The organism is Stenotrophomonas sp. YJH_SMC_25 (genome assembly GCF_059369595.1).
Genome location: NZ_JCAFSV010000003.1, coordinates 165,739 through 378,366 on the forward strand (window position 1 = coordinate 165,739; position 212,628 = coordinate 378,366).

At 64.9% G+C, this 212,628-nt stretch carries 197 protein-coding genes, 2 tRNA genes and 3 pseudogenes (1 of these 202 only partly in view); 129 read left to right on the forward strand and 73 right to left on the reverse strand.

The window, feature by feature from the left end:
• The 6 genes from AC5P7E_RS05535 to AC5P7E_RS05560 all read right to left on the reverse strand — a co-directional run.
• Positions 1–2,342 carry the 5' portion of a DNA topoisomerase I gene (locus tag AC5P7E_RS05535; RefSeq protein WP_005411198.1) on the reverse strand. Its footprint begins 151 nt before the window's first position, so only the first 2,342 of its 2,493 coding nucleotides appear in the window; its start codon is at positions 2,340–2,342; the stop codon falls past the left edge of the window.
• A gap of 193 nt (positions 2,343–2,535) precedes the next feature.
• Positions 2,536–3,468 carry an RDD family protein gene (locus AC5P7E_RS05540; protein WP_024957896.1) on the reverse strand — a complete coding sequence of 311 codons (933 nt, stop codon included), beginning with the start codon at positions 3,466–3,468 and terminating at the stop codon, positions 2,536–2,538.
• Positions 3,469–3,517: 49 nt separating this feature from the next.
• Positions 3,518–4,276 carry a pilin gene (locus AC5P7E_RS05545; protein WP_005414606.1) on the reverse strand — a complete coding sequence of 253 codons (759 nt, stop codon included), beginning with the start codon at positions 4,274–4,276 and terminating at the stop codon, positions 3,518–3,520.
• Between the two features lie 39 nt (positions 4,277–4,315).
• Complete coding sequence (locus AC5P7E_RS05550; protein WP_005411195.1) at positions 4,316–4,789, reverse strand: DUF494 family protein; 474 nt, start codon at positions 4,787–4,789, stop codon at positions 4,316–4,318.
• Positions 4,790–4,832: 43 nt separating this feature from the next.
• Positions 4,833–5,960 carry a DNA-processing protein DprA gene (dprA, locus tag AC5P7E_RS05555; RefSeq protein ID WP_005414605.1) on the reverse strand — a complete coding sequence of 376 codons (1,128 nt, stop codon included), beginning with the start codon at positions 5,958–5,960 and terminating at the stop codon, positions 4,833–4,835.
• 166 nt (positions 5,961–6,126) lie between these two features.
• The gene (locus AC5P7E_RS05560; protein ID WP_114618271.1) at positions 6,127–7,260 is read right to left on the reverse strand and encodes a LysM peptidoglycan-binding domain-containing protein; all 1,134 of its coding nucleotides are present in this window, start codon (positions 7,258–7,260) and stop codon (positions 6,127–6,129) included.
• 126 nt (positions 7,261–7,386) lie between these two features.
• Here AC5P7E_RS05560 and def point away from each other — a divergent pair, with 126 nt between their 5' ends.
• The 5 genes from def (at position 7,387) to AC5P7E_RS05585 (ending at position 13,431) form a co-directional block, all read left to right on the forward strand.
• Complete coding sequence (gene def / locus AC5P7E_RS05565) at positions 7,387–7,899, forward strand: peptide deformylase (protein ID WP_005411192.1); 513 nt, start codon at positions 7,387–7,389, stop codon at positions 7,897–7,899.
• Positions 7,900–8,019: 120 nt separating this feature from the next.
• Positions 8,020–8,943: a methionyl-tRNA formyltransferase gene (gene fmt, locus AC5P7E_RS05570; protein WP_024957899.1), complete on the forward strand. Its 924-nt coding sequence runs from the start codon at positions 8,020–8,022 to the stop codon at positions 8,941–8,943.
• 3 nt (positions 8,944–8,946) lie between these two features.
• Positions 8,947–10,278, forward strand: a complete 1,332-nt coding sequence (rsmB, locus tag AC5P7E_RS05575) for a 16S rRNA (cytosine(967)-C(5))-methyltransferase RsmB (RefSeq protein ID WP_059035547.1) — start codon at positions 8,947–8,949, stop codon at positions 10,276–10,278.
• 24 nt (positions 10,279–10,302) lie between these two features.
• Positions 10,303–12,024 carry an ArnT family glycosyltransferase gene (locus tag AC5P7E_RS05580; RefSeq protein WP_114618270.1) on the forward strand — a complete coding sequence of 574 codons (1,722 nt, stop codon included), beginning with the start codon at positions 10,303–10,305 and terminating at the stop codon, positions 12,022–12,024.
• 132 nt (positions 12,025–12,156) lie between these two features.
• Entirely contained in the window at positions 12,157–13,431 is a 1,275-nt protein-coding gene (locus AC5P7E_RS05585; protein ID WP_199801545.1) for an O-antigen ligase family protein, read from the forward strand.
• On the opposite strand, the gene AC5P7E_RS05590 is transcribed toward AC5P7E_RS05585, so the two are convergent.
• The gene (locus tag AC5P7E_RS05590; RefSeq protein WP_111118258.1) at positions 13,404–14,525 is read right to left on the reverse strand and encodes a glycosyltransferase family 4 protein; all 1,122 of its coding nucleotides are present in this window, start codon (positions 14,523–14,525) and stop codon (positions 13,404–13,406) included. The two genes, AC5P7E_RS05585 and AC5P7E_RS05590, sit on opposite strands and share 28 nt — an antisense overlap.
• Before the next feature lie 43 nt (positions 14,526–14,568).
• The gene (locus AC5P7E_RS05595) at positions 14,569–15,387 is read right to left on the reverse strand and encodes a glycosyltransferase family 2 protein (protein WP_111118257.1); all 819 of its coding nucleotides are present in this window, start codon (positions 15,385–15,387) and stop codon (positions 14,569–14,571) included.
• Between AC5P7E_RS05595 and AC5P7E_RS05600 the strand changes: the two genes are divergently transcribed.
• The gene (locus AC5P7E_RS05600) at positions 15,386–16,444 is read left to right on the forward strand and encodes a CDP-glycerol glycerophosphotransferase family protein (RefSeq protein ID WP_114618269.1); all 1,059 of its coding nucleotides are present in this window, start codon (positions 15,386–15,388) and stop codon (positions 16,442–16,444) included. The two genes, AC5P7E_RS05595 and AC5P7E_RS05600, sit on opposite strands and share 2 nt — an antisense overlap.
• A gap of 114 nt (positions 16,445–16,558) precedes the next feature.
• Here the strand turns inward: AC5P7E_RS05600 and AC5P7E_RS05605 are convergent, their stop codons facing one another.
• The 4 genes from AC5P7E_RS05605 to AC5P7E_RS05620 form a co-directional block, all read right to left on the reverse strand.
• The gene (locus tag AC5P7E_RS05605) at positions 16,559–18,097 is read right to left on the reverse strand and encodes a PH domain-containing protein (RefSeq protein WP_114618268.1); all 1,539 of its coding nucleotides are present in this window, start codon (positions 18,095–18,097) and stop codon (positions 16,559–16,561) included.
• Positions 18,094–18,594 carry a PH domain-containing protein gene (locus tag AC5P7E_RS05610; protein ID WP_005411183.1) on the reverse strand — a complete coding sequence of 167 codons (501 nt, stop codon included), beginning with the start codon at positions 18,592–18,594 and terminating at the stop codon, positions 18,094–18,096. The genes AC5P7E_RS05605 and AC5P7E_RS05610 overlap by 4 nt, the downstream gene beginning before the upstream one ends.
• Positions 18,595–18,669: 75 nt before the next feature.
• On the reverse strand, positions 18,670–19,806 hold the full coding sequence (gene ribA, locus AC5P7E_RS05615; protein WP_012481360.1) for a GTP cyclohydrolase II RibA: 1,137 nt from the start codon (positions 19,804–19,806) through the stop codon (positions 18,670–18,672).
• 65 nt (positions 19,807–19,871) lie between these two features.
• Positions 19,872–20,792 carry a lauroyl acyltransferase gene (locus tag AC5P7E_RS05620; RefSeq protein WP_012481359.1) on the reverse strand — a complete coding sequence of 307 codons (921 nt, stop codon included), beginning with the start codon at positions 20,790–20,792 and terminating at the stop codon, positions 19,872–19,874.
• Positions 20,793–20,853: 61 nt separating this feature from the next.
• Here AC5P7E_RS05620 and dtd point away from each other — a divergent pair, with 61 nt between their 5' ends.
• The 17 genes from dtd (at position 20,854) to AC5P7E_RS05705 (ending at position 35,243) form a co-directional block, all read left to right on the forward strand.
• Positions 20,854–21,294 carry a D-aminoacyl-tRNA deacylase gene (dtd, locus tag AC5P7E_RS05625; RefSeq protein ID WP_005411180.1) on the forward strand — a complete coding sequence of 147 codons (441 nt, stop codon included), beginning with the start codon at positions 20,854–20,856 and terminating at the stop codon, positions 21,292–21,294.
• Positions 21,295–21,383: 89 nt separating this feature from the next.
• Positions 21,384–23,237 carry an RNA polymerase sigma factor RpoD gene (gene rpoD, locus AC5P7E_RS05630; protein ID WP_005411179.1) on the forward strand — a complete coding sequence of 618 codons (1,854 nt, stop codon included), beginning with the start codon at positions 21,384–21,386 and terminating at the stop codon, positions 23,235–23,237.
• 448 nt (positions 23,238–23,685) lie between these two features.
• Positions 23,686–23,761, forward strand: a tRNA-Ile gene (locus AC5P7E_RS05635).
• Positions 23,762–23,937: 176 nt separating this feature from the next.
• Positions 23,938–25,152 (forward strand): tyrosine-type recombinase/integrase, encoded by a 1,215-nt coding sequence (locus AC5P7E_RS05640; protein WP_180863510.1) that lies wholly within the window; start codon positions 23,938–23,940, stop codon positions 25,150–25,152.
• Between the two features lie 352 nt (positions 25,153–25,504).
• Entirely contained in the window at positions 25,505–25,762 is a 258-nt protein-coding gene (locus AC5P7E_RS05645) for a hypothetical protein (RefSeq protein WP_164212587.1), read from the forward strand.
• 14 nt (positions 25,763–25,776) lie between these two features.
• The gene (locus AC5P7E_RS05650; RefSeq protein WP_206619974.1) at positions 25,777–25,977 is read left to right on the forward strand and encodes a hypothetical protein; all 201 of its coding nucleotides are present in this window, start codon (positions 25,777–25,779) and stop codon (positions 25,975–25,977) included.
• A complete protein-coding gene (locus AC5P7E_RS05655) occupies positions 25,974–26,375 on the forward strand; it encodes a hypothetical protein (protein ID WP_180863511.1) in 402 nt (133 codons plus the stop codon). The genes AC5P7E_RS05650 and AC5P7E_RS05655 overlap by 4 nt, the downstream gene beginning before the upstream one ends.
• 143 nt (positions 26,376–26,518) lie before the next feature.
• A complete protein-coding gene (locus AC5P7E_RS05660; RefSeq protein WP_180863512.1) occupies positions 26,519–26,899 on the forward strand; it encodes a hypothetical protein in 381 nt (126 codons plus the stop codon).
• Positions 26,900–26,950: 51 nt separating this feature from the next.
• On the forward strand, positions 26,951–27,706 hold the full coding sequence (locus AC5P7E_RS05665) for a hypothetical protein (protein ID WP_206619976.1): 756 nt from the start codon (positions 26,951–26,953) through the stop codon (positions 27,704–27,706).
• Between the two features lie 131 nt (positions 27,707–27,837).
• On the forward strand, positions 27,838–28,014 hold the full coding sequence (locus AC5P7E_RS05670; RefSeq protein WP_231298801.1) for a helix-turn-helix transcriptional regulator: 177 nt from the start codon (positions 27,838–27,840) through the stop codon (positions 28,012–28,014).
• Positions 28,011–28,265: a hypothetical protein gene (locus AC5P7E_RS05675; protein ID WP_180863514.1), complete on the forward strand. Its 255-nt coding sequence runs from the start codon at positions 28,011–28,013 to the stop codon at positions 28,263–28,265. Before AC5P7E_RS05670 ends, AC5P7E_RS05675 begins: the two co-directional genes overlap by 4 nt.
• A gap of 50 nt (positions 28,266–28,315) precedes the next feature.
• Positions 28,316–28,492 carry a helix-turn-helix transcriptional regulator gene (locus AC5P7E_RS05680; protein WP_167692585.1) on the forward strand — a complete coding sequence of 59 codons (177 nt, stop codon included), beginning with the start codon at positions 28,316–28,318 and terminating at the stop codon, positions 28,490–28,492.
• Between the two features lie 20 nt (positions 28,493–28,512).
• Positions 28,513–29,187 (forward strand): phage antirepressor N-terminal domain-containing protein, encoded by a 675-nt coding sequence (locus tag AC5P7E_RS05685; protein ID WP_180863516.1) that lies wholly within the window; start codon positions 28,513–28,515, stop codon positions 29,185–29,187.
• On the forward strand, positions 29,177–29,710 hold the full coding sequence (locus AC5P7E_RS05690; protein WP_427915993.1) for an HNH endonuclease signature motif containing protein: 534 nt from the start codon (positions 29,177–29,179) through the stop codon (positions 29,708–29,710). Before AC5P7E_RS05685 ends, AC5P7E_RS05690 begins: the two co-directional genes overlap by 11 nt.
• Positions 29,711–29,739: 29 nt before the next feature.
• Entirely contained in the window at positions 29,740–30,216 is a 477-nt protein-coding gene (locus AC5P7E_RS05695) for a hypothetical protein (RefSeq protein ID WP_180863517.1), read from the forward strand.
• A 1,244-nt stretch (positions 30,217–31,460) separates the two neighbouring features.
• Entirely contained in the window at positions 31,461–32,885 is a 1,425-nt protein-coding gene (locus AC5P7E_RS05700; protein ID WP_257244050.1) for a hypothetical protein, read from the forward strand.
• Between the two features lie 3 nt (positions 32,886–32,888).
• The gene (locus tag AC5P7E_RS05705) at positions 32,889–35,243 is read left to right on the forward strand and encodes a hypothetical protein (protein WP_180863518.1); all 2,355 of its coding nucleotides are present in this window, start codon (positions 32,889–32,891) and stop codon (positions 35,241–35,243) included.
• On the opposite strand, the gene AC5P7E_RS05710 is transcribed toward AC5P7E_RS05705, so the two are convergent.
• Complete coding sequence (locus AC5P7E_RS05710; RefSeq protein ID WP_154264535.1) at positions 35,240–35,431, reverse strand: hypothetical protein; 192 nt, start codon at positions 35,429–35,431, stop codon at positions 35,240–35,242. The genes AC5P7E_RS05705 and AC5P7E_RS05710 overlap by 4 nt on opposite strands.
• A gap of 82 nt (positions 35,432–35,513) precedes the next feature.
• Here AC5P7E_RS05710 and AC5P7E_RS05715 point away from each other — a divergent pair, with 82 nt between their 5' ends.
• The 5 genes from AC5P7E_RS05715 (at position 35,514) to AC5P7E_RS05735 (ending at position 39,328) form a co-directional block, all read left to right on the forward strand.
• Positions 35,514–36,215: a hypothetical protein gene (locus AC5P7E_RS05715; protein ID WP_180863519.1), complete on the forward strand. Its 702-nt coding sequence runs from the start codon at positions 35,514–35,516 to the stop codon at positions 36,213–36,215.
• A gap of 296 nt (positions 36,216–36,511) precedes the next feature.
• Positions 36,512–36,763: a hypothetical protein gene (locus AC5P7E_RS05720; RefSeq protein WP_180863520.1), complete on the forward strand. Its 252-nt coding sequence runs from the start codon at positions 36,512–36,514 to the stop codon at positions 36,761–36,763.
• A gap of 90 nt (positions 36,764–36,853) precedes the next feature.
• Positions 36,854–37,318, forward strand: coding sequence for a hypothetical protein (locus AC5P7E_RS05725; RefSeq protein WP_180863521.1), 465 nt, complete (start codon positions 36,854–36,856; stop codon positions 37,316–37,318).
• A 421-nt stretch (positions 37,319–37,739) separates the two neighbouring features.
• Complete coding sequence (locus AC5P7E_RS05730; RefSeq protein ID WP_495222826.1) at positions 37,740–38,471, forward strand: hypothetical protein; 732 nt, start codon at positions 37,740–37,742, stop codon at positions 38,469–38,471.
• Positions 38,471–39,328, forward strand: coding sequence for a hypothetical protein (locus tag AC5P7E_RS05735; protein ID WP_495222827.1), 858 nt, complete (start codon positions 38,471–38,473; stop codon positions 39,326–39,328). Before AC5P7E_RS05730 ends, AC5P7E_RS05735 begins: the two co-directional genes overlap by 1 nt.
• 15 nt (positions 39,329–39,343) lie before the next feature.
• Here AC5P7E_RS05735 and AC5P7E_RS05740 read toward each other — a convergent pair whose 3' ends face one another.
• The gene (locus AC5P7E_RS05740; RefSeq protein WP_206627284.1) at positions 39,344–39,715 is read right to left on the reverse strand and encodes a hypothetical protein; all 372 of its coding nucleotides are present in this window, start codon (positions 39,713–39,715) and stop codon (positions 39,344–39,346) included.
• Between the two features lie 478 nt (positions 39,716–40,193).
• On the opposite strand from AC5P7E_RS05740, the gene AC5P7E_RS05745 reads away from it, so the two are divergent.
• Positions 40,194–40,643, forward strand: a complete 450-nt coding sequence (locus tag AC5P7E_RS05745) for a BLUF domain-containing protein (protein ID WP_180863525.1) — start codon at positions 40,194–40,196, stop codon at positions 40,641–40,643.
• On the opposite strand, the gene AC5P7E_RS05750 is transcribed toward AC5P7E_RS05745, so the two are convergent.
• Entirely contained in the window at positions 40,625–40,915 is a 291-nt protein-coding gene (locus AC5P7E_RS05750) for a hypothetical protein (RefSeq protein ID WP_206619978.1), read from the reverse strand. The genes AC5P7E_RS05745 and AC5P7E_RS05750 overlap by 19 nt on opposite strands.
• Positions 40,916–40,977: 62 nt before the next feature.
• Between AC5P7E_RS05750 and AC5P7E_RS05755 the strand changes: the two genes are divergently transcribed.
• The 3 genes from AC5P7E_RS05755 to AC5P7E_RS05765 all read left to right on the forward strand — a co-directional run bounded on the left by AC5P7E_RS05755 (position 40,978) and on the right by AC5P7E_RS05765 (position 43,526).
• Positions 40,978–41,592, forward strand: coding sequence for a hypothetical protein (locus AC5P7E_RS05755; protein WP_180863527.1), 615 nt, complete (start codon positions 40,978–40,980; stop codon positions 41,590–41,592).
• A gap of 443 nt (positions 41,593–42,035) precedes the next feature.
• Complete coding sequence (gene tmk, locus AC5P7E_RS05760; protein WP_206619979.1) at positions 42,036–42,710, forward strand: dTMP kinase; 675 nt, start codon at positions 42,036–42,038, stop codon at positions 42,708–42,710.
• 627 nt (positions 42,711–43,337) lie between these two features.
• Positions 43,338–43,526 (forward strand): helix-turn-helix domain-containing protein, encoded by a 189-nt coding sequence (locus tag AC5P7E_RS05765; RefSeq protein WP_235642187.1) that lies wholly within the window; start codon positions 43,338–43,340, stop codon positions 43,524–43,526.
• Between the two features lie 1,077 nt (positions 43,527–44,603).
• Here AC5P7E_RS05765 and AC5P7E_RS05770 read toward each other — a convergent pair.
• Positions 44,604–44,930: a helix-turn-helix domain-containing protein gene (locus tag AC5P7E_RS05770; protein WP_180863531.1), complete on the reverse strand. Its 327-nt coding sequence runs from the start codon at positions 44,928–44,930 to the stop codon at positions 44,604–44,606.
• On the reverse strand, positions 44,930–45,295 hold the full coding sequence (locus tag AC5P7E_RS05775; RefSeq protein ID WP_180863532.1) for a hypothetical protein: 366 nt from the start codon (positions 45,293–45,295) through the stop codon (positions 44,930–44,932). Before AC5P7E_RS05775 ends, AC5P7E_RS05770 begins: the two co-directional genes overlap by 1 nt.
• Before the next feature lie 280 nt (positions 45,296–45,575).
• Between AC5P7E_RS05775 and AC5P7E_RS05780 the strand changes: the two genes are divergently transcribed.
• The 3 genes from AC5P7E_RS05780 (at position 45,576) to AC5P7E_RS05790 (ending at position 47,600) form a co-directional block, all read left to right on the forward strand.
• Positions 45,576–45,800, forward strand: coding sequence for a DUF4224 domain-containing protein (locus AC5P7E_RS05780; RefSeq protein ID WP_180863534.1), 225 nt, complete (start codon positions 45,576–45,578; stop codon positions 45,798–45,800).
• 422 nt (positions 45,801–46,222) lie between these two features.
• The gene (locus AC5P7E_RS05785) at positions 46,223–46,450 is read left to right on the forward strand and encodes a helix-turn-helix transcriptional regulator (RefSeq protein ID WP_180863535.1); all 228 of its coding nucleotides are present in this window, start codon (positions 46,223–46,225) and stop codon (positions 46,448–46,450) included.
• A gap of 58 nt (positions 46,451–46,508) precedes the next feature.
• The gene (locus tag AC5P7E_RS05790; RefSeq protein WP_206619980.1) at positions 46,509–47,600 is read left to right on the forward strand and encodes a YagK/YfjJ domain-containing protein; all 1,092 of its coding nucleotides are present in this window, start codon (positions 46,509–46,511) and stop codon (positions 47,598–47,600) included.
• Positions 47,601–47,635: 35 nt separating this feature from the next.
• Here the strand turns inward: AC5P7E_RS05790 and AC5P7E_RS05795 are convergent, their stop codons facing one another.
• Positions 47,636–48,214: a hypothetical protein gene (locus AC5P7E_RS05795; protein ID WP_180863537.1), complete on the reverse strand. Its 579-nt coding sequence runs from the start codon at positions 48,212–48,214 to the stop codon at positions 47,636–47,638.
• 477 nt (positions 48,215–48,691) lie between these two features.
• Between AC5P7E_RS05795 and AC5P7E_RS05800 the strand changes: the two genes are divergently transcribed.
• The 5 genes from AC5P7E_RS05800 to AC5P7E_RS05820 all read left to right on the forward strand — a co-directional run bounded on the left by AC5P7E_RS05800 (position 48,692) and on the right by AC5P7E_RS05820 (position 53,849).
• A complete protein-coding gene (locus tag AC5P7E_RS05800) occupies positions 48,692–49,159 on the forward strand; it encodes a hypothetical protein (RefSeq protein ID WP_162792513.1) in 468 nt (155 codons plus the stop codon).
• A gap of 1,742 nt (positions 49,160–50,901) precedes the next feature.
• Positions 50,902–51,573: a hypothetical protein gene (locus AC5P7E_RS05805; RefSeq protein WP_114618267.1), complete on the forward strand. Its 672-nt coding sequence runs from the start codon at positions 50,902–50,904 to the stop codon at positions 51,571–51,573.
• 413 nt (positions 51,574–51,986) lie between these two features.
• The gene (locus AC5P7E_RS05810) at positions 51,987–52,610 is read left to right on the forward strand and encodes a hypothetical protein (protein ID WP_114618266.1); all 624 of its coding nucleotides are present in this window, start codon (positions 51,987–51,989) and stop codon (positions 52,608–52,610) included.
• Between the two features lie 413 nt (positions 52,611–53,023).
• Positions 53,024–53,272, forward strand: coding sequence for a hypothetical protein (locus tag AC5P7E_RS05815; protein WP_114618264.1), 249 nt, complete (start codon positions 53,024–53,026; stop codon positions 53,270–53,272).
• A 67-nt stretch (positions 53,273–53,339) separates the two neighbouring features.
• A complete protein-coding gene (locus tag AC5P7E_RS05820; protein WP_114618263.1) occupies positions 53,340–53,849 on the forward strand; it encodes a hypothetical protein in 510 nt (169 codons plus the stop codon).
• Between the two features lie 304 nt (positions 53,850–54,153).
• Here the strand turns inward: AC5P7E_RS05820 and AC5P7E_RS05825 are convergent, their stop codons facing one another.
• The 3 genes from AC5P7E_RS05825 to AC5P7E_RS05835 all read right to left on the reverse strand — a co-directional run bounded on the left by AC5P7E_RS05825 (position 54,154) and on the right by AC5P7E_RS05835 (position 57,731).
• Positions 54,154–55,743, reverse strand: a complete 1,590-nt coding sequence (locus AC5P7E_RS05825) for an LA2681 family HEPN domain-containing protein (protein ID WP_235648906.1) — start codon at positions 55,741–55,743, stop codon at positions 54,154–54,156.
• 165 nt (positions 55,744–55,908) lie between these two features.
• Positions 55,909–56,712 (reverse strand): hypothetical protein, encoded by an 804-nt coding sequence (locus AC5P7E_RS05830; protein ID WP_162792512.1) that lies wholly within the window; start codon positions 56,710–56,712, stop codon positions 55,909–55,911.
• 734 nt (positions 56,713–57,446) lie between these two features.
• Complete coding sequence (locus AC5P7E_RS05835; protein ID WP_114618259.1) at positions 57,447–57,731, reverse strand: hypothetical protein; 285 nt, start codon at positions 57,729–57,731, stop codon at positions 57,447–57,449.
• Positions 57,732–57,794: 63 nt separating this feature from the next.
• On the opposite strand from AC5P7E_RS05835, the gene AC5P7E_RS05840 reads away from it, so the two are divergent.
• From AC5P7E_RS05840 to AC5P7E_RS05850, 3 genes are all read left to right on the forward strand, one after another.
• Complete coding sequence (locus AC5P7E_RS05840; protein ID WP_114618258.1) at positions 57,795–58,409, forward strand: hypothetical protein; 615 nt, start codon at positions 57,795–57,797, stop codon at positions 58,407–58,409.
• 348 nt (positions 58,410–58,757) lie between these two features.
• A complete protein-coding gene (locus AC5P7E_RS05845) occupies positions 58,758–59,711 on the forward strand; it encodes a hypothetical protein (RefSeq protein WP_162792511.1) in 954 nt (317 codons plus the stop codon).
• Between the two features lie 3 nt (positions 59,712–59,714).
• Entirely contained in the window at positions 59,715–60,074 is a 360-nt protein-coding gene (locus AC5P7E_RS05850; RefSeq protein WP_114618256.1) for an STAS-like domain-containing protein, read from the forward strand.
• Positions 60,075–60,924: 850 nt separating this feature from the next.
• Here AC5P7E_RS05850 and AC5P7E_RS05855 read toward each other — a convergent pair.
• From AC5P7E_RS05855 to AC5P7E_RS05875, 5 genes and pseudogenes are all read right to left on the reverse strand, one after another.
• Positions 60,925–61,814, reverse strand: a pseudogene (locus tag AC5P7E_RS05855) (IS3 family transposase); the annotation flags it as partial.
• Positions 61,815–61,890: 76 nt separating this feature from the next.
• Positions 61,891–62,598 carry a superoxide dismutase gene (locus AC5P7E_RS05860; RefSeq protein ID WP_114618255.1) on the reverse strand — a complete coding sequence of 236 codons (708 nt, stop codon included), beginning with the start codon at positions 62,596–62,598 and terminating at the stop codon, positions 61,891–61,893.
• A gap of 58 nt (positions 62,599–62,656) precedes the next feature.
• Positions 62,657–64,090 carry a PepSY-associated TM helix domain-containing protein gene (locus AC5P7E_RS05865; protein ID WP_114618254.1) on the reverse strand — a complete coding sequence of 478 codons (1,434 nt, stop codon included), beginning with the start codon at positions 64,088–64,090 and terminating at the stop codon, positions 62,657–62,659.
• A gap of 1 nt (position 64,091) precedes the next feature.
• Positions 64,092–66,131, reverse strand: a complete 2,040-nt coding sequence (locus tag AC5P7E_RS05870; protein WP_114618304.1) for a TonB-dependent receptor — start codon at positions 66,129–66,131, stop codon at positions 64,092–64,094.
• A gap of 130 nt (positions 66,132–66,261) precedes the next feature.
• Entirely contained in the window at positions 66,262–66,729 is a 468-nt protein-coding gene (locus AC5P7E_RS05875; protein ID WP_235648905.1) for a DUF2946 family protein, read from the reverse strand.
• A gap of 162 nt (positions 66,730–66,891) precedes the next feature.
• Here AC5P7E_RS05875 and AC5P7E_RS05880 point away from each other — a divergent pair, with 162 nt between their 5' ends.
• Positions 66,892–67,323: a DUF2946 family protein gene (locus tag AC5P7E_RS05880; RefSeq protein WP_114618253.1), complete on the forward strand. Its 432-nt coding sequence runs from the start codon at positions 66,892–66,894 to the stop codon at positions 67,321–67,323.
• Positions 67,324–67,457: 134 nt separating this feature from the next.
• Positions 67,458–67,751 carry a copper uptake system-associated protein gene (locus AC5P7E_RS05885; RefSeq protein WP_162792510.1) on the forward strand — a complete coding sequence of 98 codons (294 nt, stop codon included), beginning with the start codon at positions 67,458–67,460 and terminating at the stop codon, positions 67,749–67,751.
• Between the two features lie 149 nt (positions 67,752–67,900).
• Here the strand turns inward: AC5P7E_RS05885 and AC5P7E_RS05890 are convergent, their stop codons facing one another.
• The 6 genes and pseudogenes from AC5P7E_RS05890 to AC5P7E_RS05915 form a co-directional block, all read right to left on the reverse strand.
• Positions 67,901–68,125, reverse strand: coding sequence for a hypothetical protein (locus AC5P7E_RS05890; RefSeq protein WP_235648904.1), 225 nt, complete (start codon positions 68,123–68,125; stop codon positions 67,901–67,903).
• A gap of 645 nt (positions 68,126–68,770) precedes the next feature.
• Positions 68,771–69,223 (reverse strand): annotated as a pseudogene (locus tag AC5P7E_RS05895) (TniQ family protein); the annotation flags it as partial.
• A 6-nt stretch (positions 69,224–69,229) separates the two neighbouring features.
• On the reverse strand, positions 69,230–70,240 hold the full coding sequence (locus tag AC5P7E_RS05900) for an AAA family ATPase (RefSeq protein ID WP_114618250.1): 1,011 nt from the start codon (positions 70,238–70,240) through the stop codon (positions 69,230–69,232).
• Positions 70,237–72,630 (reverse strand): DDE-type integrase/transposase/recombinase, encoded by a 2,394-nt coding sequence (locus tag AC5P7E_RS05905; RefSeq protein ID WP_162792509.1) that lies wholly within the window; start codon positions 72,628–72,630, stop codon positions 70,237–70,239. The genes AC5P7E_RS05900 and AC5P7E_RS05905 overlap by 4 nt, the downstream gene beginning before the upstream one ends.
• Positions 72,631–72,806: 176 nt before the next feature.
• Positions 72,807–73,100, reverse strand: a complete 294-nt coding sequence (locus AC5P7E_RS05910; protein ID WP_114618248.1) for a hypothetical protein — start codon at positions 73,098–73,100, stop codon at positions 72,807–72,809.
• 351 nt (positions 73,101–73,451) lie between these two features.
• Positions 73,452–73,544 (reverse strand) — tRNA-Ile (locus tag AC5P7E_RS05915).
• Between the two features lie 323 nt (positions 73,545–73,867).
• On the opposite strand from AC5P7E_RS05915, the pseudogene AC5P7E_RS05920 reads away from it, so the two are divergent.
• The 5 genes and pseudogenes from AC5P7E_RS05920 to AC5P7E_RS05940 form a co-directional block, all read left to right on the forward strand.
• A pseudogene (locus tag AC5P7E_RS05920) lies at positions 73,868–74,002 on the forward strand (AAA family ATPase); the annotation flags it as partial.
• Positions 74,003–74,026: 24 nt separating this feature from the next.
• Positions 74,027–75,625: an ATP-dependent nuclease gene (locus AC5P7E_RS05925; protein ID WP_235648903.1), complete on the forward strand. Its 1,599-nt coding sequence runs from the start codon at positions 74,027–74,029 to the stop codon at positions 75,623–75,625.
• Positions 75,618–77,030 (forward strand): UvrD-helicase domain-containing protein, encoded by a 1,413-nt coding sequence (locus tag AC5P7E_RS05930; protein ID WP_114618246.1) that lies wholly within the window; start codon positions 75,618–75,620, stop codon positions 77,028–77,030. Before AC5P7E_RS05925 ends, AC5P7E_RS05930 begins: the two co-directional genes overlap by 8 nt.
• Positions 77,031–77,206: 176 nt before the next feature.
• A complete protein-coding gene (locus tag AC5P7E_RS05935; protein ID WP_111188971.1) occupies positions 77,207–77,848 on the forward strand; it encodes a hypothetical protein in 642 nt (213 codons plus the stop codon).
• Positions 77,849–77,909: 61 nt separating this feature from the next.
• Complete coding sequence (locus AC5P7E_RS05940; protein ID WP_231347380.1) at positions 77,910–79,685, forward strand: serine hydrolase domain-containing protein; 1,776 nt, start codon at positions 77,910–77,912, stop codon at positions 79,683–79,685.
• Between the two features lie 16 nt (positions 79,686–79,701).
• Here AC5P7E_RS05940 and AC5P7E_RS05945 read toward each other — a convergent pair whose 3' ends face one another.
• Positions 79,702–80,094, reverse strand: a complete 393-nt coding sequence (locus AC5P7E_RS05945; RefSeq protein WP_005411176.1) for a DoxX family protein — start codon at positions 80,092–80,094, stop codon at positions 79,702–79,704.
• Positions 80,095–80,212: 118 nt separating this feature from the next.
• Between AC5P7E_RS05945 and AC5P7E_RS05950 the strand changes: the two genes are divergently transcribed.
• Both AC5P7E_RS05950 and AC5P7E_RS05955 read left to right on the forward strand, forming a co-directional pair.
• On the forward strand, positions 80,213–80,632 hold the full coding sequence (locus AC5P7E_RS05950) for an H-NS histone family protein (protein WP_005411175.1): 420 nt from the start codon (positions 80,213–80,215) through the stop codon (positions 80,630–80,632).
• 49 nt (positions 80,633–80,681) lie between these two features.
• The gene (locus AC5P7E_RS05955; RefSeq protein ID WP_114618245.1) at positions 80,682–81,089 is read left to right on the forward strand and encodes a hypothetical protein; all 408 of its coding nucleotides are present in this window, start codon (positions 80,682–80,684) and stop codon (positions 81,087–81,089) included.
• A gap of 23 nt (positions 81,090–81,112) precedes the next feature.
• On the opposite strand, the gene AC5P7E_RS05960 is transcribed toward AC5P7E_RS05955, so the two are convergent.
• A complete protein-coding gene (locus tag AC5P7E_RS05960; protein ID WP_005411173.1) occupies positions 81,113–81,754 on the reverse strand; it encodes a glutathione S-transferase family protein in 642 nt (213 codons plus the stop codon).
• A gap of 85 nt (positions 81,755–81,839) precedes the next feature.
• Positions 81,840–82,643 carry an AraC family transcriptional regulator gene (locus AC5P7E_RS05965; protein ID WP_005411172.1) on the reverse strand — a complete coding sequence of 268 codons (804 nt, stop codon included), beginning with the start codon at positions 82,641–82,643 and terminating at the stop codon, positions 81,840–81,842.
• 64 nt (positions 82,644–82,707) lie between these two features.
• Here AC5P7E_RS05965 and AC5P7E_RS05970 point away from each other — a divergent pair, with 64 nt between their 5' ends.
• Entirely contained in the window at positions 82,708–83,601 is an 894-nt protein-coding gene (locus AC5P7E_RS05970; RefSeq protein ID WP_114618244.1) for a DMT family transporter, read from the forward strand.
• Between the two features lie 27 nt (positions 83,602–83,628).
• Here AC5P7E_RS05970 and AC5P7E_RS05975 read toward each other — a convergent pair whose 3' ends face one another.
• Positions 83,629–84,657 carry a hypothetical protein gene (locus AC5P7E_RS05975; protein WP_100443411.1) on the reverse strand — a complete coding sequence of 343 codons (1,029 nt, stop codon included), beginning with the start codon at positions 84,655–84,657 and terminating at the stop codon, positions 83,629–83,631.
• Between the two features lie 260 nt (positions 84,658–84,917).
• Entirely contained in the window at positions 84,918–87,752 is a 2,835-nt protein-coding gene (locus AC5P7E_RS05980) for a TonB-dependent receptor (RefSeq protein ID WP_329761631.1), read from the reverse strand.
• 554 nt (positions 87,753–88,306) lie between these two features.
• On the opposite strand from AC5P7E_RS05980, the gene AC5P7E_RS05985 reads away from it, so the two are divergent.
• From AC5P7E_RS05985 to AC5P7E_RS06000, 4 genes are all read left to right on the forward strand, one after another.
• Entirely contained in the window at positions 88,307–88,759 is a 453-nt protein-coding gene (locus AC5P7E_RS05985; RefSeq protein WP_005411167.1) for a PA2169 family four-helix-bundle protein, read from the forward strand.
• A 317-nt stretch (positions 88,760–89,076) separates the two neighbouring features.
• Positions 89,077–91,605 carry an RHS repeat domain-containing protein gene (locus AC5P7E_RS05990; RefSeq protein ID WP_114618242.1) on the forward strand — a complete coding sequence of 843 codons (2,529 nt, stop codon included), beginning with the start codon at positions 89,077–89,079 and terminating at the stop codon, positions 91,603–91,605.
• A gap of 66 nt (positions 91,606–91,671) precedes the next feature.
• Positions 91,672–92,052: a hypothetical protein gene (locus tag AC5P7E_RS05995; RefSeq protein WP_114618241.1), complete on the forward strand. Its 381-nt coding sequence runs from the start codon at positions 91,672–91,674 to the stop codon at positions 92,050–92,052.
• 24 nt (positions 92,053–92,076) lie between these two features.
• The gene (locus AC5P7E_RS06000; RefSeq protein WP_062605580.1) at positions 92,077–92,439 is read left to right on the forward strand and encodes a hypothetical protein; all 363 of its coding nucleotides are present in this window, start codon (positions 92,077–92,079) and stop codon (positions 92,437–92,439) included.
• A gap of 115 nt (positions 92,440–92,554) precedes the next feature.
• On the opposite strand, the gene AC5P7E_RS06005 is transcribed toward AC5P7E_RS06000, so the two are convergent.
• Positions 92,555–95,917 carry an autotransporter domain-containing protein gene (locus AC5P7E_RS06005; RefSeq protein WP_114618240.1) on the reverse strand — a complete coding sequence of 1,121 codons (3,363 nt, stop codon included), beginning with the start codon at positions 95,915–95,917 and terminating at the stop codon, positions 92,555–92,557.
• 188 nt (positions 95,918–96,105) lie between these two features.
• Here AC5P7E_RS06005 and AC5P7E_RS06010 point away from each other — a divergent pair, with 188 nt between their 5' ends.
• On the forward strand, positions 96,106–96,306 hold the full coding sequence (locus AC5P7E_RS06010) for a hypothetical protein (RefSeq protein WP_005411162.1): 201 nt from the start codon (positions 96,106–96,108) through the stop codon (positions 96,304–96,306).
• 156 nt (positions 96,307–96,462) lie between these two features.
• Positions 96,463–96,813, forward strand: coding sequence for a VOC family protein (locus tag AC5P7E_RS06015; protein WP_005411161.1), 351 nt, complete (start codon positions 96,463–96,465; stop codon positions 96,811–96,813).
• A 15-nt stretch (positions 96,814–96,828) separates the two neighbouring features.
• Here the strand turns inward: AC5P7E_RS06015 and AC5P7E_RS06020 are convergent, their stop codons facing one another.
• Positions 96,829–97,458 (reverse strand): TetR/AcrR family transcriptional regulator, encoded by a 630-nt coding sequence (locus tag AC5P7E_RS06020; protein ID WP_005414565.1) that lies wholly within the window; start codon positions 97,456–97,458, stop codon positions 96,829–96,831.
• A gap of 126 nt (positions 97,459–97,584) precedes the next feature.
• Here AC5P7E_RS06020 and AC5P7E_RS06025 point away from each other — a divergent pair, with 126 nt between their 5' ends.
• The gene (locus tag AC5P7E_RS06025; RefSeq protein ID WP_114618239.1) at positions 97,585–99,057 is read left to right on the forward strand and encodes an MFS transporter; all 1,473 of its coding nucleotides are present in this window, start codon (positions 97,585–97,587) and stop codon (positions 99,055–99,057) included.
• Positions 99,058–99,067: 10 nt separating this feature from the next.
• On the opposite strand, the gene AC5P7E_RS06030 is transcribed toward AC5P7E_RS06025, so the two are convergent.
• Positions 99,068–99,373, reverse strand: a complete 306-nt coding sequence (locus tag AC5P7E_RS06030) for a KGG domain-containing protein (RefSeq protein ID WP_024957919.1) — start codon at positions 99,371–99,373, stop codon at positions 99,068–99,070.
• 177 nt (positions 99,374–99,550) lie between these two features.
• On the opposite strand from AC5P7E_RS06030, the gene AC5P7E_RS06035 reads away from it, so the two are divergent.
• From AC5P7E_RS06035 to AC5P7E_RS06045, 3 genes are all read left to right on the forward strand, one after another.
• Positions 99,551–99,775 carry a S41 family peptidase gene (locus AC5P7E_RS06035; protein WP_225792033.1) on the forward strand — a complete coding sequence of 75 codons (225 nt, stop codon included), beginning with the start codon at positions 99,551–99,553 and terminating at the stop codon, positions 99,773–99,775.
• Between the two features lie 98 nt (positions 99,776–99,873).
• On the forward strand, positions 99,874–100,767 hold the full coding sequence (locus tag AC5P7E_RS06040; protein ID WP_005414561.1) for an NAD-dependent epimerase/dehydratase family protein: 894 nt from the start codon (positions 99,874–99,876) through the stop codon (positions 100,765–100,767).
• 209 nt (positions 100,768–100,976) lie between these two features.
• Positions 100,977–103,508 (forward strand): methyl-accepting chemotaxis protein, encoded by a 2,532-nt coding sequence (locus AC5P7E_RS06045; protein WP_114618237.1) that lies wholly within the window; start codon positions 100,977–100,979, stop codon positions 103,506–103,508.
• A gap of 77 nt (positions 103,509–103,585) precedes the next feature.
• On the opposite strand, the gene AC5P7E_RS06050 is transcribed toward AC5P7E_RS06045, so the two are convergent.
• Entirely contained in the window at positions 103,586–103,972 is a 387-nt protein-coding gene (locus AC5P7E_RS06050; RefSeq protein WP_005414559.1) for a DUF2628 domain-containing protein, read from the reverse strand.
• Between the two features lie 216 nt (positions 103,973–104,188).
• Here AC5P7E_RS06050 and AC5P7E_RS06055 point away from each other — a divergent pair, with 216 nt between their 5' ends.
• Positions 104,189–104,362, forward strand: a complete 174-nt coding sequence (locus AC5P7E_RS06055) for a hypothetical protein (protein WP_005411154.1) — start codon at positions 104,189–104,191, stop codon at positions 104,360–104,362.
• A 60-nt stretch (positions 104,363–104,422) separates the two neighbouring features.
• Here AC5P7E_RS06055 and AC5P7E_RS06060 read toward each other — a convergent pair whose 3' ends face one another.
• Positions 104,423–106,468 carry a TonB-dependent receptor domain-containing protein gene (locus tag AC5P7E_RS06060; RefSeq protein ID WP_114618236.1) on the reverse strand — a complete coding sequence of 682 codons (2,046 nt, stop codon included), beginning with the start codon at positions 106,466–106,468 and terminating at the stop codon, positions 104,423–104,425.
• A gap of 495 nt (positions 106,469–106,963) precedes the next feature.
• On the opposite strand from AC5P7E_RS06060, the gene mdoH reads away from it, so the two are divergent.
• The 5 genes from mdoH (at position 106,964) to hemC (ending at position 112,870) form a co-directional block, all read left to right on the forward strand.
• Positions 106,964–108,889: a glucans biosynthesis glucosyltransferase MdoH gene (mdoH, locus tag AC5P7E_RS06065; protein WP_005414555.1), complete on the forward strand. Its 1,926-nt coding sequence runs from the start codon at positions 106,964–106,966 to the stop codon at positions 108,887–108,889.
• A 50-nt stretch (positions 108,890–108,939) separates the two neighbouring features.
• Positions 108,940–109,599: an alpha/beta hydrolase gene (locus AC5P7E_RS06070; protein ID WP_083714088.1), complete on the forward strand. Its 660-nt coding sequence runs from the start codon at positions 108,940–108,942 to the stop codon at positions 109,597–109,599.
• A 3-nt stretch (positions 109,600–109,602) separates the two neighbouring features.
• Entirely contained in the window at positions 109,603–110,646 is a 1,044-nt protein-coding gene (locus AC5P7E_RS06075; RefSeq protein WP_197589517.1) for a sensor histidine kinase, read from the forward strand.
• A 10-nt stretch (positions 110,647–110,656) separates the two neighbouring features.
• Complete coding sequence (locus tag AC5P7E_RS06080; protein ID WP_012481330.1) at positions 110,657–111,388, forward strand: LytR/AlgR family response regulator transcription factor; 732 nt, start codon at positions 110,657–110,659, stop codon at positions 111,386–111,388.
• A gap of 570 nt (positions 111,389–111,958) precedes the next feature.
• Positions 111,959–112,870, forward strand: a complete 912-nt coding sequence (gene hemC, locus AC5P7E_RS06085; protein WP_012481329.1) for a hydroxymethylbilane synthase — start codon at positions 111,959–111,961, stop codon at positions 112,868–112,870.
• A 114-nt stretch (positions 112,871–112,984) separates the two neighbouring features.
• Here the strand turns inward: hemC and AC5P7E_RS06090 are convergent, their stop codons facing one another.
• A complete protein-coding gene (locus tag AC5P7E_RS06090; protein WP_495222828.1) occupies positions 112,985–113,761 on the reverse strand; it encodes a DUF481 domain-containing protein in 777 nt (258 codons plus the stop codon).
• Positions 113,762–113,867: 106 nt separating this feature from the next.
• Positions 113,868–114,470 (reverse strand): LolA-like protein, encoded by a 603-nt coding sequence (locus AC5P7E_RS06095; RefSeq protein WP_038646374.1) that lies wholly within the window; start codon positions 114,468–114,470, stop codon positions 113,868–113,870.
• 81 nt (positions 114,471–114,551) lie between these two features.
• On the opposite strand from AC5P7E_RS06095, the gene AC5P7E_RS06100 reads away from it, so the two are divergent.
• Both AC5P7E_RS06100 and AC5P7E_RS06105 read left to right on the forward strand, forming a co-directional pair.
• Positions 114,552–115,523, forward strand: coding sequence for a helix-turn-helix transcriptional regulator (locus AC5P7E_RS06100; protein ID WP_005411144.1), 972 nt, complete (start codon positions 114,552–114,554; stop codon positions 115,521–115,523).
• 26 nt (positions 115,524–115,549) lie between these two features.
• A complete protein-coding gene (locus AC5P7E_RS06105; RefSeq protein ID WP_012481327.1) occupies positions 115,550–116,344 on the forward strand; it encodes a MetQ/NlpA family ABC transporter substrate-binding protein in 795 nt (264 codons plus the stop codon).
• A 106-nt stretch (positions 116,345–116,450) separates the two neighbouring features.
• On the opposite strand, the gene glpK is transcribed toward AC5P7E_RS06105, so the two are convergent.
• The 3 genes from glpK to AC5P7E_RS06120 all read right to left on the reverse strand — a co-directional run bounded on the left by glpK (position 116,451) and on the right by AC5P7E_RS06120 (position 120,385).
• Positions 116,451–117,950, reverse strand: a complete 1,500-nt coding sequence (glpK, locus tag AC5P7E_RS06110) for a glycerol kinase GlpK (protein ID WP_005414549.1) — start codon at positions 117,948–117,950, stop codon at positions 116,451–116,453.
• Positions 117,951–118,055: 105 nt separating this feature from the next.
• A complete protein-coding gene (gene glpD / locus AC5P7E_RS06115) occupies positions 118,056–119,561 on the reverse strand; it encodes a glycerol-3-phosphate dehydrogenase (protein ID WP_114618235.1) in 1,506 nt (501 codons plus the stop codon).
• A gap of 188 nt (positions 119,562–119,749) precedes the next feature.
• On the reverse strand, positions 119,750–120,385 hold the full coding sequence (locus tag AC5P7E_RS06120) for an OmpW/AlkL family protein (protein WP_005411140.1): 636 nt from the start codon (positions 120,383–120,385) through the stop codon (positions 119,750–119,752).
• A gap of 186 nt (positions 120,386–120,571) precedes the next feature.
• Here AC5P7E_RS06120 and AC5P7E_RS06125 point away from each other — a divergent pair, with 186 nt between their 5' ends.
• The 3 genes from AC5P7E_RS06125 to lpdA all read left to right on the forward strand — a co-directional run bounded on the left by AC5P7E_RS06125 (position 120,572) and on the right by lpdA (position 124,883).
• On the forward strand, positions 120,572–121,087 hold the full coding sequence (locus tag AC5P7E_RS06125) for a DNA-deoxyinosine glycosylase (protein ID WP_076739623.1): 516 nt from the start codon (positions 120,572–120,574) through the stop codon (positions 121,085–121,087).
• 167 nt (positions 121,088–121,254) lie between these two features.
• Complete coding sequence (aceF, locus tag AC5P7E_RS06130; RefSeq protein WP_111197940.1) at positions 121,255–122,967, forward strand: dihydrolipoyllysine-residue acetyltransferase; 1,713 nt, start codon at positions 121,255–121,257, stop codon at positions 122,965–122,967.
• A 107-nt stretch (positions 122,968–123,074) separates the two neighbouring features.
• Entirely contained in the window at positions 123,075–124,883 is a 1,809-nt protein-coding gene (gene lpdA / locus AC5P7E_RS06135) for a dihydrolipoyl dehydrogenase (protein WP_111197938.1), read from the forward strand.
• Between the two features lie 455 nt (positions 124,884–125,338).
• Here the strand turns inward: lpdA and AC5P7E_RS06140 are convergent, their stop codons facing one another.
• Positions 125,339–126,157: a hypothetical protein gene (locus tag AC5P7E_RS06140; RefSeq protein ID WP_032967007.1), complete on the reverse strand. Its 819-nt coding sequence runs from the start codon at positions 126,155–126,157 to the stop codon at positions 125,339–125,341.
• Positions 126,158–126,614: 457 nt separating this feature from the next.
• On the opposite strand from AC5P7E_RS06140, the gene AC5P7E_RS06145 reads away from it, so the two are divergent.
• From AC5P7E_RS06145 to AC5P7E_RS06185, 9 genes are all read left to right on the forward strand, one after another.
• A complete protein-coding gene (locus tag AC5P7E_RS06145) occupies positions 126,615–126,980 on the forward strand; it encodes a hypothetical protein (RefSeq protein WP_006394654.1) in 366 nt (121 codons plus the stop codon).
• Positions 126,981–127,011: 31 nt separating this feature from the next.
• The gene (atpB, locus tag AC5P7E_RS06150) at positions 127,012–127,812 is read left to right on the forward strand and encodes a F0F1 ATP synthase subunit A (protein ID WP_005411134.1); all 801 of its coding nucleotides are present in this window, start codon (positions 127,012–127,014) and stop codon (positions 127,810–127,812) included.
• A gap of 73 nt (positions 127,813–127,885) precedes the next feature.
• Positions 127,886–128,191, forward strand: a complete 306-nt coding sequence (gene atpE / locus AC5P7E_RS06155) for a F0F1 ATP synthase subunit C (protein ID WP_005411133.1) — start codon at positions 127,886–127,888, stop codon at positions 128,189–128,191.
• 106 nt (positions 128,192–128,297) lie between these two features.
• Positions 128,298–128,768 (forward strand): F0F1 ATP synthase subunit B, encoded by a 471-nt coding sequence (locus AC5P7E_RS06160; RefSeq protein WP_005419512.1) that lies wholly within the window; start codon positions 128,298–128,300, stop codon positions 128,766–128,768.
• A 2-nt stretch (positions 128,769–128,770) separates the two neighbouring features.
• Positions 128,771–129,298 (forward strand): F0F1 ATP synthase subunit delta, encoded by a 528-nt coding sequence (locus tag AC5P7E_RS06165; RefSeq protein WP_005411131.1) that lies wholly within the window; start codon positions 128,771–128,773, stop codon positions 129,296–129,298.
• A 44-nt stretch (positions 129,299–129,342) separates the two neighbouring features.
• A complete protein-coding gene (gene atpA, locus AC5P7E_RS06170; protein ID WP_005411130.1) occupies positions 129,343–130,890 on the forward strand; it encodes a F0F1 ATP synthase subunit alpha in 1,548 nt (515 codons plus the stop codon).
• Positions 130,891–130,987: 97 nt separating this feature from the next.
• Positions 130,988–131,851 carry a F0F1 ATP synthase subunit gamma gene (atpG, locus tag AC5P7E_RS06175; RefSeq protein ID WP_005411129.1) on the forward strand — a complete coding sequence of 288 codons (864 nt, stop codon included), beginning with the start codon at positions 130,988–130,990 and terminating at the stop codon, positions 131,849–131,851.
• 37 nt (positions 131,852–131,888) lie between these two features.
• Complete coding sequence (gene atpD / locus AC5P7E_RS06180) at positions 131,889–133,295, forward strand: F0F1 ATP synthase subunit beta (protein WP_005411128.1); 1,407 nt, start codon at positions 131,889–131,891, stop codon at positions 133,293–133,295.
• A gap of 113 nt (positions 133,296–133,408) precedes the next feature.
• Positions 133,409–133,831 (forward strand): F0F1 ATP synthase subunit epsilon, encoded by a 423-nt coding sequence (locus AC5P7E_RS06185; RefSeq protein ID WP_005411127.1) that lies wholly within the window; start codon positions 133,409–133,411, stop codon positions 133,829–133,831.
• Positions 133,832–134,062: 231 nt separating this feature from the next.
• Here AC5P7E_RS06185 and AC5P7E_RS06190 read toward each other — a convergent pair whose 3' ends face one another.
• A complete protein-coding gene (locus AC5P7E_RS06190) occupies positions 134,063–134,446 on the reverse strand; it encodes a GtrA family protein (RefSeq protein ID WP_114618233.1) in 384 nt (127 codons plus the stop codon).
• Positions 134,447–134,530: 84 nt separating this feature from the next.
• Here AC5P7E_RS06190 and glmU point away from each other — a divergent pair, with 84 nt between their 5' ends.
• On the forward strand, positions 134,531–135,898 hold the full coding sequence (glmU, locus tag AC5P7E_RS06195) for a bifunctional UDP-N-acetylglucosamine diphosphorylase/glucosamine-1-phosphate N-acetyltransferase GlmU (protein ID WP_111150955.1): 1,368 nt from the start codon (positions 134,531–134,533) through the stop codon (positions 135,896–135,898).
• Positions 135,867–136,400, forward strand: coding sequence for a GNAT family N-acetyltransferase (locus AC5P7E_RS06200; protein WP_111196809.1), 534 nt, complete (start codon positions 135,867–135,869; stop codon positions 136,398–136,400). Before glmU ends, AC5P7E_RS06200 begins: the two co-directional genes overlap by 32 nt.
• 56 nt (positions 136,401–136,456) lie before the next feature.
• On the opposite strand, the gene AC5P7E_RS06205 is transcribed toward AC5P7E_RS06200, so the two are convergent.
• The 7 genes from AC5P7E_RS06205 to AC5P7E_RS06235 all read right to left on the reverse strand — a co-directional run bounded on the left by AC5P7E_RS06205 (position 136,457) and on the right by AC5P7E_RS06235 (position 144,255).
• The gene (locus tag AC5P7E_RS06205) at positions 136,457–137,809 is read right to left on the reverse strand and encodes a sensor histidine kinase (RefSeq protein WP_005414539.1); all 1,353 of its coding nucleotides are present in this window, start codon (positions 137,807–137,809) and stop codon (positions 136,457–136,459) included.
• Positions 137,806–139,152 (reverse strand): sigma-54-dependent transcriptional regulator, encoded by a 1,347-nt coding sequence (locus AC5P7E_RS06210; RefSeq protein WP_060380616.1) that lies wholly within the window; start codon positions 139,150–139,152, stop codon positions 137,806–137,808. Before AC5P7E_RS06210 ends, AC5P7E_RS06205 begins: the two co-directional genes overlap by 4 nt.
• 123 nt (positions 139,153–139,275) lie before the next feature.
• Positions 139,276–139,653, reverse strand: coding sequence for a PDZ domain-containing protein (locus AC5P7E_RS06215; protein WP_197590392.1), 378 nt, complete (start codon positions 139,651–139,653; stop codon positions 139,276–139,278).
• A 16-nt stretch (positions 139,654–139,669) separates the two neighbouring features.
• A complete protein-coding gene (locus AC5P7E_RS06220) occupies positions 139,670–140,887 on the reverse strand; it encodes an ABC transporter permease (protein ID WP_049404095.1) in 1,218 nt (405 codons plus the stop codon).
• A 20-nt stretch (positions 140,888–140,907) separates the two neighbouring features.
• Entirely contained in the window at positions 140,908–142,206 is a 1,299-nt protein-coding gene (locus tag AC5P7E_RS06225) for an ABC transporter permease (protein WP_005411119.1), read from the reverse strand.
• A 10-nt stretch (positions 142,207–142,216) separates the two neighbouring features.
• Complete coding sequence (locus tag AC5P7E_RS06230; RefSeq protein ID WP_005411118.1) at positions 142,217–142,942, reverse strand: ABC transporter ATP-binding protein; 726 nt, start codon at positions 142,940–142,942, stop codon at positions 142,217–142,219.
• A 35-nt stretch (positions 142,943–142,977) separates the two neighbouring features.
• Complete coding sequence (locus tag AC5P7E_RS06235) at positions 142,978–144,255, reverse strand: efflux RND transporter periplasmic adaptor subunit (protein ID WP_005414536.1); 1,278 nt, start codon at positions 144,253–144,255, stop codon at positions 142,978–142,980.
• Positions 144,256–144,458: 203 nt separating this feature from the next.
• On the opposite strand from AC5P7E_RS06235, the gene glmS reads away from it, so the two are divergent.
• Together glmS and AC5P7E_RS06245 are read left to right on the forward strand one after the other, a co-directional pair.
• Positions 144,459–146,297, forward strand: a complete 1,839-nt coding sequence (gene glmS / locus AC5P7E_RS06240; RefSeq protein WP_005411116.1) for a glutamine--fructose-6-phosphate transaminase (isomerizing) — start codon at positions 144,459–144,461, stop codon at positions 146,295–146,297.
• Positions 146,298–146,743: 446 nt separating this feature from the next.
• Positions 146,744–147,175, forward strand: coding sequence for a CBS domain-containing protein (locus tag AC5P7E_RS06245; protein ID WP_005411115.1), 432 nt, complete (start codon positions 146,744–146,746; stop codon positions 147,173–147,175).
• A 67-nt stretch (positions 147,176–147,242) separates the two neighbouring features.
• On the opposite strand, the gene AC5P7E_RS06250 is transcribed toward AC5P7E_RS06245, so the two are convergent.
• Entirely contained in the window at positions 147,243–147,671 is a 429-nt protein-coding gene (locus AC5P7E_RS06250; protein ID WP_005414534.1) for a VOC family protein, read from the reverse strand.
• Positions 147,672–147,765: 94 nt separating this feature from the next.
• Positions 147,766–148,284 (reverse strand): lactoylglutathione lyase, encoded by a 519-nt coding sequence (gene gloA, locus AC5P7E_RS06255; RefSeq protein ID WP_005414533.1) that lies wholly within the window; start codon positions 148,282–148,284, stop codon positions 147,766–147,768.
• 126 nt (positions 148,285–148,410) lie between these two features.
• Here gloA and AC5P7E_RS06260 point away from each other — a divergent pair, with 126 nt between their 5' ends.
• The gene (locus AC5P7E_RS06260) at positions 148,411–149,523 is read left to right on the forward strand and encodes a PLP-dependent cysteine synthase family protein (RefSeq protein ID WP_005411112.1); all 1,113 of its coding nucleotides are present in this window, start codon (positions 148,411–148,413) and stop codon (positions 149,521–149,523) included.
• 138 nt (positions 149,524–149,661) lie between these two features.
• On the opposite strand, the gene AC5P7E_RS06265 is transcribed toward AC5P7E_RS06260, so the two are convergent.
• On the reverse strand, positions 149,662–150,066 hold the full coding sequence (locus AC5P7E_RS06265; RefSeq protein WP_005411111.1) for a hypothetical protein: 405 nt from the start codon (positions 150,064–150,066) through the stop codon (positions 149,662–149,664).
• A gap of 170 nt (positions 150,067–150,236) precedes the next feature.
• Here AC5P7E_RS06265 and AC5P7E_RS06270 point away from each other — a divergent pair, with 170 nt between their 5' ends.
• Positions 150,237–152,267 carry a M3 family metallopeptidase gene (locus AC5P7E_RS06270; RefSeq protein ID WP_495222829.1) on the forward strand — a complete coding sequence of 677 codons (2,031 nt, stop codon included), beginning with the start codon at positions 150,237–150,239 and terminating at the stop codon, positions 152,265–152,267.
• Positions 152,268–152,370: 103 nt separating this feature from the next.
• On the opposite strand, the gene AC5P7E_RS06275 is transcribed toward AC5P7E_RS06270, so the two are convergent.
• From AC5P7E_RS06275 to AC5P7E_RS06285, 3 genes are all read right to left on the reverse strand, one after another.
• Complete coding sequence (locus AC5P7E_RS06275) at positions 152,371–153,174, reverse strand: SDR family oxidoreductase (RefSeq protein WP_012481308.1); 804 nt, start codon at positions 153,172–153,174, stop codon at positions 152,371–152,373.
• Positions 153,171–153,737, reverse strand: coding sequence for a DUF1415 domain-containing protein (locus AC5P7E_RS06280; RefSeq protein ID WP_060380790.1), 567 nt, complete (start codon positions 153,735–153,737; stop codon positions 153,171–153,173). Before AC5P7E_RS06280 ends, AC5P7E_RS06275 begins: the two co-directional genes overlap by 4 nt.
• Before the next feature lie 101 nt (positions 153,738–153,838).
• On the reverse strand, positions 153,839–154,321 hold the full coding sequence (locus AC5P7E_RS06285) for a YajQ family cyclic di-GMP-binding protein (protein WP_005411107.1): 483 nt from the start codon (positions 154,319–154,321) through the stop codon (positions 153,839–153,841).
• A 126-nt stretch (positions 154,322–154,447) separates the two neighbouring features.
• Between AC5P7E_RS06285 and AC5P7E_RS06290 the strand changes: the two genes are divergently transcribed.
• The 3 genes from AC5P7E_RS06290 (at position 154,448) to AC5P7E_RS06300 (ending at position 157,191) form a co-directional block, all read left to right on the forward strand.
• The gene (locus AC5P7E_RS06290) at positions 154,448–155,344 is read left to right on the forward strand and encodes a DMT family transporter (RefSeq protein ID WP_005411106.1); all 897 of its coding nucleotides are present in this window, start codon (positions 154,448–154,450) and stop codon (positions 155,342–155,344) included.
• Positions 155,345–155,497: 153 nt separating this feature from the next.
• Positions 155,498–156,505 (forward strand): methionine ABC transporter ATP-binding protein, encoded by a 1,008-nt coding sequence (locus tag AC5P7E_RS06295; protein ID WP_005411105.1) that lies wholly within the window; start codon positions 155,498–155,500, stop codon positions 156,503–156,505.
• Entirely contained in the window at positions 156,502–157,191 is a 690-nt protein-coding gene (locus AC5P7E_RS06300) for a methionine ABC transporter permease (RefSeq protein WP_005411104.1), read from the forward strand. Before AC5P7E_RS06295 ends, AC5P7E_RS06300 begins: the two co-directional genes overlap by 4 nt.
• A gap of 70 nt (positions 157,192–157,261) precedes the next feature.
• Here AC5P7E_RS06300 and AC5P7E_RS06305 read toward each other — a convergent pair whose 3' ends face one another.
• Complete coding sequence (locus AC5P7E_RS06305; RefSeq protein ID WP_005411103.1) at positions 157,262–157,864, reverse strand: lipocalin family protein; 603 nt, start codon at positions 157,862–157,864, stop codon at positions 157,262–157,264.
• Between the two features lie 128 nt (positions 157,865–157,992).
• On the opposite strand from AC5P7E_RS06305, the gene AC5P7E_RS06310 reads away from it, so the two are divergent.
• Entirely contained in the window at positions 157,993–158,313 is a 321-nt protein-coding gene (locus AC5P7E_RS06310; protein ID WP_114618230.1) for a hypothetical protein, read from the forward strand.
• A gap of 69 nt (positions 158,314–158,382) precedes the next feature.
• Positions 158,383–160,479: a prolyl oligopeptidase family serine peptidase gene (locus tag AC5P7E_RS06315; protein WP_088611115.1), complete on the forward strand. Its 2,097-nt coding sequence runs from the start codon at positions 158,383–158,385 to the stop codon at positions 160,477–160,479.
• A gap of 128 nt (positions 160,480–160,607) precedes the next feature.
• Here the strand turns inward: AC5P7E_RS06315 and AC5P7E_RS06320 are convergent, their stop codons facing one another.
• Complete coding sequence (locus AC5P7E_RS06320; protein WP_052504366.1) at positions 160,608–161,801, reverse strand: pyridoxal phosphate-dependent aminotransferase; 1,194 nt, start codon at positions 161,799–161,801, stop codon at positions 160,608–160,610.
• A gap of 220 nt (positions 161,802–162,021) precedes the next feature.
• Here AC5P7E_RS06320 and AC5P7E_RS06325 point away from each other — a divergent pair, with 220 nt between their 5' ends.
• The 8 genes from AC5P7E_RS06325 to hslU all read left to right on the forward strand — a co-directional run bounded on the left by AC5P7E_RS06325 (position 162,022) and on the right by hslU (position 169,507).
• Positions 162,022–164,133 (forward strand): S9 family peptidase, encoded by a 2,112-nt coding sequence (locus AC5P7E_RS06325; protein WP_005414524.1) that lies wholly within the window; start codon positions 162,022–162,024, stop codon positions 164,131–164,133.
• 54 nt (positions 164,134–164,187) lie between these two features.
• Positions 164,188–164,613 carry a YbaN family protein gene (locus AC5P7E_RS06330; RefSeq protein WP_114618229.1) on the forward strand — a complete coding sequence of 142 codons (426 nt, stop codon included), beginning with the start codon at positions 164,188–164,190 and terminating at the stop codon, positions 164,611–164,613.
• Between the two features lie 82 nt (positions 164,614–164,695).
• The gene (gene lptM, locus AC5P7E_RS06335) at positions 164,696–164,968 is read left to right on the forward strand and encodes an LPS translocon maturation chaperone LptM (RefSeq protein ID WP_005411097.1); all 273 of its coding nucleotides are present in this window, start codon (positions 164,696–164,698) and stop codon (positions 164,966–164,968) included.
• Positions 164,961–165,812 carry a diaminopimelate epimerase gene (gene dapF, locus AC5P7E_RS06340; RefSeq protein ID WP_005414522.1) on the forward strand — a complete coding sequence of 284 codons (852 nt, stop codon included), beginning with the start codon at positions 164,961–164,963 and terminating at the stop codon, positions 165,810–165,812. The genes lptM and dapF overlap by 8 nt, the downstream gene beginning before the upstream one ends.
• Positions 165,809–166,483: a DUF484 family protein gene (locus AC5P7E_RS06345; RefSeq protein WP_005411095.1), complete on the forward strand. Its 675-nt coding sequence runs from the start codon at positions 165,809–165,811 to the stop codon at positions 166,481–166,483. Before dapF ends, AC5P7E_RS06345 begins: the two co-directional genes overlap by 4 nt.
• A 13-nt stretch (positions 166,484–166,496) precedes the next feature.
• Positions 166,497–167,393, forward strand: coding sequence for a tyrosine recombinase XerC (gene xerC, locus AC5P7E_RS06350; protein ID WP_005411094.1), 897 nt, complete (start codon positions 166,497–166,499; stop codon positions 167,391–167,393).
• An 85-nt stretch (positions 167,394–167,478) separates the two neighbouring features.
• Entirely contained in the window at positions 167,479–168,030 is a 552-nt protein-coding gene (hslV, locus tag AC5P7E_RS06355) for an ATP-dependent protease subunit HslV (protein WP_005411093.1), read from the forward strand.
• A gap of 103 nt (positions 168,031–168,133) precedes the next feature.
• Entirely contained in the window at positions 168,134–169,507 is a 1,374-nt protein-coding gene (gene hslU, locus AC5P7E_RS06360) for an ATP-dependent protease ATPase subunit HslU (RefSeq protein ID WP_005414521.1), read from the forward strand.
• A gap of 96 nt (positions 169,508–169,603) precedes the next feature.
• Here the strand turns inward: hslU and AC5P7E_RS06365 are convergent, their stop codons facing one another.
• Complete coding sequence (locus tag AC5P7E_RS06365) at positions 169,604–170,596, reverse strand: Gfo/Idh/MocA family protein (protein WP_114618300.1); 993 nt, start codon at positions 170,594–170,596, stop codon at positions 169,604–169,606.
• 45 nt (positions 170,597–170,641) lie between these two features.
• Positions 170,642–171,301 carry an efflux transporter SmeDEF transcriptional repressor SmeT gene (gene smeT / locus AC5P7E_RS06370; protein WP_005414519.1) on the reverse strand — a complete coding sequence of 220 codons (660 nt, stop codon included), beginning with the start codon at positions 171,299–171,301 and terminating at the stop codon, positions 170,642–170,644.
• Positions 171,302–171,525: 224 nt separating this feature from the next.
• On the opposite strand from smeT, the gene smeD reads away from it, so the two are divergent.
• From smeD to smeF, 3 genes are all read left to right on the forward strand, one after another.
• Positions 171,526–172,710: a multidrug efflux RND transporter periplasmic adaptor subunit SmeD gene (gene smeD, locus AC5P7E_RS06375; protein ID WP_005411089.1), complete on the forward strand. Its 1,185-nt coding sequence runs from the start codon at positions 171,526–171,528 to the stop codon at positions 172,708–172,710.
• 12 nt (positions 172,711–172,722) lie between these two features.
• Positions 172,723–175,845: a multidrug efflux RND transporter permease subunit SmeE gene (smeE, locus tag AC5P7E_RS06380; RefSeq protein WP_005411088.1), complete on the forward strand. Its 3,123-nt coding sequence runs from the start codon at positions 172,723–172,725 to the stop codon at positions 175,843–175,845.
• Between the two features lie 92 nt (positions 175,846–175,937).
• The gene (smeF, locus tag AC5P7E_RS06385) at positions 175,938–177,338 is read left to right on the forward strand and encodes a multidrug efflux RND transporter outer membrane subunit SmeF (protein ID WP_143565907.1); all 1,401 of its coding nucleotides are present in this window, start codon (positions 175,938–175,940) and stop codon (positions 177,336–177,338) included.
• 83 nt (positions 177,339–177,421) lie between these two features.
• On the opposite strand, the gene AC5P7E_RS06390 is transcribed toward smeF, so the two are convergent.
• The 4 genes from AC5P7E_RS06390 to AC5P7E_RS06405 form a co-directional block, all read right to left on the reverse strand.
• Positions 177,422–177,844: a low affinity iron permease family protein gene (locus tag AC5P7E_RS06390; protein WP_005411086.1), complete on the reverse strand. Its 423-nt coding sequence runs from the start codon at positions 177,842–177,844 to the stop codon at positions 177,422–177,424.
• Between the two features lie 67 nt (positions 177,845–177,911).
• On the reverse strand, positions 177,912–178,247 hold the full coding sequence (locus AC5P7E_RS06395; RefSeq protein ID WP_005411085.1) for a hypothetical protein: 336 nt from the start codon (positions 178,245–178,247) through the stop codon (positions 177,912–177,914).
• A 75-nt stretch (positions 178,248–178,322) separates the two neighbouring features.
• Complete coding sequence (locus tag AC5P7E_RS06400; RefSeq protein ID WP_005414515.1) at positions 178,323–178,583, reverse strand: hypothetical protein; 261 nt, start codon at positions 178,581–178,583, stop codon at positions 178,323–178,325.
• A 198-nt stretch (positions 178,584–178,781) separates the two neighbouring features.
• Positions 178,782–179,234, reverse strand: a complete 453-nt coding sequence (locus AC5P7E_RS06405; protein ID WP_005411083.1) for a nucleoside deaminase — start codon at positions 179,232–179,234, stop codon at positions 178,782–178,784.
• Between the two features lie 80 nt (positions 179,235–179,314).
• Here AC5P7E_RS06405 and ubiE point away from each other — a divergent pair, with 80 nt between their 5' ends.
• From ubiE to AC5P7E_RS06425, 4 genes are all read left to right on the forward strand, one after another.
• Positions 179,315–180,076: a bifunctional demethylmenaquinone methyltransferase/2-methoxy-6-polyprenyl-1,4-benzoquinol methylase UbiE gene (gene ubiE, locus AC5P7E_RS06410; protein ID WP_005411082.1), complete on the forward strand. Its 762-nt coding sequence runs from the start codon at positions 179,315–179,317 to the stop codon at positions 180,074–180,076.
• Between the two features lie 270 nt (positions 180,077–180,346).
• A complete protein-coding gene (locus AC5P7E_RS06415) occupies positions 180,347–182,275 on the forward strand; it encodes a M1 family metallopeptidase (protein WP_005414514.1) in 1,929 nt (642 codons plus the stop codon).
• Positions 182,276–182,402: 127 nt separating this feature from the next.
• Positions 182,403–183,134 carry a hypothetical protein gene (locus AC5P7E_RS06420; RefSeq protein WP_005411080.1) on the forward strand — a complete coding sequence of 244 codons (732 nt, stop codon included), beginning with the start codon at positions 182,403–182,405 and terminating at the stop codon, positions 183,132–183,134.
• Positions 183,122–183,757: an HAD family hydrolase gene (locus AC5P7E_RS06425; protein ID WP_114618227.1), complete on the forward strand. Its 636-nt coding sequence runs from the start codon at positions 183,122–183,124 to the stop codon at positions 183,755–183,757. The genes AC5P7E_RS06420 and AC5P7E_RS06425 overlap by 13 nt, the downstream gene beginning before the upstream one ends.
• Positions 183,758–184,076: 319 nt before the next feature.
• Here AC5P7E_RS06425 and AC5P7E_RS06430 read toward each other — a convergent pair whose 3' ends face one another.
• Positions 184,077–185,015 carry a carbohydrate kinase family protein gene (locus AC5P7E_RS06430; RefSeq protein ID WP_005411078.1) on the reverse strand — a complete coding sequence of 313 codons (939 nt, stop codon included), beginning with the start codon at positions 185,013–185,015 and terminating at the stop codon, positions 184,077–184,079.
• 283 nt (positions 185,016–185,298) lie between these two features.
• Here AC5P7E_RS06430 and AC5P7E_RS06435 point away from each other — a divergent pair, with 283 nt between their 5' ends.
• From AC5P7E_RS06435 to AC5P7E_RS06475, 9 genes are all read left to right on the forward strand, one after another.
• Complete coding sequence (locus AC5P7E_RS06435; RefSeq protein ID WP_005411077.1) at positions 185,299–186,345, forward strand: rod shape-determining protein; 1,047 nt, start codon at positions 185,299–185,301, stop codon at positions 186,343–186,345.
• Between the two features lie 121 nt (positions 186,346–186,466).
• Positions 186,467–187,648: a rod shape-determining protein MreC gene (gene mreC, locus AC5P7E_RS06440; protein ID WP_114618226.1), complete on the forward strand. Its 1,182-nt coding sequence runs from the start codon at positions 186,467–186,469 to the stop codon at positions 187,646–187,648.
• On the forward strand, positions 187,645–188,130 hold the full coding sequence (mreD, locus tag AC5P7E_RS06445; protein ID WP_005411075.1) for a rod shape-determining protein MreD: 486 nt from the start codon (positions 187,645–187,647) through the stop codon (positions 188,128–188,130). The genes mreC and mreD overlap by 4 nt, the downstream gene beginning before the upstream one ends.
• Positions 188,131–188,133: 3 nt before the next feature.
• A complete protein-coding gene (gene mrdA / locus AC5P7E_RS06450; protein WP_114618225.1) occupies positions 188,134–190,209 on the forward strand; it encodes a penicillin-binding protein 2 in 2,076 nt (691 codons plus the stop codon).
• Entirely contained in the window at positions 190,206–191,318 is a 1,113-nt protein-coding gene (gene rodA, locus AC5P7E_RS06455; RefSeq protein ID WP_005411073.1) for a rod shape-determining protein RodA, read from the forward strand. The genes mrdA and rodA (AC5P7E_RS06455) overlap by 4 nt, the downstream gene beginning before the upstream one ends.
• A 136-nt stretch (positions 191,319–191,454) precedes the next feature.
• Positions 191,455–192,549, forward strand: a complete 1,095-nt coding sequence (rodA, locus tag AC5P7E_RS06460; RefSeq protein ID WP_033834551.1) for a rod shape-determining protein RodA — start codon at positions 191,455–191,457, stop codon at positions 192,547–192,549.
• Between the two features lie 980 nt (positions 192,550–193,529).
• Positions 193,530–194,675 (forward strand): lytic murein transglycosylase B, encoded by a 1,146-nt coding sequence (mltB, locus tag AC5P7E_RS06465; protein WP_114618223.1) that lies wholly within the window; start codon positions 193,530–193,532, stop codon positions 194,673–194,675.
• Positions 194,672–195,940: a septal ring lytic transglycosylase RlpA family protein gene (locus AC5P7E_RS06470; protein WP_114618222.1), complete on the forward strand. Its 1,269-nt coding sequence runs from the start codon at positions 194,672–194,674 to the stop codon at positions 195,938–195,940. The genes mltB and AC5P7E_RS06470 overlap by 4 nt, the downstream gene beginning before the upstream one ends.
• Before the next feature lie 100 nt (positions 195,941–196,040).
• On the forward strand, positions 196,041–197,255 hold the full coding sequence (locus tag AC5P7E_RS06475; RefSeq protein WP_099562490.1) for a D-alanyl-D-alanine carboxypeptidase family protein: 1,215 nt from the start codon (positions 196,041–196,043) through the stop codon (positions 197,253–197,255).
• Positions 197,256–197,509: 254 nt separating this feature from the next.
• Here AC5P7E_RS06475 and AC5P7E_RS06480 read toward each other — a convergent pair whose 3' ends face one another.
• Positions 197,510–198,568, reverse strand: a complete 1,059-nt coding sequence (locus AC5P7E_RS06480; protein WP_080101830.1) for a lipid A deacylase LpxR family protein — start codon at positions 198,566–198,568, stop codon at positions 197,510–197,512.
• A 351-nt stretch (positions 198,569–198,919) separates the two neighbouring features.
• Between AC5P7E_RS06480 and AC5P7E_RS06485 the strand changes: the two genes are divergently transcribed.
• The 7 genes from AC5P7E_RS06485 to gnd all read left to right on the forward strand — a co-directional run bounded on the left by AC5P7E_RS06485 (position 198,920) and on the right by gnd (position 206,363).
• Entirely contained in the window at positions 198,920–199,198 is a 279-nt protein-coding gene (locus tag AC5P7E_RS06485) for a YbeD family protein (protein WP_005411067.1), read from the forward strand.
• Positions 199,186–199,896 (forward strand): lipoyl(octanoyl) transferase LipB, encoded by a 711-nt coding sequence (gene lipB, locus AC5P7E_RS06490; RefSeq protein ID WP_005411066.1) that lies wholly within the window; start codon positions 199,186–199,188, stop codon positions 199,894–199,896. The genes AC5P7E_RS06485 and lipB overlap by 13 nt, the downstream gene beginning before the upstream one ends.
• Before the next feature lie 17 nt (positions 199,897–199,913).
• Entirely contained in the window at positions 199,914–200,924 is a 1,011-nt protein-coding gene (gene lipA, locus AC5P7E_RS06495) for a lipoyl synthase (protein WP_005411065.1), read from the forward strand.
• A 256-nt stretch (positions 200,925–201,180) separates the two neighbouring features.
• Positions 201,181–203,358: a carboxy terminal-processing peptidase gene (locus AC5P7E_RS06500; protein WP_005411064.1), complete on the forward strand. Its 2,178-nt coding sequence runs from the start codon at positions 201,181–201,183 to the stop codon at positions 203,356–203,358.
• A 245-nt stretch (positions 203,359–203,603) separates the two neighbouring features.
• Complete coding sequence (locus AC5P7E_RS06505; protein WP_005411063.1) at positions 203,604–204,194, forward strand: DUF2242 domain-containing protein; 591 nt, start codon at positions 203,604–203,606, stop codon at positions 204,192–204,194.
• A 17-nt stretch (positions 204,195–204,211) separates the two neighbouring features.
• Positions 204,212–205,447, forward strand: a complete 1,236-nt coding sequence (locus AC5P7E_RS06510; protein ID WP_043033998.1) for a hypothetical protein — start codon at positions 204,212–204,214, stop codon at positions 205,445–205,447.
• Between the two features lie 10 nt (positions 205,448–205,457).
• Positions 205,458–206,363, forward strand: a complete 906-nt coding sequence (gene gnd, locus AC5P7E_RS06515) for a phosphogluconate dehydrogenase (NAD(+)-dependent, decarboxylating) (RefSeq protein ID WP_005411061.1) — start codon at positions 205,458–205,460, stop codon at positions 206,361–206,363.
• A 289-nt stretch (positions 206,364–206,652) separates the two neighbouring features.
• Here gnd and AC5P7E_RS06520 read toward each other — a convergent pair whose 3' ends face one another.
• Positions 206,653–207,696: an oxidoreductase gene (locus tag AC5P7E_RS06520; RefSeq protein ID WP_060381119.1), complete on the reverse strand. Its 1,044-nt coding sequence runs from the start codon at positions 207,694–207,696 to the stop codon at positions 206,653–206,655.
• Between the two features lie 170 nt (positions 207,697–207,866).
• Between AC5P7E_RS06520 and AC5P7E_RS06525 the strand changes: the two genes are divergently transcribed.
• The 4 genes from AC5P7E_RS06525 (at position 207,867) to AC5P7E_RS06540 (ending at position 212,255) form a co-directional block, all read left to right on the forward strand.
• A complete protein-coding gene (locus tag AC5P7E_RS06525; protein WP_005411059.1) occupies positions 207,867–208,250 on the forward strand; it encodes a BON domain-containing protein in 384 nt (127 codons plus the stop codon).
• A gap of 234 nt (positions 208,251–208,484) precedes the next feature.
• Positions 208,485–210,302, forward strand: a complete 1,818-nt coding sequence (locus AC5P7E_RS06530) for a sensor histidine kinase (RefSeq protein ID WP_114618219.1) — start codon at positions 208,485–208,487, stop codon at positions 210,300–210,302.
• On the forward strand, positions 210,299–210,739 hold the full coding sequence (locus AC5P7E_RS06535) for a response regulator (RefSeq protein WP_005411057.1): 441 nt from the start codon (positions 210,299–210,301) through the stop codon (positions 210,737–210,739). The genes AC5P7E_RS06530 and AC5P7E_RS06535 overlap by 4 nt, the downstream gene beginning before the upstream one ends.
• 4 nt (positions 210,740–210,743) lie before the next feature.
• Entirely contained in the window at positions 210,744–212,255 is a 1,512-nt protein-coding gene (locus tag AC5P7E_RS06540; protein ID WP_059035445.1) for an ATP-binding protein, read from the forward strand.
• The last annotated feature ends 373 nt before the right edge of the window (positions 212,256–212,628 follow it).

Consider the following 212,628-nt stretch of genomic DNA (forward strand, 5'->3'; position numbering starts at 1 on the left):
GCCGGGGCTTTCTTCGCAGCGGCCTTCTTGGCACCGAAGCCCTTGCGCACCGGCTTGCCGGTTTCTTCCATCAACTGCTGCACTTCAGCCAGGGTCAGCGACGCAGGTTCGCGATCCTTGGGGATCTTGCCGTTCATCCTGCCGTCGCTGATGTACGGGCCGAAGCGGCCGTTCAACACCTGGATGTCGCTGCCCTCGAACTCCTTGATGATCCGGTTGCGCGCGATCTCTTCCTTCTCTTCGATCAGGAACACGGCGCGCGCCAGGTCGATGGTGTACGGGTCGTCCTCCTTCTTCAGCGAGGCATAGGTGCTGCCGCGCTTGGCGAACGGGCCGAAGCGGCCGATGCCGACGCTGACCGGCTCGCCGTTGTCCTCGCCCAGTGCGCGCGGCATCAGGAACAGCTCCAGCGCGTCTTCCAGGGAAATGGTGTGCATCGACTGGCCAGGGCGCAGCGAAGCGAACTTCGGCTTCTCCTCGGCATCTTCGGCGGTGCTGCCGATGGCGGCATAGGGCCCGAAACGGCCCAACCGCACGCTGACCGGCTTGCCGGTCTTGGGGTCGGTGCCGAGCTCGCGCGCGCCACTGGCCTCCGCGCGGTCGACCGATTCCTTCTTGTCTTCGACCAGTTCCTTGAACGGTTCCCAGAAGCGCGACATCAGCGGGATCCAGTCTTCTTCGCCACGCGAGACGGCATCGAGCTCGTCTTCAAGCTTGGCGGTGAAGTCGTAATCCACGTACTGGGTGAAGTGGCTGGACAGGAACTTGGACACCGCGCGGCCCACATCGGACGGGCGGAAGCTGCGCCCTTCCATTTCCACGTACTTGCGGAACAACAGGGTCTGGATGATCGAGGCGTAGGTCGAGGGACGGCCGATGCCGTACTCTTCCAGCGCCTTCACCAGCGCCGCTTCGGTGTAGCGCGGCGGCGGCTGGGTGAAATGCTGTTCGGCCTGGATGCGTTCCAGCGGCACGCGGTCGCCGGGCTTCATCGCCGGCAGCTTGCGGCCTTCGTCCTCGTCCTCGGCACTCTTGTTGTCCTTGCCTTCCTCGTACACGGCCAGGAAGCCGGGCACGACCACGGTGGTGCCGCTGGCACGGAACACGTGTTCGCTGCCGGCCGACAGGTCGACGCTGACCGTGTTGAGCGTGGCCGGAATCATCTGGCAGGCCACTGCACGCTTCCAGATCAGTTCGTACAGGCGGCGCTCGTCGTCGGTGAGGAAGCGGGCGACCTGGGCCGGGGTGCGCAGGGCCGAGGTCGGGCGCACCGCTTCGTGCGCCTCCTGGGCGTTCTTCGACTTGGTCTGGTAGGTGTTGGGCTGGTCGGGCAGCGAGGCGATGCCGTAATCACGGGCGATCACGTCGCGGATCTCGGCCAGCGCATCCTGCGACAGGTTCACCGAGTCGGTACGCATGTACGAGATCAAGCCGACGGTGCCTTCGTCGCCAATCGCCACGCCTTCATACAGCTTCTGCGCCACCTGCATGGTCTTGCGGGTGGTGAAGCCGAGCTTGCGCGAGGCTTCCTGCTGCAGGGTGGAGGTGGTGAACGGCGGCGCCGGGCGGCGCTTGCGCTCCTTGCTGGCCACGTCGGTGACGTGCAGCGAGCCCTGCGCGGCCTGCTGGATGCGCATCCGCGCCGCTTCAGCGGTGTCGCCATCGGTGATGGTGAACTGCTCGAACTTCTGCCCGTCCAGCTTGATCAGCTTGGCGTTGAAGTGCTGCGACGGGTGCGCGCACTCGGCGGCGATCGACCAGTACTCGCGGGCGATGAAGGCTTCGATCTCTTCCTCGCGCTCGACGATCATGCGCAGCGCCGGGCTCTGCACGCGGCCGGCGGACAGGCCGCGCTGGACCTTGCGCCACAGCACCGGCGACAGGTTGAAACCGACCAGGTAATCCAGCGCGCGGCGCGCCTGCTGGGCATCGACCAGGTCGCTGGCGATCGCGCGCGGCTGGCTGATGGCTTCCTTGATGGCGCGCGGGGTGATCTCGGTGAACACCACGCGCTGCATGGGCTTGTCCTTGACCAGCCCGCGTTCCTTCAGGATCTCGGCGATATGCCAGCTGATCGCTTCACCCTCGCGATCCGGGTCGGTCGCCAGCAGGATGTCGTCGGCGCCCTTGGCGGCCTTGGCGATCGCGTCGACGTGCTTCTCGTTCTTGTCGATCACGTCATAGTGCATGGCGAACCCGTTGTCCGGGTCGACCGCGCCTTCCTTCGGAATCAGGTCACGCACATGCCCATACGAGGCCAGGACGGTGTAGTCCTTGCCGAGGTATTTGTTGATCGTCTTGGCCTTGGCCGGCGATTCGACGATGAGCAGGTGCTTGGGCATGGCAGCAGGGTCTGTGGGGCGAACCGTGGGGAAGGGGCCGCTAGGGTGGAGCAAATGGCCGCATTAGTGAAGCGGCCACGCGCAAATCCATAAACTGAACGCCCGGTAATGTGCCGGGCGTTCAGGTTTCACCTTATTAGAGGAATCACGCCCGGCCAGCCCGTGTCAAGCAGCCAGCCGTGAGGATGGCCGTTCAGGAGGCCATCTTGGCGATGAAGCCGACCGCGAACACCAGCAGCGCCAGGCCCACCAGCGACAGTACTGCGGTCAACACCAGTACCAGCACGGTGACGGTGCCCAGCTCGCGGCGCTGCAGGTGGGGCTGGTCGGTGTAGGCCCAGCGGTCGACCACCAGAGTGTCGCAGATCATGTCGTGCAGGCCCTGCTTGCGCTCGGTGAAGGCCGCCATCAGGAAGCCGATGCCGAGGGTGAAGCTGCTCAGCAGCATGGCCCAGTAACGACCGAACGCGCGGGCCTTGGTCAGGCGCTCGCCGTTGCCGCGGACGACCTTGATGCCGACCGCCATCTTGCCCAGCGTGGCGCCGCCCTTCGAGGCATGGAACCAGGTGTAGTACGCCATGCCGATGCAGAGGTTGATCAGGGCACTGGCCAGCTGGGCCACGATCTCGATGGCTGATTCGCCACTGCCCACCGCGCCCATGCTGGCGCCCAGGATCGCACCGAGGATGGCTCCTATCATGCTGCCGGGGATGACCAGCACGAAGTAGTCGATCATGTAGGCCGCCACGCGCTTCCAGAAGCCTGCGTAGACCACTTCACCGCCAACCACAGGCTGTGCGTGGCCACCGCTGCCGACGGCGGCTGGAGCGCTGTATGGCGAGCTGCTGAGCGCGCCGGTGCCGGGCAGCGGTGCGGTGCCGCTGTCGATGGCGGCATAGTCGCTGCGCAGGTCGAACCCGCCGCTGCTGGTGGCAGTGGTGGCATCGGCCAGCGTCTGCAGGCCGAGCTCGTCGACCACCTGGCGCAGTGCAGCCCACTGGGCCATGCCCTCGCGCCAGACCAGGGTGTCCAGGTTCAACTGGCCGCGCTGGAAGCGCTGGCGGATCTCCTGGACCGGCAGCGGGCCCTGGCGTTGCTGTCCTTCGGCGTAGTACCACTCAGTCATTGCATGTTCCCTGTTGAATCATCCTTGGAGGTGCTGGCGTGCGCGTGGCTCAGCCGCGGCACGTCGGCGGCAGGTACTTGTCGTTGCTTTCGCCACTGCATTCCCACCGGCCGCTGTCGCGATCGTATTCCAGCCACAGCAGGTCGCCGTCGATGCCCTTGCCTGGTACCGCCAGCGTTGCTTCGATGCCGCAGTGACCGTTGTTGAAGCGGCCGATGTTCACCGCCGACAGGCCCGCGTTAGCGAAGTCGCCCGGGGCCGGGAAGCCGGCGTCATTGGCACCCGGGCAGCGCCCTTCGTCATCGGCGAAATGCTGCACCTGGTCCTTCAGCGGCTGCAGCGCGGCCACGGCGCCGGCGACTTTGCTGCGCACGGTGTAGTCGTTGTAGGCCGGCAGCGCGATGGCGGCCAGGATGGCCACGATCGGGACCAGTACCAGCAACAGGGCACCACCGATGATGGCGGTCAGCGCACAGCCGGACAGCTTCTTTTTCGGTGCCGGCAGGACGGTGGCCGATGCACTGGCGGCGTAGGGCGTGGACGCCGGCAGTACCGGCGGCTGCGGCGGAGGCGGTGCGACGGGTTCCGGTTCCGGTTCGGGTTCGACCGGCGGTACGGCGGCGTCCAGCGCCGGCACGATCAGGCCGAGTTCGTCCACGACGGTGCGCAACGGCTGCCATTGCGGCAGTCCGTCGCGCCAGACCAGGGTGTCCAGGGTGATCTGGTTGTTGCGGAACAGCTCGACCAATTGTTCCGCCGGCAGCGGACCTTGCTGCCGGTTGCCTTCTGCATGGAACCACTCGCTCACGGGGACGCTCCTGAATGCGCTATGCCCCCAAGTGTACGGTCAGTGCAGGGGTTCTGGCTCGTCCATGAACATCTGCGTCTCCATCCAGGCATAGGCCGCTTCGGAGCCAGGCTGGTTGAACAGCACCATCAGTACGACCCATTTCAGGTCGTCCAGGTCCAGTTCGTCCTGGTCCAAGGCCATCGCCCGGTCCAGCACCAGTTCGCGCTGGTCGGCGTCGAGGATGCCGTGCTGTTCCAGGTACAGCAGGAAGCCGCGGCATTCCACGTCCAGCTTGTCCAGCTCGGGGCCGTGGTAGACGCGCACGGGGCCGTCGACCCGTGCCTGGGCCACGCTCGGCCGCTGCGCGGCCAGGGCGTCGAGCCAGTCGAACGCCTTGTTGATCTCGGTTGGGCTGAAACCGGCCTGGATCAGGCCGTTCTGGAGCGAATCGCGGTCACGGATCAGGTCCGCGTCTTCGCTGAAATAGTGTTCAAACAGGTACAGCAGTACGTCCAGGATGCTCTCTTTCATTGCCCCTCGGCCTGCGTCGCGCGACGCTGTGGAGGTGAAGAAACTAGGGAGTTCGACAGTAGCGGCCGTGTACGCACACCACGATTCCCGCCAGTTCCATGGCCAGCAGCATGGAGGACACCTGGGGCGCCGTCAATCCACAGCGTGTGATCAGTGAATCCATACTGCTTGGGTCGTGGTCCAGGGCCCGCCACAAGCACTGGTAGTCAGGGTCGTCGGCCCAGCGCGCCGGCAGGAGCGCCGGCGGTGCCTGTTCAGTGGGGGTGCCCAGCCGTGATTGCAAGCCCGGCAGCTGCTGGCGAAGGGCAGGGGCCAGCAGTTCCAGCACTTCCTCGGGGCGCTCGACCAGTGCGGCCCCTTCACGGATCAGCCGGTGGCAGCCCGCAGCGCGTGGGTTGAGTACCGAGCCGGGCAGGGCACAGACTTCACGGCCCGCCTCGGCAGCCAGCCGTGCGGTGATCAGGGCGCCGGAGCGTTGCGCGGCCTCGACCACCACCGTCGCCAGCGCCAGCCCGGCCACCAGGCGGTTGCGCGCGGGGAAGTGGCCCGGGCGTGCCGGTGTGCCGGGCAGGTACTCGCTGAGCACCGCGCCCCCGGCGGCGATCCGCCCCTGCAACCGTTGGTGGCTGTCCGGATAGGCCCGATCAGGGCCGGTTCCGATCACCGCCACGGTGCAGCCGCCTGCCTCCAGTGTGGCCAGGTGGGCGGCCGCGTCGATGCCGGCCGCCAGGCCACTGGTTACGGCCAGTCCGGCCTCGACGAAGCAGCCGGCAAAGCGCGCGGCCAGCGCGCGTCCTCCCGGGGTTGGCGAGCGGCTGCCGACCAGCGCCACCGAGGGGCGCCAGGCCAGGCTCGGATCGCCCGCCACGAACAGCGCCAGTGGCGGGTTCGGGACGTCCAGCAGGGGCGGCGGAAAGGCCGCATCGGCGAAGGACAGCAGATGGTGGTCGTCGTCTTCCAGCCAGTGCCGCGCCACGGTCCAGGCGCGGGCGTCGGGGTGTTCCAGTGCAGCGCACTGCTCTGGCGTGCAACCGTGCGCGCGCCAGTTCGCGGCGCCCTGCGCGATCGCGGTCTGCGCGCTGCCCGCGGCCTGCAGCAGGGACCGCCGTGGCGCCAGCGCGCCGCCTGCCATCACCAGGCGCAGCAGCGCCTCATCAGCTTGCTTGGTCATTCCCCCACTATCGAGCGCATGCAACAAAGGCGCCCTAGGGCGCCTTCGCATGTGGCTGTCAGGTTTTGCCGGAGACCGCCCCTGTAGAGTCGACTGTCAGTCGACTACCGCGCGCAGCGCGGGCGCTTTCGGGGGGCGGTGAAGAGCAGTCGACCAACAGTCGACTCTACCGCGCGTCCGGGTGCAGCGCGTTGTACCCCACGCGCACCGGCCTCACGCCCTGCATCACCAGCGCGTAGCTGACATTGTCGAAGGTGCGGAACACCATGGCATGCGCCGCGTACTCGTCCGGCAGCGAGACCCGGCCGGCGCCGGTGCTGAGCGAATCGTCCGTGCGCGACGAGTTCGGGTACTTCATGCGGTGCGCCACATGGCGGCCCGGGCGCCACAGCGAGAACACGGTTCCATTGTCCACGCCCTGCGTGCGACCAGCCGAGATCGCGATCACGTCGCGGGGGCCGCCGGCAGTGAACATGTCGGTGACGGCCAGCACGCGTACGTCGACGCCCTCGACGCCTGCGGCGGGGACATGGGGCACGAACTGCAGGTCGTACGGCCTGGCCTCGATGGGCACCAGGCGGTCGCCGGCACGCACCTCACGGCCGCCTTCGTTCTTGTCCAGCACCAGGGTGGACGCCTCGACCTTGCCTCCGGCGACATGGGTGATGGTGCCGGTGGCGACCTGGGCCAGCTCATAGCCGAGCACGCCGCGGCGGTGGTTGGGTGCGCTGTAGGCGCGCCACAGGTTGCCGCTGCCCGGGGTGACGTCGCCGTTGGCGGTCAGGTCCTCGGTCGGCTTGGGCTGGGCGTAGCGCACGGTCGGGCGGACAACCGCCCAGCGCTGGCCTACCTGGGCGTCAGCCAGGCGCACATAGACGGCGTGGCCGCTGGTGGCACGCAGGCGTTCCTCTTCCAGGCCGGCCACGTAGGGCAGCTGCTCGATGCTGTCGACCACGCTCAGCTGCTTCAGGAACGGCTCGACCTGGGCCAGCGGAATGGCGTCGATCGGGGCCTCCTGGCGTGGGCCGGGCCGGGCCGCCACGGTCACCCGGTCCAGGTAGGCCAGGCTCAGGACGTCACCGGGATAGATCAGGTGCGGATTGGCGATCTGCGGATTGGCCTGCCAGATCTCCGGCCACAGCCACGGCTTCTGCAGGAAACGTGCGGCGATATCCCACAACGTATCCCCTTTTCGGACCACATAGGTGTCCGGGTGCCCGCCATTCACTTCCACGGCGGTAGCATAGGCAGCCACGGTCAGCATCGCCGCGGCGACGACCGTACGAAAACGAAGCAACATAGGTGTGAAGCCCTGATTCCCCAACAGGTCCGCGCACTATAGTCCAGAAACCGGGGCGCAAGGCAAGCGTTGGAGCTAGAATCTGCGACGTATGCCGGCGTGCCGGCCCCCTATCCGGAAACAGCCATGGCCCTTCTCCCCATTCTCGAGTTCCCCGATCCGCGCCTGCGTACCAAGGCCGCGTTGATCGAAGCTGCCGAAGTCACCACGCCGGCCTTCCAGGAACTGATCGACAACATGTTCCTGACCATGTACGACGCCCCGGGCATCGGCCTTGCCGCCACCCAGGTGGACGTGCACAAGCGCTTCATGGTCATCGACGTCAGCGAAGAAAAGAATGAACCGCATGTGTTCATCAATCCGGAAATCGTCGCCAAGGACGGGGGCCGGGTGTACCAGGAGGGCTGCCTGTCGGTTCCGGGCATCTTCGCCGACGTGACCCGTGCCGACACCATCACCGTCAAGTACCTGGATCGCAACGGCCAGGAACAGCAGATGGAGGCTGGTGACGTGCTGGCCACCTGCATCCAGCACGAGATGGATCACCTGGACGGCAAGCTGTTCATCGACTATCTGTCGCCGCTCAAGCGCGAGATGGTGCGCAAGAAGCTGGCCAAGCAGCGCAAGCACGTGGCGTGATCGCCAATCCGGGCCACCCTTCGGGTGGCCCGGGCCTGCGCGGCTCGCGCGGGCTCTACGGCGCCGGCCGACGGCGCCGTTTTCTTTCCTGCACGAATCCATCCTGCAAGTGGGGTAGCCATGAGGATTGTCTTTGCCGGTACGCCGGAATTCGCGGTGTCGTCGCTGCGCGCGGCTGCGCGCCACCATGAGGTCGTGGCCGTCTATACCCAGCCTGATCGCCCGGCCGGCCGAGGCCGTGGCCTGGCGCCTTCGCCGGTCAAGCTCGAAGCCGTGGCCCGTGGCATTCCGGTCTACCAGCCGGAGTCGCTGAAGGACGCGGCCGCCCAGCAGCAGTTGCGCGACCTGCAGCCGGACCTGATGGTGGTGGTGGCCTATGGCCTGATCCTGCCCAAGGCGGTACTGGCCATCCCGACCCATGGCTGCTGGAACGTGCATGCCTCGCTGCTGCCGCGCTGGCGCGGCGCTGCGCCGATCCAGCGTGCGATCCAGGCTGGTGACGCGAAGACCGGGGTGTGCCTGATGCAGATGGAGGCTGGCCTGGATACCGGCCCGGTGCTGCTGCACCAGGAGCTGCCGATCGCCGCCACCGATACCGGCGGCCAGCTGCACGACAAGCTGGCCGAGCTTGGTGCCCAGGTGTTGTCTGATGGCCTGGGCCTGCTGCGCGCGGGCATCAAGCCGATCGCGCGACCGCAGCCGGAACAGGGCGTGACGTACGCGCACAAGCTGGACAAGGCCGAAGCCAGGCTGGACTGGGCGCAGGACGCCGACGCGCTGGCGCGTACCGTGCGCGCGTTCAATCCGTGGCCGATCGCCGAGGCAACGCTGGCTGGCGAACGCGTGCGCATCCATGGTGCGGTGGCACTGGAGGCAGACCACGGCCAGGCGCCGGGCACCGTGCTGGCCGCCGGCCGCGACGGCATCGACATTGCCTGTGGCCAGGGCGCGCTGCGCCTGCGCGTGCTGCAGCGTGAAGGCGGCAAGGCGATCACCGCTGCCGATTACCTCAACGCTCGCCGCGACCTGCGCGTGGGGGCATAAGCGGTGTCCAAGCAGAACGATTTCTCCGTCGCCAAGGCGGCACCGGGCGCGGCCACGCGCATGCTGGCCGCACGCGTGCTGGCACAGGTGTTCACCCGTGGCCGTTCGCTGAAGGCCGAACTGGCCTGGGCGCTGCCGAAGCTGGCCGACAGCCGCGACCGCGCGCTGCTGGAAGCCCTGTGTTTCGCTGTGCTGCGCCGTCGCAGCACCTATGACGCGGCCTTGCAGGCCTGGATGCAGAAGCCGCTGTCGGCGCGCGATGCCGACCTGCGCACGCTGCTGATGGTCGGTTTCGCCCAGCTGGACGTGCTCGAACTGCCTGCGCACGCAGCGCTTTCGGCTACGGTCGATGCGGCGCGCGCGCTGGGCCGTGAGCGCCAGGCAGGCCTGGTCAACGCGATCCTGCGCCGCGCCCAGCGCGAGGGGTTCCCCGAGCAGCCTGCGCGCGACGCCTTCCCGGAATGGTTGGCTGATGCGATCGAACGCGACTGGCCGGCGCAGGCCGAAGCGATCTTCAGCGCCAGCCTGCAACCCGCGCCCTTGTGGCTGCGTGCCAACCGCCAGCACGGCGGTCGCGACAAGGCCCTGGCGACGCTGGCCGAGGCCGGCATTGCCGCTGAAGCCACTGCACTGTGCGCCGATGCGTTGCGCCTGGCGACCCCCGTTGCCGTGAACCAGCTGCCGGGCTTCGGCGATGGTGCACTGTCGGTGCAGGACCTGTCGGCGCAATGCGCGGCCGATGCGCTGGCACCCGCGACCGGTGCCCGCGTGCTGGATGCCTGCGCGGCACCCGGCGGCAAATCGGCGCATCTGCTGGAGCGTGACCCGAGCCTGCGCCTGCTGGCGCTGGATATCGACGCGCGCCGTCTGGCCCGGGCACGTGACACTTACACCCGCACCGGTGTGGGCGAGCATGCGCAGACCCTGGTCGCCGATGCCAGCGATCCCGGTTCGTGGTGGGACGGCGTGCCGTTCGACGCGATCCTGCTGGATGCGCCATGTTCGGCCACGGGCGTGATCCGCCGCCAGCCGGATGTGATGTTCCACCGTCGCGCCGAGGACGTCGATGCACTGGTGGGCGTGCAGGCGCGCCTGCTGGAAGCCTGCTGGTCGATGCTGCGCCCCGGCGGCGTGTTGCTGTACGCCACCTGCTCGATCCTGCGCGCCGAGAACATCGATCAGGTGCGTGCGTTCCTGAAGTGGCATCCGGACGCGGTGGCGCAGCCGCTGGGCGATGCGTTCGGCGTGGATTGCGAAGGCGTGGCACGCCAGCGACTGCCTGGTGACAACGATGCTGACGGTTTCTTCTACGCGCGTCTGATAAAAGCAGCCTGACCCCCCGCTGCCGTTTCGAGTCCCATGCTGAAGACCCACGCGTCGCGCCAGACGTGGTTGTTCGTGGTGGTGGCCCTGCTGGTGCTGGGGGCCGGTCTCGGTCTCCGCGATCCGTGGCCCTCTGACGAACCACGCTTCGCGCTGGTGGCCAGGCAGATGGTCGACAGCGGTTACTGGTTGTTCCCGCATCGCGGTACCGAGCTGTATTCGGACAAGCCGCCGATGCTGATGTGGTGGCAGGCCTCGCTGTATGGCCTGGTTGGCCACTGGCGCGTGGCCTTCCTGCTGCCCTCGCTGCTGGCCGCATTGGGCGCGCTGTGGTGCGTGGTCGATCTGGGGCGCCGGCTGTGGACGCGGCAGGTCGGGCTCTGCGCGGGGTGGGCACTGCTGTTCGCGCTGCAGTTCACCTTCCAGGCGAAGAAGGCGCAGATCGATCCGCTGCTGGTGCTGTTCATCACCCTGGCCAACTATGGCCTGCTGCGCCACCTGCTGCTGGGCCCGGCCTGGCGCTGGTGGTGGCTGGGCTGGTTCTTTGCCGGTATCGGGGTGATCACCAAGGGCGTGGGCATGCTGGCGCTGCTGATGATCGTGCCGGCGGCCATCGCTGCAGCCCTGCAGTGGCCCCGTGTTTCCCTGCACGCGCGCGATGGCCGCTTCTGGCTGGCACCGCTGGCCTTCCTGCTGGCGATATCGCTGTGGCTGGCGCCGATGCTGCTGGCCGCGCTGGGCACCGGATCGGACGAGTACCGCGGCTACATCAACGACATCCTGGTGCGGCAGACGGCCCGCCGCTACACGCAGTCCTGGGACCATCACCAGCCGTGGTGGTACTTCTTCGGTGTCATGCCAACGATGTGGATACCCGCGTTCCTGCTGCTGCCGTGGGCGATCCCGGCGTGGCGGCGGCGCCTGTGCCGCCGCGATCCACGCTACCTGCTGCCGCTGGCGTGGTGGTTGCTGGTCGTGCTGTTCTTCTCGATTCCCCAGGGCAAGCGTGATGTCTACATCCTGCCGGCGCTGCCGATGTTCTGCCTGGCGCTGGCGCCGCTGCTGCCCGGGCTGCTGAAGCGACGCGATGTGCAGAGCGTGCTGGGAGGGTTTGCCGCGTTGCTGGCACTGGGCTTGAGCCTGGTCGGGGCGCTCGCCTTGCTGGGTGATCCGCGCTTCGAGGTGAACCTTGCCCATGGACGCGGATTGCCGCCCGGCGCGACCGATGCACTGGCGTGGACGATCCTGGCGATGGGGCTCTGGGGTGGCTTGAGCCTGGTGGTGACCGGCTGGCGTCGAAGCCACCTGGCGCTGCTATCGACCCTGGTCGTGGCCTGGGTGCTTTACGGCCTGTTCGGCTACCCGTTGCTGAATGATTCAAGCTCTGCGCGTGGTCTGATGCGTGACGTCGGCGCGCGTCTCGGGCCAGGCGCGGAACTGGGGCTGGTGGCCTGGAAGGAACAGAATCTGCTGATGGCGGACCGCCGCGCGGCGACCTTTGGATTCGAGAACCGCTGGCATGAACAGCTGCAGGCGGCCGTGCGCTGGCAGCGCTTGTCCCCCCGGCATCGCTGGTTGCTGGTGAATGACGATGCCATGCAGGGGTGCATTGATCGTTCGCAGGCGCAGATGGCCGGCATATCCAACCGCCGTCGCTGGTGGCTGGTTCCCGCCGGGGCGGTGTCCGGGGCCTGCGTGCCTGACCTGAAGGAGCTCGAGCGCGAGTACCGGCTGCAGGGGCCACCGGATGCGGACTGAACGAATGAGCGACGGACATGGCCAGTCTGCGTCAACCAGCGGCCTGCTCTGTCCTAGAATGAGGGCCGCTCCCGGCACCGTGCCGGTCTATCGCCATCGACCTGCCGACCGCACCACGTGACTCCGCTTTCCTTGCCTACTTCCCGCACGACGGGCTTCCTGGCCGGCGCCTACGCCGTGGTGCTGGGGGCGTTGCCGACGCTGCTGATGATCACCATGGAGGGCGGCAGCGCGGGGTTCTACCTGGCGATCCTGCTGTCGATCGTCCTGCTGCTGGTGCCCTCGGCCGCTCCGCGCCTGCTGCCCGGTTCCGCCCGGCGCTATGCGTGGATGGGCATCGGCATGGGCGTGATGCTGGTCGGCGTGCTGATCAGCCTGGGCGTGCATGGCATCTGGAAGGGATCGGAGGTCGAAAAGGCCGCGCGCCTGTTGTCGATGCTGCTGATCCTGTTCGCCGCGCTGCGGGTGCCGCGCAGGATCCTTGCGCGGGCGATGCTGGGCACCCTGCCTGCGGTGTGGTCGGCAGCAGCCATCATTGGCTGGTTGGCGCTGGAGACCGGCGTGCGGCCTGCCACCCAGCAGTTCAATGCGGTGACCTACGGCGACCTGACCCTGTTGTTCGGTGTGCTGAGCCTGATGTCGCTGGGCCTGCCGGTGACCCGTTTCACCCGCATCGAAGCCACGCTGAAGCTGCTGACCGGCATCCTTGGCCTGGTCGCATTCCTGTGGACGCAGACCCGCGGTGGCCTGCTGGCGATTCCCTGCTTCCTGCTGATCGGCCTGCTGGTGATGGGGCGCCGGCTTGGCCGGATGAAGATCCTGCTGGGCCTGGTACTCGCGGCCGGCGTCGGCATTGTCGCCACCCATGATGGTGCGTTGCGCGATCGCATCGATGCGGGCGTGAGCGAGTATGGCGATTGCAGTGCCGACCACCTGGCAGATACCTCGGTCTGCATCCGCCTTCAGTTGTGGACCGCGGCTGGCTACATGATCCGCGAGCAGCCGGTGTTCGGTGTCGGTGGTGGCGACCGCTTCCGCCAGGAGCTGGAACGACTTGCCGGACAGGGAAAGGTGTCGGCGATGGTCGCGCGTGATTTCGGCGAGACCCACAACGACCTGCTGTATTTCCTGGCCACCTACGGCGTGCTGGGGGGACTTGGCCTGGTGCTGGTGTACGTGGCCCCGGCGCTGGTGTTCGTGCCACGCCTGTGGCGTGGCGACGAACGGTCGCGGTTGCATGCCGCGGCAGGGTTGAGCATCTGCGTGGCATTCGCCGTCTTCGGGGTCACCGAAATGATGCTGCGTGACATGCGGACCGCCTCGTTCTATGCCGCCTGGGTTGCCCTGCTGCTGGCCCTGTCCGAGCCGCGCCGGTCAGATCAGGCTGAGGCCAGCACCGCTTCGTAGCTGGCCAGGGTCGCCCCGGCGAAGGTCTGCAGGCCGAACTCACGCTCTGCATGGCGGCGGGCGGCCATGCCCATCGCCGGCAGCGCCTGGCGTTGTTCATACATCGCCTGCACCTGTGCGGCGATGGCGGCCACGTTGCGGGTGGGCACGACCCAGCCGTCGACTCCCTGCTCGATGTTTTCCGGCAGCCCCGCGTAGTCGCTGACCAGCATCGGCCTGGCGCTGGCCATCATTTCGCGGCAGGCGAAGGAAATTGTCTCGATGTCGTTGGACAGCACGAAGCCGACGTCGCCGGCGGCGATCAGTGGGCGCGTATCGGCCAGCAGTCCGGTGAAGTGGACCTGCGTGGCGACATCGCCGAGGGCCTGCACCTGCGCGCGTTGCTGCGCGTTGGGCAGGTGACCTGCGACCGCCATGTGTACGTGCGGCCGGATCGCGTCGGGGAGCAGGGCAATGGCCTGCGCGAGGTCGATCCAGCCCTTGTAGTCATCGGTGCCGGCGTTGCTGACCAGCAGCAGCGCATCCGGGTCCTGCGTCCATTGCTGCCGCATTGCCTGGCCGGCGTCGGCCGGCAGCGGCGCGAAGCGGTCCAGGTCGACGCCGTTGCGGACCACATCGATCGGGCAGCGCCGGTACGGGCCCTGCTCCAGCAGGCGCCCGGTGTGTGCCGAAACCGCAATCACGCGGTCGGTGGCCCAGCGGGCCCTGAAGGCATTGCCAAGCGTACGGGTGGGCTTGCTGTTGTGCTTGGTCAGGATGATCGGCGGGCGGCGCATGCCGAGCAGTCCCTGCATCACGAAGCGGTGATCACGAGCACCGTTGACGTGGACCAGGTCGATGCCCTCGTCCCGCACCAGCCGGCGCAGCGCATGCTGTTCGGCCAGTTGTCGTGGCAAGGTCGGCAGGCCGCTGCCAAAGGCCATCGGCAGCGGGGTGGCGATTCCTTCCTCGGCCACCGTGCGCAGCAGGCGGCTGTCGGCGGGGGCTGCGACATGGAGCGTGTGCTGGCCATGCAGGGCGCGCGCCAGGGACACGATGTACGTGGTGTGGCCGCCACCGTCGCCATAGTGGAAGTTGGTGTACAGGATTTTCATGGGGGATCTTCAGGCAACGCGCGGCAAGTGTGACACAGCCGGCTCAGGGCCGTTCCGCAGGGGCTGGAGGATCGGCCACCGCCTGGCCGTTGCCCAGCATCCACAGCATGATGGTCTTCTGCCGTACGTAGTTGGCACGCACATAGGCATAGACCAGGCCGTGCCAGCCGTCGCGGAAGCCGCCGCGGAACAGGAAGCCACGCCAGAACCGCCAGGCCGGCGCCAGCACCAGCTTGCCCAGCGTGGCGCGCTTGCCACGCGCGAACTCGTGCTCGGCCATCATCCGCGCATACTTCTCGGTCTTGGCCAGCTGCTGCTGCAACGATCGATAGGGATAGTGGATGAGATCGCCGCGCAGGGTGCCGACGCTGCCATCGACGCTGGCCGCCTCGTGGATCTCGCGCTTGCCGCGCCAGCCGCCCTGGCGGCGGTCGAACAGGCGCATCACCCGGTCCGGGTAGGCATTGCCGTGGCGCAGGAACCTGCCAAAGTATTCGGACAGGCGGGCGAAGCGGTAGCCGGCGTGGCCGGCGAAGCCGCCGTCACGGGCCTTTTCGATGGCCGCACGCAGCTCGGGGCTGATGCGCTCGTCTGCATCCAAACACAGTACCCAGTCGTGGCTGGCCTGCTCGACGCAGAACGCCTTCTGGCTGCGGAAGCCCTCGAACCGACGCTGCAGCACGCGGGCACCGGCAGCCTCGGCGATGGCCACGGTCGCATCGGTGGACTGCGAGTCCACCACCACGATCTCATCGCAGAAGGCCAGCGAGGCCAGGCAGTCGCCGATGCGCCCGGCCTCGTTGAACGCGATAATGCACGCCGAGATGCGAGGCCGTTCGATGGGAGCGGTCGTGGAGGACATGATGGCCGGGTACCTGTTGTTTGCGACGGAGCGCTATGCGCTGCCTATTCTCGCCCCGTTGGCGCAGGCGTTGCACGCGTCCGGGCAGGAGGTTGCGGCCTGGTTCGAAGGCGGCGCGGCCGGCAGCAGCCTGCCGGGGGTGGCCAACGTCGGCCTGAAGCAGGCCCTGGCAATGCGCCCGCGGGCGGTGTTCAGCGCGGCCAACTGGGTGCCGACCTTCCTTTCGGGGGCCAAGGTGCAGCTGTTCCATGGCTTCAACGTGGAAAAGCGCGACAGCGCGCGCGGCCACTTCCGGGTGCGCGGCATGTTCGACCTGTACTGCACGCAGGGGCCGGCCACCACGACGCCGTTCCGCGAGATCGCGGCCCAGCAGGGCCACTTCGCGGTGGCCGAGACCGGCTGGCCGAAGCTGGACCCGCTGTTCCGCGATGACGGTGGCGAGAGCGCCGCACTGCGCGCGCCGGCCGGCGATCGCCCGGTGATGCTGTTTGGTTCCACCTTCACCGAGCGGCTGAGTGCGGCACCGCACCTGCATGCGCAGATCGCCGCCGATATCGCTGCCGGTGGGCGCTACTGGCTGCTGACCCTGCATCCCAAATGTCCGCCGGAACTGTTCGAGCGCTACCGCGCGCTGGCCGGTGCCAATGCCCGCTTCATCGAGCCGGAGCAGGTGATGGCCGCGCAGCGCGCCGCCGATGTGCTGGTGTCGGACACCTCGTCGATCGTTTCGGAGTTCATCGTCCAGCACAAGCCGGTGGTGACCTTCCGCAACCGCGTGCCGAAGCCGCACATGATTGATTTCGACGACCCGGCGCAGCTGCCGGCGATGCTGCAGCGCGCGCTGCAGCCAGACGCCGCGCTCCAGGCGGAAATCGTGCGTTACGCCGATGCCATCCATCCGTACCGCGACGGCCTGTCCAGCGAGCGGGTGATCGCGGCCACCGAGGATTTCCTGTCCGGTGAAATGGGTGCGCTGCGCCGCAAGCCTCTCGGCAGCTGGGTGCGCGATCTGCAGATCCGAAGGGACCTGGGCTATTGGGGCCCCTCGCAGCGATGATGCCTCGCTGACCCTGCTCGCGGTAATGCCGGCCGCTGGCCGGCAACCTGGGGGATGTGCAGTTGCCGGCCAGCGGCCGGCACTACCTGATTCAGGCCGGGACCCGACCCCGCATCACCAGCGCAGTTTGCGCCGCGCCAGCGCGGCCGCCAGTTGATCCATCGCCTGCTGTGCCTGTGCCTGCGGCAGATGGTGCAGGGTGAGTGCCACGTCGCCATGCGCACCGGCGGTATCCAGTTGCAGGCTGCTGGTGCCCAGCACCTTGTCCAGCGGTGAACGCTGCAGGCGCAGGCCCTGCACCTTGTCCAGCTCGGCCCAGCGCCACCAGCGTTTCCACCAGCCGCCGCGCACGGCCACATAGTGCTCGTCCAGATACCAGCCCATGCGTGCCATCTGCCGGTGTGCGACCAACAACGCGACCGGCAGCCAGGCCAGCACGACCAGACCCCATGGGCCCCAGCGCCAGTACGCGGCGGCGGCCAGCAGCGGCACCAGCAGCAGCGCGCCCAGGCACAGCCGCCACCAGCCACGCTGCGGGATGGACTGCCATTGCGCCGGTGGCCAGTGCAGCTGGGGGAGCAGGTGCTGCACCAGTTGCGTGCAATGCTCGCGGGTTGCCAGCGGCGCCAGTTCGCGCAGGGCGCGGTCCTCATCACGCGAAGGGCCACCGGCGGCACTGTCGATGCGCAGCTGGCGCAGCCCGAACCAGCGCGGCAGGGTGCCTTCGCGCAGCGTCCAGGCCTGGATGCGGCGACGTGCCACGCTGCTGCGGGTGCGGCTGAGCATCCCGGCCGACACCGTCAGGCGGCGGTCCTGCTCGACGAGGGTGAAGCCGTGGTAACGCAACAGGGTCAGCACCACCGACAGCACGCGCAGCGCCAGCCAGCCCAGCAGCAGGGCCGCCGCCGCCAGCAGCAACGCGCCGGTCACGCCGGGATGCAGGTGGCTGGCATAGCCGAAGGCCTCGCGGCCGCCGCGCTGGATGGCATCGTCCATCACCGGCCGCGGCACTGTCTGGAACAGGACGCCGAACGCGGCCACCGCCAGTGCCCAGCCGCGGTTGGAGAGCAGTCCCATGCGCACCACGTCCCAGCTGGATAGTCGCAGCAGTACGCGTTCGCTGTCGACGTCGGCAATGGGCGGTGCATCGACGGCGTCGTTGGCCTGCCGCGCCTGCCCGCGCTGGCGGACCAGCCGTTCCAGCGCCAGTGCCTGGTCCAGCTTCAGTACCCGCATCTCCGCTTCAGGGCGCACACCGCCGGCCGATTCCAGGCGCAGTTCGGCCACGCCGAACAGGCGGTGCAGCGGGTTCTGCCGCACTTCCACGTTGTGGATGCGGGCGAACGGGATCTCGCGGCGGTTGCGCGCCAACAGGCCACTGCGCACGGTGATCGCATCGCTGCCGATGCGGTAGCGGTAGCTGAGGTACTGCATCACCGACACCAGGACCAGGGCGGCAATTGCCGTCAGCGGAATCAGCTGCGCCCACATCGGATCGCGGTCGCCGCGCTGGCCGAACACCAGCAGCGCGACCAGTGGCAGGAAGTAGTGGCGCAGCTGCATCAGCAGCACGAACAGCCACGACCACGGGTGCAGGCGGTGGTCCTCGGTACCGGTGGGCGGCGGTGCAGGCAGGGGCGGCGGCAGGCTCACAGGGCGTCGGCGTCCTGGTCGAGCTGGTGGGACAGGGTGTCGCGCAGGCGCTCGGCATCCGCCTCGTCCAGGCCGCTCACGGTCACCGCGCTCATGCGGGTGCCGGCGGTGTGCACGATCAGCGTGGCCAGGCCGGCACGGCGCTCCAGCGGGCCCCGGCGCAGATCGAGATGCTGCACTCGCGAAAGCGGGATGCGCGTCTCCAGCTGCCACATGAGGTCGCGGCGCAGGCCCAGGCCCTGTGCGTCCAGCCGCCAACGGGTGCGGACCAGGCGTCGACGGCCCAGCCACGCACCAAAAGCCACACCCATCAGCAGCCCGGCTGCAGCGGTCCACAGGCCACCGGGCAGATCGAAGAACCACGCCGCCGCCGCCAGTGGCAGGCCCGGGACGAACAGGCCGCCAAAGGCACCTTCCAGTGCGGCCAGGCGGGCTGCGCGTTGCGGCAGTGACTGCCAGTCGGTGGCGGGTGGTGCAGGAATCGTGGCGTCGGTCACGCGGGCTCCGTCAGGCAGCAGGGCGGGCGGTAGCGGCCGTGGCCGCACCGCGCAGACGGTAGCAGGTCGGCTGCGTTACTGGGCAGCCTGGATCAGCGCATCGACATCCAGCAGGTGGCCGGCACGGTCGGCCTTGGTGCGCAGGTAGTTCTCGTTCTCGGCAGTGATCTCGCCGGTGACCGGAATGCAGTCCAGCACTTCGATGCCGGCATTGCGCAGGCGCTGTGCCTTGGTCGGGTTGTTGCTGAGCAGCGCCACGCGCGAAATGCCCAGGCCACGCAGCATCGCCACCGCGCTGCCGTAGCGCCGCTCGTCGGCACCGAAGCCCAGCTGCGCATCGGCGTCGATGGTATCCAGGCCGTCGTGCTGGTAGCCATAGGCGCGCATCTTGGCGGCGATGCCGGTGCCGCGGCCTTCCTGGTCCAGGTACAGCAGCACGCCACCGCCCAGGTCCTTCAGCTTGCGCAGGCCACGCCGCAGCTGGTCGCCGCAGTCGCACTTGAGTGAACCGAACAGATCGCCGGTCAGGCACGAAGAATGCACGCGTACCGGCACCACTGCCGACAGGTCCGGCTCGCCGACGATGATCGCGACCTGGTCGCGCTGCGCCACGCCGCCGCGGAAGACTGCAAAGGTGGTCATGCCGACGTCGCGCAGCGGAACCGGCGAACGCGCCACCAGTTCGTAGTCGTGGGCCGCATGTGCTGCGCCTTCGGCCAGGTCGCACAGGGCCACCTCGGCCGCACCGTCGAAAGTGTGGTCATCGAGGTCCAGGCGCACCGCGACCATCGCTGGCAGCAGCAGACCCAGGCGGGCAAGCTCCACCGCGCCGGCATCGAAGGCGTCGCCGGCGCTCCAGCTTTCGGGCATCGGCCCGGGTTCGCGCAGGTAGCCCAGCGAGGGCAGGGCCTCGAAGGCCACGCCGCTCAGCGGCAGGCGCGCGCCCTGTGGTGCCTCCACGCCGAGCACGCGGGCGCGGGTGGCGGTCAGGAACAGGTAATGGCGCTCGCGGGCGGCAGCGGCGAAGGCGGCGAAGCTGCTGGTCGTGGCGCTGTCCAGCGCGATCACCGCCAGGCGCTGGCCCTGGCCATCGTGGAGCAGCACCGGGCGACCGGCGCGCAGTTCGGCCACCGCGCGTTCGCAGCGGATCGCGGCCGGATCGCCGAACAGGGAAGAAGCAGCAGGCATGGCAGGACCGGGGGAGGCGGACATCGCAGTCTCTATGGGGGCGCCGGCGTCGTATTCAACGTGGTGCGGCCAGTGGTCGCAGGCGGCCGTCAGTGGGGGTGTTCCTCAGTTGCGTACGGGTCTTCCTCGCTACTGCCCGGTGGCCGCAGCGTATAGCGCTTGTAGGTCCACTGGTACTGCGCCGGGTCGCGGCGGGCGATGCGTTCGATGCCGGCGTTGAGGGCGGTGGCCGCCACCAGCGGGTCCGGATCGGCCACGGCCGGGTCGGTCGGCTCGATGTGCAGCGCGAACTCCATGTCCGGCCCGATGCGTTCGCACCAGCCATAGAGCACGGTGGCACCCGTGCGTTCGGCCAGCCGGTTGACCAGGGTCATGGTCAGCGCCTGCACGCCGAAGAACGGCACGAACACGCCATCGCCGGCCTTGGGCTGCTGGTCGGGCAGGATGCCGGTGGCGCCGCCGTCCTTGAGCACCTTGAACAGCTGGCGCACGGCCGGGCCTTCGGCGCGCACCTGCTGTACGTTCTGGCCGCCGCGCACCAGCTGCAGGAAGGCATCGCTGGCCTCGTCCTCCGGCGGCTTGTAGACGATGGCGATCTGCCCGCGCGAGGCCAGCCACTGGTTCAGCAGCTCCCAGTTGCCGAAGTGCGGCGCGGCCACGATCACGCCCTTGCCGCTGGCCAGGGCGGCGTCGTACAGGGCCTCGCCATGGCGCTGCTTCAGGTGCAGGCGCAGGTTGTCGGCCGGCGCCTGGCTCCACAGCCGCAGGGTTTCGATGGCCTGCAGCGCGGTGGAGCGCAGCAGATCACGGTGCAGGCGGTCGCGCGCGGCGCCATCCAGCTCCGGGTAGGCCAGTTCCAGGTTGCGCCGGGTGACGCGGCTCTCACGGGCATCGAGGGCGATCCACGCCCACGCCAGGGCGCGCGCGAACGCCCGCAGCAGCGGCCAGGGCAGGCGGGCGAACAGGGTGGTGGCGCGGTAGACCAGCCGGGCTTTGCGTTGCGGATTCATCGGCGCCAGTTTAGCCAAGGGCGCTGCTATCGTGGCCGGCCCTGTTCATTGGAAGCCCACGATGCTCGTCCTGATCCAGCGTGTCAGCCAGGCCGCCGTCCATGTCGACGATGAGGCCGTGGGGCAGATCGGCCCTGGCCTGTTGGCCCTGGTCGGCATGGAGCCGGGCGATACCGAGGCCCAGTTGCGGCGGATGGCCGAGCGCCTGCTGGGCTACCGGGTATTCGCCGACGAGGCCGGGAAGATGAACCGCTCGCTGCGCGATACGGGCGGCGGCCTGCTGCTGGTCAGCCAGTTCACCCTGGCCGCCGACACCCGTTCGGGCATGCGGCCGAGCTTCACCACGGCCGCGCCGCCGGAAGAGGCTGAACGCGGGTTCAATCGATTTGTCGAGATCTGTCGTGAAAATCACGCGCCAGGGGTGGAAACGGGCCGATTTGGTGCCCATATGGTCGTCAGCCTGGTCAATGACGGTCCCGTGACCTTCCTTCTCCGGCCCTGAGCCTGCGGGACCACCGCCCGGCAGGCAGGGCCCCGGGCTGGTATAATGCTACGTTCCCTATTTCTCCCTGCCGGTGGCGCGAGCACTACATGGCCAACGAACGTCCTGCCCAATCCGAAATCAAGCAACTGATCAGCAAGGGCCTGGAACAGGGCTACCTGACCTACGCCGAAGTCAATGACCATCTGCCGGACGACATGGTCGACCCGGAACAGATCGAAGACATCATCGGCATGATCAACGGCATGGGCATCGATGTCCATGAAGTTGCGCCGGATGTGGAAACCCTGCTTCTCAACGATGGCAACACCGGCAACCGCGAAGTCGATGACACCGCGGCTGAAGAAGCTGCCGCCGCGCTGAGCGCGCTCGACACCGAAGGTGGCCGTACCACCGACCCGGTGCGCATGTACATGCGCGAAATGGGCACCGTAGAGCTGCTGACCCGCGAAGGCGAAATCGCTATCGCCAAGCGCATCGAGGAAGGCCTTTCGCAGGTCCAGGCGGCCCTGGGCCAGTTCCCGGTTTCGGTCGAGTCGCTGCTGAACGACTACGAAGCCCACAAGGAAGGCAAGAAGCGCCTGGCCGAAGTGATCGTCGGCTTCAACGACCTGGTCGACGAAGAGCCGGCGCCGCCGGCGGTCGCTGCCGATGACAGCGCCGATGCGGACGCCGAAGGCGACGAGGACGAGGACGACGATGTCGACGGTGGCGATGAAGAAGCCGCACCGACCGGTCCGGATCCGGAGGAAGTCGCCGCGCGCATGCAGGCGCTGAGCGATGCCTTCAACGCCTTCAAGAAGGCCGCGACCAAGGGCGACAAGAAGAACCTGCCGCGCCTGCGCGAAGAAATGTCGGCGGTGTTCGTCACCCTGAAGCTGCCGCTGCCGCTGACCGACGTGCTGACCAAGCAGCTGCGCGACACCATGGCATCGATCAAGGCCCATGAGCGCCGCGTGCTGAACCTGGCGACCGTTACCGCCCGCATGCCGCGCAAGGACTTCATCCGTTCCTGGGAAGGCAACCAGACCAACCTGGAGTGGGTGGAAGACGCACTGAAGCGCAAGCAGAAGTGGTCCTCGGCGCTGCGCGAAGTGAAGGACCAGATCATTGCCGAACAGCAGGCGACGATCGACATCGAGACGCTGACCCAGCTGGACCTGGAAGAGCTGAAGGAAATCAGCCGTGCCATGGCCTACGGTGAAGCCAAGGCGCGCAAGGCCAAGAAGGAAATGGTCGAGGCCAACCTGCGCCTGGTCATCTCCATCGCCAAGAAGTACACCAACCGTGGCCTGCAGTTCCTCGACCTGATCCAGGAAGGCAACATCGGCCTGATGAAGGCCGTGGACAAGTTCGAATACCGCCGCGGTTACAAGTTCTCGACCTATGCCACCTGGTGGATCCGCCAGGCGATCACCCGCTCGATCGCCGACCAGGCACGCACCATCCGTATTCCGGTGCACATGATCGAGACGATCAACAAGTTGAACCGCATTTCCCGCCAGATGCTCCAGCAGTACGGCCGCGAGGCTACGCCGGAGGAGCTGGCCAAGGAAATGGACATGCCGGAAGACAAGATCCGCAAGGTGATGAAGATCGCCAAGGAGCCGATCTCGATGGAAACCCCGATCGGCGACGACGAGGATTCCCATCTGGGCGACTTCATCGAGGACACCAACGTGGAGTCCCCGATCGAGAACACCACCAACATCAATCTGTCTGAAACCGTGCGCGACGTGCTGGCCGGCCTCACCCCGAGGGAAGCCAAGGTGCTGCGCATGCGCTTCGGCATCGACATGAACACCGACCACACGCTGGAAGAGGTCGGCAAGCAGTTCGACGTTACCCGCGAGCGCATCCGCCAGATCGAAGCGAAGGCCCTGCGCAAGCTGCGTCACCCGAGCCGCTCGGAGCAGCTGCGCAGCTTCCTGGATATCGATTGATTTCCAGCGGCTGTTGAAGCGTTGAGAGGAACCCCGCCTGGTGCGGGGTTTTTCTTTTTGGGGGGTGTGTGCTTTCTGTAGAGTCGAGCCAGCTGCTGTTTGCGATGACGTATCCAGCAGGTCTTCTCAACGGCTGCGCGTTTGCGCCGCTACTGCATTGGGAAGATGTGATGCGCGACGAGCGCGAGGATTCACTGGGATTTGCCCGAAGAGCGACGCTGGCATTGCTGACGCAGTCTGGTGCTGGATTATTTGCTGGCTTCGGCGGCGGACAACCAGAAGGGGCTGGAAGAGACCAGGAGGACTGTGGCGCTGTTCCACGCGCACCTGCGGCGGCAGGTCTGGTTTGCGGACGTGGCGGAGAAGCGGTTGGGGCATGTGGCTGAGGCTCTTGCTGCTGCCGGGTAGCCGATCGAGCGCGGCCTCCACTACACTGTGACGCTGCGCCGGGCCTATAGCTCAACGGTTAGAGCAGGGGACTCATAATCCCTTGGTTCCAGGTTCGAATCCTGGTGGGCCCACCACATTGACGTCCATCAGGGTCCAAGGACGTCTCGCGAAGCCTAGTGGTGCTGGATTTGTAGTGGTTTTGGCGTCCAGCGGTGTCCAGTGGCATCCACTTGCATCCACGAAAAAAGTGAGTCAGGCTGTGTGTCAGCGGGCTAGATGCCCCTAGACGACTCACAGGCGCTCGACTCACATGCTGACCGACACCAAGTTGCGCTCGCTCAAGCCGAAGGCCAGTCCCTTCCGTGTGGCTGATGCCAACGGCTTGTGCATCGAAGTGCGCCCATCGGGAGCCAAGGTCTGGCGTTACCGCTATCGCTACCTGGGCAAGGCCAGCATCGTCACGCTTGATGAGTACCCCTCAATGTCGCTGCAGGCTGCTCGCGTCGAGCGCGACCGTCTGCGCTCATTGCTGCGCGGCGGGGCAAATCCTGCTCAGGTGGCTCGGGTGGAGAAGGCCGCACATGGCGAGCGGTCCGCCAACACCTTCAGTGCCATCGGCCTTGAGCTGCTGGCAAAGCGCACTAAGGAGGGGCTGTCTCCCGGGTCGGTCGTGCGGGAGCGCAGGCTGATCGAGAAGGATCTGGCCGGGCTGGCGGACCTGCCTATCGGGGACATTACTGCTCCGGTTCTGCTGGCTGCACTCAGGAAGCTGGAACAGAGAGGCGTAGTCGAGACTGCCCATCGCGCCCGGGCCCATGCCGGCCGAATCTTCCGCTATGCCATCGCCACCGGTCGTGCTGATAGGAATCCGGCCCAGGATCTAACCGGGGCGCTCGAGCAGCCGCAGACGAAACACTTTGCGAGCGTGACCGACCCCGCCGTCATCGGCGATCTATTGCGCGCGCTGTGGGGCTATCAGGGAGCGTTAGTCACCCAGGCGGCGCTGAAGCTGGCGCCTATGCTGTTCGTGCGTCCGGGCGAGCTGCGACAAGCGAAATGGGCCGATATCAATCTGGATGCAGCAGAGTGGCGCTACGTCACCAGCAAGACCAAAACGCCGCACATCGTCCCTCTGTCCGATCAGGCCGTTGCGGTTCTGCGGGAGCTTTACCCGTATACGAAGCGGAGCGAATTTGTCTTCCCTGGCGTCCGCAGCGCGTTGAAGCCAATGAGCGAGAACACGCTGAACGCGGCGCTGCGAAACCTTGGCTTCGACTCAGACACGATGGTTGGCCATGGCTTCCGAGCGATGGCAAGAACCGTGCTGGACGAAGTGCTTGGCTATCGCCCGGACTACATCGAGCATCAGCTGGCGCATGCCGTAAAGGATCCGCTTGGGCGGGCCTACAACCGGGCAACCCACCTGCCGGAACGCCGGAAGATGATGCAGGCCTGGTCTGACTATCTCGACCAGCTGCGCGTTACAGAACCGAACGTGCTGGCCTTCAAAGCCAAGCGCGCCTAATCACCGGAGATAGGCCTTTAAGGAGGGCCGGACAAAGAAGCACAGCGGCATAAACAAAGCGGCCGAGAAAGGGGCGGGAACCCCTAGCTCGGCCTACCACAACCGACTATTGGAGAGTCGATCATGGATTGCAGCATTGTACTTGTTGCGCCTGAACGGGCGCGTTCGGCCAAAAAATGGCCATCAAACACCATCTTGGCAACTCGCCCAATCACGCTCGTCCGAGTCCACCGGTGGCTCGCCCTCAACGACGACGCGAACACATACAAGCTTTGCACCGCGCTATTTGTCGCCGCCTTGGCATTGGCCACTGCTTCCCCTACGTCAGTCGCTACATGCCTGGAGGTGATCTATGGCTGCTTCTGAGGTGACCATTGAGGCCACGTATGGCGTGATTCCAGTGCAGGACAACGCGCCCACGTACAAGATCTGCGCCGGCATCGACACATTGCACGCACTTGGTGACGCCAGCCTTTACGTCAGTTTTGTGCGTTCCTTCTTCAGAACTTGCATGGAGAACGAATCGGTTCCCTCGTTCGATGATCTTGCCGTTCTAGATCATCTCCTGGAGCAATCCCAAGCACTCCGCCGTGCATCGAGGGCCGACTAATGGACGCGACAGCGATGGAAGGGCGTCTCACTGAGCTGCGCCATGCGCTCAACGATGCAGTACAGGCTATGTGGGATATCCAAGGAGTAACCGATCTGCTCCTCAACTCCGGCGAGATGGGAGAGTCAGCGATCCCTGCTGCGGTTCGGGCTGTGGTCAATTTGGTCAACGAGAGAGCTACATCTGCTGCCGAGAAGATCGAGGGGGTTCTGTGAGCCGGGCAATCAGCCAAGCTATAGCGAGGTGCAACGGAGGGGAGGTTACGAGTCCGTCGACGGCGATGGAGGCTGTCCCTGTGGGTGACTGCTCGGCTGGCGAGCACACGGGAGCAGGTATCGCCTACGTGCTCGTCAAGGACGATCTGAGCGCACCAGCCTTGGAGGCTGGCGACGTTCTGTTGGTCGATCTCGGTGTCACCCGGTGGGGATATGACGGCGTCTACGTCGTGGACATCAACGGAGAGCCTGTTGTTCGCTTCGTACAGGACCGAGGGGGTGGAAGGCTATACGTGTACTGCCTATCGCTCATGGATCAAGGGCAATCGCTGCCGCGCGAGTCGGTGTCCATTTTGGCTGCGGTCAAAACCGTTACGAAGATCAGGAGGGTTGCGTGAACAGATCGAGCACGCCTCGACATAGGCGCCCAGTTCGCTTCAACCGGACCCGTGCGAATCCCCTCCAGCGCCTCCCCTTCTATCGCCAGAGCCATGCAAAGGTGGGTGACTACTGGCGAATGCCAGAGGTCGAGAGCTATCTCATGGGTCGAGAAATTGGCAGAGTTTGTGCAATAGCGTTCGTACAGGCGCTTGAGGATGCGGGGAACCGGCCTTGGGCGGAAGAGAGTTTCCAGCTGGCAAAGACTGTAGCCTCTGCAATCGAGATCCACGGTGGGATGATGACCAAGAGCCAGCGAGGCATTGTCGATGGCTTCTTTGGTTGCGGCTCCAAAATTATGGACGTGATGAGAACTGGCATAAAGGCTTCAAGCGGCATGCCGAGGTTTGAGATGGAGCAGATTGAAGACGCGCTAAGTGAGTTGGCCAGCATGACTCCCGAGGAGTACGCAATGCGGAGAGTCGGCCCAATCACCGGAGCAATTCCTGACTCCAAGCGCCATCCTCAGTTCCACCTAGAGTAAGTTCTCTCCGGCGGTGTACTGCCGACGGCATAGCGGGTATTGGAGACCCTGATGAGCAGATTTACGTGTGACGAGAAGTGGTGGCTCGAGACCCTAGAGGTCGTTGAATGGAACGCCTTCGAGGAAATGATTGATTTTCATTTCCCGCCTCCAAGGGACTACGAGGCCCCTAGGTGGTACTACCCAAGGATTGATTGGCGCGCTGTGCTTGTTGTGCTGAATCGTATTTCTGCCTTGGGACAGGAACGACAGGTTGCGCGAGCGCTGTCCACCAATTTTTCCAAGCCTTTGACCATTGACGCCGTGTCCCGATTGTTTGAGGTTCTCGATAGATCAATTCGTCTCTTTCATAAGGTGGCTACTACCCAAGTTGAGCGAAAGAGAAGGGCTCGAGTGATTGCTCAGGCGGCAAGGACCCTGGCCGAGGAGCTAAGTAGTGTCTCCTGTCAAAGCGATCTGCGCCTGGCCAGGTTCTTGCTTTCGGAGGCGGAGGGTCGAAATCGCCGGCTGCCCATCGTGGCTGCGGAAAGGTACGAGGATCTCGCGGCCGTCGCCGATAAGATGACGGAAATCCCTAAGGTCGTGGGCAGTCCTGGAAGTCCCAATGCGCACAAGTTGTACTGTCTGAGGGAGCTGACTGACTACCTTGCAGCGAACTACGGTCGCCCGATGAGGTCGCTCGTCCTAGTGCTCGCAGGGCTCTATTTCGACGTGTCCGACATGACCACAAATGACCTGGCCAAATACGCGCCAGTGAAGAAAGACACCAAGCGAGGTCGTCTTTTTTCACCCCTAAATTTTAGGTGACATCCAGCATTTCTCTTCAATTACGTGAATTCAAGTAGCGCTCCATGCTGTCCGAAACCGACCATTTCGGTCCGGTGCAGGGCAAAAACATGCGAGCAGATGTAACGGGTGATCTTCCGGTCACTGGGTTCATGCGACTTCCGGACGTGCTTCGGGTCTATCCAGTATCACGGTCGACGTGGTGGTCTGGAGTACGTTCTGGGCGCTACCCGCAGCCTTTCAAAATTGGTAGTCGGGCTACGGCTTGGCGTGCTGAAGACATTCGCGCGTTGATCCTCGGCGCGCCCTCTTCGGAGGGGCGTCAATGACTGGATTCGACTTCTCCGATCTCAGCGCCGACCAGCGACGCCTGCTGGATCTCGGTGGCTGGACCGCAGATCACCCCCATGCCGAGACCAAGCCGGGCCGTAAGGATGCCTGGGGCTTGATCGAGCGCGGGCTCCTTCTCGCTGTCAGCGTTCGGAGGCGTGACAGCTACGGCTCTTACTCCCTCACTGAGTACCGGGTGCCGGACACGGCCCGCCGGGCTTGGGCTCAGCATAAGGAGACCTCGGTATGACCTCCGATGCTATCCGGCTTGGGCGCATGGCCGCTCAGGGCCGAACCCTAATGCGCCTGCCCGAGGTGATCGCGGCTTGCGGCATGTCCCGCTCTCTCATCTACAAGATGGCGAAGGATGGCCGTTTCCCCCGACCTATCCGAGTAGCTGCCCGCTTGTCTGCGTGGGACTCGGAGGCGGTGCGGTGCTGGATCGACTCCCGTTGTGAAGAGGGGAGGGCTGCCTGATGGCAACTGGAATGGTCCACGTGGAATTCCACGGCGCCGAGCTCATCGGCCGTCTCCACCAAGGACAACCCTTTGTGGCCATGCGGCCCATCGTGGAAGGCATGGGTCTGGATTGGTCCAAGCAGCTCGAGAAGCTGAAATCTCACCCCGTCCTGGCCCGGCAATTGTCTACCTTAAGGGGGATGGTTGCTGCCGATGGCAAGGGTCGCCAGATGCAGGCGTTGCCCCTGTCTAGGCTCCCGTTCTGGTTGGCCACAGTGAATCCTAACAAGGTGAAGGCTGCCATTCGGCAGCGCGTGGTTCTGTTCCAAGAGCAGGCGGCTGACGTTCTCGCAGCGGCATTCCTCTCGAATGGCACGCGGCAGGATGTGGCAATGGCAAAGCGCGTCGCAGGCACCGTGATGTGCCGCATCCTGCACGACACGCTGGTTGGGCTGGGTCGGGACCCCAAGGGTTACGACTACGCCACTGAGCATCGACTCGTGAATCACTGCATCACTGGGGTCTTTGGCGGCGTCTGTGAGGACTCGCTTTCCACAGACCAGCTCAAGCTGCAGCAAGAGCTCAGGATGCAGAACGCGGTGTGGATCGGGCAGGGCAGGCCATATCGTGAGCGCAAGCCTCTCCTTGAGCAGCATGCAGCCACTTGGTGCAGCTCTCAGCAGATCGGTCGGGAGGCCCCCAATGCTTCCTAGCGCGACTGACAGGCTATTGCATTGCGCCAGCGGACTCTTCGTCTCGCCGAGTACTGGGGAGCTATGGAGCGCCTGCGGGCGGACGGTAGGCCGGAGATACCGTGACGGGTACATCAGGGTCATTCACCGCCGGGCAGGTGGTTCTTGCACAACCTGGTATGCCCACAGGCTCGTGTGGGAGGCCGTCCACGGTCCTGTACCCAAGAGGATGGAGGTGGACCACCTCGATGGTGATTCGTCGAACAACAGGCTGGACAACCTGCAATTGGTGACTGGTTCGGAGAATCGCCGACTTCAACGCGCACGGAACATAGCCAAGTTCGGCAGCCCCTCCTCCCAGTGCAAGCTCAGCGTTGCAGAGGTGGAAGCTGTCCTGCGCACGGTGGGAATCGTTCCAACCAAGGTTTGGGCGCGCCGCTACGGCGTGAATAGTTCAACTATCAGGTGCATCCGCAAGAAGAAGACTTGGCGTCACGTGGACGCAGGGACGACCTGTAGAGCCAAACGTCCTAAGCGCGGCTGAGGCCGTGTTCCTTGCCCTTGGGGGGGCACATGCACAGTACAAGCCAGGACCGCGCCCAGCGGTCTCCGGAGGGCGGCGCCAGCTATGGCCAGACGCAACCCAAGAAGAACACTGACAGGCGGCGCCAGAAGCTCGTAGGGCGGTCGAAGGGCGCGCCGTTCCTGATGCTTGAGCACAGGATTTCCGACTCACCGGAGTTCGGCCAGCTATCTGGTAACGCCGTAAAGCTGCTGCTGGAACTGGCCCGGCAGTACAGGCCTGGCAAAAACGGCGATTTGAGCATCCCCTGGTCGATGCTCTCGACCCGTGGTTGGAGGAGCAAGGCGACCGTGCACGGCGCCAAGCTTGAGCTCCTCGCCGCAGGCTGGATCATCGAGACGCGCAAAGGTGGCAAGAACATGTGCAGCCTGTATGCGCTGACCTATTACGCCGTCGATGAGTCCGAAAAGCACCTTGAGCCACCGACCGTAACTCCACTGAACCTGTGGAGGAATCGAAATGGGTAGTCGCTATGTAGGCCAACTAGGTCGCTATGCAGGCCAATCCCGCTATGAGTTGGCCCGCATAGAGACCTACGAGGTCGCAATGCAGGCCAGTCAGGCGGTTATCCACACCCCTTCGAGGTCGCTATGTGTACACCCTTCTAGATATATACCAAGCGGAGCGTGCTCTTCCTGCTTCAAAGCATTGGCTTTAGGGCTTCATGCCACGGCGGTCGTTTCTGGACGCCTCCAAGGAGAAGCGCGAACCGGTTCGCGAGGCGGAGTAGTCCGTCTGGCGGACGGGTCGTGCTGGGAGGCCGACCATGGCATCTCGAGAACATGAGCGGTACTTGGAGATGGTGCTGCTGGAGAACGAGGCAGTCGATTTGGTTGTGAGGAGCATCGCTCGTGCGTTTGGCTTCGGGGCGCCAACACGGCCCGCAATCCGGCATGCGACGAGGCGGAGCCCCAGCGAGGAGTGCTGCCCGGATGACGGTGCGTACCTACCTATCCATCGGGTGCACTCGATTGAGCAGGCCGCATCCAAGTACCTGCCGACGCAGGCGGCGGCCCGTAAGCACGCTCTGGATAGGTTCAGCCCGAAGGATCGCCAATCGGTGCTGGACTTTGATCAGAAGGCAGTGATGCGCGCGCCGGCCGCGGCTGATCGTACTCGCCAGCTACGGAGTTGGAAGACGCAGGGCTCGCTTACGGCCGCGCCTGTCAGGGGGTTGAGCAGGTCTGTGCTGCATGCGTTGGCCGATGCTCGGTTGGATGGACCATTGGCGGCATGGCTGATGCTGTACGCCTTAGGCGAAGAGAGTGGCTGGCCGTTGGTGTGTCGATACATGACCGCATGTGGCCACCCAGAGTGGGCAGCGTGGGAAGCGGCACGGAGGATCCTGGACGGGGATCGGCACAGGTCCTATCGGGAAGCGGCTAAGGACCAGGCCTGCCAGGAGAGTCGATTCCGGAGGCAGGTGCAGGCAGCCGAGAAGCGGCTGCTCGACTGGCTTGATCGGGCTAGTCGCCGCGTTGCCGCTGCGATGGGCGCTGTGCACGACTAGTGGACCGCCATAGACGCCGGTGGACGCGGGAGTCAGAAACAACCAAATCCCGACCTATCTAGTAGGACCCCATGTCCCCCCAAGGGCGGGTCCAGGCGACAGCCCCCGAGAGCTGCCGCCTTCTTTCTTTGCCGATGAAGGCGCGCCAGGCGCTCCTTCCCACTCGCAGCCTGGCGACTACAGACGGAGTACCCGAATCCAATGGCCAACTTCTATGAATCTTTTGCTCAAGGCATGCAGAACGGCCTTGAGCGCCAAAAGGCAGTCACGCAGCGCAACATGCTGGCAGAGTTGCAGCAGCTGGCACCCAAGGTCATCGCGGGAGATTTGCCCGCTACCGACCGGGCGTTTGCCCTTGATCCGAAGGCCGCGCAGTCCTATCAGGCCGAAGGAAATCGACAGCAAGACAAGCTCGTTGGATTGGCGAAGTCGCTCACCAAGTTCGCTGGCAATCCGCAGATGCAAGCTGGTATCTACCGCAGCGCCGTTCCGTACTTGAAGCGCAATTTTGGCGCTGAGATCCCTGACGACTTCGACGCGGCCACGGTCATGCCGATTGTCGATCAGGTACTGGCCATCGCCGCTGGTCAACCAACAGCCCAGGGCGAGCAGTTCACCCTTTCGCCGGGCTCCAAGCGCTTCGATGCAACGGGTAAGGTGTTGGCTGAAGTGCCGTTTGCGCCGGCCAACGCCAACATGGTCGATATGCCCGATGGAATGGGCGGCAGCATGAAGATGATCTGGGACCCTCGCGAGCGAAAGCTGAGCGATCTCCCTGGCTCGGGGCAGCAGCCTGTTATGCCGCCTACTGGAGTAGGCCCGACAGGCAATCGCTACAGTCTCGGGTCGGATTTGAATCCGGACGAGCTCGCCGCTGCACAGGCCGATATTGCCGCTGGCGGAACGTTGGACAATGTCATTTTGCCTGACAGGCAAGTGACCGCCGCCGGGAGGATGGGGTACACCCCTCCCAGGCAGCGTGAGGCGCCACAAGGGTACGTCTATCAGGGAGATGCGTTAGTACCCATCCCCGGAGGTCCGGCCGACAACTCATCCCCGCAGGCCATCGCTGCGGGAGAGCAGAATCTCCGGAAAGAGGTGACCCAGAACCTCAAGGAGGATCAGGGCGTCCTGTCCATGTATCGAAACGTCCAGGCGGCGGCCGGCAAGCCGAGTGCAGCCGGCGACCTGAGCCTGATCTTCGCGTTCATGAAGATGCTGGACCCGGGCTCAGTAGTACGCGAGCAGGAATTTGCCAATGCGCAGAACGCTGCGGGTGTTCCGGATCAGGTGCGTAATGCCTACAACAAGGCCATCAGTGGCCAGCGGCTGAATCCCACACAGCGCCAGGACTTCCTCAACCAAGCCGCTCAGCTCGCGACCAATGCGCAAGGGCGTATCACCGGGACAGCCCGAAAGTACCAGGACATCGCACGCCAGTACGGATACGACCCGGTGCGTGGCACAGGCATGGCCGACTTTTCTGGTGTCACAAGCAGCGTCGGTGGCGGCCCCGAGTCATCCCCAGGCCCAGCTCGTCCACAGACGGATGCTGACTTCAAGGCTCTTCCCAGCGGCTCTCTCTACATCGACCCGGACGATGGTCGAACCTACCGCAAGAGGTAAGCAATGGCCCGTTTCGATGGAATCCCGGTTGATGAGCCGGCTAAGAGCAAGCCACGATTCTCTGGGGAGCTTGTGGAGCCTGCGAGCTCCACTCCGGCCCCGACGTCGACCGCCCAGCGCAGCCAGGTTGCACCGGATGGATGGAAGCATGGGGCTTTGCGCGACACCATGTTTGGTGCTCGGTCTGTCCTGCAAAGCGCTGGCGGTCTCCTGGGGGCGGTCGGCGGTGACGCCTTCAACAACTACGTGGTCAATCCGATTGCGCGTGCTGTGGGCGCTCAGGAAGCCCGGCCGTACCGGGAGGAGGCTGCGGCTCTCGCCGACTCCCTGGGCCTACCCAAGGCGCAGACGGCGGGAGACCGCGTGCTGGGTGACGTCGGTGAGGCCGTTGCGGGCACTGGCTTGACGCTTGGCATCGGCAGCGGCATCAATGCGCTCGCCGCAATGGTCCCCCGCGCCGCGCAAGCAGGAGTCGCCCCTGCACTCCGTAGCACGGCGCCAGTGGCACAGAACCGCCTAGCCAACTTCTTGACCGCGCAGCCGGGCCTGCAGACTGCGTCTGCGATTACGGGTAGCGCTGCGGCATCAGGAACCAAAGAGGCTGGTGGCTCTCAGCGCAACCAGCTGCTGGCCGGTCTGGCTGGCGGATTTGCACCTGGCGCCCTGAGCGGACTTGCTAGTCTCGCCACGGCTGGTCGAATCAGCGCCACTGGCACAGTGCCAACGGCTGCAGCTGGCGCCGCGCGCCGGGCGGCGAGGGGGAATGATGCCTCGGGCGTACAGAGCATGATTGACGATTTCGCAGCTTCTGGCACCTCGCCCAGTGTCGGGCAAGCCACTGGCAATCGTAGTGCTAGTGCCCTTGAAACCTACCTCGGCAATACTCCAGGTGGCTCGGGCCAGATTGCCCGGCGCGCGGCTGATCAGGCGGCTGCGGCGCGTAACGCCACCGATGACCTGTCCAACAGGATCGCGGCCGGCGGAGCGGACCTGACCCCGACTCAGGTCGGTACGAACATCCAACAGGGCATCTATGGGCCTGGTGGCTTTGTGGATCGAACCGGGTCGGTTTCGGATCGACTGTATAGCGAGTTGGATCGTCATCTTCCGGCAGGTGAAATGGTGCCCGTGTCCAATGCCCGGGGCGCGCTTCAGGAAATCAACGCTGCGATCAACGGGGCGCCGGAGCTCTCCCACTTGTTCGACCAAGCGGCACTTAAGCAGATTGAGCGCGCGCTGGTCAGCGACACCACAGGGGGCGCATCGGTCCTCAGCCGGCCAGGGATGCGTGAGAATGCGGCCGCCTACAGACAGTACTTAGAGCGACAAGCTCAGGAGGCTGCGGAGAGGAATGCGCGCAGGCAGTCGTTGGGAATGACGGTCATGGAACCCGTGCCGAGCCGGGCCGACATCGAGCAGAACCTGAGCAGCACTCTGGGCAACATGGCGGACGGAACGCTGCCGTATCAGGCCCTTAAGGAACTGCGCTCGAAGGTTGGCAAGCAAGTCGGGGCGACGTACCTGATCCGTGACGCGGCCCATGCTGAGTGGAAGAAGCTGTACGCGGCTCTTTCCCGAGACATGGAGGCTGCCGCCACGACGCCGGAGGCAAAAAAGGCGTTCGCCCGGGCGAACAACTACTACCGTCTCAGGGAGCAGCGTTTGGACGCTATCGGCAAGATCGTGCAGAAGGAAGGGGGCCCGGAGGCTGCCTACCAAGCCATGTTTACTGGTGCGCGGAATGGCGCCACTCCCCTGAAGCGTGTGATGGACTCGCTCCCTGCTCAGGTGCGGGCTGACGTCAGTGCATCCTTCTTGCAACGGATGGGGCGCGCCAGCAAGGCCAACCAGAACGCTGCCGGTGATGCCTTCTCGATGGAGACGTTCTTGAGCAACTGGGCGGATATCAGCCCCGAAGCCAAGAAGCAGCTGTTCAGCAATGCGCGCTTCGGGACGGACTACGTCCAGAACGTAAACAAGCTTGCAAGGATGGCCGACTCCATCCGTAGCGGGAGCAAGGTGTTCGCCAATCCACCCGGCACAGCTAAGCAGACTGCGCTCGGCGTGACCCTAGGGGGCACTGGTCTTATCGCCGGGCAGAATGTGTTGCAGGGAAATTTGGGCCAGGCGGCAATCACCGTCGCGTCGACTCTAGCCCTGGCAGGCGCCAACAACCTGCTCGCCAGAATGATGACCAACCCCAAGACGGTCCGCTGGCTCGCTCGAAACACCGAGCGGGATAGCGGCGACATTGCCGGTCAGATCAACACACTGCTGCAGATTGGCAGGGAAGAGGACGACGACGAGGTGGTTGAGCTGGCTCAGCGACTGAAGGCCGAGGCGGCCGGAGGCCGTTAGCCGCCGAAGAAGGTTAGAACCGAGTACACCAGCCCAGCGACTGCGGCTAGGCCCAGAGGGACGGCGATGATGGCCAAGGCGATGGATCTGCCGCCAGCCTTCCCCTCTGGGTAGCGCTGGTTGAAGGCCTCGCTCTTCATGGCGTCCCAGCTCTTCTGGGGATCGTAGTTGTTGGTCTTCCAGTCCATGGCACTGCCTCAATCGGTATCGGCCGGTTGAATCGTAGCACCGACCTGGGGCGGAAGCCCTGCGTAGAGGAAGTGACACCCCATGAGGAAAGAGAACCAACCAGCCGGCGGTGCCAGCCAGCGTGCGGCCAAGCTGGATGTGCCTCTGGAGAAGGGGCAGACCCTGGAGGAGAAGTCGGCCGGGCTGATCGCTGAGGGCATCGCCAGCAACGCTTTCATCAGCCTGTTGTTTGCGCAGCATTCCGGGGTGGCCGGCGGCAACGAGCTGAACGAGCTCGTGAAGTCGACCCGGGCGGCAGTAGGGCGTGCCGCAAAGGGCGAGACCGACCAGGCCGATGGGCTGCTGACCAGCCAAGCCATTGCCCTGAATGCGGTCTTCCTGGAGATGAGCCGTCGAGCGGCCCTCAACATGGGGGAGCACATGGGCGCCATGGAGACCTACATGCGGTTGGCCCTGAAGGCGCAGTCCCAGTGCCGAACCACCCTAGAAACCCTGGCCGAGATCAAGAATCCGAGAGCCGTGGCGTTCGTGAAGCAGGCCAACATTGCTGGCGGCCACCAGCAGGTGAACAACCATCCCCCAGGCAGCTCCGGGCCGGTCCCGGATGAGGCCGGGCGCGCGGAAAGCAAAAGACGGCCAAACGAACTATTGGAGGAGATCTCAGATGCGCAATGGCTGGACCCCAGAGCGGCGCCGGCGACAGGCGCAGGCAATCCAGAGCTGGCGACCGTGGGAGCAGGCCACCGGCCCGCGCAGCGTCGAAGGAAAGGCCAAGGCGGCTAGGAACGCCTGGAAGGGCGGGGAGCGGAAGGCGCTCCGTCAGCTGGCCGCTGTCCTTCGGGAAGTCAAGGGGCTAAGGCAGCGGCTCATTGGCTAGGGCGCGGGAGTTTCTGGACGCCTCCACGCGCACGAGCCCGCCGACCGCCACCCCCGGAGTTTCGCGACAAGTACGCGCACGCGCGCGAGGCCGGTCGGGTCTCCGGAGTTTTCCGACGCCTTTACGCGCGCGTGCTATGCGAGCGAAGCGGCATATGTCGGCCCAACGTCCAGTATTTGGAGCCCCTAAAAGGAGCGGATCCATGTTGCTTTGTGATGCCCCCCAAGTCCTTTCGGCAGAGGGGGAGGTGGACTACGTAGACCTGATCACCCGCGCCGGCCTGGCGAAGGACCTGATCGGGAAGATCAACTGGCACTACCTCCTGCATGAGGACGGGTGTCCTGGGGAGGTTGGTGAGGCGTGTACCTGCGGACTTGTCGTGGCCTTCGTAGGGCGGTCCGCCATGGTCATGGTGGATAGCCAGTACCGGCACAGGGCCGATCCGATCAATTAGTCGACTGTGTGGGGGCCTGAAGCCTTGGTTGGGGGGCCTGATAGGATGCGGGCAGGCCCTGGACTGGCCAGGACAGCAATGGAGATGTGGATGGCTATGAAGGCAAGCTTCTTCCGGATCGGTAGAGATAGAGACCTCCCTCCTGGATCGTTGATTCTGCAATCGAACAACTGGCTACTTAGGACAACGATCCACAGCCAGGGAGAAGATAGGCCTTCTGCGCTCTGGCTGACCGGCGAACACGTTGGAACATTCCAGCTTCTCGACGATGTAAGCCAATGCGTCACCTTGGACCCGGCGCTGAAGCTGGAGTTGCGAGTTGACGGACCCATCGAAGGCCCTGCTGGTGCACGGATTGGCTCGCTGATTTGGTCCGAAAATGAAGCATCACCGGCGATCTGCGCTGTAGATCGTTTGTTCATGACGATGGAGGGGATTGCGATGGCCCGCGCGTCGGGTATTAGGTCCTTCTTCGCTCCGGATTGGAGCATCTGGATCGTGGACGAAGACGGCAAGGACATGGCGAAAGGCGCACTCGTTACGGTGAAATCTTAACGGCCCGTACTGGCTGCACGGGCGGTCCTGGCATAAGTCCATCGAGGGCAGAAGGGTGGGCAATTCCGGTTGGCTGGTCGATAGGGCCGCGCCGGAAAAGCAGTCGGCTGCGTGAAGGGAAGCCGTCGAATAGGCCTGGAACTCGATGCGGCAGACGGTTCATCAGAGTTTTGTCAGTCCCTAAAGGCGGGCTAGGCCGTGAAGCGCCTGCCCGCCTGAAGCGTTTTCCCGCGAACCACTGCATGCTGGGCTACTGCTGCTCATCTTCGTGTGCCAGATCCTCGCTGACCGCTCCCTAATCTCACTGCAGCCCGCGAACAACGCATTCTGAGGCTCTCGTCCGCCATTGGCCGATGAGCCCTAGCCCGGTTAGCATCTCCCCAGTCGGGCACGGCGCCCACCAGAGCTTCAAGGGGGATAAATGGAATTGGCTTGGGCCACCGTAATTGAAGGATCGGAAACGCCGGCCGGAGACGGCGACTTTGGGGCTCTCCGGTGTGTAATTGAGACGGTGGACGGCGAGCTTCTTGCCGCAGTTCTTAAGCGCGACCCTCCGGAATTCGTCTTTGCAGAAGCGCTCTGCTCAATTCTTCTAAGCAGATGGGGTCTAGTTGTTCCTCGGCCATTCCTCATCAAGGACACTCACGGGGTGTCGTTTGCTAGTGCAGACGTTGGATACCCCAATCTCAAGCAGCGGGTTGGACTAGGACCAGGCTACGCGGAGGCTGACCAGGAAACGGCGTTTAAGGTGGCTATCACTCTGGTCGGTTCCTTCCCATCCACCCCGCTCGCCCTCGCGATAGATGAAGCGATAGACAACCGCGACCGCAACCTCGGAAATATCCTTTGGGACGGCGCCCAAGAGGCATGGATAGATCACGCCCTAGCTCTTGGAAACGGTCTTCACATGGATGACCTGAATAAGCTGTGCATACTGATGGTCGAAGCCGGCAAAGCGGACGAGGCGCTACATGGTGCAATCGCCCAGTGGTTGGCTCTAAATCGATCAGAAGTTGCCAGCGCAGCCCTTGCTGTGGAAAGGCTGCACAATGCAGGACCTTGGCAAGCGCTGATCGTGGAGCGCCTTGAGGACTTGGGTGCTCGTCTCACTGCTCGCTTCCCTAGACCTGATGATCTATTGGCAGATCTGTGATGAATACGCCTACGGAATCCATCGTGACCAAACCCCAACGCCACCCGTGGCGGCCCATGTTCTGGGAGCCGGTGACGGGAACTGGTGAACGAATCCTCGTTGGAGTCCTCTACTGTTTCGAGGGCACAGCGGGTGTATCCCGTTTCATTCGAGATGAGTCGCTTGATGGGATGTTCGGTGCTCAGGCGGCTGGTGCGCGCCGTTTAATTGACCAGGCGTTGTCTACATATGTCGCTATTGCTGAGCAGCGCAATGGGAACATTGGATCGACGGAAGCAAAGTACATGGGGCTGGTTCCTGGGCCGCTGAGGGAAACGTCAGCCCACAGTTTGAACGACCTCTTGCGTACAGCTGCGTTGCTCTACTCCAGTATGGCAAGCCTCGCCAAGCTAGAGGACCTAGATCAAGCGGAGACACCGCTTCCAGAGGACCTCAATCGACGGTTCAGTACCGAGGTTAAGGATCTGGTACTAGCGCAGCGCCCGGAATTCTCGGAGTACTTCGGCCGTTCCACACCTCTGGTCAACGGAGGCAACCCTGTGAAGTTCGGTTTCGCCTCACAACGGGCGCTTCTCCACTTCTGTGTCGTCCATCCATTGCGTGTTGGGGCAAGCATTCGTGATGCTAGGGCCCGTCTTTTTGAGCTTCAGCGTGCTCGCGAACTGGTTGAAATCTCAGAGGCGGCGTTGATCGGTGCGACTACCCGCAACGACGACGTTACGCTGGGCGACAAGCAGAGAGCCGCTGTAGCCAGTGCGCGCGAAGAGATTGAGGCTGAGGCATTGGCGGCAAGATTGCGCTTCTATCCAGTCACATCTGCCGTCGAAGGGGCAGAGAGGGTCTTGGAAGCAGCGTAGAGCGCTGCTGCTCGGCTATGGGCGGGATTGAATTCCTAACTGGCCCCGCCAGAAGTCTAGGGCCTGAGTCAGAAGCCCTCGCATGCTCACATGTCGGCCGTCAGGGCTTTCAAAGTAGATCTCCACTGCCTCGGCGAATACGCCTTGGCCGAATGGAGCATTGAACAGGCTCGGCGTTACCTTCAGCTGATCCGCTCGGTCGATCTGGCGGACGCGTGACTGAATTGAGGCCAACCTCCCGTGCTTGGCGGCATCGGCTGCATCGGTGAGTAGCTGCAGGTCTGGATAGAGAGCTGACAGAGCTTCGCGGCCTTGGCTCACTGCTTCGGTCATGTCCTTCCTGGATGACCCGCCCGTGTAGCTGCCCATCACCCAGTAATCGACCATGTGAGAGGTTACGATCAGTGACAAGATCCCTCGGCGGAACTCCCACGGTCGCTCTAAGTACTCGGAGCAAGTTGGCTCGACTATCAAGGCGAAGTAGTTCTGGGCTTCAACCCGCATTGGAAGATCTCGCTATGGGAATTGGCATGGTTGAAAGGGCAGGATGGCAGTTTCGCAGAGATCGCAGAGGCGCAAGATTCACTTGGGGCGTTTTTTGGGTGCCAGCTGGACGCGGGGCGTCGTAGGTTTATAGATAGCCAAGGCAGGACTAGTCAGCGTCCGGTCGCCAAGAGTGCGCAGCGCGGAGGACGAATGGGGCGTACTGGCTGACACAGACGTCTAGCAACCAAGCGGATAAGTGACGCCGCGCTCCTGAACTGTTCGGGGTGCAGGTCACTGTTTCACGGCGCGATGACGCCGTCTGTTGAGCCCGGTGCTAGCCTCACCAGCTTGGGGGGGGGGCTGACAGGGAGACTATCCAATGCCGATCAGGGCTGTGGTGTACGTGAGCGAGGCAGGGCCGACAGTGGCTGGTTGCGCTCTTGACCTGCCGAGCGCGAAGCTTGAAGAACTGGTAGACGACGCCGCGCGTTTTAACAGGGATGCCGGAGTGACGGGCGTCCTGCTTTTTGACGGAGCAAGATTCCTTCAGTACCTGGAAGGTCCAGAGGATGGCTTGACTGTCGCCTACTCTCGGGTACTGGGATCGCAGAGCCATGGCGGGGTTGTCGAGCTTCAGCGCGGCCGCGTCGGACAGCGCCGCCTGCCTTTCTGGCCGATGCGCTGGCTTCCGGTAGAACCGGTAGAGCTGAAGCGGTTGGCTCAAGCCGACTGGACTCGATTCAATCAGCGCGGCGACGCCGAGGATGCAAACCCAGCGGCTATGGATCTCCTAGCTTCGCTGGTTGAGCCTTACGCTGTGGCCGCCTGATCCCCTTGGCGATGCTCCCCGATCTGCTCGGTGAGCACGGTGAGTGACTGCTGGAAAGCGGCGGCGAACAGATCGCCGTCGCTTTGCCTGTGCTTAGAGGCGATGCTGGGCAAAAGACTCAGCCAAGTACCGGAGAGCCGTTCGGGTGCTGGGTGAGTCAGCGTGAGTACTCGAAGCGCGTATTCCGCTGCCTTGAGATAGCCGCGGTGCATCTGAAGTTCTGACTCGCATGCGTGGAGGCGACCGAGGATTTCCGTGATTTCGGTCGTCATGACGGTCTCGACAGTTGGGGGTGGGGAAGGCGATAGTCTGGCGACCTCTGAGCGAGTCCGCTATGAGCATCCTCAACGTTCTGTTACGCCCTGACCAGCTCCTGGTCGCGGTCGATACCCTCGCGGAGGACGCCCGCACCGGAGCGCATTCGTCCGGCGCAAAGATGCTGCTGATCCCGCAGTACAACTTGGTGTTGGCGGCACGTGGGTCCACTCAGTTCTTTCTTCGCATCTACGAGCTCGCGCTCCAGGCAAGCTTCCGGGCCGATTTCACAATGGAGCAGCTGACAAAGGAGCTGGGGCTTGTGATCGACAAGTTGTGGCCAAGCTATGAGAGAGCGGCTGCCGAGGCGCGTCTGCAAATGGACGCGTTGGGCACGGAGTTAGTGCTGGGCGGTTGGTCGCCAAAGAGCGGCCGGATGGTGGCTACTGCGTATGCCAAGAGCGACAGCTCTAGGCCAGCAATTGTGCAACCGCTGGAGGGTGGCTTAGCTTCGCCCGGAGAGCCTCTTGCCGGAAGGCCAGATAGCTTCGCTCCGGCTGATGTGCTCGCAGCTGGCAAGATCCAAGCGGCATGGCTTAATAAGCGGGTGGGGCGGCAGGTGGCCGGGGGGCGGCTTCTTGCTACGGTGCTTCGGGAAGGGCAGGTGGTGACCCAAGACTTAGGTCAGATCTAAGTCCTTGGGCGTGAGTCCTGCAGGTTCCTGGGTGGCAGGAAGCTCAACTCGGGGCACGTCAGCAGCGTCGTGTCGGCGTGAGGTTGTGGCTGGGCTGAATCTCGGCCAGGCCGGGGGCGAGGTCAGCCAGCCCCGGCTGGCCAAAGTCGATCACGGGGAGCTGGACGAATCGGCCGCACATGGCCGGAGGGTAGCCCGGCCAGCCGTGCCCGGGGCGTGTAGGGAGACCCCGACCCGACATGGCGAGGTTGCCCGATGGTGCCAGTCGGCCAAGGCGGGCATCCTGACCTTGCCGGATCCGGGGCCGCAGGCAGCTCAACCCGGGGGCGCGTGAGCAGCGCCGCGCCGGCACCAACGTGTCAAGACTGGCCCTTAGGCGCCCGTCCGCGATAGCATCCCGTCCCCCTCTGGCGGTGCCGGGGCAATTGGATACACTACCCCGCATGACGAGCATCACCATCCCCGGTGGCCTGCTGGTTGCCATCGAGGGAATCGATGGGGCCGGCAAGTCGACCTTGGCCAAAGGCCTGACCGAGCGGCTTCGCGCCCATGGCGTGGCCGTTTCGACCAGTAAAGAGCCGACCAATGGGCCCTGGGGCACCAAGCTTCGCCAGTCCGCTGAATCGGGCCGACTGAGCCCAGAGCAGGAAGTCGAATACCTGTTGGCTGACCGCCGCGACCACGTCGAGCAGTTCATCGAACCGGCACTGCAGCGCGGAGAGGTGGTGATCCTCGACCGCTACTTCCCTTCGATGGTGGCCTACCAAGGTGCCGCCGGGCTGCCGGTTGATGACCTATCGAAGGCCAACGACTTCGCGCCCCGACCGCATCTGATGTTGCTGCTTGATGTCGAGCCGGCCACGGGCCTGGAGCGGATCCGCGCACGTGGCGATAGGCCCAACCACTTCGAGAACGAAGAGAATCTGGCTCTGTGCCGGCAAATCTTCCTGGGCATGGCCGAGCGCACGAAGTGTGTGATCGACGCCTCGAAGTCGGAGGCGGATGTACTGGAAGACTCCTACGCCCAGCTCATCCGCCAGTTCGCGCAGAACATCGGCGGCCTGTCGCTGGAGAACATCGAGAAGGTCGGCTCCCTCATGGAAGGGCGGCTGGCTTAATCCGGTCAGGATTCAATCGCAGCATCTGCGACGGCCGGTCGTATCCTTCCGGCCATGCATTCCTCCCATGGCTTCCGCACCGCCCCGATCCCCTCTGGCTGGGTCCAGACAGGCGAGCGCTGGGCACTGTGGTGGAACGGCCGGGAGGTAGCTAGCCTCACCCCTGATCGCGCGGGCGGCCTGCGCATGACGCTTAATGCGCTGAAGATGTGGCAGACCAAGAGCGTGAGAGTGGTCAGCTTGCGCCAGGGCAAGCGATTCGCCGAGCGATGGTGCGCCGCCAGGCTATATCCGGACCTGCCTCTGCGAGACGCGGTCGTCCGCCTGACCGACAACACACCCATCCAGCCGGCGCCACCGCTGCCTGGCCTGCCACCTACCCGCGAGCAACAACAGCAGGCCGAACGCCTAGACGCGGCAGCGGCGGCAGCATCGGCCCGAGTGATGGCCGCACTGGAGCCGATCCGGACGCCGGCGGAGATCAAGCCCAGGGCAAAGGGGCCATGGAAGGGGAGAATCCGACCCAGCAATGCCGATTTCTCAAGGGTATGACCATTCCCTTGGTCGTCGCGGGGGCTACTCTATTCGTCGCAAAGGCTGGGTTGCTGCAGGGCCACGATGAGATTGATGACGCTCCAGCGCTGGCTGGACCGCTACTTCGAAGAAGGCAGCCGCCCGTCCATGCAGGTGCTGCAGCGGCTGCTGCGCGAGGGCAAGCTGCCCGGTCGCAAGGTCGGCGGCGCCTGGTACATCGACGAACACGAATGGCTGGCGAATGGCGACGATCTTGTCCTGAGGGTCTTGAGGAGTTCTTAAGGCTGGATGCAGTCCCGCCACCTGGCTTCGGGATCGCCTTGGGTTCGGAGCTATAGCTACGAATTGGCTCCGCATCCAATGAGGGGTAGCATCCGCTCAGGCAGCCATGCCGGCTGCAGGACGCCCTCTTGGGGATGACCCCAGAGGCAGGGGAGTGGGCGCTGTGAAAGGATTTCTGATGCTCTGTCTGGGGCTGGCTTTGGCGTGGACAAGCGGGGCTGATGCGCGTGGTGTTCGGGTCAGCGGTTACGTCAAGAAGGACGGGACCTATGTCGCCCCGCACTACAGAAGCGCTCCGAATCGGTCGACGCTGGACAACTACTCAACCCGGGGGAACTACAACCCCTATACGGGCCAAGCTGGCAAGAAGGATCCGTACGCGCTACCTCCGCCGAGGGGAGGATCCGGATCCGGATACGCGCCCAGTGCCCAGGCGTCGACCTATGCCCAACCGGTCTATAGGAGCCCTTCGGCTCCAACGGAGCCGACTCCATATCGCTTTGCAGACTCCAGCGGCGGCTGGCCCAAGTTCAACGCGCCGGCCACCGCGAGCCCGGAGAGTGTGGACGATGTGGAACGCTACGGTAGTGCCCGCGCTAACTATCTGGCGTCGGCGGCTGGAAGTCTCTGCAACGAGTTTTTGCTAGCCGCTGACGAGATGGCCAGGTCGGCAGAGACTTTGGCCAAGTGCGCTTCGCGGATGGACCCCAGACAGACCTGCGTAGTCGAGGCTGATGACGCTATGCAGTCTTCCATTCGTTACCAAGTCAGCGCAAGCAGGGCACAGAGTTACTGTCGCGGGCCTTAGCAGATCGAATGGAGGAAGCGCCATGTCTAGTGAAGATTGCACCGTACCGTGGGAACTGAGGGCAATCGGTGCACATGACGTCGGGATCCTTTTAGGCTTGGCGCCACGCACGGTCCTAGAGACCGTCGCCTGCAGGCCGGATTTCCCTTTACGCGTATCAATGCGGCCAGCGACTTGGGTTGCAGGAGAGGTTCTCAAATGGAGGGACGAGAACAGGGGCATTCCGAAGGGCCGGAAAGGCAAGCGGAGCAGTGCATCGGCCGCCGCCGCTAAGCCTGCCGCGCGTCGGTTCGCCGGCGACCCTTAGTTCTCCGGTTCGTCGGTGCCAAGAGGGCCGCGAGCCTTTCATCGGCCGAGCCAGGGCGGGGGACTGATTGGGATGCTCTTGGTGCTGCTTGCCCTACTGTCGATGCCCGCCGCGAGCGCTCCCACCAATCCTCAAGATCGGCCGGGTGAATGCGATCCGACCTGGCACTAGCTCCTAGCCGAACAGCCACGAGTTGCCCTGCGTCAATGGCTCTGCGAACCGTCTTGGGCGCGCAGGCGCTTCGTTCTGCTGCCTCGGCCAGCGTCATCAGCTTTCCAGGCAGGGTCATTAGCGTTTCCTGTTGCGTTGGTCGTAGCGGCGCAGCCGCGCCAATGCTTCCTCCATCTGGGGAGACGCAGGGACCAGGGACGGCGACGCGCCGGCCGCCACCTTGGATTTCCAGCCGCTGGAGCTGTGGATTGCTCTGTACAGCTCGTTCTTCTCGTAGAGCCTCTTCCCCATGAATTGTCTGGGCGAGAGGTCGTACTCTCCGGCCTTTGCATTGAACTGACTGACTGACACTCCGCAGTAGTGCGCAGCCTCGTCCACAGTCAGCCAGTCTTTGCCAGAAAGGTCGATCCGCAGGGTGGTCAGCTGCTGCCTCAGCAGGGCGATCTCCTGCTCAAGCGGCAATTCGGCTGGCAACTCGTCCATGGCGTCTCCTCGGTCTGTAGCCGAGAGTAGCGCCCTGGGGCATGATCGGCACTGGCTACTCTGAGACGTCCGATGAATGGCGAAGTGCTGTCGCGCGCTGAGGTCGAAGAGATCACTAGAACCCCGATCAGGGTACGGCAGTTGGCCTTCTTTACGCAGAACCGGATCCCTCATTACGTCAACGAGTACAACCAAGTGATCGTGCTGCGTAAGGCGGTGGGAGCGCCAGAAAGGCTCGACGCGCCCAGGCCAGTGTGGCGATCCAACAAGGAGGTTTGAAATGTCTGAAAAGCTCTGCCTGACCAAGGATGAGATCAAAGCGCTGACGCGCACGCGTTTGAAGGCACGACAGCTCCAGTTCCTTCGCCAGAACGGCATCCGGCACTACATCGATGGGTACGGGTGGCCGGTGGTGCTGCGGGCCGCAGTGGGCATTGTCGATCCGACGCCGACCGTCAAAGCCGTTCCGTGGCGGTCCAACAAGCTCGGGACACTTCCTGGCTGACCGGCCAAGCAAAAGAATTTCAAACCCATAACACGATAGGGAGGGGCATCAGCCTCTCCTCTATGCCGGCGCAATGCCGGCTCCCTACTGACTAGGAGCCTATCGTGTTCATCGAACGATCCAATTCCCCTCTCGAATACCTGGCCGCCTTCGCGGTCGTCTTCATGGCTGGCTTCTTGACCAGCGAGCTCAGGTAACGCGCCAGGGGTGCTTCATGAAGCACCCCTTCCCTGTTCAAACTTGGTTCCGGGTCAAAGAAATCTAGTTCCTTCTGGCTCCATATCGATGCTTGGCACTACCTGCTCCATTGAAATCAATGACTTGCGAAGTGGTGGAGTAAAAGTTTACCGCCGCTAGCGCGCTCCCCAGCTCGATCTGGGCTGCCTAAGCTCCCCTCGTCGCAACCAGATGAGGATCAGGAAATGCCGCTCGCTAGCAACAAGTCGCTCTGTGTGATCAGCCGTGAAGAGGCGCAGAGGCGCCTCGGGATCGGCCGCTCCACCTTCTACGCTTTCTGCAACGAGAACTCGCCGTCGTTCAAGCCGTCCTTCCCCAAGCGTGTTCGTCAGGGCGGCTTGGTGGGCTTCATCGAGCACGAGGTGGACGACTACGTGCGCAGCCTCATGCAGGCTAGGGAGGTGGGCCGCTAGGAAGCTCTAACTTTCCCAATCAGCAAACCGGCTTGGTTCCTAATGAGGCCGGATTCACGTGACGTTCCCTGTAAACGGCGATGAAAAGCCGGCAGGAATGAACGTTGTTATCAACAAAAGAATTGGAAGAAGTTACATGGGTATCGCAGGAAACAGCGTGTCAATCACGCGGCGAACGTACCTCTGGGATGAATACGGTCGGCCCGTCATCACCAGTGAGCAGAGCGCGATCTATGCCGTGAAAAAGATCGTGGACATGATGGGAAGGCTGATGCGCAGCAAAGGAGACCTGTTTAAGGTGAGCTCCGCGGGTCTCGTCTTGCAGGATGATCTGGCTCAGCAGTTCCGAACCTGCCTCAAGGCTGACCTGGCCAAGATCGCGCGCCACTTCCCTGCCCATCGCCACAGCCCGCTCTTCACCATCTTCAAGCGCTTCAGCGCGCCCGTACGCTTCAAGTGCAGTGGGAGGCTCATCGCAGAGGACGTTGCTCCTCTCAATGCTGCTGTGGCGAAGATGCGGGCATTCACTAAGGGCGCCGCACTGGGCACCGCGTTAGCGAACATGCGTCGCGCTGAGCGCAAGAACCGCAGCAGCACACGCGAGCTGCTGCATCAGTTGCGCCAGGGCTACTCCAAGTTGCTGATCATTCGATTGGACTTGGGCTACTTCTCGAAGATCCTGACGGATCTCGGCTTCTGTGCTCAGGATCTGCCTATCAGTGAGGTGCAGCGTCACCGTGACGCATTTGTCACGTACCTCCGCAACGGGCCGTACTCGAAGGATCTCGCTGGCTACATCTGGCGCCTTGAGTACGGTTTGGAGAAGGGCAGCCATTTCCACATGGCCATCTTCTTCGATGGCCAGGAACTGGCCAAGGACATCACTATTGCTGACGCATTGGGACACTACTGGAAGAACTTTGTCACCGGCGGTAACGGCATGTACTTCAGCTGCAACAAGAACAAGGAGGCGTACGAACGCTGTGGCATAGGGATGGTCGCGCGTAATGACGATATGGCTTGGGCCAACGTCGAGGAGGCGATGTTCTACCTCACCAAGCAGGACTATTACCTCCGCTTCCGCCCCGCCAAGGGCACCCGGACGTTTGGTTCCGGTGGTCCGTACGGCGGCGTTCAATCCGTCGAATAAGCGAGATGCTACCGGCCCCCTCGCGGGGCCGGTGGTCAACGCGCCGAACGCAGCTTAGCTACCAATTCCAGCATAGCGGGCCTCTTCTTGAGCCTCGAAAGCCAATCAGCCTGGTTTGAGCTCATACCGTGCTCGTCGCCAAATTCCTGAGCCTTAAGCTCAAGACCTTCGATTGTCCTGAAAGCGGCCTTTAAATGGTGCGCTTTCAACTTGGCTGCTATCGCATCAAGATTCTCGGTGAGGTTGGCCGCTTTTGCCTTACCCCCTCTTTTCCCGGCGCGGGCTGGTCGGTCGACCTTGCTTGCTTGAAACCGTCCTTCGCGGATGCCTCGGTGATAGGACAGCGTATTGCTCGCCTGAAGCAGATGAAACCACGCGTCCTCTAAGCTGCCTTCCGCATGATGAGCCTTGGCCTGCCTCAAGTGGCCCTCCACGAAGTCCAAGTTCTCCTGGGACAGCTCAATTAGCTCCGAACTACCCCGGCCCCCGATCCGTGTGAAGCTCCCCTCCAGCCGGTCTAAGGCGCTGAAATGGGACTTGTCGACCACGAGCTCCGACGTCCACCCTCGGCTCTCCAAGTACTCAAATTCATCCAGAACGGGCTTTCTTGCCACCGTCAGTCTCCATGGGCTGTGACTGAATAGTCTCTTCACGTTTGGAGCGATGGCAAGAGCAGGCACCGACTAGCCACGGGACAAGTGAGTCGCTTTGTGAGTCCAAAGTAGATTTAAGTACGCATTAGGCTTGCTAGATCAATGGCTTATTAGATCTATGTGGTTGCTGGTGGGCCACCAACCGACCTCGCCTGACCGGTCGCAGGTGTGGGGGGAGGCACAAGTTGACCGTTATGGCCAACTAGTACTGACATCCGAAGCATGAGTTGGCTCTAAGTTGCTGGCATTTCCAAGTAAAGCCTGGCGCGGCGACGAACGATCATCCAGTGAGGCACAAGTTGACCGAAATGGCCAACTTATGCTGACGTGCTTTCCCCGCCTTCTTAAAGAGCTTCCTCTTAAACTCGGGCTTGTTTCTTACTGCCACCGGTTGTTAACGGCGCTATGATCCGAGGGACGAACACTGGTGATCTCCACATGGGACATGAAAGTTCAGAACGGAATGGGAAAGATGAGCCGTCGTGTTCGGTGGAGGCGGCCTCCGCAGAGCGGAGAGGCCAGCTTGCCCGCAATTGGCTGACCTCGGTCGAGGTGGCCAAGCGCTTCGCAATCGATGACCAAGACGTGGCTCGGCAGATGAATCAACTGCGAGGAGCGGGGGCTGTCTTGGCTGTTTACTGGGAAATGGACGGTGGAAGCTGGCGTTACCCAGAATGGCAATTCGGAAAAGATGGTCAACCGCTCCCATTTCTTGCAGAGATCATAGGAGTACTTCGCCAAAGTGGCCTTTTCTTGGGCGCACAGGGCATGTCCACAGGGTGGGGCGAATTGGAGTGGTTCATGACCCGCCATGTGCTTCTTGGTGAATTCACCCCAATCGAAGTTCTTCAGACGGACCCTGGCAGCGTTCTGATGGCAGCTGAGCAGGAGTTTTACGGTGTCTAGTAGGATTGAGCCTAACCGTAGAGCCGCTGGGTAGTGCAGACTCCTCGTGTGAGAGGCATCTTTCTTGGGGCGGCGTGTCTGCCGCGAGTCGACAAGCAGACGTCGCAACTCCCGCGATCCGCATGTTGGTCCTGCGCATAGTGTGGGTGCCGTGGGAGCCAGACTCGAGGCCAGCTTCCTCCACCCAGCGACGGACAATCCCGGCGTACTGCCTCGTCGACAGGTGGGGCGAGTTCGACACTTGGCTGGTGGATAGGAGATCCGAGGCCTTCAGATCGGCATGGGTGATCCGAGCCTGCACTGCCTCGCGCGTTGCTTGGGTGATCTCGAACTGGACAGGTCGGCCGGTCTTCTGCTGTATCACCCTCGCACGCGAAGCCATTTGCTCCGTGAGATACATCGGACAACCGGAGCTTCGCCAAGTCGCAGGCGCGGAGCTTGGAGTCGATTGCCAGATTGAATAGGGCTAGATCTCGGACCTTCTGGCCAAGCTGGAGCCTGATTCGGATGGCCCGGATGTCTTTCAGGTTGAGTGGAGGCTTTTGGCCGTTCGACTTTCCCTTGTTCCAAGGCTCGTTGGACTGAGATGTGTGATGAATTGCCATGACCAGCTCCTGTTGAAGGGGTTGGTCCGGGTTCTACGGATCTTGGATGTCCGGGGTGATGCGACGCAAGACGGTCACCCACCACCTGCCGTGGTCTCGAGTGTTGTATGCCTTGCACCTAGTTGCAGGTCGGCTATGGAATCGGCATCGTTGTCAGCCAGCTCCGTGGTGGAGCGCCAGGCCGTCCGCCAACATTGGACAGGTCTACCTTGTCACTGCTCATCGGGTCACTCCATCGGGTAGGTGGTTTTGGTTCATCGATGCTTCTCTGCGCATGACGATTCTTCAGTCTGAAGGCAGCAGACATAAGACCAATCCTCTGCGCTGTCCTTCTTTCTTGCCTGTGCGGCATTCCAAGCGACGGTCCCGCACTGCTGAAGCCCAATGGCTGTGCCAAGGAAGATCTCATTCGGCTCAGATGGGGTATTCGTGACTTCGTAGTAGTAGACGTTGAAGGTCTGCGTTTCAAGTTGCTTGCAGGTGAATCGGGAGTATTCCTTACAGGAGTCCGTTTGGCACCCTGGCAGAGTCACTAAGGAAGCAGCGGCTAGGAAGGAAGCCATAAATAGGCGCGCATCTTGCGGCTTCATCTTCCACCCTGCCCAGTCCTAGAAGCTACATACGCCATGCAGCCCTCCACGAATGACTTGGAGCGACCTCGGCAGTTCTGTACGGAGGACGTGCCTTGCTTTGCGGCCCATGCATAGCCTGCCCTGTGCCCGCTGCAGTCTGAGGAGCACCTGTAACCCATGAAGGTGCCAGGCGGGTCGGATCGTGCGGAGTGATCATCTACCCAGCTGTATTTGATGGCCCGGCAGGCACTGTCAGTTGGCAACGGTCTGGAGGTGTACATCCGACGCCCATCCCGGACGCAGGCGTACACAACACCTTCGTTACCCTGATAGCTTTCCGCCGATGCGCTTTGGGCTGTCGCTAGGATGCCTATCAGGGTGAAAGCAAGCGGGAACAGTCTGTCCATGAGTCCTCCCCTGTTTGGGCGGATCGTACACCAGTGGCTGCCGCGGGCCTTAGGCCGACTACCACCGATTTTGAGACCAGTATGCGCGCGTTGGACCGTCCAGTGGCGTCCACATAGCTCCAGCAGTCTGAGCAAGACAACTGAGGCGGAAGTACCCAATGGACCCAAGCATCGCCGAGCTGAAGATCACCCGCCGCCCTGGCCAATCGGACGAGGAGCTCCATGCCGAGCAACTGGCGGAAGGGGTCAACAGCAACGCGTTCTTGGCCCTCTTGTTCGATCAGCACTCCGGATTCGCCAAGGGCTCGGAGATAGGCGAACTGGTTGGGGCTACCCAACAGGCCGTGGAGCGAGCTAAGCGGGGAGGGACCGAGCAGGCCGACTCACTTCTCACCAGTCAGGCCATAGCCCTCAACGCGGTATTTCTGGAGATGGGGCGGCGAGCGGCTCTCAACATGGGTAGCCACCTGAGGGCGACCGAGACATACATGCGGCTGGCCCTGAAGGCACAATCCCAGTGCCGGACGATTCTGGAGACCCTGGCCGAGATCAAGAACCCCAGAGCCGTGGCGTTCGTGAAGCAGGCCAACATTGCCGGTGGCCATCAGCAGGTGAACAACATTGCCCCGGAAAGTCCCGGTCCGGTCCCGGAAGAGGCCGGGCGCGCGGAAAGCAAAAGACGGCCGAACGAACTATTGGAGGAGATCTCAGATGCGCAATGGCTGGACCCCGGAGCGGCGCCGGCGGCAGGCGCAGGCAATCCAGAACTGGCGACCGTGGGAGCAGGCGACCGGCCCGCGAAGCGTCGAAGGAAAGGCCAAGGCGGCTAGGAACGCCTGGAAGGGTGGGGAGCGGATTGCGCTCCGTCAGCTCGCCCAATTGTTAGCAGATCTAAGCCTGTGAGCTGCGATCAGGACGGCCCCCGTAGCGAACGCCCGGACGTTACCTTATGCACCCGAGGCTGTGATGTTTAGATCGGATGGGTTGGGCTATGGCATCTCGCTATATTCAGCCCCCTAGACCTACGACGGCTTCTTCAACGCCGAGGTGGCCTGCGGAGCAGCCAAAGGTGGCATTGCAATGGGACTTGATGGCTCCCTTCTCAAGCTGCGGGCCCTGCGAGGGGTGAATCCACGGCACCAATGCTCGATACACTCAGTTTGGCGAAATTGATTGGAGCGCTGGAAGCTTAAAGATCTTACGAAAATGGCCGTCATTACCAATACAGGTAAGAGGGCCAGTGATGCATACCACGGAAGAGCTGCAGTGGGCGCTGAAGACTATAAGTTACGAGGACTGTAGAGCGCTGCTTCCTGAGCAACTGCAGGCGCAGAAGTCTTGGCGCGGTTGGCGGGAAGAGGCGCTATACCATCTCCTCTTTAAGGATCATGACGCTGCCAGCAAGTTGGTGCGGGCGTCCAAGCGAAAGGATGCAGCAAAAAACGAAATTCTGTTCTGTATTGCTGTCTATGTGTCACTAGTGGCGTTCGTTTTTCTCGTAGTAGTTTCTTTCGAATTCAAGAGCTGGTTCGTGTTTGCGGCGGCATGCTTCGTGGTGGCGGTTCAATGCGTCATCGATGTTGCTCCGTGGCCTTCAACGGTACGCAAGGGATGGTTTTCAGCGCTCTACCGCTTGACTGCCCTGGTTGGGGCATTGCTAGCGTTCCTAAATAGCTTGGACCGCCCGGCCGCAATTCCGGCGCCATCGCCTGCCTCAACTCCAAAAGAGGAAGTTCTCGAGTGCCGGCGTGAGTACTGGGGCGAAGGCAGCGGTCTTGGCTTCAGGGTTGATGAGGGCGGTCTGAGACTTCTGTGCCCTAGCCCGGAATGGCAACAACTGCGCATGCCCGCCAACCACCAACCCTGATTTTCGAGATCAGTGCGCGCGCAAGGCCACTCAGGGTTTTTCGAGTTCCCCAGAGGAGCGGTTCCATGTTGCTTTGTGATGCCCCCAAGTCCTTCCAGCAGAGGGCGAGCTGGACTACGTGGACCTGATTACGCGCGCTGGCCTCGCCAAAGACCTGGTGGGCAAGATCAACGGCCACTACCTCCTGCATGAGGACGGGTGCCCTAGGGAGGTCGGTGAGGCGTGTACCTGCGGCCTTGTCGCGGCCTTCGTAGGGCCGTCCGCGGTGGTCATGGTGGATAGCCACTACCGGCACAGGACCGATCCGATCAACTAGTCCGCTAGGTTGGGGTTCTGGGGCCTTTGCAGCGTGGTCCACCCTGATAGGATGCAGGCAGGCCCTGGATTGGCCGGGGCTATCAAGGAGATGGTAATTGAGCACTGAAGAGAATCCCACTCACGTTGACGTGAATTTGGTCAAAGAGATATTTGTCGCCGCTGCTTCGCAGGCGATCGCGCTCAGGCAGGCGGCCTCCGTAAAAGATCAAATTGCAGCGCACAACGTAGACATCAAGTTTGGCGAGATGCTGGAGCAGGCTAAGGCCGCCGCCGGAATCTATTCATCGCTTGAGGAAAGCGTTACGAAGGAAGGCACTGACTCGTACTTTAGCAGTACTCAGTAGCCGCTACGGCCCGGGAGACCGGGCCTTTTCCATAGCGGTGCTTCCATCGGACCATCAAGGAGGATGAATGGGCAGTTCCGATTGGCTAGCCGCCCAAGCAGAGCTCGAGAAGAACAACCGGCTCAATGGCGGAAAGCCGCCCGGTGGGTCGGTTTGGCGTGCGCTGCTAACTGCACTGGCGTGGTCCATTGGCTCTGTTGTCGCCTTATCTGCAGCTCTCGGCCTCGCCGGCTTCCTTCTGGCTCGGTATGGCTCAGATGAGTACGTGCTGGTGTGCGAAGGGACAGTCTCCGCAGAGGGTAGGGATGGAGTGCCCGCGACCATGTACGCCGAGATGCGCGAGTTTGGGCAGATCATCCGGCTATGGAGCAAGGATGCGGGAACAGTGCGGATGGAGATCCCCAATGACTTCTACGACGCGGGCCAGCTTCGCTCCGCCGGCAGTCTTACGTCCATTTCCACTTACACGGGCCTCTCTGGCCACTTTTCGGGCCTGAGCGGCACCTTGGCCATGCGTATGGGAAAAGGCCGAGAGTTCGAAGGGCAGTGCGTGCGCCGAGGTCCGCCGGCCGGTTAGCTCGATAGGCCAGCTCTCTTGCTAAGCTGAGGCCGAGAGTATGGCCCGGGGGGGGGGGGCTTGATTCGGCGGCCCCTGCAATCGAGTTTTGTCAGGCCCTAAGGGAGTTCTTGGCCGCCCCTAAGATCGTGCGGGAGCCTGAATTGGGCATGGTGAGTCGATAAGGCCAAAAGATGTTGTGGGCTGATCTCATCACCGTCGATGATTTCTAGCGAGGTCAGTGGCAAGGACACGAAGCGTGCCTCGCGTGTGAGCATGCTCCATGCAGAGTTTCGAGTTTCAGCACGCATGTCGTTTAGATGCACTAATTCGGGTCGCGTCGCTTTCGTTGTTGATCCAGGACATAAAGTGGCATTGTGCCGATAGGTTGACCGGAGAGATTTCGTTGCTTCTCGCGTTCTTCTACGCCGATAGCAAGCGAGACATAGAAGAGCGCTGATCTAGCTATCTTCATCACGCGGAGTGCCTTTGATTCGAGTTGGTCGCTACCGATTGTGATCCCCAGCCCACGATCGTCATTTCCTTTGATTAGAAATGGCTTGGCCCAACCATGAATGACCCGTAGATAGGTGTGCTCCAGTGCATTGCGAATGCTGTGCAGGTCCCTTGCATCGATGGCTGTCGTCTGTTTCAGATCGGGATCGAACAGTTCTTTGGATAGCCAAAATAGGCCCAGCAATGGTAGGTTGTCTCGATGCTGGAGTTGCGGATGAATGATCTTCGTGCCTTCCCCCATCCAGACATTCTTGAAGCTAATGCGGCTCGGATCCTTGTTTAGCTTCCAGTAGTGATCTACAAGGAATGCGACCTTATCAAGTAGAGAGTAGGCGATCCTGAAGGCCGAGCGGATCCTTTCGCCGGAAAGTGAGTAGAGCGGATAGTCCAGCGTGTTAGTAAGCACAACGCTGCGATCAGAAAAATGGGTCTGAGTGCTGCTGGTTCCTTCGAAGAGCATGAAGCGAGCTGAGACATACTCTTGCTTCATTTGACTGAAGTAGCCAAGGATCGGCGGAGGCAGGTGGCCGTCGGGACGGTCATCAATACTCTCGATCATTGACGGCAGCACCAGGTCGTCGACTGCTGCAGCCAGATGTGGCCCAAGATCGTTCAACGGGGATAGAAAAAGTCGGTGCTCTAGGCACCAGCGCCGATAGCTTCGTTCTACTTTTGAGCTACCTTCGAAGCCTTGTTCGAGGTTCTGACGGGCGCGTACCGACTCGATATCGACTCCGCCGTTAATTATCCTCGCCTGTCTGGAGAAATATTCTACCGATGCTAGTGGGTCCTCGGATTCATGGATCGCATCTGCGCTACAAGCGGCTTTGAGGCCGTCAAAGGCATGCAGTGCAAGAATGGCGCGGTCGCGTGGATGCTCCATCAACCAGAAATATCGGAACAGACCGCAGCCACGGTTACCTTGAGCCATCGCAAATCGGGGTGAAATTCTGAGTGCGGATTCCCAAAAGGGAAGAGCGTCTATAGTCCTGCCCACTGCGTTCAGAAGGTTGGCATAGTTCGTCAGAATCTGACACTGGCGAATCTTCTCGAGGGACGAGAATCCGTCGTGGCTCACAGCACGTGAGAGCGATAGCATTTCATCCTGCCGCTCCTGTGACTCCCAGGAAACCGGTTTATGAAGCCCGGCGATCTTTGATAGGGCGGCTCTTGCATTGGCACGGAAGTACTCGACCAGCGCGCCTTGCGCCTCGGTCAACTCGCGTTTGGAGAAGGTGTCGAGCAAGTTCAGTGCACGCTTGGCACCGCGACCATAGAGTGCGTCTAACGACTTGTCGATCAACTGTCCGATATGTAAAAGGGCGTCGGCGTCGCTCATCTTTGTAATAGAGCGCTCGCAGAGCTTCTTGAGGTCGTCGTGAGTGGAAGTAGTCGGCATTTGGTTGAACCGTGGTGCAATGGCGTTCGGAGATTTAGAGCGAATTTCAGATGTAAGTGGCCGACTCCATTGGCTTGTCTCCAACTGGCGCTGCGCTCGTACGACATGGAAGGCAGGGTGGGATGTCGTTGCCGTCTGGCCTGGATCGGACCAACCTATGGTAGTTCACGCTTGAGTTTTGCGTGGCCTAGGCGGAGTGGCGACATGCCGGGAAAATGCCTCTAATACGTCGAAGATGGTCTCAAAGTCGGAGAGCATCTGGGGGTGGAGCAATACCGGCCCGGTGCTGGGCGCGAATGAGGAGACCATTAGGTAGCCATGACCCTGGATGGCACCCATTTCTTCCTGAAGCATAAGCGCAGTATCCCAATCAGCCGCTTCTGAAGCGGTTTGAATGCGGCGCTCTAGATCTTGTAACTTGCGTGCTTCTTCGGGAGTGTGGGTTTCCGGGATGTACGGCGGAATTCGATGCGCTAAAGAGTCTCTGTATGGCTTTAGATAGGTGTCTCGCCATGAAGTCAGATTTGGGCTGTTTAGATGGTCGGTCAGCCTGATCGGGAGCCTCTCCTGCATCTTGGTCTTGAAGAGGTCAACATCGTTCCGATAGATCTGCTGTTCTATCCCGTGCCAGTAGACGTAGGCCCAGGCGATGTTGTCCATGATGCCTACGGTATGGATGAGGAAGGCCTGGAGATTTATGGTGGCATTCTTCAAAGCATCTCGCGTCACTCTGGTGTTGCTTGGCGGGATGAGAGAGAAGACCGCGTTGGTCGCCTCAAGCATGGTTGTTAGCCGTCTTCCGACACCCTGGCCCATTTGCTCTTGCGCTTTTGGCGGCGCAGTTCCAGCCATGGTCAGAAGACGGAGGAGCATGTTAGTGACTCTCGGAGTCAGCTTGCGCTGGCTTTCGATCAGATGCTGCGCCGCCTTGAGTTCGTAGCGGGACGAGTTTGGCTGTCGATTGGACATGGGGTGAAATATACCCTCGATGCAGCCAAGCGCTGGGAGGAGACCGAGGACGTTCTTGTCCGGTCCCGCGCTTTTGCGGAGGTAGCCCTCGTGTGGTAGAAATCGCCGGCAAGCGGTGCAAAGCCGTCTGTTTCCACAGGGGGAATCATATGAAGCTGGCAGGCTTGATAGTGGTTGCTGTGGCTCTATGCGCGGGTTGCGCGACCACGGAAGGAGTTCAGTACCGTTCTTTGGGTGTTCCGAAAGGCAAACCGATCACGCAGGAAGATCGTGCGAGGCTCTTAGATGAAGCTACCGCAGATGTGCTCAAGCATTGCAAAGCGCAATTGGAGACGATGGAAGCTCGGGCGGTCAGACAGCGTAGAACGTCGTTCTGGGTTTACGGTGCTGGTCTAATCGCTGGTTCTGTCATAGCGCCCGCACTCACTGCCGCAAACGCGGCTAAGCACGCAGGTGCAATTGCGGGCCTAAGTGGGATGGCTGGTGCGGCTGGATTGGCGGGAAAGGCCCTGGAAGACACGGGATTCAGCGGTAGCTCTACAGTCTCGGAGAGGGCCAAGATCGCCGAGACCATCCGCATACAGCTTCCTACAGCGTCCAACATCACTGAGCCTGACGAGAAGAGGTACGCAGCATTGGGAATCATGCAAGCCGCGTGCATTGCTTACGACCTTACGGTGCCTAAGGGGCCTGGTACTAAAACGGAGTAGGATCACTAGCGATTAGGAGCTAGATCAACTGCGTTCAAGATTCCTCGATGCTTCATCGATTTGCTCGGTCAACAACATCAATACCTGTGTGATGGCGGCTGCGAATACCGGGCCGCCATCATCGGTGTGCTTCTCCGCAATTTCTGGAAGCAACGCGCTCCAGGTGCGAGAGAACTCGCTTGGATCGGGATGGGAAATCACAGTTGCTCGAAGGCCATATTCCAGCGCTTTCAAATAGCCACGCTGTGCCTCAAGTTGTGCCTCGCACGCCAGCAGGCGCTCAAGGATGCTCTCTGTTGTTGTCGTCATAGTGGATGATGGACAGGTGCGAAGGAGCAATCCATAGTCTGCGCAGTCCAACGGACTTGTCCAATGAGTATCCTTAACGTCCTCCTTACTCGCGACCATCTCGTCGTTGCGGTGGATACCCTGGCCGAGGATGTCCTAACCGGGGCCCATTCCGCCGGGGCGAAGCTCTTGCTTATCCCTCAGCACAACCTGGTGCTGGCTACGCGAGGTTCTACCCAGTTTTTCCTGCGCATCTACGAGCTGACCCTGCAGGCCAGCTTCCGGGCGGACTTTACGATGGAGCAGCTATCTGCCGAGTTGGGGTTGGTAGTGGACCAACTTTGGCCGAACTACGAGAAGGCGGCGGCCGAGGCCGGCTTGCCGCTCGATCAGCTCGGGACCGAGCTGGTGCTGGGCGGCTGGTCGCCGAAGAATGGCCGGATGATGGCCACCGCGTATGCCAAGAGCGACAGTCAACGCCCTTGCGTGGTCCAGCCGATCGGTGGCCAGCTGGCGGCGCCAGGCGAGCCCCTCCGGGCTGTGACGCCGAGCATGGCCCAGGTCGAACTGGTGGCCCATGCTCGGCTGCAGGCCAACTATCTCAATGAACAGATGGGCCGGAAGGTGGCCGGCGGGAGCGTACTGGCCGGGTTCCTGCAGAAGGGGCAGGCGGTCATGAAGGACCTGGGGCCGATCTGACGATTAGGGGCCGGGAAGAGAGACGAACCGGCCGCACATGGCCGGAGGGTAGCCCGGCCTGCCGCTGACCCGCGAGCAGCAGCGACAGGCTCTGCGCCTGACCGAGGCCGCTGCGACCGCGTCCAGGAGGGCTGCGGCGGAGCTGGAGGGACGGCTCAACTTGTTGAATGGGCGGTCTTAGGTGGGGGGCTAATCTGCTTCCAAGGAGGCTGCTGACTCTGGGCCGGTACTTGCAGCGATTCCCAAGAAGGGATAAGAATTCCTAAATCACAGGGACTCGGGGGACCGGTGACGGGCAGGATGCCTGCCAGTTACTAGCTAAGGATGCGATCAATAGCCGGTGTTTTGTTGAATCAGCGTTGCGCCAGCGCTCACGCGGCGCTCCAGCATGCGTTTTCCAGCTCTAGCTACTGCAGCCCTGGGTTGTGGGCGGCTCTTGCTGTATCCAGTCGAGCTAACCAAGTCCCTACGTCGGATGTCCTCACGCTGCTCGGTGAGCACTCTGGCTATGGGAAGGCAATCGGAATCGAAGAGGCCATCGGCGCGCAAGATACCTATGCGATGAACAGGTCTAATCAGGGCGTCAACTACAGCCCTTTAGTCGTATTAGATGATGTTGATAAGACTAACCAAGCCACTCGAGACATCGCCGGATGCATTCGTAACTGGTTCACAGATCCTTGTCTGTCGCTCTTTGCGGCCGAACTTTGCGACGTAGTGGGCGACCTTCACGACAACGTTTGGTCACATGCGCTAAGTACCGGTGTGTCGATGGCGCAGAAGTGGGAAGGGACAAAACAAGAAGGCGGTGGCGCTCAGTTTGAATTTGCACTTGCCGACGGCGGCCTTGGCCTCCTCGCCGAGTTGCGGCGATCTGGAGTGGCGAATCGCAACGGCATACGAGACGCAAAGGAGGCTATCCAGTGGTGCGTCGTCCGAGGCAACTCAAGCAAGATCAAGGAGGAAGACCCTTGGGCCCAGAGGCTGCCGGAGGACGCGATGGGCAATCCGATGGGGCCTATTGCTAGATTTAAAGGTAATGGAAACAATCACTTAGGCCTTGGCTTGGCTAAGCTTGTCGAATTGGTCACGAAGTTTAAAGGGTTGCTCTGGTTAGCTAGTGGCAACGCGATGTTGACTATCGACAAGAATGGTGCCAGAAAGCTCCAGACTCTGCCTTTTGAATGGTCTGGTGTGGTCCTCTCCTGCCGCTTCTCTGTATCTAGCGTTTTGTCTATGGGACAGGTGGCTGAGAAAACGGACGAACTCGACGAGCTGATAGACACCCTATTGAAAGGATGAGCCATGAATACCTTCTACTCCGTGCCAGGTGAGTCGGACTTAGCTTCCCGCACATCAGCAGCCAGACTACGGTCCTCGTTCGAGGAAAAGCTGAGCGCGTCGACTGTTTGTCTAGATCTCACAGATGTGTTGAGCATCTCGGAATCTTACGCGGATGAGCTGTTCGGTGTTCTCGTGTATCAATATGGACTTGAGTGGGTCTTCAGCCGCCTTCAGGTGGTAGGAGCTTCCCCGCCAGTGATCCGGACTATCCGAACCGCTATACGTTACCGGCTTGAGCGTGATATCCAGCAGAAATCTCACCGGGCACTAGTTGGGCAAGCTGAAGAAGCGGTCAAGCGTCACGCCCATGCGTTTGCCTGAGCATCTTCTGCCAAGATCACCCTCTTGAATGCTCCGCAATTTTAGATGAACACTGCAGATGATCTTCCAGATGTCACGGGGCGAGGTCCTACGGGTGTGTGCTGCGGGTGCAGTTCTAAGAATGAAGTTGTCCGGCGTTAGCGAGGGCAAGTTGCCTAGCCGCAAGGGTGTGGTTGCCTTGTCCTGAGTGTCGTGAGTAGCTCATAAGGCCAGAGGTAGCCCGTCCGGCTTCAGGATCGCCTTGGGTTTGGAGCTATAGCCTACGAATTGGCTCCGCACCGAATGAGGGGTAGCATCCGGTCAGGCAGCCATGCCGGCTGCAGGACGCCCTCTTGGGGACGATCCCAGGGCAGGGGAGTGGGCGCTGTGAAAGGATTTCTGATGCTCTGTATGGGGCTGGCATTGGCGTGGGCAAGCCATGCCGACGCTCGGGGCGTGCGGGTCAGCGGTTACGTCAAGAAGGACGGGACCTACGTAGCCCCGCACTATAGAAGTGCTCCGAACCGGTCTACGTTGGACAACTACTCAATCCGGGGGAATTACAACCCCTATACGGGCCAGGCTGGCAAGAAGGATCCATACGCTCTACCTCCAGCGAGTGGAGCATATGGCTCTGGATACGTGCCAAGTGCCCCGGCGTCGACCTATGCCCAACCGGTCCATCGTAGCCCTTCGGTTCCAACAGAACCGACTGCATATCGCTTGGCAGGCTCTAGCGGCAACTGGCCCAAGTTCAGCGCGCCGGCCACCACAAGCCCGCAGAGTGTGGACGATGCGGAACGCGTCAGTAGCGGCCGCGCTAACTATCTGGTGTCCGAGCGACGTCCCCCGTCGTCAGTAGCGGTCGGGTTTAGAGTCCGGTGCTGATCTTATCCCTCTTGCCAGCCAACTGCGCGGCGTATTGGGCGGGCGTCAGTCCGCCAAGTGCTCGTTTAGGCCTTTCCTCGTTGTAGTCGCGCCGCCAGCTTTCGATACTGGTTCTGGCATGGAGCAACGTCGGGAACCAGTGCTCGTTCAGACATTCATCGCGTAGCCGCCCGTTGAAGGACTCAACGTAAGCGTTCTGGTTCGGCTTGCCCGGCTCGATCAGGCGCAGGGCAATTCTCTTCTCGTGAGCCCACGCCACCATCGCTTTTCCACAGAACTCCCTGCCGTTGTCTGTCCTGATCACCTGCGGCAGACCGCGTTGAACGGCCAATCTGTCCAGCACCCTGGCAACGCCCTGCCCGGAAATAGCCCGTTCCACCTCGATGGCCACGGCCTCGTGGGTGGCGTCGTCCACGATGGTCAGGCACTTGATTACTCGGCCTTCCGCGGTGCGGTCGAACACGAAATCCATCGACCACACCTGATTGGCGGCGGACGGGCGCAGCAAAGGCTGACGCTCACCGACAGGTATCTTCTTGCGCTTCCTGCGACGCACCTGCAGACCTGCTTGCTGATAAAGGCGCTCCACGCGCTTGTAATTCACGACATGCCCCTTCTGTCGCAATTTCAGATGGATCATGCCCACGCCGTAACGTCGATGCCTGTGTGCCAGTGCAGCGATCTGCTCGCGCAGTTCAACGTTGTGGTCCGGCCTGGGCTCGTAACGCAGCGCGCTGGCGCTCATGCGTGCAACCACCAACGCGCGCCGCTCGCTCAGCCCTTTCTCGACCATGATCCGCACCAGCAACCTGCGTGCCGGTGCGGTCACCACTTTTTTCGCAACGCATCCTTGATGACGTCGTTCTCGAACAGGACGATGGCGGTGCTGATCAGGGTTCTGTGGGTCATGGTGGATTTTCAGTTCCAATAGTCGTGCAGAAGGAGGAGATCAGCGCTTGCTGGCGGCTGCGTCATAGCGGGCATTGACCTGTTGCCAGTTGACCAGCGGCCACCAGGCTTTGATGTAATCGGCCCGCTTGTTCTGGTAGTGCAGGTAGTAGGCGTGCTCCCAGACGTCCAACGCCAGAACGGGGGTGCCACGTTCGGACACCGCATCCATCAGAGGGTTGTCTTGGTTGGCGGTGGTGGTGATGGCCAGCGAGCCATCGTCCTTGACGATCAACCATGCCCAGCCGGACCCGAAGAGTTTCGTGGCTGCGTCCGAGAACTTCGTGCGGAACGCTTCTTCGGAACCGAAGGTTTCAACCAGTTTGCTGCGCAGTGCCGTCGACGGCGCGCCGCCCTGGCCGGCAGGTGCCATCAGCGTCCAGAAGAGGCTGTGGTTGTAGTGGCCGCCGGCGTTGTTGCGTACCGCCGTGTCGTACGTCGAAATGTTCCGCTGGATATCCTCCAGCGATGCGCTCGCCAGTGTGGGGAAATCCTTGACCTTGGCGTTGAGGTTATCCACGTAGGCCTTGTGATGTCGGCCGTGATGGATCTCCATCGTCTGCGTATCGATAGCCGGCTCCAGTGCGTTGGTGGCGTAGGGCAGGGCCGGCAGCGCAAACGGCGTCTTTGCAGCATCGGCTGCAGAAGCGATGCCGGAGAGCGCAAGCAGCGCGGTGGCAAGCAGATATTTCAGCGAGTGAAGGTTCATGCGGTCATGTCTCCGTTGAGGGGAACAAACGATGCCCGGCTGGGCGTTCAACAACGAATCAGGAGGCTGGCTGCGAGCGCCAGCCGCGGGTGGCCAGGAAATCAAGCAGCCCGACCAGCAGCAGCGATGCGCCGACCAGCGGGAAGATCAGGCCGCCGATGCACAACAGCGCAAAGACGCCGGCAACGCTGCGGCCCTGCCGCGGAAGCGGAGGAACGCCGAGGCCGCCGAGCGGGCGGCGCTTCCACCACATCACCGCGCCGCTGGCGCACAGCAGCACGATGGCCAGGCAGGCGGTCAGCAGGAACAAGCGGTTGGCCGTGCCGTATTCCTGGCCCAGATGCACATTGATGCCCCATTCCAGGCCGCGGCCGAGCAGACCGTAGTCGGCATAGGTCATGTCCAGCAGCACGTTCCCGCTGTACTGGTCCAGATGGACGACCCGTTGCTGGTCCAGCGCCTCCGGATACACCGAGGCGGTGTACACCCCCATCGGCCCGCGCGGGAGGCTGACGCTGTAGCCGGGTGCCAATCCCAAGCGTTCAAATGCGTGGATGGCGGCATCGATGCCGATGGCACCCGGTTGCGGCGACAGTTCGCCAGAGGCGCTCCCACCGTGCCCTGCATGTCCCTCGTGGCTGTCATTGCCAGGCTTCGCCGCGTGTTGGGCATGCGACGCATCGGAGACGGGCAGGTGGGCCTGCCGCATCGACCAGGTGGGGGTCGTGGTGTCGGCCAGGCGCTGGTGCGACATGGGCACGCCCACGCGCACACCGGCCGGGTAGCCATAGTCGTGGCCATTGGCCCAGGCATTGACCTGCTTGCCCCAGACCACCGACCACGGCATGCCGGTGACTGACAGAAACAGCAGTACCAGGCCCACCCACACGCCTGTCACCGCATGCAGGTCCCGCCAGAACAGCCGTTGGCCCGGCTGCCCGCGTACGGTGATCACGCCACCGCGCTGTCCACGCGGCCACCATAGATAGACACCTGTGGCGACCAGCAGGATGGCCCAGCCCGCCGCGATCTCAATCAGTGCGCTGGCATAGCTTCCCAGCAGATCCAGGCTGTGCAGGCGCCGGACCACGCCCGAGAACGTGCCTTTCTCGGGCAAATGGCCCAGCACGTGCGATGTGCCGGGGTCCACGTAGTAGACCTGTCGCCGTCCATCGTTTTCGACAACCCCAATCTCCACACTGCCATCGGCACGCTCCGGCGTGGTGTAGCGGAAGACTTCGCCCCCGGTAACAGCCTGCACGGCGGCGATATCTACACTGGGCGCTGCCTTCTGCGCACCAGCCGGCTCGACCACCTTCAGTTCTGCGTGGACCAGACGATCAATGGGCTTCTGGTAGAGGTAGACGGCGCCGGTCAATGCCAGCCAGGCGATGAAGGGCAGGACAAACAGTCCGGCATAGAAATGCCACCGCCACACCGCACGGTAGAAGCGCAGGCGGTCCGCGGCGGCAGGGGAGGCGGTGGCGTTCATCTCAGAGCTCCCGCGTCCAGGTCAGATAGAGCGCACGGCCGTCGCCGGGCGAATAGCCCGAGGAGCCGCTGTCATACCAGGCGTACAGATAGGCCCGATCGGTGGCATTCTTCAGCTGCAGCGAAAGCTGGTTGCGCAGGTTCAGCCTGTATGTGGCGCTCAGGTTGAGCAGCGCGTAGCCGCCAAAGCGGCCCAACGTATTGGTGCGCTCCACGTAGTAGTCACCCTGACCGTTACCCCAGGCACTGTAGGTCCAGTCCGGCGTGGGGCTGAACGCTACGCCAGCGCTGGCCAGCCAGTTCGGCACATTCTCGATCTGCCGGCCGCGGGTGGCCGGTGCGCTTGGATCGGGGACTTCAATGGTGGCCTTCTGCCGCGAATAGGACGCCCATGCCCGCCAGCGCGCATCCGGTTGCCAGTTGGCCTGCAGATCCCAGCCCCGGCGGCGGGTCTTGCCTACGTTGCCAACCTCATTGCTGCCGACGGTCCCGTTCACGCCGAGGATCGTGGCCACCTCGTCGGATGCGGTCTGTTCCCACACTGCAGCGCGGGTCTGCAGGCCCGCCACTGGCGACCATTTCAGTCCCGCTTCCCAGCCTTCATTGATGGAAGGCGACAGATTGCCCGCCTGCGTGCGATAGGCGCCGTTGCCGCTACCGATCTGGAACGTGCGCCCCCAGTTCCCGTAGGCCACCAGCGATTCGCTGATTTCATAGGAAGCGCTGAACTTGGGCTGCTTGATCAGCCCATAGTCGTACACCGGCGCCGACGTGCCCGAGGAGACAGTGGTGAAGTCACCGTAGATGCGATCCACACGGTACGCCGGTACCAGCTTGAGCCGGTCGATCGGGCGGATCACCGCCTGCACGTACGCACCGCGCGTATCCAGATCGAAGTCCCAATCGCGCAGGGTGGCCTGGCGCTGACGCTGCACCGTGCGGTAGCGCTGGGCGATGTTGTCCTGCCATTGGCCATCCACGCCGGCATCCACCACCAGCTCGGCCAGCGCGGTGTCCGGCCGCCAGGTGGCATTGAGGATCAGGCCGCGCTGGGTTTCATCGTTGAACCGCTCCTGCTGCGCGCCGCCTTCGGTAAAGGTGACCCAACGCTGGTTGCGGTAGTCGTTCTGGTAGGCCTTGGCGGCCCAGGCCCAGTCCGTTCCAATGTGACCGTCGAAGTGCAATGCGGTCTGGCGGGTCTCGCGTTCGCTGCGGTCGTCCCTAGCGTAAGCGGGCGACTGCTTCGGATCGGCCTGCAGCTCCGGGTAGCTGAGGTAGCCCGCTTCCAGTGCCGTGTTCCTGTAGTAGCGGGTCGTCAAGCCGCCGCGCCAGGCACCGTCGGGATCGGTGTAGAACCACTTGCCGGCAAAGCTGCGCTGCGTGGCATCGGCATGGTCACGCTCGCCTGCGGACTGGCGCCAGCCGATGAAGTAGTTCTGCGACCACGGTCCATGCTCGAAGCCTTTGGCCATTTGCAGGTCCTGCGTGCCGAAACTGCCCGCAGTCACGCTCAGTTGGCCATCATTGCCGCCTTGGCGGGTAACCACGTTGACGTCGCCAGCGATGGCGTTGAGGCCGTAGCGCGCGTCGTTCGTGCCGCGCACGATTTCCATGGCGGCGATGTCCAGCGGCCAGACCGCATCCAGGTAAGGCATGCCACCCGCATTGTCGTTGCTGGGGATGCCATCGATCAGCAGCTTCACGGCATTGATGCGGCCCTCGCCGTTGAAGCCACGGAACGAGAATCGCCCTGCGTCGGTGCCCATCTTGAACTGGGTCACCTGCACGCCGGGCGCGTTCATCAGCAGCTCCCAACTGTGCTCGACGCGCTGCGACTGCAGCAGATCGCCGCCAATGACGTCCACGGAACTGAAAACGGTGCGTGCATTGCGGTCCCAAGCACCGTCGTTGGTTACCTGCACGGTGCCCAGGGTAAGGGCAGTGCCATCCTGCGCGGCTGCATCGGTCGGCAACAGTGAAAGGCAGCCAAGCGCGGTGGCCAGGCTGAGCGAGAGCGCGGTGCGAGTGAGGTTCTGGTTCATGGTCACAGCAAACGGCACCACCCGGCATAAGCCAGGTAGTGCGGAGATCGGGAAACGCCGTTACGCCCGCGCAGTCAGGCGCAGGCGTTGAGTGGCATCGGCAGGGTGTCCGCGCGGCGGGCGCGGGCGATCAAGCGCGCAGGGGAGGGCCGCGGGCACCAAGGTGTCCGGCGGCAATGCTGGAACCCCAGCTGAGCGTCCAGGCGCGGGCAAAGTGCGGCGGGCGCCAGCCGATCAGCGCGAGCAACAGGGCGACCAGCAGGCTCACCATGCGCGCTGCGATCAGGCAGTAGTCGCAGTCCACGCCCATATCGTGCCCGGCATGCGGGTCGTTGCGGGGTTTGCCGGCGTGATCCTGCAGCGGACGCACGTCGGCGTGCGCCACCATTGCAGGGTGGTCGTGGTCGGCGGACCTCATCATTTCTGTCGCGTCGCCAGCACCGTGGTGGTGATGCTCGCCACTCTCATGCTGCTGCATCGCAGAAGGGTGATGTTCAATGGCTTGTACTGCTTCGCTGTGGCCTGCTGCCGTGCCGTGCGCGAGCCACCGGCTTACCAATGGGGCAAGCACGATGAGCAGCATGGCGACGAGCGCCATGAGGCTGAGGCTGCGGTGGAAGGCACGGAAGCGCACCCACGCATTGTAGGGCAAGGCCGGGCGGCTGCCCGGCGGCCAGGAGCCGGTGCGACATGTCGTCGCACCCGGCGTGCCTGAATGGAAAAGGATGAGGTTGGACCCTACACTCGCCGCGTGGAGCGTATGGATACCTTCCACCGATGGATGACCCACGCTGCGTTGCTGGCGGCGCTGCTGATCGTGGCCGGACCGGTACTTACGCGCAGCCTGGTGTATCCAGCACCGGGGTCCCTGGTTGCATCGGACCTCTGCCACGGCGTGGCGAACGTCCCAGCGTCCGATGCCCTTGAATCATCGCCATGGCTTGTCCGCGTCACCCCGCAGGTCCTTTCGCACGCCGACCTTGATCCGCAGGGTACGCAGCAGGCCACGGCTGACCATGACTGCGCCTACTGCGTGCTGGCGGGTCGTTTGCTGGGCGGCATCTCCGCGCTGCCCTGGACGGGCAGTATGCTGCCGACAGTCTGCCCCTCGCCGGCAGCACCTCAGCCCCTGCCGCTGCTCACGCGCGCGGAAGGCTACTGGGCCACGGGTCCCCCGTTGCGCTGGAACTGAGCGCTTCGCCGCTCCCAGGTTTTCATACCGATGGTCCTGACTCCGCAACAGCGCGGTAGAGGCCTCGTTCCCAGATTTATCCCTCCGATTACCCGGAGGATGCGCGCTTGCGCGCGTTTGTTCAAAGGACACCCATGTCTCTTCCTTGCCCCCGCCCATTGACGCTCGCCCTTGCCGCGCTCTGCGTGGCCGGTTGGACCCAGGGAACCCACGGCGGTCGTGCACTCCTTCGCCGGGTCCAAGGCAAATGGGAGGTTGTTCTGTGCAGCGGCGATGCCTTGCTGGAGGAGAAGTTCCTGCAGGACGCCGGAGTGGCAGCGCCTGATGCGAAACTGCTCGCAACGCGTACCAAAGCAGCGGAGAGTCGTCTAGCCAAGGCAAAGGTTGCCCAGTTCAGCCTATTCCAGGGGGACGTGCGGATGAAGTAAACGTGATGTGGCTGGCCCAGCTGTTCGCTGGGCCAGCTGACTGATCAGCTTGGCAGCAGGAGGCGCGAAACCCGGATCGCTCGATGTCCGCTCCTCGCCGAAAGCGGACATTGCGCTGGGAGTACGTAGGTGGCAAGTACTAGGGCCTATCAGGAATTCTGGGCCCAACTCACTTGCCAGTCCCTGGGGGCATCCTTGACGCTTGCCTGTCCGGTTGTATCAGAAGACAGGCAATGTTCCACTACCTTGCGCGCGGTGAGCGTTTGAACACCGCTGGCATTGGCAACTGCGCGGATAAGCTCTTTGAGCTGCTTGATGCGCCCAGATCTGTAGTCATCGATGAGTCCCGAGTTGGCCATCTCCAGAGCAGCCACCGTCACTGACTCCCGTCTCCATTGGGAGTACTCGCGTCGAAGATCCGCGTACCTTCTTGCTTCAATCGGGAAATTATGCCTGACGTAACCTGTAGACACATTCTGGTTTGCGCAGAAAGTGCGGAATGCGGGGGAGGACTTGGGGCTGTCGAGGGCGGCCTTCAGCGCCGCTTGAACCTTCAAATAGACACTTCGGGAGTGCCGGCCACATCGTCTGGAGGAGGGGATGGATGCGGCATCATAGAGACAGTGACTAACGTCAGGGGGGCGTGACGATTGAAAGTCGAGCAGTGATGCTCCGAACGCGGTGGCGAACTTCAGAACACTCATAAGCGACGGCTTACCCGACCGAGAGCCAAGAGCACTTACATTGACTAATGGGTCTCCTGGGGGAAGGTCCCTTCGGTGCCTCCTGAAGAAAAGGCGCATTCCATCCCGATTGAGAGTCAGGTTCGGATTCTCGGCGCAGGCTGTTACCAACTCATGCAACAGCTGCTCGCCAAAACCGGGGTGCTCCAAAGGCGTGTGTAAAGGGGGGATCGCTCTGAGGCTCGCGCGGCATACGTAGCATTCGTCTAGTTGAGCGCCTGAAGCGTAGACTTGAGCGCTTTCGCAGGAGGGGCAGCGCTGGAGCAACTGGGTCTTATGAATCGAGCACCTCGTTATTGGAAGCAAGGCCCAAAGAAGACGGTCGTAGACCTCTCCTCGTTCTCTCGCATCCTCCGCGTAGCACGCAGGGCACCATGCACGTGAACTCTTCAGCGCGCCAATTGATGTGCTTGAAATCACTTGTTTGAGCGACAGGATGGTGGCGGATCGTAGGGATGTGATGCCGGTTGCGGCACCCAGTGCTTCAACTAGCTTTGCGGTATCAGACCCGACACCACAAAGCTGAATTCTCACTCCACTCTGGGTGATTCTAGGAAGTCGCTCCAGCCGTTGGTTGCAGTTGTTCCTATCCCACCACGCATCCAGGTGCCTAGCCAACTGCCAATGGCTGCAGCCATGTGCCCGAGCCATGCGAACGAGGTAGCTGCTGATTCCCTCGACCTCCAGGCTTCCTGCACCGAGATGCGTAACGGAGAAGTAATCGGCCATGGTTGGTCACCTTCTGACAGGGGCTACGGGGTCCCGCTTGGGCTTCCGTTGAAATGGCCTCCTCTGTTCCTTGGAGCGGCAACTCGAGTCAGCGCCATTCTTCGTCTCGCTGGGAGGCGTCGGTAGCTTTCTCATTGCGGACTCGCCTTCAGCAATTTCTCGAGCGATGAGGGCTATCTGCTCTTCATAACGAGTTTCCTTGAAGTGTTCCAAGCAGAGCGCCCGCTCTCCGCGGGAGTGCATCTCGCACATGGCGGCATTCACCCAGCCTAGGAGTAGCCCGAGGCATCCAAGTGTCCCGGCAGTCATGTAGCTAGAGTGGATAATCAAACTACTTCCACTCTTCCAAGGAAGATGGGCATCCAAACCTTTGAGAATCCCGAGAAAACTCAGCTCGTCTTGACCTGTAGGTCGATAGCGACCGAACTCGATGACTCTCATTCGTCCGTTTAGATGAGCAGAGGAAAGCCCTGCCGCGAACAGCTCGTAACCACCGGCCAACACTAGAATGATGTCTGTGGTGTTGGCTAAGCACTTCAGAGAATCAAGAATGTCGGATGCCTGTGCACCACGGTTGGTCCGCAGTAGGTGATGAGCTTCATCAATGAAAAGGTAACGGGTCTTCCGATGGATGATCGCCTGCTCGAGCTTGATCCTTAGCTCTGTCTCCGACTCTCTCTGGCGAATGATGCCCCTGAGATCGCCATACATAGGGTGACGCAGTGCTTGTAGTGCGCGCATTGTAAAATGTTTCATTGAGAAGCGCCCTCCATGCGTAGTCGCCGCCTCAACAAGGATCACCGGCAGCTCGTCGTCGGAGATCGGGCTCTGGACTAGACGACGGGCCACACTTTGCACCAGGCGTGACTTCCCTACACGGGTGGGGCCGACCAGGAGGACAACACTGCCTGGCGCTCCCATGGCTAACTGCGTGAAAAGTTGGCGATCTACCTCTTGGTATCGCGGATGGTCGATGTCCAGTTGATGCAGCGCTTTAGCGGGTACGATCTTGGTCATGGCCGGAAGTTCCAGCTGATGGCGATGCTTGGAATATCGTCGCTACAAGGAGAAGGATTTTCCTTTCCGTCGCGAGCTGTTGACGAGAAAGGTGTGGGCTGCTCAGACGGCGTCACGCGCTCCCTCTCACTAAGGTGCCTTGCCAAAGATAGGTCAGCTTCGTGCCTTGCCTCCGCCAGCTCTGCACGACCATCCAACCTAAGCGTGGTTCTACAGATTCTAGCTGTGAGACTATCCATCGCTTGCTCAAGAGAACCGCGGCTTCGGCATGGGAGCCAGCCTCCATCTAGCCATGCATAGACTAGGTTTTCGTCCCAAGAGTCCATTCGTACTTCAACCCTTCGCTTGGACGAATGGGCTAGCCCTGTGCCCCAGTACCACCTGCCAAGCACGTTGATTCCGCGTGACCTGTCCACCAGATACATTCGCTTCGGCGCGTCGATTGAGGTTGCAACCAGGAAGTCTTGGTCGAGACTGACTGGGACTCCTGACATAGGGTAAAGCTCTAGTCCATTTCCCATGATCACGTCTGGAGAGTTCAGTCCCTCGCCGCGTATGTGAACGTTCAGCTGCTCGAAGATGGAACTTTCAAGCTCGTGATAGAAATCAATGAGGTCCTGCTCGGCAAGTCTATGGCCGCGATGCGAAGGTGAGACTGATCTACCTCGCATGTCATTGCGGGTTGATCCAATGTGCTGCCACAGAATAGATGTCTTGAGGGTCCCGAATAGCCTTTCCAATTCGCCGCCAAACCTCGGGGCACCACTTGGTCTATCCTTTTTATGGACGCCGTACAGCGCGAGCGTGGACTCGTAGAAGGTTGACTGAAAGTCAGATCCGCAGTCGCTTGCAATCGATTCGGGAAGTCGCTGATGTCTTCTGGCGCAGTCTCTTAGTAGCTCGGCTAGAACCTTTCTCCCTGGTGCGCGAAATCCAACTGTGAGAGCTAGCACTTCCCCGGTACAGGAGTCTCTCAGAACGCTAACCCAAGGTCTCTGTGTGAAGCGCCTATTGCCCGAGCTGCACAATGCAAGTTTGCGGTCTCCCAGGTAGTGGTCGGCCTGCGCTGACTCGAAGGGTCTTTTCGTCGGAGCACTCGTGTGGCGACGGTCAACAGGATTTGCAGCGCTGTTCGCGGCTCGCTTTCCGCCCACCGCGAAGGCTAGGCTCTCTTGGTCACGTCTTCGAACTCTGCCTGCGTAAGTGTTGAGTGATACTGAAAAGTCACTTTCGGCAAGGTCTCCCGAGGCTTTCTTATCATCGAATGCATTCTTGTACAGAAGATAGCTTGCCGACACCGACAGGCCGACGGGACTGGCGTGGTGGGCACTTATGGATTCTTGTAGGAAGCGTTCGTGGTCAGCCGTTAAGCGCGGAAGCCGGTTCCCCGGCCGTGGCCGGGGTAGAAGTGCATGAACGTCGCCGTTGCTGTGGCGAAGCAGTGCCTTGTAGCGCCGCATCGTGCGCTTTGACCGCGTGGGCTCGGATATGCCCTCAAGCTCCTTCTTTCGCTCAATCATGATTGATGCTTCGGCCAGGTTGGGAATGCATCGAGATCGCCTAGGGTTGCATGACTCTGTGCGATAGGCTTCGAGAGTTTCCATTCCAAGCTCGAAATCCCTTGCTGTTAGGGCAACCAAGCCATCTTCAGGGCATGACAGAAGATACAAGTCCAGCGGTGCATACAGCCATCCGTCATGTATTCCTCGGAGGATGGCGCCCGCATCTGGAAGGTGGAGCTCGAAGCGTAGGTCGGAGATGCTGGCGATCATCCGCTTGGCCAGATAGCGGGTTATCCGCAGTCGCCACTTCTCCCCGATGTCATTCTTTGGCCATCGCCGTACGGCGAGCAGCAGGTCTATGTTGCTACTGCGGAGCTGGCTGCGGTCATCCGGGGTCCATACTCTGTGGCTGATGCCAAGTTCTGAGAAGTATGAAACGGCCGGCTCAAAGCTGAAGTCGTTTCCATCAAATTTCCAGTCCTCCCCCCTGATATTGGTTAGTGCCTCCGCGCCCGACCTGGTCTTGCACTCCACCACTGTTGGGCCCGTCGCACGGATGACCAGGTAGTCCGGCGTATGAGTCGTGCGCTGCCGCCGCCCACGCCGATCCGTGATGACCAAGGGAACGGCTTTAGGCTGGTCCCAGTACTCCAGAATCTCGTAGTCGTATTCACACATACGTACCAAGGCGCCTTCCACTGTGGCGCTCTCCGCTTGGATTACCCTGCCCATGCGTTGGCTGGCGAATCGTTCTGGCGTGTTACGCGTCCTTCCAGAGCCCACGAGGCGTGCCGGCTCGCGTGACCGCACGTGCTCTATGTAGTCACGTCCGAGTGCAGGGATGTCCCAAGTATCGAATAGCGCTTCTATCTGCTTTGAGCTCAGCATTGGACCCTCCGGCCAGCTGATAGCTGGATGACAGGCAAGGACTGTCCGTGACGGCGCCATTAGGCTCCGAACGGAAGTTGACTTACGTAGGGAGCGGTGCTGAGATCGAGATGCCAAGTGAGCGATTTATGGCATTTTTACGCAAGCCCCGACCGCTAATCGGGGCTTTCGTTTTCTCAGCGACCGGACGCGGCTATCTGTCCATCGTCGCCTCCAACAGTAGGGATGTGGTTCTTCGGAAGTGTCGCCTGCAGGTACGCGGCGAGGTGCTTGGGTGAGGTGTACAGCCCCTGCCTGTTGGGCAGCCGGAACATGTCGATCGACACTACCCCGCGGCTACGAGCCTTCGCCAACGAGTTGGCGCTTCTGTAGCCGAGAATTCTTGCGATCACAGATGAATCAATCAGTAGCCCGTACTCCCGCTGGAGCCAGGTCTCCAAGTTGCTCTGCGTGTGTGCTTGGAATTCCATGACCACTCGTGACGGTCTTGTTGGATGATCCTAGACACGTCTGGAGCTTGTGTGCAAGTGAAATATGTTGGCAAGTTGTTGATAAAAAACAACTTTCGTTGCGTTGTGGCGAACTACTTCTATTGCAGTAATAGAGTACTAGCGCCCAGCGCTGCAGCGGTTAAGCGCTCTCTGCGAGGCTGACTCACCAAGGGTGGCTCGCTACTGCCGCCTGCGCTTCGTCACAGCCGCATTCAAGTGGCGGCTAGGAACGACTGGAACATTTGTGAGCTGAGCTGAGGGAGAGGCATCAGCGGTAGCAGCTTCAGCAGGCACAGAGTCGCTAGGCATCAGCCCTAAGGATTAGTCAGGTGGTGCCCCTGGCCGGGCTCGAACCGGCACTTGCCGCTTATCTGGCGCTGACGGGATATAAATCCGCTGCTCTACCCATTGAGCTACAGGGGCGTGATCATTGCGATCACGCCGATATTCGGTGGCAACTCTGGTAGAGCGGACGTCTCATATGAACCGAATCTAGCACATCTTCGCCCCGTGATGGTTGTGCTCCGCCTCCCTGTACAAGCAGCGCGACACAAGCGAGCAGCCCTTCTTCCGCAGGCGCAACAAGTTTGGCAGCATGGGCCTGAGGGCCTCCAGCTGGAGCATCTGAAATCCCAGATTGCCCGCGTCGAGCGCGTCATCGCCGAGAAGATGTTGGTGAACAACGGGTCGAATGGAGCAGCGAGGCGAACTAGTAGTCAACTTTGACGTGAGTGCGGGAGGGGGGGATGGCAAAGATTAGGCACGTTGAGATACGACGTTTCCGCGGGATTCGCCGCCTAGTTTGGGCTCCTAGTCCAGGATTTAACTGCCTGATCGGGCCCGGAGACAGTGGGAAAACTACCATTCTCGATGCGATTGAAGCCTGTATGTCAGTTCGGCGGGGCATGGAATTTTCGGACGCGGACTTCTTCAATCTCGATGTATCCAAATCCATTGTGATTAGAGTGACGGTCGGGGCGCTCCCTGACCAACTAATGGATCTCGATCTGTATGGAGATGTTCTGCGTGGCTTCTACGCGGCGAAGGGAAAGGTCGAGGACGAACCAGGTAAGGGCCGGGAGGTCGTTTTAACCTTTCAGCTGACAGTTGGCGCTGACCTGGAGCCGGTACGATCTCTCTATTCAGAGAGATCGGAGTCGAATCCCCACCAGCGACAAGTGGCTTGGAGAGATCGGGCAATCCTCGCACCGAGCCGGATTGGCAACCATTCGAGTGCTAACCTGGCATGGACCAGAAATTCGGTCTTGGCCCGCCTGTCAGAAGAGGTGCTTGGGGTATCAGGGGAGCTCGTTGTCGCTGCGAGGGATGCACGCTTGGCGTTCGGGGACAAGGCAAGTGCTGGAGTTGGCGAGCTTCTGGCATTGGTCACGAGCAAGGCCCAAGAGGCTGGTGTGAATGTCGGAGCCAAAGCCAAAGCGCTACTTGATGCCCGGGCTTTGTCGTTCTCAGATGGCGCGATTTCATTGCATTCGGAAGAGGGAGTTCCCCTGCGAAGCCTGGGGACAGGCTCAATACGTTTGTTGCTAGCTGCGCTCCATCGGGAGGCGTCCTCCGAATCAAGCTGTCTACTGATTGATGAAGTTGAACATGGTCTTGAGCCGCATCGTGTCATCAGCCTCTTGCATTCACTCGGATCGAAGGACGAGGAGGCGCCGCTTCAGGTCTTCATGACTACCCACTCTGCCGTGGTCGTGCGTGAGTTAGGGGGTGATCAGCTCACGATTGTCCGGAAAGCGGACACTGGCCGTCATGTGATGCGGTGGATTAGTAGCGAGAACTCCATTCAAGGGGTCGCTCGGCTGTACCCAGAGGCATTCCTTGCGCGGACAGTCATTGTTTGCGAGGGAGCAAGTGAAGTAGGCTTACTTCGCGGATTGGACCGATATCGTGTCAAGAAGGGGCGTAAGTCTGCGTATGCGAGCGCGACCGCCTTTGTGGATGCCGGTGGGCGGAGCCCTGAGCATATCTTAGAGAGGGCGCGTGTCTTTGCAGAGTGGGGCTATGTCACCAAGGCATTCCTAGATGCTGACGTGCCAATCCCCCAAGCCGCTAGGACGGCAGCCGAATCGATGGGCGTTCAGGTTTGCACTTGGGATGGCGCTTTGGCTTTAGAGGAGGCGCTTTTCATGTGGCTGTCAGACAACAGCGTCGACGAGCTCATCGAACTTGCCATTGGTTTGAACTCGGAAGAGCTCGTTGACGGAGCTCTAGTGGCTGTTTCGCACGGAAGATTTGATCTAGACGCTGCGAAGACGCTAATGAACGGTGACGCTGCATACGAGGATGAGGAACGAGAACTTCTTGGAAGAGCAGCCAAGTTGACAACCAAGGACTCGAAGGTGGGCCCTGGTCGAAAGGGTTGGTTCAAGACGGTGGCAAGAATGGAGCAGGTGGGCGAGAAAGTACTGGGCCCAGGCCTTGCGAATGCCAAACCAGAACTTAGAACGCCGATCTTGAAGCTATTTAGGCAGTCAGATGACTGACGGCGAGCTGGATCTCTTCGCTTTTGAGCGTGGAAGTGTCAGCGCACCTGCTGGTTGCGGCAAAACGCAACTCATCACTTCCGCGTTACTCCAAGCTGCCGACAAGCGACCTGCGTTGGTCTTAACACACACAAATGCCGGCAGGACCGCGCTCGAACAGCGTTTGAAAAAAGCGGAATTGCCAAGTGGCACAGCACGAGTAGCAACTCTGGACAGCTGGGCGATTCGCTTGGTTCAGAGTTTTCCTCTGCGTTCGGGTTTGGTCCCTGAGGTGCTGTGCTTGCATGGGAATAGCGCGAACTATCAGGCCATCCGACAAGGCGCAGTCCGCATACTGCAGGGCGGTCATGCCAATATCGTTATCCGGGCGACTTACTCCAGAGTGGTCGTGGATGAGTATCAAGACTGCAGCACCGCTCAGCATGACATGGTGAGAGAGTTAGCCAAATTGCTGCCAACTATTGTTCTTGGTGACCCCCTGCAAGTCATCTTCGACTTTGCAGGACCAGTGGTCGATTGGCGGAATGAGGTTGTGACCACATTTCCATCCATTCCCTGGAAGCGAGAGCCGTGGAGATGGAGAAACGCAGGATCGCCCCTGCTTGGGGGCTGGCTATTGAACGTAGTCCGCCCCGCCTTGGAGCGCGCCGGCGGATGCATCGACCTCGCTGCAGCACCAGAGGGCGTGGTTTGGGTCCCACTGAAGGGCACGGAAGCCGAGAAAAGCCAAGCGCGCCTAGCTGCGGCCAAGGCTAGGTTCGATGGAACGGCATTGATCATTGCAGACTCTCGGAGTAAGGAAGCCCAATGGGAAATCGCGCGCAGGACTCGTTCAACGATGGTCGAAGCGAACGAGATGGTGGACTTCATCAATTTCGCGACTGCGTTTGATCCTGCGAGGTCAGCCTCCTTGGATCAGGCACTTGGCTTCTTCGGCAACCTGCTCGTTGGGCTTGCACCGAAACAGTTGATTGCCCGAGCTCGCTCACTGCAAAACGGCAGAGCGAAGGTGGGGGCTAGCGAGATTGAGGAAATCTGCCTGAAGTATTTGCGGGATACGTCTTACCGAGCGGCAGCAGACATGCTCGATTCCTTTGCCCAAGCTAGAGGCGTCTTTGCGTTTCGTCCTGATATTGTACGGCTATGCTCAAAAGCCCTGCGGGCAGTGAATGGGAAAACCACATTGCGCGAGGCCGCGTTGCGTGAACGCGAGCGGTTCCGCCATATGCCACGGATCATGAGGCCAAGGTCAGTCGGTAGTACCCTTCTATTGAAGGGGCTGGAGGCAGACGTTGCCGTAGTGCTTGAGCCAGACAGGATGAATGCGCAGAATCTCTACGTCGCGATGACTCGGGGGAGCAAGAAGCTAATCATCTGCTCTAGTTCAGCGCGGCTGTGCTTCTAGCGTTCTTGCTTAGGCATCTCAATGTCTCATCAGCCATGGTGGTTATCTATCCCCATTGCGGCCAACTTGTGCTGTAAGCATGTGGTCAATTTATGCTTGCGCCCACAGCAGGTCTCATCGCTCCCCAGCGCGACCTGCAGCGTCGGTACCATCTGATCCGCACACAGGGATCGACCATGGCCAGCACCGATACCCCGGTGGAAGACTTCACCAACGAAATCGAAGACAGCCGACACCTGTTTGCCTGGTGCCTGGTCCACTATGGACAGGTGCCCGAGGCGCTGGCACTTGAACAGGCACGCCAACGCTATCCCGACCAGAGCCCCGGCCGCGATTACGAGCACGCGCTGATCTTCCACGACGAGCCCTGGCATTGGGCGATGCTGCAGGTGGAAGGGGAAGGTTATTGGCACCGGCGCCCGGAACTGGCGCAGCCATCGCTGGACTATGAAGCCGAATCGGACGCACTGTGCCTGGCCCGCAGTGAGCGGGTCCCACTGCTGGATGAGGACGAGTACCTTGGCGCGCTCGCGCATGCGCGCCACATGCGTGCATGGACGCTGGTCCATCAGACAGGTCGTTCGCCGGATGAAGCGCGCCAGGAGGCGCTCGGCCACTACGCATATCATCCGCGCCATCATCGCGGTCGATTTCAGGTTCATGATCCGCGTGATGGCTGGCGTCATGTGATGAGCGTATTGCATGGCGACGATTACTGGGCGCGACCAGAGTTGCGGGAACCGCCACAGGCCTATTGGAGCGAGTCCCGCGCCTTTGTTTCGGCGCAGGGAATCCGCTTGCCGGACCCTCCGGGCTGAGGCCTGCTCGGCCGGCGAAGGCGCAGCACCGTCGATCACCGCACTCTGTGCCGAATGACACATGCCCCGCCATTTCTGCTGGCGGGAAGATGGCGGCATCCCGAAGTGGAGTGATCTGATGCCTGGTACGCTCAGTCGTCGCACCTTCCTGGCCAATGCTGCGGCTGTTCCGGCGGCCACGCTCATGCCCACCGGTGTTGCCACGGCGGCGCAGCCCACCGTCACCACCGGGAACCTGATCGAAGCGGAGCGCAGCGTGATCCGCTCCGCCATGCAAGGCAGCGGCATCGGTGCCGCTGCCGTCTGCCTGGTCGAAGGCGGGCAGGTGCGCTGGCTCGAGGGCTTCGGGTACGCGTCGGGTCACGGTAGTGCAGCAGTAGACGCCAGTACGATGTTCAGCATCCAGTCCACCTCGAAGAATTTCGCGGCGGTGGCGGTGCTGTTGGCCGTGCAGGACGGCATTCTTGATCTGGATGCGCCCATTACCCGCTATCTGCCGTCGTTCACCGTGCGCAGTCGCTTCGAGCATTCCCCGCAGGAGCGCATCACCCTGCGCCTGCTGCTTGCCAACCGCGCGGGATTCACGCACGAGGCGCCGCTGGGCAACAATTACGAACCGGCGTCACCGGGCTTTGATGCGCACGTCCGCAGCATCTCGCAGACATGGCTGCGCTTTCCGGTGGGTACGCGCTATCGCTATTCCAACCTGGGCTTCGACCTTGCCGGTCATGTCCTTGAGCAGGTTGCGGGCATTGGCTATCCGGCATGGCTGCAACGCCGGATCTTCGAGCCGCTGGGAATGCACGACAGTACGGCCGATGCGTCGGTCTACCTGGCAAGCAAGGGTCGGGCACTGGGAACCCAGGAGGGCTATGCGCAGGTGCCGCCAGTGACACCGCTGGTGGTGTCGGGAGGCGTCTGGACCAGTGCCGCCGACATGGCGAAGTATCTTGGCTTCCTGCTCGGTGGCGGCCGATCCGGTGCGCAGCAACTGCTTGAGCCCCGTCTCTGGGACGAGATGCATGGTTTCGGCCTGGGCGGTGACTACGGGCTCGGTGTAATGCGCAGCGAACGCCTCTACGGCAGTACGCCGGTGCGGCTGCTTCACCATCGCGGCGGAGGCTTCGGATTCGGGTGCGTGTTCACCTACTGCAGCCAGGCCAACGCTGGATTTGCCGCGATGTTCAACCGCGCGACGTCCGCGGGGTACGGCATCGGCGAGCGTCTGCTCGATCAATTGCTGTCGGCGCGTTTCGGGCCCCGTGAGCCGCGTGTGCCGCTATCGTCCCTGGCGCCGATCAGGTTGAACCAGGACCAGATGCAGCGGATGGCGGGAGACTGGATAGGGCGCAGCGGCAAGGCGAAGATCGTGGTTGCCGGAAGCGGTGAACTGCAACTGCATCGTGGGGCGCAAGCTGTGGGCAGACGGTTTGCGGCCATCGACGGCGACCAGCTGTTCACTGCGGACACCGATGGAGAGGTTGCGACGTACCGTTACCATGCGGCGACGGAGAGGCTGCCGGCGCACCTGGAATGTACGAACGGCGAGGATGGCCTGGATCAGAACGATCCCATCGATGGGGCCACCGGGCCGCAGGCGTCCCATTGGCGACCCTGGCTGGGGCGCTATCGCATCGACCAATGGGGGAAACCGTCGATGTCCGTTGTGCTGGAGCAGCGACAGGGCTGGCTGTACATCGATGGCATCCGCCTGGTCACTGAAGTGGAGCCAGGCCTGCTGTTCACCAGCGATGGCGAAGCGGTGGATTTCCGCAGCTCCCAGCCGACATGGCGCAACCTGCGTCTGCAGCGCGTCCAGCCCGTGGGCCAGGGATGATGGCGGCATGCCGCCATCATCCGCGCCGCCCACGCCCATCGATGCTGTAGCGCCCCGCCCCGGTGCAGGCCAGCAGCAGGAAGCCACCGGCCAGCCCCAGGTTCTTCAGGAACATGATCTGCTGGGTGGGGTCGCCAACGTTGTGGTGGAAGATGAAGGCGGTGACCAGGCTGAAGCCTGCCAGCACGATCGATACCAGCCGGGTCTGGAAGCCCAGCAGGATGCACAGGCCGCTGCCGATCTCAAAGGCGATGGTAGGCCACAGCAGGATGCCGGGTACCCCCATCGCTTCCATGTAGCCCTGGGTACCGCTGAGGTCGCCGAGCTTGCCGATGCCGGACACCAGGAACAGTGCCATCAGCAGGATGCGCGCAAGCAGGTAGGCGAGCGAATGCGATGAGTTGCTCACGTCGAAGTCCTCGGAGATGGCTGCCGAAGGCGATCGGAGCCCACCGGCAGTGAAGCCCGTGTCTACGTACCGGGCAAGGCGGCTTGACAGCTGGCCGGCCGCAGGACACCTTTCCATCATGATGATCGATATTGAATCGCTCAGCCTTCGGGAGCTGGGCGCCTTGGTGGTTGCCGCTGAACAGCGGAAACAGCTCATTTCCAGCCGCCGTCCGGCCAGCGCGGTGCGGCGGATGTTGAAGGCTGCCGCGGCCGAAGCCGGCTACACCCTCGAAGAACTCTTCGGTGGCGAAGCTTCGGAAACACCTGCGCCCGCCCGCAAACCCACCCGCCGTAAATCCGGCAAAGTCGCGCCCAAGTATCGCGACCCGGAATACAAGCGCCTGACCTGGACCGGTCGCGGGCGCATGCCGCGCTGGCTGGCGTCCAAGGTGTCGATGGGCCATAAGGCCACCGATTTCCTGATTCCTGGCTTGGCCAGGCCGACCGCTGGCAAGACCAGCACCATCGGCAAGCGGACTGTCATCAAGAAGGGATGAGGCTGCAGCACTGCTACCCTGCCCGGGTCTTTCAACCAAGGAGCACCGGATGGCACACGAGGGTGGCATGACGATCACGCCGAAAGTCCTGTACACAGCCGCAGGCGTGGCCGTGCTGGTCAGCCTGTTGGCCTGGGCGGTGGAGTGGAGCGGGATGGCCTATGTCTGCCCATACTGCCGCGTACAACGCACTGTCATCGGTGTGCTGGGCGTGCTGACATTGTTCGCGTGGCCGGGGAGCCTCATCGTGCCCTGGTTGTCGTACACAGCGGGCGGCTTCGCGTTCGTGGTTGCAGCGATGCAGCACTTCAATGGCTGGAAGCGCATTTCCGCCGGTGATTTCAGTTTCAACGCGCAGTGGTACATCGACCCGTGGCTGCTGTCAGGCGGCGCGATGCTGATCCTGGTAGCGCAGCTGATGCTGGTGCAGGCCGCCTGCCGGCGCAGCTTGCGCTGAGTGTTTCCACCCATGGCGTGGAACTACCCGTTCTGGAATACCGCCAACTGCGCAGCAAACGCGCGCTGATAGGCGGGACGCTGCGTCGCCCGTGCCACATAGGCCACCAGCAGCGGGTACTCGTCGAGCAGGCCGCTGCTCTTCAGGCGCAGCAGCACCGAGACCATCATCAGGTCGCCCACGCTGAACCCGCCGTCCAGCCACGCCGCCGCGCCCAACCACGCGGACAGTTGTGAGAGACGCATCCGCACGCGCTCGTCCAGCATCACCAATCGCTGTGCATACCAGGGCTGTTCGCGCTCCAGCACCCAGGCCATCGAGCGCTCGACGATGGGTGGCTCCACCGTATTCAACGCGGCGAACACCCACATGACTGCGCGCATTCGCGCATCCGGACCGACGGGGAGCAGGCCGGCATGCTGTTCGGCCAGGTGCAGGACGATCGCGCCGGATTCGAACAGGACCTGGTCGCCCTCCTGCCAGGTGGGAATCTGTCCGAAGGGATTCCGCGCCAGGTGGGCAGGTTGCTTCATTTCGGCGAAGGTCAGCAGCTGCACGTCATAGGGCACGCCCAGTTCCTCCAGCGCCCAGCGCACGCGCATGTCACGGGCCAGGCCCTGGCCGCGGTCGGGGGAGGTGGCAAAGGCGGTGAGGATGGGGGACATCGCGGCGCTCCTGCAGGCGGGAAGGCCTGTCTCTTCTGTTCCGACGAACGACAGGGCGGGAAATCGACAACGCCAGGCGCGCCCCTCAGCCCGCCCGATGCAGCTTCCGGTACTGATCCGGTGTGCACTGCGCGTGCCGCTTGAACATCTCGGCGAAAGCACTGACGCCGGAGTAGCCAAGCTCCTCGGCGATCCGGCTGATCGGCTTGCGAGTGCACAGTGCGTCGGTGGCGCGAACGAACTTCACGCGTCCACGCCAGTCACCGAGTGACATGCCCAGTTCGCTGCGTGCCAGGCGCTCCAGCTTGCGCACGCTCATATGATGCCGCTGCGCGATCTCGGCGACCGATTCGGCCGCCGAGAGGTGCTTTTCCATATAGGCCATCACCTGCTTCAGTGCTTCGCTGCTGGCGATCGGCAGGAAACTGGGCAGTACGGCGGCATTGACGATCTGGTCGATCACCACGGCGGCCATGCGCCGTTGGGCGGGCGTCCGGGGATCGGTCACGCCCTGTCGCGCCAGCTCGTGCAGCAGTTCGCGCAGCAGCGGGCTGACTTCCAGTGCGCGGCATTGATCGGGCAGCCGGCGCGACAAGGCCGGTGACAGGTAGGCAGAGCGATAGGCCAGCTGCGAGCGGTTGCGCGAATAGTGCGCCATTCCGGGCGGAATCCAGATCGCGTAGTGGGGCGGGGACACCATCCACTCACCGTCGATCTTCATTTCCATCACGCCCTGCGCGACGAAGTTGAACTGGCCCCAAGGATGGCTGTGCGTGCCCCAGTCGGTGGGCTCCATCGCACCCTGCCGGAAGTAGACCGGACCGGGCAGCTGGCGGAAGGTGGGGATGGGCTCCATCGGTTGCCGCAACCCGGGGTCGGAGTGACGCATTTTCAGGATGTCCTTGATATGCGCCAAGCGTACGCTGGCTATTCCCCCACGTACACCCACGCTCTTGAACTACCTCTTCCCAATCCTTGCCTGCCTGCTGTGGGGCGCGAATACCATCGTGACCAAGCTGGCCTCGGGCGCGGTCGGTCCCATCGATATTGGTTTCTTCCGCTGGCTGGTGGCGGCCATTATCCTGTTGCCCTTCGCGCTGCCGCGGCTGCGCAACAACCTGCAGACCGTGCGTGCCAACCTTGGCCGCTTCCTGCTGCTGGGGTGCCTGGGCGGGGTGATGTACCAGTGCCTTGCGTACTATGCGGCGCACTTCACCTCGGCCACCAACATGGGCGTGATCCAGGCATTGATTCCATTGCTCGCATTGGCGTTGTCACGCGTGTTCATGGGCCATCCGGTGCGCGGTACCTCCATTGCCGGTGCGGTGATTTCCACCGTCGGGGTGGCGGCGGTGGTCTCGCAGGGCGACCTGGCACGATTGGCCGCTCAGGGCGTGAACCGCGGTGATGCGATCATGCTGATCGGTGCGTTGGCCTTTGCCGCCTACAACGTGCTGATGCAGCGCTGGAAGATCCCGCTGACGGTGCTGGAATCGTTGTTCCTGCAGGCCACCGCCGCGTCGCTGATCCTGTTGCCGGCGCAGCTGCTGGTCGGTACCGGGGTGAACAATCTCACCGCGGTCGGCTGCATCGGGTTTGCGGCAGTATGCGCGTCGATCCTGGCCCCACTGACCTGGATGACCGGATTGTCACGGTTGGGCGCAGCGCGTGTCTCCGGCTTCTTCAACCTGGTGCCGATCGTGACCGCCGCACTGGCCGTGCTGCTGCTGGGTGAATCGCTCAGTGGCTGGGTACTGGCAGGGGGCGTGCTGGCGGTATCCGGTGTGGTCTTCGCCGAGTACGCAGCGAAGCGCGCGACGATGGCGAGTGGGGGCGAAGCGTCCTGACGCGGTCGGGCCGGACCCGCGCGGACCTCAGCCGTGGCGTGTCGTCCCGCACAGCGCCTGCTCCACCTCCTGCTCCAGCGCGTCGGCGTCGTAGCCGCGCTTGCCCTGCAGGCTCAGGTACAGCGACAGCGGGTCCACGCGGTCACCGCTACCGGTGAAGGCAGGCGGATACGACCATATCTGCAACGTTCCACTGCGCGTGCAGTCGGGGCCGGCTGCAGGCAGTGCCCCCAGCTTCCGCCAGGCATCGATGTACAGGGCGCGCGTGATGCCGTGGTCTTTCGACGGCACCGCAAGCATTGCTTCCGTCCCTGCCTGGGGGGCGGATTGAGCATGTCGGGCCAGAACGTCGGCGACCTGTTCCCAGCAGACCTCCACTTCCTTCAGCACGGGGGAGCGCAGGAACGGCTGCGCTCTCGCCCAGACCTCGCCGCGGCTGCCGGCGAGTCTCAGGAAGCGTTCGCGTCCGCCGGTGGAGCGTTCGGCCAGTCCGCGACCGACCAGTTCAGCGGAGAGCCTCGACGCGGTCATCGAGGTGTATCCGGCAGCACGGCTGACCTCACGCGGTGACCACCAGCGTGCCTGGCCGGACAGGAGTACGTGGATGAGCACGGCCTGCGCCGAAGGCAGCAGCGAAATCGCCTTCTTCTCGTGGTCGGGCGCATCGCGGAACTCGATCGCCAGGCTGGGGGCGTACAGCTGGTTGTGCGGTACCACGAAGTCGATATGGTTCTCGACCAGGAACCTGCGCTGGGTGGGGGTGAGGTACGGCGAGACATACAGCACCATGGCCTTTGCCGCTGAGCGCAGCACTTTCACATCCTGGATGACGCGGCTGCTGGATTCGCCCGGGACGCGTGGAACTGCCAGCATCGCCGGCGTTTCACCATAGAGGGTCAGCTCGGCGATGTGATAGCGCGAGGCCATGGTCTGCGGGATGAAGCGTGCCGCAGCCACGGGGCCGACCACCGAGGCCAGGCCGGGCAGGATCCGGCGCAGGTAGCGCTGCGCATCCATGACCAGATCGGTCAAGCCACTGTGTACTGCCGTTGTCATCGCTTGCTTCCCTTGGACCAGCCTCATCCCCGCAGCGGGGAGGGGGTGGTCCATCGCATTCAGTGGTGAATCCGGAGAGGTCGGGCGAGGTGGATGCCACGCGGGCGCTCCTCGCTTGCCTGCTCCATCTGCTGCCGTTGCGCCAGTGTTGCCGCGGATGTTGGAGATTGGGTCGAAGTAGCGTGGAGATTGGGTGGAGGTTGTGTGCGGCGTGGCCGGCGGAACTCCCCTTCCGCCGGCCACGTGCACGGACGCTACGGTCAGAAGCGCTGCGAGTACTTCACGTACACCGTGCGGCCGATGTCGAAGCCGCCGTAGTAGGGGAAGGAACTCTCCGGCTTGGAGAACATGATCGGGCCGCGATGGTCGAACACATTGTTCGAGCCCACTGCCACGGTGCCATCCCAGGGCAGCCTGTAGCTGACCTGGATGTCGTGGAACGCGTTCGAGCCGACCCTGCGTACGGCATCCGGTTCGCCGTTGGCGATGCGTTCGGGCGCGGTGCAGGGCCGGTTTGGCATGCAGCCTTCCATCATCCCGGAGTAGTAGCGCACCGTGTACTGGGCCGAGAGGTTGCCCAGCTGCCAGTTGACGCCGAGATTGGACCGCAGGCGGAACACCCCCGGGCGTCCAATACGACCGTCCATGATGGTGTCACCGGCCGAGTTCTGCTTCTCCTCGTCGTACTTGGAGACGTAGCTGTTCTGCAGGTCAAGGGTGAAGCGACCGAACGCGTATTCCGGCAGGCGGTAACGGATGCCCAGGTCCCAGCCCTCGGTCTTCATCGCGCCGAGGTTGGTCAGGCCGTAGAACATGCTGGTGATGTGGCCATCAGCGGCGCGCTTGACGCTGCCGCAGCGCGAGGCATTGCCCAGCACGTAGCAGTCACGGAGGATGCGATCGACGTTGTCCTCGATGATCATGTTGGTGATCTTGTAGCTGTACCAGTCCAGGTTGATGTCCAGACCGTTGACCCAGCGCGGGCTCCAGACCACACCGACGGTCTTGCTCTTGGACTCTTCCGGGCGCAGGTTCGGGTTCGAGCCCGTGGTGAACTCGTTCGGGGTGGCGCACGGGTAGCTGGTGCAGGGCTTCAGGCCCTGGGCCAGCTGCTCGTAGCCACGCGGAACACCGGCGGCGTTGCAGGCCGCGTTGCCGTTGACGCTGTTGGTGGCGCCGATGCCGCAGGGGTCCACGTAGGTTTCGAAGCTGGTGCCCAGGCCGCCATACAGGTCGGAGATGCTGGGAGCACGGAAGCCCTCGGCGAAGGTGCCGCGCACCATCAGCTCCTCGACCGGGCGCCAGGCGAAGCTGGCCTTGGTGTTGGTGGTGCTGCCGAAGTTGCTGTAGTCGGAATAGCGTGCCGCAACGTTGACGGTCAGCTCCTTGGCGAACGGAAGGTCACGCAGCACCGGCACATTCACTTCGGCGAAGACTTCATTGAGGCTGTAACCGCCTGCAGTGGTCTGTGCCCCCAGTGCAGTGCTCTGGCGCGACTGGGCAAAGGCGTCGGGAACGTAGCGTCCATCTTCCTTGCGGTACTGGTAGCCCATCGCCACCGAGAGCTCGCCCGCCGGCAGTTCCAGCACCGGGCCGGAGATGTTGGCGAAGTAGCTTCGGGTCTTGGTGATGCCGGTATCGGTGAACGTGGGGAACAGGAAGCGCTGCAGTTCCGGGTCGGCAAGCGAGCCGGCGCCAGCAACGCCGTACGGCAGCAGCGGATTCCAGGCCAGGCAGCCGGCGATCGGTGCACCTGCGCTGCCGCAGCGTGCTACACCGTTGCCATCAACAAAGGACTGTCCCAGCGCTTGGCGCGAGGCGATCAGGCTCATGTCACCACGGCCGGTCTTGGTCACCTCGTTGCGGTTGAACAGCGCGCCCACCTCCCAGTCGAACGTTTTGCTGGCCAGTTCGAAGTAGCCCGACAGCGTCGGTGCCACGCGCAGCGACTTCAGCTTGCTTTCGGTCGTGCGCGGAAGCTCCCACAGGCGGCGGTTGAAGGCGATGTCATGGCCGACCGGATTGAACGCACTGTTGCCGGCCAGCGGCGTCCCGAACTTGGTCGATTCGTAGGGGTAGCCGGCAATCTGCTGGTCCGAGATGCGCTCGTTGTAGCCGATATCGGTGGTGAAGGTGATCTGGTCACTCAGTGCATAGTCGGAGCTGAGGAACAGCGACCGGCGCTCGATGCCGGTCTGCACATGCATCTGCTCGTTGCCGTTGGAATACTCGGCCGGCGTGATCGGATGGTAATCGTTCGGGTTCTTCGGGTCGCCACCACGATTGAGTGTCTTGAACACGGAATTTCCGGTGGCACAGTCGTAAAGCGCCGGGTCACACCAGGAACCGTTCTGGCTGAGGTCGCTCCAGCCCGCGCGCGGATAACCCGGCCCCGAACCACCATGCTTGGAGAACCAGCGGTCGCGGGCGAACACCGGGTCGGCCTTCTGGTATTCCAGGGCCAAGGTGTAGCCACTTCGCTCGCCGCGCGCGCCGGTAACGAGCGAGAACGTGCTGTCCTTGCCGTCGCCCTGGCTGAACTGGCCATGCTGCGCCGAAAGCTCCAGCCCCTCGACGCTCTTGCGGGTAATGATGTTGATGACACCGGCGATGGCGTCGGATCCGTAGAGCACCGAGGCGCCATCCTTGAGCACGTCGATGCGCTCGACCGCGCTCATCGGAATCTGGCTCAGGTCCTGCAGGCCGCTGGTGCTGGCGCCCAGGCGCTTGCCGTTCACCAGCACCAGGGTGCGGGTGGCGCCGAGGTTGCGGATGTTTGCGTAGCTGCCGCCGACGTCTTCGCCGGACGACAGCGTGCGCGAACGTGAGAGCGCTGGTGCGCCGGCCGACGTGAGGTTCTGCAGGACGTCGGCGATGGTGGTGAAGCCCTGCTGCTCGATCATCTTGCGCGAGATGGCAAGCACCGGCTGCTGGGTTTCCACATCCACGCTGCGTATCGCCGATCCCGTCACCTGGATGCGGTCCAGGTTCTTCGGAGACTTCGCAGCGTCGTCCTGTGCATTGGCAGCCGGCGAGAAAACGGCAGCCAACACGGCGCCGATCCCTGCCGAAAGCAGAGTGTATTTGTAGTGCATTGTTTCTCTCTCCAAATCCGTTGTGTGGTCGCAATGCGCGCGGCGCTACGACCGGTCTGCATTCCGTTACCCGGAATCGAGAGGAACCTAACATCCCGCTCACATTTGAACTGCGTTATGGACGCGTTATCTTCGCGCGCCCTTGGCCGCTGTCCTGCACGGGGAGTGCACGTCGCGTCGACGTTGTGCAATGTCGTTTCGCTTCAGTCTGGCAGCTCCTTTCCCGGCATACACAGGAGGCCGCCGATGAATACGCCTGGCAAGCCGAAACCCAGCTGGAAGCAATGGCATGTGCTGCTGGTGATTCTGGCGATTGCGCTGCTGATCAGTGTGATCATCGTCATCGCGCCATGGTGAGGCAGGCATCGCATGCTTGTTTTCCGTGAACATTCAATGATGCCGGCAATGAAGAAGTCAGCACGTGTTCCGCATGGTGATGTGTACATCAATTCGTACTCACCCGGCCGGCACACGAGGACGATGATAGTGAGGTCGAAGGCAGTGCCGACGCGCTGCCATTCTCCACTGACTTTCGAGCACACAGGAGCGACGCCATGAGCACCCAGTCCACCATCGAACATCGCCTCAACGACCTGATCGAGATCGCGCGTGATGGCAAGTCCTTCTATGAGGAAGCCGCAACGAAGGTAAAGGATGCCGAACTGTCGGCACTGTTCACCCGTATCGCCGGGGTGAAGGCGCGGATCGTCGCGGCGCTGAGTGGTTCGGTCGCCGCCAGCGGCGGCAAGCCGGCCGAGCACGGCACCATGGTCGGTTCGATGCAGCAGTTCTACGGCAAGGTGCGCGCCGCGTTTGGTGATACCAACTACGGCTACGTGGCCGAACTGGAAGAATCCGAAGACCGCCTGCTGGGCGCGTTCAAGGATGTGCTGCAGGACAACGATCTGCCGCCCGCGGTGCGCCAGGAAGTGACCCAGCTGCTGCCGGATGTGCAGGAGTGCCACAACGTCATGCGGGCACGCAAGCACGCCATGAAGGCTGCCTGACGTCCCGCGCCGGGCGGCCGATCGCGGCCGTCGAGCCCCGGAGGCGCGTCATGGCCCGGGAACCTTCGCAGCCCGGCAGGGCTGCGAAGGACCGGGCGTCCGGCCCCGTTTCCATGGTTATACTTGGCCGAGTCCAGGGAACAGGCGCGGCATGACGAAGGGGGCTTCGTCCAGCATCAACGTCAATCGCCAACCGGATGCAGTCGCGTCCGGTTTTGTGCGTGTGCGCGGTTTGCTGTGATGTGCGCTTCGCCGGTCTTTCCGTTGCCTGATCCTGGTTGTCCCATCGCCATCCATTGCGAACAGGCCCACTGACTATGCGTCGAGTCAATGCACTTTCCGCGATGATGTTGCTGGGCACGGTTGTGGGAAGTGCGGGGGCGCAGTCCTACAGCAAGACCAACGTCATCACCTATCACGATGATCTGTCGAAGTGGGTGCTTGGCCAGGTCCGGACGTCGGTCAACCAGGACACGGGCCGGACCGAGTCCCAGGTGGATTATGACCCGGCCACCGCGAAGCCCCAGCGGATCCATGCCTTCGGCCAGCTCCAGCAGACCATTCACTACAACAGCGACGGTACCGTTCGCGCCGTGGTGGACGGGCGTGGCAATACGGTGAGCCTGTCCGGCTGGAAGCGCGGCATCCCCGGGAACATCCAGTATGCGGATGGTTCGACCCAGTCTGCCGGCGTGGATGACAATGGCTGGATACGCTGGATCACCGATGGCCGGGGCAACACCACGCGTTACGACTACGACGCGATGGGGCGCATGTCGCTGGTCGACTACCCCGACGGCGATACGGTGGACTGGGCGTCCACCACGACACAGTTTGCCCAGGTGGGCGGCGCCGAGTACGGCATTCCTGCCGGTCACTGGCGGCAGACGGTCAGCACCGGCAATGCGCGCAAGGTCACCTACTACGATGCGCTGTGGCGCCCATTGCTGGTGCGCGAGTACGACGCGGGCAATGAAGCCGGCACGCAGCGGGCCTCGGTGACCGCCTATGACACGGAGGGGCGGGTCACCTTCCAGTCCTATCCTGTCGCGGGGGTCGGTACGGTCCAGGACGCCGGAACTGGCGTCCGTACGACGTACGACGCACTTGGGCGGGTGGTCCAGGTCAGCCAGGATTCCGAGATTGGCGCGCTGGTCAGCACAACCGAGTACCTGCCGGGGCGGCGCGTGCGCACGACCAATGCCAGGGGTATCCCGACCGTCGTGACCTACACCGGTGCAGATGCCGCGAAGCTTGACTGGCCGGTACGTATCGAACTGGCAGAGGGAGCCGTGCTGGATATCCTGCGGGACGTCTTCGGCAAGCCGACGTCGATCACCCGCAGGGCCAGCAATGGCTCGGTGACGTCGACCCGGCGCTATGTCTACGATGCGGCGCAGCGGTTGTGCAAGACGATCGAACCGGAAACCGGCGCCACCGTAATTGACTACGACGCCGCATCGAACCCGGTGGGAAGCGCGCAGGGGTTGGACCTGTCCGATGCAGGCAACTGCAACCAGGACATTGCCGCGGCAAGCGGGCGCCGAGTGGTGCGTTCCTATGACGGACGCAACCGGCTCGCATCACTGCAGTTCCCCGACGGCAATGGCAACCAGCGCTGGAGCTACTGGCCCGATGGCCTGGTCAAGCAGGTCACCACGTTGAACGCCGGGGTGGAGACGCATAACAGCTATGCGTACAACCGTCGCGGGCTGCTCATCGGTGAGGTGCAGAGCCCCATCGATGGCGAAGCGCTGGCGATGGGGTATGCCTACGACGCACTGGGCAACCTGTCCGCGCATCGCTATCCCTCCGGCAACGTGGTCGCGTATGCGCCCAACGCGCTGGGACAGGCCGGGCAGGCGGGCTCCTACGCCGCTGGCGTGGTCTATTACCCCAACGGGGCGATTCGTCAGTTCACCTATGGCAACGGCATTGTCCACTCGATGGTGCAGAACGCGCGCCAGTTGCCGGATGAAAGCCAGGACACGCTTGGCGCAACCCGGATCCTCAGCGACGGCTACGACTACGATGCGGTCGGCAATGTGATGGCAATTACTGACGGTGCCACGGGCCGCAACCAGCGTGGCAACCGCAATCTGGGCTATGACGCGCTGGATCGGCTCGTTTCGGCTTCCTCGCCCATGTTCGGCTCGGCGAGCTACAGCTATGACGCGTTGGACAACCTCACGCGGGTGACGATTCTCGACCGTGACCATCACTACTGCTATGACAACGCATGGCGCTTGACCAACGTCAAGGTCAACGGTTGCGGAGGGTCAACCGTGGTCGGCCTGGCCTACGATGCGCAGGGCAATCTGCGGGCGAAGAACGGGCAGCCGTTCGCCTTCGACTTCGGCAACCGGCTGCGTGCGGCGGCAGGTTCCGAGAGCTACCGTTACGACGCTCACGGTCGCCGCACACAGACAGATTCATCGTTCGGACGGATCACCTCGATGTACGACCACGCCGGCGTCCTCCGCTACCAGGCGAGCGAGCGCGAGGACAAACGGACCGATTACATCACCCTGGGCGGAAGCCTGGTCGCCAAGGCAGCGGTGCCGATGCGGCGTTCGCCGGCCGCGAAGGACTTCGTTGGGTGGTCGCCTGTGGCCTCTGCCGTCCGCTACGTCGTCGAGGAAAGCGTGGACGGGGTGACCTGGACCACGGTCTACGAAGGCAACGCCGCGAACTGGACGTCTGCCGCACGCCCTGCCACCAGCTATGCGTATCGCGTGCTTGCCTGTGGCGCCACGGGGAGCTGCACGCCGGTGTCCGATGTCTCGCATGTCCAGCGTCCGCAGGGTGACATCGTGCCCCTGCTGTACCAGCTGCTGCTGGGCTGAGCGTAGCGGACCGCACGGGGCGCAGTGCACCGTCAACCGGTTGTTCATGACAGGGGAAGGAAGAACATGGATGGAGTACGTGCTGTATCGCGCCCGCGTGGCGCCATCGGCGGCAAGGTCCTGCTGGCGGTGGTGGCAGTGCTGGGAACTGGCCTGGCCTCAACGGCAAATGCTGAGCCTTACAATCTGGAAGGCCATCGGATCGTATCCGTCGCAACTGGCTGGGGCGGGGAAGGGTTCTACCTGGTGACGCAAGGTGTGCTTCCAGCGGGCTCGGATTGTGGGGGTGGCAATCGCTTCATTCTCCTCAATGATCATCCAATGCAGAGGGAGATGGTCTCGATGCTGCTCATCGCCTGGCAGATCAAGCTGCGTGTCGGATTGCGTGTCGACGGCTGCACCTCCGGGGCAATGCAGCTGAGGGCCGTGACGATGCCTGAGGCCTGATGTCTGAATCCACAGGGGAACTACATGATGATGAGTGACGCGACGCCGGGCTTCCGCAGGAGGTTGGGAGCGGGGTTGGCCTTGACGTTGGCCTTGTGCCTGTCTGCACCACTGAAGGCGGAGCCAACCAGCGATCAGATGACGATTCTGTCGCTGCGGCCGTACATGGACGGCCCGGCGGGAATTGTGTACGTGCAAGTTTCGAGTACGGCTTTCTGCAATACCGATACCTTTGCAATCGACATGTCCCGGCCGGGAGCCAAGGAAGCCTACGCGGCGGCGTTGGCAGCGCTGACATCGGGGAAGAATGTCCGGCTCGAGGCATTCAACTCCACCGGGTGCAATGGCTGGGCGACCCGGCTCCAGTCGATCTTCATCCACGCGTAACGCTCCACGGATGGATCCAGGACGCGATGATCCTGAGGTATCGCGCATGGCCCTGGGGCGTGGATAAAAAAGGGGCGGCCCTGAGGCCGCCCCAAACCGTCAAGAGAACACGCGTCTAGAAGCGAACCGACCAGCGCATGTTGGCGCTGTGGTCGCGGCTTTCACTGCCGTACTGGCCGCTGTAACCCAGCTCCAGCTGCTGGCGCGGGGTCAGCCAGGCCGACAGCCCCAGCTCGGCCACAACGGCGCTGTCGGCAATCGGGGCGCCTTCGACCGCGAAGGTGGTGGTGCTGTTGGCGAATGCGAGGTCGGCCAGCTGGCTGCGGTCACCCGAGGCACGGCGGTAGCCCACGCCCCCACGCAGGTGCAGCCAGCTGTCCTGCTGGAACGATGCCTTCAGGCCCTTGTCGAAGCGCAGGCCAGCGGTGGCGATCGTGGTGCCGGTGTCGTCCACCTTGCCGTGCAGGGCGGCTGCACCACCGCGCTCGTTGATCTGCTTCAGGTCCACCTCCACGCGCGCGACCTGCAGGTAGGGTTCCAGCCCGGCCTCCGGGCCACCAAAGCGGTAGCCGGCTTCGATGAAGGCCTGGCGGGTATGCGCGTTGTAGCGGGCGCTCAGGCTGTCGCTGAACCCTGCGAAGTCGACATCGCGGGTGCTCTTCACCTTGTGCTTGCTCCAGGCGACGCCGCCACGCAGGCCGAGGCCGCCCCAGTTGTGACTGGCATATGCACCGAAGTGGGTGTTGTCGATCTTCGACTTGGCACGAAGCGCCTGCTGCTTGACGTCGGTGCGGCCGGTGCCAGCCAGCACGCCGACCTGCCAGCCAGAGAACTCGTGGTCGATACCGGTCAGCAGGCCGTTGCTGTTGGCTTCGGTGCGGGCGGTATTGCTGTTGCCGTCCAGCCTGCTGTTGCCGCCCAGAGCTTGCACCCAGGCGCCGGTGGCGTCGCCCGCATCGGCGCTTGGCGCGACTGCACCTGCACGGCGGGACAGCGCGGCATCGCGAACGTAGCGGCTGCCTTCCACCAGTGCGAGCGGCGTGGCTGCGTGCAGTTCGCCGCTGAGGCCGTCGAGCACGCCGCCGACCTGCTGCGGGAACAGCTGGGTCAGCGGTTTGGGCAGGCCCTGGTTGATTGCCAGCAGGTCCGCCGCGGCGGCCACCGCGCGCTGGTTCGGGGTGGCGGCGGCGCTGGCCAGCGAGGCACCACGTGCCACGTCGATGCGGGTGCCATTGGTGCCGTAGGCGAGGCTGAACTGCAGGAACGGCGAGAACGCGCTGAAGTCGGTTTTCGCGAACTGGCCGTTGATGCCACCGTCGGCGCGGATGAAGTTGAACTGCTCGCCGAGATAGTAGATGCCTGGTTCCGGCAACGCGACCAGCGTGCCGCCGAGGGTGGCGGTACCGGTCACGTGCAACTGGTCGCTGCGCCCGCCAGGCGCGAGTTCGGCGGCGTAGACGCCGGTCGCACCCTGCACGTAGTCGCCGTTGATGGTCAGCGTGCCGATCGAATTGCCGGGCGCGATGGTGCCGTCCACTCGGGTGCTGCCCAACGTGCCGATACCCTTCAGCAGGCCGTTGCTGCCGACCGTGGTGGTGCCGCCGGTCTGCATGCCATTGAAGGACACCACGCCGCCATTGACGGTCAGGTTCCCGTCCTTCAGAACGCCGCTGGCGCTGACCGTGCTGACGCCACCGGTGGTGGTGAGTGCGGTGGAGACCAGGCTGCCGTTGAGCAGGAACCGGCCGCCTTGCACATCGACCGCCGAGGTGAGGGTGTTGCTGCCGTTCAACTCCAGCGTGCCCTCGCGCAGCACCGCGCCGTTGAAGCTGTTGTCGCCGCTCAGGCGCAGCCAACCGATGCCGGATTTGGTCAGCGTGCCGGGGCCGCCGATGTCATTGGTCCAGTCGTCCCAGGCATCGCCTTCCCACACCTTCAGGCCGCCGGCCCTCTGGTTCATCACCACGTTGGTATCCACGCGCAGCGAGCCATAGCCCTCGATGGCCCTGCGCAGGTCAACCATGCCCCAGCCGTAGATCGGGTCGACGCCTGCCGCACCGAGATCGCGCGCGGTGGTCAGCAGGACGTCGCGCACCTGGGCGTTGTCCAGGTAGGGGAAGCGCTCCATCAACAGGCCGAGTGCGCCGGTGATATGGGGGGCGGCCATGGACGTGCCGGTCTTCAGGCCGTAGTCGTACGTGGGATTCTGGCTGTCGATGAGAAGACGGACGTAGTCTGCGGTCTTCTCCAGCCGTCCCTGGATGTCACCGGAAACGATGGTGCTGAGGATTGCCGTGCCGGGTGCGGAAATGCACCAGTTGGCGGCAGCGCCGCAGATGCTCGAGCCTGCGTTGATCACGTAGTCGGTTTCACCATTGGCTGTATTGGGCTGGCGAACGTTGGCGACGGCCAGCCAGTAGGGCTCGATCTCCGGCTTCCAGCGCGGCAGGGCCGCGGTGATACCGGCGACGGCGCCGCTGCCATTGCCGGCCGACCAGACCTGGATCAACTGCGAAGCGGGGGCGTTCGCACTGTCCTTGTAGATGCTTCCGTATACGTCGTAGCCGGCACCGATGCGTGCGTACTGGGCATCCAGTGCGGCCACGGTCATGTTCCGGGTGGAGATGCCCCAGCTGTGATTGATGGCACGCACGCCTTGTGCCTGCAGCTGCGCGTACATGTCCAGCCTTGCGGCACCATCGGGATCCGTCCGTTCCACGGCTTCAGGCAGGTAGCCTCCGCTCGCCTGGCGCCTCCATTCGTAGTAAGTGTCACCAAATACACGGGCGGTCGTCAGATCGGCACCGAAGGCGACGCCGTGCATCCCCGTGCCATTGCGGTTGGCGCCAATGGTTCCGAGGACATGCGTGCCGTGATCGGCATAGCGGAAACCCCATTCACGGCCTGCGGCAATGATGTTGGCCTGCAGGGAAGCAGGCACGCCCGCGCCGAGCGTGTAGTAGTTGATACCCGGTTGATCACCCTGTGTCTGGCTGCACGCGCCGGTACCGCCGACGGTTCCCGGTGACGCACAGTTCGGGCCGATGGTGATGCTGGAGGTGTTGCGGCCGGCGAATTCGGGGTGAGCCAGTGCCGAGCCGGTGTCGAACAGCGCCAGGCGCACGCCCCTGCCGGTCAGGCCGCGGGCATACGCGTGGTCGGCCCCCATCGCACTCAGGCCCCAGTCGGCGTTGAATTCATCGCTGCGCCAGCTGGCGGCATCGCCCGGACTGCCGAGCAGGGCGGTGGCGGTTGCCGCAGGCATGGCGGCCGTCGATGCTGCAGGCGCGCTGACGGCGGGCTGTGCCCACGCCGCCTGCAGCTGGCGCTGTTGCTGCCATGCGTCCAGCGCCTCGCCGGCCATGGCGGGCGCGGCAGCGGCAAGCAACAGGGAGCTGGACACGGCCAGCGCGAGGCGGCTGTGCAGCGGGGAGCGGGAGCGGGAGTGGGACGAACGGCCGTGCAGCGGGTGATTCATCGGGCAACTTCCTTGGTGGACGGGCAACAAGGCCGTTAACGCCAATCCGTGGCGACATCCCCCATGCATGTGAAAGGAGAATTGTGAACAGGTTAAGTGTGTGTGACAGTGGGCTTCACTTCGTCTCCCCGTGTCCTCGCTAACGTGGGCCGGCCTGGGCTCACCAGGCTTATCAAGGAGTGATGGCGATGCGTGTTGTCAGGAAGGTGATCGCAGTGGCGGTATTCGCGTTGGCGTGTACCGGTTCGGTGGCGGTGGCTGGGCCGGTCGAGCCCTGCGACCAGCCGTGCTGGCGGGCTTATCAGATGTGCCTGGCCAGTGGCACCGATGCCGGTGAATGCCAGCAGGCGTACAACACCTGCGTGGTCGATCTGTGCATGGGCGTGTGAGTCGCGCCGTTTGAGCCGCACGCGGAGCCCCGTCATCGACGGGGCTCTTCTGTTCCAGCGATCGCCTCAGATGGCGATGCCGACATCTGGCCTGAGCCCGCTTGCGGGCCATGCACGCAGCGGCGAGGATGGGAAGTCGCACCGGAGCCGCTGCACATGGCCGTCAAACGCATTGTCGCCAACATCGCCACGCCCGACCCGGCGCGTGCCGCAGCGTTCTATGGCGGGCTGCTGGGCATGCCGGTGGTGATGGATCATGGCTGGATCGTCACCCATGGCGGGCAGGGCAGTGCGCTGGCGCAGGTGAGCTTTGCCAGCGAAGGGGGTTCCGGCACCGCGGTGCCCGATCTGTCGATCGAAGTGGACGACCTGCAGCAGGTGCTGGAGCGCATGCACGCGGCCGGCATCCCGCTGGAGTATGGCCCTGCCGACGAGCCTTGGGGAGTGCGTCGTTTCTTCGTCCGCGACCCGTTCGGGCGGCTGTTGAACATTCTCGCCCACACCTGAGCGGGAAGCGTTGCGTCAGCGGCGTCTGCCGCTGCGCGTCGGCGCTGCCGGAACGCCGACCATGCGCAGGCAATCCGCTTCCACAGCGGCGATGAAGGCATCGGCATCCTGTGCGGGTGTGGCGATCAGGTCGTCGGTGGCACCGTGCACGCCGGCATAGATCAACGAGGCGGTGACCTGTGGAGCAGGCAGCTGCCACAGTCCGGCTGCGTTGCCCGCTTCGAGGATGCCCAGCAGCTGCTGCTGGATCGCATTGCGCTCGGCATTGCCCCGCTGGTGGTGGTGATGGTTGGCGTACACCACGTCATGCAACGCGTGGGTGCGCGCGTAGATCTCGATGTTGGCGCGGATCCAGGCGCGCAGGCGCGCTGCGCCATCACCGGCAGGGTGCTGCTGCACGGCCTGCTCGACCTCGTCCATGAACTGCCGCGTGTAGCGCTGCGCCAGCGCCTGCAGGATCTCGGTGCGGGAGGCGAAATAGGTATAGAAAGTGCCCTTGGCCACGTCGGCCGCGGCGACGATGTCGCTGATGGTGGTGGCGTCCACACCCTGCGAAAGGAACAACGCCTGCGCGGCGTCCATCAGTTCCTCCTGGCGGGTTTCGGCGGGCTTGGTGCGAGGCCTGGCGACAGCTGGGGTCTGCATGGTGGGCGGTATCCGGGTGTGACGGACGCCATTCTAGCTGCCCCTTCGCACTGACTGACCGCCAGTCATTGACCGACGGTCAGTCAGTCGATAGGATGCGCGCACATCCTCCCCCCGGATCCACGCATGAGACGCCTCCAACGGCCCGCCCTGGTGCTGGCGGCCTACCTCGGTACATTCCTCGCTTCGCTGGACATCAGCATCGTCAACGTGGCCCTGCCAACCCTGCAGCAGGCGCTGCAGACCGACATGGCGGGCCTGCAATGGGTGATCAACGCCTATGCGATCGCACTGTCGGCGCTGATGCTGTCGGCCGGTCCGTTGGGGGATCGCTACGGTCATCGGCGGATGTGGCTGCTGAGCGTCGCCACCTTCACCATGGGCTCGCTGCTGTGCGCCTGCGCCAAGGACCTTTCGACCCTGGTCGCCGGGCGCGCGGTGCAGGGCGTGGCAGGTGCGCTGTTGATTCCCAGTGCGATGCCGATCCTGAGTCACGCATTTCCCGATCCGGGCCAGCGTGCACGCGTGATCGGTGGCTGGTCCGCCTTCAGCGTGCTTGCCCTGGTGCTTGGCCCGTTGCTGGGCGGTGCGCTGGTGCAGCGGGCCGGCTGGCCCAGCATCTTCCTGATCAACCTGCCTTTGGGGCTGCTGGCGTTTGTGCTTGGCGCCTGGGGCATCGCCGAGCGACGGCACCCGCAGCACGCCGCGCTGGATCCGGCCGGGCAGCTGCTCAGTATCGGCGCGCTGGGCGCACTGTGCTATGGCCTGATCGCGATCGGCGAGCAGGGCCTGCTGGCCCCGGTGACGCTTCTGGCGCTGGGCGCCGCAACTGCGGGGCTGATCCTGTTCGGCATCGTCGAGCGGCGGGTGGCACGCCCACTGCTGCCGCTGGACCTGTTTGCCGACGGTCGCTTCCGCATGCTCAACCTGGCCTCGTTCGTGCTGGGCTTCACCGCCTATGCGAGCCTGTTCTTCCTGTCGCTTTTCTTCCAGCAGGCACAGGGGCACAGCGCCGCGCTGGCAGGCTCGCAGCTGGCTCCCCAGTTCCTGTTGATGGGTGTTGTCTCGCTGTTGTTCGGGCGCCTGGTTGCCCGCCTCGGGCTGCATGCCGCGCTGGTGCTGGGCTACGCCCTGGCCGGTGTGGCGCTGTGCGCAATGGCCACGTTCGAACCGGCTACTTCGCGCGCTCATGCCACTGCCGTGCTGATGCTGCTTGGCATTGGAATGGGGCTGGCGGTGCCGGCGACCGGCATGGCGATCATGGCCAACGCATCGGCCGAACGTGCAGGTATCGCGTCAGCCACGATGAACGCGCTGCGCCAGGCAGGCATGAGCCTGGGCATCGCGCTGATGGGCAGCCTGATGGGCCAGCGTGCCGTACAGCAGTTCACCGCCTGCGCACAGGCCGCAGGGCAGCAGCGGCTTGTTGCGCAGGCGCGTGAACTGATCCTGCACCCGGGCTCGATGCACGCCACGCCGCAGGTGCTGACCTGGTACCGCAGTGCGATGGCCAGCGGGTTCGGTTGGGCGATGGCGGTGGCGGGTGCGCTGGCCCTGCTTGCGGCGCTTGGGCTGCATCGGCAGCGTGCATCGGCTTGACGCGCAGCATTCAGCCCTGCTGGCGTTGCGGGTCCTCTGCCGTGCGTTCGATCGCCTGAGGCTGTTGTTGCTGCTGGCGCGCGTTGGCGTGGCGTGCATGTCCACCTTCGCGTCCGATCGTGGCCATGTGCTGGCGGTCGCGGCTGATCGCTTCGCCGCCCTTGCGGCCTGCGACACGTGCTTCGGCCGGACTGAATTCGTGCGCATTGCCGGAGGCATGTGCCGCGCGCCCGCCCTTGGCGGCGATCGCGCGCTGTTTGTCCTGGTCCATCGAGGCGAAGCCCCGGTTGGAGCTGCGCGGGTTCTGCTCAGTCATGTGAAATCTCCTGCAGTGTGGACGCCGCCTTCGTGGGCGACGGCGTCCATGCTTGGCCATCGCACGCTAAGTCCAGGTCGCCATCTTCGCCCCGGTTTTCACGCGCCCTGCGCACGGGGATGATCACGCAGCCGGCCCGGCGGCCGCATTCGTCGCGTATTCACTGCCGGCCCTCGGATGCGCGGCAAGGCCGGCGGCCGCAGTGGCGGTGCCGCACATATGTTCGATGATCCTGTGCTGCTGCCCGATGGCTATCAGATAAACGTTCCGGACCGGCAACCGATCAAACTGAGCACCGGTGGCAACGGCGAACGGACCGGTGTCGCGCCCCACGCGGCAGGCGGCGACGATCCACTCTCCATCGCGCGCCAACTGCTGGCTCCGCCGAAGTCGTCAGGATGAACGCACAGTTGCGCGGTCGTCCTATCGCAGATGTTCCGCTGCATGCCTAGAATCGAAGCATCCCGGTAGTTCCCGGGCGCTTCGAGTGAATGGACTCAATGAAGATTCTGTTGACCGGCAGTTCCGGGCGGATCGGGCGCGCGATCTTCGGCGCGCTGGCGGCTGCCCATGAAGTGGTGGGTCTGGACCGCAGTCCGTTTGCCACCACGCGCATCATTGCCGATGTCACCGATCATCAAGCCGTCGTGCGCGCGGTGCAGGGCGTCGACGCGGTCATCCATACCGCGGCCCTGCATGCGCCACACGTCGGCCTGGTACCGGACGCGGTGTTCCAGCAGATCAACGTGGACGCGACTGCGCACCTGCTGCAGGCGGCGCGCGAGGCAGGCGCACGGCGGTTCGTGTTGACCAGTACCACCGCGCTGTACGGCCACGCGGTGGTGGCAGGGGGATGCCGCTGGATCGATGAGGATACCGAGCCGCTGCCGCGAACGATCTACCACCGCAGCAAGCTGCAGGCCGAGGCCCTGGCTGAAGCTGCCGCCGCACCGGACTTCGGGGTGCGCGTGCTGCGGATGGGGCGCTGCTTCCCGGAACCGCCGGAACGGATGGCGATGTTCCGGTTGCATCGTGGGATCGACGCCCGTGACGTGGCCAGTGCCCATGCCGCGCTGCTGCTGGATGAGGGGCCGGCCTTCGCCCGCTACATCGCCTGCGCCGCGACCCCGTTCCGTCGCGAGGATTGCCTGGAACTGGCCACCCAGCCGCGCAACGTACTGGCCCGGCGCGTACCGCAGCTGCTGGCCGAGTTCGAGCGCCGCGGCTGGCCGTTGCCGCTGAGCGTCGACCGCGTCTACGACAGCGCCCGCATCCGCAGGGAGCTGGGGTGGCAGCCGCGTTTCGGGCCGGACGCCGTGCTGCAGCAGTACGCCGCAGGCAGCATCGAGGTGTTGCCACGCGCGGAGTGGATCAAGGATCGGGTGGCCGAATAGGGGAAGCGGGGACGGATCCCTGTCCCGTCCCTGAGTGGATTCAGGAATGTGTAGGCCGGTCGCCTCAACCTCGTTGGCAGGCGGCCGCTAACCCGGTGCGCTTCCTGCGCCGGGCGGGTCCCGGCGGCCGGTGGCCTGCGCGACGGATCGCGCGCCTGCGCGGTGCCCTCCCGGCGCCGGTCGTCCTGAACTGCCTTGCGGACCCCTCCATGCCTTCTTCCCGTTCCGCCGCTGCCCGCCGCCCGGGCAGCATCGCCCACAAGCTGATGCTGGGCACCGCCGTCATCGCGCTGCTGTGCTTCGGCCTGACGGCGTTCCTGATCTATCGCCAGGCCAGTGCCAGCCTGATCGATGCCTCGCGCCAGACCATGACCAGCGAGGCCAACGCCGAAGCGCGCCAGGTCGCCGCCGACCTGGGCACGGCGTTTGCCAGCAACGATGCCATGGTCGAAGCCGTGCTCGCCCAGCGTGCGCGGGGCGACGTGCCCGATCGCGCCAGCCTGGCTGCCGTGCTGGGCGAGCAGCTGCGCACCCACTCGGAGTGGCTGGGCAAGAGCACCATGTGGGAGGCCGATGCCTTCGATGGCAAGGATGCCGAGTTCGCCAACACCGCGATGCACGATGCCAGCGGCCGCTACATGAGCTACTGGGCCTGGCATGACGGCAAGCCGCAGCAGTCGACCATGACCGACTACACCGAAGCCGCCGACGGCTCGGCCGACTGGTATGTGGTACCCAGCCGCGACAAGCTGCCCAAGGTCAGCGAGCCCTATGCCTACGACATCGCCGGCCAGCAGGTGCTGATGAGCACGTTGAGCTCGCCGATCGTCGAAAACGGTACCTTCCTCGGCGTGTTCACCGTCGACTTCTCGCTGGCGGCGCTGCAGAAGCACCTGGCGACGCTGACGCCGATGGGCGCAGGCCGCGTCGAGCTGCTTTCGCCCAACGGCGTGGTGCTGGCCTCGGCGAATGCCGCCGAGATCGGCAAGCCGCGCACCGACGCATTGACCCGCAGCATGCTGGCCGACATCGCCGCCGACCGCCGGTTCGAAGCCTTCACGCCCGATGCAGCCGGCAACGTGCGCGTCTACGTGCCGCTACGCGTGGGCAATGCCCCGCAGCGCTTCGCGCTGGGCGTGGTGATGCCGCACGCGGTGATCGTGGCTGAGGCGCGCCAGCTGCTGTGGTTGACGCTGCTGGTGGGCGTGGTGGCCGCGCTGACGCTGAGTGCCGGTGTCTATGTGCTGCTGCGCCGCCTGGCGATCCGCCCGTTGGCCGAAGCGGTGCGGGTGGCGGGTGACGTCGCCGCCGGCAAGCTCGACAGCACCTTGCCTGCGCGCAGCAACGATGAAGTGGGCCGCCTGCTGGACGCGATGCAGGGCATGCGCGGGCAGCTGCAGGCGGTGATGGCGGCGCAGGCGGAAATGGCGCGCCGCCACGATGCTGGCGAGCTGAGCTACCGCATGGACGCCACTGCCTTCCCCGGCGAGTACGGCCGCATGGTGGCCGACAGCAACCAGCTGGTGGCTTCCAGCAATGCGGTCACCCAGCGCCTGGTCGAGGTGATGCAGCGTTACGCAGTGGGTGACCTCAGCGTGGACATGGAAGCGCTGCCGGGCGAGAAGGCGGTGTTCACCGCAGCGATGGCCACCACCAAGAGCAACCTGGCCGCGATCAACGAGCAGATCCAGCAGCTGGCCGCCGCCGCGGCGGCCGGCGACTTCGCTGTACGCGGTGATGCCCAGCGCTTCGACCACGATTTCCGCCGCATGGTGGAGACCCTCAACATCATGATGCAGGTCAGCGATCACAACCTGGCTGAGCTTTCGACGCTGCTTCGCGCGATTGCCGCCGGCGACCTCAGCGCACGCATGCGCGGTGATTTCCATGGCGTGTTCGCGGTGATGCGCGACGATGCCAACAGCACCGTGCAGCAGTTGACCCAGATCGTCGGCCAGATCCAGCAGTCGGCCGCCAGCATCCGCCTGGCGGCGGGTGAGATCGCTGCGGGCAACAGCGATCTCTCGCGTCGTACCGAGCAGCAGGCCGCCAACCTGGAAGAAACCGCCGCCTCGATGGAGGAGCTGACCTCCACCGTGCGCCAGAACGCCGACCACGCGCTGCAGGCCAATACCCTGGCAGGATCCGCCGCTGACGTTGCCAGCGAGGGCGGGGAAGTGGTCAACCAGGTGGTGCAGACCATGGAGCAGATCGAGGCCTCCTCGCAGCGCATCGCCGAGATCATTTCGGTGATCGACGGCATCGCCTTCCAGACCAACATCCTGGCGTTGAATGCGGCGGTGGAAGCGGCGCGGGCCGGTGAGCAGGGCCGCGGCTTCGCGGTGGTCGCCAGCGAAGTGCGCGCGCTGGCGCAACGCTCGGCGGGCGCAGCGAAGGAGATCAAGGAGCTGATCGACGCATCCGTGGCGCAGGTCGGTGCCGGTGCGCAGCTGGTGCACGGTGCGGGCCGTACCATGCAGGCCATCGTCGGCCAGGTGGGGCGCGTCAACGAGATCATGGCCGAGATCTCGGCTGCGTCGCGTGAACAGTCCGTCGGCATCGAGCAGGTCAACCAGACCGTGGTGCAGATGGATGAGACCACCCAGCAGAATGCCGCGCTGGTGGAGGAAGCCAGCGCCGCAGCGCGGGCTATGGAGGAGCAGGCCGAGCAGCTGGCCGTGGCGGTCTCGCGCTTCCGCCTGCAGGCCGAACCGGAGGCCATGGCCCGCCGCGCGGCCTGACCCCGGAAACGAAGACGCCCGGCGGGGGCCGGGCGTCGGTTGCATCCTTGCCGCGCATCCTGCGCAGGTCTGATGGCTCAGAACATTCCTTCAAACGGGTTCCAGCTGGTACGTCCTTCCACCTTCTCCAGGTAGTAGCTGTAGTTGGTGCTGGAGGCGACCAGCAGGTTCATGGCGATGAACAGCATGCGCCCGACGACGTCCGGAAGGAACATGGAGACGATGGCCAGCACGATGTTGATGCCGATCACCACCAGTGCCTTGCGCCACATGCCAAGAATCAGCAGGTAGATGGCACCGAAGAACAACGCGAAGAAGTTCAGGTTGATCTTCAGGCGGTCACCAAAGGACAGCGCCTTCCAGGCCTGCTTGAAGCCGGGGTTCTTGGGGGCGCCGTGCTGGCGGAAGAAGTTGAAGCGGAACTGCCACTTCGGGCTGAACTGGGACAGGTCAGTGGTATTCATTGGGGGAGACATCCCTGTGAGAAAACGTTTTCATGATAGGACAAGTCCTATTCAGGATCCAAGCGTCACCGTCAAAAATGTGACGCCTGCCTTGTTCCGGCTGCTGCGGCAGGGGTGCGCACCGTCACCCGCCCGCCTTGTTTTTAGGATAGGGTGCGCAGTTCCGCTGCCGCACCAGCTGAATCCGTGCGGCGGCGGGATGTCCATGGAGGTTGCATGACCACACCTGCTACACCGGAAAACGCACCGGGACCGGTGCTCCTGCCGACACCTGAAGTGGTGCAGGCACAACAGCTGCTCGCACGCCAGCAACTGGCGGTGGCGATGGACCGTGCACGCACGGCGGCTACGCAGAGCGCGGCGCCCGCCGCCGCATTGGAAAGCGAGTAATCCGCAACACCGCCGATCGCGCTGGCCCGTCGCCAGCGCGATCGCGGCGGACGCTCTTGGTCAGAACCGCGCGGTCATGCTGAGGAAGTAGCTGCGCCCGGCCACGAAGTAATCGGTGGAGCCTTCCGCATACAGCTTCTTGTCGGCCAGGTTGCTGACGCCGCCACGCAGGGTCAGTACCTCATTGACGTTCCAGGCGGCGGTCAGGTCATACAGCGTGTAGGCCTTGAGGAAGGTCGTCGCCGTGCCGGCCTGCCTGCCGGTGTACTGCGCCGACAGGCTGCTGGAAAACACCGCGTCGGGCGTCCAGTCCAGCGACGAATAGCCCGAGAATTCGGGGGTATCGATCAGGTTGCGGCCGGTGGTCAGGTTCCTGGCTTCCTTCATCCACGTCCCCGAGGTGCGCCAGCGCCAGTGCTCGCCGAAGCGGACATTGAAGTTGCCTTCCATGCCGCTGGTGCGTGCGCGCTGCACGTTGCTCATCCGCGTCCACCAGATGCCGTTGAACCTGCCCAGCGGTGCGTACTCGATCTTGTTCCTGAAGTCGGTGTGGAAGTAGGTCAGGCCGGCATCGACCAGGTCGTTGTCGAAGCTGATGCCGATTTCGCGGTTGGTGCTGGTTTCCGGGTCCAGGTCCGGGTTGCCGGCCATGTAGCAGCCGCCGCGGGTATAGCCCAGCGGAATCAGCGAGGTGCAGCCACGGCCACCGGACTGGGTGGCGGCGCTGGCGGAGTTCTCGGTCAGGCTGGGGGCGCGGAAGCCCTTGGAAACGCCACCGCGGATGGTCCATTGCTCGGCCGGATGCCAGACCAGGTAGGCGCGCGGGCTGACGTGGCCACCGAACTTCTCATGGTGATCCAGTCGCGCGCCCAGGGTCAGTGCCAGGGTGCGGTGCAGCTTCAGTTCGTCTTCGACGAACAGGGCCCAGGTATCCACTTCCAGATCGGAGCCGCTGACGGCATTGCCGGCATAGTCGATCGGCGCGCGGCCGATGGTGTCGGTGTTGGTCAGCTTCTGGCGCTTCCACTGGCCGCCCACGGCGAACTGGTGTTCAACGCCGAGGGTGAACGGCGTGGTCAGGCTGCCCTCGATGATCGTATCGGTGGCTTCGGAACGGCCGGTAGCACCGATGTCGTTCCTGTACTCGGTCCAGTACGCACTGATCTTCGAATTGCCGAAGCTCCACTTGCCATCGTGGTTGAGCGCCAGCGAGCTGCGCTTGAGTTCGCTGGCACCCCAGGCGCCTTCATCCTGCTTTTCCAGCGAAGCGTCGATGAAGGCCTGCTGCACGCCATGGCCGGCTTCGAGCGACAGTTCCTGCGCGTCGCTCAGTTTCCACTGCAGCAGCGCATCGACATTGCGGTCCTTCTCGCCTGCATACGCGTTGCCGTAGACACCGCCATTGGAGCGATCCGAATCGCGGCGCATGCTGTTGGCACCGATGCGCAGGCCGAAGCGCTCGCCGAGCGGGCCGGAGAACGTCGCACCGATCTGCTGGGTGTCGCCGCGCTTGCCGTCGCCCGGGCGGGTATAGCTGTGGGTGGCGCTGCCGCTCCAGTCATCACCGATGCGCCGGGTGATGATGTTGATCACGCCGCCCATGGCGTCGGAGCCATACAGCGACGACATCGGTCCGCGCACCACTTCGATGCGCTCGATCTGGTCGGGCGAGATCCAGTTCAGGTCCTGGCGGCCCAGGTCCGGCCGGTAGTTGGTCGAGGCCGAGCTGCCCATGCGCTTGCCGTCCACCAGCACCAGCGTGTAGTTCGACGGCATGCCGCGCAGCTTGATCTTGGACTGCTCGCCAACCGCACTGAGGCCACCGGTCACGCCGGGCACGCGGCTGAGCAGGGTGGCCAGGTCGTGCACCGGCTGGCGCGCGATGTCCTCGCGGCTGATCACGCTGATGCTGGCCGGCGCATCCTTGATCCATTGCTGGTTGCCCGAGGCGGTGACCACCACGGTATCCAGGTCCTTGGTGGAGGCATCGGCGCTGGCCTCTGCAGCGGCCACGCCGGGCAGGGCCAGCAGGCAGGCGGTGGCCAGGGCACTGGCCAGGCGGGTGCGCGGCAGGCGCGCGGAACGGGAGCGGAACAGCTTGGACATGACGACTTCCATCGAATGAGGGGGACCGGATGGAAGCAACGGGCACACGCAGACAAGCAGGCAGGCCCCCCTTCCATGGGTCGTAGGGCGCACGGTTCGGGCCGGCGCAGCTGGGTGGGTCTCGGCCGTACGGAAGACGGCGACCTGCCTGGTTAATGAAATGATAACCGTTCGCGTTTGTTACGATCCAGTACCTGGCGCCACGAAGCGACATTCCGCTGCGCGGTCCACCATCGCCTGCTGTTTGCTGAATGGGGATAAATCCCGGCGTAGACCTTCGCACTCGGCTTACATCCGGCGCCCTAGACTGGGCCGCATTTTCGATTCCGCCCCGTTGGAGATCGTGTGGGTTCCGGTAGTGACAGACAGCGACTGTGCGGCCAAGGGCCGGTACAGCCAGGACAAGTGCGGGCGCCGGGAAGGCGCGCCGGGAACCTTCGCGCATGCAGCCCGGCCGGGACGGCCGGCCATGCCGATCGTGGGGAGTAAGCGGTGATGGGGGGTCAAACCATCCACGCGGAAGCGGATGCGCCCCGGCTCGACGCCGGTTGGGCGCTGCTGCCGGCCGAATCTCCGCTGCCGATGCCCGAACAGACCCTGCGCGAAGGCAAGCTGAAGGTCCGTCGGCACCGTACCTCGCCACGCCTGATCGGCCTGCGCCGGTTCTACATCTTCGGCGGCACCCTGGCCATGACCGCCATCGCCACCCGCATGATGTGGCGGGTGCTGTCGGCCAATGGCATCAGCGTGCTGGAAGCCTGCCTGCTGGTGCTGTTCGTCGGCCTGTTCGCCTGGATCGCGCTGTCCTTCGCCAGCGCCGTGGCCGGCTTCCTGACCGCCGTGTTCGACCGTGGCTATCGCCTTGGCATCGACCCGGACAAGCCGCTGCCGACCGTGCACAGCCGCACCGCGCTGCTGATGCCGACCTACAACGAGGATCCGCGCCGACTGCTGGCGGGCCTGCAGGCGATCTACGAGTCGGTGGCCGCCACCGGCCAGCTCGAACGCTTCGACTTCTTCGTGCTCAGCGATACCCGGCGCGAGGACATCGCACGCGCCGAGGAGCAGGTATTCGCCGAACTGCGCGAGCGCGTGCCGGACGGCCAGACGCGGCTGTTCTACCGCCGCCGTGGCGACAACAGCGGGCGCAAGGCCGGCAACATCGCCGACTGGGTGCGCCGCTTCGGTGGCGCTTACCCGCAGATGCTGATCCTGGACGCCGACAGCCTGATGACCGGCGACAGCATCGTGCGCCTGGTGGCCGGCATGGAACACAACGCCGATGTCGGCCTGATCCAGACCCTGCCCTCGGTGATCGGTGGCCGCACCCTGTTCGCACGCATGCAGCAGTTCGGCGGTCGCGTGTACGGCCCGGTGATCGCCCGTGGCGTGGCCTGGTGGCATGGCGCCGAGAGCAACTACTGGGGCCACAACGCCATCATCCGCACCCGTGCCTTCGCCGACCACGCCGGCTTGCCAGCGCTGCCGGGGCGCAAGCCTTTCGGCGGCCACGTGCTCAGCCACGATTTCGTCGAAGCGGCGCTGATGCGCCGTGGCGGCTGGGCCGCGCACATGGTGCCGTACCTGGGGGGCAGCTACGAAGAAGGCCCGCCGACCCTGACCGACCTGCTGGTGCGCGACCGTCGCTGGTGCCAGGGCAACCTGCAGCACGGCAAGGTGGTCGGCAGCCGTGGCCTGCACTGGATCAGCCGCACTCACATGCTGATCGGCATCGGCCATTACTTCACCGCGCCGATGTGGGCGATGCTGATGCTGATCGGCATTGCGATCCCGCTGTTCCAGGAAGGCATCGATTTCAATGCCCTGCTGCACCTGTCACCCAGCGTGTACTGGCGGGCCCAGGACGAGGAGCAGGTGGTGCGCCTGTTCGCCGCCACCATGGCGGTGCTGCTGCTGCCCAAGGTGCTGGGCTATCTGGCGATGCTGCTGGACCCTGTCGACCGCCGCGGTTGCGGCGGTGCGATCCGTGCGTTCGTGTCGATGCTGGTGGAGACCGTGCTGGCCGCACTGATGGCACCGGTGGTGATGTACGTGCAGTCGCGCGGCGTGGCCGAAGTGCTGTCCGGCCGCGATTCCGGCTGGGACGCACAGCAGCGTGACGATGGTGGCATCTCGTGGATGGCCTTGATCCGTGGCTACGGCGGGCTGGGCGTGTTTGGTGCGTTCATGGGTGTGCTGGCGTGGGCGGTGTCGCCGTCGCTGGCAGCCTGGATGGCGCCGGTGGTGATCGGCATGGTGCTGGCCGTTCCGGTGGTGGCGCTGACCTCCTCGCGCGGCCCGGGTGCCTTCCTGCATCGCCTCGGCCTGCTCGACATCCCCGAAGAGAACATTCCGCCACCGGTGCTGGTGCGCGCCGCGCAGCTGCGCCGGGAAGCCGCCGAGCAACCGCCGCTGTACTGATGGCCCTGCACCAGCGGCATAATGCGGCTCGAACTTGAAGGAGCCGCATCATGCTGCAAACGGTGGAACAGGAAACCGGCGCCTCGCCACAGTGGTCGGTAATCTGGCTGCACGGGCTTGGCGCCGACGGCCACGACTTCGCGCCGATCGTGCCGGAACTGGTGCGTCCGCACTGGCCGGCGCTGCGCTTCGTGTTCCCGCACGCACCGGTGCGGCCGATCACGATCAACAACGGCGTACCGATGCGCGGCTGGTACGACATCGTCGGGATGGACTTCCGCTCGCGTGCCGACATGGCCGGCGTGCAGGAATCGGTGCTGCAGCTGGATGCGCTGATCGCACGTGAGATCGAGCGCGGCGTCGCGCCGGAGAAGATCTTCCTGGCCGGCTTCTCGCAGGGCGGGGCGATCATCCTCACCGCTGCACTGTCGCGCACCGCGCCACTGGCCGGCCTGATCGCACTGTCCACTTACCTGCCGGAAGCCGAGAGCGCCAGGCGCGTTGACGGTGCGGTGCAGGTGCCGGTGTTCATGGCCCATGGCAGCAGCGACCCGGTGATTCCGCAGGCGGTGGCCGCACACAGCGCGCAGGCCCTGCAGGCGCTGGGCCTGCAGGTGGAGTGGCACAGCTACCCGATGGCCCACCAGGTCTGCGCCGAAGAGATCCAGGCGCTGGGTGACTGGCTGCAGGAACGGTTGGGCGCTGCCTGAGCCATGCCCCCGGCCAGCACATCGCCGTGGATGCCGGAACTGTGCCGCCTGCCGCGGCTGGCGGCGATGCTCGGCCTGGCCCAGCTGGTGGTGGTGGTGCTGGCGCTGGCGCCCGATGGCAGCCGCCACTGGACCTTCGGCGAGCTGCTGTCGGCCAGCGGCTTCGCGCTGTGGCTGGCGCTGGCGGTGACCGCCAGCCTGTGCCTCCTGCGGCAGGCACTGTCGAGGCTGCCGCAGGTGCTGGGCGCTGTCGCGGCGATCATGCTGGCGACCCTGATCGCGGTGGTCTGTGCCGGCATCGTGCATGCACTGTACGCGGTACTGGGCGACAACTTCGCCCGCGGCATCAGCTTCTGGCGCTTCACCCTGGGCAGTGCGGCAACCACGGCACTGATCGCCGCACTTGCCCTGCGCTACTTCTATGTGAGCGATCGCTGGGCCGTGCAGGTGCAGGCCAACGCGCGTGCCCAGGCCGACGCGCTGCAGGCGCGGATCCGGCCGCACTTCCTGTTCAACAGCATGAACCTGATCGCCAGCCTGCTGCATCGCGATCCGGCGGTGGCCGAACGCGCGGTGCTGGATCTGTCCGATCTGTTCCGTGCTGCCCTGGGCGCGGGCGAGGGCGACTCCACCCTGCGTGACGAATGCGAGCTGGCCGAGCGCTATCTGTCGATAGAGTCGCTGCGCCTCGGCGAGCGTCTGCAGGTGCGCTGGCAGCGCGATGAGCCGCTGCCGTGGGACCTGCCACTGCCGAGGCTGGTACTGCAGCCGCTGGTGGAAAACGCAGTGCTGCATGGCATTTCGCGGCTGCCCGAAGGCGGCACCATCGAATTGCAGCTGGTGCGCGAGGGCAACGAGCTGCAGATCCGCGTGCGCAATCCCGCGCCCGATCCGCAGGCGCCGGGGTTGGCGCTGGCGCGTGGTGCCGGCCATGCCCAGCACAGCATCGCTCATCGGCTGGCCTGGCGCTTCGGCGCCGCCGCGCGGATGACGGCTGGCTGGAGCGAGGGCTACTATGCCTGCCAGGTGACAGTGCCGATCCAGTGAGGGGACGACCGTGAGGGTAGTCATCGCCGATGACGAACCGCTGGCGCGGGAACGCCTGCGCAGCCTGCTGGCGGCGCAGGACGGGGTGGACGTGGTGGCCGAGGCCGGCAACGGCGAGCAGGCCCTGCATGCGTGCGCGGAGCTGCAGCCGGACCTGGTCCTGCTGGATATCGCCATGCCCGGGCTGGACGGCCTGGAAGCCGCCCGCCACCTGGCCAGCTTCGAGCCGCGCCCGGCGGTGGTGTTCTGCACGGCTTATGACGCGCATGCGCTGTCGGCGTTCGAGGCGGCGGCCATCGATTACCTGATGAAGCCGGTGCGTGCCGAGCGACTGGCGGCAGCGATCGCACGTGCACGCACGTTCCTGGCCGGCCGCGACGGCCAGCCGCAGGACAGCGGCGGGCAGCAGGCCCGCAGCATGCTGTGCGCACGCCTGCGTGGCAGCCTGCGGCTGATCCCGCTGGACGACATCCACTACCTGCAGGCGGAAGAGAAGTACGTGGTGGTGCACCATGCGCGCGGCGAGGACCTGATCGAGGAGTCGCTGAAGTCGCTGGAGGAAGAGTTCGCCAGCCGCTTCATCCGCATCCATCGCAACTGCCTGGTGGCGCGCCACGAGCTGGTGGAGCTGCGTCGAGGCACGGGTGGTCAAGTGCAGGCGGTGCTGCGGCATGGAAAGCAGCCGCTGGAAGTCAGCCGCCGCTGCGTGGCGACGCTGAAGCAGGAACTGCGGCATCTGTGAGTGGTCCCGCGCGGCCTGCGGCCGCGACTGCTTACGAGCAACGTCTGAAGCAACAGCAACAGCAGATTGTCGGCTCTGTGTTGTTGCGTGTTGGGTGAGGCGGGAAGGGCGGGCGGGACACGCCGTAAACCCATCCATGGGGGCTCGATGGCGCCATCCATGGCGCCAACGGTCCCGCCCGCCCTTCCCGCCTCACCCTCGCGAATTTCCCGGTGACGGATGGCAAAGGCATTGTTGTTATCGGGTGGGGGAAGAGGGGTCAGATCCCTTTTCCTGCGGAAAAGGGATCTGACCCCGGAAGCCGTCGGCTGTTGCTTTTGCTTCTGCTTTTTTCTTTTGATCTTCCGTGGCTGACGCACACGGAAACTTTCAGAGGTCGGGCGGGGTGGGCTGCGCAGGGGCGTGAGCCGCATGGATGCGGCGACCGAGCTTACATGGACGTACTTGCAGCGTCCCCTGCGTGGCCCACCCCGCCCGGCCACGCGCGGCTGTTGCTTTCATGACCCCTCCACCAGCCACGAGGGGCTCCGCCGTTGGCCGTATCCGCGCCGGAGGCGCGATAATGACCGGATGGAAACCGTCCGCATCGCCACCCGCAAGAGCCCGCTCGCCCTCTGGCAGAGCGAACACGTCGCCGACCGCCTGCGCCAGGCCCATCCCGGCTTGCATGTGGAACTGGTGCCGATGAGCACCCGCGGCGACGAAGTGCTCGACCGTTCGCTGGCCGCCATCGGTGGCAAGGGCCTGTTCCTGAAGGAGCTGGAGCTGGCCATGCTGCGCGGTGAGGCCGACTGCGCAGTGCACTCGCTGAAGGATGTGCCGATGGAACTGGACCCGCCGTTCGCGTTGCCGGCAATGCTGACCCGCCACGATCCCGCCGATGGCTTCGTCTCCAACCTGTACGCCTCGCTGGACGCGCTGCCGATCGGTGCGCGGGTCGGCACCTCGTCGCTGCGTCGCCAGGCGCAGCTGCGCGCGCTGCGACCGGACCTGGAACTGCTCGACCTGCGCGGTAACGTCAACACCCGGCTGGCCAAACTCGACAACGGTGGCTACGACGCCATCGTGCTGGCCGTGGCCGGCCTGGAGCGTCTGGGTCTGGGCGAGCGCATCGTCGCGCGCCTGCAACCGCCGCAGTGGTTGCCGGCCCCGGCGCAGGGCGCGGTGGCGGTGGAGTGCGATGGTGGCAATGCGCGGCTGATGGCGTTGTTCGCCCCGCTTGATGACGCGGCCACGCGTGCCTGCGTGGAAGCCGAGCGGGCGATGAACCGTGCGTTGCATGGCAGCTGCCACGTGCCGGTGGCGGCCATAGCGCAGTGGCAGGGCGATGACCTGCACCTGCAGGGCCTGGTTGGCAGCGCCAGCGACGGCCGTGCGGTGCGCGCCGAAGCCGTGGGCCCCGCCAATGACCCGGAAGGCCTGGGCCAGCGCGTGGCGAAGCTGCTGCTGGACGATGGCGCCGGCGAACTGCTGAACGTCTGAGCCACCGCGGGTAGTCCCGGCCGCTGGCCGGCAACCTCGTGCCCAGTTGAATGCAGTTGCCGGCCAGCGGCCGGCACCACCGGAAGAAGAACGGGCGCCCTTGGCGCCCGTTTCTTACTTGAACTTGTAGACCACGTTCATCGTGGTCAGCGTATCGGTCTTGCGCTTGTCCTCGGCCACGTCACTGTTGTAACGCGCCTGCCAGCCGGCCTTCAGCGCCAGGTGCTCGTTCATGCTCACCGACACGCCGAAGTCGTTCTGGCCGAAGGTGTTGTACGAACCGGATTCGACCAGCAGGGTGTTGACCAGGTCGGTGTTGTCGGTCAGCGAGTACTTCATGTCGAACAGGCCGCGGCCGATCATGCCGGTGCGGGTGCGGTCGTCCTCGGTGCTGTGGGTGCGGCGCGCACCGGGGCCGATCTGCGCGTCGAACGAGAAGCGCTCGGTGTTCCACAGGCGGGTGCCGTAACCCAGACCGAACGAGCTCTGGCGGTCGTAGGTGGCGAAGTCGTCGCGCTCGGTACGCACCGTGGCCGTCAGCTGGCGGTGCTCGCCCAGCTGCAGCGCGCTGCCGGCACTGCCGGTGTAGCGGTTGGCGGTGGTGTTGTTGCGGCGGGTGGTGGTGCCGTCGTCGCGGGTCTCGGTCACCTTGGAGCTGGAACGCAGGCCGGCCAGGTCCATGCTGTGCACCCAGTCGCCGTCGGTGTAGCGCAGGCGCAGGCGGCCGTTGAAGCTCTCGGTGCTGCTGTTGCCGCGTGCCGAGGCGAAGCCGAGCTCGCCGCCACTGCCGCTCCACGGCGAAGACATCGCCGCCAGTTCGGAGGCATCCTGTGCATACGCGAGCGGCGCGCACAGCAGCAGGGGGATCAGCAGGGACACGCGCAGGGACATCGGGGCTTCTCCGAAGCGGTTGACAGCCGGTGATGATACTGGAAGCGTGATGGCGGTCAGAATCGATCCAAGGCGCGCTTCAGCAGACGTTGCCGCGGACGCCTATTCAGGGCAGATCGATACGCAATGCCGGGTCGTTGAAGCGCGAATAGCGCAGGCGCAGCTGGAAATTGCGGCCATTGCTGCTGCCGCTGCGCACGATCTGCCGTGGCAGGCCCTGGGCGTCCACCCAGTACTCCAAGCGTTCGCCGGCCTGCGCGCCGCGCAGGCGGTAGTGACGGGTCTCGACTCCATCCAGCGATTGGCTGCCCAGGTCTTCGGCCTGCAGTTCGGCAGGCAGGGCGTCGGCCGGCAAGGGATTGCGCCACTGCTCCAGCAGGCCCGGCGGGGTGGGAACCTGGCGGATCGCACCGTCGGCCTGCAGGAACATGGTGTCGCCAATGATCGTCTGCGGCCCGCCCGGGGTCTGCACCCGGAAGCGGTCGGGGGCGACGAAGTCCATGGCACTGCGCACCGGCTGCGGCGCGCCCAGCACCTCCAGCTCGGCATGGAAACTGCCCAGGGCCGCAAAGCGTTGGCTGGCGCCGAGTACGGCCTGGGCCGGATCTGCCGCGGGCACGGGGGCTTCGGTCCTGGCCGGCGCCGGTGCGCGATCGCAGGCAGCCAGCAGCAGGCAGGCCAGCAGGGACAGGGCGGGCAACCGGCGCATCGGGCATTCCATGGGGGTGGGGGCGACCACGATAGCCCAAACGTCCCACACAAGACCCGCGACTCGGACATAATCGGGGGTATGGACCGATACGAACGCATCACCGCCCTGCATCGTCTGCTCAAGTCCGCGCGCTATCCGGTGACGGTGGCGACCCTGCAGGACAAGCTCGGTTGTTCCCGTGCCACCGTCTACCGCGACCTGGCCTTCCTGCGCGATGCGCTGATGGCACCGATCGAGGGCGACGGCGAGGCCGGCTTCCGCTACCAGGCCGACGAGAGCGACCGCTTCGAACTGCCTGGCCTGTGGCTCAGCTCGGAGGAGCTGCACGCCCTGCTGGCCTCGCAGCACCTGCTGGCGCGTACCGGCGGCGGCGTGCTGTCCTCGGTGCTGGCGCCGCTGCAGCAGCGTATCGAGAGCCTGCTGGCTGCCCAGGCCGGTGTCTCCAACTGGCCGGTGGACCGTGTGCGGGTAATCCCGCACCGCGGCCGCAAGTTCGATGAAGGCAGCTTCCGCAGCGTGGCCTCGGCGGTGCTGGAGCGCCGCCAGCTGGCGTTCGAGTACCGTGCCCGTTCCACCGACGAGCCGACCAAGCGCACCGTCTCGCCGCAGCGCCTGACCCATTACCGCGACAACTGGTACCTGGATGCCTGGGACCATGACCGCGAAGCCCTGCGCAGCTTCGCCGTGGACCGCATCCACAAGGCGCGCGTGGTCGACAGCACTGCCCGTGACGTCGCCGACAGCGAGCTGGACGAGCAGCTGGGTGCCAGCTACGGCATCTTCTCCGGTGCGCCGAAGGGCTGGGCGACCATCCTGTTCAGTGCCAAGGCCGCGCGCTGGGTGGCCGACGAGCATTGGCACTCCAAGCAGCAGGGCCGCTTCCTGGCCGATGGCCGCTATGAACTGAAGGTGCCGTACAGCGTCTCACGCGAACTGCTGATGGACGTGCTGCACTACGGCTCGGATGCCGAAATCGTCGAGCCGGTGATGCTGCGCGAGCAGGCCAAGGCGCTGCTCGAGCTGGCCCTGAGCAACTACGAAAAATCCTGACACTCCCCCCGAGAACTCCTCCGCCCATGAAGAAGACCCTGTTGCTGCCCCTGCTCGCCGCTGCGCTGGCCCTGACCGCCTGCGGCAAGTCCGGCGAGCCCTCGCAGAAGCTGGTGGTGGCCGCCACGGCCGTGCCGCATGCCGAGATCCTTGAGGTGGTCAAGCCGATCCTCAAGCAGGAAGGCGTGGACCTGGACGTGCGCGTGTTCAACGACTACGTGCAGCCCAACGACCAGCTGGTGCAGAAGCAGGTGGACGCCAACTACTTCCAGACCGAGCCGTACCTGGATGCCTACAACCGCGATCGCAAGACCGATCTGGTGAAGGTGATCGGCGTGCATATCGAGCCGTTCGGTGCCTATTCGCGCAAGGTCAAGTCGCTGGCCGAGCTGCGCGACGGTGCCGACGTGGTGATCCCGAACGACCCGAGCAACAACAGCCGCGCGCTGATCCTGCTGCACAAGGCCGGCGTGATCGAGCTGAAGGATCCGGCCAACGCGCTGTCGACCCTGCGTGACATCACCGCCAACCCGAAGAACCTGAAGTTCCGCGAGCTGGACTCGGCGATGCTGCCGCGCGTGCTGGACCAGGTCGACCTGGCCCTGATCAACACCAACTACGCGCTGGATGCGGGCCTCAACCCGACCAAGGATGCACTGGCGATCGAGAGCAAGGACTCGCCGTACGTGAACTTCCTGGTCGCGCGGCCGGACAACAAGGACGACGCCCGCGTGCAGAAGCTGGCCAAGGCCCTGACCAGCCCGCAGGTGAAGGCTTTCATCGAGACCAGGTACAAGGGCGCGGTGCTGCCGGCGTTCTGACCGGCGCTACGGACGTTCTGGCCATGCGGTCGTGCCGGCCACTGGCCGGCAATCTGCAAACGCCGCCAAGGATCATGGGGTTGCCGGCCAGCGGCCGGCACGACCTTCAGTCGACGTGGAAGGCGAGGGTGGCCGCCACGGCCTGCTGCCAGCCTGCATAGAGTTTCTCGCGCCGCGCCACTTCCATCTGTGGCTCGAAGCGCCGGTCCAGGCCCCATTGCGCGGCGATCTGCTCGCGGCTGGACCAGAACCCGACGGCCAGACCGGCCAGGTAGGCCGCGCCCAGCGCGGTGGTCTCGGTCAGCCGCGGCCGCAGCAGAGGCACCCCAAGGATGTCGGCCTGGAAGCCGGCCAGGAAATCGTTGCCGATCGCACCGCCGTCGGCGCGCAGTTCGGTCAGCGCGATGCCCGCATCGGACTGCATCGCATCAAGCACGTCGCGGGTCTGGTAGGCCATCGCCTCCAGCGCGGCACGCACGAAGTGTGCCTTGCGGGTGCCACGGGTCAGGCCGAACATCGCGCCGCGCACATCGCTGCGCCAGTAGGGCGCGCCCAGACCGACGAATGCCGGCACCAGATACGCGCCGCCGCTGTCCGGCACCTGCGCGGCCAGTGCCTGGCTGTCGCTGGCACGCTCGATCATGCGCAGGCCGTCACGCAGCCACTGCACCACCGAGCCGGCGATGAAGATCGAGCCTTCGAGTGCATATTCCACGCGCCCGTCCAGGCCCCAGGCAATGGTCGTCAGCAGGCCGTTGCGCGAGCGCACCGCCTGCGTGCCGGTGTGCATCAGCATGAAGCAGCCGGTGCCATAGGTGTTCTTGACCATGCCCGGCTGGAAGCAGGCCTGGCCGAACAGCGCCGCCTGCTGGTCTCCGGCGATGCCGGCGATGGGGATCGGGTGGTCGAAGAAGAACTGCGGCCGGGTGTGCGCATACACCGTGCTGGAATCGCGCACCTGCGGCAGCATCGCGCGGGGTATGTCCAGCAGCGCCAGCAGGTCGTCATCCCAGTCCAGCGTGTGGATGTTGAACAACAGGGTGCGCGCGGCGTTGCTGTAGTCGGTCACATGCGCCTGGCCGCCACTGAGGTTCCATACCAGCCAGCTGTCGATGGTGCCGAACAGCAGCTCGCCACGCTCGGCGCGTTGCTGCGCACCTTCCACGTGGTCGAGGATCCAGCGCACCTTGGTGGCGGAAAAATAGGCGTCGATCAGCAGGCCGGTGCGTTCGCGGACCAGTGCCTCATGCCCGTCGCACTTCAGTCGCTCGCAGATGGCATGGCTCTGCCGCGACTGCCAGACGATGGCATTGTGGATCGGCTGGCCGGTGGCGCGGTCCCAGACCACGGTGGTCTCGCGCTGGTTGGTGATGCCCAGCGCGGCGATATGACGCGGGTCGATCTGTTCGCGGCTGAGCAGTTCGGTCAGCGTGGCATAGACACTGGTGAGGATCTCGCGCGGGTCATGCTCGACCCAGCCGGGTTGCGGGAAGATCTGCGCGAACTCGCGCTGCGCACTGCCGACGATGTCGCCAGCACGGTCGAACAGGATCGCGCGCGAACTGGTGGTGCCCTGGTCGATGGCCAGCACGTAGCGGGGCGTCATGCAGCGTCTCCGGTGGCGATGGGGAAATCCTAATGCATCGATCGCGTCGCGCGCGGCCACCCTGGTAGCTGCCAACCTTGGTTGGCACACGTGGCAACACGGGGGTCAGAGCCCTTTCCCTGGGAAAGGGATCCGACCCCCCATCCACGCCTGCAGCCGCGCCACCTGCGCCGCATCCAGCCGCAGCCCCAGCTTGCTCCGCCGCCACAGCACGTCCTCGGCGCTACGCGCCCATTCGTGGTCGCGCAGGAAAGCCACTTCCCGCGCATGCAGGCCGCCGCCAAAGTCCTCGCCGAGATCGTTCATACCCCGCAGGCCGTGCAGCAGCTCCGCGCTGCGGCTGCCGTAGGCGCCGGCCCAGCGGCGCGCCATCTCTGCGGGCAGCCACGGTGCCAGTGCCTGCAGGCGCGAGCACGCCTGCGTGGCGTCGCCCCAGTCGCTGCCCGGCAGTGGGTGGCCCGTTGCCGTCCATGCCGGTCCCATCTGCGGCAGGGCGGGGCGCAGCAGGTCCAGCGCTTCTTCGGCCAGCACGCGGTACGTGGTCAGCTTGCCGCCCAGCACATGCAGCGCGGGCGCCGGGCCGGACTGCAACTGCAGGCGGTAGTCACGGCTCAGCTTCGCTGCACGCGGATCTGGATCGGCAAGTAGCGGGCGTACCCCTGCGAACTGCCAGACCACGTCCTGCGGGGTAATCGGCTCGCGCAGGTAGTGGTTGGCGGCCTCGCACAGGTAAGCCACCTCCGAAGGCAGCACGCTGCACCGGGCCGGGTCGCCGCGGTAGTCGGTGTCGGTGGTGCCGACCAGCAGGTGGTCGTGGGCGAACGGCAGCAGGAACACCACGCGGCCATCGGGCTGCTGAAGCAGGCAGGCGCTGTCGTCGGGCCAGGGCCGGCGCAGCACGATGTGGCTGCCCTGTACCAGGCGCAGGGCGGGGCCGCCATCGCGCGCCTGCATACGTTCCAGCAGGCCTCCTGCCCAAGGGCCGGCTGCATTGGCAACGGCCTGGGCGATCACCGTTTGCTGCCGGCCGTCGGTGGCTTCCAGCGTGGCCTGCCAACGGCCCAGCACAGGGCGCAGTTCAATGCAGCGGCTGCGCACATGTACCCGTGCGCCACGCCGGGCGGCGTCCAGCGCATTGAGCAGTACCAGCCGCGCGTCATCGACCTGCGCATCGGCGTAGCTGAAGGCCTGCCGCAGCGCCGGGGAGAGCCAGGGGCCGAGCGGGTCGCGTTGCAGGTCCAGTGCGCGCGAGGCGGGAAAACTCGGGCTGCGCCGGCCGAGATGGTCATACAGCCACAGGCCCGCGCGCAGCATCCAGCGCGGTCGCAGATGGGGTTCCCATGGCAGTACGAAGCGCAACGGACGGACCAGATGGGGGGCCTGCCGCCGCACCACTTCGCGTTCACCCAGTGCCTTGCGCACCAGTCCGAACTCGCCCTGTTCAAGGTAGCGCAGGCCGCCGTGGATCAGTTTGCTGCTGGCGCTGGAGGTGTGTGCGGCCAGGTCATCCTGCTCGCACAACAGCACCCGCAGGCCGCGGCCGGCCGCATCACGGGCGATGCCGGCGCCGTTGATGCCGCCACCGATCACCAGCAGGTCGACGTCGTGCATCGCGTCTCCGTGTCCTGTGTGTGCGTAGAGTCGACTGTCAGTTGACTGCCTTTTGTAGAGTCGAGCCATGCTCGACTTTTGAAAGAGCAGTCGACTGGCAGTCGACTCTACAGAACGCGGGTGACGGAAACGACGACGGGCCCCGAAGGGCCCGTCGCGTTACATCAGTGAAGCCGGTGCTGCCTGGATCAGAAGCGGGCACCGATGCCGAAGCCGACGGTCCACGGATCCATCTTGGCTTCGCCGATCTTCTCGCCGCCGACCTTCACGTCCGGACGCGAACGCATGTAGCGGGCATCGGCACGGGCGAACCAGGTGGAGTTGATGTTCATGTCCACGCCGACGGTGCCGATCACGCCCTTGGCGTCCTTGAGGCGGATGTCGGAGCTGCTGCCGTCGGCCAGCGTTTCATTGCTGAAGCTGGACTGGTAGTAGCCCACGCCCACGAACGGACGGAACACGTTGTCAGCCTGGCCGAAGTGGTACTGGCCGCTCAGCGCGACCGGCTGCTGCTCGACGTTGCCCAGGCGGGCATTGTTCGGGCCCTTCACCTTGTGGTCGAACTTGTCGGCGGCGCCCCACAGTTCAACGGCCCAGTTGTCGTTGATGTAGTAGCTGAAGCTGACGGTCGGCGCCGGGCCACCATCGACCTTCTTGATGCCGTCGATCGGATCATTCTTCGGCTGCAGCAGCGCGACGCCGCCAACCACGGCAAAATGCTTGCCCGAAGCGGTATCGGTGGAGCTGCTGTCCTGGGCGAAAGCGGCCGGCGCGAAGGCGGCGGAGGTCAGCAGGGCGAGACTCAGGATACGGATGGAGCGCATGGGGGTATCTCCTAATGTTTCTTGTTTTGGGCCCCCGGTTGCGGGGCGAGCACACCGTAGTCGCCTCAACATGAATCGAATCCGACGCGCGTTAAAAAATAGTTTTCCTTGTTCAGCGATCAGCGCGAAAAGCCTGTATCCATGGGGTTTCTGGTCGTCAGTGGCATTCATTCAGTTGGAGAAGATGTGAGCGCGGCAACGCTGTGCGTCGGCCTGCAAGCGCAGGTGAACGTGGATTGCAGGGTGCTGCTGCTGGGTTCGATGCCAGGCGTGGCATCCCTCCAGGAGCAGCGTTACTACGCGCATCCGCGCAACCGCTTCTGGCCGCTGATGGCCGATATCTGCGGTTTCGACGCGGGCCTGCCCTATGTGCAACGGCTGCAGGCGTTGAGCGCCGCGGGCATCGGCCTGTGGGATGTGATCGGCCGCTGCGAGCGGCGCGGCAGCCTGGATGCCGACATCGTGCGTGGCACGGAAGTGGCCAATGCGCTGCCGGAACTGATCGCCACGCTGCCTGAGCTGAAGCTGATCGGCTGCAATGGTGGTGCCTCGCTGCAGGCGTTCCAGCGCTGGGTGCTGCCACGGCTGGAAACCCCGCCGAAGCTGGTCGCATTGCCGTCGACCAGCCCCGCCAATGCGGCGTGGTCGTTGCCGCGCCTGCGCCAGGCCTGGCAGCCGGTGGCCGACGCGCGGGCGACATGAAGCGGACATCGTCCGGACAATACGCTACCGACTGGTCGCGGCCGCGACCCATGGGCAACAGCCTGTCCCGGCTGCGTGCGTACTGAAAACACCTGTAACGGTTGGCGCTGGACCCCGCTGGCCGCACAATAGACGTTTCCCTACACCAGATTGCCGGAGTTATCCCCATGGCCGAAATCAAGGAAGCACTTGTCCCCGATATCGGTGACTACAGCGATATCCCGGTAATCGAGGTGCTTGTCGCCGTCGGCGACACGGTCAAGAAGGACCAAGGCCTGGTGACGCTGGAAAGCGACAAGGCGACCATGGAAGTGCCGTCCTCGGTGGCTGGCGTGGTCAAGGAACTGAAGGTCAAGGTCGGCGACAGCCTGTCCGAAGGCAAGGTCGTGGCCCTGATCGAAGTGGCCGCAGGCGAAGCCGAAGCCGCCAAGCCGGCGGCTGCCGCGCCGGCCAAGGCCGCTGCCCCGGCTGCCGCTACCCAGAGCGCGCCGGCTCCGGCCGCAGCTGCGCCGGCCGCTCCGGCTGCCAGCGGTGGTGCGGTTGAAGCGCTGGTGCCGGACATCGGCGACTACTCCGGCATTCCGGTCATCGAAGTGCTGGTCGCCGTCGGCGACACGGTCAAGAAGGACCAGGGCCTGGTCACGCTGGAAAGCGACAAGGCCACCATGGAAGTGCCGTCGTCGGTGGCCGGCGTGGTCAAGGAGATCAAGGTCAAGGTCGGCGACAATCTGTCGCAGGGCAATGTGGTCGCCATCATCGAAGCCGAGGGCGCTGCCGCGCCGGCGCCGACCAAGGCTGCCGCTGCGGCCGCTCCGGCTGCCGCCGAGACCGCCACCAAGGTCGAGCCGGTCGCTGTGCCGGTGCAGCCGGACAAGCTGGCGGCCCGCGAGATCGCCTCGGCGGGTACCCCGTCCAGCCCGCCGGTGCAGTTCAACGCCGATGGCGTGCTGCCGGCCAAGGTGCCGTATGCCACCCCGGCGGTGCGTGTGTTCGCCCGCGAACTGGGCGTGGACCTGCTGCAGATCAACGGCACCGAGAAGGGGGGCCGCATCACCAAGGGTGACGTGCAGAAGTTCGTCAAGGCCGCACTCAGTGGTGGCGTGCCGGCTGCCGGCGGTGCTGCTGCCGCTGCCGGTGGTGGCCTGAACCTGCTGCCGTGGCCGAAGGTCGACTTCAGCAAGTTCGGCGAGACCGAAGTCCAGCCGCTGTCGCGCATCAAGAAGATCTCGGGTGCGAACCTGGCCCGCAACTGGGCGATGATCCCGCACGTCACCCAGTTCGAGCAGGCTGACATCACCGACCTGGAAGGCCTGCGCGTGGCGCTGAACAAGGAGAACGAGAAGGCCGGCATCAAGCTGACCATGCTCGCCTTCCTGATCAAGGCCAGCGCCGCGGCGCTGAAGAAGTTCCCGGAATTCAACGCCTCGCTCGATGCCAGCGGTGAAAACCTGACCCTGAAGAAGTACTTCCACATCGGCTTCGCCGCCGACACGCCGAACGGCCTGGTCGTGCCGGTGATCCGCGATGTGGACAAGAAGGGCGTGGTGCAGATCGCGCAGGAAACCGGCGAACTGGCCAAGAAGGCGCGCGACGGCAAGCTGGGCCCGGCCGACATGAGCGGCGGCTGCTTCTCGATCAGCTCGCTGGGCGGCATCGGTGGCACCGCGTTCACCCCGATCGTCAATGCACCGGAAGTGGCCATCCTCGGCGTCTCCAAGTCGTCCATCCAGCCGGTCTGGAACGGCAAGGAATTCGCTCCGAAGCTGATGCTGCCGCTGTCGCTGAGCTACGACCACCGCGTCATCGACGGCGCCCTGGCCGCACGCTTCACCACGTACCTGTCGCAGGTACTGGCCGACATGCGCCGCGTGCTGCTGTAAGGCACCGCTTCGCCCCCACCGTGCGGCCGCAGCCCCTGGCGCGGCCGCGTGAACAGATGCAGTGACAGCCCACCGGCCATGCCGGGCGGGCACGAGGAAAACCCACCATGGCCACGATTGAAGTCAAGGTTCCCGACATCGGCGATTACAGCGATGTGCCGGTGATCGAAGTGTTGGTCGCCGTCGGCGACACGGTGAAGAAGGATCAGGGTCTGGTAACCCTGGAGTCGGACAAGGCCACCCTGGAAGTGCCGTCCTCGGCTGCCGGCGTGGTCAAGGAAATCAAGGTCAAGCTGGGCGACACCCTGTCCGAAGGCGCCGTGGTCGTGGTGCTGGACGCTGAAGGCGCCGCCGAAGCCCCGGCCAAGGCCGCTGCGCCGGCTCCGGCTGCGGCCGCTCCGGCCAGCAAGCCGCCGGTGACCCCGTCGCACCGCGCCCCGGCTGAACCGGCTGCGCCGAAGCCGGCGCTGTCCAGCGGCAAGCCGGCCGACATCGAATGCGAAATGGTCGTGCTGGGCTCGGGCCCGGGCGGCTACACCGCCGCCTTCCGCGCTGCCGATGTCGGCCTGGATACGGTGCTGGTCGAGCGCTACGCCAGCCTCGGCGGCGTCTGCCTCAACGTCGGCTGCATTCCGTCCAAGGCGCTGCTGCACGCCGCAGCGGTCATCGACGAAGTGGCCCACGCCGGTGATTTCGGCGTCGAGTTCGGCAAGCCGACCATCACCCTGGACAAGCTGCGCGAGTACAAGGAAAAGGTCGTCAACCAGCTGACCAAGGGCCTGGCCGGCATGGCCAAGCAGCGCAAGGTCCGCAGCGTGCAGGGCGTCGGCAAGTTTGTTTCGGCAAACGAGCTGGAGATCACTGCTGCTGACGGCAGCACCCAGCTGCTGCGCTTCCAGAAGTGCATCATCGCCGCCGGTTCGCAGGCAGTGAAGCTGCCGAACTTCCCGTGGGACGACAAGCGCGTGATGGATTCCACCGACGCGCTGGAGCTGGCCGAAGTGCCGGGCTCGCTGCTGGTCGTCGGCGGCGGCATCATCGGCCTGGAAATGGCCACGGTGTACGGTGCGCTGGGCAGCAAGGTCACCGTGGTCGAGTTCATGGACCAGCTGATGCCGGGCGCCGACAAGGACCTGGTCAAGCCGCTGGCCGACCGCCTGAAGAAGCAGGGCATCGAAGTGCACCTGAAGACCAAGGCCTCGGGCGTCACCGCCGATGCCAAGGGCATCACCGTCACCTTCGACGCCGCCGAGGAAGGCCAGGCGCCTGCGCTGGCGCAGGGCACCTTCGACCGCGTGCTGGTGGCCGTGGGCCGTTCGCCGAACGGCAGGAAGATCGATGCCGAGAAGGCCGGCGTGCAGGTCACCGACCGTGGCTTCATCCCGGTTGATCGCCAGATGCGCACCAACGTGCCGCACATCTTTGCCATCGGCGACATCGTCGGCAACCCGATGCTGGCCCACAAGGCCACGCACGAGGGCAAGCTGGCCGCCGAAGTGGCTGCTGGCCACAAGAAGGAATGGGTGGCCCGCGTGATTCCGTCGGTGGCCTATACCAACCCGGAAATCGCCTGGGTTGGCGTGACCGAGACCGAAGCCAAGGCCAAGGGCCTGAAGGTCGGCGTGGCCAAGTTCCCGTGGGCCGCCAGTGGCCGCGCGATCGGCATCGGCCGCACCGAGGGCTTCACCAAGCTGATCTTCGACGAAGAAACCCACCGCATCATCGGCGGTGCGATCGTCGGCGTACACGCCGGTGACCTGCTGGCCGAGATCGGCCTGGCGATCGAGATGGGTGCGGAGGCGGAAGACATCGGCCACACCATCCATGCCCACCCGACGCTGAGCGAGTCGGTGGCGATGGCGTCGGAAATCTACGACGGCACGATCACCGATCTGTACATGCCGAAGAAGAAGTAAGGCGCCCGCGCCGTTCCGAACGAAAAGCCCCGGCATCTGCTGGGGTTTTTTGTTCCTCCGCTCCGGATTTTTGCGAGCGGTGGGGCCGCTGCGCGGGTGGCAGGCGTTTGGACAAATGTCCCCCGCCGCCCGCCTGCGGCGGTCGCCTCCTCCTTTACTTTGTCCAAACGCCTGCCACCCGCGCAGCGGCTCGGCTTGCGGACGGTCGAGCCGCAGAGCCACTGCAACAGGCGCATGGATGCGTGACACGCGGAGGGAGCGGGGGGCTGGGTGCGAAGTAAAGGAGGAGGTGACGGCCGCAGGCCGGCGCCGGGGGACATTCGCACCCAGCCCCCCGCTCCCTCAAGCGCTCGACCAACCCGCTTCTGCTCTTCTGACAGGAACCCACAAAAAACGCGGCCCCGATGTTCCGGAGGCCGCGCCAGGAGAGAGGGTGCCGTGGAAGGGGCGGGGGATCAGAACACGAAGCTGATACCGGCCACCGGGCCCTTGAATTCCTGCTTCAGGCCGACAGTACCGTCGCTGCCCTTCTTGTCCACGTCCAGCTTGAACCAGTCGTAGCCGGCGAACACGCCGAAGTTCTTCGTGAAGCGGTAATCGACGATGGCATTGGCGCGGCTCAGGTCGCCCTTGTAGTCATCGAAGCTGCCCCAGCGCGTGTTGAGGTACTGGCCCTGCAGCGTGATCATCCAGCGCTCGGACGGCGTGAAGGTCATGCGCGCGCCCACCACAGGTGCCACGCCATCGGCCTTCTCGTCGAGGAACTGGCCTTCGTACACCGTGCCCAGGTCGGCGTAGCCCTTGGTGCTGACCTTGGCGTACTCGCCACCGATCTGCAGGCCGAGGTCGAAGGTGTCGGTATCAACCACCGAGTAGTCATAGACCAGGCTGGCCACCTGGTACTTCAGCTCACCCTTCACGAAGCTGCCGGCCGGCACGTTCTCACCGCCGAAGGAAATGCCCTGGTCGAGGGTCTCGCGGCGGTCCTTGTCGTACTTGAAGTAGTTGAACAGGAGGCGCTGACGGTTGCTGATGCGGAACATGCCGTCGATGCGCGGCTCCCATTCCTTGCCACCCAGCTTGAAGTCCTGGTTCAGGGAGATGTCCTGGCCGGCCACGGTGGTGCTGCCGCGGAGGGTGTTGTCCGAATCGATGTTCATCGCACCCAGACGGATGGCAAAGCGGTCATCGCCTTCGGCGGCGTGGGCCGCATTGGCGAACGAGGCGCCGGCAGCGAGCAGGGAGAGGGCGAGCAGGGTGGGTACGGGGCGCATCGAAGAGTCCTTGCAGTGGTTCATCAGAATGAAGGCCACTGTGCCGGACAGGTCCGTCCACCATGCGTGAACGTATGGTCCATGGCATGTGTACGGTTCAGTGCTGTCGCGACGATGCAAAAAGATGGCCCCGGAGCCGGGCTTCGGGGCCATCGTGGGACCTGCGGGGCGGAGCCGACGAGGATGCTGCAGGCAGGTCGAATGATCGGACCGGCATGTCTGACGAAAGTTCCGCAGCCTGCGACCAAAGTTCAATAGTGCGTCGCAACATGGTGCGGACGTCATTGTCCCCCTGGTGGCACGCAAAAATGTAACCGTTACCGCAACTTGCGGCTTCCAGGGATGAACAGGGAGCGGTTGTCTCGCAAATTGTCCCATTGCTATAATTTGGCGGCTCGATGAGGCCCCCCTGCTGTAGCCGCCTCAGCCCTCCACTTGCAACCACGCGGGACGTCCTGTGCTGAACTCCGTTGATGCGGGTCGGCGACTGATGCTGCGCGCCGCGGTCTACCCGCTGGCCGCAGTGGCTGTCCTGGCCCTGGCCTTCCTGCTGGTAGGTCCGAAATACGCCCTCGGCGCGCTGGCGTCCGGTGTGGCCATTTCGGCCGGTGGCTGGGTGGCGGCACGGATGGCACTGGGCGGTGGGGCACTGGCCGCAGGATCGGCGATGGCTCGCCTGATCATTGCGATCGTGGCCAAGTGGGTCGTGGTTTTCGGCGTCCTGCTGGTGGGGTTCCTGGTCTTCAAGCTGCCTGCATTGGCGCTGTTGGCCGGTATCGCCGTCGGCTTGATGTTCCAGGTCCTGGCGATGGCCAGGCGTTGACAGAATTCAATTAACTGAAGGTTCCGGACACATGGCGGGCGAGGCTCTAACCCCTACCAGCTACATCCAGCATCACCTGCACAACCTGACCGCGCCGGTCGGCAAGGGTGAGGGTATGTTCTGGCATATCCACGTCGATACCTTCCTCACCGCGGTCCTGATGGGCCTGGTGATCGTTGTCGCGTTCTGGCTGGGCACCCGCAAGGCCACCGCCGGCGTGCCGGGCAAGTGGCAGGCCTTCGTTGAAATCTGCCTGGAGTTCGTCGACCGCCAGGCCAAGGACACCTACCACGGCAAGAGCAAGCTGGTCACGCCGATCGCCATCACCATCTTCTTCTGGATTCTGCTGATGAATCTGCTGAAGATGATCCCGGCCGATTTCATCGCCAAGCCGCTGGAATGGGCGGGCGTGCACTACTGGAAGCCGGTGCCGACCGCTGACGTCAATGCCACCTTGGGCATGGCCATCAGCGTGTTCTTCCTGATGCTGTTCTTCGCGCTCAAGTCCAAGGGCCTGGGCGGCTTCATCAAGGAATTCCTGACGGCCCCGTTCGGCAAGTGGATGATGCCGTTCAACCTGATCCTCAACATCGTCGAGTGGCTGAGCAAGCCGATCTCGCTGGCGATGCGACTGTTCGGCAACATGTTCGGCGGCGAAATCGTGTTCCTGCTGATCTGGGTGCTGGGTGGTGCCGGTTTCTTCGGTGCCATTGCCGGTGGTGTGTTCGGCCTCGGCTGGATGCTGTTCCACCTGCTGGTGATCCCGCTGCAGGCCTTCATCTTCATGATGCTGTCGATCGTGTACCTGAGCCTGTCGGAAGACGCTCACTGAGTTTCAAGCTTCAACGCGTTTCAACCTTCATCCGTTTCATCACCCTTAGCAACTTAAGTTCCTGGAGATAACCATGTACTTCGCCGTCCTGACCAACTTCGCGCAGATTCAGAGCTCCACCGCCCTTGCCGTCGGCATCATGATCGGCCTGGCCGCGCTGGGCGCCGGTCTGGGTCTGGCCATCATGGCTGGTAAGTTCCTGGAGTCGGCCGCCCGCCAGCCGGAACTGATCCCGGTCCTGCAGGTCCGCATGTTCATCACCGCCGGCCTGATCGACGCCGCGTTCATCATCTCGGTCGCCGTTGGCCTGCTGCTGGCCTTCGCCAACCCGCTGTCGGCTGCCTTCGCTGGCGCCGTCACCAAGGCTCTGGCCGGCTGATACAGCGGTTTGAGACGACCGGGTGCTGATGCACCCGGTTTCGGATGAAGGCCGGATGTGCCGCTACGGCGGCGCGTCCACCCCGAAACCAGCGATCGAGCTAACCATGAATATCAATTTCACCCTTCTTGCGCAGGCGCTGGCCTTCGCTGGTCTGATCTGGATCATCGCGACCAAGATCTGGCCGCCGCTGATGAACGCGATCGAAGAGCGCCAGCAGAAGATTGCTGAAGGCCTCGCTGCTGCCGACCGCAGCCAGAAAGATCTGGCCCAGGCGCAGGAGAAGGTCAACGAAGCGCTGAAGGAAGCACGCACCAAGGCCAACGAGATCATCGATCAGGCCCACGCGCGTGCCAACCAGATCGTTGATGCTGCCCGTAACGAAGCGATCACCGAAGCCACCCGTCAGAAGGAACTGGCCCAGGCTGAAATCGACGCCGCCGCCAACCGTGCCCGTGAAGATCTGCGCAAGCAGGTGTCCGCGCTGGCCGTGACCGGTGCCGAAAAGCTGCTCAAGCGCGAAATCGACGCCAACGCCCACAAGGCGCTGCTCGACGAGCTGGCCTCGGAGATCTAAGGATGAGCCAGGCCCTCACGCTTGCCCGCCCGTACGCCCGCGCCGCGTTCGCGACCGCGCGCGACGAAGGCGCGTTCGCGCCGTGGTCGGACGCCCTGGCGTTCTCCGCCCACGTCGCCGCCGACCCGCGCGTGGCGGCCCTGCTCGCCAACCCGGAGCTGGGTCGTGACGACGCCGTCGCCCTGCTGGCGCCGGTGTCCCACGGCGAGACCTACTCGCGCTTCCTGGCCATCCTGGCCGAATCGCATCGTCTGCCGCTGCTGCCGGAGATTTCCGGCATGTTCGACGCCCTGCGCGCCGAAGCCGAGCACGTGGTCAAGGCCACCGTCACCTCGGCCGCCGAACTGTCGGCCGGTGAGCTGGACGCGATCAAGGTCGCGCTGCGCAAGCGCTTCAACCGCGAGGTCGACGTGACCACCGCGGTCGATGCCTCGCTGATCGGCGGCGCCGTGATCGACGCCGGCGACGTGGTCATCGATGGTTCGCTGAAGGGCAAGCTGGCCCGTCTGCAGACCGCGCTCGCTAACTGAATTCATTTAACGTCCGGCCCCGCTGCCGGCACTAGGACTTGACGATGGCAACCACGCTCAACCCCTCCGAAATCAGCGAACTGATCAAGAACCGCATCGAGAAGGTCAAGCTGGCCGCGGAATCGCGCAACGAAGGCACCGTGACCAGCGTGTCCGACGGCATCGTGCGCATCTTCGGTCTGGCCGACGTGATGCAGGGCGAAATGATCGAACTGCCGAACAACACCTTCGCCCTGGCCCTGAACCTGGAGCGCGACTCGGTCGGCGCCGTGGTGCTGGGTGACTACGAGCACCTGCGCGAAGGCGACGTCGCCAAGACCACCGGCCGCATCCTGGAAGTGCCGGTCGGTCCGGAACTGCTGGGCCGCGTCGTGAACGCGCTGGGCGAGCCGATCGACGGCAAGGGCCCGCTGGGCACCGACCTGACCGCTCCGGTGGAGCGTGTTGCGCCGGGCGTGATCTGGCGTAAGTCGGTCGACCAGCCGGTGCAGACCGGCTACAAGTCGGTCGACTCGATGATCCCGATCGGCCGTGGCCAGCGCGAGCTGATCATCGGTGACCGCCAGACCGGCAAGACCGCGATGGCGATCGATGCCGTGATCAACCAGAAGGGCACCGGCATCAAGTGCGTGTACGTTGCGATCGGCCAGAAGGCTTCGACCATCGCCAACATCGTGCGCAAGCTGGAAGAGAACGGCGCGCTGGCCCACACCATCGTGGTGGCCGCGACCGCTTCCGAATCGGCTGCCATGCAGTACATCAGCGCCTACTCGGGCTGCACCATGGGTGAGTACTTCATGGACCGCGGCGAAGACGCGCTGATCGTGTACGACGATCTGTCCAAGCAGGCTGTCGCCTACCGCCAGATCTCGCTGCTGCTGAAGCGCCCGCCGGGCCGTGAAGCCTACCCGGGTGACGTGTTCTACCTGCACTCCCGTCTGCTCGAGCGCGCTGCCCGCGTGTCCGAGGAATACGTCGAGAAGTTCACCGAAGGCAAGGTCACCGGCAAGACCGGTTCGCTGACCGCGCTGCCGATCATCGAAACCCAGGCCGGCGACGTGTCCGCCTTCGTTCCGACCAACGTGATCTCGATCACCGACGGCCAGATCTTCCTGGAAACCGACCTGTTCAACGCCGGCATCCGCCCGGCCGTGAACGCCGGTATCTCGGTGTCGCGCGTCGGTGGCTCGGCCCAGACCAAGATCATCAAGAAGCTGTCCGGCGGCATCCGTATCTCGCTGGCCCAGTACCGCGAGCTGGCTGCGTTCGCGCAGTTCGCCTCGGACCTGGACGAAGCGACCCGCAAGCAGCTGGAGCGTGGCCAGCGCGTCACCGAGCTGATGAAGCAGAAGCAGTACGCGCCGATGTCGATCGCCAACCAGGCACTGTCGATCTACGCCGTCAACGAGGGTTACCTCGACGACGTGCCGGTCAACAAGCTGCTGGCGTTCGAAGAAGGCCTGCACGCCCACTTCGCCAACACCCAGGGCGAGCTGGTCAGCAAGGTCAACGCCACCGGCGGTTGGGACAACGACATCGAAGGTGCCTTCAAGAAGGGCATCGCCGAGTTCAAGACCACCGGCAGCTGGTAATCGCGGTCCTGTAGAGCGGAGCCGCTGGCTCCGCTGGACCAGATGACAAACGGTTGAACAACGCGGGGCAGCAGCCCCGCGCCACGGGAAACAAGAGATGGCAAGCGGACGCGAAATCAAAACCAAGATCAAGAGCGTGCAGAACACCCGCAAGGTGACGCGCGCCCTGGAAATGGTCTCGGCCTCCAAGATCCGCAAGGCGCAGGATCGGATGAAGACCTCGCGTCCGTACGCGCAGGCGATGAAGCAGGTGATCGGTCACCTGGCCCAGGCCAGCACCGACTACCAGCATCCGTTCCTGGTCGAGCGTGAGCAGGTCAAGCGGGTCGGCTTCATCGTGATCTCCTCCGATCGCGGCCTGGCCGGCGGCCTGAACAACAACTTGTTCCGCAAGATGCTGGGCGAAGCCAAGGCATGGCAGGACAAGGGTGCGGAAGTGGACCTGGTGACCATCGGCCAGAAGGCTTCGACCTTCTTCCGCCGCGTGAAGGTCAACATGGTCGGCAGCGTGACCCACATCGGCGACGTGCCGAAGCTGGAATCGCTGATCGGTGTGATCAAGGTCATGCTCGACGCCTTCACCGAAGGCAAGATCGACCGCGTGTACCTGGTCTACAACCGCTTCGTGAACACCATGGTGCAGAAGGCCAGCTTCGATCAGCTGCTGCCGCTGCCGCCGGCTGAGAAGCAGGTCGCTCACCACGACTGGGATTACCTGTACGAACCCGATGCCGCGACCGTGCTCGAGCACGTGATGACGCGTTACATCGAGTCGCTGGTGTACCAGGCACTGCTGGAAAACGTCGCCTCCGAGCATGCGGCACGCATGGTTGCGATGAAGGCGGCGAGCGACAACGCCAACAAGCTGATCGGCACCCTGCAGCTCGTCTACAACAAGGCGCGCCAGGCAGCGATCACCCAGGAAATCTCCGAAATCGTCGGCGGCGCGGCAGCAGTCTGACCGCGTTCGTTCAAAGCACACATTAGAGGATGCAGCAATGAGTCAGGGCAAGATCGTTCAGATCATCGGCGCGGTCGTCGACGTCGAATTCCCGCGTGAATCGGTGCCGAAGGTGTACGACGCACTGAAGGTGGAAAACACCGAGATCACCCTCGAAGTCCAGCAGCAGCTGGGCGACGGCGTGGTGCGTACCATCGCCCTCGGTTCCACCGACGGCCTGAAGCGCAACCTGGTTGCCGTCAACACCGGCCGTGGCATCTCGGTGCCGGTCGGCGCCGGCACCCTGGGCCGCATCATGGACGTGCTCGGTCGTCCGATCGACGAAGCCGGCCCGGTGGCCGCCAGCGACAGCTGGGAAATCCACCGTGCGGCCCCGTCGTACGAAGACCAGTCCCCGGCCACCGAACTGCTGGAAACCGGCATCAAGGTCATCGACCTGATGTGCCCGTTCGCCAAGGGCGGCAAGGTCGGCCTGTTCGGCGGCGCCGGCGTCGGCAAGACCGTCAACATGATGGAGCTGATCAACAACATCGCCAAGGCGCACAGCGGTCTGTCCGTGTTCGCCGGCGTGGGTGAGCGTACCCGTGAGGGCAACGACTTCTACCACGAAATGAAGGACTCCAACGTCCTCGACAAGGTGGCGATGGTGTACGGCCAGATGAACGAGCCGCCGGGCAACCGTCTGCGCGTCGCCCTGACCGGCCTGACCATGGCCGAGTACTTCCGCGACGAGAAGGACGAAAACGGCAAGGGCAAGGACGTCCTGCTGTTCGTCGACAACATCTACCGCTACACCCTGGCCGGTACCGAAGTGTCGGCACTGCTGGGCCGCATGCCGTCCGCCGTGGGTTACCAGCCGACCCTGGCCGAGGAAATGGGCGTCCTGCAGGAGCGCATCACCTCGACCAAGAACGGTTCGATCACCTCGATCCAGGCCGTCTACGTTCCCGCGGACGACCTGACCGACCCGTCGCCGGCGACCACCTTCGCCCACCTGGACTCGACCGTCACCCTGTCGCGTTCGATCGCCTCGCTGGGTATCTACCCGGCCGTCGATCCGCTGGACTCCACCAGCCGCCAGATGGACCCGCTGGTCATCGGCCATGAGCACTACGACACCGCCCAGCGCGTCCAGCAGACCCTGCAGAAGTACAAGGAACTGAAGGACATCATCGCGATCCTGGGCATGGACGAACTGTCCGAAGAGGACAAGCAGGCCGTGTCGCGCGCCCGTAAGATCGAGCGCTTCTTCAGCCAGCCGTTCCACGTGGCTGAAGTGTTCACCGGTTCGCCGGGCAAGTACGTGCCGCTGAAGGACACCATCCGTGGCTTCAAGGCCATCGTCGATGGCGAGTACGACCACCTGCCGGAACAGGCGTTCTACATGGTCGGCGGCATCGAAGAAGCGGTCGAGAAGGCCAAGAAGATGGCCGAGAAGGCCTGATCCGGGGCGGGTGGGAGCGATCCTGCCCGACCTGACGCCGGCGCCGGGCAACCGCCCGCGCCGGTGGACTCCCACGGTGGCATTGCGCCGCCGCGAACAGCGAAGAGATTTGCATGAGCACGATCCGTTGCGACATCGTCAGCGCCGAGCAGGAAATCTTCCGTGGCGAAGCGACCCTGGTCGTGGCCACCGGTGAGCTGGGCGAACTGGGCATCGCGCCCAAGCACGCGCCGCTGATCACCCGCCTGAAGCCGGGCAAGGTGGTGGTGACCACGCCGAATGGCGAGCAGCTGGATTTCGCCATTTCCGGCGGCATCCTGGAAGTGCAGCCGCAGGTGGTGACCGTGCTGGCCGACACCGCGATCCGCGCGCAGGACATCGACGAAGCCTCGGTCCGCAAGGCCAAGGAAGAAGCCGAGCGCATCCTGGCCAACCGCGGTGAAGCCATGGAAGTGGCCGAAGCCCAGCAGAAGCTGGCGGAAGCCGTCGTCCAGCTGCAGGCCCTGGAACGCCTGCGCAAGACCCTCAAGCACTGAGGTTCCGCGCTGCATCCACGAAAACGCCGGCCCTGCGCCGGCGTTTTTGTTCGGGTGGCTGGGTAGAGCCGACCGGGTAGATTCGACTGGGTAGAGTCGACTGTTAGTCGACTGCTCTACGTTCAGGCCGCGAAAATCCCGCGCTGCGCGCGTTAGTCGACTAACAGTCGACTCTACCAGTCCCGGTCCCCAGTCCCGATCCCCGATCCCGATCCCGATCCTGGTGCCGTCTCAGCGATACACCACGTACCGCATCAGCAGGAACGACACACACGCCAGGCCGCCTTCCACCAGCGGTTTGGCCAGCCAGGTGTACTGCAGGCCCAGCGCATGGTCCACCAGGCTCACCAGCAATGTGCTCGCCACGGTGAGCAGCAGCCATAGACTGAAAAAGCGTGCAAATCGCTTCCATCCCAGCTTGCGGGTGCCGGCCTCGGCAAAGGTGTAGCGGCCGTTGAGCCAGAAGCCCAGCAGCATGCCGGCCAGGCGCCCGGCGATGTTGGCCGGCGCCACGGGCATGCCCAGTGCGGTGGTGACCACGAACACGAGCCAGTCGAGCAGCAGCTGCACGAGCCCGATGACGAGGTAGGCGCTTCCCTGGCGGACGAGGCTCATCGGCATGGCGAAGGGAGGAGGGATGCCCATGTTAACGGCGCACGCTCTAGAATCACCGGCAACGAACCACGGACCGCCGTTCCCATGACCCAACCCCTGCACGTCATCATCCTCGCTGCCGGCGCAGGCAAGCGCATGAAGTCGGTGCTGCCGAAGGTGCTGCAGCCGATCGCGGGCCAGCCGATGCTGGCGCACGTGATCGACGCGGCCCGTGAGCTCCAGCCGGCGGCGATCCACGTGGTCCATGGCCACGGCGGCGAGGCGGTGCGCCAGTACTTCGCCGGCCAACCCGACCTGCAATGGGCCGAGCAGGCACAGCAGCTCGGCACCGGCCACGCGGTAGCGCAGGCGATGCCCCAGGTTCCCGACCTGGCGCAGGTGCTGGTCCTGTACGGCGACGTGCCGCTGATCCGTGCGCAGACCCTGCGCGACCTGCTCGCACAGCCGGGCCGGCTGGCGGTACTGGTGGCCGATGTCGATGACCCGACCGGATATGGCCGCGTGCTGCGCGATGCCGAGGGCAAGGTTGGCGCGATCATCGAGCAGAAGGACGCCACCGATGACCAGCTGCGCGTGCGCACGATCAATACCGGCATCATCGCGGCCGAATCGACTGCGCTGCGCCGTTGGCTGTCGCAGCTTTCCAACAGCAATGCACAGGGCGAGTACTACCTCACCGATGTCTTTGCGTTTGCCGCCCATGAATACACGCCGGCCGAAATGGCGCTGGTGGCCGACGCGCAGGAGGCCGAAGGGGCAAACGACCCCTGGCAGCTCTCGCAGCTGGAGCGCGCCTGGCAGCGTCGTGCGGTACGGGCCCTGTGCGCACAGGGGGCGCGCGTGCGCGATCCGGCCCGGCTCGACATCCGCGGCACTGTCACCGTGGGCAGCGACGTGCTGGTCGACGTCGATGTCGTGCTCGAGGGCAACGTGGTGCTCGGCGACGGCGTCACCGTCGGTCCGTTCAACCGTTTGAAGGACGTCAACCTTGGGCCGGGCACCGAAGTGCGTGCGCACTGCGACCTGGAGGGCGTGGTTACCGAGGGCGCCGCGCAGATCGGCCCGTTCGCGCGCCTGCGACCGGGCACCGTGCTGGCCGATGGCGTGCACGTCGGCAACTTCGTCGAGACCAAGAAGGTCACGCTGGGTGTCGGTAGCAAGGCCAATCACCTCACCTACCTGGGCGATGCGGTGATCGGCAGCAAGGTGAACATCGGCGCTGGCACCATCACCTGCAACTACGATGGCGTGAACAAGTCGACCACCACCATCGGCGACAACGCGTTCATCGGCTCCAACAGTTCGCTGGTGGCACCGGTGACCATTGGCGACGGCGCGACCATTGCCGCCGGTTCGGTCATCACCCGCAACGCGCCGGACGGCAAGCTGACACTGGCGCGTGCCCGACAGGAAACCATCGATGGCTGGAAGCGCCCGCTCAAGAAGTCCTGAGCCCCGCATTCCCCGCGCCGATGAACTCGGTGTGCTGCCCGGCATCGAGCAGCGCGCCGGCGAGGTGTTGAGGGGCCATGAGGCCTATCCGGTGTTCGCCGGGCATGGCCTGGACCTGCCGACACTACAGGATGGCCTTGAACGCGGGCAGCTGTGGGTGGTGGATGCGGCTGACGGTGGCATCGCCGGCTATCTGCTTGCCGGCGAACTGGCAGGTGAGTTCCACGTGCTGCAGATGGATGTGGATCCTGCACACGCGCGGCAAGGTCATGGGCGCACGTTGTTGCGCCATGCATTGGTACAGGCCCGGGCGGCGGGCTATCGCTCGGCCGTGCTGACCACGTTGTCCGACGTGCCGTGGAATGCGGCCTTCTATGCCAGTGAAGGGTTCGTCGCCGCACCGGAGGCGGAGTGGGGTGCAGGGCTGCAGGCGGTGATGGCCGAAGAGGCCGCGCTGGGGTTTCCGATGCATCTACGCGTGGCGATGCGGCAGGCCTGGTAGATGCCGGCCTCGGTCGGCATATCCACGCATCGCGTGGATCTACCCGATCGGTCCGCTCAACCCACCGGCAGCAGGATCGACACGCACAACCCGCCATCGCCGCGGTTCTGCAGTGACACCCGTCCGCCGTGGGCCTCCACGATCTCCCGCGTCAGCGCCAGCCCCAGCCCGGTGCCATTGCGCTTGGTCGAATAGAACGGCATCAGTGCGTTCTGCAGCACCTGCTCGTTCATGCCCTTGCCGCGGTCAAGCACGTCCAGGCGCAGCCACTGCGGCAGCCGGGTCAGCTGTACCTGCACATCGTCGTTGGGCGGCTCGGCTTCAGCGCAGGCTTCGTGCGCATTCTTCAGCAGGTTCAACAACGCCTGCCCGAACTGCGCGATGTCGATGCGGCTGCTCAGCTCCTCGTCCGGCTCACGTTCCATGCCGAACGGGATCTGCTGGCGCAGGCTGGACAGGAACGGCGCCCAGTGCACGGTCTGCAGCTGCGGCTGTGGCAGCTTGGCAAAGCGCGCATAGCCACGGATGAAGCCTTCCAGGTGGCGTGCGCGGTCCTCGATGGTGGTGAAGATCTCGGGCAGCCGGTCAAAGCGTTCACGCTGCACCAGCACGCCGCCGGAATGGGCGAGCGAAGCAATCGGCGCCAGTGAGTTGTTGAGCTCGTGGCTGATTACCCGGATCACCTTCTTCCAGGTCTGCACTTCCTGGCGGCGCAGTTCGGCGGTCAACAGGCGCACCAGCAGCAGGTCGTGTGGGCGGCCGTTGAGCTGGAACGCACGCCGCGAGAGGTGGTAGACCTGCTCGTCGTCCTCGTCACCATCCTCGCCTTCGGCGTGCACCGCGAACAGGCTGTCACCGCCACGGGCGATGGCATCGCGCAGTTCCACCGGCACCTGTTCCAGCACGTCTTCCAGGCGTTGGCCTTCCAGTTTCCAGCCGCCGTGCAGCAGCTTGCGCGCGGCCAGGTTGGAGAACACCACGCGGGCGATGCCATCACCGCCGGAGGCGATCAACAGCATCGCAACCGGCGTGTTCTGCACCATGGTGTCCAGCAGCAGCTCACGTTGCACCAGGCCCTGCCGCTGCTCACGCAGTACATCACCCAGTTCCCGGTGTGCCTGCACCAGGTCGCCGAGCTCGTCATTGCCGGGCCAGTGCACGCCGAAGTTGTATTCGCCGTCGCGATAGCTGCTGGTGGTGCCCGCCAGGGCCCGCATCAGTGACCGCACCGGGGCGGTGGCCCGACGCAGCGTCCACCACATCAGCGACAGCAGGATCAGCGCCGACACCGTGGTCACCACCCAGCCATGGTCCATCCAGTAGGCCAGCAGCCACGGAAGTGCCGCAGCCAGTGCCAGCACCGGCAGCAGGCGCAGGAACAGGCGGAAAGTGAACGAGCGCCGCTTCATTCGCGTGGAATACCGTGGCGGTCCATGCGCCGGTACAGCGCCTGGCGGCTCAGGCCGAGCTCGGCGGCAGCCTGGGCGATGACGCCATGGTTACGCGCCAGCACCTCCTCGATGCGTGCGCGGTCGGGATCATTGCCTGCGCTGGGTGCCGGTCGTGGTACGACGGCTGCGCGCGGCAGGTTGAGATCGGCCACTTCGATGCGGTTGCCGGTGGCCAGCAGTTCGGCACGCTGGATCACGTTGCGCAGCTCGCGCACGTTGCCTGGCCAGGGGTGCCGCTGCAGTGCTGCGGTGGCGGCGCTGGACAGCGGCTTGCCAGCGGTCAGGAATCGCTCGGCCAGCGGCACGATGTCGCCCGGGCGGTCGGCCAGCGGCGGCAGCACCAGTTCCACCGTGTTGAGGCGGTAATAGAGATCTTCGCGGAAGGTACCGTCGCGGATCATCGCCGGCAGGTCGGCATTGGTCGCGCTGACCACGCGGACCTTGACCTGGCGCTCGCGGTTGGAACCCAGGCGCTCGAAGCGGCCGGTTTCCAGCACGCGCAGCAGCTTCATCTGCCCGCCCAGCGACAGGTTGCCGATCTCATCCAGGAACAGGGTGCCACCATCGGCGGCCTCGAACTTGCCTTCGCGCGCCTTGTTGGCGCCGGTATACGCACCGGCCTCGGCACCGAACAGTTCGGCTTCGATCAGTTCCGAGGGCAGCGCGCCACAGTTGACCGCCACGAACGGGCCCTTGGCCACCAGCGAATTGGCCTGGATGATCTGCGCGATCTTCTCCTTGCCGGCACCGTTCGCGCCGGTGATCAGTACCGGCAGTTCCGAGCGTGCGACCTGGCAGGCGAGGGCGATGACGCGCTCGCTGGCGGGGTCGGCGAAGACCGCGCCGCACAGGTCGTACTTCTCTTCCAGCGCGTTGCGCTGGTGCAGTTCACGGCTGCGGCGCCGGTCCAGTTCGCGGCGTGCCTCGGACAGTTCCAGCAGGTTGTTGACCGTGGTCATCAGCTTGCGGTCGTCCCAGGGCTTGGCCAGGTAGTCGGCCGCACCGGCCTTGACCAGGTCCACTGCACTGCTCAGGTGGGTCCAGGCGGTCAGCAGGATCACCGGCAGGTCCGGATGGCGCGCACGGATCTGCGCGAACAACGCTTCGCCCTCCTCACCGGAGGTGGTGTCCTCGCTGAAGTTCATGTCCTGGATCACCAGATCGACCGGCTGCGACTCGAGCAGGGCCAGCCCATCGGCGGGCGTGTGCGCCTGCAGGGTGTCGATGTCGTGCAGGGAGAACAGCACGTCCAGCGCAGTACCCACGCTGGCGTTGTCGTCGATGATCAGGATCGCAGGCATCAAGCGGTTCTGCAGAAAGGGATGGGCGGCGCCGATGGAGCCGTTCGTGTCCACGCACCGGGAGAGCCCGACGCCACCCATCAAGCATAGCCAAACCTGTGGCCGTGCAGGAGCGGATGATGCTCAGCGCCCGGGTGGGGCTGGCGGAGGTGGTGGCGCGGGTGGTGGCGGGACCTCCAATGCCTGTCGCCACGCAGCGGCGTTGACCGCCACCGTCAGTTCGCGCTTGTCGCGGCGCAGCAACAGATAGGCGCTGGCCGCGTGGGAATGGCGCAGTGCCTCGGCCAGATGTTCAACCCGGCGCACCGCCGTGTCGTCCACGCGGAGGATGCGATCGCCACTGCGCACGCCGAAGCACACTTCCGGGCTGGCGGCCTCCACATGCACCTGGCCTTCGGTCGAGCGCAGCGACAGCCGCGCTCCATCGCGGCGCCATTCTAGCGTCTGTGCGCTGCCACCACCGGCCAGCGCCGGCAGGGGCAGTAGCAGCATCAGGCACATCGCGCAGGCACGCATCTCACGCGCCCCGCGTGGCGACCGCAGGCGGTACCGCCGCCGCACGCCGTGCCGGACCGAACACCGCAATCTGGCCCAGTATCCATAGCAGCAGCGCACCCAGCGGCAGGTAGTACAGCGGCATGCGCGGCAGCTCGTACAGGTTCATCAGGGCCAGGTTGATCGCGTACGCCGCCAGCATGCCCAGCATGATGCCCAGCGAGGCCAGCAGGAAGTTCTCGGTCTGGAAGTAGCGCAGGATCTGCCCGCGGGTGGCGCCCAGCGCACGGCGGATGCCGATCTGCTTGCTGCGCTGCTGCACCCAGAAGCTGGCCAGGCCGATGATGCCCAGCGCAGTGACCACCAGCAGCGAGATGCTGACGGTGATCAGCAGGCCGACCATCGCGCGGTCGTTCTTGAAGAAGTCCTTGCGCTGGTCTTCATAGGTCAGCTTGTCGCGCATCAGGCGGTTGGGGTCGTTGCGCTCCAGCGCGGCGGCACCGGCATCGAGCACCTCCTGGCGGCGTTCCGGCGAAGTGCGCAACACGTACGTGCCACCCTTGTCGAAGCTGACCCGGATCGGCAGCAGCATCGAGTTGGTCCAGTTGTCATTCCAGCCATTGGGCGTGCTGAGCGTGTCGACGATGCCGACCACATGCAGCGACTGCTTGCCCATGTAGTAGGTCTTGCCCAGGGCGCTGCCGTTGGGCTCCATCTTGGCGGCGGTGGCCTGGGTGAGGATGACCGGGATGGCCTTTTCCTTGGCGCCACCCTTGCTGACGTCTTCGAAGTTCTGGTACTCGTCGGGCAGGAAATCGCGGCCAGCGATCAGATTGATGCCCATCGTGGCCAGCCCGTTCTCGGACAGGGTGTACATCGAAGCGTTGGTGGTCGGCCGTTCCTGGTCGATCACCCGCGAGATGCTGCTGCTGGAGGATCCGTTGCGGAAGGGAACCTGGTTGATGATGGTGACGTTGCTGACGCCGGGAATCGCGCGCAGCGATGCCAGGTCCTCGCGGGTGCGGGACATGGCGTCGGTCTGCTTGCCGATGCCGCTGACGCGCAGCATCACCAGTTCGCTCTCGGCGATGCCGCTGGGCATGCTGATCTTTTCCACGCGCTGGCTGACCAGGAACAGCGCGTTGCAGACGATGGCGCAGGTCAGTGCGACTTCCAGCACGATCAGGGCGGCAGCGGTCTTGTGCCGGCGCAGCGTGCTGAGGATGGGGCGGATGTCCATGGGAGTCCTCGTTCGGGTGCTTACTGCGACTTGAGCTGGATGGCCGGGGTGACCTGCATCGCGCGCCAGGCGGGCAGGAATCCGGCGGCGAGGCTGGCGAACAGGGTCAGGCCCAGCGCGAGCAGCAGCATGTTGCCGTCCAGGTGGGCCAGCTTTGCGTATTCCACCGGCTGCTGGCGCACCGCGAACAGGCCAAGCAGGGCCAGGCCGATACCCAGCACGCCACCGACCACGCCCACCGCGCCGGCTTCCACCAGGCACTGCAGGAAGATCTGGCCACGGCTGGCACCGAGTGCACGGCGCACGCCGATCTCACCACTGCGGCGCAGGAACTTGGCCAGCAGCAGGCCTACCGTGTTGACCAGGCAGACACCGAGGAAGCCCAGCGCCAGCCACAGCTGCAGGCGCACGTCGCTGGGCACTGCACCATTGAAGTCCAGCCATTCCATCACGGTGCGCAGGCGCACGTTCGGTGGGTGCTTGAAGCGGCCGGCCTCGCGCTGCTGGGTCGAATAGTTCTCCAGGTAGCGGCGGTAGTCGCCGGCCTTGGCCGGGTCCATTTCCACCCAGTACTGCAGCCACGCGCACGGTGCATTGAGCGAGTAGCTGTTGCCGTCGGGGTTTTCGCCGAAGCAGTTCATGTTGCCGTTGTTGCCGAGCTTCAGGTCCAACGAGGTGGAGATCGGCAGCAGCAGGTCTTCGTTCTTGCCGTAGCTGCCGGTGGTCAGGTCGTAGAAGTGCGGCTCCGGGCTCCATTCCTTCATCACGCCGACGATGCGGTAACTCTGGCCTTCCATGCGCAGGTCGCGGCCCACGCTGTTGGCGCCCTGGTACAGCTTGTCGTTGAGCGCCTTGGAGATGACCACCACGCGTGCGCGGCCTTCATCGTCCTCGCGCGTCCAGGGGCGGCCGTACTGCATGGGCACCTCGAACATCGGGAAGAAGTCGGCCGAGGTCCAGCGGGTGTCGATGCTGAAGGGCTTGAGCGTGCTGTTGTCCGGTTCGATGGTGCCGCCGCCGCCGCTCATCAGCGCCTGGCGCTCGCCCTTGGCCTCGCGCAGCAGCGCTTCACCGTCGAAGCGGGTCAGCTGGGTTTCCGGTTCCTCGCCGGCGACATAGGCGCCGGTCGCGGCATCGAGCTGCACGTAGAACAGGCGGTCACTCTTGCCCGGAATCGGGTCGCCGGACAGCACGTGGAATACGGTCAACGTGGTCATCGAGGCGCCGATGCCGAGCGCGATGGCGATCACCATCAGCGCGGTCAGGACCTTGTTGCGGCGGAAACTGCGCGCCGCCAATCGGGCGTAGTAGGCGAACATGGTCGGGCCCTCACTCGTTGACGGCGACGATGTGGCGCAACGGCGTGGCCAGCACCGGCTCGCGCACCAGGTCGGTCACCTGGCCATCGACGATGTGCACGTTGCGCTGCGCACGCGCGGCCAGTTCCGGGTCGTGGGTGACCATCACGATGGTGGTGCCGGCGGCGTTGATCTCCTCCAGCAGCTCCATCACGCCCCGGGCCATCTGCGTATCCAGATTGCCGGTCGGTTCGTCGGCCAGCAGCAGGCGCGGGCTGCCGGCCAGCGCACGCGCGATGGCCGCGCGCTGCTGCTGGCCACCCGACAGTTCATTCGGATAGTGCTTCATGCGCGAGCCCAGGCCGACCTGGGTCAGTGCCTTCTCGATGCGTTCGCGGCGCTCGTTGGCGCTCATCCTGCGATAGCGCAGCGGAACGTCGACGTTGTCGAACAGGTTCAGGTCGGGGATCAGGTTGAAGCCCTGGAAGATGAAGCCGATCTTCTGGTTGCGCAGGCGGCTGCGGGCGTCGTCGCCCAGCGTGCTCACGTCCTGGCCGTCCAGCATGTAGGTACCGCTGGTGAAGGTTTCCAGCAGGCCGGCGATGTTGAGGAAGGTGGTCTTGCCGGAGCCGGACGGGCCGGTGACCGCGACGAACTCACCTTCCTTGACCTGCAGTTCCAGCGAGCGCAGTGCGTGGGTTTCCACCTGTTCGGTGCGGAAGACCTTGGCGACCGAACGCATTTCGAGCATGTACATGGGGTGTCCTCTCTCCAGGATTCAGGTATCAGGTATCAGTTGACGGAGACGCGTTCGGCGTCCTTGAACAGGTCGCTGCCGGAGACCACGATGCGGTCGCCCGGCTGCACACCCGACTTGATTTCCACTTCGCCCAGGCTGCTGACGCCCAGTTCCACCGGACGGCGCACGGCGGTGCGGCCATCCATCACGTAGGCCATGCCATTGCCCTGTTCGACGAACGGGCCGCGCTCGACCTTGAGCACGTTCCTGCGGGTATCGAGCAGCACGCGCACCGACATCCGCTGGCTCTGGCGCAGGCCTTCCGGCTGCGCGCTGGCAAAGCGCACGCGGGCATTGACCTCGCCGTTGACCACTTCCGGCGACACCGCGCTGATCTCGCCCGGGAAGGGCTGGCCGTTGCCACCGGTCAGCTGTGCGGGCATGCCGATCGCCAGGTCGCGGGCGAAGCTCTCCGGCACCTTGATCTCGACTTCGAACTTGGACAGGTCGACCACGCCCAGCACCGGGGCATTGGCGGCCAGGTTGGTGGACTGCACCGCCTGCACCTGGCCGACCTGGCCATCGAACGGGGCACGCAGCGTCAGCGCATCGACCTGGCGCTGTACTTCGGCCACCACCGCCTTCTGGCGATCGGCCAGCAGGCGCTTGTTGCGGGCATCCAGGTCCGCGCCCTGGCTCTGCAGGCGGGCATCGGTGGTGGCGTTGGCCAGGGTGATGTCGGCCTTCTTCAGCGAGTCCTTGGCCTTGGCCAGGTCGATCTGCGGCACCGCCCCGCCGTCGTAGCCGCGCTGGTAGCGCTGCAGGTCGCGGTCGGCGGCCTGCCGTTCGATGGTGGCCTGGTCGGTTTCCTTGCGCGACTTGGCGCGGGCCAGGGTGGCGTCCAGCGCGGCACGGCTGGCCTCGGCCTCCAGGCCGGCCAGGGTGGCCTGTTCCTGGGCCAGCTTGCTGCGCAGTTCGGGGCTGTCGATGACCGCCAGCTCCTGCCCCTTCTTCACCACGTCACCGGCGACCACCTTCAGGTCCACGGTGCCCGCAGAGATGGCATACAGGACCGGGCTGTTGGCGGCGATCACGCGGCCGTCGGCGGCGATGTCACGGACCAGGTCGCCCCGCTTCACTTCGGCGATGCGCACGCGGCTGCTGTCGAAGGAGCGGCTGGCGTTGGACCAGGCGTGCACGGCCCAGCCGATGCCGGCGAGCAGGGCGATCGTGCCCAGCGCCGGCCAACGGTAACGGAGCCAGTTGGCGCGCGGAGCGCTGGCCGGAGCGGAGGAAACGATCTGGTCCTGGGCGGAAGTGTCGCGGATCATCGGGTGCGTGCCTGACGGTGGTAGCCAGTACCAAGCACGTAGCGTGCCAACTTTAATTCCTTATGGGTCAATGAGTTGGGGTGTGATGTGAAGTGTCCGGGTGTCCGCGGACACCTTTCCGGACACTTTCATTAAGCGGACAGGAGGGGGAGCGCGGGCACGCAGGCTAGAATGCGACGATCGTCTTCAAGGAAACGCGTGACATGTGTGGAATCGTGGGTGCGATCGCTGATCGCGACGTAGTGCCGGTGCTGATCGAAGGCCTGAAGCGGCTGGAGTACCGTGGTTACGATTCCTCCGGCATCGCGGTGATCGACCAGGGTGAGCGCCGCGATGTACGTCGCGTGCGTCGTACCGGTCGTGTGTCGGAAATGGCCACGGCGGCCGAGGCCGAGGGCTTCAACGCGGTGCTGGGCATCGGCCACACCCGCTGGGCCACCCATGGGGGCGTCACCGAGGCCAACGCGCATCCGCACATCAGCCATGGCGTGGCGCTGGTGCACAACGGCATCATCGAGAACCACGAAGAGCAGCGCGAGAAGCTGCGTGCGCTGGGCTACACCTTCGAGTCGCAGACCGACACCGAAGTCATCGCACACCTGATCCACCATCACCTGAAGAGTGGTGACGACCTGCTGGTGGCGCTGCAGCATACGGTGAAGGAGCTGACCGGTGCCTACGCACTGGCCGTGGTCAGCCGCGCCGAGCCGGAACGCTTCGTCTGCGCGCGGATGGGCTGCCCGCTGCTGATCGGCCTGGGCGAGGGCGAGAACTTCGTTGCCTCCGACGTCTCGGCGGTGATCTCGGCCACCCGCAAGGTCATTTTCCTGGAAGAGGGCGATACCGCCGAGATCCGTCGCGATGGCGTGCGCATCTTCGACGAGCACGACCGGCCGATCGAGCGCGACGTGCATCTGTCCGATGTGTCGCTGGCATCGCTGGAGCTGGGCCCGTACCGCCACTTCATGCAGAAGGAGATCCACGAGCAGCCGCGCGCGCTGGGCGACACCATCGAGGCGGCGATCGACGCCGGTGGTTTCCCAGCCGGGCTGTTCGGCAAGAACGCCGAAGCCGTGCTGTCGGGCACTGAAGGCGTGCAGATCATCGCCTGCGGCACCAGCTACTACGCCGGCCTGACCGCGCGCTACTGGATCGAAGCCATCGCCGGCCTTCCGTGCAGCGTGGAGATCGCCAGCGAGTACCGCTATCGCGCGGCCTACGCGAACCCGAAGCATCTGATCGTCACCATCTCCCAGTCCGGCGAAACGCTGGATACGTTGGAAGCGCTGAAGTACGCCAAGTCGCTCGGCCACAAGCACACGCTGTCGATCTGCAACGTGCCGGAAAGTGCGATTCCGCGCGCCAGCGAACTGGTGTGCTACACCCGTGCCGGTGCCGAGATCGGCGTGGCCTCGACCAAGGCCTTCACCACCCAGCTGGCGGCCCTGTTCCAGCTGACCGTGGTGCTGGGCAAGCTGCACGGCCGCATCGACGCGGCGCAGGAAGCGGACTACCTCGAGCAGCTGCGCTTCCTGCCGGGCAGCGTGCAGCACGCATTGAACATGGAGCCGCAGATCGCTGCGTGGGCCGAGCGTTTCGCACGCAAGAGCAGCGCGCTGTTCCTGGGCCGTGGCCTGCATTACCCGATCGCGCTGGAAGGCGCGCTCAAGCTCAAGGAAATCTCCTACATCCACGCCGAGGCCTACCCGGCAGGCGAGCTGAAGCATGGCCCGCTGGCGCTGGTGGACGAGGACATGCCGGTGGTGGTGATCGCGCCGAACGACAGCCTGCTGGAGAAGGTGAAGTCGAACATGCAGGAAGTGCGCGCGCGTGGCGGTGAACTGTTCGTGTTCGCCGACCAGGACAGCAACTTCAACGAGTCCGAAGGCGTGCACGTGATCCGTACGCCGCGTCATGCCGGCGTGCTCAGCCCGATCGTGCACACCATTCCGGTGCAGTTGCTGGCCTACCACACCGCGCTGGCGCGCGGCACCGACGTGGATAAGCCGCGCAACCTGGCCAAGAGCGTGACGGTGGAGTAACACCCGTCAGCTCGGTTGGAGGTTGCAAGCGAAGGGGGCCGTGTGGGCCCCCTTTCGTTTGTGCCGGTGGCAGCGGCAAGTGGGACAGTCACAGGGTATTCTGTCCACCGTCGGCAGCAGGCAATCAATCTTTAACGCGTGGCATCGCGTGTATTCAGCGGCGGTTTCAGCCGCGGTGCCATTCTCTGGATCGTCGGTTGGTTCCCACGACGAACTGTCCTATCGATGCCGGTAGTGACCGATGGTCGCAGTCGTAGAATCGATTTGACCGAGGTCCGGGTTGAGCGGTTGAGCCCACCTCGTTCGCGTTGCAGCACGTCGTCTGCCGATCCATTCCAAGCGGCAGCCGGGTGCGCCAGACGTGCGCTGAAAGGTCTGTTCCCGGGGAGGGGGCGTATCGGAAGAGCACACTTTTTGACTTCAGTGACCTGCACCAGGAAACAAGAATGAACGTCCGCGAACTCCTGCAATCCAAGAAAGAAGCTGTCATCACCATCGATGCCGAAGACACCATCGGTGCCGCCGCCCACAAGATGAGCGCGAACAGGATCGCTGCATTGGTGGTGATGAAGGACGATGCCCCGGTCGGCATCATTTCCGAGAAGGACATCGTGCGTACCCTGGCCGACGACGGCCCGCAGGCCGGCCGCCGGGTGATTTCCAGCCTGCCGTCCACCGGCCTGGAGGGCATCGCCCCGGAGGCCACCCTGAAGCAGGCCATGTCGCTGATGACGTACTCGCGGCGCCGTCATCTGATGGTCACCGAAGGCACTCGTCTGGTCGGCATCCTCAGCCTGGGCGACATCGTGAAGAACCTGCTGGGCGAGCTGGAGCTGGAAAAGGCCGTGCTGCAGGACATCTACATGGCCGCCCACTGAGGGCTGCAGCGCTGGAAGCAGAGAAGCCGGGCATTGCCCGGCTTCTTCGTTCACGGCATCGGTGAAATCAGAAAGTGACCTTCACCGAGTCGGCGCTGTAGTTGGCTGGGCCGTGGTAGACCACTTCGATGTTGTTGCCGTCCGGGTCGAGCACGAACGCGCCGTAGTAGCCCGGGTGGTAAGGGCGTTCACCGGGCGCGCCGTTGTCGGTGCCGCCGGCGGCGATCGCGGCGGTATGGAAGGCATCGACGGTGGCGCTGTCGCGGGCCTGGAAGGCCAGATGGTGGCGGCCGGTCAGCTGGCCGGCGGCGGCCGTGCTGCTGGCGCTGGAAATGAACAGCTCATCGGCCCAGAAGTAGTCATCGCCTTCACCGGCGATCGGGATGCCGATCGTATCGAACACCGCCTGGTAGAAGCGGCGACTGGCCGCCAGGTCGCGCACTACCAGCTGGATGTGGTCGATCAGGCGGCCGCGGTGCAGTTCCATCGTTTCCATACCAACCTCGCAGAAAAAGGGGACGGAGGGGATTAAGTCGCTTCCAGCCCAATAATGCCAGAAACGACTTAATCCCCTCCGTCCCCTTTTCGGGTCAGACGTTGGCGATGATCTCGACCCAGTAGCCGTCCGGGTCCTTGATGAAAGCCAGGTTCTTCATGCGGCCGTCGGTCAGGCGCTTCTGGAAGGTCACGCCCAGATCCTCGAAGCGCTGGCAGGCGGCCTCGATGTCCGGCACCGACACGCAGATGTGGCCGAAGCCGCGCGGGTCGCTGTTGCCGTCGTGGTAGACCGCGCCGTCCTGGGTTTCGGTGCCGTGGTTGTGGGTCAGTTCCAGCACGCCCGGCAGCCCGGCCATCCACAGGCGGCGGGCGTTGTCATCTTCCGGCACCGTGACGCCAGCGGGCACGTAGGCCAGGAAGTACAGGCTGAACTGGGCCTCGGGGAAGTCGCGCTTGTCGATCAGCTGGTAGCCGAGCACGCGGGTGTAGAAGTCCAGCGAAGCGGCAATGTCCTTCACGCGCAGCATGGTGTGGTTGAACACGAAGCCGGTGGTTTCGGCCGGGGCCTGGGCGGCGACGCCGGGAACATCGCGCAGGGCGGGAATGGTCATGGGGGGAGGTCCTTCAGACAGGGCCGTTGCCGGCCGGATTGAGCCATTCTACCGGCCAGCACCTGACGGCACTGCGACGTACAATGGCCGGATCGCACCGTTCCGTCCTGACAACGATTGCCCGCCATGTCGCAGCGTGAATGGGTGGCTGCCGCCATCCGCAAGATCGAAGCTGATTTCAACCGTTCCGCCGATACCCACCTGATTCCGCTGGCGCTGCCAGGGTTCGAGGGCATCGACCTGTACCTGAAGGATGAGTCGAGCCATCCCACCGGCAGCCTGAAGCACCGGCTGGCGCGCTCGCTGTTCCTGTATGCGCTGGCCAATGGCTGGTTGCGTGAAGGGCGTCCGGTGATCGAGGCCTCCAGCGGCTCGACCGCCGTGTCCGAAGCCTATTTCGCGCGGCTGCTCGGCCTGCCGTTCATTGCGGTGATCCCGGCCTCCACCTCGCCTGAAAAGATCGCCGCGATCGAGTTCCACGGCGGCCGTTGCCACCTGGTCGAACGTGCCTGCGACCTCAACTGTGATTCGGAAAAGCTGGCCCGTGAAACCGGCGGCCACTTCATGGACCAGTTCACCTATGCCGAGCGCGCCACCGACTGGCGTGCCAACAACAACATCGCCGAGTCCATCTTCAAGCAGATGGCCGAGGAGCCCAGCCCGGTTCCGGAATGGATCGTGTGCAGCCCCGGTACCGGCGGTACCGCAGCGACGCTGGGCCGCTATGTCAGCTATCGCCGGCATGACACCCGCATCCTCTGTGCGGACCCGGAAGTGTCGGTGTTCTTCGATGGCTACAAAGCCGCCGTGGCCGGTGAGCAGGACTGGCGCGGCCTGACCTGCAGCGGTGGCTCGCGCGTGGAAGGCATCGGCCGGCCGCGGGTAGAGGCGAGCTTCATCCCGACCAGTGTCGATGCAATGGTGAAGGTGCCCGATGCGCTGAGCCTGGCCGCGATGCGCCATGTCAGCCGCCAGCTGGGCCGCCGTGTCGGTGGCTCCACCGGCACCAACTTCATCGGTGTGCTGCAGGCGGCGCAGTGGATGCGCGAGGCGGGCCACCAGGGCAGCATCGTCAGCATCCTGTGCGACAGCGGCGAGCGCTACGCACAGAGCTACTACGACCCGTCGTGGTATGCGCGCCAGGGCATCGATGTCGACGGCGCCGATGCGCAACTGGCGGCGGCGGTGGCCGGGCAGGGACTGCCCGAATTGCCGTGGTGCAGCCTGGAAGCGTTGTAACGCGGCAACGCACGGCCGGCTGTGCGTCGGCTGGGTAGAGTCGACTGTTAGTCGACTGCTCCGGGTTCAGGTCACGAAAATCCCGCGCTGCGCGCGAAAGTCGACTAACAGTCGACTCTACCCGGTCGCCGGGGCGTCTCAATATCCCGCTGCAGTGAACGCGTCCAGCACCGCGTCGCGCAGTGCATCGGGCAAGGCCTCGATGTCCATCGCGCGATCATCCAGATGCAGGCTCGGGTCCAGGATGCTCGCTCGGCCCTGGGCCAGCGCCTGCAGCCACAGCAGCACGCAGATCACGAACTCGCGCTCATGGCCCAGCCGCAGCTGGCTGGCGCCGCGTTCGATCACCTCGAACGGGTACCACTCCTGCGCATCGTTGAACGTGCCGCCCTGCTGCAGCACTGCCTGCAACTGCTGCAGATGGCGCGGGGCGTCATCGCCGGCATCGCACAATGCGGCGATCCAGGTCAGTTCGGCCGGGCTGGCGGACAATGCCAGTGACCGGGCCGGTGAGGCGGATGCAACTGCAGCCAGACCTTCCATGTAGGGCCTCGTTCGGTGCGTACCGCTGCGGACTCCCCCGCAGCCAGAGCTTCGGTGCGCGACCGTAAGGCCGACGTGAATGCCGGGCCGTGCCCCCTTGTCAGCCCCGCCTGCCAGCGCCATATCCTGCATGCTGCCCGCCTGCCGGGCCCGTACCCTGGAGATCTGCCGTGACCGTTGCCAACCCCTTGCTCGATTTTTCCGGCCTGCCGCGCTTCGAGGCCATCCGCCCCGAGCACGTGGCGCAGGCGCTGGACGTGCTGCTGGCCGAGGCCGAAGCCGCCGTCAGCGCCGCCGAGCAGGTGCAGCCGGTCACCTGGCAGACCTTCGTTGCCCCGCTGGATGACGCCACCGAGCGCCTGTGGCGCGCCTGGGGTCTGGTCGGCCACCTGCAGGGCGTGGTCAACACCCCGGAACTGCGTGAGGCCTACAACAGCAACCTGCCGCGGGTGACCCGCTTCGCCAGCGCGCTGGGCCAGAACCTGGCGTTGTACCGGCAGTACCAGACGCTGGCCGCCAGTGCCGAGGCGGCGCGCTTCGACGCGGCCCAGCGCAAGGTGCTGGACAACACCCTGCGCGATTTCCGCCTCGGTGGTGCCGAGCTGGCGCCGGAGGCGCAGCAGCGCTTCGCGGCGATCAAGGAAGAACTGTCGGCCCTGTCGGCGAAGTTCTCGCAGAACGTGCTCGACGCTACCGATGCCTGGTCGCTGATCATCGAGGACGAAGCGCGGCTGAAGGGCCTGCCGGAAGACGTGAAGGCCGCCGCGCATGCCGCAGCACAGAAGGACGGCAAGGCCGGCTGGAAACTGACCCTGCAGATGCCGTGCTACCTGCCGGTGCAGACCTGGGGCGAGGACCGCGACCTGCGCGAGATCCTGTACCGCGCCAGCGCACAGCGTGCGTCCGAATTCGGCGATGAGTCCCTGGACAACAGCGGCAACATCGATCGGATCCTCGCCCTGCGCGCTGAACTGGCCGCGCTGCTCGGCTTCGATTCGTATGGCGATTATTCGGTAGCGACCAAGATGGCGCAGGACCCGGCCGAAGTGCTGGGTTTCCTGCGTGACCTGGCCGCGCGCGCCAAGCCGTTCGCGGCCAGGGACCGGGCCGACCTGGAGCAGTTCGCACGCGAGCAGCTGGGCATCGACAGCCTGCAGGCCTGGGACCTGGCGTTCGCCGCCGACCGCCTGAAGCAGGCCCGTTACAGCTATTCCGAACAGGAAGTGAAGCAGTACTTCACCGAACCGAAGGTGCTGGGCGGCCTGTTCTCGGTGATCGAGCAGCTGTATGGCCTGCGCGTGCAGGAGGACAGCGCACCGGTGTGGCATGACGACGTGCGCTTCTTCCGTCTGGTCGATGCGCAGGGCGCGCTGGTCGGCCAGTTCTATCTGGACCTGTATGCGCGCGAGGGCAAGCGTGGCGGCGCGTGGATGGACGATTGCCGCAACCGTCGCGTGCGCGCGGACGGCAGCGTGCAGACGCCGCTGGTCTACCTGGTGTGCAACTTCGGCCGCGGTGCCAATGGCAAGCCGGCCACCTTCAGCCACAACGAAGTGACCACGCTGTTCCATGAGATGGGCCATGGCCTGCACCAGCTGCTGACCCGCATCGGCGAACTGGGCGTGGCCGGCATCAATGGCGTGGAATGGGATGCAGTGGAACTGCCCAGCCAGTTCATGGAGAACTTCTGCTGGGAGTGGGAGCACCTGCAGGCCATGACCGCGCACGTGGACACGGGCGAACCGCTGCCGCGCGCGCTGTACGAGCGCATGCTGGCCGCGCGCAACTTCCACAGCGGCATGGCCACCGTGCGCCAGCTTGAGTTCGGCCTGTTCGACATGCTGTTGCACAGCCAGTTCGAACCGGCGCAGGACAGCGTGCTGGCGCTGCTCGATCGCGTGCGTGCGGAGGTGGCGGTGAACCATCCGCCAGCCTGGAACCGCTTCCCGCACCAGTTCAGCCACATCTTCGCGGGCGGTTACGCCGCCGGCTACTACAGCTACAAGTGGGCCGAAGTGCTCAGTGCCGACGCCTATGCGGCGTTCGAGGAAGCGCCGCAGGCACTGGCCGAGACCGGTGCACGCTTCCGCGATGAGATCCTGTCGCGCGGTGGCAGCCGCCCGGCGGCGGAGAACTTCAAGGCCTTCCGTGGGCGCGCGCCGCAGATCGACGCGCTGCTGCGCCACTCGGGCATGGCGTAAACCGTTGTGGTGGGTGCCAACCCTGGTTGGCACTTCACCGCCATCCACGCATGGCGTGGGTCTGCCGGAATGCCGGCCAGCGGCCGGCACTACCGAAGACCGGTCATTCGGCGTAGATCATCTTCCGGGTCATGCCGCCGTCGACGATGAAGTCCTGGCCGGTGCTGAAACCGGACAGCGACGACAGCAGGTACACCGCCAGTGCACCGATATCTTCAGGGCGGCCGACCCGGCCGACCGGATGCTGTGCGTGGTCGATGGCCGAGTACTCTGGTTCATGGCGCCGTGAGGGTGCCTGCCACGCAGTGGTACCGACCCAGCCGGGGCTGATGCTGTTCACCCGCACCGCCGGGCCGGCGCTGATCGCCAGCGCATGGGTGAAGGCCACCAGGCCACCCTTGGCCGCCGCATAGGCCTCGCTGTGCGCTTCGGATTGCCAGGCGCGGGTGGAGGCGATGTTGATGATCGCGCCCGCAGCACTGTCCGTCAGCGCCGGCAGCGCGTGCTTGCTGCACAGGAAGGCGCCATGCAGCGACGACAGCCGGCGTTGCCATTCGTGCCAGTCCATGTCCTGCAGCCGCGTGCCGTGCGGCCCGGCGATGCCGGCATTGTTGACCAGCCCGTCGATGTGGCCGAAACGCTGCAGCGCCTCGGCGATGAAGTCGCGCACGCTGGCTTCGTCGGTGATGTCCAAACGCTGGAACGCGGCATCCTCACCGCGCTGCCATTCGTCCAGGCAGGCCTGGCCGGCCTCCCTGTCGAGGTCGCCGATCAGCACGCGTCCGCCGGCACCGAGCACGGCCTGGGCAATACCGCGACCGATGCCGTTGGCGCCGCCGGTGACCAGCACCACCTTTCCCGACAGTGGCGCGGCCGGCCATGCGGCAATCGGCGGCACCGTGCTCACGTCAGGTCTTCGCCGCGCAGGCGACGATGCCAGCCGTCCACGCCGATGCGGTCCAGGGTCTGGATGTTGCGCTCGACGATCACGTCCGGGTCCGGATACACATCCACCGCGCGCGCCACGCTGTCTTCGCGCAGCAGGTGCAGGGTGGGGAAGGGCGCGCGGTTGGTGTAGTTGCTGGCGTCGTCGGCGGCCACGCCCTCGAACTGGTAATCCGGATGGAAGCTGGCCACCTGCAGGATCCCCTGCAGGTCCAGTGCCTCGATCGCCGCATCGGCGTTGTCGAGGAAGTCGTTGTAGTCGAGGAAATCGGTCAGCACCTGCGGATGTACGATCAGCGTCGTGTCGATCTGCTCGGCCGGCGTGTCGCGCAGCAGCACCAGCTCCTCGGCCAGCTGTTCAACCAGCGCTTCTGTCGTGGTCGCATCGCTGAGCACGATGCGGACCTGGTCCTTCACGTATACCGCCTTGGCGAACGGGCACAGGTTCAGGCCGATGACGATGCGCTCCAGCCACAGGCGGGTCGCGGCGATCGGGTCATCGGTGGGCAGGTCGGAATCGGTCATGGCGGGCACGTCGGCTGGCGGGGCCGACATTGTAGGCGCGTCGCTGGCAACGCGCCGTCGTACCTGCGGCTGGCAGCGCCGGGGGATTCCCGGCAGGTGGCTCAGTCGCGGAAATTGTTGAACTGCAGCGGCAGCTCGAACTTGCCGGCCTTGAGCACGGCGATGGCGTCCTGCAGGTCATCGCGCTTCTTGCCCTGCACGCGCAGCTTGTCGCCGTTGATCTGGCTTTCCACCTTCAGCTTGGCGTCCTTCAGGGCCGCCGCGATCTTCTTGGCGATCTTCTGCTCGATGCCCTGCTTGACGGTGATCTTCTGCCGGGCCTGGGCCAGGTTGGTCTCGATGTCGCCGAACTCCAGGCTGAGCACGTCGATGCCGCGCGCGGCCAGGCGAGCACGCAGTATGTCGTTCATCTGCTTGAGCTGGAATTCGGTCGGCGCGAACTGATTGATGACATCGCCGTCGCGCTCGAACTTTGCGTCCACGCCCTTGAAGTCGAAGCGGGTGGCCAGTTCGCGGTTGGCCTGGTCGATGGCGTTGGTCAGCTCGTGGGTGTCGACTTCGGACACGACGTCGAAGGAAGGCATGGGCGGTGCTCCGCAGGTTTCAGTGGCGATCATTCTATCGTGCCGGCCCGCGTGCCCGCTTTGTGTAGGGCCGAGCCCATGCTCGGCGGCCGCCCTACAATCCGGTGCGGTCGGCGATAATGGGCCATGAACGTGCAACGCTCCCCTTCGCGTGCGGTGGCCTGGATGGTCGCTGCGGTCGCCTGTTTCTCGCTGATGGACGCTGGCATGAAGCAGCTGTCGGCCAGCTATCCCACCCTGGAAGTGACTTTCCTGCGTGGTGCGGCCTCGTTGCCGTTCGTGCTGGTGTGGGTGCTGGTCAGTGCCGGCCCACGTTCGCTGGTGCCGCGGCGCTGGGGCCTGCACCTGCTGCGTGGCGCGTTGGGCATGGCGATGATCGGCTGCTTCGTGTTCGCCCTGCGCGACCTGCCGCTGTCCACCGCCTACACCATCTACTTCGTTGCCCCGCTGCTGATCGCCGCGCTGTCGGTGCCGTTGCTGGGCGAGCGGGTCGGGCCGCGGCGCTGGGTCGCCATCGGCATTGGCCTGGTGGGCGTGCTGGTGGTGCTGCGGCCGGGCGTGGATGGCTTCATCTCGGTGCCCGGCCTGATGGTGCTGGCGGCGGCAACGGCCTATGCCGTGGCGGCGATCACGGTCAGCCTGCTGACCCGCACCGATACCTCGCAGTCGATGGTGGTGTGGTTCCTGGTGATCATGGCCATCGGCGCCGGCCTGCTCGCCATTCCCGGCTGGGTACCGCTGCAGCTGGCACACGCGCCTTTGATTGCCGGCATGGGCCTGGCCGGGGCGCTGGGCCAGATTGCCCTGACCAAGGCCTTCCAGCTGGGCGAGGCCTCGATGATCGCGCCGCTGGAGTACAGCGGCCTGGTCTGGGTGATCGGCTGGGATCTGGCCTTCTGGGGCCAGCTGCCGGACGGCTATACCTGGGTGGGAGCGGCGATCATCGTCGCCTCGGGGCTGTACCTGCTGCATCGCGAGCGGGTAAACCGGCAGGAACCGCCGAAGCCGCTGGATCATCCCTGAGCCCGGGGGTAGTGCCGGCCAGCGGCCGGCACTACCGGGGACAGTTTCTTAGAACCAAAAGGAATAACATTCTGGGCCATGGCGCGGGCGCGCGACCGCCTGCGCTGGTAGGCTGCACGCCCCCTTCCGTCACCCAGCCGGTGAGCCACGCCCGTGATCGAGTTCCAGCGCCTGCACAAATCCTATGCCGTTGCCGGCCGCGAAGTCAGCGCGCTGCAACCGTTGGACCTGACCATCGAGGCCGGTGAGGTTTTCGGCATCATCGGCCATTCCGGCGCCGGCAAGTCGACACTTATCCGCATGATCAACCGCCTGGAAGAACCCAGTGGTGGCCGGCTGCTGATCGGCGGTGAGGATGTCACCGCGCTGGACGCGGACGGCCTGCGCGCGCTGCGCCGGCGCATCGGCATGATCTTCCAGCACTTCAACCTGCTGTCCTCGCGCACGGTGGCCGGCAATGTCGCCTTCCCACTGGAACTGGCCGGCACGCCGAAGACGGAGATCGACGCGCGCGTGGCCGAGCTGCTGCAGACTGTGGGCCTCGAAGCGCATGCGCAGAAGTATCCGGCGCAGCTGTCCGGTGGCCAGAAACAGCGCGTCGGCATCGCCCGCGCGCTGGCGACCCGTCCGCAGATCCTGCTGTGCGACGAGGCCACCAGTGCGCTCGACCCGCAGACCACCGCTTCGGTGCTGTCGCTGCTGTCGAAGATCAATCGCGAGCTGGGCCTGACCATCGTGCTGATCACCCACGAGATGGACGTGATCCGCCGTGTCTGCGACCGCGTTGCGGTGCTCGATGCCGGCCAGATGGTCGAAACCGGTCCGGTCACCCGGGTGTTCCTGCACCCGCAGCACCCGACCACGCGCCGTTTCGTCAGCGAATCGGAGCATGTGGACGAGGGCACGCTGCACCGCGATTTCGATGCCGTCGGTGGCCGCATCGTGCGCCTGACCTTCCTCGGTGGCGACACCTACGAACCCCTGCTCGGCCGCGTCGCGCGCGAGACCGGGGTCGACTACAACATCCTGTCCGGCCGCATCGACCGGATCAAGGACACCCCGTATGGCCAGCTGGTGGTCGCCCTGGTGGGCGGCGACCAGTCCGCCGCGCAGGCCGCGTTCGTGGCCGCCGGCGTGCATGTTGAGGAGCTGCGTCGATGATCATCGCTACTGCCGGCGGATTCTTCCGCCACCTGGACGCGGGCAAGTGGGCCGACATCGGCCAGGCCACCATCGACACCCTGCTGATGCTGCTCGGTTCGCTGCCGCTGACCCTGGCCATCGGCCTGCCGCTGGGCGTGCTGCTGTACCTGTTCGGTGCACCGCAGATGAAGCGCCGTCCGTTCGCCTATGGCGTGCTGGCGCTGGTGGTGAACCTGCTGCGCTCGGTGCCTTTCATCATCCTGATGATCGTGCTGATCCCGGTCACCCTGTTCCTGATGGGGACGTCGCTGGGTGTACGCGGTGCGATCGTGCCGCTGGTCATCGGTGCCGCGCCGTTCTACGCGCGCCTGGTCGAGACCGCACTGCGCGAAGTGGACCGTGGCGTGATCGAAGCGACCCAGGCGATGGGAGCCACCACCTGGCAGCTGGTCACCCGCGTGCTGCTGCCGGAAGCGCGCCCGGGCCTGATCGCTGGCGCAACGGTCACCACCGTCGCGCTGATCGGCTTCACCGCGATGGGCGGTGCGATCGGCTCCGGTGGCCTTGGCGACCTGGCCTTCCGCGACGGCTACCAGCGCTCGCACACCGACGTGGCGCTGGTCACCGTGGTCCTGCTGCTGATCCTGGTGCAGCTGCTGCAGATGCTTGGCGACCGCCTGGTCGCGCATTACAGCCGCAGATAACAGAATGCCGGGCGGCGCCCGGCATCTCGTTCGGGTAGTGCCGGCCGCTGGCCGGCAATCCCACGTGCGGTCAACGCACGTTCGGTACTTCGTAACCCAGCTTCCCGACCTGCTCCGGGTGCTGCGGCACGCGCTTGAGCTTGTCGGTGTTCACCCCGTACTCGTCCCGCAGGCGTTCGGCCAGCTCCTTGTACAGGGCTTTGTCCATGTCCGGCGTACGCGAGAAGATCCAGGCCATCTCGCGGCCCGGGTAACCGATCAGTGCCCACGAGTAATCCGGTGCCACTTCCAGCACCCGCGAATGGGTAGGCACGACGCGGTAGAACCAGGTGCGCCAACCGTGGTTGCCGCTGTCCGGGTCGACGCTGGCGCGGGCACGCACTTCCTGCAGCGGTTCGCCGAAGCCATCACGGTAGCGGTAGGTGATGCCGACCTTGTGCTCGTCGCGCAGTTCGTAGTCGTTGACGCTGGCCACATGGCCACGTTCGATGAAGTTCGGCACGCGGCCGATCACGTACCAGGTGCCCATGAAGCGCTTCAGGTCGATCGGCGCATCCGGGTCGGTCGCGCGCGGGGTGCTGGCGCGGGGCGATGGCGGCTCACTGGCGGCCACGGCGGGGCCCGCCAGGGACAGGGCCAACAGCATGGCGCAGAGCGGGCGGATCGAAGTCATGCGGGAGCGGGCTCAGAAGGGCTTTGCCTGAGCATGGTCGACTGAGCGTGCGCGATCCGTCAATGGTGTCGCAACCTGTGAGAAGGGCCTTGCCCAAGCTGCGTTGCATTGTCCACCGGAGAAGCCCCATGAACGCACGTTCCGTCCGCCGCCCTGCAACTGAACGCGTCATCATTGAACGCGCCGATCCGCGCCTGCTGCGCAGCGTGCAGCAGGTGGCCCTGGCCGGCCTGGCGCTGGTACTGGTCTGGCCAGCCGCGCGCGGCAGCAACGCCTGGCTGGGCTGGCTGCCGATGTGGCTGGTGGGCATGCCGCTGGTGGCCTGGTGGGCGCTGCTGCGCTTCCCGCTGCCGGGACTGTCGTGGCTGCGGCTGGCCCGTCGCACCGGTGGACAGGCACATCGTCGCACCGCCGGGACGCCCCGCCGTCGCCGCCGCGCTACGGCCTGACCTTCGACACGGGGGCGGCTGCAGCGATCCATGCTAGCGTTCCACGGCTTATGACTGCCTGGAGCTGCAATGTCTCGACTCGCTTCCGCCTGCCTGCTGGCTGGCATGATGACCGCTGCCTCGGTGGGGACCGCCGTGGCTGCTGAAGACACCGATCGCTACGCCTGGCTGGAGGACGTCACCGGCGACAAGCCGCTGTCCTGGGTCAAGGAACAGAACGCCAAGTCCGAGGCGCGCCTGGCGCAGACCCCGGCCTTCAAGCAGATGGAGACCAGCATCCGCGAGGTGCTCGACTCCGATGCCAAGATTCCCGCCGTGCAGAAGATCGGTGACTACTATTACAACTTCTGGAAGGACCAGCAGCACGAGCGTGGCCTGTGGCGCCGCACCACGCTGGCCGAGTACCGCAAGGCCTCGCCGCAGTGGGAAACCGTGCTTGACCTCGATGCCCTGAACAAGGCCGAGGGCGAGAACTGGGTCTGGCACGGCGCCGACTGCCTGCGCCCGGATTACAGCCGCTGCCTGATCGCGCTGTCGCGCGGTGGTGCCGACGCCGACGTGACCCGCGAGTTCGACCTGGCCAACAAGACCTGGATCAAGGACGGCTTCTTCCGTCCGGAGTCGAAGGGCGGCCTGAACTGGATCGATCGCGACACCGTATTCGTCTACACCGACTTCGGTGCCGGCTCGATGACCACCTCCGGCTACCCGCGCGTGGCCAAGCTGTGGAAGCGTGGTACGCCGATGGCCTCCGCCAGCGTGGTGTATGAAGGCAAGCCGGAAGACATGTACATCGCGGCGATGCACGATGACACCCCGGGCTTCGAGCGCAACCTGGTCAGCCGCACGCTGGCGTTCTACAACAACGAGATCTACCTGCGTGGCGACGATGGCACGCTGACCAAGATCGATGCGCCGAACTCGGCCGAGAAGGGCCTGCACAAGCAGTGGCTGACCCTGGAGCTGCGTGATCCGTGGACCGTGGGTGGCAAGACCTATGCGTCCGGTTCGCTGCTGGCGACCAGGCTGGATGACTTCCTGGCCGGCAAGCGTGAGTTCGACGTGCTGTTCACCCCGACCGCGACCACCTCGCTGGCCAGCGCCACCTGGACCAAGAGTCACCTGGTGCTGAACGTGCTGGATGACGTCAAGAACCGCCTGTCGGTGCTGACGCCGGGCGCCAATGGCTGGCAGACCAGCCGTTTCGTCGGCGCGCCGGCCTTCGGCACGCTGGGCGTGGCTGCTGTCGACAGCAACGACAGCGACGCGGTATGGCTGACCGCCACCGACTACCTGACCCCGACCACCCTGGCGCTGGCCGAGATCGGGCAGGCTCCGGAAACGCTGAAGACCATGCCGGCCTTCTTCGATGCCAAGGGCAAGGTGATCGAGCAGCACTTCGCCACCAGCAAGGACGGCACCCGCGTGCCGTACTTCGTGGTGCACGACAAGGCGATGAAGCTGGACGGTTCCAACCCGACCCTGCTGTACGGTTACGGTGGTTTCGAGATCTCGCTGACCCCGGGCTACTCCGGTGGCATGGGCCGCGCCTGGCTGGAGAAGGGCGGCGTGTACGTGGTTGCCAACATCCGTGGCGGCGGCGAATACGGCCCGCGCTGGCACCAGGCGGCGCTGAAGCAGAACCGCCACAAGGCCTATGAAGACATGGCCGCGGTGGCACGCGATCTGGTCAAGCGCAAGATCACCAGCGCCAGTCACCTGGGCGTGCAGGGCGGCAGCAACGGTGGCCTGCTGACCGGCAACATGCTGACCCAGTACCCGGAACTGTTCGGTGCGGTGGTGGTGCAGGTGCCGCTGCTGGACATGAAGCGCTACAGCCACCTGCTGGCCGGTGCCTCGTGGATGGCCGAGTACGGCAACCCGGATACCAGCGACTGGGCGTTCATCAAGACCTTCTCGCCGTACCACCTGTTCGACGCGAAGAAGAAGTACCCGCCGGTGCTGTTCACCACCTCCACCCGCGATGACCGCGTGCACCCGGGCCACGCCCGCAAGATGGCGGCGAAGATGATCGACGCCGGCAAGGACGTGACCTACTACGAGAACATCGAAGGTGGCCACGGCGGTGCAGCCAACAATGCGCAGGCCGCACACATGTCGGCGCTGGCCTACAGCTTCCTGTGGGAGCGGTTGGGCGGTAAGTAAGCAGACAGGCAGAACGGAAAACGCCGCCCCCGGGGCGGCGTTTTTCTTTATCCGGTAGTGCCGGCCGCTGGCCGGCAACCGCATCATTCACGCATTCCCGGGTTGCCGGCCAGCGGCCGGCACTACCGTCAACGTGATCCCTGCCAACGCTGCAACCCACGCGCGATCCGTGCCACCGCCTCCTGCAACCGCGGCACTTCCTGGGTATAGGCCAGGCGCACGTGCTGGTTGGCGCGATGGAAGCCGAAATCCAGCCCGGGCGTGAATGCCACGTGCTCGGTTTCCAGGAAGTGGGCGCAGAACGCCTGTGCGTCATCGGTGAATGCGCTGACATCGGCGTACAGGTAGAACGCACCCTGCGGCTCGACTTCGATGCGGAAGCCCAGCTCGCGCAGCGCGGGCAGCAGGAAGTCGCGGCGCTGGCGGAACGCTTCGCGACGCTGTTCGAAGATCGACATCGCTTCGTCGCTGAAACACGCCAGTGCGGCATGCTGGGCGATGCTCGATGCGCTGATGTACAGGTTCTGCGCGAGTTTCTCCAGGTCCGGCACGGCTGCTGGCGGTGCCACCAGCCAGCCCAGCCGCCAACCGGTCATGCCGAAGTATTTGGAAAAGCTGTTCAGCACGAATGCGCTGTCATCCACCTGCAGCACGCTGGGTGCATCCAGGCCATAGGTGAGGCCGTGGTAGATCTCGTCCACCACCAGGTGACCACCGCGCGCGTGCAGGGTCTTCGACAGGGCGGCCAGTTCGTCGGCGGAGAGCACGGTGCCGGTCGGGTTGGCCGGTGAGGCAACCAGCGCGCCGACGCTGTCGGCATTCCAATGCTGTTCCACCAGCGACGGTGTGAGCTGGTAGGCAGTGTCCGGGCCGACCGGCACCAGCTGTGCGCCGCCTTCAACGAGGCGCAGGAAGTGGCGGTTGCACGGATAACCAGGGTCGGCCAGCAGCCAGTGGCGGCCGGGATCGACCAGCAGGCTGCTGGCCAGCAGCAGCGCACCGGAGCCGCCGGGGGTGACCAGGATGCGTTCGGGGTCGACGTCCAGCCCGTAGTGGCTGCGGTAGAAGCCGCTGATCGCCTGGCGCAGGGCGGGCAGGCCACGTGCGGCGGTGTAGCGGGTATGGCCGGCGGCCAATGCGGCCTGACCGGCACGCACGATCGGTTCGGCGGTGGTGAAGTCCGGTTCGCCGATTTCCAGGTGGATCACGTCGTGGCCGGCCTGTTCCAGCGCTTGCGCGCGGGCCAGCAGGGACATCACGTGGAACGGGGCGATTTCATGGCTGCGCCGGCTGTAGCCCGGCGTATGGGGCAGGGTACTCATGCAGCCCATGGTACGCCGCGTACCGGGGTCACGCGCTCTGGTAGTGCCGGCCGCTGGCCGGCAACCGACCCACCCGCAGGCCGTGAGGGTGCCGGCCAGCGGCCGGCACTACCGGCAGGCATGGCCACCATGACGTTCCGCAGGGTTGCCCACCGTCCTTCCGCAACCCAGACTCGGGCGCAAGGACGCCATTGCATTGCCCCTCAAGGAGCCCTATCTCATGAAATCCACCCTCTGCCTGTTGCTTGCCAGCCTGATGACCACCACTGCCACCGCCGCCACTCCGCCCGTTCCGCCGGATGCCGCCAAGCATCCGCATGTGGTCAAGGCGCCGTTCGGCGCGACCCGCAACGATGACTATTACTGGCTGCGCGACGACAAGCGCGGGAACAAGGACATGCTGGCCTACCTGCAGGCCGAGAATGCCTATGCCGACCAGCTGCTGGCGCCGCTGAAGCCGCTGGAAGACACCCTGTACAAGGAGATCGTCGGCCGCATCAAGCAGGACGATTCCAGCGTGCCGGCGCGCGAGCGTGGCTACTGGTACTACAGCCGCTTCGAAACCGGCCAGGACTACCCGATCCACGCACGCCGCAAGGGCAGCATGGAGGCCGCCGAGGAAATCCTGCTGGACGTCAACGCGATGGCTGCCGGCAAGGGCTATTTCAGCGTCGGCTCGATGGAAGTCAGCCAGGACAACCAGCTGCTGGCCTGGGCCGATGATGATGTCGGCCGCCGCCAGTACACCATCCGCTTCAAGGACCTGGCCACCGGCAAGGTGCTGCCCGATGTGATCACCGGCAGCTCGGGCGACCTGGTCTGGGCCGACGACAACCGCACCGTGCTGTACGTCGAGAACGATCCGGAAACGTTGCTGACCGTGCGCGTGAAGAAGCACGTGCTGGGCACCCCGGCCAGCGCCGACACCGTCGTCTACGAAGAGAAGGACGACAGCTTCTACATGGGCATCGGCCGCACCCGCGACGATCGCTTCATCACCATCGGCGTGCACAGCACCGTGTCCTCGGAAGAGCGTTACGCGCCGGCCAGCGACCCGACCCACTTCACCGTGCTGGCGCCGCGCCAGCGCGATGTCGAGTACGACGCCGACCACTACGATGGCCGCTGGGTGATCCGCACCAATGACGGTGCGAAGAACTTCAAGCTGGTCACCGCACCGACCGATGCGACCTCGCGTGCGCAGTGGAAGGACTGGATCGCGCACGACGATGCGGTGTTCATCGAAGGCTTCGAACTGTTCGATGGCTACACCGCCATCGCCGAACGCTCCGAGGGCCTGGAACGCATCCGCCTGCTGTTCAAGGATGGCCGCAGCGACTACGTGAAGGCCGACGAGCCGGCGTACTCGATGGGCCTGGGCGACAACACCGAGGCCGATACGCCCTGGTTGCGCTACGTCTACACCTCGATGACCACCCCCACCACCGTGTTCGAACTGAACACCGCCACCGGTGAGCGCCGCCAGCTGAAGGTGCAGCCGGTGATCGGCTATGACGCGTCGAAGTACGAAACCGACCGCGTCTGGATCACCGCGCGCGATGGCGTGAAGGTGCCGGTGTCGCTGGTCTACCGCAAGGGCTACCAGAAGGATGGCAAGGGCGCGTTGTTCCAGTACGCCTATGGCAGCTACGGCATGTCGATGGACCCGTACTTCAACCAGACCGCGGTGAGCCTGCTCGACCGCGGCGTGGTGTATGCCATCGCCCACATCCGCGGTGGCCAGGAAATGGGCCGCGACTGGTACGAGAACGGCAAGCTGCTGCACAAGCAGAACACCTTCAACGACTTCATCGACGTCACCCGTGGCCTGGTGGCGCAGGGCTGGGCGGCGAAGGATCGCGTGGCGGCATCCGGAGGCAGTGCCGGTGGCCTGCTGATGGGCGCGGTGGCCAACCAGGCGCCGCAGGACTACCGCGTGATGGTGGCCCAGGTGCCGTTCGTCGACGTGGTGACTACCATGCTCGACCCGACCATTCCGTTGACCACCAACGAGTACGACGAGTGGGGCAACCCGGAGCAGAAGCAGTTCTACGACTACATGCTGTCCTACTCGCCCTACGACAACGTCAGCAAGCAGGCCTATCCGGCGCTGTTCGTGGGCACCGGCCTGTGGGATTCGCAGGTGCAGTACTGGGAACCGGCCAAGTGGGTGGCCAAGCTGCGTGACGACAACACCGGCCATTACCCGATCCTGTTCCGCACCAACATGGAAGCCGGCCACGGCGGCAAGTCGGGGCGCTTCCAGCGTTACCGCGAGCTGTCCGAGTCGTACGCATTCGTGCTGCAGCAGCTGGGCATCGCCCAGCCGTGATCGCGACAGGGTGCCGGGCACTGCCTGGCACCCTGAACCGGTATCCTTGCGGCCATGAGCGCGCCAGATCCTTCCGTCCCTCGCGATACCACCACGCCTCCGCGCGTGGTGCGTTTCCGCTGGGCGTGGTGGCTGCTGGCCTATGTCAGCCTCGGCACCGGCATCGTCGGCATCTTCGTACCGGGCCTGCCGACCACCGTATTCATCCTGATTTCGGCCTGGGCCGCCTCGCGTGGCTCCGAGCGCCTGCACAACTGGCTGCTGCAGCATCCACGCTTCGGCCCGGCCATCGCCAACTGGCAGGCACACGGGGCGGTCAGCCGCTACGGCAAGTGGATGGCCACGATCACCATGGCGGTATGCGCCGGCATCATGCTCTGGTGCGTACCGATTGCCTGGGTGAAGTGGTTCTCGATCGGCAGCATGACCGTGGTGGCGATCTGGCTGTGGACCCGGCCGTTGCCGCCCCCCGCGGATTGAGCACCTGCGGTAGTGCCGGCCGCTGGCCGGCAACCCGATCCCCTGCACCAACCGCTCAGCCGCCAATGGCTATACTCGGGGCATGAAGATCCCCCATCGAAACGCCATCCTGATTCCGCTGGCAGCGGCTTCGCTGCTGTTCCTCGCCGCCTGCGGCAACAAGGGCCCGCTGGTACTGCCGCAGAAGCCGGTGCCGGTGGAAGAAACCGTCGAACCTGTTGCCGAGCCCGCTACCGAAGCGACCCCGGCGCAGACCGAAGGCAGCGGCACCCCGGCCACGACCGTGGAGCCGGCTGCACCGACCACGCAACCGGCGCCTGCGCCTGCGAAGAAGGTGGGCGGCGGGAATGAGTAAGGCCGGTTCCAAGGCCCTGCGCTTCAGCAAGATGCATGGCGCGGGCAATGATTTCGTAGTGATCGACCTGCGTGACGGCACCGCGCCGCCCACGCCTGAACTGGCCGCGCAGCTGGCCGACCGCCACACCGGCGTCGGCTGCGATCAGATCCTGACCATCGAACCGCCGCGCGCGGAAGGCTCGGTGGCGTCGTACCGCATCTGGAATGCCGACGGCTCCAATTCCGAACAGTGCGGCAATGGCGCGCGCTGCATCGCCGCCTGGCTGGTGCGCGAAGGCAGTGCGCAGGGCGACCGCTTCGTCATCGACAGCCCGCTGGCCAGCCATGAGGTGGAAGTGCTGGGCGATGGCCAGTTCGCGGTGACCATGGGCGTGCCGGCGTTCGAGCCGGCCAACGTGCCGCTGGTGGGTTTCGCCCACGCGCGCGAGGAATACCTGCTGCCGCTGCAGGGCGAAAGCGTGCGTTTCGCTGCGGTGTCGATGGGCAACCCGCATGCAGTGATCGAAGTGGGCCTGATCGATGCTGCACCGGTCGAGCGCGTCGGTGCGCTGCTGCAGCAGCATGCCTCGTTCCCGCGCTCGGTGAACGTGGGCTTCGCCCAGGTGATGGGCCCGGCGCATGCACGCCTGCGTGTGAATGAACGCGGCGTCGGTGAAACGCTGGCCTGCGGCAGTGGCGCCTGCGCCGCTGCGGTGACCCTGATGCAGCGCGGCCGCCTGCAGCGTGATGCACGCATCAGCCTGCCCGGCGGTGACCTGCGCATCCAATGGCCGGGCGATGGCCAGCCTGTGGTGATGGCCGGCCCGACTGCATTCGTCTTCGAAGGGGAGTGGATGGCATGACCGAAACCGTCGACAAGCTCGGGGCCCACGAAGTCGCTGCCTGGTTGCGGCGACATCCCGGCTTCCTCAAGCAGTTCCCGGACCTGGCCCTGACCCTGGTGGTGCCGCGTGACGACGGCCCGACCGCGTCGCTGGCCAGCTACCAGCTGGAAGTGCTGCGCGAGAAGAACCGCGAGCTCGCACGACGGTTGGCCGACCTGGGCGCGACTGCCCAGGTCAACGAACGCCTGGCGGTGCGCACGCACCAGCTGACCCTGGCGTTGATGAAGCAGGACAACGCCGCCGACACCCTGCGTGCGATGGCGGCCTCGCTGCAGGAAGATTTCGCCGGCGACCTGGTGCGATTGGTGGTGCACACGCCGGTGGCCGGGCTGGAACAGGCCGACTGGTTGCAGGTGATCGCCGCCGATGATCCGCAGCTCGGCCCGTTCCGCGACTGCCTGAAGGACGGCGAGCCGATCTGCGGCCGCCTGCAGCCGGAAAAGAATGCCGTGCTGTATGGCGTGCGCAGCGAGGAAGTGCAGACCACCGCGCTGCTGCCGTTGCCGGGCGTGGGCCTGATTGCGGTGGGCAGCCACGATCCGAACCGTTTCTATCCGGGCATGGGCACGCTGTTCCTGCGCATGATGGGCGACGCCCTGGTCGCCGGCCTGAAGCGCTTCCCGGGCTGAGCAGGACACGACGATGAGCGCGGTACAGGCCTTCCTGCAGCATCTGCAGGTGGAGCGGCGGATGTCGGCGCATACGCTCGATGCCTACCGCCGTGACCTGGACGCGCTGTCGGTCTGGGCCGAGCCGCGCGGTGTTGCGGTGGAGGCACTCGATGCCGACGCGCTGCGCCAGTTCGTCGCCGATGAGCACCGCCGTGGCCTGTCGGCCAAGAGCCTGCAGCGCCGCTTGTCCGCCTGCCGCAGCTTCTATGCCTGGCTGCTCAAGCACGGCCGCATCGAGGTCAGTCCTGCAGCAACGCTGAAGGCGCCGCGCGCGCCGCGCCGGTTGCCTCAGGTCCTCGACGCCGATGAGGCCGTGCAGCTGGTCGAGCTGGAGCCGGAAGGTGAACTTGGCCGCCGTGACCGCGCGCTGCTGGAACTTTTTTATTCTTCCGGCCTGCGCCTGAGCGAAGTCTGCGCGCTGACCTGGCGCGATCTGGATTTCGACAGCGGGCTGGTCAACGTGCTGGGCAAGGGCAATCGGCAGCGCCGCGTGCCGTTCGGCCGGCCGGCGCGCGAAGCGCTGCAGGCGTGGCGCGCCGAAAGTGGCGGTGGTCCGGCCTCGCCGGTATTTCCCGGCCGCAACGGACCGATCAGCCAACGCGCGGTGCAGATCCGCATCCGCCAGCTGGCGCAGCGCCAGGGCCTGTTCAAGCACGTGCACCCGCACATGCTGCGGCACAGTTTCGCCAGCCATATCCTGGAATCATCCGGTGATCTGCGCGGCGTGCAGGAGCTGCTGGGCCATGCCGACATCGCCACCACCCAGATCTACACCCACCTGGATTTCCAGCACCTGGCCAAGGTCTACGACGCGGCGCATCCGCGCGCGAAGCGTCGAAGCAGCAGCGAGGGCAGCGGAGAAAGCTGAACGTTGCCCGTGCGGCAGCCGGTCGCGGGTGGCTTGAAGGGCGCAGGGCAGTCCCCACCTCTGGTTCTGTCACCCCGGAGGCATCATGGACCCCAGTCAGAACCCCAACGTTTTCCACGCCACCACCATCGTCTGCGTCCGTCGCGGCGAGCACGTGGCCATTGCCGGCGACGGCCAGGTCACGCTGGGCCACACCGTGATGAAGGGCAATGCGCGCAAGGTGCGCCGCCTCGGTCGTGATGGCCAGGTGCTGGCCGGCTTTGCCGGTGCCGCCGCCGATGCCTTCACCCTGTTCGAGCTGTTCGAGGCCAAGCTGGAAAAGCACGGCCAGTTGCAGCGCGCTGCGGTCGAACTGGCCAAGGATTGGCGCACCGAGCGCCGCCTCGGAAAGCTTGAAGCCCTGTTGGCCGTGGCCGACAAGGAAACCTCGCTGATCATCAGCGGCACCGGCGATGTGATCGAACCGGAGGACGGCATCATCGCCATCGGCTCGGGTGGTTCCTATGCGCTGTCGGCTGCACGCGCGTTGATGGCACACACCGAACTGGATGCGCGCACCATCGCCAGCGAAGCGATCGGCATTGCCGGCGATATCTGCATCTACACCAACCGCAACGTGGTGGTCGAGGAACTCTGAGGGTCGCGCCGGCTTTTGGCCGGCAACCTCATGATCCCCCACACGCGTGCCTGGTTGCCGGCCAGCGGCCGGCACGACCGACAACGAATTCGTGAGCACATCCATGTCGAAGATCGAAGTTTCCTCTGCCACCATGACCCCGCGCGAGATCGTGCAGGAACTGGACCGGCATATCGTGGGCCAGCACGACGCCAAGCGCGCCGTGGCCATCGCCCTGCGCAACCGCTGGCGCCGCATGCAGCTGGTGCCTGAGCTGCGCAATGAAGTGATGCCGAAGAACATCCTGATGATCGGCCCGACCGGCGTCGGCAAGACCGAGATCGCGCGTCGCCTGGCCACGCTGGCCAACGCGCCGTTCGTGAAGGTCGAAGCCACCCGCTTCACCGAAGTCGGCTACGTCGGCAAGGACGTCGAGCAGATCATCCGCGACCTGGCCGATACCGCAGTGAAGCTGTACCGCGAACAGGCCAAGGTGCGCGTGCGTACCCAGGCCGAGGAACGCGCCGAAGACCGCATCCTCGATGCGCTGCTGCCGCGCCGCAGCGGTGGCATCGGCTTCGATCCGGAAGTCGCCCGCAACGAACCGTCGGCGCAGGACAACGAGACCCGCATCAAGTTCCGCAAGATGCTGCGCAACGGTGAGCTGGACGAGCGCGAGATCGAACTCGACCTGGCCGCCAATGTCAGCATGGACATCATGACCCCGCCGGGCATGGAGGAAATGGGCCAGCAGCTGAAGTCGATGTTCGCCAACCTTGGCGGCGGCGCGAAGGCGCACAAGCGCACGCTGACCATCAAGGCCGCGCGACCGCTGCTGATCGAGGAAGAGGCCGGCAAGCTGGTCAACGAGGACGATATCCGCACTGCGGCGATCGAGGCCTGCGAGCAGCACGGCATCGTCTTCATCGACGAGATCGACAAGGTCGCCAAGCGTGGCGATAACGTGGGCGGCGGCGATGTCTCCCGCGAAGGCGTGCAGCGCGACCTGCTGCCGCTGGTGGAAGGCTCCAACGTGTCCACCAAGTACGGCACGATCAAGACCGACCACATCCTGTTCATTGCATCCGGTGCGTTCCACCTGGCCAAGCCCAGCGATCTGATTCCGGAGCTGCAGGGTCGCTTCCCGATCCGCGTTGAACTGGGTGCGCTGAGCAAGGGTGATTTCGTGCGCATCCTGACCGAGCCGAAGGCCGCGCTGACCAAGCAGTACGAGGCGCTGCTGGCTACCGAGGGCGTCAAGGTCAGCTTCACCGCCGACGCCATCGAGCGCCTGGCCGAAATCGCCTTCCAGGTGAACGAGCGCCAGGAGAACATCGGTGCCCGTCGCCTGCATACGGTGCTGGAGCGCCTGCTGGATTCGCTCAGCTACGAGGCACCGGACCGCGATGGCGAAAGCCTGGCGATCGACAGCGCCTACGTCGACAAGCACCTGGGTGAGCTGGTGCAGGACCCGGACCTGAGCCGCTACATCCTGTAATGCCCGTTGGAGTCGGATCCCTCGCCCCAGCGAGGGCTCTGACTCCGCCCGCTGCAACAGAAAGGGCCGCCGCAGGGCGGCCATTTTCTTGTGCGGTCAGCGTGACTGCCGGGTGCGGTAGTCCCGCAGCACCTGGTCGATCACCGCACTGGTGCGGGCGGCGCTGATGCCGGTCGAGGGCGAACGGCCGTTGCCGCGCAGTTCGTCCACGAGGTGCGCGATCAACGGCTGCTGGACCGATGGCGGGTTCGGGATGTCGAATGCCTGCATGCCCGCTTCGGTCTCCAGAACCACTGGAACGTCCTCGAAGGTGGCAAAGCGCAGCTGCCCGCGGTCGCCGGTGATCTCGACCTCATCCTGGCGGCGGAACGCGCAGAAGCTCCATTGCGCGATGCCGTGCGCCCCGCTGCCGGTACGGAAGCACATCGAGACACTGTCCTCGGCGGCGTAGGCGCCGGTCAGCGAACTGGCCAGGCCACGCACGTCGCCCAGCGGCCCCAATAGATGGTCGAGCAGGTCCAGGGTATGCGAGCCCAGATCGACGAACAGCCCGCCGCCGGCGATCGACGGATTGGTCCGCCAGAAGTCGGGCGATGCGGCATTCGCCGAATGCGGCCGATGCAGGGCGGCGCGCACGCTGCGCGGCGTTCCGATCGCGCCGTTGTCCAGCAGCTGCTTCACCTGTGCGAAGCGGGGCAGGGCACGGCGGTAGTAGGCCACGAACACGGGCACGCCGCTGCGGGCGCTGGCCGCGATGATGCGCTGGCACTCGTCGTGGTCCATGGCCATCGGCTTTTCGATGTAGACCGGCTTGCCCGCGGCGATCGCCTGCAGCGCGTAATGCATGTGCGTCGAGGGCGGCGTTGCCACGTAGACCGAGTTCACTTCCGGATCGGCGATGAGTGCGTCGGCGTCCGCGTACCAGCGCGGAATCGCGTGGCGCCGCGCATAATCCTCGGCCAATGCCGCATTGCGGCGCATGACCGCTGCCACCCGTGAGCCGGGTGTGCTGGCCAGGGCGGGGCCGCTCTTCTTCTCGGTGACGCTGCCACAGCCGATGAAGCCCCATACCACGTTGTCCAGGATCACGGGGCTGTCCTCAGATGGGCGCGGCGGTGGCGGCAGCAGCGCCACTCACGCTTCGGGCAGCGGCTCGGGCACAGTGCCCGGCGCGAACACGCCGTCCTTCACGTAGGCGGCCAGGGTCATGTCCAGTGCGAGCATGCCGTCGCGCTTGAGGTCCATCAGGTCCGGTTCGACCATCGCCCCGTGCAGCACGCCCAGCACGGTGGCATGCAGCATGCGCGCGGCGATCTTGGGGTCGGCGCCTTCGCGCAGCTGGCCCAGATCGCGGGCGCGGCGCAGGGCACGCTCCATCCGGTCGAGCGCATCGCGGAATCCGGCCTGCTGCATTTCGGTCAGCACCCTGGTGTCGGCCGAGGCATCGCTGCGCAGCATGATCTCCATGGTCTTGCGCAGGCGCTCGTCTTCGGACAGCTCGATGAAGGAGTGGATCATCACCGCGCGCAGGTCGTGCACGGGGGTGTCGCGCTGGTCGGTGGAGGTGCGCTCCAGTTCCTGCATGAAGGGCAGGTGCACCCGTTCGACGATCGCGGCCAGCACCTCGCTCTTGTTCTTGAAGTGCCAGTAGACCGCGCCACGGGTATAGCCGGCGCGGGCGCCGATCATCTCCAGCGTGGTACGGGCCACGCCGTGTTCATGGAAGCAGGCTTCGGCGGCGTCAAGGATGCCTTCCCGGGTTGCCTGGGTGTCCTCTTTGGTCTTGCGGGCCATGTAGGTACGAGTGCGGGTGAAACGTGGCTGAATTGTACCGGTTTACAAACAAACAAGCATGTATGTATATTTCGCTCCCATCATTCCCGTCGTGTGCGTGGCAGGCCGGTCCGGCTCCCGCTCCACCCGGGTGGGCGCTGTTCTCACGGTCTTCACCTTTACCGGTCGAAGGGTCCGCCGTATCAGCGCCGGCTGAGATCCTTTCCTTCAAGAGCCTTTCCGTCATGTTGCTGAGCCGAATCCGACCCTTTGCACTGTCGCTGGCCATCGCCGCAGCCGTGGCTGCCTGCGGCGGCCAACCCCAGGCCCCCGAGCAGGGCCCGGGTGACGTCACCGTGGTCACGCTGAAGTCCGAGACCGTGGGCCTGACCCGCGAACTGCCGGGCCGTACCAACGCCTTCCTGGTCGCCGAAGTGCGCCCGCAGGTCAACGGCATCGTTGCCAAGCGCCTGTTCACCGAAGGCGGCATGGTCAAGGCCGGCGAGCCGCTCTACCAGATCGAGGACGCCAGCTACCGCGCCCAGGCCAACAGCGCCCGCGCCCAGCTGGCCCGCGCCGAAGCCACGGCCAACGCCGCGCGCCTGAGCGCCAAGCGCATCACCGAGCTGGCCAAGGTCGACGCGGTCAGCCAGCAGGACCTGGAAAACGCCGTGGCCGCGCAGAAGCAGGCCGAGGCCGATGTCGGTGCCGCCAGGGCCTCGCTGGACGCGGCCAACGTCACCCTCGGCTATGCCCGCATCACCGCGCCGATCAGCGGCCGCATCGGCAAGTCCAGCGTTACCCAGGGTGCGCTGGTCAGCGCCGGCCAGGCCAATGCACTGGCCACCGTGCAGCAGCTGGACCCGATCTACGTCGATCTGACCCAGTCCTCGGCCGAGCTGCTGCAGCTGCGCCGCGAACTGGCTGCCGGCCGCCTGCAGGACAACCAGACGCTGCCGGTCAGCATCCTGATGGAAGACGGCAGCACCTTCGAGCACAAGGGCACGCTGGAGTTCTCTGAAGTGAGCGTCGATCCAGCCACCGGCAGCTTCGGCCTGCGCGTGAAGGTGGACAACCCGGACGGCCTGCTGATGCCGGGCACCTACGTGCGCGCGGTGATCGGCGGCGGCGTGCGCAGCGATGCGGTGCTGGTACCGATGCAGGGCATCGCCCGCGATCCGAAGGGCGACACGACCGCGATGGTGGTCGGCAAGGACAACAAGGTCGAAGTGCGCCCGGTCAAGGTCAGCCGCACGGTCGGCGACAAGTGGCTGGTCGAGGACGGCCTGAAGGCCGGCGACAAGGTCATCGTCGAAGGCCTGCAGAAGATCGGCCCCGGCATGCCGGTCAAGGCCACCGAGAAGGGCGCTGCTCCGGCCAAGCCGGCAGCGGCCGCCCAGCCTGCCGCCCCGGCCGGCGACGCGAAGTAAGCGGAGAACCCCATGGCACGCTTTTTCATCGATCGACCCATCTTCGCGTGGGTGATCGCCATCATCATCATGCTCGCCGGCGGCCTGGCCCTGTTCAAGCTGCCGGTCTCGATGTACCCCAACGTCGCACCGCCGGCGGTGGAAATCAGCGCCACCTACCCGGGTGCATCGGCCAAGGTGGTCGAGGACTCGGTGACGCAGATCATCGAGCAGAACATGAAGGGCCTTGATGGCCTGATCTACTTCTCCTCCAACAGCTCGTCCAACGGCCAGGCCACCATCACCCTGACCTTCGAGAGCGGCACCAACCCGGACATCGCCCAGGTGCAGGTGCAGAACAAGCTGCAGCTGGCCATGCCGCTGCTGCCGCAGGAAGTGCAGCGGCAGGGCATCAACGTGGCCAAGTCCAGCTCGGGCTTCCTGAACGTCATCGCGTTCGTGTCCGAGAACGGCAGCATGGACGCCAACGACATCGCCGACTACGTCGGTTCCAATGTTGTCGATCGCCTGAGCCGCGTGCCAGGCGTGGGCAACATCCAGGTGTTCGGTGGCAAGTACGCCATGCGCATCTGGCTGGATCCGAACAAGCTGCATACCTATGGCCTGTCGGTTGCGGAAGTGACCGCAGCGATCAAGGCACAGAACGCGCAGGTGGCCATCGGCCAGCTTGGCGGTGCACCGTCGATCAAGGGCCAGCAGCTCAACGCCACCATCAACGCGCAGTCGCGCCTGCAGACCCCGGAACAGTTCCGCAACATCATCGTGCGCGGTGCGCAGGACGGTGCCGAGCTGCGCCTGGGGGATGTCGCCCGCGTCGAGCTGGGTGCCGAGTCCTACGACTTCGTCACCCGCTACAACGGCCAGCCGGCCAGCGGCCTGGCGGTGACCCTGGCCACCGGCGCCAACGCGCTGGATACCGCTGCTGGTGTGAATGCCGCGCTGGAAGACATGAAGAGCTTCTTCCCGGCCGGGCTGAAGGCGGAGGTCCCGTACGACACCACCCCGTTCGTGCGCGTGTCGATCAAGGGCGTGGTGCAGACCCTGATCGAAGCGATCGTGCTGGTGTTCGTGGTGATGTACCTGTTCCTGCAGAACTTCCGCGCCACCCTGATCCCGACCATCGCCGTGCCGGTGGTGCTGCTGGGTACCTTCGGCGTGCTGGCCATGCTCGGCTTCTCGGTGAACATGCTGACCATGTTCGCGATGGTGCTTGCGATCGGCCTGCTGGTGGACGATGCCATCGTGGTGGTGGAGAACGTCGAGCGCATCATGTCCGAGGAAGGACTGTCGCCGCTCGAGGCGACCCGCAAGTCGATGGGCCAGATCACCGGCGCGCTGGTGGGCATCGGCCTGGTGCTGTCGGCGGTGTTCGTGCCGATGGCCTTCATGAGTGGCTCCACCGGCGTGATCTACCGCCAGTTCTCGGCCACGATCGTCTCGGCGATGGCATTGTCGGTGCTGGTCGCGATCGTGCTGACCCCGGCGCTGTGCGCGACCATGCTCAAGCCGCTGAAGAAAGGTGAGCACCACGTCGCCCACCGCGGCCTGGCCGGTCGCTTCTTCAATGGCTTCAACCGTGGATTCGACCGCACCAGCGAAAGCTACCAGCGTGGCGTGCGCGGCATCATCCATCGCCCGTGGCGCTTCATGGGCATCGTGGCGGCGCTGTTCGTGCTGATGGGCGTGTTGTTCGTGCGCCTGCCCAGCTCATTCCTGCCCAACGAAGACCAGGGCGTGTTGATGGCGCTGGTGCAGGCCCCGGTGGGTGCCACCCAGGAACGTACGCTGGAATCGATCGCGGCGCTGGAAAACCACTTCCTGCAGAACGAGAAGGATGCGGTGGACTCGGTGTTCTCGGTGCAGGGCTTCAGCTTCGCCGGCATGGGCCAGAACGCCGGCATGGCATTCGTCAAGCTGAAGGACTGGAGCGAGCGTGACGCCAACAATGGCGTGATGCCGATCACCGGACGCGCGATGGCGGCCCTGGGCCAGATCAAGGATGCCTTCATCTTCGCCTTCCCGCCGCCGGCCATCCCGGAACTGGGCACCGCCTCGGGCTATACCTTCTTCCTGAAGGACAACAGCGGCCAGGGCCACGAGGCACTGGTGGCCGCGCGCAACCAGCTGCTCGGCCTCGCCGCCGGCAGCAAGAAGCTGGCCAACGTGCGCCCGAACGGCCAGGAGGACACGCCGCAGTTCCGCATCGACATCGACGCGGCCAAGGCGACCTCGCTGGGGCTGTCGATCGACCAGATCAACGGCACGCTGGCCGCCGCGTGGGGCAGCTCGTACATCGACGACTTCGTCGATCGTGGCCGCGTCAAGCGTGTGTTCGTGCAGGCCGACCAGCCGTTCCGCATGGTGCCGGAGGACTTCGATCTCTGGTCCGTGAAGAACGACAAGGGTGAAATGGTGCCGTTCAGTGCCTTCGCTACCAAGCACTGGGATTACGGTTCGCCGCGCCTGGAACGCTACAACGGTGTGTCGGCCATGGAAATCCAGGGCGAACCGGCCCCGGGTGTCGCCTCCGGTGATGCCATGGCCGAGATCGAACAGCTGGCCAAGCAGCTGCCGGCGGGCTTCGGCATCGAATGGACGGCGATGTCGTACCAGGAGCGCCAGGCTGGCTCGCAGACGCCACTGCTGTACACGCTCTCGCTGATGATCGTATTCCTGTGCCTGGCCGCGATGTACGAAAGCTGGAGCGTGCCGACCGCAGTGCTGCTGGCGGCCCCGCTGGGCATCCTCGGCGCGGTGCTGGCCAATACCTTCAAGGGCCTGGAACGCGATATCTACTTCCAGGTGGCGATGCTGACCACGGTGGGCCTGACCAGCAAGAACGCGATCCTGATCGTGGAGTTCGCCAAGGAGAACCTGGAGAAGGGCGCAGGCCTGATCGAATCGATCATGCATGCCGTGCGCGACCGCCTGCGTCCTATCGTGATGACCTCGCTGGCCTTCGGCATGGGCGTGGTACCGCTGGCGATCTCCACCGGTGCCGGTTCCGGCGCCAAGCAGGCGATCGGCACCGGCGTGCTCGGCGGCATGATCGTCGGCACCGTGCTCGGTGTGTTCTTCGTGCCGCTGTTCTTCGTGGTGGTGCAGCGCGTGTTCAAGCGCAAATCCACGACGTGACCTGAAACGGTCATGCCGGCCTCAGGCTGGCGTTGTCGAAACGGTAGTGCCGGCCGCTGGCCGGCATGACCTCCTGCCATCCGGCAGTACCGATGGAAGTCATTCCCATGAAAAGTGCATCCCTGTTCCTTTCCATTGCCGCTGTGCTCGCGCTCGCCGGCTGCTCCACCCTGGTGCCGAAGAACACCGCTGTCGCCCCGGCGATCCCGGCGCAGTGGCCGGCCGAGGCCGCGCAGGGCGAGGTGGCCGATGTCGCCGCCGTCGGCTGGCGCGACTTCTTCACCGATGCGCGCCTGCAGCAGGTGATCGACCAGACGCTGCAGAACAACCGAGATCTGCGCGTGGCCGTGCTCAACGTTGAGCGCGCGCGCGGCCAGTACCGTGTGCAGCGCGCTGATCGCGTGCCCGGCGTGGCCGTTACCGGCCAGATGCAGCGCCAGGGCACCGACGCCGGTGTCAACGAACAGTTCACCGCCGGTGTCGGCGTGGCCGAGTTCGAGCTGGATCTGTTCGGCCGCGTGCGCAATCTCAGTGAAGCTGCGCTGCAGCAGTACTTCGCGGTGGCCGCCAACCGCCGCAACGCGCAGTTGAGCCTGGTGGCCGAGACGGCCACCGCATGGCTGACCTACGGTGCCGACGCGCAGCGGCTGAAGATCGCCGATGCCACGCTGAAGACCTACGAGGATTCGCTGCGCCTGGCCGAGGCCCGCCACGAACGTGGTGGCAGTTCGGCGCTGGAGCTGACCCAGACCCGTACCCTGGTCGAGACCGCGCGTACGGACGCCGCACGCCTGCGTGGCCAGCTGGCCCAGGACCGCAACGCGCTGGCGCTGCTGGCCGGTGGCCAGCTGGATCCGGCGCTGCTGCCGGACAGCATCGAGCCGCAGCTGCTTGCACTGGCACCGCCGCCGGCCGGCCTGCCCAGCGACGTGCTGCTGCAGCGCCCGGACATCATGGCCGCCGAACACCAGCTGCTGGCGGCCAACGCCAATATCGGTGCGGCACGCGCGGCGTTCTTCCCGAGCATCTCGCTGACCGGCAGCATCGGCAGTGGTTCGAGCGAACTGTCCAACCTGTTCGACAGCGGTACGCGCGTGTGGAGCTTCCTGCCGAAGATCACGCTGCCGATCTTCCAGGGCGGCAAGCTGCGCGCCAACCTGGCCATCGCCAACGCGGATCGTGATATCGCTCTGGCGCAGTACGAGAAGTCGATCCAGGTGGGCTTCCGCGAAACCGCCGATGCGCTGGCGTTGAATGTCAGCCTGGACGAGCAGGTGAGTTCACAGCAGCGCCTGGTGGAAGCGGCCGAACAGGCCAACCGCCTGTCGCAGGCGCGCTACGACGCGGGCCTGGACAGCTTCGTGACCCTGCTTGATGCGCGGCGTACGGCCTACAACGCACAACAGACCCAGCTGCAGGCGCAGCTGGCGCAGCAGGCCAACCGCATCACCCTGTACAAGGTGATGGGCGGTGGCTGGCACGAGCGCAGCTGAAGGACAGCCGGCCAGCGGCCGGCTCTACCCTGATGATCGATGGTAGTGCCGGCCGCTGGCCGGCATTGTCATTTCAGGACCTGCTACACCGCTTCATCGTCGCGCCGCGCTGCATGGCAGGCGCGCACCCGCGCGAGCGCATCGCCGGCTTCGCGCGCCATCTGCTCGTACTCGGCGCGGATCTCTTCCAGGCGCGCTTCGTCAAGTTCTTCCAGATCCAACAGTTCGTTGTTGGCTTCGGCCGTCGCCCGGATCAGCTCGTCCAGCTTGATCTGCATCGCGGCGGTGTCCGCGTTCTGTGTGTGCTGGATCAGGAACACCATCAGGAAGGTGATGATGGTGGTGCCGGTGTTGATCACCAGCTGCCAGGTGTCGTTGAAACCGAACACCGGGCCACTGATGCCCCAGATCACCACGATCGCTACTGCAGCCAGGAAGGTCCACGGCGAGCCGGTGGCGGCCGCGGCCTTCTTGGCGATCGTATTGAACAGGTTTCGTACTTTCATCGTCGTCGTCCCACTCAGGTGACGAGGATGATCGGCAGTGGCCCGTGCAGGCGCCGTGCAGCGGCGGTCAGGCGCGCATGCGCTGCAGCCGCGGTGCCTGCAGGCTGCGCACCGGACTGCTCTGGTAGACGTGCTGCCAGCAACGGTCGACGAATTCGCGGGCCTGGGCTTCACTCAGTCGCGGCATGATCTGCAGGGCGTACTGGGTCTGGAACATCTCGTCACGTTCGGCCTCGCTGGCGCGCGGCTGGGTGATCAGCGAATCGCAGGCAAACTTGATCCACGGCACGTACGAGCCGAACGAGTTGTGCGGCAGTGCGCCTTCGGCATGTTGGCGGCGCCAGTGATCCAGCTCGGCGTCAACGTTGATGACCGGAGGAATGGTGGGGACTTCAGCGTGCATGACAATCCAGTTCGGTTGAGTGGAAAGGGAGTGGGGGTTCATCGGAGTGTGGCGTATGTGGCGGTGCATGCCGCGTCAGCGCGATGTGGAGCTGGCGTTGGCATGTCCAATCAACTGCGCGTGCTCGACGGCACCGAGATCTTCGGCCAGGGTGGCCATCGCGTTGCACAGGCGCTCGTGGTCGAGCGGATGGCGACGGACCAGCTCCAGTTGCATGCGCTGGTAGGCGGTCCAGAACAACGCGCCGCGCCGGTGCAGTGCATATTGCCGCTGCAGGCGTTCGCGGATCGGGTCGAGGATCGAGTCTGGTGCAGGTCGTACGGCGTGCGCGCACATGGCTGGCTCCGCCGGGGAAAGAAGTCCCGGTAACCCCACCCTAGGCGCGGCAGCCGGGCGGGGTGTTATCGCAGCGTGTGCACGTTGCGCAGCTGACTGTGCACTGGTTCACGGCAATGGCCGCAAACGCTGCCGGCACTAGGGCGTGCCGGCACTGAAGCGTTCATTAAACGGGTTCAACAGGACACTGCGTGGTGATCATTCACCGATGTCTTCATTCCAGATCTCCGGGTGCTGCGCAATGAAGCCGCCCAGCAGGTCCACGCATTCCTGGCTGTCCAGGTCGATCACGTTGACGCCATTTTCCCGCAACCAGTCGATGCCGCCCTGGAAGGTGCGCGATTCGCCCACCACCACGGTGCCGATGTTGAACTGGCGCACCAGGCCAGAGCAGTACCAGCACGGTGCCAGGGTGGTGACCATGATCGTGTCCTGGTAACGGCGCTGGCGGCCGGCCTTGCGGAACGCATCGGTCTCGCCGTGCACCGACGGGTCGCCTTCCTGCACGCGGCGGTTGTGGCCGCAGCCAAGCAGGCGGCCGTCGTTGTGGTACAGGGCTGCGCCGATCGGCACGCCGCCCTCGGCCAGGCCCTGGCGGGCTTCGGCGATGGCGGTCTGCAGCAGGGCCTGGTAGTCGGGCGTGGTGATCATGCGGGGCTCCGGTAAGTCGTGGCCCGCCATGATACGGGCAGGGGGTGCCGCTGGCCCCCGGCGGTGCGATAATCGGGGCCATGAGCGAATCCCCCTACAAAGCCGGTACCACCCATTTCGGGTTCCGCGACGTCGCCGCCAAGGACAAGCAGAAGCTGGTCGGCCAGGTGTTCACCTCGGTCGCGCGCAACTACGACCTGATGAACGACCTGATGAGCCTGGGCGTGCACCGGGCGTGGAAGCGCTACTACGTGGCCACCGCGCAGGTGAAGCCGGGCGACCGCGTGCTCGATCTGGCGGGCGGCACCGGCGACATCGCCGCCCTGCTGAAGGAGCGCGTCGGCGCCGAGGGCTCGGTGGTGCTGGGCGACATCAACGCCGGCATGCTGTCGGTCGGCCGTGATCGCCTGACCAACCGCGGCCTGGTGCTGGGCCTGGACTACGTGCAGTGCAACGCCGAGGCCCTGCCGTTCCCGGACAACAGCTTCGACCTGGTCACCATCGCCTTCGGCCTGCGCAACGTGACCGACAAGGACGCCGGCCTGCGCGAGATGTACCGCGTGCTGAAGGTCGGGGGCCAGGCCCGCGTGCTGGAGTTCTCCGAAGTCACCGCGGACTGGTTCAAGCCGATCTACGACTTCCACTCGTTCAAGATCCTGCCGAAGCTGGGCAAGCTGTTCGCCAATGACTCGGACAGCTACCAGTACCTGGCCGAGAGCATCCGCAAGCACCCGCCGCAGGATGAACTGAAGGCGATGATGGGGCAGGCCGGGTTCGAGCGCTGCCACTACAAGAACCTGACCGGCGGCATCGTTTCGATCCACTCCGGCTACAAGCTGTAAGCCCCGCTCTGGTGGGTGCCAACCGTGGTTGGTGCTCGCCCGCTGCGGTGATCCGATCTGGTAGCTGCCGACCTTGGTCGGCACGGGCCTGCCGCATGCGTTGATGGGTCCGTGCCAACCAAGGTTGGTACCTGCCTGTAGATGCCGACATTGGTTGGCATGCGCCCGAGGCGCAGGATCGGCTTGCCTGCCATTACCCCGCACCGCGCAACGCCTGCCGGGCCGGAGGGAGGTACCATTGGGGTTTGATCCCCGTAACGGTCCCGATTCATGCGTAATCCGCTGATGCTCCTTCCGCTGGCCGTGGCCCTGGCCGCCGGCTGCTCCCAGGAGGCGGCCGCGCCCGCCGCCGCCCCGACTGCCGCAAAGGCCCCTGCCGCCCCCGTGAACGCCGAGAACCGCAGTCACGACGAAAGCTCGTACGCCGAGCCGGACAAGGTCGTCATCAAGGACATCGCGCTGGATCTGAAGCTCGACTTCGACCAGAAGCAGATTGGCGGCACCGCCACCTACACCCTGGAATGGAAGCAGAAGGACGCCAGGCAGCTGGTGCTCGACACCCGCGAGCTGACCGTGTCCAAGGTCGAGGCCGTCGCCGCCGATGGCGCGCGCAGCCCGCTGAAGTTCGAGCTGGCCGCCGCTGACAAGGTGTTCGGCAGCAAGCTGACCATCGAGGCCCCGGAACAGCCGGCCAAGGTGGAAGTGACCTACCACACCGCGCCGACCGCATCGGGCCTGCAGTGGCTGGCACCGTCGATGACCGAGGGCAAGAAGCTGCCCTTCATGTTCAGCCAGTCGCAGGCCATCCATGCCCGCTCCTGGGTGCCGCTGCAGGACACCCCGAGCGTGCGCTTCACCTACAGCGCGCACGTGGTCTCGCGCCCGGACGTGATGGTGCTGATGAGCGCCGACAACGATCCGAAGGCCGCGCGTGATGGTGACTACACCTTCAAGATGCCGCAGCCGATTCCGTCCTACCTGCTGGCCATCGCCGCCGGCGACCTGGTGTTCGAGCCGATCTCCGGCCGCTCCGGCGTCTGGGCCGAGCCGACCATGGTCAACAAGGCCGCCAAGGAATTCGAAGACACCGAGAAGATGATCGGTGCCGCCGAGAAGCTGTACGGCGAATACCGCTGGGGCCGCTACGACATGCTGGTGCTGCCGCCGTCGTTCCCGTTCGGCGGCATGGAAAACCCGCGCCTGACCTTCGCCACCCCGACCGTGATCGTCGGCGACAAGTCGCTGGTCTCGCTGGTCGCCCACGAACTGGCGCACAGCTGGTCGGGCAACCTGGTGACCAACGCCAGCTGGAAGGACATCTGGCTCAACGAAGGCTTCACCACCTACGTCCAGGGCCGCATCACCGAAGCCCTGTACGGCAAGGAGATGGCCGAGATGGAGAAGCAGATCGACCAGACCGACCTGCTGGCCGAAGTGAAGGACATGAGCCCGGCCGACCAGGCACTGGCGCTGCCGCCGCTGAACGAGCGTGACCCCGATGAAGCCCTCAGCCAGGTCGCCTACGTCAAGGGTTCGTGGTTCCTGGAGTTCCTGGAACAGCGCTTTGGCCGCGAGACCTTCGATCCGTTCCTGCGGGGCTGGTTCGATGACCACGCCTTCCAGAGCGCGAACACCGACCAGTTCGTCGCGTACATGAAGAAGAACCTGCTGCCGAAGAATCCGTCGGCCGTGACCGAGGCCGAACTGAAGGCGTGGCTGGACGAGCCGGGCATCCCGGCGTTCGCGGCCAAGGCGCAGTCGCGCAACTTCAGCAGCGTCGATACCGCGCGCATCGCATTCGCCAGCGCCGGCACCGTGCCCAGCAGCCAGGTCATCGCCGACTGGAGCACCCAGGAATGGGTGCGCTTCATCGACGGCCTCGGTGCGACCCAGCCGCTGGACAAGCTGGCCACGCTGGACAAGGCCTTCCACTTCACCGGCACCCCCAATGGCGAGATCGCCATGCGCTGGTACCCGCTGGCGATCCGCAGCGGCTACGAGCAGGCCAATGAAGGGGCGGCTGCATTCATCGAGCGCGTCGGCCGTCGCAAGCTGATCCTGCCGATCTACGCCGAACTGGTGAAGACCCCGAAGGGTCTGGAACTGGCCAAGCAGGCCTTCGAAAAGGCCAAGCCGGGCTACCACCCGATCACCACCGCCTCGGTCCAGGACATGCTGGCCAAGGCTGAAGCCAAGTAAGCGGTAGTGCCGGCCGCTGGCTGGCAACCGGTCACTGCTTCACCACCAACGGCGGGGAAACCCGCCGTTGGTGTATCCGCTTTTCGCTGCCGATAGAATCGGGATGCACTCGCATAGGACCTCCGCCATGAAACGACTGATCCTGCTCACCGCCTGCACCCTGGCCCTGGCCGCCTGCAGCAACCCGGAAGAGGAACGCAAGGCGCAGGAAGCCGCTGCGGCCGCCGCGCAGGCGCAGAAGGAGGCCAAGGCCGAAGACGTGGCCAAGCAGTACGACATGGCCGTGGCCGCGCAGGACTGGGAACGCGCGCGCCTGCATGGTGCCTCGCTGCTGGACCAGTACAAGGACACCGCCGCCGCCGAGCGCATCGCCGCAGGCTTCGACGAGGTCAAGGCCAAGGGCGACGCCGCGCGCGACCTGCGCCGCATGCAGGGGCTATGGCAGTACAACCAGATTCCGGTGGGCAGCAAGGGCAACCAGGTCTCGGCGCAGATCTACAGCAAGGAACGGGTGGACGTGGATGGCAGCGGCGCCAAACCGGTGCAGCTGGTGTTCCGCGATCATCCGGAGTGGAAGCGGCATGCCTACCTGGTGCTGCAGGCCGGTGATTTCCGTTGCCCGCAATGCACGGTGAAAGTGACCGTGGATGACGGCAAGCCGGTACCAATGGCGGCCTGGCGCCCGAAGACTGATGAAGCCATCGCCCTGTTCATCACCGATCAGAAGGCACTGTGGAAACTGGCGCGCAAGGGCAAGTCGATCAGCATCGAGTTCCCGGTCAAGGCCGGTGGCACGCGAACGGCCGTGTTCGAAACCGGCGGTGTCGACGCCAGCCGCATGCCGCAGTGGTGGCAGTGAAGGTTGCGACGGGCAGCGCAGTGCACGCGTTGTCCGCGATCCGGCACTGGGTGTTCGACATGGACGGCACGCTGACGGTGGCCGTGCATGATTTCGCCGCGATCCGCCGAGCGCTGGAGATCGCCGCGGAGGAAGACATCCTCGACCATATCGCGGCATTGCCCGACGCACCGGCGCAGGCCAAGCGCGCGTGGCTGCTGGATCACGAGCGCGCCCTGGCCGAGGACGCGCTGCCAGCGCCGGGGGCGGTGAAGCTGCTGCGCGCGCTGTCGGCGGCAGGTTGCCGGCTGGGCATCCTGACCCGCAACGACCATGCGCTGGCGAAGCTGACGCTGGAGGCGATCGGGGTCGGGGCGTTGTTCGACGACGCCGACATCATCGGCCGCGATGAAGCGGTGCCCAAGCCCTCGCCGGATGGCCTGCAGCAGCATCTTCGTCGCTGGGGCATCGGGGCTGCGCACGCGGTGATGGTCGGTGACCACGCCTACGACCTGGAGTGCGGGCGCGCCGCGGGCACCCACACCGTGCTGGTCAATCTGCCGGAGAACCCGTGGCCCGGCAGCGCCGACTGGCATTTCGCCGATTGCCGCGCCTTGCTGGCGGCCTGGCAGCAGAAGGGGTAGTGCCGGCCGCTGGCCGGCAGTGTCGACCAAGGTCGACGCCTACCAGAACACCCGTGGCCAGGCTGGCGGCCTGGCAGAAGGGGTAGTGCTGGCCGCTGGTCGGCAGTGTCGACCAAGGTCGACACCTACCAGAACACCCGTGGCCAGGCTGGCGGCCTGGCAGCAGAAGGGGTAGTGCCGGCCGCTGGCCGGCAGTGTCGACCAAGGTCGACACCTACCAACAGCATTCCCAGCAGCGCATCGGGTGGAAAGCCCCCTTGTTGTTCAAGGGGGCGCGCCGAAGGCGCGGGGACAAGAGTGGGATGCGCGGGCAGTTCGTTTACGCGCCCAGCGCGTAACCGAACTGCTGCTTGAACTGCTCGTTGAACTCATCGAAGGTGAAGCGCTGGTTCTGCGTGCCCGGGTGCTCGACCTTCAGCGCGCCCATCAGGTTGCCCATGCGGCCGATGGTCAGCCAGTCGTAGCCCTTCTGGATGCCGTAGATCAGGCCGGCGCGGAAGGCGTCGCCACAGCCGGTCGGATCGACCACGCGGCGCTCGTGCGCCGGCGGGATGTCGTAGCTCTTTTCCGGGGTGTGGATGACCGCACCCTTCGGGCCACGGGTGGTGATGTAGGCCTTGACCCGGCTGACGATCTCCTTCTCGTCCCAGCCGGTGCGCTCCTGCAGCAGGTTCGACTCGTAGTCGTTGACCACCACGTAGTCGGCCTGATCGATGAAGGCGCGCAGCTCGGGGCCGTTGAACAGCGGCATGGCCTGGCCCGGGTCGAAGATGAACGGAATGCCGTCCTCGTGGAATTCCTGCGCGTTCTGGATCATGCCTTCGCGGCCGTCCGGGCCGACCAGGCCCAGGGTCACGCCCGGCACGCCGCGCACATGGTTCTCGTAGGAGCGCATCATCGCGCCCGGGTGGAAGGCGGTGATCTGGTTGTTGTCGTGGTCGGTGGTGATGAACGCCTGCGGGGTGAACAGCTCGTCGATCACGCGCACACGCGACAGATCGATGCCCAGGCCTTCGAAGTATTCGCGGTACGGGCCGAAGTCCGAACCCACGGTGCCCATCGGGATCGGCTGGCCGCCCAGCAGGTGCAGGTTGTAGGCGATGTTGCCGGCGCAGCCGCCGAACTCGCGGCGCATGCGCGGCACGAGGAAGGACACGTTCAGGATGTGCACCTTGTCCGGCAGGATGTGATTCTTGAACTGGTCCGGGAACACCATGATGGTGTCGAAGGCAAGAGAACCACAGATCAGAGCGGACATCGATGTAAGCCTATGCGGTGAATTTTGGGGTGGGCCGGCCCGGTTCAGCGGGCAAGCAAACGGCGCCCTTGGGCGCCCGACGGCGCAAAGGTTACCCGCTGGTGCCGCTCAGGGCCAGAACCGGGTGATGCCCGATCAGGCCGAAAGCCTGTGAAGACGCGGGTTCAGCTAGTTTTTTCCTTGCTCGGCGGCAGGCGGGTTGCTAGGCTTGTCGGCCTCGATTTCTGCCCATTTTTTCGCCATCCCGCGGCGGGCACGACACCCCTCAGGACTCCTTCCTCAGATGTTCAAGAAACTCCGTGGCATGTTCTCCAACGACCTGTCCATCGACCTGGGCACGGCCAACACCCTCATCTACGTGCGCGGGCAGGGGATCGTGCTGAACGAGCCGTCGGTCGTGGCCGTGCGCCAGGACCGTGCCATCGGTGGCACCCGCTCGGTGGCAGCCGTTGGCGCCGAGGCCAAGCAGATGCTCGGCCGTACCCCGGGCCACATCACCACCATCCGCCCGATGAAGGACGGCGTCATCGCCGACTTCACCTACACCGAGGCGATGCTCAAGCACTTCATCAAGAAGGTGCACAAGTCGCGCGTGCTGCGCCCGAGCCCGCGCGTGCTGGTCTGCGTGCCGGCCGGTTCGACCCAGGTCGAGCGCCGCGCGATCAAGGAATCGGCCGAGGAAGCCGGTGCCCGTGACGTGTACCTGATCGAAGAGCCGATGGCTGCCGCGATCGGCGCCGGCATGCCGGTCACCGAAGCCCGTGGCTCGATGGTCATCGACATCGGCGGCGGCACCACCGAAGTGGCGGTGATCTCGCTCAACGGCATCGTCTATTCGGCCTCGGTCCGCATCGGCGGTGACCGCTTCGACGAATCCATCACCAACTACGTGCGCCGCAACCACGGCATGCTGATCGGTGAAGCCACCGCCGAGCGCATCAAGGTCGAGCTGGGTTGTGCCTACCCGCAGGCCGAGGTGCAGGAGCTGGAGATCTCCGGCCGCAACCTCGCCGAGGGCGTGCCGAAGATGATCAAGATCAGCTCCAACGAGGTGCTTGAAGCCCTGCACGAACCGCTGTCGGGCATCGTCAGCGCGGTCAAGCTGGCGCTGGAGCAGACCCCGCCGGAACTGTGTGCCGACGTTGCCGAGCGCGGCATCGTGCTGACCGGCGGCGGCGCCCTGCTGCGTGACCTGGACCGCCTGATCTCCGAAGAAACCGGCCTGCACGTGCAGGTGGCCGACGATCCGCTGACCTGCGTGGCCCGCGGTGGCGGTCGTGCGCTGGAACTGGTGGACATGCACGGCAACGAGTTCTTTGCGCCGGAATAAGCCGTCCCGGCCGTTCCTGCCCGCCGCGCCCTTCCGGGGTGCGGCCCGCCGCGATGGCGGGCCGGCACCGGCGGGGCGTCCGCGTGTTTCCCTTCCGCCTTCTGCCAGTTGAATCGTTGCCGTGCCGCCCTACGCCGGTCCTCCCGTTGCCTCCCGATCCGGTGATGCCGCCAGCCCCCTGCGGTTGCTGGCCTATCTTGCATTGGCCATCACACTGATCGTCCTTGACGATCAGGCGGGTTGGCTGGCGCGCCTGCGCGAGCAGGCCAACAGCCTGGTGCAGCCTGTGTGGGCACTGGCGGGTCTGCCCGGCAAGCTCGGCAACCAGGTCAAGGATTCCGCGGCCAGCCACACCCAGCTGGTCACCGAGAACCGTGAACTGCGCAACCAGCTGCTGCTGGCCAACGCGCGCCTGACCCGTCTGCAGACCGCGGCGCTGGACAACGCCCAGCTGCGCGAACTGCTGAACGTGGCCGAGCGCAGTGGCCTGGACGTGCAGCTGGCGCCGATCCTGGATATCGACCTGGACCCGGTGAAGCAGCGCCTGGTGCTCGACGCCGGCAGCCGCGAAGGCGTGCACGTCGGGCAGGCGGTGATCGATGCCGGTGGCCTGATGGGGCAGGTGATCAGCGTCACCGGCGGTACCTCCACCGTGCTGCTGCTGACCGACCCCGACCACGCGGTGCCGGTCACCGTGGCCCGCAACGGCGTACGCCTGATCGTCTACGGTCGCGGCGACACGCTGGAGCTGCGCGACATCCCGCTCAGCGCCGGTGTGGAAGTGGGCGATGAGATCGTCACCTCCGGCCTCGGTGGCCGCTTCCCGGCCGGCTTCCCGGTCGGCACCATCACCGGCCTGCGCCCGGACGACACCCATGCCTTCCTGGTCGGCGAACTGAAGCCAGCCGCCCAGCTGGATCGTGGCCGTGATGTGCTGCTGCTGCGCCCCGGTGCGGCGATCCGCATTCCGCCGGAACTGCGCCTGCAGCTGGAAGAAACCACTCCGGGTGGCCCGGCCACCGGCGCCACCGTGCCTGCGGGAGCCGCGCCAGCGACAACGACGCCAGCTCCGGTCAGCTCCCCGGTAGTGCCGGCCGCTGGCCGGCAACAGCCCTCGTCGCAAACGAGGACTGTTGCCCCCGCATCCTCGCTTGATCCTGCCGCTCCGGTAGTGCCGGCCGCTGGCCGGCAACAGCCCTCGTCGCAAGCGAGGACTGTTGCTCCCGCATCCTCGCTTGATCCTGCCGCCCCGGTAGTGCCGGCCGCTGGCCGGCAACCGACCACGCCGGAGGCCCAGCGATGAGCCGCCTGCGCGACAACCCGTGGGTATTGCCGGCCAGCCTGGTCGTAGCCCTGCTGCTGGGCCTGCTGCCGTTGCCGGCGCTGCTGCAGCCGCTGCGCCCGTACTGGCTGGCGCTGGTGCTGGCGTACTGGGTGATCGAGACGCCCGAGCGCGTCGGCCTGGGCATCGCTTTCGCCAGCGGCGTGGTCGCCGACCTGCTGTACGGCGGCGTGCTCGGCGAACAGGCGCTGCGGCTGGTGATGCTGGCCTTCATCCTGCAGCGTTTCCGCGCCCGCATCCGCTTCTTCCCGATGTCGCAGCAGATGCTGGCCATCGGTGGCCTGTTGTTCAACGACCGCATCGTCAGCGCGCTGGTCCACATCCTGGTGGGCGAGCCGACCCTGCCGTGGTCGTACTGGTGGGCCCCGCTGTTGGGCATGGGCCTGTGGCCGCTGGTGTTCGTGCTGCTGGACGCAGTGCGCTTCGGCAAGCGCGGGCGCTGAGCCATGATCCCGCGCCGCCAGGTCAAGAACCCGCACGCCGAAGCCGAACAGTTCCGCCGCCGTGCGGCGCTGGGTTTCCTGGGCGTGCTGGTCTGCCTGCTGGGCCTGGGCGGCTGGTACTTCAAGCTGCAGGTGCTGGATCACGACGTCTACGCCACGCGCTCGGAAGCCAACCGCATCAAGCCGCGGCCGGTGGTGCCCGGGCGCGGCATGATCTACGACCGCAACGGTCGCCTGCTGGCCGAGAACGTGCCAGCGTTCCGCCTGGACGTGACCCCGGACAAGGTCAAGGACATGGACGCCACCCTGGAAGGGCTGGCGAAGATCATCAGCATCAGCCCGGAAGAGCTGGAAGCGTTCAACAAGTCGCGCAAGGCGCGCCGCAAGTTCCTGCCGGTCACGCTGAAGCTGCGCATGAGCGACGAGGAGATGGCGCGCTTCGCCGTCGACCGTTGGCGCTTCCCCGGCGTCGAGCTTGAGCCCTACCTGACCCGGCGTTATCCGTACGGTGACCTGTTTGCGCACATCATCGGCTATGTCGGCCGCGTCGACGACAAGGATCTGGAGATCCTCGGCGAAGGCAATGCCGCGCTGACCCACATCGGCAAGTCCGGCCTGGAGCGCTATTACGAGCAGCAGCTGCGCGGCAAGGTCGGCTACGAGCAGGTCGAAACCAACGTGCAGGGCCGTGCCATCCGCACCATCGGCCGGGTGGCCGCGCAGTCCGGCGCCGACCTGCGGCTGTCGATCGACGCGGACCTGCAGCGTGCCATGGTGGCGGCCTTCGGCGACCAGGAGGGCTCGGCAGTGGCGATGGACCCGCGTACCGGCGAGGTGCTGGCGATGGTCAGCCTGCCGTCCTACGACCCCAACCTGTTCGTCAACGGCATTTCCCATGCCGACTTCAAGGCGCTGAACGAGAACCCGTCGCGGCCGCAGTTCAACCGCCTGGTGCTCGGCGGCGTCGCTCCCGGTTCCACGCTGAAGCCGCTGATCGGCCTGGCCGGCCTGGACTCGGGCGTGCGCCGCCCGGAAGACAAGGTGCTGTCCACCGGCATGTTCTACCTGCCCGGCACCAGCCGTGGCTGGGGTGATGCGCATCGTGGCGGCCATGGCTGGACCGATCTGCGCAAGTCCATCGCCGAGTCGGTCAACACCTACTACTACAAGCTGGCGCTGGACCTGGGCATCGAGCGCTTCGACCATTACATGGAGTACTACGGCTTCGGCCAGCCGACCGGTATCGACCTCACCGGCGAAATCGGCGGCATCCTGCCGTCGCCGGCCTACAAGCGGAAGACCCGCAAGGAAGCCTGGTACCCCGGCGATACGGTCAACATCAGCATCGGCCAGGGCGACTGGAAGGTCACCCCGCTGCAGTTGGCGCGCGGCGTCAGCGCGCTGGCCGACGGGCAGCTGCGCACCCCGCACCTGGTGATCCAGCAGCGCGACGGCTTCGACAGCGACTGGACCGCGACGCCGCCCGGCGAGAGCAAGCCGGTCAGCCCCAACCCCAACAACGTGCAGGCGGTGCGCGAGGGCATGATGGCGACCATGCGGCCGGGCGGCAGCGGCTGGCGCGTGGCGGTCGGTGCGCCGTACGTGATGGCCGGCAAGACCGGTACCGCGCAGGTCATCAGCCGCAAGGGCACCGCAGCGGTGAACCCGAAGAGCCTGCCGATGCACCTGCGCCACCGCGCGCTGTTCGTCGGCTTCGCGCCGGTCGAAAACCCGGTGATCGCGATCGCGGTGGCGGTGGAAGGCGGTGGCTATGGTGGTTCGGCTGCTGCGCCGATCGCCCGCAAGGTGTTCGATGCCTACCTGCTGGGCAAGATGCCCGAGGGCATGCAGCCGCTGGACAGCGAGCGTGGTACCACCGCCATCGGTGCCACCGCGTTCGACAACGAAGACGCCGGCGCACGCCAGGCCGGTGATCTGGCGGCCGCGCAGCTGGGCGAACACCCGGTGCAGGTGGGTGCCCCCACCCCCGAACCGGCCCCTGCGCCGCAGCCGGGCACGCCGGCCGCTGCCGCAGTGCCGGCCACGCCACGCCCGGCGGTTGCGGAGCCCGCACGATGAAAGTGTTCCTGCGCTGGGCCGGCGACATGCTGCGCCGCTTCTTCAGCACGCTGGACTGGGTGTTGTGCCTGGCCCTGGGCGCGCTGATGGTGATCGGCCTGGCCACCTTGAAGAGTGCCGGTGGCGACGGCCTGGTGATGGCCCAGGGCGCGCGTTTCGCGGTGGGCATGGCTGCACTGTGGGGCATCTCGCGGGTGCCGATCCTGCGCATCCGCTCGGCCACGCCGATGATCTATGCGATCTCCATGATTCCGCTGCTGGCGGTGTTCGTGCTCGGCACCGGCAAGTACGGCCGGCAGTGGCTGGACCTGAAGTTCTTCTACCTGCAGCCGGCCGAGCTGCTGAAGGTCAGCCTGCCGATGATGGTGGCCTGGTACCTGCACAAGATGCCGCTGCCGCCGCGCTTCAACACCGTGCTCGTGGCCTTGATCATCATCGGCGTGCCGACCGGCCTGGTGATGTTGCAGCCCGACTTTGGTACCGGCGTGCTGATCGCCGCCAGCGGCGTGTTCGTACTGCTGCTGGCAGGCCTGCCGTGGTGGTGGGTCGGGCTGGGCGTGGGCGGCGTGGCTGCGGTCGCGCCGGTGGCCTGGTTCTGGCTGCTGCGGCCGTACCAGAAGGACCGCATCATGATGTTCCTGGACCCGGAGATGGATGCACTGGGGGCCGGCTGGAACATCATCCAGTCGAAGATCGCGATCGGCTCCGGCGGCTTCGATGGCAAGGGCTGGGGCGAGGGCTCGCAGTCGCACCTGAACTTCATTCCCGAACAGACCACCGACTTCGCGTTCTCGGTGCTGAGCGAGGAATTCGGCTGGATGGGTGTGGCCCTGGTGCTGACCCTGTACCTGGTGGTGATCGGGCGTTGCCTGTGGATCGCCAGCCAGTCGCGCGATTCCTATTCGCGCCTGTTGGCCGGCGCTACCGGCCTGGCGTTCTTCGTCTATGTGCTGGTGAACGGCGGGATGATTTCCGGCCTGCTGCCGGTGGTGGGCGTGCCGATGCCGCTGATCAGCTACGGCGGTACCTCGGCGGTGTCACTGCTGGCCGGCTTCGGCCTGGTGATGGCCGTACGCAGTCACAACCCGGTGCACGGCGGCTACGGCTAGCACCGGTTGCGCGCTTTGCCGCGCTTCCATCCGCTCGATTGCATCCGCTGTTCTGTAGAGTCGAGCACGGCTTGACTCTACAAGCGCACGCGCACCCTGACAGCTTCACGCAAGCACGCATTGCTACCGTGCCCGCGTGGAATGGAAACGACTGCTTGGCGGCTGCCGTGAGGTGGCGCGCACGATCGATCTGCCGTTGCTGATCGCGTTGCTGATCCTGATGGGCGCGGGCCTGGCGGTGCTGCACAGCGTGTCCGGTCCGGTGGCTGGGCAGGCGGCGCGTTTTGCCGGTGGCCTGGCGTCGATGTGGCTGCTGTCCCGCGTTTCGCTGCTGCGGCTGCGCGCGTGGACGCCGGCAATCTATGCGCTGTCGATGCTGCCGCTGATGGCGGTGTATGTGATCGGTACAGGCAAGTACGGGCAGCGCTGGCTCAATCTCGGCGTGTTCTACCTGCAGCCATCCGAACTGCTCAAGCTCAGCCTGCCGCTGATGATGGCCTGGTACCTGCATCGGCAACCGCTGCCACCGTCGCCGCGCACCGTACTGACCACCACCGTGCTGATCGGTGTACCCGCCGTGCTGATCCTGATGCAGCCCAACCTGGGCACCGCCACGCTGGTTACCGCCAGCGGCGTGTTCGCGCTGCTGTTGGCCGGATTGCACTGGGGCTGGGTGGCAACTGGCGCGACGGGCCTTGCCGTTGCCGCGCCGCTGGCCTGGTTCGGCCTGCTGCGGCAGTACCAGAAGGATCGCGTGCTGACCTTCCTTGATCCGTCGGCGGATCCGCTTGGCACCGGTTGGAACATCCTGCAGTCTCGCATCGCGATCGGCTCCGGTGGCTGGGACGGGCGCGGCTGGGGGCAGGGCACCCAGGCCACGCTGGACTTCCTGCCTGAGTACACCACCGACTTCGCGTTCTCGGTGCTGGCCGAAGAGTTCGGCTGGATCGGCGTGGCCACCGTGTTTGCGCTGTACCTGTTCGTGGTCGGCCGCTGCCTGTGGATCGCGGTGCACGCCCGCGACACGCACGCACGGTTGCTGGCCGGCAGCCTGGGCTTGGCGTTCTTCGTGTACGTACTGGTGAACGGCGGGATGATTTCCGGCCTGCTGCCGGTGGTGGGCATTCCGATGCCGTTGATCAGCTATGGCGGTACCTCGGCGGTGTCGCTGCTGGCGGGTATCGGGCTGGTGATGGCGGTGCGCGGGCACCGGCCCGTGCACGGGGGATAGGGTTTCCAGCCAACGGCGCAGCCCCTCGTGGGTGGTCGCGAAAAGTAGTTAACGGGTGAGGCCAGGTAGATGGGCTGCGCAGGGGCCGCTGCAAGTACGTCCATGTAAGCTCGGTCGCCGCATCCATGCGGCTCACGCCCCTGCGCAGCCCATCTACCCGGCCACGGACAGGTTCCGTGCGCGTCTACCCACGGAGAAGAAAGAGAAGATCAAAAGCAAAAGCGGCTTGGCGGGTCGCTTCATTGCCTTGTGTGGAGCCGAGTCATGCTCGGCTCACAAGCAAGCGCAGCGCCGCGACCCGCTTTTGATTTTCTCTTTCTTCTCCGTGGGTGGCAGACCGCCAAAATCTGTCAGAGGGCGGTCGGGTTGGGTACGCGGGGGTGCCAGCCGCATGGATGCGGCTGACAAGCCTCCAGGGACGGATTCACGGCGTCCCCCGCGTACCCAACCCGACCGGCCCACCCGCGGCTTCTGCTTTTCGCGACCACCCACGAGGGGCTGCGCCGTTGGCTGGAAACTTCCTGACTCTGCGCAACGCTCGCTGTGGAAGCGTTCTCATAACGATGCAGAACAGCACACTCGCTGACCAAAGTCCGCAAAAAACGTTAGCTGGTTCACACTTTTACGCCGCGTTGATCTTGATCAATGGACTTGTCGTAATCGGCCTGCACAATGGCGGCCCGTTCGGCACGGCGCGCCGTCTATCGTTGCAGCGCGAGGGGGCGTCGGGCGGGAAGCAGTACTGATCCAACGGATACAAGGAGCGCGGGGCACTGCCACTGGGGAGCGGCAGCCGCGCAGGTATCGACCGGATCCGGTCGCCGGTTGCGTCTGCGGGGATGGGGACGCAACCGGCCACCTCTATCTGAATGGGGAAGCACGATCACGACGCCTTCACATTTCCCGCTGAACACGGGCAAATCGTTGTGATTCATGGTGTTAGGGGTTTTAATTCATCCATGACCTGCTAACCTGCGACGATGATTCGACGCACTCTGGCCTGCATGCTCACCCTCGGCCTGGTCGCCTGCGCGACCCAGCCGAAGTCCCCACCGTCTTCACCCCAGGCCAGCAGTACGCCGCGCCAGCCCGCCACCAAGGCCCATGGGCCGGCCGAGGCTGCACCCGAAGCAACTGCGGCTACCGCGCCGCCGGTGGATCTCACACCGGTGCCGTTCGAGGTCGCGCGGGCCCGCTTCATTGCCGATACCGCCAAGCGCTATGGCCTGAAGCCGGAGCAGATCAGCAGCGTGCTCGACCAGGCGCAGGTGCGCCAGCCGATCATCGCCGCGATGTCGCGCCCGGCCGAGCGGGTCAAGCCGTGGAACGAATACCGGCCGATGTTCATCAGCAAGGCACGCATTGATGGCGGTCGCGCGTTCCTGGCCGAACACCGTGCCGAACTGGATCGCGTGCAGCAGCGCACCGGCGTGCCGGCCGAAGTGATCGTGGCGATCATCGGCGTGGAAACCAGTTACGGAAAGAATGCCGGCAGCTATCGCGTGCTCGATGCGCTGTACACGCTGGCGTTCTACTACCCACGCAGCGGCGACCCGGCCAAGCTCGAACGCGAAGTGCGCCGCGAGCTGTTCTTCCGCGATGAGCTGGCCAAGCTGTTCGAGCTGGGCCGCGAAGAGAAACTGGACATCACCACACTCAAGGGCAGTTATGCCGGTGCGATGGGCATGGGCCAGTTCATGCCGTCCAGTTACCTCGATTACGCGGTGGACGGCAACGGTGATGGTCGTCGCGACCTGTTCAACAGCTACGACGACGTGTTCTCCTCCATCGCCAACTACTTCGTGAAGAAGGGGGGCTGGGTGCGTGGTGGCCAGGTTGCGGTACCGGCCACGCTGGCCCCGGGCCGCGAGGAGTTCAACCCGACCGAATGGATGCCCACCTGGTCGCTGGCCGACCTCGCACAGCGCGGCTACCAGCCGAGCACGCCGGTGCAGCCGGGCGCCACCGCCACCCCGATTACCCTGGAAGGCAGCACCGGCAAGCAGTACTGGCTGGGCTTCCAGAACTACTACGCGATCACCCGCTACAACCTATCGAAGATGTACGCGATGGCCGTGTTCCAGCTGTCCCAGGCCATCGCCGGACAGGAGCTGCCCCCGGCATGAACATCAGATGGCTGGTCCCGAGCTTGATCGTCCTCGCACTGGCGGCCTGCAGCAGCGCGCCGAAGCAGCCGGCCACGGCCGGCCATGGTGGCAAGTCCAGCGGCACGCTGGTGCAGGGCCGTGGTTCGCGACCGGCGCACTGCCCGGAAGGTTCGCCGTATGCAGCGGCCAAGGAAGACCTCAGCACCCGCGGCAATTACACCGCTGGTGGCCTGTACAAACCAGGCGTGCGTGACAGCACGCCCGACTACATTCCCAACGTGGCCTGCATCCCCGAGCCGGAAGTGACCGCCGAGGAACGTTCGGCCATCGGCAACAAGTCGCCGTACGTGGTGCTGGGCAAGTCGTACAAGGTGCTCGACGACACCCATGACTACGTCGAGCGCGGCACCGCGTCGTACTACGGGGCCAAGTTCCACGGCCGCCTGACCTCCAACCGCGAGGTCTACGACATGTACCAGTTCACTGCCGCGCACAAGACGCTGCCGCTGCCCAGCTTCGCCCGCGTGACCAACCTGGACAACGGCGAGTCGGTGATCGTGCGTGTCAATGATCGTGGTCCGTTCCATGACGGCCGCGTGGTCGATCTCAGCTATGCCGCCGCCGTGCGCCTGGGCATCACCCAACGCGGTACCGGCAATGTCGAGGTGCGCGCGCTGCAACCGGGCGAGAGCAACCTGATGGCGCAGAAGCCGTCGCGTCGCGAGCGTCGCGCGGCTGAAGCGGCTGCCACCACTGCAGTGGCCAGCGCGCGCCCGGTGCCGGCGCCACGTGCTTCCACCGACAGTGATATCGATCGCCTGGTCAACCGCTTGCCGACCGATGGCGCCCCGGCGCGCGGCCAGCCGGCCACCACCCGGGGCGTGGCCAGCACCGCGCCGGACGTGGCGGTCAGCAGCCTGCCGCCAAGCGCGCCGGTGGTGCGCACCTCCGCGCCGGCTCCGGCCGTTGTCGCCAGCACGGCCCCGCGCGCGGTGGCACCGGCACCGGTGCGTGCCGCCGCGGCGGCGCCGAGCCTGTCGCAGCAGATGGTCGGCGCGGTGATGGTGCAGGTCGCCAGCTTCTCCAACCGCGACAACGCCAACCGCGCGATGGGCCAGCTCAGTGCCGCCGGCATCGTCGGCGCGACCATCAGCGACATCGCCGCCGGTGGCCGCACCCTGTTCCGCCTGCGTGTTCCGGCAAGCGACCATGCCAGTGCGGCGGAACTTGTCGGTCGCATCGCCGGTCTGGGCCTGGGTTCGCCGCAGATCGTCAAGGACTGATCCGCCCGGGCCGGTGCTGCCGGCCAATGCTCCCCCGGCCTTACAATGGCCGTTACGTTCCACCCTCCATTCCCGGCCGTCCCCTGGAGCCTGCTGTCCAATGAATTTCCGTTCCGCCGCCACCGCCCTGGCCGCCACCCTGGTGGTGGGCCTGGCTTCCGCCCAGACGCCGCTGCCGACTCCGGCCACGCCGGCGCCCGCCGCCGCCGCCCCGGCCACCGTCGCCACTCCGCCGGCCCCGGCGCCAAGCGTGTCCAAGGCCTGGGTGCTGATGGATTACGCCACCGGCCAGGTGCTGGCTGGTGAAAACATCCACGAGCAGCTGGCCCCGGCCAGCATCACCAAGGTGATGACGTCCTACGTGATCGCCGCCGAGGTCAAGAACGGCAAGGTCCGTGCGGATGACCAGGTGATGATGAGCGAGCGCGCCTGGCGCGAGGGCGGCGCTGGCACCGATGGGAGCTACAGCGGCTTCCCGGTCAACCAGACCGCGCGCCTGGAAGACATGGAAAAGGGCATGGCGATCCAGTCCGGCAATGATGCCGCGATCGCCCTGGCCGAACATGTGGCTGGCAGCGAAGAGGCCTTTGCCTCGCTGATGAACAGCTACGCCGCCAAGATCGGCATGAAGGACTCGCACTTCGTCAACGCCCACGGCCTGACCGCCGAAGGCCATCACAGCACCGCCTACGACCTGGCGCTGCTGGGCCGCGCGATGGTCCGCGATTACCCGGAAACCTACGCGTACAACAAGATCAAGGAATTCCAGGTCGGCAACATCAAGCAGCCGAACCGCAACCTGCTGCTGTGGCGCGATGGCAGCGTGGACGGCATCAAGACCGGCCACACCTCCGAGGCGGGCTACTGCCTGATGAGCTCGGCCCAGCGTGGCGACCAGCGCCTGATCGCGGTGGTGCTGGGCGGTGCGTCGGAGAAGCAGCGTGCCGATGACAGCCTGGCCCTGCTGAACTGGGGCTTCCGCTTCTTCGAGACCCACCGCCTCTACGAGCCGGGCAAGGCCGTGGCCGAGCACAAGGTCTGGAAGGGCACCACCGACAAGGTGCAGCTGGGCGTGGCCCAGCCGATGCTGGTCAGCGTGCCGCGCGGCCGCTACAACGACCTGAAGCCGAGCATCGACGTGCCCAAGACCCTGGAAGCACCGTTCACCGTCGGCCAGCAGATCGGTACCGTGAAGGTCACCCTGGATGGCAAGGTCATCGCCGAGGCACCGCTGGTGGCCGTGGCCGCCGTCGAGCAGGCCGGCTTCTTCAAGCGCCTGTGGGACAGCTTCTGGATGTGGTGGGAATCGGAATGATCCACGCCCTGGCGTGGTGAAGGAAAAGGCCGGCGAATGCCGGCCTTTTCCGTTTCGGGATGCCGGCTCCGCATGATTCCCGCCGGATGTGGGTAGTGCCGGCCGCTGGCCGGCTGCCCATGAACCCATCCGGATGTGCCAACAGCCGGCCAGCGGCCGGCACTACCCTCGGCCCCTCGCTTACAGCGAGCCATGCAATAACCGGTGTGCCGACCAACGGTCGGCACCTACCCGTTTCACCCTCAGCCCCTCGCTTACAGCGAGCGGCTGATGGTGAAGCTGCCGAACACCGGTGCTTCGCGCTGGCCGTTGAACTCGCGCGTGCTGTGGTAGCGCGCCGCGGCGAACTTCCAGCGTCCGTACATCACGGCCACGCCGTAGCCGCCGTAGGCCACCACATGGCGCTTGTCCACGCTGTGACTGTTGCGGAACGTGTTGCCATCCAGCGTGATGTCGCGGATCACCCAGGCCGCGTCCGAGGTCGCGAACAGGTGCCAGGACCAGCCATTGGGACGGCCGCCGCGGGTCGGCGCAGTGTTCTCGCCGGCCGGGCGCAACGGCGTGCTGCCGAAGTCGTCCGGCAGCTTCCAGCCGAAGCGCACCTCACCGCCGAGGTTGGCCTTGGTTTCCAGGTTGCCGATCGACCCGCCGTAGTGGCTGATCGCGTCCCAACCCCAGCCGTCGGCATTGATGCTGGCATCGCCGGGCCAGCGGCGCATGCGCTCATGGGTCAGCATGAACAGCGGCTCGTTGTGCAGCTGGTTGTCCCAGCCCTTGAATTTCTCGTCGCCCAGCACTTCGTGCACGGCATTCTGCACCTGCTTGCCCTGTGCCCACGGGCCGACCACGCCCAGCGTCAGCTGGGTGGTCTGCAGGCGGTCGCCGCTGCGCGCATTGAAACCGAAGTTTGCGATCAGTACGCCGGCGTAAGGACGGTCGTCCTCGATCAGGTCCCTGCGGCTGAAATCGGTCGGGGTGAAGATGCCCTGGCCGATGCTGAAGATCATGTTCTGCTGTTCGAACCTGCCCGGATGCAGCCCTTCCAGGTACTGGTTCACCCAGCGCGCCATGCGCGGCAGGCAGGGGTCGTCGGTGTAGTCGACCAGATTGGGCGAGACCAGGGTCAGCAGCGCACCGTTGGTGTAGCCCTGGTCCTGGTGGCGGCCACCAAACAGGTCGTTGTCAACGCGGAAGTTGATCTGCGGCGGGTGGTCGCGCATCGCGTCCGGGCCACATTGTTCGGCCGCCTGGGCGGCAAGGGGGAGGGCAGAGGCCAGCAGGCCGGCCAGCCCCAGGGCTGCGACACTACGCATGGATGGAATGCTCATGGGGAAGGGGACGGTTTTCAGTCGTTATATGCAACGCTACGGTACTCGCGCCCGCGCGGCGGAACGAGCACGTTCGAATCACTTGTCTGTTCCGAAAACAACATTGTCCAGCGGACACAATTTGTTACCCGCGCAAGCGCCGCGGGTCTGGTGTGAAGGTGACCACTGGCCGCCATACGATGCCTGGGCCAGTGCGTGACAGCAGATTGCAGTCAGCTGCCGTTGGGCTTTCGCCCCGCGCCTCTGGGTGCTCTGCAACGCAGCAGGCCGCCGGTGCCGTCTTTGACGTTGATGAATACTCTTGGGTTTGTTGCCCTGCGGCCCGATAATGGGTCCATGGAAATCAAGTCCGACAACCCCGACCACGGCTTCCAGTTCCCCGGCCAGTTCGAGCTCAGCGCCATGGGCCCGGCCAACCGCGGCCTGGAACATGAGCTCCCCCGCCTGCTGCTGGCTGCCGGCATCGATGTCGTCAATGAACGCATCAGCTGGAAGCATTCCTCCAACGGCAAGTACGTGTCCGTCCGCATCGTGTTCAAGGCTGAGAGCCGCGAACAGTACGACCTGGCGCACCAGGCGCTGCGCGACCACCCGGAAGTGAAGTGGACGCTGTAGCCGACAGCTGCCCGGCTGAAGCCGCCCCAGAGGACCGCGCGCCGCGTCCGGCGCTGGTGCGTGACCTTGGCCGCCAGGCGTACGAGCCGGTGTGGCGCGCCATGCAGCGCTTCACCGACCAGCGCAGCGACACCGATGCCGACGAATTGTGGGTGGTCGAACACGACCCGGTGTTCACCCTGGGCCAGGCCGGCAAGGATGAGCATGTGCTGGCGCCGGGCGATATCCCGGTGCTGCATGTGGACCGTGGCGGCCAGGTGACCTATCACGGCCCCGGCCAGATCGTGGTCTACCCGCTGCTGCGCCTGCCGCGCCTGGGCATCGGTGTGCGCGATTACGTGTGCCGCATCGAGCAGGCCATCATCGATACGCTGGGCGAGTGGAACATCGGTGCCGAACGCCGCGAGGGCGCCCCGGGCGTCTATGTCGGCGGCGCCAAGATCGCTGCCCTCGGCATCCGCGTGCGTCGCGGCTGCACCTTCCACGGGCTGGCCTTCAATGTGGCCATGGACCTGGAACCCTTCCACCGCATCAATCCCTGTGGCTATCAGGGGTTGCAGGTGACCTCGGTGGTAGACTTGGGCGGTCCCTCCGGGATGGAGGCCGTCAAGCCGGTGCTGCTGGACCACCTGGCCCGCCAGTTCGGCCTGCTGCTGCAGCACACCCCCGAACTGCCCGATCTTTCTGCGGCCGCCTGACCGCCCCCGGAACTGCCATGACTGAAACCACCGCCCGTTCCATTCCCCTGCAGATCGTGCAGGGCGACTCCCCGTCCGCCGCGCCGTTGCAGGCCGGGGTCAAGCAGCTGGGCGGTGACAAGATCAACCGCTCGCCGGTGCAGTTCGCCGACGCGCCGGTGCTGCGCAAACCGTCCTGGATCCGCGTGCGCATTCCTTCGGGCAATGCCGTGCAGAACCTGAAGGCCAAGCTGCGCGAAAACCGCCTGGTGACCGTGTGCGAGGAAGCCAGCTGCCCGAACATCCACGAGTGCTTCGGCCACGGCACCGCCACCTTCATGATCCTGGGCGAGGTCTGCACCCGCCGCTGCTCGTTCTGCGACGTGGCCCACGGCCGCCCGAAGCCGCCGGATGCCAACGAACCGGCCAGCCTCGGCCAGACCGTGGCCGACATGGGCCTGAAGTACGTGGTGGTGACCAGCGTCGACCGCGATGACCTGCGCGACGGTGGTGCCCAGCACTTCGTCGACTGCATCACCGCCATTCGCGAGAAGTCGCCGGGCACCCGCATCGAAGTGCTGACCCCGGACTTCCGTGGCAAGGGCCGCATGGAGCGCGCGCTGGAGATCCTGGCGCAGAACCCGCCGGATGTGTTCAACCACAACATCGAGACCGTGCCGGACCTGTACCGCAACGTGCGCCCGGGTGCGGACTACCAGTGGTCGCTGAACCTGCTGAAGAACTTCAAGGCGCAGCATCCGGACGTGCCGACCAAGAGCGGCATCATGCTCGGCCTGGGCGAGGACTTCGAACAGATCAAGGCCACCCTGCGCGACCTGCGCGCACACGACGTGGACATGATCACCATCGGCCAGTACCTGCAGCCGACCGCACACCACCACCCGGTGCTGAAGTACTGGACCCCGGAAGACTACAAGGCGCTGGAGGACTACGGCTACGAGCTGGGCTTCAGCCATGTTGCCTCCGGCCCGATGGTGCGCTCGTCGTACCACGCCGACGTGCAGGCCAAGGGCGCCGGCGTCTCCTGAGGTGGGAGCGGACCGTTGGTCCGCACGCCTTCGCCAGCCATGGCCTGGCGCTGCCAATGGGTGTCACCACCCTCCTGGTGGGTGCGGACCGTTGGTCCCCACGCCTTCGCCTGCATTCACAATTTGCTACACCGGCCCGGCTAGGCTGGTTTTCCACCGAGCGCGGCCGGGTGACAAACCCGGCAACTTTCGGCACTGTCGTGGTGTCTTAACACCCCGCAGTCTTCCCCTTGGCAAGGCGCCTTCGAGCACGTCAATGAAATTCAAAGCCCCCGCATTCCTGATGGCCCTGGCGCTGGTCGCGCCACTGGCGTTGGCGGCCAAGGCCGACTCGCCCGCATTGCCCGCGGCGGCCACCGCCGACCAGGTGACCACCTCCAAGCTGGTGTACGGCCTGCTGTCCGACAGCCGCTACGCCTATCGCCCGCGCGCGCTGGACGAGGCCACCTCCAAGGACGTGTTCAAGCGCTATCTGGAAACGCTTGACGGCGGCAAGCAGTACTTCACCCAGGCCGACGTGGCGCGCTTCGCACCGTTCGAGGCCAACATCGCCTCGGCCATCCGGGGCGGCGAGCTGGAGCCGGCGTTCCAGGTGTTCGCCGTCTACAAGCAGCGCGTCGGCGAGCGCGTGGCGTACGCGCGCAAGCTGCTCAAGCAGGAGCCGGACTTCACCACCGACGAGCGCTTCGAGTACGACCGCAAGAAGGTGCCGTGGGCGGCCAGCAGTGCCGAGCTCGATGAGCTGTGGCGCAAGTCGGTGAAGAACGATTGGCTGCGCCTGAAGCTGGCCGGCAAGAAGCCGGATGACATCCGCAAGACGCTGGACAAGCGCTACGCGACGCTGGAGAAGTCGGTCAATGAACTGAAGGGCGAAGACGTCTTCCAGTTCTTCATGAATTCGTACACCAGTGCCGTTGACCCGCACACGGATTACTTCACCCCGCGCACCGCCGAGAACTTCAACCAGGCGATGTCGCTGTCGCTGGAAGGCATCGGTGCGCAGCTGCAGCGCCAGGACGATGTGGTGGTCATCCGCGAGATCATTGCTGGTGGCCCGGCCGCGGTGGATGGCACGCTGAAGCCGGGTGACCGCATCGTCGGCGTTGGCCAGGGCAAGTCCGGCCTGGTCGAGGACGTGATCGGCTGGCGCATCGACGATGTCGTGGCCAAGATCCGCGGCGCCAAGGACACCCAGGTCAAGCTGGAATTCATCCCGGCTGCCGAAGGCGCCGATGGCAAGCACCACACCCTGGTGCTGACCCGCCAGAAGGTGCGCCTGGCCGAACAGGCCGCCAAGGGCGAGACCATGACCATCCCGGCTGCCAACGGCGAGCCGGCACGCAGGATCGGTGTGATCAAGCTGCCGACCTTCTACCAGGACTTCGAAGGCCGTCGCCGCAATGCCGCCGACTACGCCTCGGCCACCCGCGACGTGGCCAAGCTGCTGGCCGGCTTCAAGAACGACAAGCTGGACGGCGTGGTGCTGGACCTGCGCAACAACGGCGGTGGTTCGCTGGATGAAGCGATCGAACTGACCGGCCTGTTCATCGAACAGGGGCCGGTGGTGCAGGTGCGCGAATCCGGTGGCCGCGTCACCGTCAACAGCGACCGCAACCAGGGCGTGGCGTGGGATGGCCCGCTGGCGGTGCTGATCAACCGTGGTTCGGCCTCGGCCTCGGAGATCTTCGCTGGCGCCATCCAGGACTACGGTCGCGGCCTGGTGATCGGTGAAACCAGCTTCGGCAAGGGCACCGTACAGAACATCGTCGACCTTGACCGCTGGCCGAGCGGCGAGACCCAGCGCTTCGGCCAGGTCAAGCTGACCATTGCCCAGTTCTTCCGCATCAGCGGCAGCAGCACCCAGCACAAGGGTGTGGTGCCGGACCTGGCCTTCCCGGCCAGCGTCGATGCCACCGAGTTCGGCGAGAGCACCTACGACAACGCACTGCCGTGGACCCGCATCGCCGCCGTGCCGCACACCCAGTACGGCAACTTCGCGCCGTTGCTGCCGAAGCTGGAAACCCGTCACGACGCGCGCATCGCCACCGACAAGGAGTTCCAGTGGTGGAACGAGGACGTGCAGCAGTTCCGCACCGAAGCGGCGAAGAAATACATCTCGCTCAACGAGGCGACCCGTCGCGCTGAGCGCGAGCGCCAGGATACCCAGCGCAAGGAGCGCCAGGTGCAGCGCAAGGAGCTGGGCCTGGCCCTGGACCCGCTGGCCGATGACAGCAGCGATGACGGCCTGACCGGCAACGAGCGCGACATCGTCAAGGATGCCGCGCGCGAGAAGGCTGCCGAAAAGCGCCCGGACCCGCTGCTGCGCGAGTCGGCCTCGATCCTGGCCGACGCGGTGAACCTGCTGGCCAACGACCGCCCGCTGTCGGCGCAGGTGCTGCCGCAGTCCACCGGTGCCGGCCGCTGGGCGGACTGAGCTGGCGACGGCATGTGATACCCGAGGGGCCGGCATTGCCGGCCCTTTTTTCGTTTGGGGGACCTCGTTCACGGTAGCGCCGTGCCATGCGTGGCGGGGCGAAGTGCCACAAACGACTTAATCCCCTCCGTCCCCTTTTCCGTGCATGAACCGGCAGCAACGCCGGGGGCTGGCGGGCGTACTTTCGACCTGCCGCACACGGCCGCAGGACTACCCTTGGCGGTAACGTCCTCGCAGGAGTACCCATGCGGGCCTCCCGTCTTTCCAGTGTTGCCGTGGCGCTCGCCAGCGCCCTGATCCTGTCGGCCTGTGGTGGCCGCGCCGCCGACAGCACGTTGCTTCGCGAATCCTTTGATTCCGGCGACACCTTCTCGCGCACCGTCGATGGCCGTCCCGGTGACGCCTGCGAGGCCGCACGGCGCACCCTGCTCAGCCAGGGCTATGCCATCGCCCGTTCCGACGCGGCGCAGGTGGAAGGCAACAAGAACTTCCAGCCGCGCGAGGACGATCACGAGCAGCTGGTGCTGCGTATTTCCTGCGCGCCGCGCGGGAGCCAGACACTGGTATTCGTCAGTGCCGTGCAGGATCGCTATGCGTTGAAGAAGAGTCCGACCTCGGCCAGTGTTGGTGTCGGTGCGCTCGGATCTGTATCGCTGCCGTTCGGCAGCAATGACGACTCGCTGGTGAAAGTGGCCAGCAGCACGGTTACCGATGCTGAGTTCTATCGTCGCTTCTTCCAGCGCCTGCAGCAGTACCTTCCGGCGGAGGCAGGCAAGCCCGTTCCGCCCGTGGCCACAACCCCGGAGCCCGCACCGGCGAGCACGGACCAGGATTGAACGTGCGCGGCAGATGGATGGGTGTGGCCCTGCTGCTGCCCGCGCTGGGCGCGGCAGCCACGCCGCTGGACTGTACACAAGGCCTGCTGCAGCGCCTGGGGTGGCACTTCGAAACACGCGCGATCGGTGCACCGCAGGTGCATGGTGGCCCTGTGTGCACCCGCGCGTCGCTGCCGGAGGCTCAGGCGGCAGGCGATCTGCGCGTGCAATGGCCGGCGGACATGCCCGCTGCAGCGCGCAAGGCGTTGCTGCAGCAGGTGCTGGACGACCCGGCTACGGTTTGCGCCTACGCCTTCCAGCTGGGTGCAGCCACGCAACGTGCCGCTGCTGCACTGCAGGGCAATGCAGGATTCCGCTTCTCTGGCCTGCAGCTCGGTTGGATCGGCTTCGGCCTGCACGGCGCACAGGCGCAAGGCTGGCAGCGCACGCGAAGCTTCGGCCGTGGTTTCGTGCCCATTACGGGCAACAGCCAGGCGCTGCAGGCGTTCTACAGCGGCAATGTGCGCGCCGAATGTGGAGTCGGTCGCCAGGTCGCACAACTGGCCACACAGCGCGAGCTGTATGGCGATGCGGCCTTCGACGCTGGATTCTCCGCAGAAGAACTGTCGATCGGTACGTTCCTCGCGCTGCACGATACCGACAGCATCCTGCTTGGCGCACACGCCGGTGACTACTTCGCCGATGGCAAGGCGGTGCGCACCTCGGCGATGGGCCGCCAGGCCTTCGTCGGTGTGCCTGGTTTCATCGAACATGTGTACGACAAGGGCATGCTGGACGACCTGAGCAACCAGGCCGAAAACTTCGTGGTGGTGTCGGTGGGCGAGGAGGCCGCGCAGGCATTGGCCGCGCACGGCGGCCTTGCCTGGTACGACCAGCGCAATGCCGAGCTGTGGGCGCTGGCGCAGGACATCCCGCGTATCGGCCGGCGCTACTTCGAACGCCTGTTGTTCGAGCGCGACCCGGACCTTCGTGCACGGCTGGAACCGCGCTACCACGCCACGCTGGCACGCATGGACCGCCTGCTGGACGATCCGTTCTACCAGCAGTTCGTGATCTATGTGCATCCGCGCGGTATACGTCCCATCGGCTACCACATCGCCCGCCTGCTTGACCGCAACCCGCGAACCCCCTTTTCGATCGACCTGGCGGTGCACAATCTGCATACCACGCTCTACCGGCGTTGGCGCGAGGCGCAGCTGCGCCACTGCGCGGCTACCGGCAGGCCAGGCAGCCTGACCCTAGACCCCAACTGAAGGTGAAACAATGGATATTGCAATGATCGGCCTCGGCCGCATGGGCGCCAACATGGCCCAGCGCCTGCATCGCGGCGGCCACCGCGTCGTCGGCTACGACCCGGGCGAAGGTGCCCGCCAGCGCGCCGCCGAGGCCGGCCTGGAGGTGGTCGATTCGCTGGCCGCCGCGGTGGCCGCGCTGCCGGTGCCGCGCGTGGTATGGCTGATGGTGCCGGCTGGCGAAACCGTCGACCAGACCCTGGGTCAGCTGACTCCGCACCTGGCCGAGGGTGACATCGTCATCGACGGCGGCAACTCCAACTACCAGGACTCGATCCGTCGCGCCAAGGCGCTGGCCGAAGACGACCTGGGCTACGTCGACTGCGGCACCAGCGGTGGCGTGTGGGGCCTGCAGGAAGGCTACAGCCTGATGGTCGGTGGTGAAGCGGCGGTGGTGGAGCAGATCGCACCGCTGCTGCGCACGCTGGCACCGGCCGAAGACCGTGGCTGGGGTCGTGTCGGCCCGTCCGGCGCTGGCCACTTCACCAAGATGGTCCACAACGGCATCGAGTACGGAATGATGCAGGCCTACGCGGAGGGCTTCGCGCTGATGGAGCGCAAGCAGGAAATGGAACTGGACCTGGCCCAGGTGGCCGAAGTCTGGCGCCACGGCAGCGTGGTGCGCTCGTGGCTGCTGGACCTGAGCACCGAAGCCCTCAAGCGCAATCCGTCGCTGGATGGCATCGCGCCGTACGTGGAGGACTCCGGTGAAGGCCGCTGGACCGTGGCCGAAGCGATCGCGCTTGATGTGCCGGCACCGGTGATCACCCTGTCGCTGCTGGAACGCCTGCGCTCGCGCGAATCCAATTCGTTCACCGACCGCCTGCTGTCGGCGATGCGCAATGAATTCGGCGGCCACGCCATCAAGAAATCGTAAGCACGAAGCTGGGGTCGGATCCCTTTCCGCAGGAAAGGGCTCTGACCCCATGCAGGCAGTCGAGCATGGCTCGACTCTGCAAAAGCCGTCTCCGATGGCTTCCACGTCGATGTGTCGACCAAGGTCGACACCTACCGTCGGGCGCGGGAATCTGTCGAAGGCGGGGTGGGTCCGGCTCCCGCAACCGGACCCATCCCGCCATCTCACGGATAGCCGGTTTTTGCCGTTGCTGTTGAGGTTGCCGGCCAGCGGCCGGCACTACCGCGGGTGCAGGGCGCAGCCCTGCCGATCACCCCAACGCGATCCGCCGCCCTTCGCGCGCACTGTCCATGCCTGCCTGCAGCAGCCGCATCAGCTGCAGCGCCTGCACCGGTTCGACCGTGGCTTCGCCGTCGCCATGCATGGCCGCGGCGAACTGCGCATACAACCGACGGTAGTCACCGGGCAGATTGTCGACGGTGCCGCGCTGCACGTTGTCCTCGGCATCACAGCGCACCAACTCGCCATGCCGCGGGTCGATGCCCCAGCCGGGCGCACCGGGCGCCACACCGCGGCGCAGCTGCGCTTCCTGCACATCCAGGCCGTGCTTGATCCAACTGGCCTTGCTGCCATGCACGCTGAAATGCGGCGTGGGAGCTGCCACCAGGGAGCCGGAATGCACGATCGCGCGATGCCGCGGGTAGTGCAGCACGGCGTGGAAGTAATCGATGGCGCTGCCGCCATCGCGCTGCACGGCCAGATCAGCATCGATCGCTTCGGGCCAGCCGAACAGCACCAGCATCTGGTCCAGCAGGTGCGGGCCTAGGTCGTACCACAGGCCACTGCCGGGACCGTCCTGCTCGCGCCAGCGGTCACGCACCTGCGGGCGATAGCGATCGAAGTGCACATGGCACTCGGCGATGTCGCCCAGCGTCCCGTCCGCAAGCAGCGCCTGCAGCGTGAGGAAGTCGGCATCGAAGCGCCGGTTCTGGAACACGGTGGCGATGCGTCCGGCATCGCGTGCCGCAGCCAGAACGGCTTCGGCTTCAGCGACATCCAGCGCGAACGGCTTGTCGACCAGCACGTGCTTGCCAGCGGCCAGCGCTGCGATCGCCAGCGGCGCGTGCTGTTCATTGGGCGTGGCGATCACTACGGCATCCACGGCCGGGTCGTCGAACACCTCCTGCGGCGTGGCACGCACGTGCACGTCGCTGAACGCGCGCAGCAACGTGTCTCGCTGCGAACTGACGATGCTGTGCAGCACCAGGCCGGGTGTGTGCTGGATCAGCGGTGCGTGGAAGACACGGCCGGCGAGGCCGTAGCCGATCAGGGCCAGTAGCAGGTCGGGGCGCATGACAGAGCTCCGGCAGTGGGAAGGGCAGGGTAAACGACGCGGGCTCACGGGCCAAAGCTGAACGGTTGTCGTTGCAGGTAGCCCGATTCACAGCGGCATGACCGCGACGCCACGCCTGCTCTACGCCGGTTTGTCCAGACTGGCAGCACATTCCGAAGGAGTACGACACGATGAGCAATACGACCCGCACGCTGATTGCCTCCGCCCTGACGCTGGGCCTGGCGCTGTCCTCCTCGGCCGCATTCGCCAAGGATCCGGCCGCGAAGAGCCCGCCGACCAGCGCGCACCCGGCGACCCATGCTGATCGCCACGATTCCAACGAGCCGGTGACCGATACCTGGATCACCACCAAGGTGAAGGCCGACCTGCTCGCCAGCAGCAACGTTCCGGGTACCGAAATCAAGGTGGAAACCGTGAACGGCGTGGTCAGCCTGAGCGGTGCCGTAGCGAGCCAGGCCGAGAAGGACAAGGCCGTCACCACCGCCAAGGGCATCAAGGGCGTGACCCGCGTTGATGCAGCCGCATTGAAGGTCAGCGCTGCCGCCAAGCGCTGAACCTGATGGGCGCCCCCTCGCGGGGCGCCCGTTGAGCTGTAGGGCCGCGGCCATGTTCGGCTGGAACTCCAAGGCAGCCGAGCATGGCCCGGCTCTACAGGTCTGAGGACTGCGAACCTGTTCAGCCAACCAGGGGGGAAACCCCTGCGTTGTGACCGCCTGCGCTATATTGCCGGTTCCGCCGCAGCCGGACAGGGTCCGGCCGACGCCCTGCGGCCGTGCTGAAGAGGAACTATGGCGCTGGTTTTCAGTGACGACATCTGGGACCGCTGGCGGTTGCCGGCCCTGGCGCTGGCGGCCGCAGCGATCATCGTGGTGCCGTGGTTGACCCTGCGTAAACTGCAGCAGGACAACGAGCAGGCAATGGCCTGGGTCAACCATACCCAGGCGGTGGGCGTGGCCCTGCAGCAGCTCCAGGCTGATGTGCGCGACGTCGAATCGGCCGCATTGACGCTGTCCAAGGGCGTGGACGCACCCGGGCTGCGTGAGCGCATGGCCGCAGCCAACGACATTCCCGGTCGCTTGGCCGAACTGGGGCGGATGACCCGCGACAACCCCGACCAGCTGATCCGCATCGGCCGTATCGAATCGATGCTGGAAGGACGGATGGCGCTTGCCCGCGAGCTGGCCAGATCTGAACCCAACAGCGATCAACGCGAGCTGGTGAAGGACCTGAGCACGCGCTATCCGATCCGTGGCCTGGTGGAAGAACTCCAGGCCAGCGAACAGCAACTGTTGACACTGCGGGCCGAGCAGGCGGCGCGCCAGCGCAAGCAGACCGAGCTGGTGTCTTGGAGTTCGCTGGTGATCCAGCTGGGACTGCTCGGCCTGGTGCTTTGGCTCCTGCAGCGGCAGATCGGGCGGCGCCTGCACGCCGAACGCCAATCGCTGCGCTCGGCGGCACGCGCGGCATCGGTGTTGCAGACCGTGCGCGAACCCATCGTGCTGCTCGACCGCGACCTGCGCGTGCAGTTGCATAACCCCGCCTTCGCCGAGCTGTACGGGCTGCAGGACGAACGCGCCGATGGCCTGCTGCTGGAAGGCGTCGGCGACGGTGCCTGGAAGGACGCCGTCGTGCGCCAACGCCTGTCCGACGTGCTGCTGCGCGGCCGCGAGCTGTGGGATTTCGAGCACGAACAGCGCACCGCCGACGGCATGGCGCGCTACATGCTGCTGAACGCACGGCGCATGCCGCTGCCCGATACCGATGATGAAGTGGTGCTGCTGACGGTCAGCGATGTCACCATGCAACGCGCAGTCCAGCTGCGCGTTGAAGAGCTCAACCGCCAGCTGGAAGGCAAGGTCGCGCAGGTGTCCGAGGTCAACAGGGAACTGGAAGCCTTCAGCTACTCGGTCTCGCACGACCTGCGCGCACCGCTGCGCCACGTCGCTGGATTCTCCGACAAGCTGTCGCGCCACCTGGGCGACGCTGCCGATGACAAGAGCCGTCATTACCTGGACGTGATCTCCAGTTCGGCCCGGCGCATGGCGGCGCTGATCGATGACCTGCTGGTCTACTCGCGCCTGGGCCGCGCGGCGATGCGCCAGCAGGCGGTGGACATGCAGTCGCTGGTGGCCGATACCCGCGCCATGCTCGATTCCAACCTGCAGGCCGAGGCGGAGAACAGTGGCCATGTGCATCAGGTGGAGTGGAGCATCGCGCCGCTGCCGATCGTGGTCGGCGATGAGAACATGATCCGCCAGGTCTGGCTGAACCTGCTCGGCAACGCGGTGAAGTACTCGGGCAACCGCGAACCGGCGAAGATTCGCGTGGACTACCAGCCGCAGCCTGACGGCGGTCATCAGTTCACGGTCAGCGACAATGGTGCAGGCTTTGACATGGCCTACGCCGGCAAGCTGTTTGGTGTCTTCCAGCGCCTGCACAAGGCCAGCGACTACCCGGGTACCGGCATCGGCCTGGCCAGCGTGCGCCGCGTGCTCACCCGTCATGGCGGCCGTATCTGGGCCGAGGCTGAACCGGACGTCGGCGCCACCTTCCACTTCTACCTGCCTCCCGCGATCGATGCGGAAAAACAAGGGCCTTCTGCATGACCACTTTGCGCACCATTCTTCTCGCCGAAGACAGCCCGGCCGACGCCGAAATGGCGATCGACGCCCTGGAAGAGGCGCGTCTGGCCAACCCCATCGTGCACGTCGAGGATGGCGTGGAAGTGATGGACTACCTGCTGCGGCGCGGCGCCTTCGCCAACCGCGAGGAAGGCCTGCCGGCAGTGCTGCTGCTGGACATCAAGATGCCGCGCATGGATGGCCTGGAAGTGTTGCGGCAGATCCGCGAACACGAAGAGCTCAAGCGCCTGCCGGTGGTGATCCTGTCGTCCTCGCGCGAGGAAAGCGATCTGGCCCGGAGCTGGGACATGGGCGTGAATGCTTATGTGGTCAAGCCAGTGGACGTGGACCAGTTCTTCGGCGCCGTACAGACGCTGGGCAAGTTCTGGGCGTTGATCAACCAGGCACCGGAACTCGAGTGAGCCCATGCCCTTGACCGGTCCCGCCCTGGGGGCGCTGCGCATCCTGCTGGTGGAGGACTCACCGGAAGATGCCGAGCTGATGTCCGAACAGATGCTCGATGCGGGCCTGGAGGCCCGCTTCGAGCGTGTCGAGAGCGAGGCCGAACTGCGCCAGGCACTGGCCGCGTTCCAGCCGGACATCGTGCTGTCCGACCTGAGCATGCCGGGGTTTTCCGGTGATGATGCGCTGCGCATCGTGCGCGAGACCTCGCCGGAAATACCCTTCATCTTCGTCTCCGGCACCATGGGTGAGGAGAATGCGGTGGCGGCGCTGCAGAAGGGCGCCAATGACTACATCATCAAGCACCAGCCGGCGCGGCTGCCGTCGGCGGTGGCACGTGCGATCCGCGATGCACGCAGCGCGATCGAGCGCGCACGGGTGGAAACCGAGCTGATGCGCGCACAGCGCCTGGAAAGCCTGTCGCTGCTCGCAGCCGGGCTCAGCCACGACCTGCGCAACATCCTGCAGCCGTTGCTGATCATGCCGGACCTGCTGAAGGCGCGTACCGACGATCCGCAGCTGCACCACCTGGCCGATGTCATCGCCGAGTGCGGCCGCCGTGGCCATGAGATGGCCGAATCGATGCTGTCGTTCGTGCGCGGTTCGCGCAAGCCGAGCGAGCGCATCGAGATCGATGGCCTGTTCGATGCGGTGGCACTGCTGTTGCGCAGCAACGTGCCTGATGCGGTGCGCCTGGAGTTGCAGGTGCAGGACGAAGGCCTGGTGGTCGACGCCAACTACACCGAACTGCAGCAGGTGATGCTGAACCTGGCGCTCAACGCGATACAGGCGATGCCCAACGGTGGCCGCCTGAGCCTGACTGCCAGCCATGCCGGCCATCGCGATGGCGTGGACTGGATGCACATACGGGTCGCCGACGAAGGCATCGGCATGGATGCGGACACGCTGTCGCACCTGTTCAATCCGTTCTTCACCACCAAGGCCGACGGCACTGGCCTGGGGCTGATTTCCTGCAAGCGCATCGTCGAAGGTGCCGGCGGCAGCATTCACGTCAGCAGCCAGCCGGGGCAGGGCACCTGCTTCGAACTGCGCCTGCCGATGCACGACGCCATCGATGGCAGCGAGCCGATCGAACAGCTGGTGGCCTTGGGCAGCGGCCAATCGATCCTGGTGGTCGATGGCGAAGCCACGCGTCTATCGCTGCTGGGCAATGCGTTGTCCAGCCAGGGCTACCAGCTGCAGTTGGCTTCCGATGGCCCGGCAGCGCTGCGCTGGATGCAGCAGGAGGCGATGCCCGCGCTGGTGATTGCCGATGCCGGCTCCAAGCTGCTGCCGGCCAGCCAGCTGCTGGGCGAGATGGCGACGTTGGGCTATCGCGGCCCGGCACTGGTACTGGAAGACCCGGCAGTGCCGGTCGCGGCCGATGCCTTCCCGGACGGCGTGGAGGTGCATGTGCTGCACAAGCCGCTGCAGATGCAGCAGGTCTTCCGCGCCGTGGCCGAAGCGCTGGGCTGATGCCCCGGTAGTGCCGGCCGCTGGCCGGCATCCCTGTGTGGCGGGATCAATGCGGTTGCCGGCCAGCGACCGGCACTACCGTTCGGCAGTTTGCCAGGGGAAGCGTGGCAGGGCGTCCACCGCCTGTTCCAGCCGCTGCAGATGCAGCAGGTCTTCCGCGCCGTGGCCGAAGCGCTGGGCTGATGCCAGGTAGTGCCGGCCGCTGGCCGGCATCCCTGTGTGGCGGGATCAATGCGGTTGCCGGCCAGCGGCCGGCACTACCGTTCGGCAGTTTCCCAGGGGAAACGCGGCAGGGCGTCCATCGCCTGTTCCAGCCGCAGCAGATGCAGCTGGTCTTCCGCGCAGCGGCCGAAGCGCAGGGCTGATGCCAGGT

Coding starts and splice junctions, on each gene's coding strand:
- AC5P7E_RS05985 (WP_005411167.1), top strand. CDS start 88,307: ATGAGCACCCAGTCCACCATCGAACATCGCCTCAACGACCTGATCGAG.
- AC5P7E_RS05880 (WP_114618253.1), top strand. CDS start 66,892: ATGGATACCTTCCACCGATGGATGACCCACGCTGCGTTGCTGGCGGCG.
- dtd (WP_005411180.1), top strand. CDS start 20,854: ATGCTCGTCCTGATCCAGCGTGTCAGCCAGGCCGCCGTCCATGTCGAC.
- AC5P7E_RS06090 (WP_495222828.1), bottom strand. CDS start 113,761: ATGTCCCTGCGCGTGTCCCTGCTGATCCCCCTGCTGCTGTGCGCGCCG.
- AC5P7E_RS05720 (WP_180863520.1), top strand. CDS start 36,512: ATGTTGCTTTGTGATGCCCCCCAAGTCCTTTCGGCAGAGGGGGAGGTG.
- AC5P7E_RS05725 (WP_180863521.1), top strand. CDS start 36,854: ATGGCTATGAAGGCAAGCTTCTTCCGGATCGGTAGAGATAGAGACCTC.
- AC5P7E_RS05865 (WP_114618254.1), bottom strand. CDS start 64,090: ATGAACGCCACCGCCTCCCCTGCCGCCGCGGACCGCCTGCGCTTCTAC.
- AC5P7E_RS06030 (WP_024957919.1), bottom strand. CDS start 99,373: ATGACTGAGCAGAACCCGCGCAGCTCCAACCGGGGCTTCGCCTCGATG.
- AC5P7E_RS05590 (WP_111118258.1), bottom strand. CDS start 14,525: ATGAAAATCCTGTACACCAACTTCCACTATGGCGACGGTGGCGGCCAC.
- AC5P7E_RS06290 (WP_005411106.1), top strand. CDS start 154,448: ATGAACGTGCAACGCTCCCCTTCGCGTGCGGTGGCCTGGATGGTCGCT.
- dapF (WP_005414522.1), top strand. CDS start 164,961: ATGAGTAAGGCCGGTTCCAAGGCCCTGCGCTTCAGCAAGATGCATGGC.
- AC5P7E_RS05820 (WP_114618263.1), top strand. CDS start 53,340: ATGGGCAGTTCCGATTGGCTAGCCGCCCAAGCAGAGCTCGAGAAGAAC.
- AC5P7E_RS05955 (WP_114618245.1), top strand. CDS start 80,682: ATGGCACACGAGGGTGGCATGACGATCACGCCGAAAGTCCTGTACACA.
- AC5P7E_RS06525 (WP_005411059.1), top strand. CDS start 207,867: ATGAGCAATACGACCCGCACGCTGATTGCCTCCGCCCTGACGCTGGGC.
- dprA (WP_005414605.1), bottom strand. CDS start 5,960: ATGACCAAGCAAGCTGATGAGGCGCTGCTGCGCCTGGTGATGGCAGGC.
- AC5P7E_RS05910 (WP_114618248.1), bottom strand. CDS start 73,100: ATGGAATTCCAAGCACACACGCAGAGCAACTTGGAGACCTGGCTCCAG.
- AC5P7E_RS05750 (WP_206619978.1), bottom strand. CDS start 40,915: ATGACGACCGAAATCACGGAAATCCTCGGTCGCCTCCACGCATGCGAG.
- AC5P7E_RS06230 (WP_005411118.1), bottom strand. CDS start 142,942: ATGTACATGCTCGAAATGCGTTCGGTCGCCAAGGTCTTCCGCACCGAA.
- lipA (WP_005411065.1), top strand. CDS start 199,914: ATGACTGAAACCACCGCCCGTTCCATTCCCCTGCAGATCGTGCAGGGC.
- fmt (WP_024957899.1), top strand. CDS start 8,020: ATGAGGATTGTCTTTGCCGGTACGCCGGAATTCGCGGTGTCGTCGCTG.
- atpE (WP_005411133.1), top strand. CDS start 127,886: ATGTACTTCGCCGTCCTGACCAACTTCGCGCAGATTCAGAGCTCCACC.
- glpD (WP_114618235.1), bottom strand. CDS start 119,561: ATGCACGACGTCGACCTGCTGGTGATCGGTGGCGGCATCAACGGCGCC.
- AC5P7E_RS06400 (WP_005414515.1), bottom strand. CDS start 178,583: ATGTGCGCGCACGCCGTACGACCTGCACCAGACTCGATCCTCGACCCG.
- AC5P7E_RS05830 (WP_162792512.1), bottom strand. CDS start 56,712: ATGTCCAATCGACAGCCAAACTCGTCCCGCTACGAACTCAAGGCGGCG.
- AC5P7E_RS05905 (WP_162792509.1), bottom strand. CDS start 72,630: ATGCTGAGCTCAAAGCAGATAGAAGCGCTATTCGATACTTGGGACATC.
- AC5P7E_RS06160 (WP_005419512.1), top strand. CDS start 128,298: ATGAATATCAATTTCACCCTTCTTGCGCAGGCGCTGGCCTTCGCTGGT.
- AC5P7E_RS05850 (WP_114618256.1), top strand. CDS start 59,715: ATGAATACCTTCTACTCCGTGCCAGGTGAGTCGGACTTAGCTTCCCGC.
- AC5P7E_RS06025 (WP_114618239.1), top strand. CDS start 97,585: ATGAGACGCCTCCAACGGCCCGCCCTGGTGCTGGCGGCCTACCTCGGT.
- hemC (WP_012481329.1), top strand. CDS start 111,959: ATGGAAACCGTCCGCATCGCCACCCGCAAGAGCCCGCTCGCCCTCTGG.
- AC5P7E_RS05650 (WP_206619974.1), top strand. CDS start 25,777: ATGGAAGGGCGTCTCACTGAGCTGCGCCATGCGCTCAACGATGCAGTA.
- AC5P7E_RS06050 (WP_005414559.1), bottom strand. CDS start 103,972: ATGAATACCACTGACCTGTCCCAGTTCAGCCCGAAGTGGCAGTTCCGC.
- AC5P7E_RS06530 (WP_114618219.1), top strand. CDS start 208,485: ATGGCGCTGGTTTTCAGTGACGACATCTGGGACCGCTGGCGGTTGCCG.
- AC5P7E_RS05995 (WP_114618241.1), top strand. CDS start 91,672: ATGGATGGAGTACGTGCTGTATCGCGCCCGCGTGGCGCCATCGGCGGC.
- AC5P7E_RS06260 (WP_005411112.1), top strand. CDS start 148,411: ATGTCGCAGCGTGAATGGGTGGCTGCCGCCATCCGCAAGATCGAAGCT.
- def (WP_005411192.1), top strand. CDS start 7,387: ATGGCCCTTCTCCCCATTCTCGAGTTCCCCGATCCGCGCCTGCGTACC.
- lpdA (WP_111197938.1), top strand. CDS start 123,075: ATGGCCACGATTGAAGTCAAGGTTCCCGACATCGGCGATTACAGCGAT.
- mdoH (WP_005414555.1), top strand. CDS start 106,964: ATGGGGGGTCAAACCATCCACGCGGAAGCGGATGCGCCCCGGCTCGAC.
- rpoD (WP_005411179.1), top strand. CDS start 21,384: ATGGCCAACGAACGTCCTGCCCAATCCGAAATCAAGCAACTGATCAGC.
- AC5P7E_RS05715 (WP_180863519.1), top strand. CDS start 35,514: ATGAGGAAAGAGAACCAACCAGCCGGCGGTGCCAGCCAGCGTGCGGCC.
- tmk (WP_206619979.1), top strand. CDS start 42,036: ATGACGAGCATCACCATCCCCGGTGGCCTGCTGGTTGCCATCGAGGGA.
- AC5P7E_RS06330 (WP_114618229.1), top strand. CDS start 164,188: ATGAGCGCGCCAGATCCTTCCGTCCCTCGCGATACCACCACGCCTCCG.
- AC5P7E_RS05690 (WP_427915993.1), top strand. CDS start 29,177: ATGCTTCCTAGCGCGACTGACAGGCTATTGCATTGCGCCAGCGGACTC.
- AC5P7E_RS05600 (WP_114618269.1), top strand. CDS start 15,386: ATGATGGCCGGGTACCTGTTGTTTGCGACGGAGCGCTATGCGCTGCCT.
- AC5P7E_RS05660 (WP_180863512.1), top strand. CDS start 26,519: ATGGGTCGAGAAATTGGCAGAGTTTGTGCAATAGCGTTCGTACAGGCG.
- AC5P7E_RS06395 (WP_005411085.1), bottom strand. CDS start 178,247: ATGCACGCTGAAGTCCCCACCATTCCTCCGGTCATCAACGTTGACGCC.
- AC5P7E_RS06390 (WP_005411086.1), bottom strand. CDS start 177,844: ATGAAAGTACGAAACCTGTTCAATACGATCGCCAAGAAGGCCGCGGCC.
- AC5P7E_RS05735 (WP_495222827.1), top strand. CDS start 38,471: ATGAATACGCCTACGGAATCCATCGTGACCAAACCCCAACGCCACCCG.
- glpK (WP_005414549.1), bottom strand. CDS start 117,950: ATGACGCCCCGCTACGTGCTGGCCATCGACCAGGGCACCACCAGTTCG.
- AC5P7E_RS06325 (WP_005414524.1), top strand. CDS start 162,022: ATGAAATCCACCCTCTGCCTGTTGCTTGCCAGCCTGATGACCACCACT.
- xerC (WP_005411094.1), top strand. CDS start 166,497: ATGAGCGCGGTACAGGCCTTCCTGCAGCATCTGCAGGTGGAGCGGCGG.
- mrdA (WP_114618225.1), top strand. CDS start 188,134: ATGATCCCGCGCCGCCAGGTCAAGAACCCGCACGCCGAAGCCGAACAG.
- AC5P7E_RS05930 (WP_114618246.1), top strand. CDS start 75,618: ATGACTGACGGCGAGCTGGATCTCTTCGCTTTTGAGCGTGGAAGTGTC.
- AC5P7E_RS06165 (WP_005411131.1), top strand. CDS start 128,771: ATGAGCCAGGCCCTCACGCTTGCCCGCCCGTACGCCCGCGCCGCGTTC.
- AC5P7E_RS06505 (WP_005411063.1), top strand. CDS start 203,604: ATGCGGGCCTCCCGTCTTTCCAGTGTTGCCGTGGCGCTCGCCAGCGCC.
- AC5P7E_RS06535 (WP_005411057.1), top strand. CDS start 210,299: ATGACCACTTTGCGCACCATTCTTCTCGCCGAAGACAGCCCGGCCGAC.
- mltB (WP_114618223.1), top strand. CDS start 193,530: ATGATTCGACGCACTCTGGCCTGCATGCTCACCCTCGGCCTGGTCGCC.
- AC5P7E_RS05810 (WP_114618266.1), top strand. CDS start 51,987: ATGCATACCACGGAAGAGCTGCAGTGGGCGCTGAAGACTATAAGTTAC.
- AC5P7E_RS05980 (WP_329761631.1), bottom strand. CDS start 87,752: ATGCACTACAAATACACTCTGCTTTCGGCAGGGATCGGCGCCGTGTTG.
- AC5P7E_RS06075 (WP_197589517.1), top strand. CDS start 109,603: ATGCCCCCGGCCAGCACATCGCCGTGGATGCCGGAACTGTGCCGCCTG.
- AC5P7E_RS05670 (WP_231298801.1), top strand. CDS start 27,838: ATGCGACTTCCGGACGTGCTTCGGGTCTATCCAGTATCACGGTCGACG.
- AC5P7E_RS05885 (WP_162792510.1), top strand. CDS start 67,458: ATGTCTCTTCCTTGCCCCCGCCCATTGACGCTCGCCCTTGCCGCGCTC.
- gnd (WP_005411061.1), top strand. CDS start 205,458: ATGGATATTGCAATGATCGGCCTCGGCCGCATGGGCGCCAACATGGCC.
- AC5P7E_RS06480 (WP_080101830.1), bottom strand. CDS start 198,568: ATGCGTAGTGTCGCAGCCCTGGGGCTGGCCGGCCTGCTGGCCTCTGCC.
- AC5P7E_RS06210 (WP_060380616.1), bottom strand. CDS start 139,152: ATGCCTGCGATCCTGATCATCGACGACAACGCCAGCGTGGGTACTGCG.
- AC5P7E_RS06510 (WP_043033998.1), top strand. CDS start 204,212: ATGGGTGTGGCCCTGCTGCTGCCCGCGCTGGGCGCGGCAGCCACGCCG.
- AC5P7E_RS05935 (WP_111188971.1), top strand. CDS start 77,207: ATGGCCAGCACCGATACCCCGGTGGAAGACTTCACCAACGAAATCGAA.
- AC5P7E_RS06470 (WP_114618222.1), top strand. CDS start 194,672: ATGAACATCAGATGGCTGGTCCCGAGCTTGATCGTCCTCGCACTGGCG.
- AC5P7E_RS06245 (WP_005411115.1), top strand. CDS start 146,744: ATGAACGTCCGCGAACTCCTGCAATCCAAGAAAGAAGCTGTCATCACC.
- AC5P7E_RS05950 (WP_005411175.1), top strand. CDS start 80,213: ATGATGATCGATATTGAATCGCTCAGCCTTCGGGAGCTGGGCGCCTTG.
- AC5P7E_RS06430 (WP_005411078.1), bottom strand. CDS start 185,015: ATGTCCGCTCTGATCTGTGGTTCTCTTGCCTTCGACACCATCATGGTG.
- lptM (WP_005411097.1), top strand. CDS start 164,696: ATGAAGATCCCCCATCGAAACGCCATCCTGATTCCGCTGGCAGCGGCT.
- AC5P7E_RS05620 (WP_012481359.1), bottom strand. CDS start 20,792: ATGAATCCGCAACGCAAAGCCCGGCTGGTCTACCGCGCCACCACCCTG.
- AC5P7E_RS05835 (WP_114618259.1), bottom strand. CDS start 57,731: ATGACGACAACAACAGAGAGCATCCTTGAGCGCCTGCTGGCGTGCGAG.
- AC5P7E_RS06005 (WP_114618240.1), bottom strand. CDS start 95,917: ATGAATCACCCGCTGCACGGCCGTTCGTCCCACTCCCGCTCCCGCTCC.
- AC5P7E_RS06205 (WP_005414539.1), bottom strand. CDS start 137,809: ATGAAGCGGCGCTCGTTCACTTTCCGCCTGTTCCTGCGCCTGCTGCCG.
- AC5P7E_RS05675 (WP_180863514.1), top strand. CDS start 28,011: ATGACTGGATTCGACTTCTCCGATCTCAGCGCCGACCAGCGACGCCTG.
- AC5P7E_RS05710 (WP_154264535.1), bottom strand. CDS start 35,431: ATGGACTGGAAGACCAACAACTACGATCCCCAGAAGAGCTGGGACGCC.
- AC5P7E_RS05775 (WP_180863532.1), bottom strand. CDS start 45,295: ATGGACGAGTTGCCAGCCGAATTGCCGCTTGAGCAGGAGATCGCCCTG.
- AC5P7E_RS06225 (WP_005411119.1), bottom strand. CDS start 142,206: ATGTTCGCCTACTACGCCCGATTGGCGGCGCGCAGTTTCCGCCGCAAC.
- AC5P7E_RS05925 (WP_235648903.1), top strand. CDS start 74,027: ATGGAATTTTCGGACGCGGACTTCTTCAATCTCGATGTATCCAAATCC.
- AC5P7E_RS06285 (WP_005411107.1), bottom strand. CDS start 154,321: ATGCCTTCCTTCGACGTCGTGTCCGAAGTCGACACCCACGAGCTGACC.
- AC5P7E_RS05960 (WP_005411173.1), bottom strand. CDS start 81,754: ATGTCCCCCATCCTCACCGCCTTTGCCACCTCCCCCGACCGCGGCCAG.
- AC5P7E_RS06055 (WP_005411154.1), top strand. CDS start 104,189: ATGACCACACCTGCTACACCGGAAAACGCACCGGGACCGGTGCTCCTG.
- smeF (WP_143565907.1), top strand. CDS start 175,938: ATGGAAGTCATTCCCATGAAAAGTGCATCCCTGTTCCTTTCCATTGCC.
- smeD (WP_005411089.1), top strand. CDS start 171,526: ATGTTGCTGAGCCGAATCCGACCCTTTGCACTGTCGCTGGCCATCGCC.
- AC5P7E_RS06040 (WP_005414561.1), top strand. CDS start 99,874: ATGAAGATTCTGTTGACCGGCAGTTCCGGGCGGATCGGGCGCGCGATC.
- smeE (WP_005411088.1), top strand. CDS start 172,723: ATGGCACGCTTTTTCATCGATCGACCCATCTTCGCGTGGGTGATCGCC.
- AC5P7E_RS05740 (WP_206627284.1), bottom strand. CDS start 39,715: ATGGTCGATTACTGGGTGATGGGCAGCTACACGGGCGGGTCATCCAGG.
- AC5P7E_RS06000 (WP_062605580.1), top strand. CDS start 92,077: ATGATGATGAGTGACGCGACGCCGGGCTTCCGCAGGAGGTTGGGAGCG.
- AC5P7E_RS06345 (WP_005411095.1), top strand. CDS start 165,809: ATGACCGAAACCGTCGACAAGCTCGGGGCCCACGAAGTCGCTGCCTGG.
- AC5P7E_RS05940 (WP_231347380.1), top strand. CDS start 77,910: ATGCCCCGCCATTTCTGCTGGCGGGAAGATGGCGGCATCCCGAAGTGG.
- AC5P7E_RS06250 (WP_005414534.1), bottom strand. CDS start 147,671: ATGGAAACGATGGAACTGCACCGCGGCCGCCTGATCGACCACATCCAG.
- AC5P7E_RS05665 (WP_206619976.1), top strand. CDS start 26,951: ATGAGCAGATTTACGTGTGACGAGAAGTGGTGGCTCGAGACCCTAGAG.
- atpB (WP_005411134.1), top strand. CDS start 127,012: ATGGCGGGCGAGGCTCTAACCCCTACCAGCTACATCCAGCATCACCTG.
- AC5P7E_RS05595 (WP_111118257.1), bottom strand. CDS start 15,387: ATGTCCTCCACGACCGCTCCCATCGAACGGCCTCGCATCTCGGCGTGC.
- AC5P7E_RS06060 (WP_114618236.1), bottom strand. CDS start 106,468: ATGTCCAAGCTGTTCCGCTCCCGTTCCGCGCGCCTGCCGCGCACCCGC.
- AC5P7E_RS06315 (WP_088611115.1), top strand. CDS start 158,383: ATGTCTCGACTCGCTTCCGCCTGCCTGCTGGCTGGCATGATGACCGCT.
- AC5P7E_RS05695 (WP_180863517.1), top strand. CDS start 29,740: ATGCACAGTACAAGCCAGGACCGCGCCCAGCGGTCTCCGGAGGGCGGC.
- AC5P7E_RS06105 (WP_012481327.1), top strand. CDS start 115,550: ATGAAGAAGACCCTGTTGCTGCCCCTGCTCGCCGCTGCGCTGGCCCTG.
- AC5P7E_RS05700 (WP_257244050.1), top strand. CDS start 31,461: ATGGCCAACTTCTATGAATCTTTTGCTCAAGGCATGCAGAACGGCCTT.
- AC5P7E_RS06095 (WP_038646374.1), bottom strand. CDS start 114,470: ATGCGCCGGTTGCCCGCCCTGTCCCTGCTGGCCTGCCTGCTGCTGGCT.
- AC5P7E_RS05785 (WP_180863535.1), top strand. CDS start 46,223: ATGCCGCTCGCTAGCAACAAGTCGCTCTGTGTGATCAGCCGTGAAGAG.
- AC5P7E_RS05560 (WP_114618271.1), bottom strand. CDS start 7,260: ATGTTGCTTCGTTTTCGTACGGTCGTCGCCGCGGCGATGCTGACCGTG.
- AC5P7E_RS06215 (WP_197590392.1), bottom strand. CDS start 139,653: ATGTGCCTGATGCTGCTACTGCCCCTGCCGGCGCTGGCCGGTGGTGGC.
- AC5P7E_RS05640 (WP_180863510.1), top strand. CDS start 23,938: ATGCTGACCGACACCAAGTTGCGCTCGCTCAAGCCGAAGGCCAGTCCC.
- AC5P7E_RS05780 (WP_180863534.1), top strand. CDS start 45,576: ATGTCTGAAAAGCTCTGCCTGACCAAGGATGAGATCAAAGCGCTGACG.
- AC5P7E_RS06100 (WP_005411144.1), top strand. CDS start 114,552: ATGGACCGATACGAACGCATCACCGCCCTGCATCGTCTGCTCAAGTCC.
- AC5P7E_RS06120 (WP_005411140.1), bottom strand. CDS start 120,385: ATGCGCTCCATCCGTATCCTGAGTCTCGCCCTGCTGACCTCCGCCGCC.
- hslV (WP_005411093.1), top strand. CDS start 167,479: ATGGACCCCAGTCAGAACCCCAACGTTTTCCACGCCACCACCATCGTC.
- AC5P7E_RS05860 (WP_114618255.1), bottom strand. CDS start 62,598: ATGAACCTTCACTCGCTGAAATATCTGCTTGCCACCGCGCTGCTTGCG.
- glmU (WP_111150955.1), top strand. CDS start 134,531: ATGACCCAACCCCTGCACGTCATCATCCTCGCTGCCGGCGCAGGCAAG.
- AC5P7E_RS06010 (WP_005411162.1), top strand. CDS start 96,106: ATGCGTGTTGTCAGGAAGGTGATCGCAGTGGCGGTATTCGCGTTGGCG.
- AC5P7E_RS06520 (WP_060381119.1), bottom strand. CDS start 207,696: ATGCGCCCCGACCTGCTACTGGCCCTGATCGGCTACGGCCTCGCCGGC.
- AC5P7E_RS06405 (WP_005411083.1), bottom strand. CDS start 179,234: ATGATCACCACGCCCGACTACCAGGCCCTGCTGCAGACCGCCATCGCC.
- AC5P7E_RS05580 (WP_114618270.1), top strand. CDS start 10,303: ATGCTGAAGACCCACGCGTCGCGCCAGACGTGGTTGTTCGTGGTGGTG.
- AC5P7E_RS05965 (WP_005411172.1), bottom strand. CDS start 82,643: ATGCGTCACTCCGACCCCGGGTTGCGGCAACCGATGGAGCCCATCCCC.
- AC5P7E_RS05900 (WP_114618250.1), bottom strand. CDS start 70,240: ATGACCAAGATCGTACCCGCTAAAGCGCTGCATCAACTGGACATCGAC.
- AC5P7E_RS05840 (WP_114618258.1), top strand. CDS start 57,795: ATGAGTATCCTTAACGTCCTCCTTACTCGCGACCATCTCGTCGTTGCG.
- smeT (WP_005414519.1), bottom strand. CDS start 171,301: ATGGCCCGCAAGACCAAAGAGGACACCCAGGCAACCCGGGAAGGCATC.
- ribA (WP_012481360.1), bottom strand. CDS start 19,806: ATGTCCGCCTCCCCCGGTCCTGCCATGCCTGCTGCTTCTTCCCTGTTC.
- AC5P7E_RS06305 (WP_005411103.1), bottom strand. CDS start 157,864: ATGACTTCGATCCGCCCGCTCTGCGCCATGCTGTTGGCCCTGTCCCTG.
- AC5P7E_RS06190 (WP_114618233.1), bottom strand. CDS start 134,446: ATGAGCCTCGTCCGCCAGGGAAGCGCCTACCTCGTCATCGGGCTCGTG.
- AC5P7E_RS05975 (WP_100443411.1), bottom strand. CDS start 84,657: ATGACAACGGCAGTACACAGTGGCTTGACCGATCTGGTCATGGATGCG.
- AC5P7E_RS05825 (WP_235648906.1), bottom strand. CDS start 55,743: ATGCCGACTACTTCCACTCACGACGACCTCAAGAAGCTCTGCGAGCGC.
- AC5P7E_RS06540 (WP_059035445.1), top strand. CDS start 210,744: ATGCCCTTGACCGGTCCCGCCCTGGGGGCGCTGCGCATCCTGCTGGTG.
- AC5P7E_RS06015 (WP_005411161.1), top strand. CDS start 96,463: ATGGCCGTCAAACGCATTGTCGCCAACATCGCCACGCCCGACCCGGCG.
- AC5P7E_RS06300 (WP_005411104.1), top strand. CDS start 156,502: ATGATCATCGCTACTGCCGGCGGATTCTTCCGCCACCTGGACGCGGGC.
- AC5P7E_RS06020 (WP_005414565.1), bottom strand. CDS start 97,458: ATGCAGACCCCAGCTGTCGCCAGGCCTCGCACCAAGCCCGCCGAAACC.
- AC5P7E_RS06310 (WP_114618230.1), top strand. CDS start 157,993: ATGAACGCACGTTCCGTCCGCCGCCCTGCAACTGAACGCGTCATCATT.
- AC5P7E_RS05550 (WP_005411195.1), bottom strand. CDS start 4,789: ATGAAAGAGAGCATCCTGGACGTACTGCTGTACCTGTTTGAACACTAT.
- AC5P7E_RS06140 (WP_032967007.1), bottom strand. CDS start 126,157: ATGCGCCCCGTACCCACCCTGCTCGCCCTCTCCCTGCTCGCTGCCGGC.
- AC5P7E_RS06185 (WP_005411127.1), top strand. CDS start 133,409: ATGAGCACGATCCGTTGCGACATCGTCAGCGCCGAGCAGGAAATCTTC.
- AC5P7E_RS05745 (WP_180863525.1), top strand. CDS start 40,194: ATGCCGATCAGGGCTGTGGTGTACGTGAGCGAGGCAGGGCCGACAGTG.
- AC5P7E_RS06070 (WP_083714088.1), top strand. CDS start 108,940: ATGCTGCAAACGGTGGAACAGGAAACCGGCGCCTCGCCACAGTGGTCG.
- atpA (WP_005411130.1), top strand. CDS start 129,343: ATGGCAACCACGCTCAACCCCTCCGAAATCAGCGAACTGATCAAGAAC.
- AC5P7E_RS06235 (WP_005414536.1), bottom strand. CDS start 144,255: ATGATCCGCGACACTTCCGCCCAGGACCAGATCGTTTCCTCCGCTCCG.
- AC5P7E_RS06200 (WP_111196809.1), top strand. CDS start 135,867: ATGGCTGGAAGCGCCCGCTCAAGAAGTCCTGAGCCCCGCATTCCCCGC.
- aceF (WP_111197940.1), top strand. CDS start 121,255: ATGGCCGAAATCAAGGAAGCACTTGTCCCCGATATCGGTGACTACAGC.
- AC5P7E_RS05800 (WP_162792513.1), top strand. CDS start 48,692: ATGGGACATGAAAGTTCAGAACGGAATGGGAAAGATGAGCCGTCGTGT.
- AC5P7E_RS05870 (WP_114618304.1), bottom strand. CDS start 66,131: ATGAACCAGAACCTCACTCGCACCGCGCTCTCGCTCAGCCTGGCCACC.
- AC5P7E_RS05645 (WP_164212587.1), top strand. CDS start 25,505: ATGGCTGCTTCTGAGGTGACCATTGAGGCCACGTATGGCGTGATTCCA.
- AC5P7E_RS05875 (WP_235648905.1), bottom strand. CDS start 66,729: ATGGCGCTCGTCGCCATGCTGCTCATCGTGCTTGCCCCATTGGTAAGC.
- AC5P7E_RS06265 (WP_005411111.1), bottom strand. CDS start 150,066: ATGGAAGGTCTGGCTGCAGTTGCATCCGCCTCACCGGCCCGGTCACTG.
- AC5P7E_RS06320 (WP_052504366.1), bottom strand. CDS start 161,801: ATGAGTACCCTGCCCCATACGCCGGGCTACAGCCGGCGCAGCCATGAA.
- AC5P7E_RS05730 (WP_495222826.1), top strand. CDS start 37,740: ATGGAATTGGCTTGGGCCACCGTAATTGAAGGATCGGAAACGCCGGCC.
- AC5P7E_RS05540 (WP_024957896.1), bottom strand. CDS start 3,468: ATGACTGAGTGGTACTACGCCGAAGGACAGCAACGCCAGGGCCCGCTG.
- AC5P7E_RS06435 (WP_005411077.1), top strand. CDS start 185,299: ATGTTCAAGAAACTCCGTGGCATGTTCTCCAACGACCTGTCCATCGAC.
- AC5P7E_RS06475 (WP_099562490.1), top strand. CDS start 196,041: ATGAATTTCCGTTCCGCCGCCACCGCCCTGGCCGCCACCCTGGTGGTG.
- rodA (WP_005411073.1), top strand. CDS start 190,206: ATGAAAGTGTTCCTGCGCTGGGCCGGCGACATGCTGCGCCGCTTCTTC.
- AC5P7E_RS05705 (WP_180863518.1), top strand. CDS start 32,889: ATGGCCCGTTTCGATGGAATCCCGGTTGATGAGCCGGCTAAGAGCAAG.
- atpD (WP_005411128.1), top strand. CDS start 131,889: ATGAGTCAGGGCAAGATCGTTCAGATCATCGGCGCGGTCGTCGACGTC.
- AC5P7E_RS05755 (WP_180863527.1), top strand. CDS start 40,978: ATGAGCATCCTCAACGTTCTGTTACGCCCTGACCAGCTCCTGGTCGCG.
- ubiE (WP_005411082.1), top strand. CDS start 179,315: ATGAGCGAATCCCCCTACAAAGCCGGTACCACCCATTTCGGGTTCCGC.
- AC5P7E_RS05765 (WP_235642187.1), top strand. CDS start 43,338: ATGACGCTCCAGCGCTGGCTGGACCGCTACTTCGAAGAAGGCAGCCGC.
- AC5P7E_RS06045 (WP_114618237.1), top strand. CDS start 100,977: ATGCCTTCTTCCCGTTCCGCCGCTGCCCGCCGCCCGGGCAGCATCGCC.
- mreD (WP_005411075.1), top strand. CDS start 187,645: ATGAGCCGCCTGCGCGACAACCCGTGGGTATTGCCGGCCAGCCTGGTC.
- gloA (WP_005414533.1), bottom strand. CDS start 148,284: ATGACCATTCCCGCCCTGCGCGATGTTCCCGGCGTCGCCGCCCAGGCC.
- AC5P7E_RS05680 (WP_167692585.1), top strand. CDS start 28,316: ATGCGCCTGCCCGAGGTGATCGCGGCTTGCGGCATGTCCCGCTCTCTC.
- AC5P7E_RS05805 (WP_114618267.1), top strand. CDS start 50,902: ATGGACCCAAGCATCGCCGAGCTGAAGATCACCCGCCGCCCTGGCCAA.
- atpG (WP_005411129.1), top strand. CDS start 130,988: ATGGCAAGCGGACGCGAAATCAAAACCAAGATCAAGAGCGTGCAGAAC.
- hslU (WP_005414521.1), top strand. CDS start 168,134: ATGTCGAAGATCGAAGTTTCCTCTGCCACCATGACCCCGCGCGAGATC.
- AC5P7E_RS06415 (WP_005414514.1), top strand. CDS start 180,347: ATGCGTAATCCGCTGATGCTCCTTCCGCTGGCCGTGGCCCTGGCCGCC.
- AC5P7E_RS05990 (WP_114618242.1), top strand. CDS start 89,077: ATGCGTCGAGTCAATGCACTTTCCGCGATGATGTTGCTGGGCACGGTT.
- AC5P7E_RS06500 (WP_005411064.1), top strand. CDS start 201,181: ATGAAATTCAAAGCCCCCGCATTCCTGATGGCCCTGGCGCTGGTCGCG.
- AC5P7E_RS06420 (WP_005411080.1), top strand. CDS start 182,403: ATGAAACGACTGATCCTGCTCACCGCCTGCACCCTGGCCCTGGCCGCC.
- AC5P7E_RS06220 (WP_049404095.1), bottom strand. CDS start 140,887: ATGGACATCCGCCCCATCCTCAGCACGCTGCGCCGGCACAAGACCGCT.
- AC5P7E_RS06485 (WP_005411067.1), top strand. CDS start 198,920: ATGGAAATCAAGTCCGACAACCCCGACCACGGCTTCCAGTTCCCCGGC.
- AC5P7E_RS06280 (WP_060380790.1), bottom strand. CDS start 153,737: ATGACCGATTCCGACCTGCCCACCGATGACCCGATCGCCGCGACCCGC.
- AC5P7E_RS06035 (WP_225792033.1), top strand. CDS start 99,551: ATGCGCGGCAAGGCCGGCGGCCGCAGTGGCGGTGCCGCACATATGTTC.
- glmS (WP_005411116.1), top strand. CDS start 144,459: ATGTGTGGAATCGTGGGTGCGATCGCTGATCGCGACGTAGTGCCGGTG.
- AC5P7E_RS05770 (WP_180863531.1), bottom strand. CDS start 44,930: ATGACCCTGCCTGGAAAGCTGATGACGCTGGCCGAGGCAGCAGAACGA.